The organism is Campylobacter lari (genome assembly GCF_900638335.1).
Classification (GTDB): Bacteria; Campylobacterota; Campylobacteria; order Campylobacterales; family Campylobacteraceae; genus Campylobacter_D; species Campylobacter_D lari_E.
The window spans coordinates 1-230,686 of the sequence record NZ_LR134508.1 but is presented as its reverse complement, the minus strand read 5'-3'; the positions used below and the strand labels follow the sequence as shown (position 1 = coordinate 230,686).

Here is a 230,686-nt window from a genome sequence, read left to right as displayed (position 1 = left end):
CTTCATGATCATAGAACCACGCCACATCAAACCTTTACCCTCTTCTATTAGCACGCCCATACTCATCATATAAACCCCATGAGATAAAATAGGACGAATTTTTTGACCTACAATTTCAGGTTTGCTTTTACTCTCACCAAGCATTCTTGGTATATTTGGTCCATAAATATCTGCATCTAAAAGCCCTACTCTTTTACCCATTTTAGCCAAAGAAATTGCTAAATTTAAAGTTGTAGTACTTTTACCTACCCCACCTTTACCACTTGAAATCATAAGGAAATTTTTAATTTGTGGAGCGATATTTTTACCACTTCTTGAATTGCTTTTTTCTTCAGGAATTTTTGGTTGAATGATTTCTAAATTAAGCTCTAAATTTAAATCTTTTAAAACATTTGCGATGTTTAGTCTAAGCTCTTGTGCAATTTGAGCATTAGCTGAAACGATTTCAACTACAATATGAGCTTGATTTTCATTTGATTCAATTTTTTTTACAAAACCAAAACTAACTATATCTTTTTTAAAACCTGGATATATAACTTGTTTTAATCTTTCTTCGATTTTTTCCTTCAATTTTTCTCCTTATTATTTAAAATGATTAATTCTACTAACATAAATATAAATTTTGGCTTTTATGGTGTATAATATCGTAACATTAATAAGAAATTAAGGTGTAACAAATGTTAGATATTTCCTTGATTATGCTATCTGCTGGAGAATCATCAAGATTTAATGCTCCAGTAAAAAAGCAGTTTTTACGACTAGGCGAACAACCTTTATGGCTTTATGCTACTAAAAATTTAAGTTCTTTTTATCCTTTTAAACAAATAGTTGTTACTTCTGGTAATATTTCTTATATGAAAAAATTTGCCCCTGAATATAAATTTGTCCAAGGTGGTGCAACTAGAGCACAATCTTTACTCAATGCTTTAAGCATGGTTGAGAGTGAATATGTTTTGGTTAGTGATGTTGCAAGAGTTTTGATTTCTAAAAATCTTTTTAACAACATCATAGAAAATCATGACAAAGCTGATTGTATTACACCTATTTTAAAAGTAAGCGATACTACAATTTATGCTCAAGAAGCTATCGATAGAGATAAAATCAAACTCATACAAACCCCTCAACTTTCACGCACAAGTATGCTAAAACAAGCTTTAGAGCAAAGCTCAAATTTCACCGATGATAGCACAGCTATACAAGCTATTGGTGGTAAAATTTGGTATGTACAAGGTGATGAGTTAGCTAAAAAAATTACTTTTAAAGAAGATTTAAAAAGCTTAAATTTACCAAAACCATCTTGGGATATTTTTAATGGAAATGGTTTTGATGTGCATGAATTTGGAGAGCAAAGAGCCTTGCTTTTAGGTGGGGTAAAAGTGCATGAAAGTATGGGTTTAAAAGCTCATTCTGATGGAGATGTATTAGCTCATGCGCTAATTGATGCGCTTTTGGGTGCAGCAGGGCTTGGAGATATTGGCGAACTTTTCCCAGATAATGATATGCAGTATAAAAACGCCGATTCTATGCTTTTATTGCAAAATGCTTATACTTTGGTGCAAAATTATGGTTTTGAACTTGTAAATGCTGATATTACTATCATAGCTCAAACACCTAAAATGAAAGATTTTAAAGAAGCTATTGCTTTTAATATCGCTAAAACATTAAAAACCACACCAAATAAAATCAATATCAAAGCCACCACCACAGAACATCTAGGATTTATAGGAAGAAAAGAAGGCATTGCTGTTTTAGCAAGTGTAAATTTAAAATATTTTGATTGGATGAAATTATGAAAGTTTTAATAGTAGAAAATGAATTTTATTTAGCTCAAAGTATAGGTTCAAAGCTTAATTCTATAGGTTATGATTGTGATATTATCGCAAATGTTAATGAACTTGCTCATCATGATTATGAAATCATTTTACTTTCTACTAGTATGGCTAATTTTGAGCATATTATAGAAATTTTTAAGCATAAAATCATTATTTTACTTATATCTTACATAAGCTCAGATACTGTTTTAGCGCCATTAAAAGCTGGTGCGAGTGATTATATACAAAAGCCTTTCATGATAGAAGAATTAATGCGTAAAATAAAGCATTTTCAAGAATTTAAAAAAATAAGCATATTAAATCATACTTATCAATCTTATTTAAAACATAAATTTGAAACAGCCAAATTGCCAACTTTTGATTATAAAAAATTCAAACTGCCTTTGATTTTAAAAACCAACAATCAAATTTTTGCAGATCATTTTGTATTTAATTATACTAATGAGCACAATATCGCAAATATATACATAGATCTTTCGCACCAACAAAATTTAGATAAGATTTTTAAGGATAATTCTTTATATTATTTAGTTAATTTTCAAACCTTAAAACCTTTGGAAAAAGAAAAGGTGTTAAATCTTGCTTTAAAAAAAGCTGTTATTATACATACAAGTGCGAATATTGAACATAGTGATTTCCAAATTTTAGAGCTAGGCGAAGATGAAAAAAGCTTTGAAAGCAATGGAATTTTAACCATTGATGATTATGTTAAACACATTATCATTAGTTATCAAAACGTCTTTCCTGATACGGATTTATCTAAAAAGTTAGGAATTTCAAGAAAGTCTTTATGGGAAAAAAGGAAAAAATATGGCATTACAAAGAAAAAATAGCATTATAATCTCAGAAGAAGAATACGAGGTTTTATGCTTTATCAAAGAAGGAATTTTTGGCTCTTTTACTAAATTAATGAACCAAAAAGAAAGAGATGAAGTCCTAGCTACTGGAATGATTCATAATCAAAAAATTCCTTATACTCTGACCTTTGCACCCGCTAGCACTGAAGAGAATAATACAGTTTTAAAAAATGCAAAAGTTGGCGATAAAATAGACTTTATCTGCAATGATAAAATCATAGGACATATCATTTTAGAAAGTAAATTTGAAAATGATAAAAACAGCAATGATATTTTTAGACCTAATGCTTGTTTAATCCAAGATTTTGGAAAAACTTGCATTAGTGGGGAATTTGAAATTTATCATAACCATATCAAAGCTATTAAAGAAGATTTTGAAAAAATCAAAAAAAGATTAAACCCTTCCAATATCACTGCCATTGTTTCAAGTTTCGATCCTTTTCACAGAGCTCATGAGAGAATTTTAAGATGGGCTATAGAGCAATCTGATCTAGTGATTATTTTCCTTATAGAATCTTATGAAAATAACGGTTTGAGCTTAAAACTTAAAAAGCGTTGTTTTGATGTTTTTGCACAAAATTACTTACCATCTTCTAGGGTTTTACTCATACCTTTACATAATATCAAAATTTTTGCCTCACATTTAAATCCAGTTCTTGAATGTGCTTTGGCTAAAAGTTTTGACTGCAATAAGCTTTTTGTAGGACAAAATCATGCAGGACTTGGAATGTATTTTAATCAAAACAGAGCCTTTACCGTGCTTGATGATTTTGCAAAAGATTATAATATAGAAGTAACCATACTTCCTGAATTTGTATTTTGCGATGAGTGCAAAATGATAGTAAGCACCAAATCATGCCCGCATGGAGCTCATCATCATATGAAATATCATGGCGATTCTTTAAAAAATTTACTCAGACTTGGTATCATTCCACCAGCAGTTTTTATAAGAAGAGAAATTTCAGCTTTGATTTTATCTGAGCTTTTTCCAAATCGCTTTCATAATAAACAAAATATCTATAGCAATCTTTTCCCTACGCATGGTATTTTAGAATATCGAAGCGATAAAGAATTTTATGAGCAACTTATAAAACTTCATCAAATGTCATATATGGTGTAATCATGCAAAAACTATTTTTAACTTTTTTTTATTCAGGTAGTGTTAATAAAGCTCCAGGAACTTTTGGCACGATAGCAGCGCTAATCCCTGCTTTTTTTATTTTAAGGTATTTAGGCATAGAAACTTTAATCTTACTTGCTATTTTACTTTTTTTAATCTCTATAAAAATCATCGATCAGTATGAAAAACAAACAGGCATACACGATGATAAACACATCGTTATAGATGAAGTTGTAGGGGTGTTTTTAGCCTTGGCAATTTGCGGACAAAGTGTTTTTACTTTTTTACTTTCTTTTGTTTTGTTTAGATTTTTTGATATCACAAAACCATCTATCATAGGTAAAATCGACAAAAAAACCAAAGGCGGTTTAGGTGTAATGCTAGATGATGTTTTAGCAGGAATTTTCGCAGGTTTATTTAGTGCTGTGATTTATGGAATTTTACTTAAATTTGATCTTTTATGGTTTGATATAAGCATTATGGAGATATTATAACTCCACAAATGTTATTGTATTTATTTGAAAAAAATTAAAGGAAAATCATTAATGTCATACAAAGCTATTATGAATAAAAAAAATAAAATGAATGGCTTAAAATTATTAAAATTAATTGACAAAGAAAGTATAAAAGTGGTTTTTTTTGATCCACAATATAGAGGTGTTTTAGACAAACTTTCTTATGGCAATGAAGGAAAAAGTAGAGGTAGGGAACGTTCCGAATTACCTCAAATGACAAAAGAAATTATATTAACTTTTATTAACCAAATAGAACAAATTTTAAAACCTAATGGATATTTATTTCTATGGGTAGATAAATTTCATTTATTCGAATGTAAAGATTGGATAGGCAATTTTAAATCTATTGAAATAGTAGATATGATAACTTGGGATAAACAAAAAATTGGTATGGGATACCGCTCTAGAAGAAGATGTGAATATCTAATTATAATTCAAAAAAGTCCAAGAAAAGCTAAAACCACTTGGAATATTCATAATATTCCAGATGTTTGGGGTGAAAAGATAAATAACAAAATTCATACACACTCAAAGCCGGTAGAGCTTCAAAAACAACTAATCTTAGCAACGACACAAGAAGAAGATATTGTTGTTGATCCTGCTAGCGGAGGCTACTCTGTTTTAAGAGCTTGCGAAGAAACCAATCGAAAATTTCTAGGATGTGATTTAAAATTTGGAGACTTATATGAGTAAAATATCAAATCAACAAGGACGAAATGTTCAAAAAAGTGGAGTATCTGGATACACAAGAGCTGTCGGAAATGATGCGCTAGGACAACTTCTTTCAAGAGTTCAAGCTTGTGTAATCTCTAATGGTAATGAGTTAGAAAAATTATTGATTAATAGATGTTCTACAATTGATAATATAGACATATTTATTGAAAAAGTTACAAGAAGCGAGATAAATCAAGGAACCTTTCTTTGTACTAAAAAAATTTTAAAAAAAACACAAGATTATAAACATGTGATAAAAGGTATTGAGCCAGATATGATAATTTTTATCGTTAGTGATTATAGATTGTGCAAGATAATAGAATTAAAAGATGGGGATACATTTGATACAAAAAAAGTGAAAGGTGAAAAAACTAATCTTGTAACATTTTCTGAAAAATTTGGAGCAAAAATACCATTTTCTACAGATTATTATGTTTGTTGTTTTAATCAAAACAACAAAGAAATTATTCGAGAAGGAATGAAAAATGAATTTGATTTAGAACATATTATGACCGGCAGAGAGCTCTGTCAATTGCTAAATATTGATTATCAAGAAATTATAAATATTCGAAAAAATGACATGGAAGAAAATTTCAATTATTTCATTGAAGAGCTTTTAAAAATACCAGAAGTTTTGGAAAAAATAAATCAAATAATAGTTGCTTCAGAAAATAAGTAGCTAAAACTACTTATTTTCTTTTTTTTTATTAAACAAATACAATAAAATAGGCTTATATTAATATTAAAAAACTCTCTTCTTTTGACAGAGATTTAGAGTAATCTCTTTAGCGTTAATTTATAAATCCACTAGCAAGAACCAAATCTTTATCATAAAATACTGCCATTTGTCCGCTAGCAAGTCCATAAACAGGCTCTTGTAAGATGATTTTTGCACTCTTATCTTCATTAATCAAAACTTTACACGGGGTTGATCTTGATCTATAGCGTATTTTTACTTCACAATCTAACTCTTTAGCATCGATAAATAAATTAATATTATCAAGCTTAAATTCACTTATCCTAAGCTCTTCTTTTTTACCTACTATGATTTCATTTTTTTTAGGATCAATTTTTAATACAAAATGTGGCTCATGAGCCCCACGCACCTCAAAACCTCTTCTTTTACCTATGGTATAGTGCATATAACCTTCGTGCTTTCCTACTTCTTTACCGCTACTATCTCTTACAATACCTGGAATTTTAGTATCCATAAACTGATCTAAAACTTGCACATAAGTATCTTCCACAAAACAAATCTCAGAACTTTCCTTTTGTGTTGCAAAAGATTTTAAAACATCGATTGTAGAAGCAAATTTTTTCACATCTTCTTTTTTCATCTCTCCAAGAGGGAAAATCAAATACTCCAAAGCCTCTTTATCTGCATTTGCTAAAAAATAACTTTGATCCTTACTCTCATCAACTGCAGTTTTAATCAAACCATTTTCTATCCTTGCATAATGACCTGTGGCTAATTTTTCACAACCCAAACTCTTAGCAAATTCTAAAAGCTTGCCAAGCTTGATAAAGCGATTACACAAAGCACAAGGATTTGGCGTCTTTCCTTCTTTGTAGGTATTAACAAAAGGCATATAAACTTGATTTTTAAAGTCTTCTTGTAAGTCTAAAATATGATATTTAATGTCTAAAAATTTAGCAACTTTTTCAACTTTTTGTATATTTTCTTCATGATAATTAGCTTTTCCATGAAGCTTCATATAACAACCTATAATCTCATGTCCTGCTTGCTTTAATTTATAAGCAGTTACAGTACTATCCACACCCCCACTCATTGCAACAAGAATTTTCATCTTTTTCCTTTATCATTCTTATAATTTCATCTAAATCATCACTTATACTATACTTTAACTCATCATTTTTAGATATAGTTCCAAGTTCTAGTAAAGAAGTTTTGATAAATTCATCAAGAGGTTGCCAAAATTTTTGCCCAACTAAAATAATAGGAACATCTTTTTTAAAACTAAGTTGTTTAAGAGTAAGAATTTCAAAAAATTCATCTAATGTTCCAAAGCCGCCTGGGAAAATCACAAAAGCTAGACTCTTTTGAATAAGAGCCATTTTGCGAATGGCTAAGCTCTTAAAAGTGATATTATACTCTAAAAAGTCATTTGCTTTTTGCTCAAATGGTAAATGTATATTAAATCCAAAAGATTTTAAGTGTGAAGTTTGACTTTGCATAGCCCCATAATTAGCAGCTTGCATAATGCCACCGCCACCACCACTGATGATACTATAACCAAGATCTGCTAACTTTTGAGCTAATTTTGAAGCCAAAATACAATACTCATTATCTGCTTTTAAGCGTGCAGAACCAAAAAAAGTTATGCCTTTTTGAATTTTTTCTAATTCTTTAAGATAGGCAACATCCTCAATGATATATTCTTTCATCTTAGTTGTTCTAATCTTTCTTTTTTAGAGCCAATCTCAGTAATTTGTACTCCAAAGTTTCCATCTACGATAACCACTTCCCCATAAGCAATTTTTTTATCGCCTATTAAAATTTCTAAAGGATCGTTTGCTAATTGATCAAGCTCGATAACCGAACCTATATCCATGGTTAACACATCTTTTAAAAGCATTTTTTTACTGCCTATACGCACTCTTATAGGCAAACGCACATCCATGATCAAACCGATATTTCTTAGCTCTTCTACATTAGCCAAGGCCTTATGATCTTGCGTATGATCTTCATTTGTTGCTACGATTTCTTCTAAGTCAGTTTTGGTTAAAATCTTATAAATTTTTTCATCAAAAACTAAAGAAATTTTTTCTTCTAAATCAGCTATTTTTACATTGTATAAATATAGCTTATGAAAACCACCAAGTTCTAAGCTATCTGCAACAAATTCACAATTTTCTAGACTAAACTCCATTTTTGGAATTTCTTTTTGTGCGCCTAAGGTTGTAGAAAATGCTGAGATGATATTTTGTATAGCTTCTTTAGCTGCATCCATTTCATCTTCATTTAGCTCACTGTTTTTGGAGATTTCTTCTTCCCCCATCATCCACTCACCAATTGCACTCATTAAAACCGCACTGGCTAGGATTTTGATTTTCATTTCATTATTAACGCTAAAAGTAGCACTAACTAATGGTGGCGTCATAGAATCTTGAGAATTTACATCATACTCATAATACTCGCTAAATTCAGCACTTTTTCCTGTTAAACCTTCTATTGTACTTACACATTCATTGACGAATATGCCTAAAAAATCATTGATCATCGTCTTCCTCTTCTAGTTCTTCATTATCATCATACGAATTTGCTTTTGCTCTTCTTTCATCTTCATATTTTTCAAGCATTTCTTTAATCTCATCTTTATCAGTTTTGATAAGTTCTAAGATTTTAATTGACTTTCTAAATCTATGAAGTCCCACTTGAGCTAAAAATACTTCTTTTTTATCAATAGCCACTATAGCTTTATCATCTGCACTTCTATCAAGCTTTAAAATATCCCCTTGTTTTAAATCCAAAAATTCATTCACATTGATAAAAGTTTTACCAAGCATAGCTTCATAAATTACCTCAGCACGACCAATTAAGGTTTTAAGTTCTTTATTTCTTGACTTTTTAGCCGAAGTTTCACCCATCATAATATCACGATTTGCCAAACGGCTCAAAATACTTTCCAAATGCACAACCGGGTAGCAAATATTTACCATACCGCTTGAATTTCCGATGATAATCTCCATTACCACCATGATAACAATCTCATTTTGTGAAACAATTTGCACAACATTTGGGCTTGATTCTTTTGCCTCTACACTTGGATAAATTTCTGTAACATTCATCCAGCTTTCTTTAAGTCTTTGCATAATAATACGCAAAATAGAATCAAGCAAATTAAGCTCGATTTCTGTAAGCTCTCTTAAGGTGTCAAAACTTTCCCCTTGACCACCCAAAAGTCTATCTATCATAGGGAAAGCGATACTTGGATTAATCTCTAAAACACAGTTTCCATCTAAAGGTTTAATCGAAAAAACGTTAAAGCTTGTTGGCGAAGGTAAAGACATCAAAAACTCACCATAAGTCATTTGATCCACTGAATGTAATTTAATCTCAACTATACTTCTCATCATAGATGAAATTTGAGAGGCAAGATTTCTTGCTAATTTATCATGAATCCCTTTAATAGAACGAAGCTGTTCTTTAGAAACCCTATTTGGACGCTTAAAATCATATACTACTATATCTCTTTTATCTTCTATTTCTTCTAATTTTGAAGAAGCAGTACTGTCATCACTATCATCATCGACAACTTCTAAAAGAGCATCAATTTCTTCTTGGGAAAGTATCTCAGCCATTAAACTAGCCTTTCTCTAATCTTCTTAAGCAAACGCTTATGAATTTGTGAAATTCTTGACTCGCTAATCTCTAAAATCTCTGCGATTTCTTTTAAATTTAATTCTTCATAATAATAAAGCTGTATTACAAGCTTTTCTCTTTCTTTAAATTCTTCCAAAACTGCGTTGATTTTTTCTATTAATTCTTCTTTTTCTATTTGTTCTATGATATTGCTATCATTAAAGCAATTTAGCTGTTCATCCAAAGGCATAACAAGCGATATAGCATGAGCTGCTCTTGCTTCTTTTACCTTTTCTACTTCTAAATTTAGTCTTTGTGCTAAATACTCATCATCAGGCTCTTTTTCGTTTTCTTGATAAAACTCATCTATAATAGCATCAATATCTTTGATGATTTTTCTATTACTTCTACTCATTACATCAAGGCTTCTTAGATAATCAAGCATAGCTCCATTAACTCTTTTTCTTGCAAAACCCCAAAAATTATCATTTTGTTCTTTATCATAACGGCGTGAGAGTTTGATCATCTCTTCTACGCCGATACTAATTAAATCATTTACATCAATACTAGCAGGCAAACGCTCTTTAAGTCTAAAAGCCATAGCTCTTAATGCTGGCATATAAGAGATGACTAAGTCATCTTGTTCTTTTTTTAGCGTAGAAGCATAAGCGTTATGCGGCTGCATGTTTTACTTTTCTTTTTGAAGAGCTTTCAAGCTTTTTAAGGTCTTCACGCTCTTCTTGAAGTTTTTCAAGTAAGTAATCCATTTTCTTTTCTCTTGCGGCTAATTCTGCTATAAAACTATTATTTTCATTTTCATATTTTTCTTTATTAAAGCTTCTACCGCTAATTTTATTAACATCTACAAAGATCATAATTACTATATGAATTAACACATAAAATACAAAAGTAATCAAACAAGTATATACAACTATCTCTACTGCATCTTCTATATTAACTATGGTAAACATTAATCCTATAAAAAAACCACAAACAGTAAAAAAAGCAACAAAATTCTCTGGTCTCATCTTTTTTCCCTCAATCTAAAAACGATCCAAAAGCTTTTTGAAAAAACTCATAATGCTTTTATCTCCCACATTATTAAGCACTTTTTGTTCCAACCTATACAAAAGCTTAGAAGCTATGGTTTTTAGCTCATCACTTGCATTTGTATCATCATCACTAAATAAAGTTCTTTTTTTAATACTAGAACTAATATCTTTACTTTGACCTAAAAATCCTAAAAATTCTAAATTTAAATTATGCTTAATGTTAATATCTGCTACTTTTTTAATATTATCAAAAATTCTCAAAGCTTCATTTTCATTTTTAACAACATTAAACACCATTAATAAATTCTCTTTAGTTTTTGAAGTGGTTTTTATAGTAGCATAAGCATCAGTAATCGCCGCAGGATCAGGCACAGTGATAACAATAACCTCATCAGACATTTCTAAGAAATTTCCTATATTCCCACCTATACCTGCTCCTGTATCAATGATTAAAAAATCTAGATCATCTAAAATACTTGTTTGGTTTAAAAATCTCTCATAAATGTTTTTATCATTGTATTTTAAAATTTCATCGCCACTTTCACCTGGGATAAGCCATAAATTTGGCTTTACTTCTATTAAAATATCTTCTAATGAGCACTCACCCTTTAAAACATGTAAAAGGTTTTTTTCCACACGCACATTTAAAATCACATCTAAATTTGCAAGTCCTATATCTGCATCAAAAAGCCCTACTTTATAACCATTTTTAGCTAGGATGTTGCCCAAATTTGCACTAAAAGTACTTTTTCCAACCCCACCTTTACCGCTAGTAACTGCGATAAAATGAGTATGTTTTACATTTGAGTTTTCATTTTTTACTAGATCTTTTAATTTTTCTGCTTGATTACTCATTTTCATCCCTTCTAAAACCTTCTAACACACAACGCACTAAAAAGTCACTATTTGCTACTTCTATATCATCAGGTACTTCTTGACCTATAGAAAAAAAGCTCATCGGAGTGCTAGTTTCATAAAGTAAAGAAAACACATTTCCAAATACTTTTGTTTCATCAAATTTGGTAATGATTAAAGTGTCTATATTTAAAAATGAAAAATTATTATAAGTTTCTAATAAATCTTCATATTTTGTATTTGCTGAAAGCACTAAATTTACATCAATTTGCGCATTAGAATGCGATAAAAATTCTTTTGTTTTTTCAAGTTTTGCTTTATCATACTGTGAATTTCCAGTTGTATCTACTAAAATAACCTCACAAGTATTTAAACTTCTAATCGCATCATCTAAATCATTTGGCTCTATACTATCAATAATAGGAAGTTTCATCATCTTAGCATATTGAAAAAGTTGCTCTACTGCACCTATTCTATAAGTATCAAGAGTTATAATACCGGTTTTATAGCGTCTGTCTCCATAAGCATAGCGAAAAGCAAGTTTAGCTAAAGTGGTAGTTTTGCCCACTCCTGTTGGGCCTACCAACATCATGATTTTTTGCTTTTTAATTTCACTTTCTAAACGACATGGAAGCATATTACGCAAAAGTGAGTAAAAATACCTTTGCACTGCTTCTTGATTTGCTTTCATAGTACTTGGCATATTTTCAATAGTCGCTTTCATAATCGCTTCTAAATGCACTTCTTGCATGCCACTTGCCTTAGCTTGCTTATAAATACTTGCAAACTCAGGTGGTATAGCTAGTTCTTTGCGCAAATCTGCCTTATCATCCCACATCATATCCACAAGCAAATTCATTTTATCATTAAGCTTATTCATTTGCTTTTCAAAGGCTTCAATTTTTTTATCATAATTTGGATTTGGCATAGAAAAATCTTGATAGTTTGAAACCTTGCTAATTTCTGAACTAACCTGAGAAAGTTTATTTTTTAAATTTAAAAAATTATCATCTTTTTTGCTTGTATTTAAATAAGGATTAATAGGTTTTTGCTTAGCTTTTGAAGAAAAATCAAGTACTACATCTTCTTCTTTTTTTTCATCTTCAAATTTTGGAGCTTGAATTTTAGCCTCAGGAAAACTTGCTGTGTTTGGTTTTTTCTTTGGTGGCATAGGTAAATTGTTTTGCTTTAAATGCTCTTCATAATCAGCTTCTTCAATCGCTACTATAACCTCATATAAAGGTTTTTGATTGATAGTTTTTGGACGAATTTGCTTATTAGTTACTATCAAAGCCTTATCGCCATAATCTTGCTTAACCTTAGGTATAATCTCATCTGTGCTTTCAACTGTAAAAGTATGAATCAATTGTCCCATATTTTTCCTTATCTTAACAAGCCCAAAGGCAAAGTTACGCTAATTCTATCATTTACCCCCACATGAGGCACTGTGCAATACTCATCTTTACGCGCTTTTTTTGAAAAATACAACAAATCCAAATCAAGCGTTCTAGGAGCATTTTTAAAAGTTCTTTTTCTTTTGAATTTAAACTCATAAAAAAACAAAACTTTTAAAAGTGCTCTTGCGTGCAAACTTGTGCTTACAACCATCACTGCATTAGTAAAGTCTTTTTGCTCTTCAAAGCCAAAAGCTTTATTAATCAAAAATGGCGATGTTTGCAATACTTGCAAACGTTTATCTTGCATTAAAAGCCTAAATAAACTCCGAAAGCGTTTTTTTTCATCTTCTATATTGCTTCCAAGTCCTATAATAGCTATGTATTTTCCTTTTTTATCTACCTTTGAATAAAAAGGAAAAAAACGAATTTTTTCTAACCTTCTAGCTCCTTTAATCAGCAAATTATAACACCACTGCCTTTTCTTTATCAAGATAGACCATATCTTCTATCCTAATACCAAGTTTATCTTTGATATAAATTCCAGGTTCAATAGTAAATACCATACCCTCTTTTAACTCATAATCACTTCTTGGACTAATGTTTGGCAACTCATGTATATCAAGCCCCACTCCATGTCCTAAACTATGAATAAATTCTTTTTCAAAACCTGCATTTTTAATCACTTCTCTTGCGATAAAATCAAGCTCCCTTGCCATCATACCAACGCGTGCTTTTTCAATAGCTTGAAGCTGGGCTTGCTTGACCACTTCATAAATTTGCATAATTTCTTTATCTTTAAAATTTGGCTTATTTTTATCAAATACTATGCCATTTTCATCAAAACAAGCCGTTCTTGTACGATCAGAACAATACCTTTGATAAGCCACACCCGCATCAACTAATAACAAATCTCCATATTCTAAACATTTATCACTAGGTAAAGCGTGTGCCTTAGCTGCATTTTCATTAATAGCAACAATAGGTGAAAAAGAAAGTCCTAAAGCACCTTTTTTTTGAAAAATTTCACATGCTTTAAAATGTAATTCTTTTTCACTTTTTCCATAACCTTCTTGGCTGATAAAATTAGCAAATTCTTCAAAGCATTCTTTACCAAAATTTACAGCCTTTTGCAAAAGTTGTAATTCCTTAGCATTTTTTATAATGCGTTTGTTTTTACTCAAGTCTAATTTTTCTTCAAAAACGATATTTGCACTTTTACTAAGTTCTTTAAATTCAAAATAACTAAAGTCTTTTGGGTCAAAACACACCCTACCAACTCCTGCTTTTTCTAAAAGCTCTCTAGCACTAGCAAAAAGATCTTGTGCTAAAACCACCTTAGCATTTTTTATCATTTCGCTAGCTTCAAAGCTATATCTTGCATCAGTGATGAAAAATGCTTCATCTTCAAGTTTTAAAAACAAAGCATTATCGCAAGAATAGCCACACTCATAAAAAAGTGCATTTTCGTTTTTTAAGATAAAATTCATTGATTTGCTTGTTGTGCTTTTGCTTGAGCTGCTTTATATGCATTGATTTGATCAAAAATTTGGAAAAGTCCCATTAAAGCCATATGATAACCAAAAGGACCAAAACCTACCACACTACCTGCGCAAACTGGTGCTATCATGCTTTTTTGTCTGAATTCTTCTCTTCTATAAGTATTGCTAATATGCACTTCAATCACAGGCATATTAATCGCTGCAATCGCATCACGGATTGCTATAGAAGTATGTGCATAAGCAGCTGCATTAATAATCACTCCATCTACACTACCTAAGCATTCTTGAATTTTATCAACTAGCTCACCTTCAAAATTGCTTTGAAAAAACTCGATCTCTACATTAGCTTGTTTTGCAGCTTGTTTCATTTGCTCATGGATATCTTCCATTTTCATATTGCCATAAATATGAGTTTCTCTCACACCAAGCATATTGATGTTTGGTCCTTGTATTACCATAACTTTCATAATCTAACCTTTATTTAGTAAAATTTACTATATTATAGCATTTTAAAGCTAAATTTTAGCTACAATTTCCCTTTTTAAAGGAGGTAAAATGTTTATAATAGCACCTAAAATCATCTTAACTTGCGATGATGATTTTAATATTTTAGAAAACAAAGCAGTTCTTTTTGATGATAATATTTTAGAAATTAATAGCTTAGAAAATTTACAAAAATCCTACCCACAAGCTAAGCTTATACCAACTCCAAAAGATACCTTACTTTTACCTGCTTTTATCAATCCACACACGCATTTAGAATTTAGTGCAAATAATGGAAATTTAGTCTTTGGAGATTTTTTAAAATGGCTTGATAGTGTTTTTAATAACCGCGAGCAATTAAATGAAAAAGCCAAAGAAAAATTAATCTCACAAAATATCCATAAAATGCTAAAAAGTGGCACTGCTACCATAGGAGAAATTTCAAGCTTTGGGAGTGATTTAAGCCCTTGTATCAATTCACAAGCTAGAGTGGTATTTTTTAATGAAATTTTAGGTTCAAATGAAAATTTTATCCAAGCTAAAAAAGAGGAATTTTTAACTCGCTATGAAAAAAGCATGCGTTTTAAAACTTCTAAATTTATCCCTGCTATTTCAGTACATGCACCCTACTCAACTCACCCAGAGCTTGCCAAATTTGCTATAAAACTTGCTAGAGAAAATGATCATTTGCTAAGCACACATTTTCTTGAAAGCAATCATGAAAACAACTGGCTAAGGTTTAAAAAAGGTGGTTTTAAAAAAAGCTTGGCTAAATTTAGCAAAAATCCTATGCCATTTTACACTCCACAAAGTTTTTTAGAACTTTTTAAAGATCAAAGGACTTTATTTACACATTGTGTGCATTTTAAAGAATGGGATTTGCTAGATAAAAATTTACACTCCATCACGCATTGTGTTTTTTCAAACAGACTTTTGAGTAAAAATACTTTTAAATTAAAATCTGCTTTAAAAAATGGTGTTAATATCCACCTAGGAACTGATGGTTTAAGTTCAAATACCTCTTTAAGTATGCTTGATGAAATGAGAGCAAATTTACTTATACATGATGATTTAGAGTTAGAAAATTTTGCTAAAATATTGCTTTTAATGGCGACTAACAAAGCCGCAAAAGCTTTAAATTTAAACCTAGGTCAAATTCAAAAAGGCAAAATAGCAGATTTTAGTCTTTTTGCTTTACCAAATAGTGTAAATTTAAAACAACTTCCTTTGCAGTTTATCTTACAAAGCAAAGAAGTGTTAAAACTTTTTATAGAAGGGAAAGAATGCAGATTATAAAATCATTTTTTAAAGGAATTGGAAAAATCATCTCTTATATCAACACTTATTTTAAAACCTTTGTGTTTTTGTTTATCGTGTTTTTAATCCTTGCTCCAAGCGGGGATAATGCCAAGCTTTCTAATGCAAACTTAGCTCAAATTAATCTTAAAGGCGAAATTAGCGATGCGAGTAATCTTTTAGAACAAATTTACAAAGTCAAAGATGATAAAGCTATAAAAGGGGTTTTGCTTTTTATAGATAGCCCTGGTGGAGCTTTTGCGCCAAGTATGGAAATAGCCTTAGCTATACAAGATCTTAAAGCTAAAAAGCCTGTGGTAGTCTATGCAGGTGGAACTATAGCAAGTGGAAGCTACCTAAGTGCAGTGGGAGCTGATATGATCATCGCTAATCCTGCTAGCTTTGTAGGATCTATTGGGGTAATCATGCAAGGCTTTGAAGTAAGTGAGCTTGCACAAAAACTTGGTATAAATGAGCAAACTATCAAAGCAGGAAGTTATAAAGAAGCAGGAACTTTTATGCGTAAATGGAGTGAAGATGAAAAAGACTTTTTACAAAATTTAGCCAATCAAAGCTATGAGCTTTTCACGCAATTTGTAGCTAAAAATCGCAAGCTAGACTTAAACCAAACAAACTCATGGGCTGATGCAAAAGTGTTTTTAGCAAACGAGGCTTTAAAATTAAAACTCATTGATAAAATAGGTAATTACGAGCAAGCCAAAAAAGAAGTAGAAAAACTAGCCAAAGTGCAAAACCCTATCTGGCAAAAAGAAGATGCTATAGATAAGTTTTTAAAACGATTAGAAGAGCAAAGTGCTAGCTTTTTTGCTAACACTTTGACACAATTTTTCACACAGGTAAGCTCACAAAAAATCTACTAAGATTTAATAATCTCATAAAATCCATAAGTATCATTTTCTAAAAAGCCTTTGTATAAAGGCTTTAGTTTTAAATCTAACTTAACATTTTCAAGAGTATTTAAATTTGAGCTTGAAAAAATCAAAAGCATATCTAGCTCATCTTTAAAGGCTTTTAAAAAATTCTCCCCACCCTCATACATGATGAGCTTTGCTTCACTAGGAATACTTGTAAAAATTTCTCTTTCAGCTACGCTAAATAAAGGAATGTTTGGATCAAAACTTTCTAAATTTTGATGGCTTAGTATGCATAAATTTGGCGCTTTAGTTTGAGCTAGCCTTGCATCTAAAATAGGCCTATCATGCCTTATAGTTTCTCCACCCACTACAAGCAAATCAAGCTTTGAGCGTAATGCATGAGCGTAAGTTCTACTTGCTTTAGAACTTACGATTTTACCATAAGCAGAGCCATTTAAAGAAAGAGCTAGTTTAAAAAATTTAAAACTTGATTTTTGCCATTTTAAAAAAGGCTTTAAAAGCTCTTTGGCTCTTTGCTCGCAAATTCCCATGTGAACTTTTATATCTTGATTTTTTAAAAACTCTGCTCCACCACTTGCGAGCTTGTGATCATCTTTAGTAGCGATAAAAACTTCACTAAAACCAAGCGCGCTAAAAAGTTTCGCACAAGGTGGGGTTTTACCCTGATGATTGCAAGGTTCTAAACTCACATAAGCACTAGCGCCTTTTAGCAAACCTTGATGATTTTGACAAATAAACTCATGTAAATCGTTTGCATTTTGGGGTAAATCTAAATTTGGATTAAGCTCTTTTAAGGCTTTACTCACTGCTTCAAGCTCTGCATGAGCCTTGCCCGCTTCTTTGTGTGCTTCTATGCTTAAAATTTTGCCATTTTTATCTAAGATCACACAACCTACGGCTGGATTTGGGTAGGTTAAAAGCTGATATTTCCAAGCTTCATCTATGGCTAAATTCATATAAAATTCGTGATTCATATTACTTCCTAAAAAGGTAAAGGTGCAAAAAATACCTTAAGCTTTACATGTTCATCGCAAGCTTTTAAAAAACCTTGTGCTAAAAACTTAATATCTTTAGTTTTTAACTTCTCTCTTAAGTCAAAAGTTCTCTCACATAGAGGATAAATAAGATAAATTTCCTTTATCTCGTATTTGTTTGCATAAGCAAACATTTGGTATAAATCGCTTTGCGATATACCATGTTTTTTCTCATCTTCGTTATCATCTGGAATTTTCCATTTGGTATCTAAGATCATTTTATTTTCTATATATAAATCAGGCTTTAACATAAAACATTTTTCATCATTTTTTGAAATTAGATACTTTCCACGACTTTGGGTTTTTATATTTTCATTAGGATTAGCAAGTTTAAACATATAAGCCACATAGTTTTCAAAAAGCTTTTCCATAGGAAAAAGCAAGGCAAAGGCTTCGTTTTTGCCTTTATATAGAGTAAAGGTTTTATTTTGTAAAAATATCTTACACCAAGAAAGTATATTTTCATAATAATCAAAATGTCTTGAAATTTTAAAACTAAAATCTTTTTCGTAATTTTTAGAAAACTCTACCTCATCAAGCATTTGCATAGCTTTGATGATTTTAAATTTACTCAAGCTTGTTTTGGATTTTAAAAAATTTAGCGTTGATTTTATCAAGCGATTTGGAGCTATGTCTAAAACAAACTCATCGCTACTTGTGAAAAATCTTTCTTTGTGTATTAAATTTGATTTTATATGCTCATTAAAAAGTAATTTTCCTTTTAAAAAAGTTCTGTTTTCTTCGCTACTTACATAAGATCTCATCAAACCTTTTTTATACACACTATCAAATTCATCTAAAAACATCGTGATAAATACTTCAAACAAAGGCATTTTGGCAATTTGTAAAGATGAAATTTGAGACTTTTTAAAGGGAGAATTTTTTAAGGTTTTTAGCATATTGATTAAAAGATTTTTGGGGCAAAAATTTGTTTTTGCTAGACTATAAAATTTTTTTATTTTAAGATTTTTAAAATCTTTGATTTTAGTATTCGTAAAAATTTTACAATCTTGAAAATAACTAAATTTTGTAGATAATTCATTATTATTGTCTATTGTATAAGTCTTTTTAAAATTTTCTTTTAAAAATAGTTTTGATTTGCTCTTATTGTTAGCTGTATATTTTTTTAAATTTGTACATTTTGGTAAGATCTCCAAAACACCGCTTTTAGTCTGTATAATGCCGACATAATTTTTAGCTTTTAAGGCGTTTTTACTTTTAAAGCCTAGAAGACTTTCATTGTTTTTTGCGAAGTCTTCTAGCTCTTTATAAAATATTTCAGCTTTTTCTTTGAAAATTTCTTTTAAATCTTCTTTAGAAAAAGCTTGGTATTCGATGATAGAAAAGGTGTTATTCATTTTCGTTTTTTGTTTTATTTGTTATTTTATCATCATAAATTGCTTGATATATTTCTATTTTATCCCAAATTCCATTATTAAATGGAGCAATACTATAAATATTTCTCTCGCTATCTACATTGTCTAAATTTTTTATTTTTTGAAGATAATCGTCATCTTTTTTATCTTCAAAAATCATACCATTATAATTTAAAACCGCATCAATTAAAGCATAATCATTATAAAAATACTCTTGTAAAAGAGGGATAATCTTATTTTGAAATACTTGTTTTAAATCTTCTAAATTTTTAACATCTATAAAAAATGCATGACCTATGGTTTTTTCTCTATCAAGTAAGTATTCTATACGAGTGTTGATAGCTGTTAATAACTTTTGTAAATCTATGATACTTTTTTCTGTATTTTCACTTTTAATTTCTATATTTCCTAATTTACTAATATCAGGCATCATCTCAACAAATTCAAAACGCCTTCTTAAAGCCGTATCAAGAGAAGTGATACTTCTATCGGCTGTATTCATAGTGCCTATGATATAAACATTTTTAGGCACTCCAAAATCTTTACCACTATAAGGTAATTTTACTTTTATTTCCTCTTCTTCACCTATCCTTTTGCTAGGTTCTATCAAGGTTATAAGTTCACCAAAAATCTTACTTACATTACCACGATTAATTTCATCTATGATGATTATGTAAGGTTTTAAATCCGGCTTTTTACTAGAATTATTATCTACTTTATAATCTTGCTCTCGTTCTTTAAATAATTTAACTAGCTGAAAATAATAACTATCAATTTGTCTTCTATGTTTATGATTTAAAATTTGCTTAATGCTTCTTCCGTTTATAATCTTATCTTTATTTTCCAAAAGCGTTTTAAAAATTTCTAAATTTAAATATAAATTTGCATTAGTATCATCTGTGATAATTCTATATTTTTCATTATATTCTTCTAATTTAAATCCACCACTTTGAGTTTTTTCTATAAATTTTTGTTGATCTACTAATTCATCTAAAAAAATTTCTATTTTATTTTCTAAATCTTCACTCTTTACAAATTCTTCTTGTGTTAATAAAGATGCTTTGTAATTATCCAAAGCTTTTTGACAAAGTTCTTTAAAAACTCCCTTTTCTATTTTATAATTTACTTCTTGAGAATTTTCCGCTGCGTTATCGATATCAGGCTTTATACCTTCTATAAATTCTTCATATCCATAGCTTTGATGAAAAGTAGTAAAAACTATTCGCCCTTTTTTTACATACTCATCAAATAACTTTTTTCTATTTATCCTATCGTTTTTGCTTGGAATTTGTATTTTTTCTTCTTTTGATATAATCTCTAAAGCCTTATCTATCGTTTGATAAGTTTTTCCTGTCCCTGGAGGCCCATAAAGAATTTGATTTAAAGGTGGATTTTGATTTTCTTTATTTTTATAACTATTGTGATTATATTGAATTATATTATTTTGATTTAACACATCTGCCAAAGAAATAGCCTTTGCTATTTCAGCTACATAGCTTTTAGATATATTTGCATATTTAACAATTTCACTAGAACTATTTTTTCTAATTTCTTCTGCAAATATAATGCCAAAATAATGAATATAAGTAACTTTATTTCCTTTGGGTGCATTTTCATACATATCCTTTAATTTTAAGCCTAGTTCTTCCGTGGTCATTATCACTCCTTAATTAAAAACTAAACATCATGTCTATTTATAGACAATTGAAAAAATGTAGTTTATACAATAGATTATAATATATTAATTTGGTAAAAATTTAGAATTCTAAATTTTTACCATTGTATGAAAGTTTTAGCTTTTCTTATGTCGCTAAAATTTATAGTAGTTTTTTCTTGAGTTTCTAAATTTTCTAAAGTGATATTTTCATCATCTACGGCGATGATTTTTGCTTCGATTTTTTCTTTTTCACTAGTTGTGATTTTTACAAGTTCGTTAATGCTTTTTGCAAAATGCTCGATTTTGCTAAGTTTTCTCTCAAGCCCACAGCTTGATACTTCTAAAAAATACTCCCCACTCACAGGTGGTTCTACATCAAAAATAGGCGATAAAATCTCACTAAGCCTAGCACAATCATCAAGATTTACCCCACCTTCTTTTTGCACATAAATTCTATAAATCTTTCTACCATTTTCACTTGTTAGCTCATCATCATAAAAGCTAAGCCCTGCTTCTTTACAAAGTGCTTCAAGATTCATTTTGTTCCTTTTTGATTTTTTCAAATAAAGCATCCATGTGGTTTTGATACTCTAATCTATCATCAAACTTAAAGTGAAAATTCGGACATCTATACCACCCTTGCTCACTCATGCAGTAATTTTGCAAAGCACGGGCAGCTTTTTTAAGCTGATTGAGTATGATTTCTTGCTCTTGGATATTAAAAAACATTTTATCTAAATACACAAAAGCATCATATCTGCCTTTTTTACACTCTACATCCACTACGCACAAATTTTTTAAAGCTTCGTTGTCTAAATTTGCTAAAGCTTCTGGTATAAGTTCTTTTAAAATGCTTTCTGTGCGTAGCTTTTTGATTTCAGCTGGGTTCATAGGCTTACTTGTTCCTCAACTTCTTTGTAACTTTCTATATAATCACCCACTCTCATATCATTACAACCTTCTATGCCTACACCACACTCATAGCCTTTTGCAACTTCTCTTACATCATCTTTAAAACGTTTGAGTGAGCTTACATTACCTTCAAATACCACAACCCCATCTCTAATGAGCCTGATTTTCGCACCACGATTGATCGTGCCTTCTGTTACCATACAACCTGCGATTTGGCCTAGTTTTGGTACATTGATCACTTGGCGAATTTCAGCTTGACCAAGTTGTTCTTCAGAGATGATAGGACTCATCATACCACCTAGCAAGGCTTTTACATCATCAAGCAAGTTATAAATAACATTATAAGTTTTTATCTCTACGCCTTTATCTTTAGCGCGTTCTTTGATCTCACCAGTTGGGCGTATATTAAAGCCTAAAACGATAGAGTTTTCACTAGCACTTGCAAGCTCTATATCACTTTGAGTAATCCCACCTACCCCACTATGGATGATATTAACCTTAATCTCATCGTTTTTAAGTTTTTCTAAACTAGCCTTAATCGCTTCAAGTGAACCTTGTACATCTGCTTTTAAGATCACAGGAAGGGCTTTTAAATTACCTTCTTTGATTTTTGCACCAAGCTCATCTATACTTACTTTAGTGGATTTGCTTAGTTCTTTTTGGCGGTTGTATTCATGGCGCTTATTAGCATATTCTCTTGCTTGCTTATCACTATCTACAGCTATTAGCGTTTCTCCTGCATCAGCTACTTCACTAAGACCTATGATTACCCCACACTCACCTGGGCCTATTTCTTTTAAAGCTTTGCCCTGATCATCACTCATAGCACGCACTTTACCATAAGCTTCCCCTGCTACAACTGTATTTCCCACTCTTAAAGTACCATTTTGCACAATGATAGTAGCCACAGGACCTCTACCTTTTTGCACTGAAGATTCTATAATACTTGCTTTAGCATGGGCTTTTGGATTTGCTTTAAGCTCTAAAATATCAGCTTGTAATAATACAATTTCAAGTAAATCCTCTATACCATCACCCTTTTTAGCTGAAACTGGCACAAACTCATGACTTCCACCCCATTCTACTGGCATGATATCCATTTCTGCTAGCTGGGTTTTTACCATGTCAGGATTTGCGTTTTCTTTATCCATTTTATTAATAGCGATGATGATAGGCACATTAGCTGCTTTTGCATGATTGATCGCTTCTTTAGTTTGCGGTTTTACCCCATCATCTGCAGCTACTACGATAATAACAATATCCGTTATACTAGCTCCCCTTGCACGCATAGCAGTAAATGCCTCATGGCCTGGAGTATCGATAAAAGTGATTTTTCTACCATTTTTTTCCACCATATAAGCGCCCACATGCTGAGTGATCCCGCCTGCTTCGCCACTTGCAATGCGTGATTTTCTTATATAATCAAGCAAAGAAGTCTTACCATGATCCACATGCCCCATGATCGTGATAACCGGAGCTCTTTGGCTTAAATTTTCTTCTGTTTGATTTTCATCATAATCTTTTACATAATCAAATTCATCAGCCTCATCGATGATATTAATCTCCACGCCAAATTCAGCTGCAAGAATTTCTATAGCATCTTCATCCAAAAAGTCATTTTTAGTCGTCATCATACCAAGCATAAAAAGCTTAGAGATAACTTCTCCAGTGTTTTTACCAAGTTTTTCAGCAAATTCATACACACGAATTTCTTTAGGTATGCTTACACTTGTGATCGCTTCACTTTCTTTTTTTTCTACCTTTTTAGGTGGCTTTTTACGACTTCTTCTTTGTATACCACCCTCGCCAAATGGATTGATAGAATTATTTAGAGATTGCTTTAAGATATTTGGTTGTTTTTTATTTGCTGGTTGTGCTGGTTTGTTTTCTTTTACACTAAAATCAGGTAAAACTACCATATCATCATCTTCTAAAGAAATATCAGCAAAGTCTTTATCTCCTAAAAGATCCATTTTAGTAGTGCTTTCTTTTTTGCTTGCTACAGGATGATTTTTCTTTTCTTTTTTCTTTCTTTTTAAATTCTCATCTGAATTTGAAAAAATCATACTAAGGCTTAGACCTTGAGTAGTTTGTGTACTAGCTTTTTCTTCTTTATTTATTTGAGTTTCTTTGCTTTCTTCTTTTTTCTTTTTAACGATGACCAAGCCTCTTCTTTTGGCTAAATTTAAATTAGAACCTAGCTTTTCATCGAGTTTAATTTCTTCTTTTTTTTCTTCTAATACTTCATTTTTTATAGGATTTTCAGGTTGTTTTTCTTCTTTTTTTATTTCATCTTTTTTTTCACTTGCTGCTTTAGCAGGGCTTTTACTTTCTTTTTTAGTAGTAGTTTTTTTCTCTTCTTTTTTATTTTCTTCTTTTTTAGTAGTTTTTTTTGCTGTACTTTCTTTTTTAGGTTTGGCCACTTTTTTTACTACATCTAATATTTCACCTGATTGAACATATTGATAAATCGCTTCTGCGATTTCAGAAGATACTTTTTTGTTAGGGGATTTGATATCTTCTAAGCCCATTTCATTGGCTTTTTCTATAATTTCTTTACTTGTATATCCTAACTCTTGAGCGATCTCGCTAATCTTTACATCTGCCATTAAAAAATATCTCCTTTAAATCCTGCTGATTTATATTACCATGAAAATTGCCTTTGCAAGCTCTCATAAAAGCCCTTTGCAATGTTTTTTCATCTTTATCAAAACATGAATTACAAATATATAAACTCCTGCCAAATTCCACTTTAGTGATAATTTGAGAATTTTTTATTTGGAATTGATGCAAACCTTGCTTTTCATAACGGCCTTTGCAAACAATGCACATTCTAATGGGTATATGATTTTTCAAAATTATATCTTTTTTTTGGAATTTTTAGCAAATTTTAAAGCCCTCATCATCAAATTCTAAAAGTTCAACTCTAAATTTAGCAAATTTATTTTTGATTTTTTCTTTGATTTTTTTAGCATCATCTTTATAAGCTAGAGTGAAAAAACTTGAGCCTGAGCCTGAAAGTGTGCTCATGAGAGCATTATTATCTAAAGCTAGTTTTTGCACCTCAAAAAGCCCAGGCAAAAGCTTCATTCTTTGGTTTTGATGAAGTTTATCCAAACTTGCATATTTTAATAAATCATATTTTTTCTCTAAAAAACAAGCGGTTAAAAATGAAGCATGACAAAGATTAAAAACACTATCTTCTAGGTTGATTTTTTTAGCTAAAACTGCTCTTGATTTTTGAGTATTCATCGCCACATTTGGTATGGTTATAACAGCTTGTAAGTCTTTATCCACTTCTTTTTTTATAGCTAGAACTTTTTCATTATGAGTTAATGCGCATACAAAACCGCCAAGTGCTGCTGGAGCTATGTTATCTGGATGGTTTTCATATTTTAAAGCTTCATTTAAAATAATATTTTTATCCGCTTTAAACCCACTTAATTCATAAGCACAAGCAATAGCCCCAACTATTACAGCAGAAGAACTTCCCATGCCTCTAGCTAAAGGGATATTATTTTGAAAAACAAAACGGAAATTGTCTTTTTTACCGCTAAGTCTTTGATAAATTTCATAAAAAATATTAACAAAGGTATTGTTTTTTTTAAGATAGATATTATTTTCACCTTCTCCGTGTATGCTAATGCTAAAAAATTTAGATTTTTCAACTATAGTTTGATTAAAATATTTTAAACTCAAACCCAAACAATCAAAACCAGGACCTAAATTTGCACTTGTAGCAGGAACTAAAATCTTCATTTTTTACCTTAATTAATCGCATCTAAAACATAAAAAGGTGTATTTTCTTTGCTGAAATTTAAACCTTTTAGACTTTGGGGCATAAAAAAACTTCCCGCTTGTGTCTTTTCTAAAATAATTTCATCATCTTTTTTTACAAAACACAAATGCTTATTAGCGGCTATAGGAGCGTTATTATTTAGCTCAAAAGCACTAATAGCTTTTAAAGGAATGTTTTTAACTATAGCTAGTGTTTTAAAAGAAACATAAGAAATCTTTATGCCCATGTAAGAGCCTGGACCATGCACATAAATAAGCTTTTCAAACTCATATTGTGAAAGTAAATCTTGCAATATTTTTGGCAAAACTTCACTAACTTTTAAATCATTCTCAATGGTTTTTATTAATACATCATTTTCATAAATACCAAACATCAAAGGTTTTGCTATGGCATTTAAAAGCAAAGTAACCTTTTTTATGCAAAAACCTTTTCATATATTTTATATGTATTTTTTTCTAAACTTACCACTTCATAAGAACTAGGATCTTTTAAAAGTTCTTTGGTTAAAAGATGATTAAGCTTGTGCGAACCCGCATAAGAAGTATAATCTCCAAAAACCCTACATCCAAGTAAGGTTAAATCCCCAATAGCATCTAAAATTTTATGACGCACAAATTCATCTTTAAAACGCAAACCTTCAGGGTTTAAAATACGATTATCATCAATTACAACAGCATTTTCTAAGCTTCCACCAAGACCTAAATTCATAGCTCTTAAAGCTTGAACATCCTTTAAAAACCCAAAGGTTCTTGCTCTTGCTATTTGCTCTATGTAGTTTTGTTTGCTAAATTCAAAACAATAATTTTGCTTACCTATAATAGGATTATCAAATTCAATTGTATAGTTTATAATAGGCATATCCGTAGGACTTAAACGTACAAATTTATTGCCCTCTTTTACTTCTACACTTTTTTTAATCACTAAAATTTTTTTAGCCACGTCAAGCTCTTTTATACCTGCTTCCTCAAGCATCATACAAAAACCTATACTACTACCATCCATTACAGGGGCTTCATTAGCATCTAAAACTATACGTACATTGTCAATACCATAAGCATTAATCGCACTCATTAAATGTTCTATAGTAGAAACATAACCCCTATGATCGCCTATTACAGTGGCCATTTGTGTATCGATAACATTTTCAGGCTTTGCCTCATAAGAAATTCCCAAATCACTTCTATAAAACACTATACCACTGCCAGCTTCTAATGGCTCTAATTTTATACTAATAGGCTCACCCTTGTGTAAACCTATACCAACACCTTTAACTTCTTTTGCTATTGTTGTTTGATTCATCTTTATTCACTCAAAATTCTTTTTTTGCTTGATTCTAATACATTATAGATATTTTCTTTTATCCATTTTGCATCTTGCCATTGCTCAGGACGTACTTCAACCCCTTGAACTAAAACACCAAAATGCACATGATCTCCGAGCGCTAAACCTGTAGTGCCTGTAGTTCCTACAACATCACCTGCTCTAACTCTATCTCCTACATTTACATCTACATTAGTGCAGTGTCCATAAAGAGTATAAATCCCAAAACCGTGATAAATAATAATATTTAATCCATAAATTCCATTTTCTTGTACAAATACCACTTCACCATCATTATTACTAACAATAGGTGCTTCTTTTATGCTTGCTAAATCAAGCCCCATATGATAAGAACTACTAAATGCTTGATTATTATAAGAATAAAATCTATGATCAGCATAATCAGCTACTTTTTGGCCATTTTTTAAAGGCTTGAAAAGATTAACTTTAAAATTATTAATCATAGTATCAGGAACTTTGCTTGTAATATCATGAATGATAACTTCATTAGAAGCTCTTAAATCTTCATTCACGAATTTAAATTTTTCAAGTCTGCTTAATTCTCTATCTTTTGGGGCATATTTTTGTGCTAAAAATTCAATCTTACCATCTAAAAATCTATCACTTACTTTTATATTTGATACACGGTATTTTTTATTAGTAAAATAATATCTAATCCTTTGTTTGTTTACATTACCTGCTTTATCTACTGCCACTACATAAGCTCTAAAGTGCTCATCAGTTGCCTCCCAAGGAATCAAAGCAGCATAATATTCTTCTTTCACATAAGGAGTTGCTTTAAAAATTTTATCTTTATCGGTTGTGATATAAACTTCTTGTAAATTCTCATCACTTGCTTTAAACACCACACTACCTACTCCACCTTGTTCGATTTGATAAGAATTATCTAAAATTTCCACAAATGGTTTTTTGGTGTCAATAATAACTTTTACTTCTTTAAGTGCTTTATTTCCTAAAAAGAAATTCCAAAAACTACCATCGCTTGCTTCTATTGCAAGTTTATATGAATCGACTTTTTCTTTATAAGCTGGTTTTGGTAATTTTAAATCAAAATGAATACTTTTTTTATTGCCTTTAACATGCTCATTAACAAGTGTTTCACCATTTAATTCATTTGCCTTAAATAAAGTAACTTTTATATCTTTTAAAGTACTTTCATCGTTTACTTCTATGGATATAGGATCAGTTAAATTACTATAAATTACATCTGATTTTATTTGGATTAACGGGGGATTTTTTTCAAATAATTTTGTATTTAAAACAAACACCACAAAGGCTAAAAGTATTAAAAAAACTACAAAAATCCATTTTTTATTTGATCTTTTACGTGCAAAAACCATATTTTCACTTTCAATCTATTTTTTTAAAAATATATTATTCTTTAGCAAATTAAGAGTAAATTATAAAAAAATTTACAAAATTTCTCTCAATTTATTTGCACTTATAATCCAAGCTTCAAGTTCATTTATATCACATTTTTCTATCATTTTTTTACATTCTTGTAGTTCTTTTTGAAATAGATCAATAGAATTTAATAAATTTTGTTTGTTTTGCTCAAAAATACCACTCCACATTTGAGGGTTTGATTTGGCAATCCTACACATATCTTTAAAAGAAGGACCTCCTAGATGAGCTATATTTTTTTTATTTTCTTCTTTCATCACAAAATTTGCCAAAGAAAAACTAATCACATGCGGTAAGTGTGAAATGATAGAAGCATGATGATCATGCGAGATGCTATCCATAAATACAAGCTTCATTCCTAAATCTGAAAAAATTTCTATAGCCCTTTTTTGATGAATATGATCGGCATTTTGCACATCACACAAAACACAAACTGCATTTTTATATAAATCTTTTATAGCTGCATTTGGACCACTATTTTCAGTTCCTGCCATAGGATGAGCTGCGATAAATTGGCTTTGCAAATAAGAAGGTAAATTTTTAATAATTTCTTCTTTGGTGCTTCCAAGCTCAATGATAGTGCAATCTTTAGAAATGCCTTGAAATTCTTTTAAGATTTTTACAATAGCTCTTACAGGAATAGCCAAAAAAATCACATCACATTTTTTTAACTCTTCAAAAGAAACAATTTTATCTATTAATTTTCGCTCTAATGCAATTTGCTCAAATTCTTTATTTATATCATATCCACAAACTAAATCTATTAATTTATTCTCTCTTAAGCTAAGACCTAAAGATCCACCTATTAAGCCGAGTCCAATTATACCTACTTTCATAAATTTTCCTTAAAAAGCATTAGTTAAAAATATTTTGGTATTATAACAATTTTGTATATAAAAATTTAGGTAGAATAATGAAAAAATGGTTTGTTTTCTTTGCACTCTCAAGTTCTTTATGTGCAGATACAGTTAAAGATATAAAATTTGAAGGCTTATCGCAACTTTCTAAAGAAAGTGCTATTGCGATTTCTAAATTAAAAATAGGACAAAAAATCGATCCTGCTAGCATAGATACAGCGATTAAAAATCTTTTTGATAGAAATTATTTTAAAGATATAGTAGTAGAAGAAAAAAATGGAGTGCTAACTTTTAAAGTAATAGAAAAACCTTCCATTGGAAAAATAGATATTCAAGGTATAGCAAGCAACGATAGAAAGCAAATAGAAAGCCTTGTTGGTTTAAAACCTGGAATTTTATATGATGAAAATTCAGCCAAAGATGCAGCTGAAAAAATCAAACTTTTTTATCAGGCTAAAGGTTTTTATGATACTGTTGTAGAAATCAAAGATGAAAAATTAAGCAATTCAAGCTCATTAAAACTTACTTTTGTTGTAAATCGTGGGGAAAATATCATCATAGAAAAAGTGCATTTAAGCGGTGCAAAAAATTTAAGTTATTCAGATGTTGAACCTGCAATAGCAAATAAACAAAGAGAAGCTTTGGGTTGGATGTGGGGTTTTAATGATGGTAAGCTTAAAATTTTTGATTTAGCAAATGATAGCTCAAGAATTTCAGATGTATATTTAAAAGAAGGTTATCTTGACGTAAGCGTATCTCCTGCTTTTTTAAATACTTACACAGATACTTATCAAGCTGATTTGACTTATTTTATCAACGAGGGTGAGGTTTATAAAGTTAAAGGAATTAAAATTTTTAATCCAATTTTTAGTGATGAAGAAAATGAAGCTTTAGTAAATGATTTAAAATTAAGTGTTGGAAAAATAGTTAACATAGAAAAACTAAGAGAAGATATAAAAACCATAGAAACTAAAACAGCAGATTTAGGCTATGCTTTTGTACAAGTTATACCTGATATACAAAAAGATAAAGAAAATCATGAAGCTATGATTATTTTTAAAGTCATACCTAATGAAAAAGTATATGTTAGAAATGTTGAAATTTCAGGCAATACCAAAACAGTTGATAGGGTTATTCGTAGAGAGCTTTACCTAACTGAAGGTAATCTTTATAATAGAACTGATTTAATAGATTCAAGAAACGCTCTAAGAAGAACTGCATATTTTGAAAATGTAGACATTAAAGAACAAAGAGTAGATGATACGCACATTGATTTGATAGTAGAAGTCAAAGAAGCTTCAACTGGGGCTATCTCAGGTGGTATTGGTTATGGGACTAGCGATGGAATTTTACTTAGTGCTTCATTATCTGATGCAAATATCTTAGGCTCTGGTATGAAAGGAAGTATAAGTATAGACAAAGGCGATGATACACTTTCAGGTAGAGTATCTTTAAGAAATCCTAGAGTAAATGATAGTGATTATTCTCTTGGAGGATCATTATACTCAGATCGTTTAGAATGGGATAGCTATGATGAGAGAAATTATGGTTTTGATATAAGCATTGGTAAAACTTTAGGAAGATATACAAGCGTTGATTTAACTTATAATCTTGAGCAAAGTGATATTTATCATTTAAGCGATCGCTTAATTGCTCAAGGATATAAACTTGGAAAAACCTACAAAAGCTCTATTACTCCTTCAATAGTATTTAACAATACAGATGATTATTATTTACCAAGATCAGGTTTTATCGCCTCAACTTCACTTGAATATGCAGGTTTAGGCGGGGATCAAGAATTTATAAGCTCTACCACTAAGTTTAATTATTATCAAGGCTTGGAAGAATTTATAGGTTGGGATTTGATTTATCGTTATAAAGCAAGTTTTTATAAGGTATGGGATCAAGGCTATTTACCTATCAATGAAAAATTATATCTTGGTGGTATAGGAACCATTAGAGGTTTTGATAGAAGAAGCGTGAGTCCTAAAAACGAATGGGGTGATGAAACAGGTGGTACAGTGGCTTTTGCAAATTCTGTAGAACTTAGTTTTCCAATCTTTGATAGAATCAAACTTAGAGGTAGTGTATTTTTCGACTATGGCGCTATAGGTGAGAGTTCTTTAAGTCAAATTCAAAGATGGAGCACAGGTATTGGCTTTGAGTGGTTAACCCCACTAGGTGCTTTAAATTTAGTTTTTGCTAAACCATTTAATACTAGTTCAAAAGATGATTTGAGCAAATTTGAGTTTATGTTGGGTGCAAGATTTTAAAAGCAATAAAATCTTGCTATAATTTTGAAATTTTATTTTAGGTAGAGATAATGAATTTTTTAGATATTTTTTCTAGTATAAGACGCAAGCAAGCCACTCCAAGCGAAGCTCCAAATCACTGGGTAAAATGCAATTCTTGCCATGCGTTAATGTATTATAAAGAAATAGAAACTTGTTATAATGTTTGTCCTAAATGTAATTTTCATATGAGATTAAACCCTCTAAAACGTATTGAATTACTTAGCGATGAAGGCTCTTTTGTAGAAATGGACAAAGATTTACATGCAATCGATCCACTTAAATTTGTAGATAGCAAATCATACAAAAAAAGATTAGCAGAAAATGAAGAAAAAACAGGTAGAAAAAGTGCTGTAATAAGCGGGGAATGCACCATAGATGGGATAAAAACTCAATTAGTTGTTTTTGATTTTTCTTTTATGGGTGGAAGCTTAGGCTCAGTAGAAGGTGAAAAAATTCTTAGAGCTATTGAAAGAGCTATTGAGAAAAAAACCCCTGTTGTCATAGTGAGTGCAAGTGGCGGAGCTAGAATGCAAGAAAGTACTTATTCTTTAATGCAAATGAGCAAAACTAGTGCAGCATTAAAATTATTAGCAGAAGAAAAACTTCCTTATATTTCAGTATTAACCGATCCAACCATGGGTGGAGTGAGCGCGTCTTTTGCTTGGCTTGGAGATATCATCATGGCTGAACCTGGTGCTTTAGTAGGATTTGCAGGAGCTAGGGTAATTAAACAAACCATAGGAGCTGATTTACCAGAAGGCTTTCAGAAGGCTGAATTTTTACTCGAACATGGATTGATTGATGCGATTGTAGAAAGAAGTGAACATAAAAAATTTATAGCAGATTTTTTAAGGTTTTTTTCTAAAAACTAAAAAATGCAAATCAATCTTTTAAGCATTCAAAAAAATAATAATGATGAATTTAGCAAGATAGATGAGCATTATACCAAACTCATCAAAAAATTTTGCAGTTTTAATGATATATGTATTTTTAATAACAAAATTAATCAAGCACAAAACACTAATGCCATAGAAGCAAAAAAATCTTATACAAACGCACTAAGTCCTTATAAAAAAGGTTTTTGCATAGCATTAGACGAAAAAGGTAAAGAATTTACAAGTATAGAATTTGCAAAATTATTACAAGATAAAAATGAAATTTCATTTTTTATAGGTGGTGCTTATGGATTTGAGCAAGAATTTATTGCGCAAATGCATACAAGTATAGCTCTTAGTAAAATGACCTTGGTACATAAATTTGCTAAAACTATGCTTTTAGAGCAAATTTATCGTGCACTTTGCATTAATACAAATCACCCATATCACAAATAGGAGCGTTTATGCAAGAATTAAATCTTGAAGAATTTAAAAATATATTACTTCAAAGACAAAAAGAAATTTTACAAGAACTGCAAGGTAATATAGACAATATCCATAACCTACAAGATAGTGAACCTAGAGATGAAGTTGATTTACAACAAATTGACAATAGCTCTCATATTGATTTTAAAATTAATGAAAATTTAAAAGCTGAACTAGAAGAAATTAAACATTCATTAAGCAAAATAGATAACAATACTTATGGTATTTGTGAGTATTGTGAAGATGATATTCATCCTGAAAGACTTAAGGTTAAACCTCATGCAAAATATTGCATAAATTGTCGTGAAAATTTAGAAAAAAGGAAAGAGCTATGAAAATTAGATTATTTTTCTTTGCAAGTTTAGTTTATCTTCTAATCATTGCAGCCTTAGTTTATAATCTAAATTTAGGAAATTATACTTTTGCAATTTCTACTTTTGAATTAAATTTGCCTATTAGTCTGTGGGTTGTTTTACCTGCTTTGTTTTTAATGATATTAGCTTTAGCACATATGAGTTTTTATGGCTTTTTAAAACATTTACAATATAAAAATCTAATTAAAGATAGTAAAAATTATGAAAATTTTATTATTGATATTTTTTTAAAAAAAGCAAGCAAGGTTAAATTTAAAACTCAAGAATTTCAAAACATAGCAAAAAATACTCAGGCTCTTTGTTTTAAAGAAAAAATTCAAAATCCTAAAATAGATGAAATTATTGATATTTGTGAGAACTTAGACAAAAAGGAATTTGTAGAATTAAAAAAATACAAGCTAGATCCAAATAATGAAATTTTTATTTTAAATGAAAAAAATCACTTTCAAAATGATAACAATTATGCTTTTTCTTTTATCAAAAACAAAGATACCTTAGCAAGTGAGCTAGAATTTTTTGCTTATAAAATGGTATTAGAAAATGCGCCCTATAGTCAAATTAAAACACTAAAAATACAAAAAAATCAAGATGATATTTTATTACTTTTAAATAGATTTGAAAAAGAAAACTTAGAACTAAATCATGCTGAAATCGAAGTTTTACTTAGTATGAATACCTTAGATGATAAGTCATATTTACAATGTGCTAAAATACTTTGCAAAAAAATAGAACCTCAAGTATTAATTGCTTTATTTAAAAAGTTAAAAGATAATCATTCTCAAGCTTTAAGAGCTTATCTTTATACTTTAGCAGAATTTGGCATGTATGATGAATTGCTTAATGAATTAGGAAATGATCAAAATGAGCATAAAGACTTTAGGCTCTTGCTCTTTTTAAGAGAACATAATAAAAAAATAGAGCTTGAAAAATTAATACAATGATAGATTTTAACAAAAAACCTTTATTTTTAGCTCCTATGGCAGGTTTTTCAGACTTGCCTTTAAGAAATTTAGTTAAGCAATTTGGAGCTGATGTAACCATTAGTGAAATGATAAGTTCTAATGCCTTAGTATATGAGAGCTCAAAAACTCTTAAAATGTTAGAAAAAGCTGAACTTGAAAGCCCTTATATAGTTCAAATTGCAGGTTCAGATGAAAGCGTAATTCAAAAAGCCGTAGAAATTTTAAATCGTTTTGATTTTATAGATGGGATTGATTTTAATTGTGGTTGTCCTGTAAATAAAGTTATAAAACAATGCGCAGGTAGCGCTCTTTTGCAAGATCTTGATAAACTGCAAAGAACTTTAGAACTTATCAAAAAAACAAGCAATAAAAAAATAACTAGTGTCAAAGTAAGATTAGGATTTGATAAAAAAGAGCCCATTGCTATTGCTAAAGCGTGTGAAAATGCTGGAGTAGATTTTATCAGTATGCATGGTCGCACTAGAAAACAAATGTATAGTGGAAATGCTGATTATGAAGCCATAGCTTTAGCCAAAGAAAATATCAAAATCCCTTTAGTGGCAAATGGTGATATTAGCACAGAAAATGCTAAAGAAGTATTTGAAATTACAAATTGTGATGCTTTGATGATAGGACGTGCAAGCATAGGAAAACCTTGGATATTTCATGAGATAAAAACTGGCAAAAAAATAGAAAAAGCTATGAAAAATAAAATTATATTCGCACATTTTGAGGAAATGTTAAAGCATTATAAAGAACAAGGCATAAGCATCTTTAGAAAACACTTGCATGAATATTCTAAAGGTCATGAAGATGCTTCTAATTTTAGAGATTGTGTTAATCGTATTAATGATGCAGATATTATGCGAAAATATATTCAAGAATTTTTCAATAAGGAATGATTTTTGCTTGTAAATTACCAAGCAATATGAATGAAGAGATACCATAAAACAAGGAAGGTTCATGGCAGCTCATATCAATTCAAAAGGGATTTACAAAGCATTAGGTGGCATTAGAACAAGTGCGAATAATTTAGCAGCACATGCTTCAAAGCTCAACAATCAAAGTTTAAATTTCGAGCAAGTTTTACAACAAACTCAACCAAAATGTATAAACACATGCTTACAAAGCTCTCAAAAACAACTTGGAAATTTGCTTGAAGATATTAAAAATAGCAAGGAAGCTATTATAAAAAATACACATATTGACAGTGCAAATATCATCGCAAAATTAAGACAAGAGGCTATTATGATGTATGATATTACTCTTAAAAACCCTCTTTAATAATTTTATATAAATTATCAATATATTCATCGCTAAAATGCGATGAATTAAATTTTTCATAAAGCTTTGCAAGATCTTTAGTTTTAAACTCATAGCCAAAAGCACATTTTTTATGTGCTGGTAAAAAAGCTCTTACCAATACAACGTTTTTTTGTATATACTCATCACAATAAAAACACACAAAACTTTTATGCAAACGTCCTTCAAAATTTAAAATTTTTAAGTAAGCATCCACAATCACACGCTTGCAATCTTGTTTTTCAAAACGCTTAGCACAATCTTCTAAAAGCTCAAAATAAAAACTATCAATTTCTTCAACATCTTTTAAATGCCAATAAAAAAGTCTGATAAATTCTTGCCAAAAAAACATTTTTTCTCTGTCTAAAATCCAAGAAAAACCAATATGTAAAACATCTTTTAAACGTGGTAAAAACCTCGAACTTTCCTCAAGCTCAAAATCAATCTTATATCCACTTAAAATATTAGAATGTCTCATTCCGTAAAATCTATAGCTTTTAATAATTCTTTTAGAACTTAAAAGATAGACAATCAAATCCTCATCTTTTACACTCTGAGTGTGTAAGATAAAACCTTGCATTTTATAAAAGCTCTACGCCATAAGCTTGCAAAATTTCATAAGCACTATTTTCTAAAGATTTATTAAAACTTGCTGTTGCATTTTTATGCAATATGATTTTTGAGTTGATACTAGCACTTTGAGCTAAAATAATATTACTAAATACACAAATATGTGAAACCAAACCACAAAATTCTATACTTTCATAATAATTTTGTTTTAAAAAATTAGCCAATTCTAAACTACCAAAAGCATTCTTATAAAAGATTTTTTTTGCATTTTTTAAATACACATCAAAATCACTTGGCATTTGCCAACCCAAAGTATCTCTAATACAATGATAAATAGGTAAATTTTTTCCTTCTTTGGTTTTTAAATAATTCTCATCATGCGTATCAAAAGTAAAAACAATATCACCTTGATGATTTTTTAAAAGAGTAAGAATATTATCTTTTATCTTGGTAGCTTTTTCAAAACCTAAGCTACCATCGATAAAATCATTTTGATAATCAACAACAACTAAAAGATTAGCCATTATCCTTAACCATAAAAAAACTATCCGTGTGGATATTTTCAAATGCAGTTTTTAAACTTGTAAATAATTTTGGATTTTCTTTTTCTAAATTTGCTAAAAGCTGCTTAGCTTCTTCTCTTGCATGAGGAAATTTTACATTTTTTTCACTTAACTTCATACCAGGACAAAATTCATTACCAATTACTTCTAATTCATTATTAATAGCATTTTCTCTTAATTGTCTTTCTCTTACAAAAATCAAAGGGCGAATAACCTCTACACCTCTTTTACTTTTATATTTTGGAGCTAAACTTCTAAGAGCACCATTATAAATAAAATTCATAAAAAAACTTTCCACAGCATCATCAAAATGATGAGCTATAGCTAGCTTATTAAAACCATTTTCCAAAGCATAGGTATATAAAGCACCACGCCTCATTCTTGAAAAATAGCTACAAAAACTTGAATTTTTTCTAATAGTATCGCCTGAAATTTCATAAATATTAGAATCAATCACTTCATGATCAATACCATGCTCTTTGCAGTGATTATGAAGCTTAGTATAATCTTCGCCCATACCATAGCTTAAAGTTACTGCCTTAAGTTCAAATTTAAAAGGTGCATGTGCTTGCATACGCTTTAAAAGATGTGCTAAAGCCAGAGAGTCTTTCCCGCCACTAAGTCCTAATAAAACCTTATCATTATCTCCTATTAAGGAAAATTTAGCATTTGCTTTTGCAACTTCTCTAATTAGTCTTTTGCTAAGATTTATCATAGTTTCTCACAAATTTTTAAAACAAAATTAGCTGAAATTTTAGCGGATTTTTCTACAAACTCATCAAAGTCAAATTCAGCCTTTTCACCTGCTTTATCACTCATTGATCTTAAAATTAAACATGGAATTTTTAAAGCATCACACACCAAAGCTACACTAGCCCCTTCCATTTCACAAGCATCTGCACTGAAAATTTCTCTAATTTTTGCTTTTTTATTCTCATCACAAATAAACTCATCACCCGTAGCTATAATACCTGATTGTAATTTAACACCAAGTTCTTTAGCAACTTCCATGGCAAGATTATTTAGCTTATCATCTGTTTTTATAAAAATTTCATTGCCTGGAACATAGCCAAGTGGATGTCCAAAAGCTGTGATATCTAAATCATATTGAGCTAATTTTGTTGCATAAATTAAATCCCCTATTTCCAAACTAGGGTTAAAAGCACCAGCTACACCTGTAAAGAGTAAAAGCTCGGCTTTAAATTTTTCTATCATAATAGCTGCACTAAGAGTGGAATTTACTTTCCCTATCTTAGAATAAGCGATGATTAATTCATGATTTTTATATTTTGCAAGATAATAAGTGTTATTTGCATATTCTATTGTTTGGTATTCTTTTAATGTTTCTAGTAAAGGAGTAACCTCTTCTGGCATAGCTCCTAAAATAGCTATTTTCATTTAATTACCTTTAAAATTTCATCAATATCTTCTATTTTACTTAAAGTATAAGTTTCTTTTTGAGTGATTTTTTTATTTAAGCCCTTTAGCACACTTGCACCAAATTCTATATAAAAATCTACTTCACTATCTACAGCCTTAATACTTTGTTTATAAAGAACAGGTTTGATGAGTTGCTCGCTTAAAAGCATTAGGGCTTGATTTTTATCATTATATGTTTTTGCATTGACATTTGATACCACGCTTTTAAAGCTCTCTTTTAAAACAAGTTCTAATTCTTTTGTAAGTTTCAAAGATGCATTTTTTAATAATGGGCAATGGCTTGCAACACTCATGTTCAAAAGCATAGCTCTTTTAGCCCCTGCATTTTTAAACTCACTCTCGTAAGAAGCTAAATCAGGTTTTAAACCTGCCACTACAATTTGCCCATCACAATTATAATTAGCAGCAAAAATATTTTTTTTCTCACTTAATGCTTTTTGACAAAGTTCTTCTACTACTTTATCTTCAAGCCCTAAAATCACCATCATACCAGCTTCTATTTTAGAACAATCTTCTTGCATGAATTGACCACGTTTATTAACAAGCGCTATAACATCTAAAAAGCCAAATGCATCTTGAGCTGCTAAAGCACTGAATTCTCCCAATGAATGCCCCAAGCTATACTTAGCTTCTATATCAACTTGCTCTTTTAAAGCTTCATAAGCCATTAGCGAGTTTAGTACTATGGCCATTTGCGTAAATTCACTTTTATTTAAATTTTCATTTTCCTTAAAAAGCAAATTTTTAAAATCAATTTTACAAAAATCACTAGCATTATCTAATAATTCTTTTGCTTTCTTAGAATTATCATAAAAACTCGAACCCATGCCAGCACTTTGAGAGCCTTGGCCTGGGAAAATAAATGCGCTATTCATTAATGACCACCGCAACAACCACCGCCACCATGTCCATGGCCTCCACAACAACCACCGCCATGGCCGTGATGATGATCATGGTGATGTCCTCCACCGCCACATCCACAACTTCTACTACCTGCAATAATTCCTGTTAAAATTTCATCTTCACTTGCAGCTCTAACATCTACAATATTGATTGAAAACAACAAATCTTTTCCTGCATAAGCATGGTTGTAATCAATAGTAACTTCATTTTCAGTAATTTCTCTAACGATTACTCTTACTGTATTACCATCTTCACCTTCGCCAAAAAGCTCCATGCCAACTTGCAAATCAATCCCTGCAAACTGCTCTTTTGGTAAAGTTTGCAAAGCATTTGCATCATATTCACCTAAAGCATTTTCTTTTTTTATCACAATATCAGCATTACACGGAGCATTAAGCTTTTGAATTTCTTCTTCTAATCCTTCTAAAATTTGACCCTTGCCTAAAATAAAAGAAATAGGTTCAGCATAAATATTTGATTCTAAAACTTCATTAGTATTTGCATCTTTCAACTCATAAAACATTGAAACTACACTATTTTTTTCTATAGCCATTTTATCTCCTTTTTTTATTTTCTATCTGGTGAAACTTTTGCTTCAGGACTATCAGGATAAGCTGTCTTTAAAGCCTTATAAAATTTATTAGCACTTTTTGGATCTCCAACTTTATCCAAGCTAATAGCCGTGTGATAAAGCAATTTTGGCACATAATCACCCTTAGTGCTTATAGCAGAACTTTTTTTATAAAATCCCAAAGCACCTGCATAATCTTGCTGTTTATATCTTATCTCTCCAAGCCAAAAAGTAGACCTAGCAGGTTTATAGTGAATACTTATTAGATGTTCAAATTTTTCTCTTGCATCCTCAAATTGATTTTTATTAGTTTCATCTATCGCTTTTTTCAAAATTTCACTAGATTGTAATTTTTTCCAACTATCATCTTTTACTTCAATCACTTCATCTTGAGTTTTATTTGCATCTTGAATGATTTCTTGGGTTTTATTATCATCACTTACAACAGGAGCAACTGGAGTAATTTTTGTTTGATTTTGCACCCTAGCTATTTCAGATTGAAAAAAAGTTATAGTTTGATTCATATCTTCTTTGGAAATATAATCATCATTAATCTTATTGATTAAAGTTGTAATTTCACCTAAAACTTTTTGAATTTCTTGGTAATTTTTTTCCTGAATTTGTCTATTTTCTTCAATATAAGCTCTTAAATTTTGAATTTCTTGAGTAATATTTGCATCAAAATTTTGATAGTTTTCTTCTAATGAAAGCAATTTTGTATTAGCTTTTGAATACTGAGCATTTAATCCCTCAGTGACACTTTGCAAACCCTCTATGTTTTCCACTGCTGTATTTATTTTGCTTGTCAAATTTGTATAATATTCATTTAAAGCTTTTAAGCGTTCTTGATTTTCATATTGCAATTTTTCATTTTGAGTTAAACCATAAGGTGTTTTTGTATCTACTTTTCCTGCGTCAAATGCTGAAATTTCAGCATATAAAAAAGTAGCCCCTAAAAGAGCTACTGATAATAAGTTTAATTTCATTTATTTAAAACTTTATTTTGCAATTTTAAATTCTGCACGACGATTTTGAGCATCGCATGCTTTTGTTCTTTCAGTACATACAGGATTAGTCTCTCCATAGCTTTTTACGCTAATTCTATCAGCATTAACACCTTGAGCTACTAAAGATTCTTTTACTGCTTTAGCTCTTTTTAGACCTAAAGCTTGATTATACTCATCAGTTCCCCACTCATCACAGTTTCCTTCAACTACGATTGCAGCATTAGTAGCTTCTTTGTTAAAAATTTCAGCATTATTTGCAATAACTTTTTGCATATCTTTTCTAACATTAAATTTATCAAAATCAAAATATACATTTGCAACAGAATTTAAAGATTCAAGATTTTCAAATCTGTCTGAACCACCACTACCTTTTGAACCATCTACACTACTTGAGCTACTTACACTAGTATTTTTTGTAGCACATCCACTTACAATAACAGCAAATGCAGTAATTGAAGCAAAAATGATTTTTTTCATTACTTTCCCCTTTTTATTTAAAAATCATACTTAATTATAACAAAAAAAATGCTATTTTGATATTTTACCAATCAATTGATTGAATTTTACCTACTTTTAAACCATAATGAAAGGCTTTGTTTGCATTAATTCTAATAACCCCTAATGCACTTTGTGAACCTAAATATTTAATAAATACAACACTTTCTCCATCACTAGAAAATCTTGGAAAAAGATTTTTACCATTTGCAGTAAGTTGTCTTATATAATCACTTTGAGTTGACATTAAATAAAGATTAAAAACTCCGCTTTGATTTACTTCTCTACTAGAATAAACCATATAGTGTTTATAAGTAGAAACCGAAGAATTATTTTTACCATGAAAAACAACTTGTTCTGTTAAATTTGACTCTAAATTTTGCATAAAAATATTTGGATAACCCAAACGATCAGATACAAACACAATTTTCTTATCATCATCAACAAAATTACCATTTACATCAATACCCATATAGTTTGTAATTTGTGTCAAATTTTTTGAATCTACATCATACAAGTATACATCAGGTTGGTCTTTTGGAGCCATGGTAAGTAAAATTTTTTTACCATCATCACTCACATCAGAAGCAACCATCATGCCTTTACTAGCAATGATTTTTGTGATATTTTTATTTTTCATGTTATATTTATAAAGAGTTGGAATTTCATCTTCATAGGCAGTAAAATAAAATGCGTTTTGCTCTTTATTTGCCCATTTAGGAAACAAATTTAAACCTTTTGAAATCAATACTTTTTGATAAGTTAAAGTATAATCTGCTAATAAAATATCACTTTGCTTACTACCTTGGGTTCTAGCTATTAAAATTTTATGATCCATCCAATCAACCGGTGCAAAGCCTAATTTTCTATTCATCTGAGCAACACTTCTATGTGCCAAAAATGGATACTCTTCAATAGAAAGAATTTGCTCATAAAATCTTGTTTTAGTTTCATTTGCAGCTAAAATTTCAACATCAATATCTAAAAGCTTGCCATTTTTATTTAATATATAAGAAAAAATATAATCACCTTGTTTTTCATCTTGAGTTATCTCAAAATTTGAACTCACTTTTATATCATTAACAAGCATGTTATAAAAACTTTTTTTAAGATCTAAATCATTTAATTTAGATTGGTCTTTAATATAAATTTTAGGTAATTGCATACCTTTATTAACAACAGATATTGTCGCATCTTGTCCAAATAATACTGAACAAAAAAATAAAAATACTAATATTTTTTTCATTGTTTCTCCGTTTTAAACTCAATTATATCACTAAGTTGCATTTTGATTTTTCTTATTTTACCATTTGGAGGTAAAGTTATGTATCTTCCTTCTAAATTTTGTAAAAATTCTTTTGCTTTTTTATCAAAACTATCGCTATGTGCACTAGTAGCGCTTAGCAAATAAAAATAACCATTATTATCAATTACAAATTCTACATCTATACTTAAATTACCACTAGGATTGTAAATTCTCCATCTATCCTCAAGGTATTTTCTCACAGTACCTAAAAATTGATCGTAAACACCTATTTTTTGCTCTATAACAGATTGTCCTAGTTCTTGGTTTATTTTTAAATTTTCATTGAGTTGTTTAGAAAAATCATTGATTTTTTCTCTTTGGGCAAAGGTAGGTTTTTTTGAGGGCATAGAAGATTGTACTTTTGTTGTTTTTTCCTCTTGATAATCTTCTATTTTACCAAACAACTCATTAAAAACACTTGCTTGCTGTTCTATATTTTGCGTATTGACACTTTTATTTGTGGTGTATTTTTGCAGAAGATTTTCTTCAAATAAACTTTGCAAATTTTCTTTTTGCAATTCTTGTATCGTATTAATTTGATTTTGATTTACACTATCGCCAAGTTCTATATTAATAAAACTATTAGGATCATCAGTATATTCAATAGCTTTTGGTTTATATTCAATTAATTTAAAAAAAACTAAGAAAACGACAAAAAAATAAACTAAAGTTGCATAAATAAAGGATTTAAAATTGTGTATAGAATTTTCTTCCATTTTCTACTCAGTTTGCAAAGCAACTTTTTGGAAACCTAAATGTTTCATTGTTCTTAAAACATTCATCACATCATCATATTTTAGATTCTTATCTGCTCTTATAAAAACTGTCTCTTGAGTGTTATACTGAAGTTTTAAGGCGTTCATATTATCTGCAAAACTTATAAAATCAAATTTATCTTTTCCTATAAAAATTTCTTTTTTTGCATTAATTGTTATAATCAAACTTTTAATATTTGGAGCACTTGAAGTTTTTTGTGAACCTTGAGGAAGTTGCACTTTTTCCTCATATGTAATACTTGGCGCAGTTACCATCAAAATAGCAAGCAACACAAGCATAATATCAACTAAAGGTGTAATATTTAATTCGGGTTTTTCTTCTAAAAACATAAATTAAGCCTTTATAGAACTTACCAGCACCTTAATTTCACTATCTAAGATATTAATCAACTCATAAGCCTTGCGTTTGATAATCAAATGAAAGCTATATGCAGGGATTGCTACTAAAATCCCACAACCTGTAGCCACCAAAGCTTCACTAATTTTAGGAGCAATAATGCTTAAAGAATTTTGCATTTCTAAACCACCAAAGGTTTCAAGTATGGAAATCACTGTACCAAAAAGCCCTATAAAAGGAGAGGTTGAAGCTATGATACTAAGCCAAGTTAATCCTATCGTAGCTTTTTTTTCTACAGAATTTTTATAAATGTTCATTTTAGTTTCATCAATTTCCACACATTTTTTTAAAATTGACGCACTTTGACTTAAATCTTTTTCCCCTCTCATTAAAGCTTCTAAAGCTTGACTTTCATTTTGAGTCCATTTATTAATAAGCATTAATCTTGAAAATAAAATACTAAAACTAAGTATAAAATACACTGAAAGCCAAGCTAATACAATATAAGTGATTAAGCTTGTATTTTCAAAGAAATGAAAAATTGCTTGAAAATCCACTATTTTTGCCTTACATTATTATCCATCTTAGCAAAAGTAGAAGCCAAAGCAACGCTATCACTACTCATAGATTTAATCAAATCTTTTGCTTCTTCTAATCTTTTTGCTATTTCACTATCACTATTTCCACCAACCCATACAGCACCTTTTGCTAAAACACTTACTTTAGTTTCAGATACCTTTGCATGGCCTGAATCAATAGCAACTAATTCATGAGTTGAATCTGATTTTTCTATATCTATAATTCCTGCCTTTAAAGAAGAGATTAAAGATGCGTGTCCTTTTAAAACACCAAACTCACCTTCACTTCCAGGAAGAACAATAGATTTTACATTATCATTATAAATCATACCAAGAGGTGTTACCACCTCTATATGTATTAAATTATCCATTATTAAGCCTTAAGTTTTTCTGCTTTTTCAATAACTTCATCAATTCCACCTACCATATAGAAAGCATTTTCTGGTAAATGGTCGTATTTTCCTTCTAAAATACCTTTAAAACCTGCTATTGTATCTTCTAAACTAATGTATTTACCAGGACTTCCTGTAAATACTTCTGCAACGAAGAATGGTTGAGACAGGAATTTTTCAATTTTTCTCGCTCTTTCAACAATTAATTTATCTTCTTCACTTAATTCATCCATACCTAAAATAGCAATAATATCTTGCAAATCTTTATATTTTTGAAGCACTGATTGTACTCCACGCGCTACTTTATAATGCTCTTCACCTATAATTTGTGGATCAAGCATTCTTGAAGTAGAATCAAGCGGATCAACAGCTGGATAAATACCTTTTTCAGCAATCGATCTGTTTAAAACTGTAGTTGCATCTAAGTGTGCAAAAACAGTTGCAGGAGCAGGGTCTGTTAAATCATCTGCTGGCACATAAACTGCTTGAACTGAAGTAATAGAACCTTTTTTAGTTGATGTAATTCTTTCTTGAAATTTACCCATTTCACTAGCTAGAGTTGGTTGATAACCAACAGCTGAAGGAATTCTTCCTAAAAGCGCTGACATTTCTGAACCCGATTGAGAAAATCTAAAGATATTATCAATAAACATCAATACATCAAGCCCCATTTCATCTCTAAAATACTCAGCCATAGTAAGACCTGTTAGAGCAATACGATTTCTTGCCCCTGGTGGTTCATTCATTTGACCATAGCATAGTGCAACTTTATCTAAAACATTACTTTCTTTCATTTCATTATAAAGGTCATTACCCTCACGTGTCCTTTCACCAACACCTGCAAAAACTGAATATCCACTATGTTTAAACGCAACATTGTGAATTAATTCCATAATAATAACGGTTTTACCAACACCTGCACCACCAAAAAGACCAACTTTACCGCCTTTAGCATAAGGAGCCAACAAATCAACTACCTTAATACCTGTTTCAAAAATTTCACTTTTCGTACTTTGCTCTTCAAATGGAGGAGGATCTCTGTGAATTGACCAATGTTTATCAAAATTAATCTCTTCACCCTCATCAATTAAATCACCCGTCACATTAAAAATTCTTCCAAGAACTTTTTCACCCACTGGAACACTGATTGGGTTGCCAGTTGCTTCTACCGCTAAACCTCTAACAAGACCATCAGTCATATCCATAGCAATAGTTCTTACTTTATTATCGCCTAAATGCGCAGCTACTTCAAGAACTAGCTTACATTCTTTTCCTTCTAATTCATAATTAACAATAATAGCTTCATTAATTTGCGGAAGATATTCTTTAAATTCAACATCAACCACTGGTCCTAAAACTTGAGAAATAAAACCTTGCATCATCACTCCTAAATTTATTTCATTGACTCAACACCGCTGATAATCTCTATCAATTCGGTGGTAATAGATTCTTGTCTTGCTTTATTATAAGCTAAGTTAAGTTGTTTAACTCTTGCTTTTGCATTATTGGTTGCATTATCCATAGCCTGCATTCTTGCACTATGTTCAGCCGCCAAAGAATCAACCAAAGAAAAATACATATTATATTCAAAATAAGTTTTTAACAAATCACTTAAGATTTCTTCATCTTCTGGCTCCAAGTCCATTAAAGACTGAGATTCTTGTTCTTCCTTACTTGCAATAGCTTCTACAGGCAATAGTTCATTAATACGAATTTCTTGAGAAATCATATTTTTATAGCCATTATGTACAATTACAACTTTATCGGTTACTTCATTTACAAAATCATCTACTGCACTTTGTATAATAGCACATGCTTTTTCATAGTCAGGGCTAGAGCTTGTATCTAGATATTTTTCTAAAATTTCAATATTTTGAAAATTAAAATACTCTATACCTGTTTTACCAATAGCTCTTAATCTTACTTTGATTTTTTTTGCTTTACAATCTTCAAGCATTTCATTTACTGTTTTAATGGTTTTAATGTTAAAACCACCGCATAAACCTTTATCAGCAGTAATGAAAATAATATCCATTTTCTCAATATTGTCTTTTTTTCTAAAAAACGGAAGTTTATCATCAAGTCCTTCATATTGATTAATCTTGAATGCAATTTCAGATAAAACTTCATCAATTTTTTGAGCAAAAACTTTTGACTTTTTAGCCGCCTCTTCCGCCTTTCTTAATTTGGCAGTAGAGACAAGCTTCATAGCATTAGTTGTCTTTTGTGTATTATGAACACTTTTTATTTTTCTTTTAATTTCTTTTAAATTAGACATTTAAAAACCTTATATGTGGTTTGCTTTAAACTCACTCAATGCTTTAGCTAATTTTTCTTCTAAATCTTTATCTAAAGCCTTTTTGGTTCTAATTTGCTCAAAAATTTCTGGATATTTAGCTTCAATAAATGGATATAAAGCTGCTTCAAATTCTCCAATTTTAGAAACTGCTATATCATCTAAATATCCTTTAGTTCCTGCATAAATCATCACTACTTGATTTTCAGCTGAAAGCGGAGAATATGGAGGTTGCTTTAAAACCTCAACCATTCTTTGTCCGCGTTCAAGTTGTTTTCTACTTGCTTCATCCAAATCACTTGCAAATTGTGCAAAAGCTTGCAATTCTCTATACTGAGCTAAATCAAGTCTTAATGTACCTGAAACTTGTTTTGTTGCTTTAATTTGCGCAGCACCACCAACACGAGATACAGATAAACCAACATTAATCGCAGGACGAATACCTGAGTTGAATAAATCTGTTTCCAAGAAAATTTGCCCATCTGTGATTGAAATAACATTGGTTGGAATATAAGCTGAAACATCACCCGCTTGAGTTTCAATAATAGGTAATGCTGTTAAGCTTCCCGCGCCAAGCTCATCACTTAATTTACTTGCTCTTTCAAGCAATCTTGAATGTAAATAAAATACATCCCCTGGATAAGCTTCACGACCTGGAGGACGACGTAAAATCAAAGACATCTCACGATATGCAACAGCATGCTTACTTAAATCATCATAAACAATCAATGCATGTCTTGAGTTATCTCTAAAATATTCACCCATAGTTACGCCTGTATATGGAGCAAGATATTGCAATGCAGCAGGATCAGAAGCACCTGCATTTACTACTATACTATAATCCATTGCACCATATTCTTCAAGCTTTTTAACTACTTGAGCTACTGTACTTTGTTTTTGACCAATTGCAACATAAATACAAATAACATCTTTACCTTTTTGGCTAATGATAGTATCGATTGCTACAGTTGTTTTACCTGTTTGTCTATCACCGATAATTAGCTCTCTTTGTCCTCTACCAATTGGAACTAAAGCATCAATTGCTTTAATACCTGTGTGTAGTGGCTCATGAACGCTTTTTCTAGCCATAATACCTTTTGCTTTTTCTTCCACAAAACGATATTCGCTTGCTTCAATCACACCTTTAGCATCAATTGGCTCACCCAAAGCATTTACAACACGTCCTATCAACGCATCGCCTACCGGAACTTTTAGAAGTTTTTTTAGTCTTTTTACGGAACTTCCTTCTTTAAGACCAAGACCTTTTCCTAAGATAACAATACCAACACTTGATTCTTCAAGGTTAAGTACCATTCCTTTTTCACCATTTTCAAATTCAACCATCTCTCCAGCCATAGCATTCTTAAGACCATAAACCTTAGCAACACCATCAGCAACTGAAATAATTTTACCAGTTTCTTCTATTTCAAGATTAAAGTCAAATTTTTCAATTCTTTCTTTTATAATAGAACTAATTTCATCTGCTTTAAATTTCATCAAATCTCCTTAAATTGCTTTTAATATATATTCATTCATTTTAGCTTTTAAGCTTTGCATTGAAAATGAAATTTCATAACCAAGACCATCTAAGCTAATCTTCACACTGTCACTATCACTTATTTTACTATCTAATCTAATTTTTGCATTAAACTTAGCACTAAGTTTTTCTTCTAAATTTTTAATTTCTTCTGCGCTTAATTGTTCTTTTGAATAAACTTGTCCTAAGAATGTATTTTCCTTTAATGCTTTTTGCTCACTCAACTCTTTAGTGATTTCTGGAATTAACATTTCTCTTTTGTTATCTACAATTAAATTTATAAAATTTTTAAAAGCATCACTTGGATTATCTAATAAAGAAAGTATAAATTCTAGTTTTTTTCCTTGTTTTATCTCATAAGAATTTAAAATATCTATAAATTTATTAGATGCAAAAGCTAAACTTAACTCTAATAAATTAGAATAAAAATCTTCAAAATCGTTTCTTTCTAATATCGCCTTTGCATAGGTTTTTGCAATCACACTTTCCATCAAGACACCTTTTTCATCATGATATTTAGAATTTCTTTTTGCTGAAGTTGTAAATTTTGATCTTCAAAAATTTCTTCTAGAACCGCTTGTACAACTTCTTTTTCCATTCTTCTTATTTCATATTCTTTATGTTCTTCATAAGTTTTTTCTAAAGCCTTAATTTCCATTTTTGTTTCAGCTTCTATCTTATCTGTGATAATCTCTGCCTCTTTTTTTGCAAGAGCCACCGCATTGATTGCTTCTTGTTTAGCTAAGTCTAGTTTTTTCATCATTTCTAACTTATGATTTTTACTCGCGATAAGCTTTTCTTGAATTTCGTTCATTCTAGAAGCAATTTTTGCAATTCTACCATTATAAAAATTTTTCAAAGGAGCTGCAATAAAATAATACAAAATAGCAGCAAATAAAACAAAATTAACCGCTCTTGGAATTATATCATATTCACCACTTCCATTACCTGCTGCAAAAGCATAAAAAGGAAGTACTGATAACAATGCAATTTTTTTCAACATTTATCTTCCTTAAATTTTACTCAAGCTATCTTTAAAGCTTTGTTTAAATTCTGGCATTTTTAAGCGCATTTCTTCTTTTAATTCTTTTTCTTTTTCTCTTAGACTTTTAAGAAAAACAAGCATTTGATCTTCTAATTCTCTTTTTCTTGTTGATAATTCTTTTTCTTGTTTTAATTTAGCTTCTTCTATTGCTTTTGCTTTGATTTGATTGATTTCATCTCTTGTTTGAATATGAATTTTTTCTAATTCACTTTCTACATTTGAAACATCATCAGAATTTTTTTTCATTTTTTCTTCATCATTTTTTATAGTTAAATCCCTAGAATCCATAAATTTAATCAAAGGTTTATAGAGCATAGAATTTAAAATCGCTATCATAAGCAAAAAAATGACACCGGTGGCTATCATGATGGAAAAATGTACATCATTAAACATTAATACTCCTAAATAAATCTAAATAAAACGCGAAATTATAGCAAAATATACCTAAAAACATATTTAATTTAATGTCTTTAGAAATTCCCTAACCTCATCTTCATTTTCAAAATTTATAGTAATTTTTAAATCTTTTGCATTTACTTTTAAGCCTAAAGATTCAATTTTTTCTTTTAAATTTATTATAGATTGATATTGTTTGTTTAAAGTTGTGTTTTTTTCTAATTGATTTGTATTTTTAAAATTTTTAATTAATTTTTCTGTATCTCTTACATTGAGCTTTTGTCCTATGATGGTATCAACTATCATTTTTTCTTCTTCTTTTTCAAGCCCCACTAAAACCTTTGCATGACCTTGTGAAATTTTACCTTCTATAATGAAATTTTGCGTTTGCTCGTTTAAATTTAAAAGTCTTAAGGTATTAGCAATTTGAGGTCTTGATTTATGGATAAGATCTGCTAATTTTTCTTGAGTGATATCATGAATTTCTAGTAATTCTTTATAAGAATGTGCTAATTCTATAGGATTTAGATTTTCTCTTTGAATATTTTCTATTAAAGCAAGCTCACGTAATTTTATATCATCTACATTTAAAACTACAGCTTTAATCTGTTCTTTTTCTAAAAGCTTACATGCTCTAAATCTTCTCTCACCTGCTATCAAAATATAATCAAATTCATCTTTTTTTAAAACAACAACAGGCTGAATCAAACCATATTCTTTAATAGAACCTGCAAGTTCTTCTAGGGCTTGGGTATCAAAATTCTTTCTTGGCTGATAAGGGTTTGGACTAATTAAATCTATATCAATTTCTTCTATTCTACCTTCATTAGAGCCTAATTCTTTTTCATAAACTTCATCAATATCAGCCAAGATACTGCTTAAGCCTCTTCCTAATGCACTTTTTTTTGCCATTTTTTATCCTAATATAGAATGTGCTAAATTTTGATATGCCACTGAACCTGGAGATTTTATATCATAAAGTATAATAGGCTTTCCATAGCTTGGACTTTCAGCAAGTTTTACATTTCTTGGTATGATGATGAAATCATCTTCATTATCACCTGTTCTAAATAGCTTTTGTTTGAAATTTTGCTTTAAATCCTCCACAGTATCTTTTGAAAGATTATTTTGTGAGCTATACATAGTTGGCAAAAAGCCTTTTATTTTTAACTTTGGATTGATAGTTTTTTTTACAAATTTAATAGTGTTTAAAACCATCGCGACACCCTCAAGCGCATAAAACTCACATTGTATAGGGATAATAACACTATCGCTTGCCGCAAAAGCATTTACCGTAATGCTTCCAAGCGCAGGAGGTGAGTCAATGATAATAAAATCATAATCTTTAGCAATTTCTTTGATTTTTTCTCTTAAAATCGTTCTATATTCCCCACTTTCTTTTACTACTTCTTGTTCAATTCCAACCAAAGAAATATTTGATGGAGCTAAGTATAATTGTGGAAGTTCAGTTTTTAAAATAATTTCAGAAAGTTTTTTCCTACCTATAAAAACATGATAAATATTATATTCATAATTACTTCTATTAAAACCAAGTCCTGTTGTAGCATTAGCTTGCGGATCAATATCTATCAAAAGAACTTTTTTTTCAGCTACCGCCAAAGAAGCAGCTAGATTAATAGCAGTAGTAGTTTTACCCACTCCACCTTTTTGATTTGCAATAGTTATTATCTCACTCATCTTAAACTATATATCCTTTTATTATCTAACAATATAGAACCATCTTTATACAACAAAGCATCTTTTAAAGATAAAATCTTACCTTCATTATGTATAAAAAAATTTCTTGATTTTTCAAATTCTAGCATATACTTGCTAAAAATATTCTTCCATAAAATTTTCTCACCTATATAAGAAAAATACTCATTTAAAAGTTTTGCTATATCTACTTCTATGTCTAAAATTTCAGCATTAAATGGAGCATATTTAAGATTAATCCCCATTCCTACAATTAAAAAATCATTGATTTTAGAACTCATCAGGCCGCCTATTTTTTTATCTTCTATATAAAAATCATTAGGCCATTTAATCCATACTTTTGAATTTTGTCTTTGCAATACTTCTTTCATTAAAAATGCAAAGTATATGCTAGCAGAAGCCAAAGGAAGATCTTGTGCTAATTCTTGTGTTTTTATACAAAAAGATACATGTAAATTTCCTTGCTTACTTTGCCAAGTATTATCCCTACTACCTATACCAGCACTTTGAATAAAAGCACAAATAGCGGTATTTTCTATAATTTCTCCACTGCGAATTTTATCACTTAAATAAACTTGAGTTGATTCAAGCTCATCAAAATAAACTATCTCCAAGTTTTAACCTTTTTCCATTTAAATAAGTCTTAGCATCTAAAGCTTTTTTTCCACTTTCTTGCAAAGCTTTAATCCTTAAAACACCCTTTTTGCATGAAAGCAAAAAGCTTTCCTTTTCTATTTGTAAAATCACACCTGATTTTTGAGTTTTTTCACTATCAACTAATTCTATATCTAAAAATTTCATACCATTTTCTAAAAAAATTCCAGGCCAAGGTGTAAAAGCTAAAAATTTTTGATAAATTTCATTTGCATTATCCAAAGCAATCAACCCATCTTCTTTTTTGATTTTTTTACAATGTGTAACCAAACTTTCATCTTGCTTTTTTGGGACAATTTTTTCAAAATTCAAAAGCGTAGAAATAGCAAGCTTAGCTGCTAAATTTGAAAGCATGGTAAAAACCTCAGCTGAATTTTTACCTTCTATATCACATTCTATGTTTTCTAAAATAGCACCACTATCAAGCCCTTCTTCCATAAGCATAGTGCAAACCCCGCTTATTTTATCCCCATTTAAAATAGCACTTTGTATAGGCGAAGCGCCACGATATTTAGGAAGCAAGGAAGCATGTAAATTGATACAAGGAGCAATATCTAAAATTTCTTTTGGTAAAATCTTCCCATAAGCAGCAACAACTATAAAGTCAGGTTTTAAGCTTTTTATTCCATTGATTATATTTTCATCTTTTAAGCTTTTTGGAGTGAAAATTTCTATATTTAAATTATTTTCTAAAACAAATTTTTTAGTATCACTTGGAGTTAAAATTTGTTTTCTTCCCACAGGTTTATCAGGCTGGGTAAATAAAGCTTGGACATTAAACCCTTTATCAACAAGCTCTTTTAAAATACATGTTGCATAAGAGGGAGTTCCCATAAAAATGATATTTTTCATAGTGCCGCTATCCTTTTTTGATAAGTTTTTATAGCTTTTTGATATGAAAGCTCAAGATAATCTTTGAAAATTTCAAAATTTTTTCTTGAAGGACTGTTAATACAAATATATCCCATATAAGCATAAATTGGATGAGGCATGATAAGATCAAGCATAGAAAAATCATAATTTAAACTAACAATCTCACCCTTTAAAGCTTTTTTAGGTTTTTGACCAAAAAGATTTTGGTAATCTTGATCACAAAGAGAGCAACTTAGACGAAACACACCTTCTCTATTTAAATTCGAAGCTTTATCATTTATGCCATCATTTTCTTTAATAGTACAAAAATAAACTCCGTTTTTTAAAACCTTATCGGGATTATAAAAAAAGCTATGTTCTTTATAGGTAAATTTATATACCAAACCTTTAAAATTGGACTTGATATATTCTTGGATAAAATCTATAGTTAAATTTTCACTCATCAAAGATTATTTTGACTTCTAATTTTTTTAACTTCTTTTAAAAGCATAAATTTAAGCTCTTTTAAACCTGTTTTTTCAAGGCTTGATACTTTAACAAAAAAGCTTTGTGGATTATTTTGACTTTGTAAATAAGCTTTTAACTCATTATAATCATCTTCCATTTTTTGTGCAAATTCCTCACCTAAATTTACACTATCACTTTTTGAAAGCATTAAGCCAAAATTTCTTGCATAAAGTTTGCTTGAAAATTTTTCTAATTCTTTTCTTAAAATGCAAAATTGCTCTTTTAAACTCATATCTCTTAATGGATCAAGTACAAAAAGTAAAAAAGAAGTTCTTTCTATGTGTCTTAAAAACTCAAGTCCCAAACCCCTACCATCGCTTGCACCTTCTATAATACCTGGGATATCTGCCATTACAAAAGAATTATAATCATCTACTTCAACCATACCAAGTTTTGGAGTTAAAGTAGTAAATTCATAATTAGCTATTTCAGGTCTTGCATTAGACACTACGCTTATAAGAGTGGATTTTCCTACATTTGGAAAGCCTACAAGCCCAACATCTGCTATGAGTTTTAACTCTAAGCGCACACTTAAGGTTTTTCCTACTACGCCTGGTTGAGCATAATCTGGACGCTGATTGGTAGAGTTTTTAAAGTGAGTATTACCAAGACCACCTTTACCACCTTTTAAAAAGAGTTCTTTTTGACCTTCTGCTAACATATCAAGTAAAACTTCCCCACTTTGTGCATCAATTACTTGGGTGCCTTGAGGGACAATCAACTCTAAACTTTCCCCTCTTTTACCATTTTTATTACGGCCCAAACCCGGTTGGCCATTTTGTGCTTTAAGTTCTTTTTTACCTTTAAAGTGTGCTAGGGTATGAGTATTATTATCACATATAAAATACACATCGCCACCATTTCCACCATCGCCACCATCAGGTCCACCAAGTGGAACATGTTTTTCACGGCGAAAACTCACAGCACCTTTGCCACCATTACCTGAACTTAAAACTAATTTTACATTATCTATAAACATACAATCACCAAAGTATAAATTTTTAAAATGATATTATATTTTTTTTAATATATTAAGATTAAAAAGAAGAAAAAGGCTACAAAGTAGCCTTAAAAATTATGCAGGATAAACAGAAACTTTTTTTCTATTTTTATCTTTTCTTTCAAATTTTACAAAACCATCAATTAAAGCAAAAATTGTATGATCTTTTCCTATACCTACGTTATTGCCTGCATGAGTTGCTGTTCCTCTTTGGCGAATGATGATGTTGCCAGCGCGAACAAATTCTCCACCAAATTTTTTAACACCTAGACGACGACCTATAGAATCACGATTATTCTGAGTTGAACCTTGACCTTTCTTGTGTGCCATTCTTTACTCCTTAAGCTTTAATATCTACTACTCTAACGCGAGTAAATTGTCTTCTAAAACCGCGTTTTAATTTTGAGTCTTTTCTACGTCTTTTTTTATAAATTACAACTTTTTTGTCTTTTCCATGAGCAATCACTTCTAAAACAACTTTTGCACCCGCAACAAACGGCACACCTACCTTTAATTCTTTATCGCATACAGCAAGAACTTCACTTACTTCTACGCTTGATTTTGCTTCAGCTTCAAAACGATCTAGTTTAAGCTCATCACCTTGGCTTACTCTGTATTGTTTTCCACTGTGTTTTATAATAGCATACATACAGCTATCCTTTCTTAAAATATTTTGGTAGCACCATAAAGCATTATGTATAAACATAAATTTAGAAAGCTTTAGTGGTTAAAAGCGGTAATTATATCTTGATTTTATATAAAGTAAGCTTAAGACGCAAAAAGCGTCTTAAGATTTAAATTAAAGCTCTGGTTTTGGAGTTTTTTCAGTTGCTTTTGGAAGTTGAGGATAAGTAATGCTTGGTTTTTTACCTGTTAAAGCATGTAAGAAAGTTTCTATAGAAGCTGCTTCTTTGTCAGAAATTTCTATACCAAGTTGCACACTACCCATTTCTTTGATTGCTTCTTGTAAAGACCAAATAGCACCATTGTGGAAATACGGAGCAGTTTCAGCAATATTTCTTAAGGTTGGAGTTTTAACCAAACCATTTGCATCGCCTTTAAAATCTCCTACATTTGCAAATTTATATTTAGCTGCTACTTGGAAAGCCTGCATACTACCACCTAAATTTACTCCTGTATGGCAAGCCGTACAGCCTTTATCAATGAAAGTTTTCAAACCTTCTTTTTCTTTTTTGCTTAATGCTTTTGTATCACCTTCTAAGAATTTGTCAAATTTAGATGGAGTTAAAAGCGTTCTTTCAAATGTAGCAATAGCATCTGCAATATTGTCAAAAGTCACTCCACTACTACCATAAACTTTTTTAAATTCTTTTACATATTCTGGCATAGAAGAAATTTTTTCTACTGCTAATTTAGCTGGGGTTGCCATTTCAGGCTCTGCTTCGATTGGTCCTTTTGCTTGATCTGCCAAAGTACCTGCTCTACCATCCCAAAATTGAGTTGAATTTAAAACCGAATTATACACTGTTGGCGAATTTAAATGATGAGGATTAGCTGTCCATTTGTGTCCTACAGCAGCTGCGATACCATCAGCACCACCCATACCTAAGTTATGACAGGTGTTACAAGAAATCAAACCGCTTTTAGAAAGTCTTGGTTCAAAATACAGCTTTTTACCTAAATTAGCTTTTTCTTTAGAAAATTTACTAGCTTCAATGCCCATTTCTTTTAATAGTTTTTCAACGCCCGCTTGATCCTTTGGCAAAGGTGCTAAACCCGCAGCCTTTGCTTCATCTAATAAAGCTCTATCATTAGCAAAAGCAGTTGATGCAACTAATAATGATGATGCAACTAATAATGAAATTTTTTTCATTATCTACTCCTAAATAAGATAAAATAAAGTCTATTTAAAATAAACTTATTAGAAATATATCTATAATTTTCTTTAAACAAAATAAAAAATTTCTATTTAACAATAAAAATTATTATAGGATAAATTATCTCTTAAATATTTATTTCAGGGTTTTTTGCTATCATTTTATTAAAGTTTCATAAATCAGGACAAAAAGTAAATGGAAAATTTAATAATTTATCTTTTAGCTTATCTTGTAGGTGCTGTACCATTTGGACTTTTACTAGCTCAAATTTTTGCCAAAACAAATATCAAAAATGCAGGTAGTAAAAGCATAGGTGCTACTAATGTTTTAAGAGTAGTAAAAGAAAGTGATCCTAAGCTTGCTAAAACACTTGCTATTGCAACTATTGTTTTAGATGCACTTAAGGGGATTGTGCCTATATTAGTAGCAAAATTTTTAGGCTATGATGAAAATATCTTATGGACTATGGCGGTTTTAGCAGTATTTGGCCACTGTTTTTCTCCTTATTTAAAATTTGAAGGGGGTAAGGGGGTAGCTACTGGAGCTGGAGTTTTAGCAGTATTTTTACCTTTTGAAATTATATCTGCGGTTTTAGCTTGGCTTATTATAGGAAAGGTGTTTAAAATTTCAAGCTTGGCTTCACTTGGAGCTTTGGTTGTTTTAATCACAACTTCTTTTATATTTCATTATGATATGCCTGTGATTAATACCCATGCACCGATATTTATTATCGCTTTTATAGTTATTTATAAGCATATACCAAATATCTTAAGACTAATAGGAAAACAAGAATGCAAAGTCATATAAAAGTTAGCTTAGAATTTAAATGTATTATAGGGCTTTTGGACTTTGAAAGAATTCAAGAGCAAAAAGTCTTAATAGAATTAGAAGCTAAAAGTAAAAAATTTTTAGATTATGCAAAATTATGCACTAGAATAGAAAAAATCTATAAAAATAAAAAATTTAAAACCATAGAAGAATCTTTAAAATACATATGCAAAGATATCAAAAAACATCATAAAAAACTTCAGTTTATACATATTACCTGCTATAAACCTGATATTATTAAAAATGCATGTGTTGGAGCTAGTTTAAGCAAAAAATATTAAAAATTTTTTAAAGAATTTTGAATATTTGCTTAATTTGTGTTATACTTTTGCACTAAAACTATCTTCAAAGGAATAAAATGCGTATTTTAGTTGTAGAAGATGAAGCATCGCTTAATAAAACCTTATCAAACACTTTAAACGAGTTTGGTTACCAAAGTGATACTTCGGAAAATTTTAAAGACGCTGAGTATTTTATAGGTATTAGACACTATGATTTAGTATTATCAAATTGGACTATAGGTAATAATGATGCAAGCGATTTGATCAATGCTATCAAACAAAAATCTCCAAGAACTGCTATAGTTACAATATGCTCAAAAGCAGACAAAGAAAATGAAATCAAAGCTTTAAAAGCCGGGGCAGATGATTATATAAAAAAACCTTTAGATTTTGAAATTTTAATGGCAAGAATTGAAGCTAGACTTAGATTTGGTGGAACTAATGTGATTAAAATCGATGATTTAGTGATTGATCCTGATGAAGAAAAAATCACTTACCAAGGAAAGGATATAGAATTAAAAGGAAAACCTTTTGAAGTTTTAACTCACCTTGCTAGACATTCTGATCAAATTGTATCAAAAGAACAGCTTTTAGATGCTATTTGGGAAGAACCTGAACTTGTAACTCCAAATGTTATAGAAGTTGCAATCAATCAAATAAGACAAAAAATGGACAAACCACTTAATATCTCTACCATAGAAACTGTACGTCGCAGAGGATATCGCTTTTGTTTTCCTAAAAAAACTAACTAAAAAATTTTTAGAATGATTAAATCATTCTAAAAATCGAATTTAATTTTTCTTTCGTTTAAATTAGCTATAAGTTTTTATATAGTATAAGTTTGCTTTATTACTCATAAAAGGAAAAGTATGTCGCTTTTAATCACTAGAGAATGTATATCCTGTGATGCATGCAGGGAAGAATGTCCAGATGAGGCAATTTATGATAATGATCCAATCTATGTTATAGATCCTGATCTATGCACTGAATGTGTAAATGAATTTTCAGAACCAGCTTGTATAGTGGCCTGTCCGGTAGATTGCATCATACCCGATCCTGACAATGTAGAAAGCATTGACGAGCTTCGCTTGAAACATAAAAATAAAGATATTTAATGGCTAAAAAAACAGCAGTAATTGACCTTGGTTCTAATTCTGTTCGCATGGTAGTTTTTGAAAAAACCTCAAGATATGGTTTTTTTATTTGTAGCGAACATAAGAAGAAAGTAAGACTTGGAGAAAATGCCTATAATAATAATAAAATCCTCCAAGAAGAAGCTATGCTTAAAGCCGAGAAAGCTTTGGCTTACTTTAAAGAAAAAGCTTTAAAAGAAAAGTGTAGAAAAATTATTGCTGTTGGAACTTCTGCATTAAGAGATGCACCGAATGCAAAAGACTTTATTGCTAGAATAGCAAAAAATGTAGGTTTAAATATAAAATGTATTAATGGAAAAACAGAATCATTTTTAGGTGGTCTTGCTGCGCTAAATTTGTTATCAAATATTCAAAATGCCACCACCATAGACATAGGTGGAGGATCAACCGAGCTTTGCTTGATTAAAGAAGGTAAAATTATAGATTGTATTTCACTTGATCTAGGAACTGTAAGATTAAAAGAAATTTTTTATGATACTAAAAGATTTAATGCCCTAGATCAGTTTATACAAGAAGCGCTAATGCAAGTTCCAAAACGCTTTCAAAATGACAATATTATTGCCATAGGTGGCAGTTTAAGAGCATTGTCAAATTCTATAATGAAAAAAAACTCTTATCCATTAAAAATGATTCACAATTTTAGCTATAGTTTTGAGAAAGAAAAAAATCACATAGAGAAAATTCAAAATGCTAAAAATTTAGTTGATTTTAATATCAAAAAGGATCGTTTTGATACTATAAAAGAAGGTTGCGTAATCTTTTTAGCCTTAGCAAAAAACTTAAAAGCCAAAAATATCATCACCTCAGCAGTAGGTGTAAGAGAAGGTGTGTTTTTATCTAATCTTTTTCAAAAATACGCCAAGATAAAAAATGACACTACTGATTTTTCAAAATTTAATGCTAAATTTCCACCTAATTTTAATCCGAGCTTAAAATCTTTACAAGATCGTTTTAATATAGACTATGGCGATAAAAGTGCATATTTTGCAAATAAACTATTTGATGTACTTTTACCTATTCATAAAGTTGATATTGCTTTTAAAAAAGATCTTTTAAATGCTGCCAAATTAGCCCACATAGGCGAAAGAATTAATTTTTATTTTGCTAATGAGCATAGTGCCTACATGGCAATGAGTGGCTTAAATTTTGGCTTTTCACATAAGGAAATTTTACTTATTGCAACTCTTTTAAAGGCCAATGGTAAAAAAATCAATCCATTTGCTATTGAACATGTTAAAGAGTTATTACCAAACAATCATATATTAACTTGGCTTAATTTCATTCTTGCATTAGCAAAAAAGTTAGCAAAAGACACTGATATAAATCTTGATTTTATGCTAAAAAATCACACTTTGTATATTTACTCAGATAAAAAGCAAATTTATTTTTCAAAAGAAGAGATTAAAAAGATTTCAAAGCCAAAACTTATCATTTTAGCTTTTAATCAAAAAAATTAATTATTTTGTTTTAAAAGTAAATTTTGCAATCTTTGTTTATTTTCTTCAAAATAAGAGTCAAAATCTTTTTCTTTTGGCTTTTGAGACGCTTTGTTTTGCTCTTCATTTTTTGCCAAAGCTTCGCTTGTCTCTAATACCACATTAGAGTTTCCTATAATCATGGTGTAACGCTTCAAACCATATTCAAAAACTACAAGTTGATTATGTCTATCAAGTGGTCTTTGAAAAATCAAATTAAAATTTCTATCTAAGGGATGTTTTTGTCTTAAATACATTTTTAAAAACCAAAGTCCGACAAGCAAAAGTATTAAAACACTTACAACTAAAATATAATTTGTAAAATCATACTCTTGCATTTTTATTTCCTCATCTTTTTTATTTAAGTTTTTTTTGGTAGTTAAATTTGTGCCCTCTTTTTGCGCACGTAGTCTTAAACCATATTCGCCAATTGCATCTGCATTAATTTGTATCTTATCGCCAATACTTAAAGCTATAAAAGTTTTCTTACCCTCTGAAAAGATTTTTATTTTTTTAACAATATTAGAATTTATTATCTTATCTTCTTCTTTAGCACTTTGAGCATTTAAAGTAAAAATAATAATGTTATCTTTTCTCTTTTGACTAACACCTTCTTTGTAAGGAACATCAAATGAAAAAGTAATATCTACCCTATCTTCTCTTGGATAGATATTATAATCAAGAATTTTTGCTCCAAAAAGAGGCAGAGCAAACAATAAAATCCAAACAAATTTCATTGCAATTCTTTTTTAAAATACTGCAATACTGATTTTGAATCTAAAATCTCGTTAATCCTTATAGCAAGGTTTTTTTCATACACCATCACCTCGCCCTTGCCAAAAATTCTTTTATTTAAGTAAAGCTCCACACTCTCACCTGCTGGCTTTTCAAGATCTATCACAGAACCAACTTCTAGCTTTAAAAGATCTCTTACACTCATATTAGTTGTGCCAAGCTCACTAACAAAATCAACACTAATATCTAAAATATCTTCATAAGATTGCAATAATCCTAAATGATCTTCTATCATATTTTTTTATAACCTATTCTAAAAGAAGCATTTTTGACTTCATAAGTAAATTTTTCTTTGAGTTTGATTTTTGAGAATCCATCAATACGTCCTAAATATTCAGGAACTCCTAAGCGATATTCATCTTTACCATTGGTATCATTAAGTAATTTTTTAGCATAACCTATGATTTGATTAGCTACTTCTTTTACCAAATCTGCTAAACCATCTTCTTTTAACTCTTCATGTAATAAAAATAACGCAATTTCATTTAAAGCTTGTTTTTGAAAAAATAAATAAAAACTATATTCCTCATCTTTAAAATACAAAGGTATAGAAGCCCCATAAAGCTCACCTCTAATCACACTTTTTTGTGAAATTTTTAATTTTAAAATATGCTCAAAAAAATGATAAATCGAATACTCAAGTGTTTTAGTCATAGTTTTTCCTTAGATAACTTAATTAAATTTATTTTACTAAATAAACCTTTAATCATAATTAATAATTAAAATATAAAATATAGTAAATTTTTATTTAAATTAAAAAAAGGTTTTTAATGTTTATAGAAAATTTCAATTTAAATGAAAAAGTTTTTATCATTGCCGAGCTTTCAGCCAACCATGCAAACAGCCTTGAAGTAGCTTTAAAAACTATACAAGCGGCTAAAAAAGCAGGAGCTGATGCCATAAAAATTCAAACCTACACCCCAGATAGCTTAACACTAAATTCTAATAAAAAAGATTTTATTATCGAAGGTGGTTTGTGGCATGGACGCAAACTATATGAATTATATGAAGAAGCTAAAACACCTTATGAATGGCATGAAAAACTTTTTGAATGCGCCAAAAATGAAGGGCTAATCTGCTTTTCTAGTCCCTTTTCTAAAGAAGATGTGAATTTTTTAAGACAATTTAATCCCCCAGCTTATAAAATCGCTTCTTTTGAAGCAAATGATTACGATTTTGTGCGTTATGTGGCAAAAGAAAACAAACCTACCTTAGTTTCTACAGGCATAGCCTATGAAGAAGAACTTGAAATGATTGTTAAAATTTTCCAAGAAGAAAACAACCCAAATCTGATTTTACTTAAATGTACTTCAGCCTATCCTTCACAAATTTGCGATTTAAATTTAAACACTATTAAAACCTTACAAGAAAAATTTAAAACCATGGTAGGTTTAAGCGATCATAGCGAGGGATTTTTAGCGCCGACCTTAGCTGTTGCTCTTGGAGCAAGAGTAATAGAAAAACATTTTATATTAGATAAAACTTTAAATAGTGCTGATGCTAAATTTAGTCTTGATTTTGACGAGTTTAAACAAATGTGTTCTATGGTGCGTTTAAGCGAGCAAGCACTAGGCAAATCTAGCTTAACAATAGATGAAAAAACTTTAAAAAATCGCCATTTTGCAAGAAGCTTATATGCTAGTAAAGACATCAAAAAAGGAGAAATTTTTACACTAGAAAATGTAAAAAGTGTAAGACCGAGCATTGGCTTACATCCTAAATTTTTGCCTATCATACTTGGTAAAAAAGCAAGTTGTGATATAGAATTTGGGCAAGCGTTAAAAAAAGATCATTTTTTGGAATAATTTGTGCTTTTGCTTAAAAAAATATAAACAAGGAACTATAATGCTACTTGAACTTAATTTTTCTAAAAATTTACAAGTTTTAAAAGAAATCAATGCGAGCTTAGCTGATAAAATCTTACAAATAAAATCCAACGAAAGATTTGAACTTTTTGAAAAAAACTATGATATTTATGATCACAAAACAAAACAATTTTGCATACAAAATGCTTTAGATAATTTATCTTTTTATGAGCAAAACTACAAAAGACATCCTTTTTTGATCTTTTTTGGAATTGGCAATGGTATGTTAATTTTTGAATTATTAAAAAATCCACTCAAAGATTATATTTGCGTTATAGAGCCTGAAATTGAACTTTTATATATTGCTTTACATTTAAATGATTTTAGCCAAGATTTACAAGATAAAAGACTTCATATTTATCTATATGAGAATATTAACTTTTTAACTTTTTATCGTTTTTTTGAACAAGAAAAAATTCATTTTTTTGTAAAAACTTATGATTTGCTTTTAATGTCAAATTTCTATGAAATTTACGAAAATGCCATAGCTATGACCAATTCTTTGTGTATAGAAAATATAAAATCTTTAGTTGTTAGACAAGGAAACTCATCAGAAGACTCCTTCGAAGGTATCACCCAACTTTTACACAATCTACCTTATCAATTAGCCAAACCTAGTTTAAAGGACTTACTCAAACAAAGAAAAGGTAAAATAGAAAATGCTATTATAGTTTCTACTGGTCCATCTTTGATTAAACAGCTACCTTTATTAAAAGAATATGCTAACAAAGCTAGTATCTTTTGTGCTGATACAGCTTATCCTATATTAGCAAAGCACAATATAAAACCTGATTATGTATTAGCTTTAGAAAGACATGATCTTGTTTATCAATGTTTTGAACAAGATAATCAAGAATTTGATAAAGATATATTATTTATTATAGCTAGTGTAGCACATAAAAGTGTTATAGATACTTTAGAAAAAACAAAAAAACCGTATATATTAGTACATAGACCACTACCTTTTTCTAAAGCATTACATATGGATGATTATGGTTATTTAGGTACGGGTATGAGTGTGGCAAATATGGCTTATGATTTAGCCATAAAGCTAGGACATAAGAATATTATCTTAATAGGGCAAGATTTAGCTTATGATGAGAATGGTAATTCACATCCTAAAGAATATCTACATACCCAAGAAAGTGAAAATGATAGAAAAGAAGGTTTATTTATCACTGCTTATGGTGGCAATGGCAAGGTTGAAACGAACCAATGGTGGATTTTATTTAAAGAAAGCTTAGAGTATTCTATAGATACTAATAGCATTACAACCTATAATGCCACTGAAGGTGGAGCTAGGATAGAAGGAAGTATAGAAAAATCTTTTAAAGAATTATGTGAAAATTTATTAAAAGAAAATAAGCCTTTATTTGGAAAATTGCAAACTTTAAGTAAAAAAGAAATTCAAGATAAAAAAGATAAGATTGATGAGTGTTTGAGAGGGATTGTTATTTTAGGAAGAAGTTACATCAACGAGTGTGAAATTTTAAAATCAGATCTTACTCGATGCTTAGAAAATTTAAATTTTGAAAGTGAATATTTTAACCCTCTGAGCCAAAGAATTTATCAAATGAAAGCTAGATTTGAGAATGAAGAATTTAAAAATTATTTCTTAGATCTTATTCGTTCAATATTTTTTCATTTTGAATATAAAATTGCACAAAATTATATAAAAAATCCTACAAACATAGAAGAAGAATATTCAAAGAGGAAAGAATACTTAGAAATACATTTAAATTGGATTGATTTTATTATACCTCATATAAAATTACAAATTCAAAGCATAGAAGAAGGTCTTTCATGAACACCTATGAAGCTAATTTTAATAAAAACCTAGGAGCATTGGAAAGTTATAATGCTACTCTAGCTGATAAAATAGAAGATGTAAAAACAAATGAGCGTTTTGAGGTATTTGCAGGAAAGAGTGCTTTTGATGTCAATATATATGATCATGAATTAAAACAAAATTTATATGATAATCCTGAAAAATTCTTTGATGAAAAATATAATGAAATTTATACCAAATATGAAAGATATCCTGTTTTATTTTTTTATGGTCTAGGTAATGGTTTATTATATAAAGCTTTATTAAAAAATGAAAATCATAAAAGTATAGTTGTTTTTGAACCTAATATTGAAATACTTTATATAGTTTTTCATTTAATAGATTTTAGTCAAGAATTAAAAGATAAAAGATTGTATGTGGTGGATACAAATGATTTTGACATGGATGATATTATAAATTTTTTAATGGGAGAGCTTTTTGTTCGAAACTATCTTTATGATAGTAAAATTTTATCTTTAAATTCCTATTACAATCAACACAAAACACATATAGAGGAATTAGAAAAAAAACTAAATGAAAAAATTATGTATGTTTTTAACGCCCAAGGAAGCAATAGAATAAGAACCTTGTCGCAAGATTTAAGATTTTCTATAGAAAATACACCAAAAATGCTTACAAAAGCTTTATTTAAAGATTTTATCAATCAAAGAAAAGGGAAAAATAAAACTGCCATTATTGTCGCAAGTGGTCCAAGCTTAATCAAGCAACTCCCTTTGCTAAAAGAAATTCAAAATAAAGCTACCATTATAAGTGCTGATGGAAGCTATTCTATGCTTGCAAAATATAATATAAAACCAGATATTGTGATGTCTTTAGACCCAAGTGAACTTACTAGCAAATTCTTTGATAATGATTTTAAAGAATTTGATAAAGATATCAACTTTATTATCACAACACCAACGCATCCAGATACCATAAAGTATTTAGAAAAAAATCATAGAAATTATTTGTTAGTTTTAAGACCATCATCAAAATTTACTCACAAAATACTAATAAATGATTTTGGGACTTTAGGTGGTTTAAATGTAGCCTATATGGGATATGAGTTGGCTGTAAAATTGGGACATAAAAACATTATACTTATAGGGCAAGATTTAGCTTTTGATGAAAAAGGTAATTCTCATCCTATGGAATTTTTATATGGAAATAGCTTTGACAACAATGTTCCTAGTTTAGAAAAGCGTATAAAAACTACAGCTTATGGTGGCAAGGGTGAAGTGATTACCCATCAAGGATGGAAATATTACATACAAAGTTATGAACTTTACATAAAAGAAACTGCTAAAAACAACATTACAACCTACAATGCCACTGAAGGTGGAGCTAGGATAGAAGGCACTATAGAAAAACCTTTTAAAGAACTTTGTGATGAGTTATTAAAAGAAGATAAAATTATTTTTCCTTTTTTACAAAGTTTGCCAAAGAAAGAACAAATTTTATTAGCAAAACAAAACTATGATTATTTTTTAGAACTTATTAAATTTGCAAAAAGTAAAATTTATCAATGTCAAAAGCTTTTAAAACCTATTTTAAAGGTCATTGAACAAACTAGATATCATATTGATTTAAATACTATTGATTTTGTTAAAATTTTAAAAACTAATGATGAAATTCACAAAGTTAAAGAATTTTTAGAAGATGAAAAAATGGCTGTATTTTCCGACCAACTAGCCGCTGCCTTAACTTTAACAGAACTTGAACTAGCTAAAATTTCGCTTATGAGTGCTCATACTCAAGAAGATAAAAAAATTCGTATGATTATTTGGCTTATAAAGCACGAAGAATGGCTTAAATTAGTCATAGAAACCTTAGAATCCCAAACAAAAATCATGGAAAAATCAATACAAAGTTTAAAAGACTTTATAGAGGAAAACAATGAACACCTATGAAGCTAATTTTAATAAAAACCTAGGAGCATTGGAAAGTTATAATGCTACTCTAGCTGATAAAATAGAAGATGTAAAAACAAATGAGCGTTTTGAGGTATTTGCAGGAAAGAGTGCTTTTGATGTCAATATATATGATCATGAATTAAAACAAAATTTATATGATAATCCTGAAAAATTCTTTGATGAAAAATATAATGAAATTTATACCAAATATGAAAGATATCCTGTTTTATTTTTTTATGGTCTAGGTAATGGTTTATTATATAAAGCTTTATTAAAAAATGAAAATCATAAAAGTATAGTTGTTTTTGAACCTAATATTGAAATACTTTATATAGTTTTTCATTTAATAGATTTTAGTCAAGAATTAAAAGATAAAAGATTGTATGTGGTGGAAAATTTTGATAAAACGCATTTGAATATATTCTTAGGGAAAGAACTACACGTGAGAAATTACTTGCAAAATATCAAATTATTTACACATTCTCCTTATTATAATAACTATAAAGATGTTTGTGTTTTTGAAAAAAATACTCAAGAACTTTGTTTAAATCTTATCACAGAACTTGGCAATGACCCTAAAGACTCCCTCCAAGGCATCACCCAACTTTTACACAATCTACCTTATCAATTAGCCAACCCTAGTTTAAAGGACTTACTCAAACAAAGAAAAGGTAAAATAGAAAATGCTATTATAGTTTCTACTGGTCCATCTTTGATTAAACAGCTACCTTTATTAAAAGAATATGCTAGTAAAGCTAGTATTATATGTGCTGATAGTGCTTATCCTATATTAGCAAAACATAACATTAAGCCTGATTATGTGTTGTCTTTAGAAAGAATAGAAAGAACTTCTGAATTTTTTAATAATGATTTTAAAGATTTTGATAAAGATATATTGTTTGTTTTAGTTAGTATGGTTTTTCCAAAAACTATAGAATACTTAAAGAAAAACAATAGAAATTTTATGCTAGTACATAGACCACTACCTTTTGCACAAAGTCTAAATATGAATGATTATGGTTATTTAGGTTCAGGTATGAGTGTGGCTAATATGGCTTATGAATTAGCTGTAAAATTAGGTCATAAAAATATTATCTTAATAGGACAAGATTTAGCTTATGGTGAAGATGGGAATTCTCATCCTAAAGATTATCATTATTTTAAAGAAGACTTTGAAGGAAGCAGAAAACAAGGTCTATTTGTTACCGCTTATGGTGGTAATAAAGAAGTAGAAACTAATAGATGGTGGAAAATATTTAAAGAAACATTTGAAAAAGATATAGCCTTAATGAATCCACTAGATATAAAAACCTACAACGCCACTGAAGGTGGAGCTAGAATAGAAGGAAGTATAGAAAAACCTTTTAAAGAATTATGTGAAAATTTATTAAAAGAAAATAAGCCTTTATTTGGAAAATTGCAAACTTTAAGTAAAAAAGAAATTCAAGATAAAAAAGATGAGGTTAGCAAAAAATTAAATTATAAAATACAAAAAATCTCTCAAATTCTTATTAGCAGTAAAAATCTCAAAGAAGTACTAAAGGATACCCTAAACTATACTAGTCATTCTAATAATATCCATGAATTGGATTTTAAAAAAATTTTAAACACCAACGATAGCTTACATTTACTCAAAGCCGACATAGAGAAAATGTTAGAATTAGGAGAAGTGCTAAATCCTGCTTTAAAAAATATAGAATTAGAACTAGCTAAAATTTCACTTATGAGCGCTCATACTCAAGAAGATAAAAAAGTTCGTATGATAACTTGGCTTTTAAAACACGAATTATGGATAGAGCAGCTCATTAAATATCTTGATATTTTACTTGAAATTCTACAAAAAGAACAAAAATGAATATTTTTATAAAAAATTTAAACGCCTTAGATGAAAATTTAAAAATTAAACTTTTGCAATTAAACCCTACAAAATCTTTTCAAATACAAGATAAAAATTTCATCAATTCCCTAAAAACTTGCTATAAAAATCATCCTGTTTTATTTGTTTATGGTATAGGTATATATATATATGAAGCTTTTAAAAATCAAAATTTAAAACATTTAGTGATTTTTGAAGATGATTTAAATCATCTTTATGATTTTTTAAAAAGCAATGATATATCCTCGTTTTTAAATAATCAACAATTATTTATATTTTATACAAAAGATTTTAATTTTAATAAGGCAAAAGAATTGTTTTTGCAACAAAATTTTATGTTTTATAAAGATATATCAACGATTATACCTTTTAAAGAGTCTTGTTTTATCCAAAATATACAAGAGTTTATTCAAAAAGCCATTTTAAGTATATTAAATGCTTTGCAATCAAGTGATGATTGTAAAATAATTATCAAATATTTTTGTAAAAATCTCCCAAAAGCACTAACCCATGCAAGTACAAAAGAATTTTTAGAAAAACATAAAGCCACAAACAAAACCGCTATTATCGTTGCAAGCGGTCCAAGCTTAATCAAACAACTTCCTCTGCTAAAAGAAGTCCAACAAAAAGTAAGCATATTTTGCGCAGATGGCTCTTATCCTATTTTACATAGATACGGAATAAAACCTGACTATGTATTTTGCATAGAAAGAAGCATAGCGAATGAAGAGATAGAGGAAATAGAAGCTTCTTGGAAATTTTTTGATAACAATTTTAAAAATTTTGATAAGGATATATTGTTTATATTTAGTGATAGTGTTTTTCCAAAAACCATAGAAATGATGAATAGAAACAATAGAAACTACATAATCAATCTTTCAACAAATTCATTTTGCGTTAGTTTTGGTTTTGATGATTATGGATATTGTGATTTAAGTTTTAATTCTGTTGCAAATTTAGCTTATAATTTTGCAGTATCTTTAGGATATGAAAACATCATATTAATAGGACAAGATTTAGCTTTTGATGAAAAAGGCAATTCTCATCCTAATGAATTTTTACATGGAACAAATTTAGATTCCACTCGCTATGATCACATTAAAACGACAGCTTATGGCGGAGAAAATGAAGTTTATACTCATGCAGCATGGATGCTATATAAAGAAAAGTACGAATACGATATAGCTCAAAATAAAAATTTTATAAAAACCTATAATGCCACCGAAGGTGGAGCTAGAATAGAAGGAAGTATAGAAAAACCTTTTAAAGAACTTTGTGAAAATCTTATTAGCAAAGAAAGTGTTAAAAATTTTCAAAAACTTTCATTACCAGATAAAAAAGATATTCGTAAAAATCTTACAAAAGCTTTAAAACATTTTAATACAATCAATCAAAAAGCTGTAGATTTTTTAAATCAAGCTCAAAATCTTTTAGTAAAAGTTCAAAACATCTCTTCAATGCTCAACAAGCTACCAACTCATTTAAGCTTAGAAGAAAGTTTAAATGTGATCAATTTTAATCAAATCGCAAGCTTAAAACAAGAATTAAAATCATATAAAGAAAATATTTTATCTAGTAAATATTTTTCTACAATTTTACTAAGCTATATGTATACTAATGAGTGTAATTTCATAAAATTAGAATGTATCGATGCAAACAATACAACAAAAGAAAAAATAAATCAACTCAGTTATATAATTAACCATGAAAGACATATCAAAGAAATAGCAAATCTTATCCAAACACAATATTCTATAATAAATCAAACCATAGCCGATATACAAATTTTAATTTCTAAGGATTTTTCATGAATGAACTCTTTTTAAAAAATACTCAAGCTTTATTTGAAAAAGATCAACCTCTAGCTTTAAAACTAAGGGAATTAAAAGAATGTAAGCAATTTGAACTTTTTCAAGGAAGTAGTGATAATTTAGATATTAATATATTAGATAAAAAAAGAAAAGAATTTATATATAAAGATCCTTTAAAAGAATTAAATGAAAGTTTAAAGCTATTTAATGAAGAATTTTTAAGATATCCTGTTTTATTTTTTTATGGTTTAGGTAATGGAATTTTATACAAAGCTTTGCTTTCTAATCCTATTAGAAATCATTTGGTTATTTTTGAAGAAGAATTAGAGATTATTTATTTAGTTTTTCATTATTTAGATTTAAGTGAAGAGATAAGAAATGAAAAAGTGGTTTTGTTTTATACACCCTTAACAACCTTTGCTCAACTTGATGTTTTAATGAACTATCCCACTATAAGAAATTATTATAAAATTTATAATCTTTTTACACATAGTGCTTTTTACAATACTTATAATATTAAAAAAATCAATGATTATCTTATACAAGCAATAAAACTTAACCATACAAAAGTCGGTAATGCACCAAGTGATTCATTACAAGGCATCACTCAATTTGTTAAAAATTTAATTTTTCTTATCTCCAACCCTAGTTTAAAGGACTTACTCAAACAAAGAAAAGGTAAAATAGAAAATGCTATTATAGTTTCTACTGGTCCATCTTTGATTAAACAGCTACCTTTATTAAAAGAATATGCTAGTAAAGCTAGTATTATATGTGCTGATAGTGCTTATCCTATATTAGCAAAGCATAATATTAAGCCTGATTATGTTTTAATGCTTGAAAGAACAGAAACAGTTAGCAAATGTTTTGACAATGATTTTAAAGATTTTGATAAAGATATATTGTTTATTGTTGCAAGTTTAGTGCATCAAAAAACCATAGAATACTTAAAGAAAAACAATAGAAATTTTATGCTAGTACATAGACCACTACCTTTTGCACAAAGTCTAAATATGAATGATTATGGTTATTTAGGTTCAGGTATGAGTGTGGCTAATATGGCTTATGAATTAGCTGTAAAATTAGGTCATAAAAATATTATCTTAATAGGACAAGATTTAGCTTATGGTGAAGATGGGAATTCTCATCCTAAAGATTATGTTCATGGAGAAGAAAGTGAAAATGATAGAAAACAAGGTTTGTTTATTACTGCTTATGGCGGCAATGGTAAGGTTGAAACTAATAAATGGTGGAAAGTTTTTAAAGATATTTTTGAAAAAGATATTATTGTTCATAAAAACAAATCAAACATTACAACCTACAATGCCACAGAAGGTGGGGCTAGGATAGAAGGAAGTATAGAAAAACCTTTTAAAGAGTTATGCGAAGAATTGTTGAAGGAAGATAAAGCTTATCTAAGACACTTTAAAATAACCCAAGCAAAATTAAGTAAAAATCTAAAAAAAGCAACAAGAAATATAGAAAAAATGATTATCATAAACCAAAATAATATTAAAAAAATACAAAATATTTTAGAGCAAATTTCAAAAAGTAAAAAAACTTTAAAAGTAAAAAAACTTTTTTCACAAATTGACACTTTTAAAACACAACTTCATAAAAGATCTAATGGTGCATATGAGCTTTATCCGCATATTTTATATCATCACGAGCTAAAAGTAAATGCTATTTTATGTAAAAATCCAAACAATTTACAAGAACAAAATACTATGATTTTAGAACTTTTGAAAGAATACGAGGAAACTTTTAAAACTCTTTTACATCTTTTATACGTATTTGACACTACAATAAAAGACAATTCTATAGAACTTTTTCAACTCACAAGGTAAAACATATGAATGAACTCTTTTTAAAAAATACTCAAGCTTTATTTGAAAAAGATCAACCTCTAGCTTTAAAACTAAGGGAATTAAAAGAATGTAAGCAATTTGAACTTTTTCAAGGAAGTAGTGATAATTTAGATATTAATATATTAGATAAAAAAAGAAAAGAATTTATATATAAAGATCCTTTAAAAGAATTAAATGAAAGTTTAAAGCTATTTAATGAAGAATTTTTAAGATATCCTGTTTTATTTTTTTATGGTTTAGGTAATGGAATTTTATACAAAGCTTTGCTTTCTAATCCTATTAGAAATCATTTGGTTATTTTTGAAGAAGAATTAGAGATTATTTATTTAGTTTTTCATTATTTAGATTTAAGTGAAGAGATAAGAAATGAAAAAGTGGTTTTGTTTCAAGATTTTTCTTTTCATAAAATCAGTAATTTTTTTGCACAAAAAAACATCAATACTTTGGTAAAAATTTACGATTTTCATCCACTAAACGAATTTTACAGCAACTATTATTTAAAATCTATCCAGACAATAAACTCTATTAATTTAAAATCCATCCGATACATATCTACCACCATGGGCAATGACCCTAAAGACTCCCTCCAAGGCATCACCCAACTTTTACACAATCTACCTTATCAATTAGCCAACCCTAGTTTAAAGGACTTACTCAAACAAAGAAAAGGTAAAATAGAAAATGCTATTATAGTTTCTACTGGTCCATCTTTGATTAAACAGCTACCTTTATTAAAAGAATATGCTAGTAAAGCTAGTATTATATGTGCTGATAGTGCTTATCCTATATTAGCAAAACATAACATTAAGCCTGATTATGTGTTGTCTTTAGAAAGAATAGAAAGAACTTCTGAATTTTTTAATAATGATTTTAAAGATTTTGATAAAGATATATTGTTTGTTTTAGTTAGTATGGTTTTTCCAAAAACTATAGAATACTTAAAGAAAAACAATAGAAATTTTATGCTAGTACATAGACCACTACCTTTTGCACAAAGTCTAAATATGAATGATTATGGTTATTTAGGTTCAGGTATGAGTGTGGCTAATATGGCTTATGAATTAGCTGTAAAATTAGGTCATAAAAATATTATCTTAATAGGACAAGATTTAGCTTATGGTGAAGATGGGAATTCTCATCCTAAAGATTATCATTATTTTAAAGAAGACTTTGAAGGAAGCAGAAAACAAGGTCTATTTGTTACCGCTTATGGTGGTAATAAAGAAGTAGAAACTAATAGATGGTGGAAAATATTTAAAGAAACATTTGAAAAAGATATAGCCTTAATGAATCCACTAGATATAAAAACCTACAACGCCACTGAAGGTGGAGCTAGAATAGAAGGAAGTATAGAAAAACCTTTTAAAGAATTATGTGAAGAATTGTTGAAGGAAGATAAGACTATAACATATATAAAAAAATCTTCGAAAAAAAATTCTCTAAAAAAAATTCTTTCATCTCATATTATTAAAGCAGAAAAAATTATCCATAAAGCCGAAAAATTACTAGAGTATATTGAACAAACTATTACCAATACTTCTTTTCAAGATCTAACGCAAGATATTGATAAATTCCAAATCCTTATAAAAAAAATAGACAACTTTAAAGTTTCAATTTATAACAACAAAAATCCCTACTTTTATACAGAGATCTCTAAACCTCTATTTTATCATTATGAATGCAAAATAAGTGAGATTTTTATAAAAAACTATAACGACAAAGCAGATAAAATGAAAAAAAGTGTTGAATATTTAAATATAGAAAAACTATGGCTGAATGATTATATAAATATATTGAAAATACAAAATGATTTATTAAAACAAACCCCTTTATATCAAGGGGTTTGAATAAAATTATTGTAAAAGCTTTAATACATTTTGCTGAACAGCATTTGCTTGACTCATAGCATAAGAACCGCTTTGAGCTAAGATGTTGTATTTAGAAAAGTTTGCACTCTCAGCAGCAAAGTCAACATCTCTTATGGTTGATTCTGCTGATTTAATATTTACTTGAGTTACACTAATGTTGTTAATGGTCGATGTGATTTGATTTTGCACCGCACCAATATCTGCTCTGATATTATCTAACGTAGTAATAGCACTATCAGCTAAATCCATAACAGCCATTGCACCTTGCAAGGTAGTAACACCTGCACTTTTTGGAGTGGTGATATTATCTGCCGTACTCATGGCATTAAATCCCATCGCACAAGCTATATCAGCTGAAATTTGACCCTTTACAGCTTCTAAATTTACTGTTGCTTGGGCAGCAGAGGAACCACTTTGACCAAATCCTATTGTAGATCCTCCAGAAACTATGATATCTCTACCATCATTTTTAACTAAGGATAATCTTCCATAATTTACAGAAGCTACAACACCGCTTAAAGCTGTCCCAAGAGAACCACTTAACTCTATACCTCTACCATCGGCTGAATTTAAAATGAGTTTTCCATCTACTACAGAAGCTTCAACACCTGTTGTGTCTTTCTTAGCATTAATAGCTGCTGCTAAGGCGCCATCTTTATCACCAGGTTTTACATCAACTTGACCTATAACCACACCATTAATAGCAAAATCAAGACCTGTTGTTCCAGCAGGTAAAGCTCCACTTGATATAGTTTGAACCACAGCTGTTGCTCTAACACCTGTTTTATCAGCTACTTTATTGATCTCATCAGCTAAAGCACCAAGTCCTGTTCCAACAGAAGTAGAAATAACCACTGATTGAAACTTATAATCATTTACACCATCATATGATTTTAAAACTAGATTAGACGTCCCGCTTCCTGTAACCCTAATACCTGTTTCAAAACGAGTATGGCCAATCTTTCCTGATTGAGTTGGTCCTATGGTTGCATGTACTGTTTGATTTGATTGTGCACCTATTTGGAATTCTTGATTAACAAAATTTCCACTTAAAAGCTGCTTACCATTAAATGAAGTAGTATTTGCAATGTTATCAAGTTCTTCCATTAAACGATTGATTTCATTTTGAATCATTGTTCTAGTTTTTGCCGTTTGACCATCTTGAGCTGCTTGAGTAGCTTTAACCTTAATGGTATCTAGTATTTTTAACTGCTCATCCATAGCTTTATCAGCAGTTTGTAAAATACCTATAGCATCATTACCATTATTAATAGCTTGACCTAAAGATGCAGCTTGATTTCTCAAAGAATCCGCTATAGCCATGCCAGAAGCATCATCTGCAGCTGAATTTATTCTCAAACCTGAACTAAGTCTTCCTAGAGATTTATCTAATTCTCTAGCGGTAATTACCGAATTTGCGTGTGCATTCATTGCACCTATGTTGGTGTTTATTCTAAAACCCATTTTAAATCCTTTCAAAATATTGCTTAGCGTTGTTAAAGCAATAAGTGTTCCAAAAATGTAAAAAAATTTTTGTATAAAAATATAAAACTTTTTATATTGCTTCCGATATGGTTTTTAACGACAGCATGACGGTGTCGAATATATTTAAAAGGATTTAAAATGGGATTTCGTATTAACACAAATGTAGCATCTTTAAATGCTCAAGTAAATGCAGGAATGAATTCAAGAGCATTAGATAGCTCTTTAGCAAGACTTAGTTCAGGTTTGAGAATAAATTCAGCTGCAGATGATGCTTCTGGTCTAGCTATTGCAGATAGTTTGAAAACTCAAGCTAATTCTTTGGGTCAAGCTATTAATAATGCAAATGATGCAAATAGCATGCTTCAAATTGCTGATAAAGCTATGGATGAGCAATTAAAAATACTAGATACCATTAAGGTTAAAGCTACTCAAGCAGCTCAAGATGGTCAAAGTGCAAAAACTAGAGCAATGATTCAAGGTGAGATCAATAAACTTATGGAAGAGCTTGATAATATAGCAAATACCACCACTTACAATGGCAAACAACTTTTAAGCGGTGCTTTTTCTAATCAGCAATTTCAAATTGGCGATAAAGCAAACCAAACTATAAATGCAACCATAGGCGCAACTCAATCAGCTAAAATTGGTCAAACTCGTTTTGAAACAGGCTCTAGAATAACAGGGAGCGGAAATGCTGGTTTTACCATTAAAAACTATGATGGTGTTAACGATTTTAAAATTCAATCTGTAATTCTTTCTACAAGCGCAGGAACGGGACTTGGTGCTTTAGCAGCTGAGATTAACAAATCTTCTGATAAAACAGGTGTTAGAGCTACTGCTACAGTTCAAACTATATCAAGTGGTACTATTCAAGCTGGAAATACCGGAGATACGTTTACAATCAATGGAGTTGTTATTGGTAAAGTTGCAGTACAAGCTGGAGATAAAGATGGTTCTTTAGTAGCTGCAATTAATGCTAAAAAAGACACAACAGGGGTTGAAGCATCTGTAGTAAATGGTCAGTTAGTTCTAAACTCAGCTGATGGTAGAGGTATAGAACTAAGTGGTTTGGGTACTGCACTTAGTGGAAATATAGCTTCTGTAAATTATGGAAGATTATCCTTGGTTAAAAATGATGGTAGCGATATTATCATTTCAGGTGGATCCGCAGTTGGTCTTGGCACAGCTACAGCCGAAGCTACTGTAAATTTAGAATCAGTTAAAGGGCAAATTGCTGCAAGTATAGCTTGTGCTATGGGATTTAATGCTATGAGTACAGCTGACTTAGTAGGTAAAAAACAATCAGCAGGTGTGACTACCTTACAAGGTGCAATGGCTGTTATGGATATAGCTGATACTGCTATAGCAAACCTTGACACCATTAGAGCAAACATTGGTGCTACACAAAATCAATTAACGGCAACTATTAACAACATTAGCGTAACTCAAGTTAATGTTAAAGCTGCTGAATCACAAATTAGAGATGTTGACTTTGCAAGCGAAAGCGCAAACTACTCTAAAGCTAACATTCTAGCTCAAAGTGGATCTTATGCTATGGCTCAAGCAAATGCAGCTTCTCAAAATGTATTAAGATTACTTCAGTAGTCAACTTACGATTTCCTAAGCTCACCTTTTGGTGGGCTTTTCTTCTTTTCTAAGCAAAAAATTTAACTTTTTTTTATACACTTTTACTAATTTTAATCCTCACAAGGAAAATAATGAAAAATTTAATCATAGTAGAATCACCTGCTAAAGCTAAAACCATAGGTAATTTTCTAGGCAAAGACTATGAAGTAATAGCCTCTAAAGGACACATTAGAGACTTGCCTAAAACTAGCTTTGGCATAAAAATAGAAGATGAAAATTTTAAACCCGAATATAGAATATCAAATGATCATTCAAGCTTAGTAAAAGAACTCAAAGAAAAGGCTAAAAAAGCTAAAACTATCTATCTTGCAACCGATGAGGATCGCGAGGGTGAAGCCATAGCTTATCATATAGCTAAGGCTATTAATAAAGATGAAAATTCCCTGCCACGCATAGTTTTTCATGAGATTACTAAAAGTGCTATAGAAAATGCTTTAAAAAATCCGAGATCTTTAAATGTAAATAGTGTCAATGCCCAACAAACCAGACGCTTACTTGATCGCATAGTAGGTTATAAACTAAGTCCTTTACTCAATCAAAAAATTCAAAAAGGCCTAAGCGCAGGGCGTGTGCAAAGTGCGGCTTTAAAAATCATCGTCGATAGAGAAAGAGAAATAAAAGCTTTTATTCCTTTAAAATACTTTAGTATAGATGTGATTTTTGAAAAAGACTTGCAAGCTGAATTAGTTGAGTTTCAAAATCAAAAGATAGAAAAATTAAGTCTAACTAATGAAGATAGAGCTAAGCTTATCTTTGAAGCTTGCAAAAATGCTAACTTTAAAATAAAAGATATAGAAAGCAAAGATAGAAAAATAGCTCCACAAGCACCTTTTATGACCTCAACCCTGCAACAAAGTGCGAGTAATCGCCTAGGTTTTAACCCTAAAAAAACCATGATGATTGCCCAAAAACTTTATGAGGGCGTAAAAACTCATCAAGGCATTATGGGTGTGATCACTTACATGAGAACTGATAGCTTAAATATCGCAAAAGAAGCTTTAGAAGAAGTAAGAAAACTCATTAAAAGTGATTTTGGCAAAGAATACTTACCAAGCAAAACAAATATTTACACCACTAAAAGCAAAGGCGCCCAAGAAGCACATGAAGCTATAAGACCGACTAATCTTAGTTTTACTCCAAAACTTGCAAGTGAGTTTTTAGAAAAAGATGAAGCAAGATTATATACTTTAATATACAATCGTTTCCTAGCTTCACAAATGAATCCTGCTATATCTCAAACTCAAAATGTCTATGTAAAATCAAATGAAGCAAGTTTTAAAATAAGTGGTAGAAAAATTTTATTTGATGGGCATTATAAAGTATATGGAGATATGGACAAAGATAAAATTTTACCTAATTTAAAACTAGAAGATACATTAAATATTCAAAATATAGAATTAAGCTCACATTTTACCGAGCCACCTTCAAGATACTCTGAAGCTGGGCTTGTTAAAAAGCTAGAAAATCTTGGCATAGGACGCCCTTCAACTTATGCTCCAACCATCTCTTTACTTAGTGCAAGAGAATATGTGCATATAGATAAAAAACAAATCATACCTAATGAAATAGCCTTTGTTGTAACAGAAGTTTTAGAGCAAAACTTTAGTGATATAGTAGATAGTGATTTTACTTCTAAAATGGAAGATAAACTTGACATCATTGCAGAAGGTAAAATGGACTGGCAAGAAGTTTTAAGAGAGTTTTATTTTCCTTTTATGAGAAAAATTGATGAGGGTAAAAAAAATATAAAAAGTCAAAAAACTTTTACAAAATTAGATGAAACCTGCCCTGATTGTGGTGGAGAGCTTGCTATAAGAAAAGGAAGATATGGAGAATTTATAGCTTGTTTAAATTTTCCAAAATGTAAATACTCAAGAAATTTAAAACAAGAAACACAAAATGAAGAAAAAAGTGAGAAAAAGCTCAATACCATAGGCGTAAAATGCCCAAGCTGTCAAGAAGGCGAGATTGTGGAGCGTTTTTCTAAGCGTGGTAAATTTTATGGCTGTAGTGCTTATCCAAAATGCAACTATATAAGCAAATACAAACCAAGTGAAGAAAAATGTAGCAAATGTGGCGAAACTTTAATCATAAAAGAGCTTAAAAAAGGCACATTTTTAGAGTGCTTAAAATGCAAAATCAAAAAGGAAATTTAATGCAAATCATGCTTTGTGCTATATCTAATATAGCAAGTGGAGGGTGTGGTGAGGACTGCAAATACTGCACTCAAAGTGCTCATGTGAAAACTAATATCAACAAATACAAAAGAAAAGATATAGAACAAATTGTTTTAGAAGCTAAAATGGCTAAGAAAAATGAGGCTTTAGGTTTTTGTTTAGTTACAGCAGGTGCTGGACTTGATGATGAAAAACTTGAGTATGTGTGCAAAGTAGCTCATGCGGTACAAAAAGAAGTAGAAGGACTTTTACTCATAGCTTGCAATGGCATAGCAAATTTAGAACAACTCAAAGAATTAAAAAAAGCGGGGATTTTTTCTTATAACCATAACCTAGAAACTTCTAAAGAATTTTTCCCAAATATTTGCTCTACGCATACTTGGGAGCAAAGATTTCAAACTAATCTTTATGCTAAAGAAGCAGGTTTAATGCTTTGTTGTGGTGGAATTTATGGTCTTGGAGAAAGCGAAGCTGATAGAAAAAGTTTTAGAGCAAGCTTAAAAGAGCTTGATCCTTTTTCTTCGCCTATTAATTTTTTCATACCAAATGAAAATTTAAAACTCAAGCAAGCTTTACTTGATCCTGATGAGGCATTAAATATCATCAAAGATACTAAAAAAGACTTACCAAATGCACATATCATGGTAGCAGGTGGTAGAGAGGTAGTGTTAAAAGAAAGGCAATATGAAATTTTTAATGCAGGAGCTAGTGCTATAGTAGTGGGTGATTATCTTACAACTAAAGGCGAAGAACCTAGCAAAGACATACAAAAACTAAAACAAATGGGATTTAGCTTTGCTAGCTCATGCCATTGATACTCAAGCTGCTACGGATTTAAAAATTTTATTGGTCGTGGCAGGGTGCTTACTCACTTCACCTTATATTGCTAAATTTTTAAAACTCCCACTTTCAGCCACTGAAATCATGCTTGGTTCTTTTATAGGATTTTTAGGTTTTATAGGAGAGAGTGAGAATTTTAAGCTTTTAGCTAATGCGGGATTTTATTATCTTATGTTTATTGCAGGTATGGAGGTTAATCTCAAAACCTTTTTAAACACGGAAAGAAGCTTGCTTAATAAAGCTTTTATCTACATCATACTTTTATATACTTTTAGTGTTTTAGCGGTTGAAAGTATAGATATTTCTTATATTTTTGTCATCATCATACCTGTAATGAGTGTAGGCTTACTCTCAACGCTTTATAGAGATTTTGGTAAAAATTGCGAGTGGCTTAATATATCCATGGTGGTAGCTACTTTAGCTGAAGTTGTAAGCATAGTTTTGCTTACCATAACTGCAGCATTTTTAGGCAAAGGCGCTGATATTTTCTCACTCACTCAAAATTTATTATATTTAGTAGGATTTTTAGCGCTTTGTATTTTTGGATTTAAATTTTTAGAAGTGCTGTTTTGGTGGTATCCACAACTAAAAACCATACTCATGCCTTGGCAAGATCAAAACGAAAAAGATATAAGATTTTGCATGGCCATTTTCATAGCCATAGTTGCAATTATGATTTATTTTAAACTTGAAGTTGCACTTGGAGCTTTTATAGCAGGTTCATTCATAGCTACTTTTTTTGATCATAAAAAAGATTTAGAGCATAAACTTTCTAGTTTTGGTTATGGCTTTTTAATCCCTATATTTTTCATCTATATAGGCTCAAGCTTTAAACTTCAAATGCTTTTAAACCCTCAAGTTTTAATCATAGCTTTTTCACTAACCGCCTTTATGATAGGGTTAAGAATACTTTGTGCTATGACTTTTGTAAAAATACTTGGTTTAAAAAATACTTTTTTATTTGGCCTAAGCCATTCTATGCCACTAACCTTACTCATCGCAGTAGCTACACTTTCTTATCAAACTAATATTATCACTCAAGATATATACTCAGGATTAGTGCTTACAGCTTTACTTGAAGCAATTTTAGCTATTAGCTTGATTAAATTTATCAATAATCTTAGTAGAAAATAATTCTACTAAGTATTTATATAAAATTGTTATACTTTTTTTATGAAAAATTTAGACACACTTTTAGAATTAGCATTAAAAGCAAGTAAGGAAGCCTCCAAAGCATTGCTTGAATATAAAGACAAAAATACCTTGTGGTTTAAAGACGATGATTCCCCAGTAGGTTTAGCTGATATAAAATCTAATGAAGCTATTAGTGAGATTTTAGCTTCAAGCGATATAGCTATATGCTCTGAAGAAAATATACTTTCTTATGAAGAAAGAAAAAAATTAGAATATTTTTGGTTAATAGACCCTCTTGATGGCACTAAATCTTATGCTAAAAAAGATAAAGAATATTGCGTTTTAATCGCATTAATCCACAAAAACACTCCTGTGCTTTCACTTATAGGCGATGTAGAAAATAATGCATTTTATTATGCACATGCTCATACTAAGGTTTATAAAAATAATGAAATTTTAAATCTTAGTTCAGAGCAATATGAAAAAGTTAGAAATATTGCTTTATACTCTAAAAACCATGATAATAATGAAAATTTTTTCATTCAAAATCATCTTGAAGGCATTAAGGTTTCATCTGCTTTAAAATTTGTATATTTACTTGAAGCAAAAGCTGGAATTTACCCGCGTTTTGGTGGCCCAAAAGCTTGGGATATAGCTGCTGGGGATTTTTTAATCAAACAAAATGGTGGAATTTTATATGATTTTAACAAAAAGGCTTTAGATTATAATAGTCCTGATTTTAAACTTCCAAGTTTTATAGCTTTTGCCAAGAATGAATTTAAATTAAAAGGTTTTTAGTGAGATTTTTTTTAATATTTTTTTGTTTTTTAAGTACTATTTATGCTAACTCTTTTGCGAATAAAAAAATCATCAAATTACAAAATAACGATGATTTTAATATCATCAATCTTGAACAAAATATAAATTATGATAAACTCTCACACATTAGTACTTTAGCTTTAGTACCAAGCTATGAAAAAGAATATAATTTTTATTTTTCAAATTTAAAAATTGATGCTAAAACCATGGCAAAAGACACGCTAAAAGCATTAAGTGCTATTTTAAATGAGCAAAATAATTTTGCCTTGCTTAGTCAAAAAGAAAATCAAACTTATATCAATAGCCAAAATATATTGCAAACAAATAAAAATTTCATCAATGCAAGTGAGTTTTTAGAATTTAATCGTTTTAAAAAGGCTGATTTTATTATTTTGCTAGATTTAAAAAGCATTCAAGCAAGCCAACAAAATTTCTTGCTTTTTTCCAATTTTGAAGTCAAAGCTGATATAGAATACAAACTTTTTAATGCCAAAACAAAAAAACTAAAAGATCATAAAATCCTTACTATCAATACTCAATTTAGCACAAATGATAAAAATAAATCTTACCAAGAATTAGTTCAAGAGATAGCTGCAATTGTTTATGAAGATATTAAAAATACTATATAATCACCACTTCTTCTTCTAAAACAATCCCAAATTCTTCAAAAACTCTTTTTTTGGCAAGTTCTATCAAAAATAAAGCATCATCAAAACTAGCATGTTTTTTATTGATTAAGAAATTTGCATGTTCATTACTAAACATCGCATCATTTTTACTAAAACCTTTAAGATTAACTGCTTCTATCAATCTTCCTGCATGATCGTTTTTTGGATTTTTAAAAATAGAGCCAAAGCTAGCGCCTTTGGGTTGATTTTTTCTTGCATTTTTTAAAAGTTCATCTTTAACTGGGTCAAATCCATATTCTAAAAAAAACTTCGCACTATACATCACTTCTTTAACAGGGTTAAACCTATAAGTAAAAGCGATGTTTTGTTTTAAAATTTCTTGATTAAAAGTGCAAATGCTGATTAAGTTTTTACTAATATCCTCATCTTTTAATCCTGCATTCATTTTTAAAATACCGCCCAAAGTTCCTGGGATATTTCTTAAAAACTCAAAGCCTTTTAAGTTGTTTTCTTTAGCAAAATGATACATTTTAAAAGATTTCACGCTAGAGCCTATCTCTAAAAACATACCTTTTTCATTTTGCTCTAAAATTTTAATATAATCAAAACTTTTCCCTAAAATTCCAAGTTTTTTGGGTTTTGGAGAGATTAAAAGATTATTTGCCCCGCCTACTAAAAAACCATCAAATTTACAAGGTTCTTCAAGCACCTGCACTTCAAAGCTCGCGCCTATACGTACAGAAGAATACTTAGAAAAATCAATAATCATCGAATAAAGCTTGGAATTTGATTTAAAATATTCGTTGTAAAATCTATCATAGAACTTATCATCCAAGGCATTAAAAACACTATCACCACAACAACAAGTAAAATTTTTGGCACAAAAGAAAGCGTAGCTTCATTAATTTGCGTTACAGCTTGAAAAATACTTATAATAAGCCCTGCGATAAGCCCTGCTAAAAGCATAGGTAAAGAAAGCATAAGTGTGATTTTAAAAGTTTGTACACCCAAGGCTACTAAAGTACTTTCCATATTTTCTCCTTAAAAAATTTAAATTTTATCAAGAATTTCTAAATTCTTCATACTCGCTAGGTATAAGATAATCTTTGCTTTTTATTAATTTCTCATAAAATCCATGATTAAATCCAAGCTCAAAAAGCTTATCTATGGCATTGTATTGTTTATCATTCATATTAATAGAGTTTTTATTCGCATATAAATTTAAATACACATCAAGTTTTTGCGCATCTACGCGTATTAAATCACGCTCTAAAAGCATGGAAGCTAAGATTTTTCTATTATGATCAGCTACTTCTACTGCTTTAATCAAATCTTTTTCAACCGCTATTGCATCATTAAGCGGTAAAGATCTTCTAAGTGCCATACCACCTAAAGGCAAAGGTAAATCATCTTTGGCTAATTCTTGCCAAATATCCCAAAGTTCAGCCTCAACACATAAACTTGAATCAAATTCTAAAATGCTCTCATGTATAAGCACTCCTGCATCAACTTCATCTTCTAAAACAGCTTTCTCAATCTCTAAAAAATTCTTATAAACTATCCTAGCTTGTGGGTATTTTATACGAAAGATTAAAGCATTAGTAGTGTGCGCTCCACTTAAAGCAACTTTAAAATTTGGCTTTAATTTTTTATTCTTTTTCTTAATAAGCTTTGGCCCATAACCCTCGCCAAAACTCACAGCAGTTTTTAGCAAAGCATATTCACTAGCTATCAAAGGATAAAGCGCAAAAGATATTGCGCTAACATCGTATATATTTTGCAATGCAAGCTCGTTTAAAGTTTGTATATCCAAAGCTGTATTTTCATACTTATAAGCTTTTCCAATCCATCCGAATTTAATTGCCATATACATAAAAATATCATCAGCATCAGGAGAGTGTGCTACGCTAATTTTTTTATTCATTTTTTTCCTTGAAAAATTTAAAAAAGTATTTTAGCAAAATTCAAAATAAAAACTTATATTAAATTTCTTTTTGATACAATTTTAAACATATTATAAAAGGATTAACAAGCATGGATGATAATAAAAGAAAATCACTTGATGCGGCTTTAAAAAGTCTTGATAAAACCTTTGGAAAAGGCACTATTTTAAGACTTGGCGATAAAGAAGTTGAAAAAATTGATTCTATTCCTACGGGTTCTGTTGGACTTGATTTAGCTTTAGGGATTGGTGGGGTTCCAAAAGGAAGAATTATAGAAATTTATGGACCTGAAAGTTCAGGTAAAACCACACTTACCTTACATATCATAGCAGAATGTCAAAAAAAAGGCGGGGTTTGTGCGTTTATTGATGCTGAGCACGCTCTTGATGTAAGATATGCAAAAAATTTAGGTGTTGATACAGAAAATCTTTACATCTCTCAACCAGACTTTGGCGAACAAGCTTTAGAAATCGTTGAAACCATAGCAAGAAGTGGAGCCATTGATCTAATAGTAGTAGATAGTGTTGCTGCGCTTACTCCAAAAGCAGAAATTGAAGGTGATATGGGAGATCAGCATGTAGGCCTTCAAGCAAGATTAATGAGTCAGGCTTTAAGAAAATTAACTGGTATTGTCCATAAAATGAACACTACTGTAATTTTCATCAACCAAATTCGCATGAAAATAGGCATGATGGGTTATGGAACACCTGAAACTACTACTGGTGGAAATGCTTTAAAATTTTATGCTTCAGTGCGTTTAGATGTAAGAAAAACAGCTACTTTAAAACAAAATGATGAGCCTATTGGAAACCGTGTTAAGGTAAAAGTGGCTAAAAATAAAGTAGCCCCTCCTTTTAAACAGGCTGAATTTGATGTGATGTTTGGTGAGGGTGTAAGTCGTGAAGGTGAACTAATAGACTATGGTGTAAAACTTGATATTATTGATAAAAGCGGTGCGTGGTTTTCTTACAAGGCTTCTAAACTTGGTCAAGGTAGAGAAAATGCCAAAGCCTTTTTAAAAGAAAACCCAGCTATTGCAGATGAAATTACTCAAGCTATACAAAATTCAATCGGTATAGATAGTATGATTTTGGGTGCAAAAGAAGATGACGAAGAAGGAGAGGAATAATGTTGATTATTGAAGATTTAAGAGCTTTTGAAGTTTTAGACAGCAGAGGCAATCCTACCATTAAAGCTGAAATCATGCTAAGTGATGGTAGCGTAGGTAGTGCTATCGTTCCAAGTGGTGCAAGTACAGGAAAAAAAGAAGCTTTAGAATTAAGAGACAATGATGAAAGATTTGGCGGAAAAGGTGTTTTAAAAGCCATTGAAAATATCAATGGTATTATAGCTGAAAATATCATAGGGCTTGATGCATTTAATCAAACCCAGCTAGATAACACTCTTTTAGAACTTGATGGAACAAAAAACTACTCCAACCTAGGAGCAAATGCAACCTTAGGAATTTCTATGGCAACAGCACGTGCTGCTTCTAATGCACTAGGCGTTCCTTTGTATCGCTATCTAGGCGGAGCAAATGCAAGTGTATTACCTGTGCCAATGTGTAATATCATCAATGGTGGTGCGCATGCAAACAATAGCGTAGATTTTCAAGAATTTATGATTATGCCTTTTGGTTTTTCAAGCTTTAAAGAAGGGTTAAGATCAGTTTGTGAAATTTATGCAGTATTGAAAAAAGAATTAGCTAATCTAGGTCACTCTACTGCTTTAGGTGATGAGGGTGGTTTTGCTCCAAATTTAGCAAATAATACCGAGCCACTTGATCTTTTAATGACTTGTATTAAAAAAGCAGGCTATGAAAATAAAATCAAGCTAGCGTTAGATGTAGCAAGTAGCGAGCTTTACAAAGATGGTAAATATCACTTAGAAGGTAAAGTTTTCTCAAGTGAAGACTTAATTGCTCGTTATGAAGAATTATGTGCTAAATATCCAATTTTTAGCATCGAAGATGGTTTAGCTGAAGATGATTATGAAGGTTGGATTAAACTCACCCAAAAACTTGGCAATAAAATTCAACTTGTAGGTGATGATTTATTTGTGACTAATGAAGATATTTTAAGAGAAGGTATTATAAAAAATATGGCAAATGCTGTATTAATTAAACCTAATCAAATTGGCACCATCACTCAAACCATGAGAACAGTTAGATTAGCTCATAGAAACAATTATAGATGTATTATGAGCCATAGAAGTGGCGAAAGCGAAGATGCTTTTATAGCTGATTTTGCGGTAGCACTTAATACAGGACAAATTAAAACAGGAGCTTTAGCAAGAGGTGAAAGAACTGCTAAATACAATCGCTTATTAGAAATTGAACTTGATAATGATGAGTATTTAGGAGATAAACTCTGAGTGACTTATTAAAAGAGTATGATGAGCATTCCAAAAAAAAGGAAGCTCATTATCATCTAATAAAAACTATTGTTTTATCATTTGTAGCCATTATCGTTGCTATGTATTTTGGTAATATGTTTTTTGGTAAATCTTCACTAGATGTGCTATTAACACTTAAAGAAGAGCAAAAAATTTTAGAAAAAAATATTATAACCTTAAAAGCTAAAAATGCCCAAGCTCAAAAAGAATACTTGCAACTTTTGCGACTTAAAGGAGAAAATTCGCATGAGAATTAATTTTTTTATACTACTTTTATTATCTTATGTACTTTTAAATGCAAAAGATAATCCCTTTGATAATAATATAGAACAACAAAGTACCGAATTTGCTAAACTTAGTCCTTTTCAAAGACAAGATTTTAACTTTAATTCTAACGCGAGAATTTTAAAAAATATTACCATTACTTATATCAACCTTGATGGCTCTGAAGAACAAACGACTCTAGATATATATAAAAGCATCAATTGGCATGATACTTATTCATTTATAAAAACCAAAAGCCCAAATGCTACACCTATATTTGATGTATCTGTAACAGTACCACAAAATCAAACAACTAAAAATACAAAATTAGAAGAAAATAATACAACCTTAAATATAGAAACACCGCTTTTTAGTGGAAATATCTACAATTTTATTTCTATAGGTTTTTACAATAACAAAATCAATATTAAAACTGAAGATAGAATGTTAAGACATTTATCTATAGGAGATCCAACTAAAATTATTATAGATTTTGCTAAAAAGCAAAATTTCAATACTAAAACATTACAAGTAAATACAGCAAAAGTTAGAAAAGTTGTTTTTGGATCACATAAAGGGTATTATCGTTTAGTGATATATCTTGATGGAAAATACAGCTATAAATATTCACATAGTGAAAATTTACACATTTTTAACTACCGCTAAGAGTTTAAAAACTCTTAAGCAAATCTATGATCATAAATAATCATTTGAAATCTTTGGGCTATCATTCTAGCTCTTTCTATGATAATACTCCTTGGTTCATCTTCGAAAACTTCTTGCAAACTTTTATCAAATAAGTTAAGCCAAACATCAAAAAATTCTCTTGGAAATGGAGGTAATTCATGATGAGCCCTTAAAGGCGAGCCGCTATAGCTTGGGTCACCTAAAAACATCCCTGCCCAAAAGCTTGCTATTTTTTCTTTATGTTTTTTCCAACTCTCATCATCTATACCAATTTTCTCATTAAAAATAGGTCCTAAATCTTTATCCACCCTAACTTTTGCATAAAAAACATCCATAAGTTTTTTAATACCATCATGATTAATAGTTTCAAATTTCATATTTTTCCTTAAAATATTTTTTACTTATTGTATTAAATTTATGGATTAAAAATATAAACAAAAGTCAATTTTTAGTATAATTTTAAAAATAAAGCTAAAGAAAAACTATGACTTATACCATTTTACCGCCTAATCAGTTCTTAGATGATTATGTCTTAAATGTGCAATTGCATCAATTAGCAAATATCTCTAAAAACGCTTATAAATTTTGGAAAGACGCTCAAGTAGCACGTTATCAAGGTACAAGGGTGGTATTTTTACACAAAAAAAGTATTTTAAAAAAACACCAACATCTTATACAAAAATGTGAAAATTTAAGCGGCTATGTGTTAGCAAGTGCCTTTTGCTCATTTACTACTTTAGCTCCATCTCATTTAGTAGAAAAAAATAATTCTCAAATTTATAAAATCTTGGATATAAAAGAAGTATGCGGGGTTAAATTTGTAAATTTAAAGGCATTTTATGATCTTTTAAAACTAGATTATAATTATAATATTTATATCGAAAAATGCCATTTTTTTAGTCCTACTCCTTTGGAAAAGCGTATTAAAATCACTGAGAGTATGTGCGTTGGGTATTACTAAGATATTTAAACATCAAAGCAGAAAAAAGTGAGATTATAGCCATAGCAAGCATATAATACCCCAAAGAAAAACGTACAATATTTCCTAAATTTTCTAAAGCGATAGTATGTAAAAATAAAGCAAGTTGCGGGGTAAAGCCACCAGCTAATGCATAAGCTATATTATATGAAAAACTAAGTCCTGAAAATTTAATCTTAGCATCAAATACTTCACTCATCATTAAAGGACAAAAATTCATCACTCCAGCAAAAAAACAAGCACTCAAATAATACATACTTACCATACTAAAATTGGGTACTTTAGTATAAAGAGTATTAAAATAAAACAAACAAGTTAGGAAAAATCCTAGTGAAAAAATCGCACAAGCTTTTACTATACCTATTTTATCAGCCAAAATTCCACTTAATATGCAGCCAATTACAAGCGCAACTATACCAAGCATTTGTATGTAAGTTTGCACACTTGCATTAATATTTAACATTTTTGCCATAAAAGATGGTATGATCAAAATCATTACAACAATACAAGCAGTTAAAACCCAGGTTATTAACATAGAAAGTATTATACCTAGTTTGGCTTTTTTAAATACTTCCTTTAAAGGAAATTTTTCTAAAGCTTTATCTTTTTTCATTTGCTCAAACACAGGAGTTTCTCTTAAAAATTTACGCAAATAAGCAGAAATAATCCCAAAAATTCCACCCAAGAAAAACGGAATTCTCCATGCCCATTCATAAAGCTCTTCTTGCGTAAAAAATTTATTCATCATCAAAAATACAAAACTACCAAGTAAAATTCCACCCACAACAGAAGCTGTTAAAATTCCAAGATAAGTACGTTTTTGACCCTTTGGAGCATGCTCAAATACAAAAACCCAGGCACCAGGTAACTCCCCGCCTATAGCTATACCTTGACAAATCCTTACAAGCACTAAAAATATTATACATAAATACCCTATGCTTTCATAAGTAGGTATAAAAGCAAGTAAAAAAGTTGGCACAACCATCAATAAAATACTAAGCATAAACATTTTCTTACGACCAAATTTATCACCAAAATGCGCCATCACTATCCCACCAAGTGGTCTAGCTAAATACCCTGCAGCAAAAATCCCATAAGTATTAAACATTTGCCAAAATGGGCTTAAATTTTCGGGAAAGAAATTTTTAGAAATATAACTTGCAAAAAATACAAAAATGATAAAATCATAAAATTCCAAGGTCCCTCCCAAAGAAGAAAGACCTAAAACTTTTATATCTTTTTTACTAAGATTTTTACTCACTCTTAATCCATCTCGTAAGTATCATCATCACTATAATCATCATCGTATTCATAATCATCATCATCATAATTATATGATCTTTGATTATTTGCATAAGTATCATCATCTGCCTCATTATACATTTCATCATCGTAATTTTCAAATTCTTCATCATCATAAGCCATTATATATCCTTTAAAATTTTTTAGTAGTATTTTAATATAAAAATATACATTTTGGTATAATTTTTTAAACTTTACTCAAGGAAAAATATGAATTTAACGCATTTAGATGAAAAAAATCACCCCAAAATGGTAGATGTAAGTCAAAAAGACATCACTCAAAGAGAAGCTTGTGCTAGTGGCAAAATATATATGAGCAAAGAAGCTTTTGAAACCATCATTGAAAATAAGGCAAAAAAAGGGCCTGTTTTACAAACTGCTATCATAGCAGCTATTATGGGAGCTAAACAAGCTTCAAATCTCATTCCAATGTGTCATCCTTTGATGATTTCAAAAGTGCAAACTCAAATAGAAGAAAACAAAGAAGAATGCTCTTTTAAACTTTTCGTAACCGTAAAATGTGAAGGAAAAACCGGGGTAGAAATGGAAAGCTTGACTGCTGTTAGTGTTGGACTTTTAACTATTTATGATATGGTTAAAGCCATTGATAAAAGCATGCAAATTACTGATATAGTTTTAGAAAGTAAAGAAGGAGGAAAAAGTGGTAAATATCTGCGATCTTAAAAAAGAACCTATTATAAACTACCCTACTTTTTGGGATTATAAAGTCGTTTTTGAAGCTGGAGTTGATGCTTTAGAAGTTTTTACACAAATACTCAATGAAAGAGAATTTAAATACAAAATCTCAAATACTAGCAAACAAGGTACATATAAAAGCTATCTTTTAAGTGTTTATGTTGATAGCAAAAGTGATCGTTTAAATATCTTTAATCAATTAAAAAACAAAGCCAAATTTGTACTATAAAAAGGAAAAACCATGAAAAATTTAGCCATTATTTTTGAAAATTCTCTCTTAGCTTGTGAAAAAAAGGAAATTCCTAGCTTCATTAGCGAGCTTGTTTTTAATCTAAGTTATAAAAAAATTAGCTTTGAAAACACTAGCAACGAAGAGCTTTTTTCTATATTTTCCAAGGTATTAGAAAAACTTGAACTTATAAATGAAGAAAATATTTCTAAAATAATCCAAGGTATTGTTAAAGCTAGGGTAGAAGAAGATAAAAAAATGTTTTTTGCTTATATTAATGAATATGGCAAATTAAAAACAAAAATAGAAGAACAAAAAAATACTATTAAGCACAAAATTTGTGAAAATTTCTTTAATTTAGAAAAAACATTAAAAGATTTAAATTTAAATGAATTTAATATAAGTATCAATGATGCCATGCTTTATGATATAGAAATATTAGGACTTTTAAAAGAAACTGCTGAAAGTGCTTTTATAACAACCCTAGAAAAAGGTGAAAATATAGAACTTACCTCTTGTGAAATTGCTAAAAATCTTGTGTTTAATGCAATTTGCGAAGGAAGTTTTGAAAAAGAAAGGATTTTAAAAATTTCTCAAATGGTTTTAACTTCCGCTTTTGAACTTGCCAATGAGTCAAAAGCTTTTGCTTATGATTTATGTATAGGAAGTATTCATGGAGTACAAGATGGGATTTCTTTAGCGATTGAAAAATTCAAATCGAATTTTGCATATAGTGTTTTAGAATATGATTTAAAAAATAAAGAGAAAGAGCTCATAGATATAGAACAAGAATTCATACAATTACTCAAACAATTATCAGTAGAATTAAATAATCCTGTAAAAGATATACTCAAAGATTTATTAGAAAATAAATTTGACACTTTATTTGCCAAATTTAAACGCTTGATTCAAGAAAATAGAGAGCAAATCCTTATCAAAATCAATGAAATCAAACAAAATCCAAAAATCGATGATTTTAGCAAGCTAGCGCAAAGCAAACTTAATATGTTAACCAAAGAATTAAGCGAACTTGAAAAACTTGCTAGTTATAAATATAAAAGTTTAGATAAAAACAATGCAAAAGAATTAGGAAATCGACTTTGGGAGAAAGCTAAAAAATTAATTAAAAAATAAACTTTATTAAGATAAAATAAAAACTTATTTAATTTTGATTTAATTTATAAAAGGAGTTTATTTTGTTTTCAAACTTAAAAATAGGAACTAAAATTGTTACAGTCGTAATTACAATTATTGTTTTAGGTATTGGAATTTTAGCAAGTATAATTACTATGCAATCTTCAAATATTTTACATACAGAGGCAGACAAACTACTTCAAACTAGTGCTTTTAGATACTCAAATATTATCCGAGGCGCAACAGAAAGTGTTCATTCTACACTTTTAAGCACAGAAAGCTCAATTGATCAAATTTTAGATACACAAACATCATTAGAGCAAAATAGAATTCAGGATATTCTCGAAGGGGCTGTGGATTCAAATTCTTGGATTAATTATATTTATATTCACATTATAGATATATCAAAATTCAACAATATCGACCCTACACTTTTAACTGATTCAGGACAATTTTTAATGTTAATTAATGACACGGATCTTAAAAACAAAGGAGGGATAAAACTTATTCAAGCAGATGACAGAATTTTAAATCAAAGAAGCGTTAAAGCGGCTTTGGAAAAACAAGAAGAAGGGGTTGGTAGACCTCAAAATTTTGTCATTAACAATGAAGAAATACTAGCATACAATATTGCTATTCCAATTACAAGAAATGGAAAGTTACTTGGAGTGATAGGTGCCTTGGGTGGATTAAATACCCTACAAGAAGAGCTTACAAACCCAGAAAGAAGTGTTTTTAAAAACGATCAGAGATTATTACTTGGCGCTAATGGTCTTATAGCAGTTAGCCCTGCTACTGATTTTATAGGTAAAAACATTACCGAAATTAATCCACATGCAAGCGCTAAAACATTAATTGAATTACAAAAAAACCAAATAAACACTCTATTTGATTTTACCCCTGCATCTACAGGAAATAACAACAGAGCAGCTATTGCAAATTTTAATCTTTGGGATGGTGCTAATGATTATTGGTCCATAGTTACCATGGCTCCAGTAGAATCAATACAAATGCCTATAACAAAACTAGCAGCAACCATAGCCATGGTATCTCTTTTTGTTATTTTTGCTATCGCATTAATAGTATTTTTTTATATCAACAAAGCTGTAAGCTCAAGAATAGTAAATTTACAAAACAATTTATTGTACTTTTTCAAATTTCTTAATCACGAAGTCAAAGATACTATTCTAAGCAAAGACATCAAAAATAACGATGAATTAAATACCATGGCTAAAGCCATCAATGAAAACATCACTAAAACTAAAAACGCATTAGAACAAGATGCTAAAGCAGTAGAACAATCAGTTGATACAGCTAAAGAAATAGAAAATGGTAATTTAACAGCAAGAATAACAGCAATTCCTGCTAATCCTCAATTGATAGAATTAAAAAATGTATTAAACGATATGCTTAGTGTTTTAGAACAAAAAGTAGGTTCTAATATGAATGAAATTAATCGTGTATTTGATAGCTATAAAGCATTAGACTTTACTACTGAAGTTAAAAACGCTAAAGGTGGAGTTGAAGTAACAACTAATGTATTAGGTCAAGAAATAGTAGCTATGCTAAGACAATCATCTGAATTTGCTTCCTTATTAGCAGATGAGAGTGGAAAATTACAAAGCGCTGTTAAAGACTTAACAGATTCATCATCTAGCCAAGCTTCTTCTTTAGAAGAAACAGCAGCAGCATTAGAAGAGATTACTTCTTCTATGCAAAATGTATCTCATAAAACTAGTGAAGTAATTGCTCAAAGTGAAGAGATTAAAAATGTTACTTCTATTATAGGAGATATTGCTGATCAAATTAATCTACTTGCATTAAATGCTGCTATTGAAGCTGCGCGTGCAGGTGAACATGGTAGAGGTTTTGCTGTTGTTGCTGATGAAGTTAGAAATCTAGCAGAAAGAACTCAAAAGTCTTTAGGTGAGATTGAAGCAAATACTAATATCTTGGTTCAATCTATTAATGAAATGGGTGAGAGTATTAAAGAACAAACTACAGGTATTACTCAAATTAATGATGCTGTAGCTCAAATTGATCATGTAACCCAAGAGAACTTAAAAATAGCAAAAGATAGTGCTACTATATCTGATAATGTAAATAAAATAGCTAATGATATCTTAGAAGATGCTAGGAAGAAGAAGTTTTAAGAGATAAATCCAAGCCAACATGGTTTGGATTTATCTATATCTCCCTCTAATATTTTTACTTTATGTTAATATTTGTTTTCATTTCCATAAAAATTAATTAAAACAATATTTATCTTATTATTTAATAATACGCGTTTAAATTATCAAAGGAGATGAATTTATCAATGAAAAGTATAAAATTAAAAGTTTCACTAATAGCAAATACAATTGCTATATTTTGCTTGATTATTTTAGGGGTTACAACATTTATTTTTGTTAAACAAGCCCTTTTTGATGAAATTGTAAAATCAGAGCAAAACCGACTGGTTTCTACTAAAAGCTTGATGGAAGAATTTAGAGAAAATACAACAACAACTCTAAAAAAACTTTCCGAGACAATTTTAAGACATCCTTATTCAGAACTTAACACTCAAGAATCTTTAATTCAGAATGTTTCTTCACAGCTGAGAGCATTTAGAGATGCTGGTGGTTTTTTGACTGTTTATCTAGCACAACCTGATGGTGAAGTTATTTTAACAAACGCAGAATCGGATAAACTAAATCAAGATATTATAATTTTCGGGAAAAAACAAAATTTTGATGCACGAACAAGAGAATGGTATCAAGAAGCAAAAGCCAAAGGAATTTTTGTAACTCCTGCCTATATAGATACGACAACCAACCTTCCATGTTTTACTTATGCTATGTCTTTAAGTAAAGATGGAAAATTTATCGGAGTACTAGCTATTGATGTATTAGTTAAAGATCTAGAAGATGGATTAAAACAAATGCCAGGAGCATCGTTTGTATTTGATAAAAATAATTTTGCTTTTGCATCAACTAGTAAAAACTATATTGCAAATGATCCAAATGTTAGCATAGTAGCAGAAGCTTTTAGTAAGACAAAAGATGGGGAACCATTCTACTATACTAGTAAAGAAGGTAGTGAAAGACTTGCAATGTGCGATAGAGTAAATGGTTATACTATATGTAATATGACCTATATTGACACTATCGATCAATCTAGCGAAAAAATTGCTTATATTCAAGCAATTATTGTTATCTTTACAAGCATCATTAGTGTTATTTTGTTATATTTCCTAGTATCACACTATCTCTCCCCACTTCAAGCCATTCAAACTGGTCTTAACTCTTTCTTTGATTTTATCAATCATAAAACAAAAGACTCAGCTATGATTAATGTTAAAACTAATGATGAGTTTGGTGCTATGGCTAAAGCCATCAATGAAAACATCACTAAAACTAAAAATGCATTAGAACAAGATGCTAAAGCGGTAGAACAATCAGTTGAGACAGTAAGAGAAGTTGAAAGTGGTAATCTAACAGCAAGAATAACAGCAATTCCTGCTAATCCTCAACTCCTTGAACTTAAAAATTATCTCAATGAAATGCTTAGTGTTTTAGAACAAAAAGTAGGTTCTAATATGAATGAAATTAATCGTGTATTTGATAGCTATAAAGCATTAGACTTTACTACTGAAGTTAAAAACGCTAAAGGTGGAGTTGAAGTAACAACTAATGTATTAGGTCAAGAAATAGTAGCTATGCTAAGACAATCATCTGAATTTGCTTCCTTATTAGCAGATGAGAGTGGAAAATTACAAAGCGCTGTTAAAGACTTAACAGATTCATCATCTAGCCAAGCTTCTTCTTTAGAAGAAACAGCAGCAGCATTAGAAGAGATTACTTCTTCTATGCAAAATGTATCTCATAAAACTAGTGAAGTAATTGCTCAAAGTGAAGAGATTAAAAATGTTACTTCTATTATAGGAGATATTGCTGATCAAATTAATCTACTTGCATTAAATGCTGCTATTGAAGCTGCGCGTGCAGGTGAACATGGTAGAGGTTTTGCTGTTGTTGCTGATGAAGTTAGAAATCTAGCAGAAAGAACTCAAAAGTCTTTAGGTGAGATTGAAGCAAATACTAATATCTTGGTTCAATCTATTAATGAAATGGGTGAGAGTATTAAAGAACAAACTACAGGTATTACTCAAATTAATGATGCTGTAGCTCAAATTGATCATGTAACCCAAGAGAACTTAAAAATAGCAAAAGATAGTGCTACTATATCTGATAATGTAAATAAAATAGCTAATGATATCTTAGAAGATGCTAGGAAGAAGAAGTTTTAAGAGAAGTTGAACCCTTAATGGGTTTAACTTTGTCTGATGTGAGGTTTTAATGATTAATCATTAAACTAAAGCTTGCTATTTTTAAAAATTTTGTATAGAATTCTATTTAATTTTGAAAATAATTTCCCATAAACTCTAACCAATATAATTTATATTACAAAAAACTATTTTCTACATAATTAAGTAAATAAAAATTACTATAATAAATACCATAAAATATAAAAATATGTATTCAATAATTAATATTAAGAAAATGAATATCAATATCTAACATAATTTTATACATTTTTATTAAAATTAGCAAAATTTATGAAACTTTTATAAAAAATTGTTATATAATGTTGTTAAGTTTATAAACAAAACTTAAATAAAACCCACAAGGAGTACATCATGGGAACAAGAAAAGAACACGACTTTATTGGTGAATTAGAGATTTCTGATGAAGTTTATTATGGAGTTCAAACTTTTAGAGCACTAGAAAATTTTCATATGAGTGGTAGAAAATTACAAGATTACCCTTATTTTGTAAAAGCTTTTGCTCAAGTTAAAAAGGCAGCTGCTCTTGCTAACAAAGAAGTTGGAGTTCTTGATGCAGATAAAGCTGATGCTATTGCTAAAGCTTGTGATAGATTAATCGCTGGTGAATTTTTAGATCAATTTGTAGTAGATATGATCCAAGGTGGTGCTGGTACTAGTACAAATATGAATACTAATGAAGTTATCACTAACATTGCTCTTGAAAGCATGGGACATAAAAAAGGCGAATATCAATACCTTCATCCAAACGACCACACAAATTTAGGCCAATCTACAAACGACACTTACCCAAGCTCAATCAAAGTAGCAACTTATGCAAAACTTAGCGATCTTTTAAAAGCTATGGAAAATTTAAAAGCTGAATTAGAAGTTAAAGCTAAGGAATATAAAGATATTATTAAAATGGGTAGAACAGAACTTGAAGATGCAGTTCCTACAACTTTAGGAAATACCTTCAATGCTTTTGCTAGCTATATTAAAAGTGATATTGAAAAAATTACAGCAGCTCGTGATTCTATGACTTATTTGAATCTTGGTGCAACAGCTATTGGTACAGGAATTAACTGTCACCCTGATTATAAATTTGTGGTTGAGAAAAAATTAAAAGAAATTACTGGTGTTGAATTTAAACCGGCTGAAGATTTTATTGCAGCTACTCAAGACACAGCTGATTTCGTTCATGTAAGTGGTGCTTTAAAAACCGCAGCAGTTAGACTTTCTAAAATTGCAAACGACCTAAGATTAATGAATTCAGGTCCAAGATGTGGTTTGGCTGAAATCAGCTTACCTGCTATGCAACCAGGTAGTTCTATTATGCCAGGTAAAGTAAATCCTGTAATTTGCGAAGCTGTAGGTGAGGCTTGCTATGAAGTTATAGGCAATGATGTTACCATCATGCTTTGCTCTGAAAGAGGAGAATTTGAACTTAACGCATTTGAACCGGGCATTGCTTATGGATTGTTCAACTCTATAGTATTGCTAGAAAATGCTATGAAAACTTTAGCTGAAAAAGCCGTTAAAGGATTAAAGGCAAATCCTGAAAATTGCAAAAAATTAGTACTAAATTCAATCGGTATAGTAACTGCATTCAACCCTGTTTTAGGTTATGAAAAATCTGCAAGTATTGCTAAAGAAGCTTTAGAAACTGGTAAAGCAGTGGGTGATATTTGTCTTGAAAGAGGTTACTTACCAAAAGAAAAAATTGATGAGATTTTAACACCAGAAAATATGTTAAATCCTCATATGACAGAAAAAAGAAAAGCTTAATAACTTAGGAGTTTAATCATGGATATTATGATTATTTTACAACTTGTTGTCTTCCTTGGGGCAATATTCATAGGTATCCGCCTTGGTGGCATAGCAATAGGCTATGCCGGAGGTTTGGGTGTTGTTATTTTAGGTCTTGTTTTAGGTATGAAGCCAGGTAATATTCCTTGGGATGTTATCTTAATCATCGCTGCGGCTATCGCTGCAATTTCAGCAATGCAACAAGCAGGTGGTTTGGATTATATGGTAAAAGTTACTGAAAGAGTTTTACGTAAACATCCAAGATTTATCAACTACCTTGCACCAGCTTGCGGTTGGTTACTTACTATTTTAGCAGGTACTGGTAATGCAGTATTTTCACTAATGCCTGTTGTTATTGATGTTGCAAAATCACAAAACATCAAACCATCAGTTCCACTTTCATTAATGGTTGTTGCTTCACAAATTGGTATTACAGCTTCTCCAGTTAGTGCCGCTGTTGTTTATATGACTGGTGTATTAGAACCACTTGGTTGGAACTATCCTGCATTAATTGGCATTTGGATTGTAACTACTTTTGCTGCTTGTATGATCACAGCTTTCATTGTAAGCTTAATCACTCCTATGGATCTTAGTAAAGACCCTGTATATCAAGAACGCTTAAAAGCTGGTCTTGTAAAAAGTGCTTCTGATGTTTTACAAAGTGAAGATAAACCAGGTGCAAAACTTTCAGTTGCTATTTTCTTATTCACAGTATTAGCAGTTGTTCTTTATGCTACAGCAATTTCTAATAATATCAAATGGATTGATCCAGTAGTTATCCCAAGAGATGCTGCGATTATGAGTTTCTTATTAACTGCTGCGACTTTAATTACATTCTTATGTAAAGTTGAACCTGCAAAAATTTTAGATACAAGTGTATTTAAATCAGGTATGACAGCTTGTGTATGTGTATTTGGTGTTGCTTGGCTTGGAAATACTTTCGTTGCAGGTCACGAAGCTGGTATTAAAGAAGTAGCAGGCGAATGGGTTAAACAAACTCCAGCTATGCTTGCAGTTGCCTTCTTCTTTGCTAGTATGCTTTTATATTCTCAAGCAGCCACTGCAAAAGCTATCGTTCCAGTTATCATTGCTGCATTAGGAATTTCAGCTACAAATCCAGCCGATTCTTATATGTTAGTTGCTTGTTTTGCTGCCGTTTCAGCACTTTTCGTTCTTCCAACTTATCCTACTTTATTAGGTGCGGTTCAAATGGATGATACAGGTACAACAAGAATTGGAAAATTCATATTCAACCACGCATTCTTTATACCTGGTGTTTTAGCTATAGCTATAGCTGTTGCTCTAGGTTTCTTAGCAGTAGGAATGCTTTAATAGCCTAACTTTCCACTATAAAAGTGGAAAGCTTTATTCTTTGTCTATATTAACCAATTTTAAGTAGAATATTTTTTAATTTCAAAGAATTAATATGACAAAATTATCCTTAGATAGAAAAAATATAAGAATATTATTTATAGGTTATATTCTAGTAGCGCTTTTTGGCACTTTTATCCTTATGCTTCCCATTATGCATACTAAGCCCATATCTTTTTTAGACGCATTTTTCACTAGCGCTTCAGCTGTAAGTATGACAGGACTTATAGTATTAAACACCTCATTAGATTTTAGCTTCTATGGACAACTTGTTATCTTATTGCTTATTCAAATAGGCGGTTTAGGCTATATGAGTATAGCTATGGCTTTATATATTTTAGTTCGTAAAAAAATGAGTTTTGGAGAAAAAAATCTTTTAAGAGAATCCTTGATTTATCCTGGCGCTGATGGGCTTGTAGGATTTTTAAAAAAGGTTTTATTTTTTGTATTTGCTATTGAACTTATAGGTGCGGTATTATTATTTCTAAGGTTTAAGCTTGATATGAATTTAAGCGAGGCTCTATGGGCTAGTATTTTTCATTCTATTTCTGCTTTTAATAATGCAGGATTTAGTATATTTGAAAGTGGTTTAATGCCTTATAGGGATGATTTTTGGATTAATTTTATTATCACCTCTTTGATTATCATTGGGGGTTTGGGGTATTTTGTATTATTAGAATTATACTTTTTTTCTAAAAAGCGTTTTGCAAGCTTAAGCTTACATACAAAACTTGTTTTAACTTCTACTATTATATTGATTGTTTTTGCAAGCTTAGTGGTTTTTTTATTTGAATACCATAATCCAAAAAGCATAGGAGAATTTTCACTTTTTGATAAAATAATGAGTGCTTATTTTGCAGCTGTAAATTACAGAACTGCAGGATTTAACACTCTTGATCTTAGCGCCTTTAAAGATGCAAGTTTGTTTTTTGGATCTTTGTTTATGATTATAGGTGGCGCACCAGGTGGAACAGCTGGTGGTATTAAGGTAACCACTATTGCTGTATTGTTAATCTATGCTTATTGGAGTATCAAAGATAGCAATGCAAGAATTTTCAACTTTGAAATTCCCACAGAAACCATTAATAAAGCTTTCATTATAGCGGTAAGTTCTATTGTATATATTATCACTTGTGTATTACTTTTATCTTTAATTGAAGACAATAAAAGCTTTTTGCCTTTGCTTTTTGAAACAAGTTCAGCATTTGCCACCGTAGGAGTTTCAGTAGGAGATGGTGGAACTTTATCACTTAGCGCACTTTTTAACCCTGAAAGTAAGTTAATCATTATTTTGCTTATGCTTAGTGGTAGAGTGGGTGTGCTTGCATTTTTATTTAGTATATTTTTTAAGGAAAAAGAAAAATATTTAAATTATCCAAAAGGAAAAATCATATTATGAAAAAAGAAACTTATGGTATTATAGGACTTGGAAGGTTTGGCTCTGTTTTAGCAAAAGAACTTATTGATCAAGGCAAGAGGGTTATTGTTTCAGATATTGATGAAGAAGCTGTTAAGGAATTACAAGATCATGCAGATTTTGCCTATATTTTAGATTCTACTCACACTATAGCCTTAAAAGAAGCAGGCTATGCAAATGCTGATGTTGTAATACTCAGTATAGGTGAAAATTTAGAATCAAGTATTCTTACTTTTATGGCTTTAAAAGAAATAGGGGTAAAAAATATTATCGCTAAAGCAAATTCTTCTACACATGGACAAATTCTTTCAAAACTTGGGGTTAATAAGGTTATCTATCCCGAAAAAGAATCTGCAAAGCGTTTAGCTAAAATTCTTATTACTAATCCAAATTTTGAAATCATTGATCTTTCAGCTAACACTATTAAAGTGGCAAAACTTTTAATAGATGAAAATTTAGCAGGAAAAACTTTGCAATCCATTAGACAAAATTTAAAAGTCATTGCACATAAACAAAATGATGTTTGGAGTATTATGCCGAATTTAGATAACACTGCTTACTTAAATGATATATTAATGCTACTTGGCACTCAAGAAGAGTTAAACCGATATGAATACTGATGGTGTCAAGGGGGAGACTTGAACTCCCGACCTCCGGCTTATGAGACCAGCGCTCTAGCCAGCTGAGCTACCCTGACATAAATTAAAAGAAGTTAAAATTATACTTTATTTTGCTTAACATTTCATAAAATGCTTATTTTGTAATTTTTTATATATTTTTCAACTTTTTTGTGCTACAAATATAAAACTATATTAAAAAAGGATTTTAATGCAAATTAACTCAAGTTATAGCAATGCCTTTTACATACAAAATCCTTATCAAAACAAAGAAAAAAATCAAACCGAAGAAAACATTTCCGAAAACGAAAATACACTACAAACAAAAGAAAACAATAACAATCAAGAAAAAGATGAAAAAACTCAAAAAGTCAATGGTAAAGACCTAAGCAATGAGGAAGTAAAACAAGTACGAGAACTTGAAAAAATCGATAGAGAAGTAAGAGCTCACGAGGCAGCCCATCAAGCAGCAGGTGGAGCTTTAGCAGGTGCTGCAAGTTTTGGCTATACAAGAGGTCCTGATAATAAAATGTATGCGGTTGAAGGGGAGGTTCCTATAAGAATGCAAAAAGGCAACACCCCTGAAGAAACTATAGCAAATGCTATGCAAGTAATTGCTGCAGCTATGGCACCAGCTGATCCTAGTCCGCAAGATTACAAAGTAGCGGCTAATGCCATGCAAATGCAAAATGACGCACGCATGGAACAAGCTAAAATAAAAGCAGAAGAGCTAAAAGCACAAAATGAAAAAAGTGAAAACGAGAATGAAGAAAAAGAAAATCCAAATTCCAAAGCTATAAAATCATACACACAAAATACATCACAAGATTACATAGGAAGTCAATATAACAAAAGTGCATAGTGGCAGAGAGGAAGGGATTCGAACCCTCGGTGAGTTGCCCCACACACGCGTTCCAGGCGTGCTCCTTCGACCGCTCGGACACCTCTCTAAAAACGAAAATTATAACTTATTTTTTTAAATTTACACTAAAAAAGGGAATTTATGAAGCTTTTTTACTCTTGTTTTTATCTTTTTGTTTTACTTTTTTTAAGCGCTTGTTCAAATCATGCCAATGTTAATTTATCTTACGAAAAAGCCTTTATAAACAAACAATGCGATGAAAGCACCCTAGCTTTAAAAAATGCAGACAAAGACACCATATACACAGGGTTAAATTTAGCCTCTTTAGCAAGAGTTTGTAAAGATTATAAAAAAAGCAATGCATTTTTTGATAAAGCAGAAGAGGCTTATAAATACGATGTAGATTTGCAAAATGAGTTTCAAAAAGCCACTAAAAATTTTAGTGAAATTTTACTTAATGATGCCATCAATGACTATCAAGGTTATTTTTATGAAAGGATTATGCTAAATACTTACAAAGGTTTAAATTATATGAGTTTAGGTGATTTTAAAAACGCAAGAGTGGAATTTAACCGAGCTTTATACAGACAAGATAGAATGAAAGAATATTTTTACGATTATATACAAAAAGCTCAAGAAGAATACCAAAAAGAACTTCAAAAAGATAAAAAAATATATACAAGTTTTCAACAAAATTTAAACCCTATCTATAAACAATATGATAATCTTCTTAGTGCATTTAACGCAAATAAAAACTATACTAATATCTATGCTACTTATCTTAGTGCTTTATTTTTCTTTTTCGATAAAGATTATATTAAAGCCTATGATCTTTTAAAAGAAGTAGCCTTAAGCGATGTGAAAAACAAACAACTTCAAAAACAATTTCAAGTATTTGAAAAATTCACTCATTTAAAAACATCCTTCCCTAAGCAAAAATATATTTTTATTATATATGAAGATGGTTTTAGCACTACAAAAGAAGAATTTAATCTTACTTTGCCATTTGTTTTTAATGATAATCTTGCAAATATTAGCGTAGCTTTTGCTTATTTAAAGTCAAGAAATGCTTCTTATAAATTCTTGCAAAGTCAAGATGAAAAAACTCAAAATTTAATTTATTTTGATGATATTATAGCAAGCGAGTTTAAAACTCTTTTACCTTCTATGGTGATGAAAACCCTAGCCTCAAGCGCACTTAAAACTTCAATTAATTTAGCCATAGCTAATAATGATTCAAGTGGTTTTTTATCATTTATTAGCACTGTTAGCACTATATTAATCAACAAAGCAGATCTTAGAATGTGGCAAGCTTTACCAAAAAGTGCTAGTATTTTAATGTTAAAAAATGAAGGTCTGGTTAAAATTTATGACAACAAAGAAAAAACAATCTTTGAAGATGAGTTGGAAAAAGATAAAAATTATATTGTACTTATAAGATCTTTTGTGCCAAATTCAAATATTATTTATAAAATTAAAGAACAATAAGGAGATAAAATGAAAAAAAGTTTATTTTTTATGATTTTTGTACTTTTAGTTTTCAGTGCTTGCTCTTCACAACCAAAATATACCGACGGTAAAGCTTCTCAAAAAGTTCAAGGCGATGCACTTACTTTGGGACTTGATAGAGAAGATTTTGAAAAAACTGCCGAAGATATGATACAAAGTTTGCTTAGTGATCCTGCTTTTGTAAATTTAAATAGCTCTAATAGAAAAGTTATTGCTATAGGAAAAATCATCAATGACACCCCACAAAGAATAGACACAGACAAACTCACTTCAAAAATTACCATAGCATTAAGAAAATCTGGTAAATTTATACTAACAACTGCTGTGGCAGCAGGTGGAGCAAAAGATAGCTTATCTCATGATGTAAGAGATTTAAGAGACAATGAAGAATTTAATCAAAACTCCATAGCTAAAAAAGGCACACTTTTAGCCCCAAATTTCTCACTTTCTGGTAAAATCAGACAAGATACAGTAAAACTATACAATGGTAAAATTCAAACTGAGTATTTTTTTCATTTAATTCTCACTGATTTAAATAGTGGCTTAGCTTTTTGGGAAGATGAAAAAACTATTAATAAAACAGGTGAAGGTAAAAGCGTAACATGGTAAAAAAACTACTAATACTTTTTTTCACTCTTATTTGTCTTTGTCAAGCACAAAGTGCTTTAAATAAAGAAAGCTATGGCGAGGGTTTTGGAAACACAAGGAATGAAGCAATAAAAAACGCCATTAATGAAGCTCTGGGAAAAATGGAAGGCTTAAAACAAGTCAAGCTTAAAAAATTTGAGTTTAATTTTAATGGAAACTTCAATATAGGCTATGATGAAGAAATTGATTTAGTCAGCAATGGAGTTTTTAATAGTTACGATATTAAATCTTTAACTCAAACAAATCAAAATGAATTTCATGCAAAAGTTGTAATTTACAAAAAAATTTATAGTGAAAAAAATCTTGAAGATAAAAGCTCTTTAATCATCATCAACAAAGTTAAAGATGAACTTTCAGCTAAATTTGAACAAGAACTTTTAAGTGTATTGCTTCAAAGTAAAAAATTTAGAATTTTAGACAGAGTCAATCTTAATCTTTATAGTCAAGAAAAATCCTTGCTTATTAAAAATGCAAGCGATGATGAACTTATTAAACTTTATAATGTTTTAGGGGCTGATTTTTTACTCATTTTAAATCCTAAAATAGAACAAATACAAAATGAAATTAGCACTCAAACTTATAATATTAACATTGATTATCGTTTGATAGAATTTGCTACAACTCAAATCAAAGCCTCTAATACCTTAGAGTTTAAAATGAGTTCTACAAGCAACTCAAGTAGACAAAAAGCCCTTAGAGGTATTGCTACAAAAATTACCGAAGATATTTTTAAACATTCTAAAGATGATCAAGAAGAAGAAATAGAGCAAGGTTTAGATGCAAATTACCAAATCAATAATGAAGGTGGAGTTAATTTAGGTTTTTAGCCTCTAAAAACTCGCACCTTTTACAAAGTTCAGCTTTTAAAATTCCTTGTTTAAAACATTTTCTTAATTCTATATATAAAGAGGAATTTAAAAGCTCACTAAAATCTTTCTCAAAACAATTTCCAAGTTTTATATCCGCTTTAACATCTAAACAACAAGGCACTAAAGTTCCATCACTTAAAATAGCAATTTGTCCATTTAAAGCATAACAATATCCTTTCTCTCTAATAACCTCATCTTCTAAAGAAGGCCATTTAAAAAGTCTAGCTTGATGTAAAATAATATGCCTTTCTAAGCGATTTTTAGCTTTTTGCTTTTGGATTTTTACTTTAAAAATTTGCTCTAAAAAATCATAGATTTTTTCATTTTCCAAAGGTGGGTTGAAATTTTTATCTAAATTCCAAAGTCTTAGATTGATAAAAGATTCTTTTTCTCTTTGCATATGTAAAAAAATTAACTTTAGAATAGGATCAAAATACTCGTTCAAATTTATCTTACTTTGGGCTAAAAAAGCACCTAGTGAAATATTAATTTGTCGTATGTTTTTAAAATTTAAAATAATATTTATTTTCTCATCATCAAAATAAAATCCACTTGTTGTAAGCTCAATTGGCATATTATATTTTAAAGCAATATCTAAATAATCTTTCAAATTTATAATTTTTAAAGGATCTCCAAGCACATGAAATGTAAAAAGCTTAGCGTGATTATGCACGCTTTTACAAATTTTTTCAAAATTCACAAGATTCATTTGCCTTCTTTGTGCTTTTTGAGTAGGACAAAAGTCGCATTTTAAACCACAAATATCACTTAATTCTATATAAATTTTTTTAAATCGCATAAATACTCTTTTTAAAAATATCATATGCCTTTACAGCAAGTTTTGAAATTGCAATATGCTCCAAATCTTCATAAGCAAAAGCTTTCGTTTTGATATCTTCAAAATTATCATCTTTTAAAAAATACACCTTGGCATTGATTTTGTATTTAGTGTAAGAATGTTTAAATTCTCCTATAAATTTTGCATTTTTTTGGTTTTTATATTCTAAAAAATTATACATATTAAAATACAATTTTTCTTCACTTTTAACAAGCAAAAATTGCTCATTTTTTTGTACTATAAGTATATTTAAAATGGTATTTTCGTATTGATTTTTTTTAGTTGGGTTGAATTTTTCATATTCATTTTTTCCACTACAAAAGCTTGCTAAAGGGCAAACTTCACATTTTGCATTTTTAGGTAAGCAAACCAAAGCCCCTATATCTAGTAAAGCTTGATTATGATCAAATGCACTATCATGGTTTAAAAATTCTTCTGCCTTTTGTGTTAAAAGTTTCATACTAGGATTTTGCAAGCTATAAAACCTACTCAAAACCCTTTTAATATTTGCATCAACAAAAGCCACAGATTGTAAAAAACCAAAACATGCTATAGCTCCAGCTGTATATTCTCCAATGCCAGGAAGTTTTTGAAGCTCTTTGATATCAAATGGTAATTTTGCATTAAATTTTTGCACACAAATTTTTGCACTTTTGTGTAAATTTCTAGCTCTAGTATAATACCCAAGCCCTTGCCAAGCTTTTAAAACCTCATCTTCACTTGCTTTTGCCAGAATTTTTAAAGAAGGGAATTTAACTAGAAATTGAAAATAATAATTTTGCAAAACACTCTTAACCTGAGTTTGTTGCAACATAATCTCACTAACATAAACTGCATAAGCAATATCAATATTTTGCAACTTTTCTAAATCATTTTTATTGGCATATTTTTTATATTTATCATGCAAAATACGCCAAGGTAAATTCTTCCTACCATTTTGATGGTACCAATTTAAAATACTTTGATGAATTTTTTCCATAAAACTTTCTTTGTTTTTATAAAAAATTATACAATCAATTCTTAAAAGCTTTGTGCTAAAATTAAAAAAATATTTTATAAAGGAAGTGCTTAATGAAAAGTTTTTTTAAAGGATTAGGTTTAGGATTGTTATGTTTGCTGTTATTTATCTTAGGTGTTATTTTTAATACCGAATTTCTAGGTTTAAAAAACCAAAAACAAGGATTAGAATTTTCAAGAAATATAGAAGTATCTAGCGAAATTACACCAAATATCTACAATACTGTGCTAAATTTTAGTGCTAGTGAGGAACTTGGCAATAAAACCACAATCTCACAAGAAGAAAAAAATCACATAGCTAAAACTTTCAAAGGACTTTCAGAGCGTATAACAAAAGAAAATTTTTGCAAAGGTGGTAGTTACACACTAGAACCAAGTTATAACTACTATCAAGGACAAAAGACATTTAGTGGATATAAATTAAATTCTGATTTTATCTGTCAAATTCCACAAGACAAAAATAAAGAATACGAACAACTTGTTAAAGACATAGAAAATATTAGCGCTACTAACACCTTTATTTCTTTTAACACCAAAGCCTTACAAGCTAGTTTTGATGAAACAATTTTAGAAGCAAATAAAGAAAAATTATACGATCTTGCATTAACAAAAGTATTTGAAAAGACTCAGTATTATTCTAAAACTTTAGCAAAATCTTGTAAAATAAAAAATATTTATTTTGATGGAAATAACATAAGAAATTTTAACTCAAGCTTAGCCAAAACTGCTGATAGTATAGTTTTACCTATTATTAAAAATGAAAAACAAACTCTCAGCGCTGTTGCAGTTTTCGAATGTCAATAAATTTCATTTTGACTTTATTTTGAGGTTTTATAATTCCTTATCATTTATTTAAAGGAGAAAAAATGAAAAAAACTGTAAGTTTATTTATTGTGAGTTCTTTAGTCGCTACTCTAGCTTTAAGTGCTGATTTTTCAAAAAAAAGCAATGATGAAATCTTAAATCTTGCAAAAAGTGTTACAGCACAAGATCAAGCAGGTTTAATGATAGAAATGCGAAAAAGAATGAATGAAATGAAATATAATGATGCACAAGAATATCACTACCAATTTAGAAATAATTTAAGACAAAATATTTCTAAACTAAGTCCAGAAGAAAGAATTCAAAGAAGAGCTATTGTGCAACAAAACATGCAAGATATAACCGACAAGATGAATGGTAAAGAAATAAGGGAACTTAATCTGCATCATAGGGGTTATTCTAAAGGCATGCATCACAGAAATTATCATTTCCAAACACAGCCATATGATTGCCCAATGAGATAAGATGTCTGCTAAAATTTTGCTCTTAGAAGATGATTTAAGCTTAAATGAAATCATTGCCGATGTTTTAGAAGATGAGGGTTTTAAAGTTTCTTGTGTATATGATGCACAAGAAGCCCTAGAAAAAGCATATGAAAAAAATTATGATCTTTGGATTTTTGATGTAAAAGTTCCAAATGGCAATGGATTTGAAATTTTAAAAGAGCTTAGAGAAAGCTCTAAAAATACTCCAGCCATATTTTTAACCTCTCTTTCAATGCTTGATAATGTAAAACAAGGATTTTTAGCAGGCTGTGATGATTATATTAAAAAGCCATTTGATATAGACGAGCTAGTTATTCGCATAAAAAACATTATCAAAAGAAATTTTAATCATCAAAAAGAGGATTTAATTTCACTAAATTCTTCAAAAAACATTTCTTTTGACCCTATCAATAAAACTCTTTATCAAAATAAAGAAATTATCAATTTAACAAACAAAGAAAAAGAACTTTTGACCTTACTTTTAAAAAAGCGTCCACATTTTGTAAGTATTGAAAAAATTTTTAATGAAATTTGGACTTTTGATGAGGAACCAACCATCATGAGTCTTAGAGTTTATATAAAAAATCTAAGAAAAATTTTAGGAAAAGATATTATCATCAATCAAAGAAATATAGGTTATGCTATTAGGCTAGAAAATGAAAAGTGAAAATTTCAATAATACTATCTTTAAAATTCTAGCACTTTATATTATTACTAGCGGATTTTTTCTTACTATATTTTTCATTACTTTTTATCAAAAAGAAGCAAGTTATATTCGTCTAAATCAACTCACGCATATATATACTCACCATAATTATATTCTACAAAATATCATAGAATCAAGACACAACCAAATTCCACTAGAAAAAATTAATTTTACTGATATTTCTAATAAACTTAATACTTCATTTGCCATTATTATTGATAATCAGGTTATATTTAGCAACCTTTCTTTTAATGCTTTTGGAATTTTAAACCAACTTAAAAAAAATGATTTTATTTACACTAAAAATCAAAAATTATTTATAGATTTTTTAAGAGTTCGAAATCTTGACGCCTACATAGATAGTGACAATATAAAAAAACCTAGACATTATTTTAAATTTTTAAGACATAAAAATATTCACATCATAATAGAAACAAACGATCTTGGTTTTCAAAAAGAACAATATAGTAAAGACAATTATAACAATATCAACATCAACGACTTCTCTAAAGAATTATGGAAATTAAAATTAAAAACTATTTTTTATACACTTATTTGTATTACATTGCTTGCAATTATTGCTTATATGTTAATATTGCTTGTATTTAAAAATATAAAAGAACAATTTAATGCTTTAAATGATTTTATCAAAGATACCACTCATGAAATCAATACACCATTAAGTGTAATTTTAGCGAGTGTGAAAAAATTTGATGATACAAATTTAAATCAAAACAATATAAAAAAACTAAACCACATTAAATTAGCTAGCAAAAATTTAAACCACATCTATCAAAATCTTATAGCTTTAAATTTTTTTATCCAAAAAGATAATATAAAAGAAAACATCAATTTAAAAGAGTTAATCGAACAAAGAATAGAATATTTTGAAATTTTAACCACGCAAAAAAATCTTATTCTAGAAACAAATCTTTCAGAACAATTTTTTTATGCAAATAAAGAAGAAATACAAATTTTATTTGATAATCTTTTAAGTAATGCCATAAAATACACCAATTCTTTTAAAAAAATATATATTTCACTAAACAAAAATGCACTAATCGTTAAAGACGAGGGGCAAGGCATGAGCCAAAAAGAAATGGCGCAAATTTTTACTCGCTACAAGCGATTTAATCAAGATCATGGTGGTTTTGGTATAGGTTTAAATTTAGTCAAACAAATAGCAGACAAAAACAATATCAACATCAAAATATTGAGCGAGAAAAACAAAGGGAGCGAATTTATACTTTCTTGGCAAGGATAAAAATGGAAATTAATTTAGAAAAAATAAAAATGAATGAAGATTGGAAAGAATTTTTAAAAGATGAATTTTTAAAATCGTATTTTTTAGACATAAAAGTCAAATATATTAAAACTCTACATGAAGGTAAAACTATATATCCACCAGCAAATCTAATATTTAATGCTTTCAATCTCACTCCTTTAAAAGATTTAAAAATTATAATTTTGGGTCAAGATCCCTATCACAATCCAAATCAAGCTATGGGGCTAAGCTTTAGCGTACCAATAGGAACTAAAATCCCCCCATCTTTACTTAATATCTACAAAGAAATACAAGATGATTTAAATATCCCTATAGCAAAACATGGAGATCTTAGTAAATGGGCTAGACAAGGAATTTTACTCTTAAATTCTATTTTGAGCGTAGAAGCTAATAAACCTGCATCTCATGCAAATTTTGGATGGCAAAATTTCACAGATGCGGTTATTACAAAACTAAGTCAAGAAAAAGAAGGTTTAATATTTTTACTTTGGGGAGCTTATGCTAAAAATAAAAAAAAATTGATCGACACTCAAAAACATTACATTTTAGAGGCAGCACACCCTTCTCCTTTAGCTAGAAATGCTTTTTTGGGCTGCAAGCATTTTTCAAAAAGTAATAAAATTTTGCTAAAACTTGGCAAAACATCTATTGATTGGAATTTAAACTCGTAATTTACTTTAAAACTATATACTTTATAGAATTTTTAAATAAAAGGAAAGAAATGAATTGCCCAGTTTGTGAAAATACAGCTTTAATGATGAGTGAAAGAAATGGTGTTGAAATTGATTATTGTCCAAAATGTCGTGGGGTTTGGCTTGATCGTGGCGAACTTGATAAGATTATAGAAAGAAATGCTACTCAAAACCCCCAAAATACTCAACAAAGCTATAGTCACCAAAATTACAACCAACAAGCAAACTATCATCATAACAATGGTTATAAGTACAAAAAGAAAGAGAGTTGGCTTGGAGAATTATTTGACTTTTAAGCCAAAAGGCTTAAAAGTTTTATAATTTTATTTTGATTAAGGCATTCTCTGCCATTTTTGGCACCCATAAATACTCACCATCAAAAAACATATCCGCAGGACCTTTTATAGGATTTAGATCTAGTTTTACCTCTTTATTATCTTTTAAAGTATAAATATACCCTTGAAGATTTTTACCCCAGCTTGATACTAAAAGATTTTTATTTTGATCAAATACTATACCATCAAACTGCTCTATTTTCTGGTTTAATTCTTGAATTTTCTTTGTATTTAAATCAATACTGATAATTTTTCCACCTATTTTATCACTTGGATCATAGCCTGCTACCAATAAAGTATTTTTATTTATCAATAATCCATTTGGCCCACCATATTTTGAATCTAAATGGATAAAGTTTTCATATTTTTTGTCTTTTAAAAACACTTTGTGGATATATCCTGTACCAGTATCACTCACTAGTAATGTATTATTATCTAAAACCGCTATATCATTTAAAAATACTGCATTTTTTATAGGAAGTTTAAAAATTTCTTTTTTGCTTTTTACATCAAAACCATATAAGACATCAATATCTACAACATACAAAATATCACCTATTTTAGACATACCTTTTGGAGCATTAAGATTTTTGATAAATTCTAATTCTATGATTTTTCCATTTTTATCCAATTTTGAGATAAAACCATCGTTATCTTTATTTAATGGAGCCAACTCTTTTCCTACGTTAGACACATAAACCACACTTTTGTCTACATACACACTTTCAGGATGTGCAAAACCTTTAAATTCTTGCACCTCTAAAGCATTTGCACCACAAAACGCAAATAAAGCTAAAGCTAAAATACTTTTTTTCATATTGTTACCTTTCTTAATTTTTATTTACAAATTTTAATATAATTTAAAAATAAAATCTATCACTTTTAAGATAAAAAATATAAGTTTTTTGATTTTTGCTCTTGTTTTGGAGTAATACCATATCTTTTTTTATATCTTGCTATAAACCAAGCAGGGGAATTAAATCCAAGCTCATAGCAAATTTGAGTAATATTTTTAGTTGAAAATTCTAATAAAAATTTAGCCTTCTCAAAACGTTTATTGTCAAGCCATTCTTTGGGACTTATCCCAAAACTTTGCTTGAAATTACGGCTAAAACTTGCTATATCCATTTTACTAAATTGAGCCATAGAAGCTACATTTTCAAAATCATTTTGACAATATGCAAACATCTGATAAAGTTCTAATTTAAAACCGCTTATAATGGCTTTTAAAAAAGCTAGAAATTCTGCATTATCTTCACTATATAATAAAGATAAAAATAATTCTTCAAATTTTAATCTTAACAAATACTCGTTATTTTTAGAAGTATTCATACAAGGTAAAAAAGATTCAAAAATACTTTTAGTTACCAAATCTGATTTTAAGCTAAACAAACTTTTAGAATACTCTAAAGAGTTTAATTTGGAAATTAGATCTTGATATTTAAAAACAAGTTCTATTAAAATACTCTCTTTGAAACATAAAATAATAGACTTATAAGTATTTTCACTATTTAAATAATCTCTAATAGAAAAAGAATTTTTTGTAAAAAAAATAATTTCATCCTTGTTTGCTTTAAAATGATTATCCATAGTATAAACACTTTTAGAACCATCTAATATAAAAACCAAAGTATAATCTTTAAATACAACTTCTTGTTTTTTATCATTTAAGGAATTTTTTTGATAAAAACACAAAGAGAATAAAGAATTTTTTAAAACATTTGAACTAATTTTATTAAAGTCTTTTGGAAAAACTAACATTTTTACCTTTTTATAAGTTTTTTGATTATTGTATTTTATAAAAAATAACAAAAGACAATTTTTTATTAATAATATATGCTACAATAAAATAATTTTTAACAAAAGGAGAGAGAATGAAAAAAATTATACTAGGTTCTTTATTAGCATCAAGTTTTTTAATTGGAGCAAATTTAGAAAATTTTGATCCAAAAGCACAAAAAGATCATTTAATTATCAAAATGGAAATTCTTGATAAAAATACCAACAAAAATGCAGGTGAAGTAGTAGCGGTACAAACTCCTTATGGAGTAGCATTTTACCCAAATCTTCAAGGTTTAGAAAGTGGAATTCATGGTTTTCATGTTCATGCAAACGCTGATTGTGGAGCAACTGATAAAGGTTTAGGTATGAAAGCGGGTGGACACTGGGATCCTGAAAAAACCGATGCACATTCAAGTCCATGGGATGATAAAGGCCACAGAGGTGATTTACCGCCACTTTATGTAGAAAAAGATGGCAAAGCAACTAATCCTGTATTAGCACCAAAAATCAAAACTCTTGATGAACTTAAAAATCATTCTTTAATGATACATTTTGGAGGAGATAACCATAGTGATCACCCGGCTGCGCTTGGTGGCGGTGGTGCTAGAATGGCTTGTGGAGTTATTCAGTAATCATACTAAAGGCCAAAAAGCCTTTAGTATTATCTAAAAAGCTTAGTAAAATCAAAATCATTTGTAAAATCGTGGCTTGATCCGCCAAAACTTTGACTCGGACTATAAGTAGCAATAGCCACCGCAAGCTCACTAAGCATAGAAGCTATTTCTTCTCTTTTATCTATTATATAAGCTTTCATACCCTCATAATCACTAGTTTCTAAAATTTTTAAAGGGTTGCAAATTTCAAAAGCAAAAGCCTTTGAACCTACATTTACATTATAATTATTATCAAACAAAGCATTGCCTAAAAATGAGCAATTATCTATTATTTTCAAGCTTTCACTTGCAATTAATACTTTATCTTGCACATCTTCATAGTTTTTATCTTCTAAAAGTTTTGAAATTTTTTTCAACGAAGAATCTAAAATTTGCAAAGCACCGACAAAATCATTTGCATCGGTAATATCTTCACCAAATTTTTGTGTTTGATGTTTTAAATTTGCACCATCTATACTTGAACCTACTTGTCCTAAATGTTTTTGTAAGATTTCTAATTCATCTCTCATAATACACCTTCCTTGTTATTGCTATAACAAGAAAAGCATTTTTTATTCCAAATTTTGATCTATCCAAACCCTAAAATCTTTAGCAAAAAGCAAAAAAACCTCATCGTAGCTTTGGATTAAAATTTGAGGATTATTATCACTTAATTTTTTTTCATAGTAAAAATACTTACTTGCTATAAGTTTTTTAGTGTTTATTTGCACCAAATTTAAATTAATGCCTAATTTTATTTTAGAATGTACTTCATCGCTAAAATCTTGCTCTAATATATCTACTTTACTTTCTAAAACATAATCAGCACTAGCAAGACTATCTTGATTTAAAACTGCTTTAAATGCTCCTAAATCTTGTAAATGAAATTCCAAAAAAGATTTTATCATCAAAGCAGGATTTTCTTTCCAAAAGTGATAAGCATAAGCACTAACAACATGATCTTTTTTATAAAAAATTTCATTAGTATAAGCTAAGCCTTTAGGCAAAGAAACTATAATAGTTGCATTTTTCTTTTTATTTTGACTTTGCTCTAGCTTTTCTAAATTAATACTAAAATATTTATTTGCAGGCAAAGTTTGACTTGGACTAATCAAAGAACAAGCACTAAAAAAAATAGCTACTAAACTAATATATAAAAATTTCATTTTATTCTCCTGGAGCATATTGAATGGCTTTATCTTTATAAATTACATCTGAAGGATTTTGTTTTAAATTTTTTAATAATTGCGTAAAATCTAAAAATAAAACTCTTAAAATATCTAAATTTTCATTTAAAAGCATTCTGCTTTTATTAAGCTCATTAAGTTGGCCATTAGCGTTATTTAAAAAATTTGAAAATTCATCCACACTTTTACCAAGTTTAGAACTTGTCTGATTTAAATTTTCCAAAAATGCTGGCGCCTTAGTATTTAAATACGCAGAAAACTCGGATGTATTTTGTAAAATATACTCTATATTTTTTAAATTTTTATCACTTAAAAGACTTTCTAGTTTTACTTTTGAAACATTAATAAGCTCTAAAAGATTATTTGCTTGCTTATCTATACTCGTAAAAAAACTTTCCTTTGATTTTATGATAGGATACATACCACCATCTGCTTTTAAAACACTAGCTTCCTCACTACCTCCTGCAAGCTGAATGAATTTAAACCCTGTTATACCTTGAATTTGTAAGCTTGCATAAGTGTCTGTTTTAACCGCCAAATTAGAATCAAGTTTGACTAAAATTTTTACTCTTAGTTGCTTACTTGAGCTATCTATACTGATATTTTCAACACTGCCAACATCAACCCCTAAAAATTTAACTGGTGCTTTTACACTAAGACCTGCTACAGATTCTTCTATATAAATTTCATAATATTTAAAAGATTTCTCATCTTTTAAATTCCCATACCACACTATAAAAAACAAGCTAATAAAAAATAACACACAAACAAAAATTCCAATCAAAATATAATTTGCTTTGTTTTCCATTATTGCATAAACCTCTCATAAAGTCTTGGATTTTGCTCTTGCAAAGCCTCAACATTTCCCAAAAAACCAACTTTTTTATTCTCTATAATCAAAAAGCGATTTAACACATTTTTCATACTTTCTTTATCATGAGTAATTAAAACTACACATAATTTAAAGCTTTGTTTTAAACTTAAAAGCAACTCATCAAATTCTCTCGAACTATAAGGGTCAAGCCCTGAAGTTGGCTCATCCAAAAAAAGCAATTTCGAATCAAGTGCCAAAGCTCTAGCTATAGCAACTCTTTTTTTCATACCTCCGCTTAATTCACTTGGATAGAGTTTTGCCACACTCTCATCAAGCCCTACCATCTTAAGCTTCATCATAGCTATTTCTTTAATATCATTTTTATTAAGCTTTGTGTATTCAACCAAAGGTATGCTAATGTTTTCAAGTATATTAAAAAAGCTAAACAATGCTCCATATTGAAAAACAACACCCCATTGTTTTTGCAAAAACAAAGCATCTTCATCGTTTATATTTTTTAATTTCTTGCCTAAAATTTCATACTCGCCATTATCAAAATGCTCAAGCATTAACATTTGTCTTAAAAGCACAGATTTGCCACTACCGCTACCGCCTAAAATACCAAAAATTTCATTATCTTGCACTTCAAAGCTAATATCTTCATGCACACATTTACTTCCAAAATAAGTGCTAATGTTTTTTGCCTTTATAATCAAAATCCAGCCTTTGTCAAAAATACAGAAAAAATTGCATCAAAAGCTATCACCCAAAAAATAGCATTTACCACACTTTTTGTCGTATAAACACCTATGCTTTCGGTAGTTTTTTGCACAAAAAACCCTCTAAAACAAGCAATAGAAGCAATCAAAAATCCAAAAATAGGTGCCTTTATAAGCCCTATGATGATGTGCTTTAACTCTACTGCCTCTTTAAATCGACTCATAAACTCACTCGCACTAATTTCTAAACTAAACCAAGCAACTACAATTCCACCTATAACACTTAAAATATCAGCCACTATTACCACTAAAGGCATGGCAAGAGCTAAGGCTAAAACTCTAGGTAAAATGATAAACTCACTTTCTTTAAAACCCATAGTTTTCATCGCATCAATTTCATCAGTAAGTTTCATTACTCCAATTTGAGCTGTATAAGAACTTGCACTCCTACCAGCTATAACAATAGCACTAATTAATGGTGCAAGCTCTCTAGTAGCAGAAATTCCCATCAAATCTACTATATAAATATTAGCTCCAAATTGTGCAAGTTGATACGCAGCTTGATAAGCAAGTACCACACCCACAAGCAATGAGGTTAGCATAATAATAGGCAAAGCATTAATAGCACTATTTTCTACATGATATAAAAATGCCTTAAAGCGAAGTTTTTTAAGATTTAAAAATGTTTTAAAACAAGTATAAATGATAAGCCCTATGAAATTTAAAAACTGCACCAAAAGCGTAAAAGATTCAACAACCTTTTTTCCTAAATTTTCAAAAAAATCTTTGATTGTTTTTTTATTTTCATAAGAATCATAAAAACTTTTGTAATGTTTTTGACAAAGTTCAAAAAGCTTAGTATGCTCACTTTTAAGATTTATCCTACTAAACTCAAAACCTTTTTGCTTAAGTTCATTTTCTAAAGCTAGAAAATACCTAATCCCAGCAGTGTCTATAAAATCTAAATTTGCAAAATCAAAAATAATATTTTTTTGAGTAGGAAAATCTAATTTTTCTAATTTTCCTACGCTAGTTTTATCCCATATACCAAAGACGCTAAAAATGCATTCTTGATTTTTAACATCTTTGATTATTTTATTTTTCATTACATAAACTTAAAATATATGAGCTTAATTTTTCCTCGCTAAATCCAAAATGCTCAAATACATCTTTATCTTTACCACTCTCACCAAAGCTTTCTATACCATAAAGTTCATCACAAATTTTATAAAGCTCATTTGAATTTGCAGCTTCCACACCTATAACCTTACCTTGCAAAATTCTTTCTTTATAAGATTTTTCTTGAGCGATGAATAATTCATAACATGGCATAGAAACTACATTAGCAATAACGCCTTTTTCTTTTAAAGTCTTAGCTACTTTTAAACACAATGACACTTCACTACCACTTGTTAAAAGTGTAAATTGCGCATTTGCATTTTCTTCTAACAAATAAGCCCCATTTTCCACATCTCCAAAAACAGGCTCACTTAAAGCACTTAATTTTTGGCGTGATAAAACAAAAACACTTGGCATATTAGTTTTAAGTGCGATCTGCCATGCTTTTACATTTTCAACCCCATCAGCGGGCCTAAATGTTAATGAATTTGGCATAGCTCTAAAAGTGCTAAGCTGCTCTATAGGCTGGTGTGTTGGACCATCTTCACCTACACCTATGCTATCATGGGTAAAGATGAAAAAATGTTTGATTTTCATCAAAGCTGCTATTCTTGCAGCAGGTTTTAAATACTCACTAAATATAAAAAAAGTAGCACAATAAGGCAAAAACAAACCATATCTTGCAAAAGCATTTGATATTGCAGCCATTGCATGCTCTCTTATACCATAGTGGATATTTTTTCCATTTGGAAAATCACCCATATCTTTGAGCTCAGTTTTATTTGATGGACCTAAATCTGCACTACCGCCTAAAAATCCCGGTAAAGTTTTAGCGATAGCATTTAAAATCATACCATTGCTATCTCTAGTGGCTAGATCTTTTCCTCTAAAATCAGGAAATTGTATTTTTGAAAAATCAGGTTCTAAAAGCTCTTTTAATAAAGCTTGTTTTTCCAAATCTAGCTTATTAACCTTATCTTGCCATTTAGCTTGTGCTAAATCCCCAAGTTCTATTGCAGCATTAAAGCGAATTTTAACTTCTTCTGGAATTTCAAAAGTTTTTTGCGGATCAAAACCTAAAGCTTCTTTTGCCTTTTTAATAAGTTCTTCACCCAAAGGTGCTCCGTGAGAGTGATGACTTCCTTCAAGCTCTAAAGCTCCTTTAGCTATCGTAGTATGAGCGATGATTAAACAAGGTTTTTTACTTTCTTTAGCAGTTTTTAACGCTAAATCAATTTGCTCAAAATCATGCCCATCTATCTCAAGTACTTCAAAATTTTGCGCTCTAAAACGATCTTTTACATTTTCATTAAAAGCAATAGCTACATCGCCTTCAATTGAAATATTATTACTATCATAAATGATAATTAAATTATCAAGCTTATGAAGTCCTGCTAAAGAACAAGCTTCATAAGAAATTCCTTCTTGTAAATCCCCATCACCACATAAACAATATACTTTGTGATTAATAATATCTTCACCCAAAAGTAAGCTTGCTTTTTTGGCTGCCATAGCAAAGCCAACTGCATTTGCAATGCCTTGTCCTAAAGGTCCTGTAGCAATTTCAACACCTGGGGTAAAAATTTCAGGATGACCTGGTGTTTTAGAGTGTAATTGGCGGAAATTTTTTAAATCTTCTAGACTTACATCATAACCGCTCAAATGCAAAAAGCTATAAAGCAAAGCACTAGCATGACCGCCTGAAAAGACTAATCTATCGCGGTTTAACCATGTAGGATCTTTTGGATTATGTACTAAATGAGCACTTAAAACACTCATAATATCCGCTAAACCCATAGGTGCACCCGGATGGCCTGAATTTGCCTTTTGTATCATATCAGCACATAAAAATCTTATAGTGTTGGCTTGTTTTTGTAACATCGTTTAACCTTTTAAATATTTGTCAATCAAAATTTGAAGCTCGTTAGAAAGCTTAGAATCTAAATTTTTCATTTTTTCTTCACATAGAGCAATTTTATCATCTTTTGCCTTTTTAGCACCTTCTAAACCCAAAAGTTTTACAAAAGAATTTTTATGCAAATCATTATGAGTTGGCTTTCCTGCTTCTTGGGTATCTAAAGTTGCATCAATAATATCATCTTTGATTTGAAAAACTAATCCTATCAAAAGCCCTATTTCATAAATTTGCTCACATTCTTTTTCATCTAACTCGCAAATTTCACAACCCATTTTTAAACTAGCTGCGATTAATCTTGCAGTTTTATGAATATGCAAAAACTCAACTTGTTCTAAATTTAAAGGCATATCTTCAAAATAACAATCAATAGCTTGACCGATAATCATACCACCAAGCCCTGCATTAAAAGCTAGAGTTTGTATGAGTTTTAATTTAACATTTTCTTTTAAATCAAGCTTAGAAAGCAACAAAAAAGCTTCAGTATTTAAAGCATCGCCTACTAAAATAGCTGTGGTTTCATCATAAGTTTTGTGTAAAGTCGGAGTTCCACGCCTAAAATCTGCATTATCCATAGCAGGTAAATCATCATGTATAAGTGAGTAAGTGTGGATAAATTCTAAAGCTAAAGCGGCACTTAAAGCATTTGGTATAAGGCTTGGCATTTTTGCTTTAACAATACCTAGTAAAAGTTGAGCACGAAAATGTTTCCCTCCTGCTTTTAACATTAGCGCTAAAGCTTCATTAAAAAAAGGATGAAAACTTTTTACCTTAGGCAAATTTTTTTCTAAATGCTCGTTAAAAAGTTCCAAAATCACTTAACAAGCCTTATAAAAAAGTCAAAATACCCTTTATTAAAATGCTCAAAATCATTATTTTTAGCTGAAGGGATATTGCTTGCTTGTCTTGAAACTAAAATATCAAAAGTATTAGCTTGAGCTAATACAGCTTGAAGTTCATTGAAATTGTTGATTTTTTGATTGTTAATTCTTAAAATCTTATCACCTTTTAAAAATCCAGCCATTTGTGCTTTAGAATTTGGAGTTACTTCTGTAACATTCATTTTCGTATCTACGCGCAACCCTAGATTACTATAAAAAGAAGTCGGTTTAGCTTGAACTACTTTTTTAGGCTTAGCAAATATACCCAAATCTTTATCAAAAACCGTCGTAGAAATATTGACATCTTTATTGTCTCTTAGCATATTAAAATACAAAGTTGCACCACGATCGGCAAATAAAATTTTCTCATTCAATTTTCTTATATCATTATAAACTTGTCCATCTACACTCACAAGTTCATCATTAAGCAAAAATTGTCCATTTTTGCGTACATTTTTTACATAAATTTTACCATCGCGTATATCAAAATCCACACCTATATCACCCCAATAAACATCAGGATATTTTGCAAAGTGTTTTAGATAACGATTACCAATGAGCTTACCATCTTCTAAAGTTATACCTAGCATTTTACAACATGGTGAGTTAAGTTCTCCAATTTTAGAAGTAAAATCAAGCTGATCACGTTCTGTTAAACTTTGTCCAAAATACTTCAAATGTCCTATATAGCTTTTATTATTATCTAAAATTCCTACCCAGCTATTACGCGTTAATTCTTCTTCATCTCCCATAGGCGCAGGGATTAAACTAAAATCTGTTTTTACTAAATATAAATTTAAAAAAGGATCGTATTTAGTATAACTGTTTAATTTTGCATTTTTAGTTTTAACTACTGCTAGGGTGTTTTCATTTAAAGCAAAAGCAGGCAATCCCTCATAAATCAACATACTAGCTTTGTTTTTTTCATAACAACCTAAAAAATCATTAAAAGTCGGTCTTGGTACAGCAAAAAGCACACAAGCTACACTCAAAATACAAAGTAAAATTCTCATAACATTCCCATTCCGCTAAATAGATTACTAGCCATTGATTTTTTATTTTGTTCTACCATTTTCATTACATCATTCATCGCTGCTATTAATAAAATTTGCATAGATTCTTTATCTTCAAGCAAAGAATCATCAATATTTATATCGATGATTTCACCTTTTCCATTAGCACTAACTTTTACTAAACCGCCGCCACTTTTTGCACTAAATTCTTTTTTTAAAGCTTCTTGCTCTAATTCATTTGCTTTTTCTTGAGCCTTAGTTAAAAGCTCACCCATTTTAGAAAAATCCATATTTTCAAACATTTATTTTCCTTCTTTTAATATCTCTAATACTACTTCTTTATCATTAAAAGGATATTTTACACCCTTAATCTCTTGATAAGTCTCATCGCCTTTGCCCAAAATCACTACAAATTCATTTTTCGTTTTAAGCTCTAATGCTTTTTTTATCGCCTCTTTTCTATCGCATTCTATAAAGACACTCTCATCTTTTTCTATACCACTTAAAATATCATTAATGATACCCATAGGCTCTTCTGAACGCGGATTATCGCTTGTGATGATGAGTTTTTTGGCATAGTGTTTGGCGATTTTAGCCATCAATGGACGCTTAGTTTTATCTCTATCTCCCCCTGCTCCAAAAACCACAATCAAATCACGATATTTTAAAGCATCTAAAACTTTTTCTATGCCATCAGGCGTATGAGCAAAATCTACAATCACATCTTTAGCAACCACTTGCATTCTACCCTCAATGCCACCAAAATTACTAATGGCCTTTTCAAGCTCTTTTAAATTTGGCTTTACAAGTTCATTCACACAAGCACTTGCAGCTAAAAGATTATAAAGGTTAAAAAGCCCTACCAAAGAAGAATCAATCATAAAAGTTTCTTTGCCAAAATTTACCACAGCTTCAATGCCATTTTTTAAAGCATAAGCTTTGATGTGATAATAACTTGGATTTTCTACTCCATAAGTAAAAGTACCTTTAACATTAAAATTTATAGCTTTTGCATCTTTGTTGATAAATTTCATGCACTCATCGGTAAAAAAACTTTCTTTTGCCGCTTGGTAGTTTTGAAAGTTTCCATGAAAATCTAAATGATCTTGAGTGATATTAGTAAAAATTTTAGCTTTAAATTCAAGCCCTTCAATGCGGTTTTGCACCAAAGCATGTGAACTTACTTCCATAATTAAAAATTCACATTTTTCCTTGCTTGCTAAAGATAAAAGCTCTAAAGTTTGTAAAATAGGAGCGGTAGTTAAGCCTTTTGGAGTGATATTTTTATCATTTATAAAACTACCTCTAGTTCCCATCAAGGCACATTTATAACCCAAATCAAGCAAGATAGAATAAATTGCACCCGCAGTGGTTGTCTTGCCATTTGTGCCTGTAATGCCTATGATTTTTATATTTTCATCTATATTTAAAAGTTTCTTACACTCAGCTATACTTATAACTTTTGCTTGTTTTTCTAAAGCTTGATGAATAAATTTTTCATTTTGAGCAGTTTTTAAGAAAAAACAATCTTTTTCGCATTCATTAGAATTATCACAAATGAAAGTATTTTCAATTTTTACTATCATAATTTAATTCCTTGATTTTCTCGCTAAGCTTGATAAATCTATAATTAGAATAAAAATGTACCGAAACATCTTCCATATAAGCTACAAGCATATCTTTATAACCATGCTCTAAAAGTTTTTCTAAAAAATCCACGAAATCTTCTTTATCATTAATGATAAGTTTATTTGATATTATAACATTTTCCAAAGCCTGTTTAAACCCAACTTTTGCTTCGCTAAGTAAAAAATCTTGATAACTCAAACCCTCAAAATCCTCACTATCTTCTTCAAACTGCACACTTTGACTAAGATTGATGAGCTTTTCAATGTCTTTATCTACTTTAGTATTTTTATAATTTTGCATAAAAAACTCAAAAAATACAAAGGCTTCTTCTGGACTTTTTAACGCCAAATCACAAATATTAATAAAAGTTAAAAGTCTTTTATTTTTACGTTTTTCATAAGCAAGAGAAAAATACATCTTAGCATTTTTAAAATCTTTTTTATAAAAGCACTCTATGGCTATTTTTTTATAATTTTGCAAATTCGCTTTCCCCGCCTGCTAAATTTACTATAGTGATATCTGGATGTATGTCGATTTTAAGCTGTTTTTCTAAGCCATATTTTAAAGTCGTCCCACTAGCTGGACAACCATGACAAGCTCCGGTTAGCTTCACATACACCACACCATTTTTAACCCCTAAAAAATCAAGCCCACCACCATCGTTTTCTAAAATATGCATAGTTTTAGCTAGACTTGCTTTTACAGGCTCTATTAATTCCTCATCACTAAAAGGCATATTCATAACTTTTCCTTGACTATTTTTATTTTAATTTTATCTTATTTGCCTTTAAAAAATGTAAATTATTATTTATTTTAGACATTTTGCTATACAATAGCAAAAATACTTTAGGAAATTTCATGCAAAAACGCACACAAATTAAAGGTTTTGAAAAATTAAAACTCATTGTCATACTAGCATTTTTATCATCTATAGCACCACTTTCAACTGATATGTATTTACCTGCTTTAAATGAAGTAGAAAAAAGTTTTCAAACAAATTCTTTCTACACCCAACTTTCTCTTGCAAGTTTTTTCATAGCTTTTTCTTTAGGACAGCTTTTTTATGGACCACTAAGTGATGTATATGGTAGAAAAAAACCTTTATATATTGGGATTTTTATTTTTGTTTCTTCAAGTATAGCTTGTGTTTTAGTTGATTCTATTCATGTTTTTATAGCTTTGCGTTTTTTTGAAGCCTTAGGAGGTTGTGTGGGTGTAGTTGTAGCAAGAGCTATAGTAAATGATGTTTTTGAACTCAAAGAAGCAGCGGGAATTTATGCATTAATGATGGTTTTTACCTCTTTAGCTCCTATGCTCTCTCCTACTTTTGGTGGTATTTTACTTGAATTTTTTTCATGGCGTAGTATATTTTTGACATTATTTATCTTAGGTTTTATTTTATTTATGCTTGTTATTTTTGCCCTAAAAGAAAGCAACCTCAACACTCAGGACAAAAAATTTAATCACAAAGAAGTTGTAAAAAGTTACAAAAAAATCTTAAAAGATCGTCGTTTTGTAGTGTATTTATTTTGTGGAAATTTAATATTTGCAGGATTTTTTGCTTATTTAACAGGTTCATCTTTTGTTTTTACGCGTGTTTTTGAACTAAGCGAACAACAATACGCCATGCTTTTTGGTATTAATGCTTTAGGTTTTGTAGTTTTTGCAAATATCAATGCAAGATTAGCTCTTAGGTATTCGCCTTATTATATTTTACCTAGAGCTTTTATCAGCGTGGCTTTTTTGGCATTTTTACTCATTCTTGGAGCAACTTTTGATCTAGGTTTTTGGGCTTTTGAAATTCCTTTGTGTTTAATCATAGCAAGTTTAGGTTTTATCTTACCAAATACCACTACTTTAGCTATGGCAAGATCAAGACAAAACGCAGGTAGCGCTTCAGCACTTTTAGGAGCAGCTCAATTTGCAATGGCCGGCTTTATGGCATTCTTAGTTAGCCTTTTAAACGCAAATACCCCTATACTTTTAGCAAGTATTTTAGGTGTTTGTACTTTTTTAGGAACTATTTTCTATCTAAGTTTAATCAATAAAAGAAAATTAAATAAAATCAAAAAGAAGTTAAGCGTGATTTCTCACGCTTAATTAAGCAATATTTTTGAAAAGATTCACTGACTACATCGAACCTTTTTCAAAAAACTTTATATTTATTTTCAAAACACTTATAAACAATTTATGTTAAAATTTCTCATCAATCAATAAAGGCTTTATTAATAAAAAAAATAGCTACTATCTTTGCAGGTGTTAATGGATCTGGAAAAACTACCTTGTATTATAATGAACTTGAAAAAACAAAGATTTTGGACTTAGAATCAACATCGATGAAATTGTAAGTAGCTTTGGTGACTGGAAAAATCAAGAAGATCAATTTAGAGCTTCAAGGATAGCCATTAAAATGCATGAAAACTATATCAAAAAAGCTTATGATTTTAACCAAGAAACCACACTTTGTGGCACTAGCATTTTATCTTTATTCAAAAAGCTACAAAAAATTCTTATACTATCAATCTTTACTACATCGGACTAGACTCTCCAAACACAGCAAAACAAAGAGTTAAAATTCGTGTAGCTAAAGGCGGACATGATATAAAAGAAGAACTTATAGAAAAAAGATACTATGAGTCTTTACAAAATTTTAACACTGTTGCTAAATTTTGTAATCACATTACTATTTTTGACAATACTCAAAATTATAAAAAACTCTTAGAATTTAAAAACAACAAGCTAGAAGTATTTGAAACTACCAAATGGCTAGAACCATTAATGATAAATTTTAAAAATCCAAGTTTATAAATTTTTATTTTAACTTGTCGATATGCAAATCATGCTACTCACTCCTTAAGGCAAGAAAGAAGTGAGTTAGCAATAGATTGAAGGCTTCAAGGCTATCAAGTATTACAAGGCTACCTCGATAACCTTGTAAAGCTTGATCCCAAGGTTTTAAAACCTTGGGTTAGAATTATTGTTTTAATTGAAGCAAAGTATTTAAAAGCTGATCACTTGTGGTAATCGTTTTTGAGTTTGCTTGATAACCTCTTTGGATTACGATAAGCTCAGTTAATGCACGACTTAAATCCACATTTGACATTTCTATAGCTGAGCCTTTTAAGCCCCCTCTACCACCTTCGCCAGCATGGCCTATAGTAGGACTACCTGAGTTAGCAGTCGCTTTGAAAAGGTTATTACCCATTTCTTCAAGACCCATATTATTTGGGAAAGTAGCTAGAGCAACCTTAGCTAGAGCTAGAGTTTTACCATTTGTAAATTCTCCATAGATATAACCATTCTCATCAGTTCTTAATGCATCTGGCTTTAAGTTACCCCCTGTGTAACCATCAGTTTCTTGTTTAGTGGTAGCTGAGTCTTTATCATAGCTTGTTAAACCATCAAAACCACCTGTTGTACCAAAGTCAAGTTTTATAACTTGATCAGGTTTTGAGCCGTTATTTCCAGTGAAATTTAACACATTTGGCGTATAGCTTTGAAGCGAGCCATCATTACCAAATCTTAAATTTCCTACTACTATGTTTCCTGGAGCACCATCACCACTAAAATTAATCTCTGCAGGCTCAGGCACTGAGATGATGATAGACCATTCAGCCCCACCATCTGCTGTTTTAGCTTGTTTGGTAAATTGCACAGTTAGCTCATGTCTAGTTCCTAATGAATCAAAGATTTCTATACTCGCAGTATGCGCTGATAAATACATGTCTTGAGAGTATTTTTCATTATTTCCTGCATTGAAATTTCCATCTAGCGCACTAAACATCGCTGTGAATTTATCATTAGTGGCGATTTTATTAGTTTCATTAGAATAACCTGTTACTTTAAAGGTCATATCTTTTGCACCATCTTGAGCTGGATTAGTAATTTTAAACCTACCATCACTTTCCACTACCACTTCTACACCAACATTTGCATCATCTGCTGTTCTATTACCACTACCATCATAATCTACCGCATATCTAGCATCTCTTTGCAAAAGCTCTCTTAAATCTTCAGTAGTATGAAAAACTCTCTGGCCATTCATTGACGGCCATGTTCCTTCTTGACCTGGAACTGGATTTGTACCTATATCAACATTATTTGAACTATAAATATATTCATGAGCAGTTATTACACTAATAGGTCCTGCATTTCCACCCAGCAAATCGTTTCCCGGATTTACAGGCCATTCCCCTGGAACTCCATTGTTTGTCCAAGTAATAGTTTCACCAGCTGTATTTGTTGGTCCCATTTGTATATTTAGATTTTTAGATTTTGCTGTTGTTCCTGTGCTATTATCATTTGTAAATGTCATTTTACCATCTACTATAGAAGCCACTACACCAGTTTCTGCCGTCTTAGCATTGATAGCATTAATAAAAGTATCTTTACCAACACCTGTAGCTTCTATACGAACACCATTTATAGTTATATCTAATTTGGCAGGTTGTTGAGTTCCATTTACATCAGTAAAACCCCAAAAAGAATACTGTGTTCCATCTACTGCCTTTCCTGCTTCAGTTGGCAAATCAGGCTGCAATGCTTGGTTGGATTGCCACTTAGCATCAGCATAACTTACCCATATACCTTGTCCATCTCTTAAATTTAAACCCTCACCTTGAGCGTTAAATACCACGCCCATATCAATACCTTTCTCAGTTACTTGTGCTCCACTTTTTGAGGTAGTATAAAACTCAGTGTGTCCAGTATCATTTTCATCTATAGGCTTACCTATATCATCTCTTCTACCATGAGTAGAATCTAACGCATAAATAGGTCTTTTTGCAGAAGCATTAGCACCTAAAGTGTTGCCACTATCTAAATTCGCTGTAAGTTTTACCGAAGAGCTTGGTCTAGCAGGCATACTCATGCCAGGTGGGATTACGATATCACCTACTGAAGTTGAAGAGTCAATTTGGCCTGTTTCTTGATTATAATTCCAACCTTGAACGGTATAGCCGTTATTATCTACGAAATTTCCTACTGCATCTGTTTTAAAATCACCTGCGCGGGTATAATACTGAGTAGTACCGCCATCATTTGAAACAATGAAAAATCCATCTCCATTAATCGCCATATCGGTATTTTTATCTGTAGTTTGGATATTACCCTGAGAGTGGATTCTAGTAGTAGAATTTACACCTGAACCAAGCCCAACTTGCATAGGGTTTTTACCACCTAGGTTGCCATCTGGAGCTGTAGCTATCTTAGAAGTTTGGCTCATAAGCGTTGAGAAATCTGCACGAGAATACTTAAAACCAAATGTATTAACATTGGCTATGTTGTTACCTTCTACATCCATTGCGTATTGATGTGCTTGGAGTCCTGAAACCCCAGCCCAAAGAGATCTCATCATAATTAAATCCTTTAAAAAATATTGCTTTGTGAATATCTCACAATCTTCTATTGCTTAGCAAAAGTAAAGCAATAAGTGTTCCAAAAATACAAATAAAATGAAATTAAAAAGTAGAAAATAAATTAAAAATTAGGTTTTAATGTGTAAAGTTTTTTTAAAATTACTCGATATAGTCAGTGAATCTTTTCAAAAATATTGCTTAATTAAGCGTGAGAAATCACGCTTAACTTTTATTTCTTTCTTTTAATTTAGCAATCACATCATTTAAACTCAAATCCGCATCAGCTAATAAAACATCTAAATGATAAAGCAAATCAGCCGCTTCATTTATAAGCTCTTCTTTGTCTTTAACAGTAGCAGCTAAAGCAGTTTCAACACCTTCCTCACCTACTTTTTGTGCTATGCGTTTAGTGCCTTTTGAAAAAAGTTCAGCTGTGTAAGAAGAACTTGCACAAGTACTTTTACGAGAATTAATCAGCTTTTCAAGACGTGACAAAAATACAAAATCAGCTTTTTTGGAAGTTTGTTCAAAACAAGATATGTCGCCAGTATGACAAGTAGGTCCGCTTGGTTTAACTAAAATCAAAATACAATCTCTATCGCAATCAAGCCCCATATCTATAATATGTAAAAAATTCCCACTTTGCTCACCTTTCATCCACAAACGCTCTTTAGTGCGTGAGTAAAACACAACCTTTTGGTGTTTAAAGCTTTCTCTTAATGCCTCTTCATTCATAAAACCTTGCATTAAAACTTCGCAAGTTTGATAATCTTGTATGATCACAGGAACAAGGTTATTAACCTTTTGCCAACTAATACTTTTTATAAATTCTTCTTCATTTATCTTCATAATGTTTCCTTAATTAAATGCGAATTTGTATACCTTGATCTTTTAAAAATAGTTTTAACTCTTTAATATCTATAAGTTTTTTATGAAACACAGAAGCTGCCAAAGCTCCATCAACACCAAGTTTAAAAGCGTCTAAAAAATGCTCTTTAGCTCCTGCACCCCCACTTGCTACTAAAGGCACAGGACAAATTTGTCTAACTTTAGCAAGTTGATCAAGATCATAACCCTTTCTCATGCCATCTTGATTCATCATATTTAGCACGATTTCACCTGCTCCTAGCTCGCATACTTGCTTTACCCACTCTAGTGTTTTTTTACCACTATGATGAGATTTGCTCTCATCTCCGGTGTATTTATAGACTAAAAGCTCATTATTTTCATCTTTAAAAGTATCTATACCTACGACTACACATTGCACTCCAAAGCTTTTTGCAAGACGTGAGATTAAATCAGGATCATTTAAAGCAGGGGAATTAATAGAAATTTTATCAGCACCATTTGCTAGAAGTTCTTTTGCATCATCTTCGCTTTTTATACCCCCTGCAACGCAAAATGGTATAGAGATATTTTGTGCTACTTTGCTTACCCAAGTTCTATCAATACGCTCATTTTTAGCTGAAGCTGTAATATCATAAAATACTAGCTCATCAATGCCATTTTGTGAGTAAAATTTAGCAAGCTCGATGATATCGCCCATATCTTCATGGTTTTTAAACTGCACACCTTTAACCACTCTACCATCTTTTACATCTAAACATGCAATTATGCGTTTTGCAAGCATTCTTTAGCCTCCTTTATGCTAAATTCTTTATCAAGCAAGGCTTTACCTACGATGATACCACTTACTATGCCATTTAACTTTTTAAAATCTTCTAAGCTTGCCACACCTCCACTTGCTTGGGTTTGTAAATGTGGGAATTTCTCGTGCAAAGTTTTATATAAAGTGATATTTGCCCCACTCATCGTGCCATCTTTGGAAATATCTGTGCATAAAATATGCTTTACATTTTTGTAAAAATTTAAAAGCTCAAATAATTTTTCATCGCTTGTTTTACTCCACGCATCAACAGCCACAAAAAACTCATCTTTAACACAAATACTATCAAGTGCTAAGACTATATTTTCTACACCAAATTCATTTAAAAGATCTTGTGTAAAGGCTTTATTTTTAACCGCTAAAGAGCCTATAACTACGCGTTTAACACCACTATCAAACAAAGCTTTTACCTCATCTTTAGTGCGAATTCCTCCACCTACTTGAAGATTTACTTTGATTTTAGAAGCTAGATTTTCTATAAGTTTTAGTTGTCTTTTGCTAGGATCTTTTGCACCGCTTAAATCCACCAAATGAAGCCAAGCAATGCCTTGAGCCTCATACTCTTGAAATTTAGCTAAAGGATCAAAACTGTATTCTTGCTTTTTAGTATAATCTCCTTTATAAAGCCTTACTACTTTGCCATCTATTAAGTCTAATGCTGGGATGATTTGAGTTTGCATTTTTACCTACATATTTATGAAATTTTTTAATAATATTTCGCCCGCTTCGCCACTTCTTTCAGGATGAAACTGCACACCATAAAAATTGTCTTTGTTTAAACTTGCACTAAATTTAGTAGAGTACTCACACTCTGCGATGGTGTATTCATTTAAGCTCACACAATAACTATGCACAAAATAAAAATAAGCTCCATCCAAGCCTTTAAAAAGCTCGTGCGAGCTAAAGACTTGATTCCACCCCATATGCGGGAAAGTAAAATTTGCTTTTTCTTGGAATTTTTGCGTATCAAAAGGCATAATGCCAAGTGTTTTTTGGTGTAATTCTTCTGAAAATTTACCCAAAATTTGCATACCAAGACAAATGCCTAAAAGTGGTTTTGTGGTAGTTTGGATAAAATTTTCTAAATTAAGTGCTTTTAGATTAGCCATTGCTTTAGCTGCTGTGCCAACCCCAGGAAGCAAAAGCTTATCTGCTTGTGAGAGTTCTTTTAAATCATGTGTGATGATACTTTTTTGCCCTAAACGCTCAAGTGCAAAAGCAAGTGAAGCTAAATTCGCACAACCTGTATCTATAATAGCTAGTTTCATATCACTCCTTTAGAGCTTGCTAGGTTTTCATTTTCTATTTTTATAGCCATTTTTAAAGCTCTTGCAAAGGCTTTAAAAAGTCCTTCGGCTTTGTGATGATCGTTTTTGCCTTTAACTTTTAAATGCAAACTCGCACCCATAGCATAGCTTAGTGAGTAGAAAAAATGCTCTATCATTTCTGTGCTTAATTCTCCAAGCTTTTCTTTTTTAAACTTAGCCTTATAAACTAAATGCGGTCTATTGCAAAAGTCAATCGCACAACTTGCTAAGCATTCATCCATAGGCAAAACAAAACCATATCTTGCAATGCCTATTTTTTGATCAAGTGCGCTTTTAATAGCCTCACCCAAAGCAAGTGCGACATCTTCTACGCTGTGATGTTCATCAACTTCTAAATCCCCTTTGCATTTTATCTCTAAAGATATATTTGCATGCGTAGCAATTTGCTCTAACATATGATCAAAAAATGCGATATTTGTTTTTATATCAGCTTTTGCTTTCTCATTAAAAGCTATTTTAACTTGAATTTGGGTTTCTTTGGTATTACGCTCTATGCAGGCACTGCGGTAATTTTGCAAGATAAAATCAGCGATTTGTTCCCAATTAAAATCGTTTTTGTCATATTTTAAACCTTGAATTCCAAGATTTTGTGCCAAAAGCATATCACTAGACCTATCGCCTATGACAAAGCTTTTATTTTTGTCATAAAGTTTATTTTTGATATAGTTTTCAAGCATGGCAGTTTTTGGCTTCCTACAGGCGCAATTTTCATGCTCAAAATGTGGGCATATAAAAATATCTTCAAATTCTATACCACAACTTTGAAAAACACTTAGCATTTTTTCATGAGCTTTGTCAAAATTTTCCTTAGGAAAAGAATTTGTGCCTAGACCATCTTGATTACTCACCATAACAAATTTAAAACCAAAATTTTTTAACTTTAAAAGCGCATTGATAGCACCTTTTTCAAACTCAAGTTTTTCTAAAGAATCGATTTGAAAATCATCTTTTGGCTCATCAATGAGCGTGCCATCTCTATCAATAAATAAAATTTTTGCACTCATTTTAGACTTTCTAATCTTAAACTCACGGCATTTTTATGCCCATCAAGCCCTTCAGCTGCTGCTAAAATTTCCACCACAGACCCAAGTTTTTTAAAGCCTTCTTTGCTAAGTTCTTGTACAGTCATTCTTTTCATAAAATCAGCAAGTCCTAATGAAGAATAAGACTTAGTAAAACCATAAGTTGGTAATACATGATTTGTCCCACTTGCATAATCTCCCATAGATTCTGGAGAATACTCACCTAAAAATACCGAACCTGCATGCATAATATCATCAAGCAAGCTAGATGGATTTTGTGTATGAATGATCAAATGCTCAGGTGCATAGTCATTTGAAATACTTATGGCATGTTTTATATCTTTTGCAAGAATGATTTTAGAGTGTGCTAAAGATTTTGAAGCAATTTCTTTACGCGAGAGTTTTTCAAGCTGTAAAGCAACTTCACTATCTACTTCTTTGGCTAGTTTTTCACTTGTGCAAACTAAAATCGCTTGAGAATCTGCTCCATGTTCAGCTTGTGAGAGTAAATCTGAAGCTATAAATTTAGCATTAGCAAACTCATCTGCTAAAACTAACACTTCAGAAGGCCCTGCTTGCATATCAATAGCTACCCCATGATTATTAACTTGCTTTTTGGCTTCAGTTACAAAGGCATTTCCTGGGCCAAAAATTTTATCTACTTTTTGCACACTTTGCGTTCCATAAGCAAGTGCTGCTATAGCTCCTGCTCCACCTATTTGATACACTGCATCAACTTTGCAAAGTTTTGCTACAAAAGCAATGGCAGGGTGTAGTGGTGCTGGGGAAGCTAAGGCTATGAATTTGCATTTTGCAATTTTAGCAGGGATGGCTAGCATAAGTGCAGTTGAAAAAAGCGGTGCTAAGCCCCCTGGTATATAAAGCCCTACTTTTTCAATGGCTCTTGTTAGCACCTTACAAGTTACCCCTTCAAAGGTTTGAACCTCTATGGTTTGGCTTTCTTGGGCTTTGTGGAATTTATAGATATTTTCATAAGCTATTTTGATAGCTTGTTTTAACTCATCATCAATTTGCTCTGCTAAATTACTAAGCTCTTCATCGCTTAGTTTGATGGAATTTAACTCTACTTTATCAAATTTTACAGCCATTTGTTTTAAAGCTTCATCGCCATTTGTTTTGACATCTTCAATGATTTGTTCTACTATGGTTTTAACCTGTGCATTAGCACTCATAGCAGGACGCTTGAGTGCTAATTCTTGTTCGCTTTGGTTTAATTTTTCAAAATCAAGTATTTGCATTTTTATCCTTTAAGAGAGCATTTTTTCAATAGGTAAAACTAAAATCGCACTTGCACCTTCTTTTTTTAAAGCTTCCATAGTTTCCCAAAATAAATTTTCTTGACTTACCATGTGTAGTGCAACTTTGGCTTTATCATTTTCTAAAGGTAAAATCGTAGGTTTTTCAACACCTGGTAATAAAGCTGTAATTTTTTCTAGCTTTTCAATAGGAGCGTGAAGCATGATGTATTTTGACTCTCTTGCTTGCATAACTCCATTAATCCTAATGAGTAATTTATCGATTAATTCTTGTTTGTGCGAAGCTAAGCTTTCTTTTCTTTGGACTATGCAAGCTTTTGATTTATAAATCACCATAACTTCTTTAAGCCCATTTGCTTTTAAAGTAGCACCACTTGAAACTAAATCACAAATTCCATCAGCTAAATTTGCACTTGGTGCTACTTCAACTGAGCCTGTTAGCATACAAGTTTTATAAGGGATGTTATTTTCCTCCATAAAACGCTTTAAAAGCTGTGGATAAGAAGTTGCTATGCGTAAATTTTTAAAACTTTCTATACCTTTATACTCGCTAGTTTCTGGCAATGCTAAAGACAAGCGACACCCACCAAAATCAAGCTTTTTAAGCATGATAAAATCTGCATTTTCGTTTTTTGATTTTCTTTCTAACTCATTTTCTTCTAAAACATTTTCTCCAACTATGCCAAGATCTACTACTCCATCAAAAATTAATCCTGGTATATCATCATCTCTTACTCTAAGTAGATCAATAGGTAAATTTGTAGAAAAAGCAATTAAACTTTGATCGTGTATGCGAAGTTTTACGCCTATAGACTCAAGCAAGGCGATAGAATCTTTGCTTAAACGACCTGATTTTTGTATAGCTATGCGTAATCTTGAATTTTCTTGCATTTTTTTCCTTTTTTGTAGTTAAAAGATTAATAGTAGCAAAAAATGGATAAAAATACAAAAAATAGTAAGTAAATAAATAAAAATAAGAAGTTTTAGCCTTTAAAAAGGCTAAAAATTAAGCTACGAATTCAATGAAAGCCATTTCTGCAGCATCACCACGGCGAATTCTTGTTTTAATAATTCTTGTATAACCACCGTTTCTATCTGCAAATTTAGGTGCGATTTCTGTTACAAGTTTGTTTGTAGCCTCTTTATCTTGTAAGCTAGCAAAAACTGCTCTGTGAGCATTAAAATCACCTTTTCTTGCACGAGTGATCAATCTTTCAACATAACCCCTTAATTCTTTTGCTTTAGGTAATGTTGTTTCTATTTTACCTGCCTTAATAATAGCAATGGTAAGGTTTTTTAATAAGGCTGCACGGTGAGTAGAAGTGCGACCTAACTTTCTATATCCATGTCTATGTCTCATTGATTATCCTTCATTTTGTGCTTTTAATTCTGTAATTTTTCTTTTTAGCGTTTCTTTTGCACTATCACTAAGTTTTGAATTTCCTATAGGGAAATCTATAGACTCCATTACACTTTTAATCTCATCTAAAGATTTTTTTCCCAAATTTTTTAAGTCTGCGAGTTCACTGACACTCATCAAGGCAAGCTCACCAATGTAAACCACATTTGCTTTTTCTAAGCAATTAAAGCTTCTAGCACTTAAATTTAACTCGGTTATATTTTGAAGTAATTTTACATGTTCTACTTCATTGTTTAATGCTTGATTTCTTACAGCATTTTGTGCATTAGTAATTTTATCAAACACTGACAATTGTTTATACATTGCTTCTAAAGCATTTTTAAAAGCATCACTTGGTGAGATTTGACCATCAGTTGTGATTGTAAAAACAACTTTCTCATAATCTGGATTATCCTCAAAAAGCACTTTTTCTATATCATAAACTGCATGTTTTACAGGAGTAAAGAATGCATCAAGTGCTATAAACTCAGAATCTAAGAAATTTTGAATTTCTTCAGAAGGCACATAACCTATACCTTTTTCAATAATTAAGGTAAATTCTAAATCTGCATCTTCATTAATCGTTGCAAGATAGCTATCTGCATTCACAACTTCAACAATTTCATTGTCTAAGTCTTTTCCGCAAATTTCTTTTGGTCCTTTAAAACTAAAAGTTACGATTTCTTTTTCAGAATCTGTTTTTAGTTTAAATCTTAATTTTTTTAGATTGATAATAAACAATGCTACATCTTCAAGCATACCACGCATACTATCAAATTCATGCGCTACGCCTTTGATTTTAACTCCTGTTGGAGCAAAACCTACTGTGCTTGAATAAAGTAAACGACGCAAAGGATGCGCCAAAGTAATAGCATAGCCGATTTCAAAAGGCCATGCACTTACTTTTGCCACTGTATCACTGATATTTTCAATACTAAACTCTGTTGGTGTATAAGCAGAAGTTGTAATATGTCTCATATCAAAAACCTTTATTATTTAGAGTACAACTCAACGATATATCTTTCCTCAACTGGAATGATAACTTCTTCTCTTTCAGGTTTTCTTGTAAAAATTCCAAATCTTTTATCTTTTTCTACATCAACCCAAGCAACTATACCAGTTTGAGCAGTAAGTTCGATCGCTCTTGAAATTTGAGGATTGTTTTTGCTTTTTTCAATCACTTCAATTTTTTGACCTGCTTCTACTCTATAACTAGGAATATCCACTCTTTTGCCATTTACTAAAATATGTCCATGAGTTACGAGCTGTCTAGCAAAACGGCGTGTTGTAGCAAAACCCATTCTATAAACAACATTATCTAGTCTTTGCTCTAAAAGCTGAATTAAAAGTGCGCCGGTATTGCCATCTTTTCTAGCAGCTTCACTAAATAATCTTCTAAATTGTTTTTCGCTAACTCCATACATAAATTTAGCTTTTTGTTTTTCTCTTAACTGGAGTCCATATTCGCTAATTTTAGCTTTTCTTTGTCCATGCTGACCTGGTGCGTAAGGGCGTTTATCTAAAGCACTTTTACCTGCTAATCTTCTTTCGCCTTTCATTGCCAAGCTTACGCCAAGTCGTCTTTCTAATTTCTCTACTGGTCCTCTATATCTTGCCATTATAATTCTCCTAAATCTTATATCTTATTCTTAGACACGACGACGTTTTGGTGGTCTACAACCATTATGAGCTAATGGGGTAATATCTTTTAAGAAAGTTACTTTAATACCTTCCATAGCACCTACACTCTTAACCGCTGTCTCACGACCACTTCCTGGTCCTTGCACTTTAATACCTACTTCTTTAATACCATGTTCTTTTGCTTTATTTAAAGCATCTTCTACTGCTTGTTGCGCCGCATAAGGAGTTGATTTTTTAGAACCTTTAAATCCTAAACCACCTGCACTGCTCCAAGCAATAGCATTTCCCATTTCATCAGTTACAGTAACCATAGTATTATTAAATGTTGCACTGATATAAACTATACCTTTAGCTATATTTTTTTTAACTACTTTTTTCTTAACTACTTTTCTTTTTGCCATTTTCTATCCTTATGATTTTGCACCAACGGTTTTTCTCTTACCTTTTCTAGTTCTGGCATTTGTTTTTGTTTTTTGACCACGAACTGGCAAGCCTTTTCTATGTCTTAAGCCTCTAAAGCTTCCTAGATCCATCAATGCTTTGATATCCATAGCAACTTGTTTTCTAAGATCACCCTCAACCATGTAGTTTTCTTGAATTTCTTTACGGATAGCTGCTGCTTCATCTTCACTTAGCTCATGAACTCTTTTATCGTAAGAAATTCCTGTTTTATCTAAGATTTTTCTTGAAGTATGCAAACCTATACCATAAATATAAGTCAAACCATATTCAATTCTTTTTTTCTTTGGTAAATCCACACCTGCGATACGAGCCATAAATTATCCTTGTCTTTGTTTGTGTTTTGGATTTTCGCAAATAATGCGAACTACGCCTTTACGACGAACTACTTTGCACTTGTCACACATCTTTTTAACAGATGGTCTAACTTTCATGCTTTACTCCTGTTATTGTAAATTCCACTTTTTTACAACTGCACCAGGTTTTTAGAGCAACCAACTATTTTCAAAATAAGTGGTGATTTTGAAAATACTTCTTCATACAGTTTTATTGCAATTTCTGCAAAAGTCCTAATTATACTTTACTTTTGCTTTTAAACAACTTAGACTTATTTGTATCTAAATGTAATACGACCCTTATCAAGACTATAAGGCGTCAGCTCTACTTTAACTCTATCGCCAGGCATAATTCTAATATAATGCATACGCATTTTACCCGCGATATGACAAAGTATCACATGCTTATTGTCTAATTCAACTTTAAAAGTTGCGTTAGGTAAAGCTTCAATTACATTACCATCGATTTCGATAATATCATCTTTTGACAATGCTTTCTCCTTTCTATAAAATACAAAGCTATTATTTTAACAAAATTTTTCTTTTTAAATTTTTAATATTTTTTACTATAATTATAAAATTACTACAAAAAAGAAAGTATTTATATGTCAAAAACCTTAAAAAAGAGTGATTACAAAACACTTTCCTTGTCTTCTTTAGGTGGGGCTTTAGAATTTTATGATTTTGTGATTTTTGTATTTTTTGCTAATTATATTTCAAGAAATTTTTTTCCAAGTGATTTAAGCGATTTTTGGAAACTTTTAAACACCTATGGAGCTTTTGCAGCAGGTTATTTGGCTAGACCACTTGGCGGTATAGTTATGGCACATTTTGGAGATAAATTAGGTCGTAAAAAAATGTTTATGCTAAGCATACTACTCATGGTTCTTCCAACTTTTTCTTTAGCTTTTGTGCCCACTTTTGAAACTATAGGATATTTTGCTCCTATTTTTTTGCTTCTTGTTAGAATAGCCTAAGGCGTTGCTATAGGCGGAGAGTTGCCAGGTGCTTGGGTATTTGTAAAAGAACACGCACCTGATGGGAAGGATAGCTTTTATATCAGTGCTATTAATGCTTCTATGGCTTTTGGAATTCTTTTAGGGTGTATTGTCGCATTAGTAATTAATCATTGTTTTAATCAAGAATCAATTTATGATTATGCATGGCGTATTCCATTTGCTATAGGTGGAGTGTTTGGTCTTATTTCTATATATCTTAGAAAATTTTTAGATGAAACTCCTGTTTTTCAAAAAATGCGCGAGGAAAATAATTTAGAAAATTTTCCATTAAAGACACTTTTTAAAGAAAAAAATATCTATTTAGATATCACTGTTTCCATGCTTTTAACATGGATGCTTACAGCCTGCGTAATTATACTTATTTTGCTTATGCCAAATTTTATACCAGAAATTTTAGTTCTTGACAAAACTGATGCTATTTTAATACAGATGATTGCCATTGTAATTTTATCTTGTGGAACATTGCTCGTTGGGATTTGGGTTGATAAATTTGGCTTTTTAATCACAAGTTTAATCTTTACAATAGGATTTAGCATATCTTGCTTTTTCTATTTTTATTTTTTTTATGCACAAATTTTACATTTGAGTATATATTTTTATTTTATTGCTTGTTTTTTTGGTGGTATAAATGCTTTAGCGCCTATTTTTATGTGCAAAATTTTTAAACCAAACATTCGCTTTAGCGGAATTTCTTTTTCTTATAACATAGCCTATGCTATAGCAGGTGGTTTTACACCTCAACTTGTATTTGTATTACATTCTTTAGCTATAAATCCAGAAAAATCTTTTACATATGGAATTTTTATTTATATTTTAATCTTATCCTTTATAACAGCATTAAGTGCTATATTTACTTATAGGAAATTAAGATTTTAATGTTATAATTGAGAAAAATTATTAATTAAAAATTTACAAAATATAAAAAGGAAATAATTATGAGATTTTTTATCATTTTAATATATTCTTTTTGCTCGTTAATAGCATTGGAAATGATTACACCAATTCCTGACAGCATACCTTATGATAGAGAAAAAGCTAAGCTAGGTAAAATGCTATATATGGACACAAGCTTATCAAAAGACAAGAAAGTGTCTTGTAATACATGTCATGATATTACAAAATTTGGAGTCGATAATAAAACTTTCTCCACAGGTGTTGATGGAATATTAGATGAACCATTTCACACACCAACAACCTTTAATGCTATTTTTAATTTATCGCAATTTTGGAGAGGAAATGCAAAAGATTTGCAAGAACAAGCTAAACATCCTATAATTAACCCTAAAGAGATGGGATTAAAGGATGGAGATGAGGCTGTTGAAATAATAAAAAATAACCCTGTCTACGAAACAGAATTTAAAAAATTATATGGCGAAGTTACTTTTGATAATATAGCTGATGCTTTAGCTGAATTCCAAAAAACACTACTTACACCAAATTCACCTTTTGATCGTTTTCTAAAAGGCGATAAAAATGCCATAAGCAAACAAGCAAAAAGAGGATATGATGCTTTTTTATCTAATGGTTGCATAGCGTGTCACCAAGGACAAAACATTGGTGGCAACATGTATCAAAAAATGGGAGTATTTGTACCTTACGATAATGGAACAAATTGGAAAGGACGCTATGAAATTACTCAAGATCCCCATGATCAATTTGTAGTAAAAGTGCCAAGTCTTAGAAATATAGCTAAAACAGCTCCTTATTTTCACGATGGATCTATGCCGACACTTGATGCTTGTGTGCAATTTATGGCATATTATCAACTTGGTAAATTTCTAGAACAAGATGTAGTTGATGATATAGTTGCATTTTTAAATTCTTTAACAGGAGAATACCATGACCCACTCAAATAAAAAATATTTTTCTTTCTTAAAACAGTTTATTACATTGTCAGTAGTGGTTTTGGTATTACTTTTAACCCTAACATTATTTATCTTTAATACCTACAACACTACAAAAAGAAATTCACTCATCATGGGTTCATTTCAAAAATTAGAAATTCTAGATACTAAAATAGATGAGGTTTTTAAAAATAAACTCAACTTACAAAATTATGATACTAGCGTTGCTTTAGTGCAAGAATTTGAAAATACTTTGGTAATTTTAAAAGCTAATAAAATTGACACCAAACAAATAGAAGCAATTTTTGAGAAAAAAAACACTCAATTGCAACATTTTAAATCAGCTAATTCTATTGCTATAAATTCAAAGCTTTATCTTTATGAAATTCAACAAGAAATCATTAAGCAAACAAACCAAACAGCACTTAATATCCAAGAAGCCAAACAAATAGAATATGTCGGAGATATACTAAGTATTATAGGAACCATGGACATACTAGAACCTTTAGCGCAAAATCGTCTCCAAAATTTAGTAGCAAATTTAAACACAAAAGGCTCACAACTACCACAAGATTTATTTGAACTTTTTAGCACACATTGCAAAATGATACTAAATCAAATTAAAATTTTAAAAGATAATTCCCAAAGTTTTCTTGATCAAGAACTACAAAAAGAAATCATTGCTCATAAAAATTTAATTGCTCAAGAAATTAATCTTAACAACAAATATAATCTTTACACCGCTATAGGAATTTTCTTATTTATTTTAGCTGTATTGGTATTTTTTATATTGCTGACATTAAAAAAAGTAATTATACCTATATCTTTGCTAGAAAAATTAAGTGCAAATTTAGCTGGAGAGCATGCGAATTTAAGTGCAAGATTAGATATTGATAAAAAAAGTGAATTAGCTACAAGCGCTGGCTATATAAACTCTTTTATACAAATAGTGCAAAATTCTGTTTTAGAAGCTATACAGACTGCGAGTTCAAGTCACAAAAGCTCACAAAAACTTTCTCAAAACGCTGAAGTTTTACAGCAAAGCTCACTTTTACAACATGAACAAATTTCTAATGTACATGAAATAAGTTCTGTTTTAGAAAGCCATATAGACTTAACTCAAAACTTAGCAAAAAACACTATAAAAGATATGTATGATATGCAAGAAGTAATGGGAAAAGTTGAAACTACATTAAAAGAATTAGTAGAGCTTATATTATTAAGCGGCGAAAAAGAACAAAGTGTTTTAAGTGCTATGGATATACTAGTGCAAAGTGCTGATAGTATAGTGGAAGTTACCACTACTATTAAAGATATAGCAGATCAAACTAACTTGCTAGCATTAAATGCTGCTATTGAAGCTGCACGCGCAGGTGAACATGGTAGAGGTTTTGCAGTAGTTGCTGATGAAGTAAGAAATCTAGCTGATAAAACCACAAAATCTTTGGTTGCTATAGAAACTACTGTGAGAACTATAGTGCAACAAATCAATGATAATAAAAGTTTGATGGATGGAATTCATCAATCCATGAACGATACTTCTAATAAAGCCAATATCTTACAAGGTGAAGTTGGAACTTCTATAGAAAAATTAAAAACAAGTATTCATTCTACTAAGATCATGGAAGAAAAAAGTGATGAATCAAAAGCTAAAATGAATGAACTAGAACAAAATATAGAAAAAGTAACCGAACTTGCAAATTGTGTTAAAAATTACTCTCTTGATTTGACACAAATTTCACAAGATGTTTTAGAAAATGCTTCTAAGCTTTCAGAAAAATTAAAAACATTCGAGTAAGAAAGATTTAAACTTTCTTACTTAGATAAAATATCTGCCTTACCATTTATAATAGCAACACAGTGCTCATAATGAGCTGCATTTAAACCATCTTTACTTCCTGCTTCCCAATTACCTTTTAAATGTACCGGGGTACCATCTTTTTGACATACCATAGGTTCTATGCAAAATACCATGCCATTTTTGATTTTAGGTCCACTTTTTGCACTAGCACCTGGTTCTAAATAATTTGGAATTTCGGGCTCACCGTGTGGCTTTTTACCTATACCATGTCCACAATAACCCTTCAAAGGTACAAAACCTCTTTTGGTAATAAATTCACCAAGTTCATAAGAAAGCTCTTTAAAGCGCATACCTTCTTTAATAATATCTATAGCATAATACAAAGCATCTTTAGCACAAGCAATCAACGCCTCATCAGTAGCTGAAATTTTACCTATAGGTATAGTCCTTGCTGCATCTCCATAATATCCATCTATGCAAGTACCCACATCAAGCCCTAAAATATCACCTTCTTTTAAAATACGCTCATCACCCACACCATGAATGCAAGCTTGGTTAAGTGAAATACAAATACTGCCTGGAAAACCATACAAGCCTTTAAAAGATGGTTTGGCACCATGATCAAGTATAAATTCTTCTGCTTTAATATCAATTTCTTTTAAACTCATACCTGGGACTATAATATCCTCTAGATAATCAAGTGTTCTAGCTACAAGCTCATTTGCTTTGCGTAGTTTTTCTATCTCTGCTGGTTTTTTGATTTCTATCATTTATATTTTCCTTAAAATTTTTAAAAATTTAGCATTTATGCGCTTTTAAAAGCTTTAAGGAAAAACCTTAAGTTTTAAAACTTAAGGTTTTAACATACACTTGTAAGATTAGTAGCTAAGCCACCTAAAGAAGTTTCTTTGTATTTTGAGTTCATATCCTTACCAGTTTCATACATGGTTTTTATAACCTCATCAAGACTTACTTTTGGAGTAGATTTTCTACTCATTGCCATTCTAGCAGCTGAAATAGCTTTGATCGCTCCAAAAGCATTTCTTTCTATACAAGGAATTTGCACTAAACCACTTACTGGATCACAAGTTAGCCCCAAATGATGCTCCATTGCAATTTCAGCAGCATTACAAGCTATCTTTGCATCAAAACCCATCACAGTAGCCATGGCTCCTGCTGCCATAGAACTCGCACTACCAATTTCAGCTTGACAGCCAGCTTCAGCACCACTTATGCTTGCATTTTTCTTATAAAAAGAGCCTATCAACATAGCGGTAAGTAAAAAATTAATAGCCTTTTCATCATTAAAGCCAATCGTATGATTTTTAAGATAAAGCATTACAGCAGGCACAACAGCACATGCTCCATTAGTTGGAGCAGTTACCACTCTAGCTCCACTTGCATTTTCTTCTGCAATAGCAATAGCATATAAAGAAATAAAATCAATAATCCCCAAAGGATCACTTGTCATGGCCAAACGTTCATTAAGTCCTTTAGCACGACGTTTTAAGTGCAAATTTCCTGGAAGAAAATCTGAGCTTGGGTGAATGCCATTATAATAAACTTCTTGCATCACTTCCCAAATTTCTAAACAATAAGCTCTAATTTCTTCTTTGGTATGAAATTGAAGTTCATATTCATAAGAAAGTTTTGCTAGATCCCATGATTTTTCTTCACAAATTTTTAAAGCATCACTTGCATTGTTAATATCAAGTTCTAATTTAGTATGTTTTTGCTCACAAGCTCCATCTTTGTGTTTTTGAAGCTCAGCTTCACTCATAACAAAACCACCACCCACTGAATAATAAATTTCTTCAGCAATGATTTCTCCGTTTTCATCATAAGCACTTACTTTTAATCCATTTTCATGCAAAGGCAAAAAGTCTTTTTCAAAAATCAAATCCTTATCATAATCAAAATTTAATTCTTTTTGAGCATTTAAAACCAAAATTTTATCTTGTAAAATTTTATTAAACACACGATCTTGTAAAGCAGCATTGAGTTCTTTTGCTCTTAAGCCACTCAAACCCCATATAATAGCCTTATCACTTAAATGGCCTTTACCAGTAAGTGATAAAGAGCCATAAAGTCTGATCTGAATTTTTGCAATTTGTGTGATTTTATCTTTGATTTTTTCACAAAACATATTCCCTGCTAGCATTGGTCCTAAGGTATGAGAAGAAGAAGGACCAACACCGACTTTAAATATACTTAAATTACTACTCATTCACTAGCACCTTAAAAGGTATAAATTACAGTGATAATTGTCAAAACACCTGTGATAAATACAAAAGCATCCAAAGCTTTGTTTTGGAATTTTTTCATTTTAGAAACAGTATAAATTGCAATCATAGGCATTAAGAATAATATTGCAGCAATAATTGGACCACCTAAGCTTTCAATAAAGCCTAAAATACTTGGATTTACATAAGCAGTGATTAACATAATAATATACATTACTAAAGTTGAGTAAACTGCGATTTTTTTCAAATCAGGGTTTTCATTACCTGCTAATTTGCAACATTTTCTAACTATACCATAAGCACCCTCTCTAGCACCAAAATAATGCCCAAAGAAAGAACTAGAAATTGCTAAAAATGCAATTAATGGACCACCATAAGAAATAAATGGATTATCAAGCTTATTGGCAAAATAAGAAAGTACAGGTATATTTTGTGCCCTAGCTTCAGCAAGTTCTGCAGGAGTTAAAGAAAGCACACAAGATACCACAAAAAACATAACAAAAACAAGCAACATTACTGAGGTTCTAAATAACACTTGATTTGCTTTTTGTACTGAATTTTCAGGATATTGTCTTTTTACACTTAAAGAAAAAGTAGAAATCGCTGGTGAGTGATTAAACGAAAACACCAAAACTGGTAAAGTTAGCCATACTATAGTGATAAATTCTTTTGTTCCAGGAATAGCACTAAAGCTTTCAAATGACCATTGTGGGATAAGATATAAAGAAAATAAAAATAAAATAGCACACAAAGGATACACAAGCCATTCACATACTTTAGTGATTAATTCTTCACTAAAAAGCATAATAAGCATAAAAATACTTACCAAAACAAAAGCAAAAACCGCTCTATAAAAAGGAAGCAAATTAGCTACAGTTTTTCCTTGCTCATTAACACTTGTTTGATACATAGCGCTAATTGCACTTGCAAAAGAACCATTTGAATCTAAAAGCGGTAAGAATTGATTATAAATAAAACTTTCAAAAGTATTAGTTATACCCACACAATATGCTAAACAAATTGGGAAAATTGCAAAGAAATAAAGGATAGAAATAAAAATACTTACTTTTCTACCAAAATACTCTTCAGCTGCATGAGTAATGTCTTTATCATTACCATTTGCTTGACACACAAAACGACTTAAGGCTCTATGGCTTAAATACACCATTGGAAAAATAATCAAAGCCATCACAACAACTGGCCAAAAACCGCCAACACCTGCCTTAATAGGTAAAAATAAAATCCCCGCACCAACTGCAGTCCCAAAAAGAGAAAGCATCCAACGCGTATCAAAAGAATTCCACTTAAGATTATCCACATTTTCTCCTTGTAAAAAATAATAAAAAAAGCTTTTACCTAAAAAAACTTTTTGTATTATTTTACATATATGCTCTAGAGTAATTTGGCATAATTTTTTCTCTTTCATTTAAAGCAACTGCGGCTTCATTGGCAAAATTTGGATTTCTTAGTAATTTTCTACCATAACAAACCAAATCACACACCCCGCCCAAAAGCAAAGCCTCTCCTTCGCTAGCACTATTTATAAGCCCCACACAAGATACGGGAATTTTAACAACTTCTTTTAAAGCTTTAGCATAAGGAGCTTGATAAAGTGGTGCTATATTTGGCATTAAAGAAGGTTTATTGATATTTCCTCCTGCTGAAACATCTAGCATATCAATCCCTAATTTTTCTAAAATCAAGGCAAGTTTTTTACTATCTTCTAGATTCCAACCACCTTCTTGCCATTCTGTAGCAGAAATTCTTACAAATAAAGCAATATCAACTTCTTTTTTTATACGCTTAATGATATCACACAAAAGACGCGTTCTATTTTCAAAACTGCCACCATATTCATCATCTCTTTGATTTGACAAAGGCGATAAAAACGAACTAAGCAAATACCCATGAGCACTATGAAGCTCTACTGCATCATAACCTGCTTCTTTGGCTCTTTTGGCGCTTTGAATAAATTCTTGCTCTATTTGTAAAATTTCATCTTTACTTAAAACATGAAGTTTGGAAAATTTTTCACTAAAAGCTATATTACTTGGAGCTTTTATCATGGCTTCTTTACACGAGTTTTTACGGCCACTATGATTTAACTGAATGGCAATTTTAGCACCAAAATGATGACAAAGCTCGACAAGCTCTTTGTGTCCTTGAATTTGAAAATCTCCCCAAAGACCTATATCATTATCAGCAATTTTTGCATTTTCATTAATCGCACAAGCTTGAACTATGATAAGTCCAACACCACCCAAAGCTCTAGCTCCATAATGTATCAGGTGAAATTGATTAATCTTACCATCTAAAACTTGCGTTTCATACATATCCATAGGGGGCATTACGATACGATTTTTTACATAAAAATTTCCAATCTTTAGCTCACTTAAAAGTAAAGACATAACACCTCTTGAAATGTTTTTATATTACTATAATAGAAAAAAATTAATTTTTCTTAAAACATATAGCAATTTTAACTAATATTATTATTTTTAATAAATATTTATTAAAAAAATATTTTTTGAATATATTTTTTTATCTTAATAATAATATTTCAAATATTAAAACATTCTATTATTTTTAAAGAAAGTAAAATTCAAAATAAAAAAGTGTAAAAAGCACACAATTTAATCAAATAAATTTTTCTCAAAACACTTTAACATAAAGCTTTTACGGTGCAAGGGCGAATAACCAAATGCTTTAATCTTTTCTATATGAGCTTTTGTGCCATAACCTTTGTGTTTATCAAAGTCATAATTATTATATAATTTAGAAAAATAATACATTTTTTGATCACGACTTACCTTGGCTAAAATACTAGCTGCTGAAACCTCTTGCACCTTCATATCAGCTTTAATCATGGTTTTAATACCCAAAACCCCATAATTTAAATTTCCGTCATATAAAATCTCATCTTGATTAAAATGTTTTTTAATGATTTTTAAAGCTAGTTGTAAACACTGACTAAGCCCTAAAGTATCAATTTGTAAAGGTGAAAAAGCAAGAATCAAAAAATTTGAATGATAAAGAATTTGCTCATATAACTCTTCTCTTTTTTTTGCGCTTAATTTTTTAGAATCAGCCAAACCATCAATATTTTTTAAAAGCTTGCAAGCTCCTATGTGCATATCTCCAGCCAAAGCCCCGCGTCCAGCCTCATCTACTCCAACTAAAGCCATTATTTTCCTTTATAATGCTATATTTTTCTACTAAATTTTCTAAAGAATAATTCATATTAGCAGGAGAACTTGAAGGAAGTTCAAAAAATTTTTGCTCAGGATAAAATTTAGCAAAGTATTTACTTGCAACTTTACCTAATACACAAATTTTTTCTATATTTACCTTATCTAAAATAATATTTATATCATTTGCTTTAACATAAGAAATAGTTTTATCATCTGAATTTTTTATCTTACAACTTGCTATAACATCCCAAAGTGCTATATGATTTGATTCCAGAAATTTTTTTTGCTCTTGCACTGTTTTTAACTCACACTCAAATAATATTTCAAAAATACGCCAAAAACGATTTTTACTATGTTGATAATAAAAATTTTCTTCTCTTGATTTAATGGATGGAAAAGAACCCAGTATTAAAACTTTTGAGTTTTTATCAAAAAAAGGTTCAAAAGGATGAGTTAAAATTTGCATATTAGACCTTGATAAAAATAAAATATTTTATCATTTTTATCAAGGTTTTTAAAATTATCCTAAAAATTCACGTTTAAAGTATTCTTTTGGGGCTTTACATAAAGGACAGGCGTTTGGTGCTTTTTTACCACGATGTATGTGCCCACAAACTTCACAAACCCATAATTCTTCTACTTCTGAATTAAAGAAATCTTCTTCTTCAAGCATTTTTTTAAGCGCTAGATATTCTCTTTCATGCTCAATTTCTACTTTGCCTATAGCTGTAAATAATCTTGCTATATTTCTTTTACCCTCATCTTCTGCGATTTTTGCAAAATTTGGATACATAGTAGTATGCTCATAGTTTTCACCTTCTGCTGCGCAGATTAAATTTTTAGCAGTCTCTTCTAAAGCTTTACCATCTACTAATTCATGATAAGCTTTAAACTCAGCTCTTGCGTGCCATTTTTCATTTTCTGCAGCTTCTCTAAAATGTTTTGCAATAGCGTGCCAACCTTCTTCTTGGGCAATATCTGCAAATAAATCATATTTGTTTCTTGCCATAGACTCACCCGCAAAAGCTTTCATTAAATTTACAGCTGTTAAATCTTTAGTAATACACTCCATTTCTTGACCACAACAGCTAAGCTTTCCACCACCTACATTTTGCACTTCTACTTCGTTGCCACATTTTTGGCATTTATAACTTTCATATTGTTTCATTTAATTTCCTTGTGATTAATTAGGTAAGATTTTGATTGAAAAATCCACCCAAATGTTATTGTAGCATTTGGGTGTTTAAGATTTTAGTATTTTAAGAAATATTCTTGAATTTTCTTAGGATCACTTGTTTTAGTTAGAGCAAGCATTAATAATACTCTAGCTTTTTGAGGACTCATATCACCTGTATCAATGAAACCAAGTTTTGCATCAGCATCACTTACTGCAACTCTACCAGCTACTACACGTGAGCTTACCGCTACATTAAGACCTTTTTTAAGCAATTCTTTTAACACATCTTTTTGATAATCATGGATACTACCAGCACCTGTTCCAGCTACAACTATACCTTTAGTTCCATTTTCAAACAAAGCTTTTGCTGCAACACCGCTACCATCATTTGCATAACTATAAAGAATATCTACTTTTGGTAATTCTTTTAGCTTGCTAACATCAAATGGAGATTTTTTGGTGTGTAATTTTGTATTGGTATTATAAAAAAATGCTTTTCCATCTACTATATAACCCATATCACCCATATCCGGTGAACTAAATGCATTTACATTTAAGCTATGAGTTTTCATAACACCTCTAGCACTTTGAATTCTATCATTCATAGCTACCATTACGCCTTTATTTTTTGCTTGTGGATTTGCTGCTAATGCTACAGCGTTATAAAGATTTTTAGGACCATCTGCACTAATTGCAGTTGATGGACGCATTGCACCAACCAAAACAACAGGTTTGTCGCTTTTTACAGTTAAATTTAGGAAATATGCAGTTTCTTCCATAGTATCAGTACCATGAGTAATAACAACTCCATCTACATCAGATCTTAAAAGCCTATTAACTTCTTTAGCAAGCTTTAGCCAAATTTCATTTGTCATATCTTTACTATCAATATTAGCAATTTGATCTCCGCTAATTACCGCTAAATCTTGAATTTGAGGCACTGCTTTAATTAAAGTATCGACCCCCAAAACTCCTGCCGTATAACCTGTAGTAGCTACTGAACTATCAATAGAACCAGCGATAGTTCCACCTGTAGCTAAAATCGCAACTTTTGGTTTTGCTTCCAAAATTCCTGCTCCTAAACTTAGTGCCATGGCTGCACACATTAACATTTTTTTCATGTTAGTCCTTTTATCAGAAATGATAAAGATTATAATGCAACTATGTTTAAATAAAAATAAATTATTAATATATAAATAACTTTAGTAAATAAATGTTAATTTAAAGCCATAATTTTGCAATTTTTTTCAATTTTTCTACATCACTTGAAGCATAAAATTCAATACTAATTTCTTTTTGGATTGGTATTAAATTAAATTCTTGCTGTAATTGCAAAGCTATAGCCTCACCCGAATGAATGAGTCTTGTATTTTTACCAAAATACTCTGCTAAAGAATGAGCGATTAAGGGAAAATGAGTGCATGCTAAGATTAGGGCATTGGGATGAAATTTAAGTTTATTAAAATAATACCTAAAAGCGGCCTCTAAAAACTCTCCTTTAAAAATTCCTTCTTCAACCATAGGCACAAAAAGACCTGTTGCTTTTTCTTCTACTTTTAGAAAACCTTCTTTAATTAAAGCTTCTTTATAAGCATGAGAATCCACAGTAGCTTGAGTTGCAATGACTAATATATTAGAGTTTTTATCTTCTAAGGAATTTTTAACCGCTAAAACTCCTGCTTCTATCACTCCAAGAACTGGAAATGGCGCATTTGCTTTTAGAATTTCTAAAGCATGTGCGCTAACTGTATTACACGCAATAATAAGCATATCGACTTTTTTTTCTTTGAAAAATTCTAAAGCTTCTAAAGAAAATTTAATAATGGTTTCTTTATCTTTAACTCCATAAGGCACTCTTGCAGTATCCCCATAGTAAATATATTCTTTAAAAAGTTTTGCTTGAAGTAAAGATTTTAAAACACTAAGCCCACCTACACCGCTATCAAAAACGCCTAGTCTCATCAAAATCCTTTAAAAAGGAAGAAAGTAGAAAATCTACTTTCTTATAAGCCTACTGCACTTAAAGTTTGATATTTATTCATATAAATTTGAGCTTCGATTTTTCTCATTGTATCAAGCGCTACTTGAACTACAATCAAAACAGAAGTTCCACCAAAATAAAAAGGCACACCAAACAACTTCACAATAAGCCATGGTAATGTAGCTACAAGTCCTAAATAAATAGAACCTGATAAAGTAAGTCTTGACGCTACTTCATTAAGATAATTTGCAGTTCCTTCACCTGGTCTAATACCTGGTATAAAACCACCTTGTCTTTTAAGATTTTCAGATATATCTTTAGCATTAAATACAATTGATGCATAAAAATACGCAAAGAAAATAACAAGCAAGAATGTTAAAAAATGAAAGAAAAATCCGTTTGGATTTAAAAAGTCATAAATTTTTAACACATATTCATTTGTACTTGTTTGCAAAATAGTACTTGGAAACATCAAAATCGCACTTGCAAAAATAGGAGGAATAACACCGCTTAAGTTAATCTTAATAGGTATGTAATTCATAATGCGTTTGTTTTGATTTTGCATGATTACTTTTCTTGAGTAAGAAATAGGAATTCTTCTTTCTCCAAGCTCTACTACTATAATAGCCCAAATAGTAAGTAAAATTACAACTAAAATGGCAATGATAGTCAAGAAATTCATCTCGCCTGTATTTACCAAATTTACTGTTCCGCTAATTGCACCTGGAATTGTAGAAACAATACCACCAAAGATGATTAAAGAAATACCATTTCCTATACCACGTTGAGTGATTTGCTCACCTATCCACATTAAAAGCATGGTGCCTGCGAGCATAGAAATCGCAGAAAGTGCGATAAAAGTATTCATATCAATCATAATAGCTGACTGACCTGCTTTTCCATGAAGACTTTGTAATCCTATAGAAACGCCTATACTTTGTATCAAAGTGATAGCTATAGTAGCATAACGGATAATTTGCATATATTTTTGCATACCATCGCGTTCTTTTTTCATTTTTCCTATGTTAGGAAAAGTTGCCGCTAAAAGCTCCATAATAATAGAAGCAGTAATATAAGGCATAATGCCTAGAGAGATGATGCTAAGTCTTTCAGCAGCACCCCCACTAAACATATTAAACAAGCCTAATGCATTAGATGCATTAGAATCAAAAAATTCCTTGATAACACTGACATTAACCCCCGGAACTGGAACATAAGCTAATATTCTATAAGCAAATAAAAAAGCTAATGTTATGAGAATTTTATTTGTCAATGTTTTATTCATTATTTTTGTCCGCTAAAAGTAATCTTCTCATCTTTAATTTTACTTGCAAGATCTTTAGCGCTTGCCCCAATAAGCTTAACTTTATTTACATTTTTTGAAAGCTTATGAATACTATTGATTGTTTCAAATGTAATTTCGCTAAGCTCTTTAATTGCTGTGATTTTTTCAACATTAATCACATAAGGTTTTTCAAATTTAGAAGTAAAGCCTACTTTTGGTAAGCGTCTTTGAAGTGGTTGTTGACCTCCTTCAAAACCTCTTTTTTCATTGTAACCTTTTCTAGCAGTTTGGCCTTTTCCACCTTTAGTAGAAGTTTTACCCATACCACTACCTTGACCACGGCCTATTCTTTTGGTTTTATGTGTTGAACCTGGTGCTTTTGTTAAATTCATTGATTATCCTTTAAGCATTGTAAGTGCTTTGATAGTAGCACGCACAACATTTGCTGAATTATTTGAACCTAAAGACTTAGTTAAAATGTCTTTAATACCTGCAAGTTCCACGATAGGACGTGTTGAACCACCTGCAATAACCCCTGTACCTTCGCTTGCTGGTTTAAGTAAAATTCTACTTGCGTTGTATTTTACTTCTACATCATGAGGGATAGTTGAACCTTTTGTTTTAACTTCAACAATGTTTTTAAAAGCATCATCAACTGCTTTTCTTATAGCATCTGGAACTTCTTTAGCTTTTCCATAGCCCACACCAACTAAACCTTTTCTATTTCCAACGATAACTAAAGCAGTAAATCTAAATCTTCTACCACCTTTAACAACCTTAGTAACCCTGCCGATATCGACGATTACTTCTTCAAATTCTTCTCTATTATATTTTTCCATCGATCTTCCTTTTGGGTTATAGTTTGATTCCGTTTTCTCTTAGTGCTTCAGCTAAAGCTGCAATCACACCATGGTATAAATAACCATTTCTATCAAACACTGCTTCTTCTATGTTTTTAGCTTTTAAAACTTTTGCAAATTCAGCTGCTATTTTTTTAGCACCTTCTTTATTTGCTTTAACACCAATTTTTCTTCCATCTACTGCTGCTAAAGTTACTGCTTTAACATCATCGATAGCTTGGATATATAAAGTTCTGTTTGATTTGAAAACAGAAACTCTTGGAAGAGCTTGTGTTCCTGAAATTTTTGCTCTAATTCTTTTTTTTCTTTTAATTCTTAAAGATATTTTTCTTTTTAATACGTTTGCTCTCATATTCTATCCTTACTTCTTAGATGTCTTACCAGCTTTGCGGATAATACGCTCATCTGAATATTTAACACCTTTTCCTTTGTAAGGCTCAGGTGGTCTAAATTCACGAATTTGAGCAGCAACTTGACCTACCACTTGTTTATCACTACCTTTGATAATAACATTGTTTTTATCAACAGTAATTTCTATGCCTTCTGGAATAGCATAGTTGATAGGATGAGAAAAACCTAAAGCAAGTTCAAGAACTTTGCCTTTTAGCGCAGCTTTATAACCAACACCGTTAATTTCTAAAGTTTTACTAAAACCATCAGTTAAACCGATGATGATGTTTTGAGCTAAAGCTCTATAAGTTCCCCAATAAGCTCTACTTTGTCTATCTTCACCTTTAGGAGAGAAAAGAATTTGCCCTTCTTTAATCTCAACATTAACATTTGCTTTTGTATCAAGCTCTTTTGCTAAATTTCCTTTTTTGAATTTTAGCAAGTTACCTTCTAATTTTACTTCTACTCCACTTGGAATAGCAACTGGTTGTTTACCTATACGAGACATTCATTTTTCCTTTTTACTTGTCTACGATATGACTACTTTATAAGAATGGATACCGAATACCATAAAAAGTAGAAACTCTTACCAAATAGTACATAAAACTTCGCCGCCAACACCTGCTTTGTAAGCTTCGTCGTTAGCTAAAACACCTTTTGAAGTGCTTACTACGATAGTACCATAACCGTTTTTAAATCTTTTAATCTCATCTTTGCCTTTATAAACACGACGACCAGGCTTAGAAATACGCTTAACTTCATTAATTACGCTTTTGCCTTTTTCATCGTATTTTAAAACTACATTGATGAATTTCTTTTTATCCTCTTCAATAACATTAAAGCTTTCAATATAGCCTTTAGCTTGGAAAATTCCAAGTAAAGCTTCGATAACTTTAGAATGCAAAAGTTGAGTAGTTTCTAATCTTCTCATCCCTGCATTTCTAATTCTTGTTAGTGAATCTGAAATTAAATCATTTATCATGGTTCTTTCCTCTTACCAACTTGCTTTTTTAAGACCAGGAATTAAACCTTCATTTGCCATTTTTCTTAAGCAAACTCTGCAAATTCCAAAATCTCTATAAACTGAATGTGGTCTTCCACAAATTTGGCATCTAGTATACCCTCTAACGCTAAATTTAGGTTTGCGGGCAGCTTTTGCAATCATTGATTTTTTAGCCATATTACTTTCCTTTTGCAAATGGCACGCCAAATAATTCTAATAATTTTTGTGCCTCTTTATCTGATTTTGCTGTTGTAACGATAGAAATGTTCATACCATGAGTTCTTAAGATTTTATCATATTCAACTTCTGGGAACATTAACTGCTCATCTAAACCAAAATTATAATTTCCTCTTCCATCAAAACCATCTCTTGGAAGACCTCTAAAGTCTTTAACGCGAGGAAGAGCTATAGTAATAAGCTTATCTAAGAAAGCATACATATTGTCTTTTCTTAATGTTACCATTACACCTACTGGGAAGCCTTCTCTTACTTTAAAACCAGCAACTGATTTTTTAGCTTTTGTGATAACTGCTTTTTGTCCAGCGATCAATGAAATAGTATCTGCAACATTTTGTAATACTTTTTGATCTTTTGCTAATTCCCCAGCACCTACGCTAATTACAACTTTTTCAATAAAAGGAATAAGCATAGGATTTTTGATATCAAATTCTTTAACTAAAGCAGATTTGATGCTTTGATCATATTTTTCTTTCAATCTCATCATCTTATTCTCCTGCCTTTGCTACATTTGAAATATCCATTGGCATTTCTTTGTTGATAAAACCGCCGTTTGGATTTTTATCACTTGGCTTAACAGCTTTTTTAGCGATTTTACAACCCTCAACAATTACTTTATTTGTTTTAGGAAATACTGCTAAAACTTTACCTGTTTTGCCTTTGTCATCGCCTGCGATAACCTTTACCATATCATTCTTTTTAATTTTTAATTTCATTACAACACCTCCGGTGCTAGTGAAACAATTTTCATAAAGCCACCATATCTTACTTCACGACCTACTGGTCCAAAAATACGCGTTCCGATAGGCTCTCTTTTAGCATCAAGAATAACTGCTGCATTTTCATCAAAACGAATTAAAGAACCATTGTCTCTATGAATTTCTTTTTTAGTTCTAACGATAACTGCTTTTACTACTTGACCTTTTTTAACTTTACCATTTGGCAGAGCTTTTTTTACAGATGCAACGATTACATCACCAACAGTAGCGTATCTTCTTTTACTACCACCTAAAACCTTAATACACATTAATTCTTTTGCACCGCTATTATCAGCAACTGCAAGCCTAGTAAAACTTTGAATCATTACTCAACTCCTGCTGATACTATAGTTTTTAAGCGAAATGATTTTCTCTTAGAAAGTGGTCTACATTCAATAGCAACTACAGTATTTCCCACTTTAAGTTCATTTCTTTCATCATGAATTAAATATTTTTTAAAGCGTTTTACGATTTTTCTGTATTTTGGGTGAACCACTTTTCTTTCAACCAAAATTGTTGCTGTTTTATCTCCAGCAATTTGAACAACAACGCCTTGAATTTCTCTTTTAAATGCCATTTTCTATCCTTATTTTAAAGCGCTAATTGCAGTATTGATTCTAGCGATGTCTTTTTTAACTTCGCTAATCTCTTTAGGATTAGTTAGCTGCATTGTTTTTAGCTTTTGTCTTAAAGTAAATAAAAGCACCTTTTTTTCTTTTAGCATTGTTGCAAGCTCACCTGCTGTTTTATCTTTAATCTCAGTATATTTCATTTTGGCTCTCTCTTGTAACAAACTTAGTTTTAAATGGCAATTTGTGCATCGCTAAAGTTAAAGCTTGTCTTGCCATTTCTTCATTAACCCCTGCCATTTCATAAATGATACGACCTGGTTTAATGTTCATTACCCATTCCTCAACTGCACCTTTACCTTTACCCATACGAGTTTCTAAAGGTTTTTTAGTTAGAGGTTTATCTGGGAAAACTCTAATCCAAGTTTTACCTTGTCTTTTTACAAAACGAGTTAAAGCAATACGAGCTGCTTCGATTTGACGTGAATTGATACGGCCAGCTTCAGTTGCTTTTAGGGCAAAATCACCAAAAGTAAATTCAGTCCCTCTGTTGGCATAACCTCTGTTACGCCCTTTCATCATTTTACGATATTTTGTTCTTTTTGGCATTAACATGATTATTTACCTCTTCTTGCTCTTCTAGTTTTTTTAGCTGGAGCGTTTTCTTCGGTTTTTTCAGGTTGAACACCCTTTTGCAAAACTTCACCTTTGAAGATCCATACTTTAATACCTATGTTTCCATAAGTAGTGTGTGCTTCTGCAAAACCATAATCGATTTTTGCTCTTAAAGTGTGAAGTGGAACACGACCTTCTAGGTACCATTCAGTTCTTGCCATTTCAGCACCACCCAAACGGCCTGAAACTGAAACTTTAATCCCTTTAGCACCTGCTTTTTGCGCTCCTTGAATTACTTTTTTCATTGCTCTTCTAAAAGCAATTCTTTTTTCAAGTTGAGTAGCAACACTTTCAGCTGCAAGCTGAGCTGAAGCACCTGCTTTTCTTTCTTCTTTAATATTGATATTAACTTCTTTTTTGATTAAATCTTGAAGTTCTTTTCTTAAAATATCAACATCACTACCTTTTTTACCAATAATAATCCCTGGTCTTGCAGCTACAACAGTTACTCTTAATTTTTTCGCTGTTCTTTCTACAAGAATTTGGCTAATTCCTGCATAATAAAGTTTTCTTTTTAAGAAAGTTCTGATTTTATAATCTTCACCAATATTTTCTGCTAAATTAGCTTTTGTAGGAAACCATCTTGATTCCCAATTTCTATTAATTCCTAGTCTTAAACCAATCGGATTTACTTTTTGTCCCATATTAGCTTTCCTTTTTCACTGATGCTTTTTTAGCTTTTGTAGTTTTTTCAGCACTTGCTTCTACTTTACTAACTTCTACCAAAATGTGTGAAGTTGGCTTTCTAATACGACTAGCACTTCCTCTAGCTCTTGGTCTAAATCTTTTTAAAACCGCACCAGCATCAACACGACAACTTGAAACAACAACTTCATTTGCTTCAAATCCGCCATTTGCTACAGCACTTGAAATAGCATTTGCTATAAATTTAGCACCTTTATTTGGCATAAATTTCAAACTAGCTAATGCAAGCTCTGCATTCATACCTTGAACTTCTCTAGCAATCAATCTCGCTTTAGTTGGAGATAATCTTATGAATTTAATTAACGCTCTACTCATAAATCTCCCTTACTTACCTATTTTTTTCTGAACAGAGCCTTTGTGACCCTTGAATGTTCTAGTAGGTGCAAATTCACCTAATTTGTAACCGATATGATTTTCAGTAACATATACTGGGATAAAGCTTTTTCCATTATGAACATTAAAAGTTAAACCTATCATATCAGGTATAATAGTGCTGCGTCTTGACCAAGTTTTAATTGGCTTACCATCGTTAGCTTTTTTAGCAGCGATGACTTTTTTCATTACATGGTCATCAACAAAAGGACCTTTTTTTAGTGACCTAGCCATCTTACTTTCCTTTTCTTCTTGAAATTATTAGCTTATCGCTAGCTTTTTTACGGCGAGTTTTAGCACCTTTAGTTGGTTTACCCCATGGAGTAACTGGATGACGGCCTGAATTTTTCTTACCTTCACCCCCACCGTGCGGGTGATCAACTGGGTTCATCGCAGAACCTCTTGTTTGAGGACGAATACCTCTATGGCGATTTCTACCAGCTTTACCAATAGTCACGTTTGACCATTCTTCATTACCAACTTCGCCTATACTTGCCATACATTCAGCTAAAACTTGTCTCATTTCACCACTTGCAAGTCTTAAGATAACGTATTTTTCTTCTTTACCCATTAATTGAGCATAAGCACCTGCTGAACGGATCATTTGACCGCCTTTACCTGGCTTTAACTCGATATTGTGTACGATAGTACCCACTGGGATGTTTCTTAATTTCATTGCATTACCTGGTTTAATGTCAAGTCCGCTTTCAGCAGCACAAATAACATCACCAACACTTAAACCTTTTGGTTGTAAGATGTATCTTTTTTCACCATCTCTATAAGAGATTAATGCAATACGGCAATTTCTGTATGGATCGTACTCGATTGCTTCAACTTTACCTTCAATACCAAATTTTCTTCTTTTAAAATCTATAATTCTGTAAAGTTTTTTAGCACCTGCTTCTTTATGACGGCTTGTGATTCTACCATTATTGTTACGACCTGCATGAGCTGGAAGTTTGACAAGTAATGAACGCACACTAGCTTTTGCTGTGATATCATCAGAGCTTACACCTGTGATGTATCTTCTACTTGGAGTATATGGTTTATAAGTTTTAATTGCCATCTTATGCCTCCGAACTTTCTAAGCTCACACCTTCTGGTAGCTTAACATAGAATTTTTTAAAGCTATTTCTTTGACCTTCACGACCTCTAAAACGCTTTACTTTTCCATCCATTTTTAAAGAATTAATTCTTACTGGAGTTACACCAAAATATTCTCTTAAAACTTCTTTTAGACCATTTTTAGTCATTTTTGGAGAAGTTTGAATAACTACAACACCTTGCTCTTGAAGGTTTAAGCTTTTTTCAGTGTAAAGTATTGTTTTTATATCAGTAATATCTGCCATTTTAACCCTCTTTTACGATAGATTCAAGCGCTGCTTTTTCAATGATAACAGCATTAAATACAGATACTAAATAAGCATTTACTTCGCTAATATCAACTACATAGCAATTTGCTAAGTTTCTAAAAGCAAGAAGTGTTTTTTCATCTAGTAAATCTTTTACAATTAAAGCATCTTTTAAACCAAGCTTTTTAATAACTGCATTTGCATCTTTTGTTTTACCGCTTTCAATGCTTAAACTATCTACTGAGAATAATGCATTGTTTTGTGCTTTATCAGCCAATGCTCTTTCAAGCGCTAAGCGTTTTTGTTTTTTATTAACTTTTTGGAAATAGTTACGATTGTTTGTAGGACCAAATGCCACAGCACCACCAACCCAAACATTCGTTCTTGTTGAACCTGCTCTTGCACCACCACGACCTTTTTGTCTCCATGGTTTTTTACCACCACCGCTTACATCGCTTCTACCTTTAGTATGAGCTGTGTTTGCTCTAAGGCTAGCAAGATAAGATTTTACATATAAATAAAGGTTGTGAGGATTAACTTCTGCATATTTTGCTGGAAGATCGAGTTCACTAGCTTTTTCAAATTTATCATTTAAAACAGTTACTTTACTCATTTTGCAATCCTTATTTTACCCATAGCACCATTAAATCCTGGTACCGCACCTTTTACTACTAAGATGCCATTTTCTTCATCAAATGAAACTACTTCATTTTTAACAGTAACTTTTACATTACCATAATGACCTGCCATTTTCATACCTGGTTGAACACGACCTGGCCATTCGCGGTTACCGATTGATCCGTGACGTCTGTGGAATCTTGAACCGTGACTTGCAGGACCTCCGGCAAATCCGTGTCTTTTAACAACCCCACTATAACCTCTACCTTTAGAATTAAAGCTTACTTTTAAAATAGAAGCTTCTTTTAAAGGATTAAGATCAATATCGCCTGCTTCTGTGTTTGCTACTTCTAAAGAAGCAAATCTATTATATTCAGCTGAAAGATTGTATTTTTTTTGCTGACCTGCAATGCATTTATTATTTGCTTTGCCTTTTACATAAGCAACCAAAGCTTTTCCATTTTCTACTTCACATACTTTAGTTTGAACAAGTTTAAGTAAGGTTACAGGAATGCTTGGTGTGCTGATTGTTCTACTCATACCAATTTTTTCTACAATGTATTCCATATTCTATCCTTATTTACCCATAGCTCTTACTTCAACATTGACCTCTGGAGCCAAGTCAAGCTTAGTGAGTGAATCTACTGTATCTGGAGTAGCTGCTACAATATCAAGCATACGAGCATGAATTCTCATCTCAAATTGTTCGCGTGAATCTTTATTGATGTGTGGAGATTTCAAAACTGTGTATCTTTTGATTTTTGTAGGCATTGGCACTGGACCTCTGATGTCAGCACCTGTTCTTTTAACAGCTTCTACAATTGCTGCAACTGTGCGATCTAGAACTCTGTGGTCATAAGCTTTTAGCTTAAGCCTGATTCTTTCCATATTTTTTCCTTTGTAAAGAACTCGTTAGACCCATAAGAATCTAACCACCATATAAAATGATGTTGAGATTATATAAAAACATACTTTGCTATGTCAAGAAATTTATACATTTTTTTTAATTATTTTCCTTTTAAAAAGGATAAAAATAAAATTTTATAAATTTTAAAAGATTTTTTATACATTAAGAAAATCTAAGAAAAAATATAGTATGATTTCAAAATCTAAAGGGGCATTAGCTCAGCTGGGAGAGCACAACGCTGGCAGCGTTGGGGTCAGCGGTTCGAACCCGCTATGCTCCACCATTTAGTATTAAAGAAATCTATGAAATCGCTGCAATTTTTTTACGATAATTACCCAAAATTTCAAAAATTTGATGAAAGAAAAATTCAAATCCAAACCCATAAAAATATCATCATAAAAGGTGGTTTTGCAAGTGGTAAGAAAAATTTGATTTTAAATTTTTTGTCTTTATATAAAGCAGAAAATATACTTTTTATTGATTGTGATGATTTAAAATTTCAAGCAAGTGCTTTAATAAATTTAAATTCGTTTTTAACTTATAATCCACAGATTAAATTTTTAGCACTTTGCAACTTTACTCATGATTTTGACTTTGCTAGTTTAAAACACCTTAATTTGCAAATCATATTAAGCGTTTGTGATAGTAATTTTTGCTTAGATCAGTTTGAAGAACTTCATTTAGATTATTTAGATTTTGAAGAATTTTTAAGTCTAAATAAAAAATATGCTGATACCAAAACCATGGTAAGTTATTTTTTACACACAGGACGTAATGTGATTTTAAATCACAACTTTAACACAAACTCATCATACTTAAAAAGCTTTTATAGCCCATTAGAACTTACCATACTCAAACAAATTGCCCTAGAGCTTGGGGGTGAATTTAGCGTTAATGAGCTATTAAAAACCCTAAAAAATAACATAAAAATTTCAAAAGATACCTTATATAAAAGCATAGAAAAACTAGAATCAAACTACACTTTGTATTTTGTTAAAAATCTTGAAAAAAATTTAAAAAAAGTATATTTTTGGGATTTTTCACTAAAAAATTCTCTAAGCATACAAAAAGACTTTAGCGCATTGTTTGAAAATTTGATTTTAAGTGAGTTATTTAAATTTAAGCAAGAAATTTTTTATACTAAGCATTTTGATTTTTACTTACCAAGTCTTAAAAATGCATTTTTATGCTCGCCCTTTAAAGACAAAGATTTACTTAGCTTAAAAGTCAAAAAAATCCTTAGCAAAAACCAACTCGCACTTTCGACTATTTACATCATCACGCTTTCACAAAGAGATGAGTTTTTCATTGAAGGAGTGCGCGTGATGATTTTACCTTTTGATGAGTGGGCTTTAGGAAATTAATCCAACTCATCAAGATTGTGTTGCTCTATAATAGAAATAATAAGCTTGGTATAATTACTTTTAATCTCTGAATATTTTTCTAAATGACTTGCTGCTTCTTTGCCATCAAGTTTTTTATTTTCACTTATAGTGTTCCACCGCCAAGCTCTAAATTCTTTATAAGCATCATGACGATTTAAATTAAGCAAATATGAATCCACACTTTCTTGCAAGTTATCAAATATACGAATTTTGTGAGTTTTACCCTCGCCTCTTTCCTTTGGCACCAAACCTTTTTCGCCCCAAGTCCATTCTCCAAATAAATTATTTGCCTCTTTAGCAAAACGACTAGTGCCGGTTGCACTTTCAATAATAGCTTGAGCTATGGCTAAGGACTTTGGTACCTTTTGGATACGCATTTGGTATTCTTTATGATCGTATAAATTTTTAACACGGTATTTTTCTTTTAAAGACCATAGTTTTTGCACAGCATTAGAATTTAGCTTTCTAAAATTACTCTTTAAAGCTTCCCTAAAAAAAATATTTACAAATTCTTTTTCATTTTCAATTTCTTTAAAAGAAACATCTAACAAGGCGCTAATTTTTTTGATAAAAACTTCACGCTTTTCTTTTACACTTAAAGCATAATATTGTTCATCAAAACCTGCTATAAATTCAGCTTTTAAAAATAAAATACTACTAAGTAAAATTATAATCAGCTTCAAAACAGCTCTTTACCTTTCCTCTAAAAAATATTTGATCCTCTTCTAATCTAAAATACAAACTTTCATTACTCTTTGGCTTTACCAAGATATCATTTTTTACCTCTTGATTTAAATACGCTAGATAAAAACAAGCTCCCATACCTGTGCCACAAGCTAAAGTCTCATCTTCCACCCCGCGTTCATAAGTTCTAACTCTTATAAATTCATCATCTTCTACTTTAGCATAATTTACATTTGCATTATATTTTTTACGCACTTCCTTGCATAAATTTATATCAAACTTATTTAAATCATCAACAAAGGTTACTATATGTGGAACTCCAGTATTACAGCCTTGCCAAATTCTACCTTTATATTCAAAAGATTTTTTTATATCTTTTACCCCGCTAAGTTTTATTTCAACCATATCATCATCAACAAAAGATTTTATAAGTCCTGCTCCGGTTAAGAAATTTAAATATTGAGATTTTTTTAAATAATGATGAGCAAAATGAGCTGCTGCACGCGAGCCATTGCCGCACATATTTGCTTTGCTCCCATCACAATTATAAAACTCCCATTCAAAATCATATCTATCATGAGGCACAACTACTATAAGTCCATCAGCACCTATGCCTTCATAACGATTACAAAGAATTTTGGCTAACTCACTACGATCTTTTTTTTCATTATCTTCAAACACTACAAAATCATTCCCACTAGCACAATACTTGTAAAATTTCATTTTTCAACCTTTAAAGTGTGTTTTAAAAAATTTAGCACATTTTCTTCAAAATTCATATAACTTGAGTTATTTTTTATCACAAAATCTGCTTTTTTTAGTTTTTCTTCTATATCAAGCTGTAAATTAATCCTTTTTGAGGCTTCATTTTCATTTAAATTATCTCTTTGCATAAGCCTTTGAAGTAAAAGTTCTTTTGGAGTATAAATCAATATACTTTTTCCTAAATTCTGATAATGATTATTTTCAAAAAACAAAGGCAGTTCTATAAAAAAAGCCTTATTTTTCTTTTCTAAAATTTGTGCTTTTTGTAAAACCACTTCTTTGATTTTAGGATGCAAAAAATCTTCTAGCTTTTTTTTAGCATTTAAATCATTAAATACAATAGCACCGAGTTTTTTTCTATCTATTTTTCCTGCTATGATTAAATCATCATTCTTAAAAAGCTTAGCTATGGAATTTGCATTTTCATTTAAAAGCTCATGAGCTATCACATCTGCGCTTAAAGTATCAAAACCCAAATTTTGAACTATTTTTATAAAGCTTGACTTTCCACCTGCTATACTTGAAGTTACAAAATAAGCATTTTGCATAATTTAGCCTTAATTATTTTTAGTTAAAATACCTTTTAAATTCTTAAAGGAAGATAAATGAATATAAGCTATGAAGATGCGGGCGTGAGTATAGACAATGGCAATGCTTTTGTAGAAGCAATCAAGCCTTTAGTAAAAGAAACTTTTAATGAAAATGTCTTAGGTGGTATAGGCTCTTTTTCGGGTGCTTTTGCTATGCCAAGTGGTTTTAAAAACCCTGTTATGTTAGCAGCTACAGATGGGGTGGGTACGAAGCTACGCCTTGCTATTGATAGTCAAAAATTTGACACCATAGGCGAGGATTTAGTAGCAATGTGCGTGAATGATTTAATTTGCAATTTTGCTACACCTTTGTTTTTTTTAGACTATTATGCAACTGCAAAGTTAGATGTAGAAGTAGCCAAAAAAGTAGTAGCGGGGATTGCTAATGGTTGTAAAAAAGCAAATTGTGCCTTAATAGGCGGAGAAACTGCTGAAATGCCTGGAATGTATCATAGCAATGATTTTGACTTGGCAGGTTTTTCAGTGGGTATGGCCGAAAAAGATGAGATAGATAGAAGAAATTTTGTAAAAAATGGAGATATTTTGCTAGCTCTACCTAGTAGCGGACTTCACTCTAATGGGTATTCTTTAGCTAGAAAAGTATTATTTGAGGCACAAAAGCTTAAGTTTGATGATAAAATAGATGGTAAAAATTTAATCGATATTTTACTTGAACCTACAAGAATTTATGTAAAAGACTTTTTAAAATTAAAGCCTTTCATCAATGCACTAGCTCATATAACAGGCGGTGGTTTAGTAGAAAATTTACCTAGAGTTTTCCCAAGGGGAATAGGCGCAATCATTAGAAAACATCATTTAAAAACTCCTGAAATTTTTTACCAAATAGGCCAAAGTGTAGAAGAGGCTGAAATGTATAGAAGCTTTAATATGGGCGTGGGCTTAGTTATGGTGGTAGATCCATCTAATGTAGGAAAAGTTTTAGAGAGCTCAGACGCTTATGTAATAGGCGAAGTTGTGTTAAACGAAGGGGTTATTTTAGAGTAATTTAACTTCCTAGAATTTACTTTAACGAGTTTGCTTAAAAAGGAGTTATTTTGCTGTCTTTGTTAAACCCTGAATATTTTTTTGTTGTTTTATAATTTCATCTAAGCAAACTCTAGGAAATTAAATCATTTTCTTTAATTTATAGTAACATATAAAGATAAAAAAACCACCATAATCATAATAGTAATAAAAAATCTTTTTATACTTTGCTTCATTCCTTACCTTTAAAAAACCCTAGCTTAAAGCTAGGGTTAGTGTTAAAACTTATAACGAGCTTCTGCTTTAAATCCATAGTTAGCATCTGTATCATCTAAGAAGTAACGATTGGTTTCAAAGCTTAATTCTAAATTATCTTTAGCTTGAACTTTAAATCCTATAGCAGCATTTAAGAAACTATAATCATAATCTCCTTTTTTATAACGCCAAGTCCCCATTAAAGGATCTGAAAGTTTTCCATATTCAGCATCTGAAAAATACTTACCAAAGTCTGTTTTTAAATATACTAATGTTTTTTCATCATTATAATATTGACCTAAAAGCACAGAAGCAACAAGACCTAAATTTCTATAATCTTCATTATAGATTGAAATCTTATTAGATGTTTTAAATTTACTCTTAGCATAGTAAGTAAAATCAGCACCTATAGAACTATCTAAAAAAGCTCCTTTATTTAAATGAAGTTTTTTACCTAAAGCTGCAAATGCACTATAAGCAAATTGACTATAGTTTGAATTTATATCTCCACCATTGTATCTAGGATCATTAATAAAAGCAGTAGAAATATTTGTTTTTGCTTTGTAATGATCTAGATTAAATCCTGTTTCTATATAACTATCATCATGGAACATAAATGCAGAATAAAATCCTGTAGAAAAATTATTAATTTTAGAACTACCCAAACTATTTAAGTCAGAACTTAATCTTGCATACCCTGCATAAACCCCATTCATCATATCAAAGTTTTTAAAGCTTTTTTTCTCATCAAATCCATACTTACTTGAAGTATAAATGCTTGATATTTTTCTATCTCCATAAGCACTGCTGTGAAGATTTAGATGATTATTAGCACCTTGAACCCACATACCATAGTTTTGATTATTGTCTTTTAGTATTCTAAATCTCTCACTTAAATCATTTCTTGATAATAAGTGCATTCTATTAACTAAAAATCCACTATCTGTTATAGCTCTTATGATTTCTGATGGATCTTGGATAACACCATTATCTCCACCTCCGCCACCATAGTTTTTATTAACAACTTCTATTTTTTCTAAGTCTATATTACCTGTTTTATCATCTTGGGTAATAGTAGGGGTGATATAGTATCTTATAGCACCTTGATCTTTAGTGACCGTTGTATTAGAAGCTTGTAAATAACCTTCTAGTTTAAATTTATTTTTATCAGTGATTTGACTAAGATCTACTAAGGTATGATCGCCTGTAATAGTTTGAGAAATAGGGTTTTCATAAGTGAAGAAAATTCCAGCATCATCTAGTATTTCTATTTTAAAGTTTTTAATATCACTAAAATCTAATTCTTTAGTAATTTCAATGCTATCTCCTTTATTGTTTTTTAAATCCGTATAAAAACCAAAAGTAGCATCGCCTTTTAAAGTAAATTTATCTGTACTGATTTTTCTATAATCTTGCATAGATTTAAGTTTATTTTCTTCTAAAGCACCAAAGTATAATTTAGAATTTTCCAAATAAGCACCATAAGCCTTAGAGCTATTATTATCTCCAATGCCTTGTTCTACTTTAGCACTTAAATTTAAACTAGTTCCTACACTAATTAAAGAATTATTACTAGCATAAAGACTATAAGCTACTAAGTTACTTTTATCATCTGAATTGGTACTAGATTCAACATGTATATTTTTAACACTATCATTAGAGCTAGTGATATTTAAAACTCCTCCATTTATAGCAACTAAACCTAAAGCATAAGATGCTCCATCTAAACCATCTAAGTATTGAGTTCCCCAAGCTGATTGTGTGTATTTGCTATCTTTGTTAATTACAGTAGCATTGTGGATATTTCCTACTGTTCCTGCTTGACCACCTTTGCCTGATTTAGTTTTTATATTTATATTAGCATCTAGATTGATATTTGAACTTGCTTTACTAGAAAAAGCGGCTATAGCTATAGCATCACCACCTCTTCCACCAGCACCACCATCGCCTGAAGTAATTTTATTAGTAGAGCCTTGATTGTATTTATGATCAGCCCCATCACCTAAACCACCATCAGCACCATTACCACCATCGCCTGCTGTGATATTTATTTGCATATCTTTGCTTATACTAGCATTATTAGCATTATTAAAGCCAAATACTCTAAAGCCTTCTCCATCGCCACCATTACCACCATCGCCACCATTTCCATAAAGATAAGCATCAGTTCCAGCTTCGCCATTTGTGCCATTTTGACCAGTTTTAGTAAATACTCCAGCATCTCCTATATGCATAAGGGTTTTATAGTTATAAGTTTTACCATCTTTGCCATTTTTGCCATGATGATTTTCAACGATTTCTACCTTAGTTACTTTTAATTCACCTTCGTTTTTATAATCATTAAAAAATAACTCTACCCCATAGCGTCTGTTTTCAGTATCATAAGATCCACCACTACCACTTGAAGCAATTTCTACATCTTTAAGAGTGCCATTTTCACCTTTGATTAAAGTAATACCACCATTATCAAACTCAAATATTCCACTTTGTAGTTGTTCTTCTTCTAATTTTTTATTGATATAAGGATCTCTTATAGAAACAAATAATTTACCCTTACCATCTGATTTAAACTCATTTGCATTTAAAGTATCTGCCTTGCCTGAATTATGATTGATATTAAAAATCATAGTATTATCTTTTTCCAATACTACAGAATCATTAGTTTGGAATTTATGGAATTTATCAGTTTCACTAGAGTTTTTATTAAAATCTATATGAGCATTATTAAAAATTGCTCCTGAGGTATTATCATTAGCTTTATTAGTGGTAGTAGTTTGTATATTTACATTACCATCTATAGTTAAAAAAGAATCTTTAATATAAAAAGCACTTGCTCTAGATCCATCAGCTCCACTTGCACTAGCATTGATGATAAAATCTTTGTCGGATTTAAAAGTAAGATGAGAGCCATTGTTTATATATACTCCATATACTTCAGCCTTACCAGTACCTGAATTTGCACTAGCATTCATTGTAAAGCCATCTTTAGATGTAAGATTTAATTTAGAGCCATTATCTAAATATACTCCATAAATAACAGCATCACCATCTTTAGCATCTTCTCCATCTTTACCCTCATTAGCTACTCCATCTTCAAACTTATCATCTATTAAGGTAAAACTACCATCTTCTGTGTCTGCTTTGGTATGATCGCCTTTTTTACCACCTGTGCCACCTTTACCACCAGTAGCTTTTAAATCTAATTTACCATTTAAGGTAAGATTATAAGCTTGATTGCCATTTAATCCATTAGCATATATTCCAGCTATATATACATCACCACCGGCTCCGCCATTGCCACCATCTCCAGCTTTTACTCCATTAAAATGATCAATTCCATCAGCCATAGCTCCATTAGCACCATTGCCACCATTACCACCTATAGCATCAATGTTAGCATTTTTATCAAAGATACTAAAAAGACTAGAACCACTAAGGCGATATGCTACTTGGAAAAGACTTTCTCCTTTACCACCATGGCCTCCATCGCCACCATTACCATAAAGATAAGCATTAGTTCCATCTTTACCATCACCAGCATCACTTCCTATAGTACTAGCTCTTACAGACTTATTATCATGGCTTAGTATATTAATATTTGCTTCATCAAAGCTAAGTCCATCATCTCCTTTTTTACCTTCTTTAGAGCGTTTTATGGTTAGAGAATCTAGACTAAGATTATTACTATCTGCTTCTTGAGAAGTTTTATAAGCTGTCATATATCTAGTATCTTCTAAGTCAAAGCCTTTACTAGCAATTCCTAATGTGTATTCTTTTATACCATCAGTTAATAATTTTTTATCTGTGTATGTAAATTCTTTTGTTTCGCCTTCTTCTAAAGATTTTTTTCCACTTTTTATATCTTTTACAAACTGATCTTCTATATTTATAGTAAGATCATCTTTAGTAGTATTTGCATTTTTAGTTATTTGTATAAAACCTGCTGTGTTGTTTGCAATATCAGTGCTTATTATAATAACACTATTATCTTGTGTGGTTAAAGTATCACTAGCAAATTTCTTATCTGTTGCTATATTTAAAGTACTATTACTAAAGTGTGCACCTTTTTGCTTAGAATCTAAATTAGCACTAGCTCCACTTGTAGATGAAGTAAGAGTTAAATTATCTAAAAGATTAATAGTAGAATTTGTAGCTTTTAGAGTATAAGCTTGACTTTCTGCACTTGTATTTCCACCATTTATAGAAGAGTTTATAGTTATAGTGCCATTATCACTATAGCTTTTTAAATTTAAGCTAGTATTTTCTAAGGTGAGGGCATTAGCTTTTAAATTATTACTTGTGTTTGTTGCTGTGGTTGTCATGCTATCTAGTTTTAGGGTGTTATTTTCACCACCACTAAATTTCAAGCCCTGCGCATCAGCCCAGTTATTTTTAGCATTTGCACTAATATTAGCTGTTTTTATACCTATGTTTAGATTAGATTGGTTATTGATTTGAGTGTATTTTACATAAGCATTTCCATCAGTACCATTGCTACCATTAGCACCATTGCTACCACCAGCACCGCCACTACCCCAGCTACCACCGGAACTATTTCCTCCGCTACCAGGAGCTCCAGCACTACCGCCACCTCCTGCAGATCCAGCACCGCCTCCACGGCCACCATTGCCACCATTGCCACCATTGCCACCTTTACCACCAGTTCCACCAGTAGAAGTTAGAGTAAGTGAGGTAGAATCTACATTAGCACTTAAATCTACACTAGAGCCATTACCACCTACTCCACCAGTGCCACCATTGCCACCTTGGCCACCAGGGCTTGCAGCGCCTGGATTATTTTGACCTTGATAACAGCACCACCACCACTGGCATGGCTTCCATTAGTTCCGCCACTTAAAGTTATATCTTGAGCAAAAATTTCATTTGTTGTTAAAGGGTTTGAGGTAAAAAGTAAGCTTGCTAATACTAAAGAGAGTTTAATCTTAGAATTATGATTCCCCCCCCCATATATAAACACACTTAGGGTTTTTGGCATGGCTTGTATTAAAGGAATTTTAAATTATATTTTTAAATAAAATTTTAACTATATCTTAAATGGCTTTTAGAATAATTTAACACCATTTACCAATGCAAGTAAAGTTTTAGAAAGCTCAAAAGAAGATCATTTTAGAGTAGTGGCTTTAAGCCAACACTCTAAATTTATGCAAAATACCAAGCTATTAAGATATTTAAAGCCATTCCTACAAGCAACATAGGGGTAGATCTTTTAACAATAGCTATAGGATCTAACTTTGCAAAGCCTGCTAAGGCTAAAATTCCACCCGATATTGGCGAAGCAGCGCGCCCTAAACAAGAAGCAATCTCTAGTGGCAAAGCTAACGAGATAGGGTTTATACCTAACTTTTGAGCAATATCTGGAGCAAGTCTTCCAAAAGCATTAAAAGCAGCAATCCCACTACCCATAATCACACTTGCAAAATACACAATAAAACTTAAAACTATAATAGTAAGCAACACAGCAGAAGCCCCCATAGAAGAAACAGCTAAAGCTAAATGCTCAATGCCTTTTAATGCTTTAATACCTTCTGCAAAAATAGAAGCTGCTATAATAATACAAACAACACTTACAAAAATTTCTGCCATAGCTTTTAATATCACCATCAAATCATCTGCAAGTTTTTTTGCATCTTTGTGTCTAGCATACTCTAAAATAAAAACCAAACTTATACTTAAAAAATTAGCACTCACCACATCTAGCTTCACTTTATATCCATATAAATTTGCAAAATAAGCACCAAATAAAAAGACTATAGGAAGCCAAGGTAAGAAAATATAAAATAAAGGACAATTTGGGTTTTTTATTTCCATGTGTTCGATATTATCCACAACGCCTTTTGCTAAGTCTTTTTTATCCATATAACTATAATAAAACGGAATAAGCAAAGCTATCACAACAACATAAGCTATAACAGGATAAATTTGGTATTCAAAAAACATAGCAACAACATTTTCAATGCCTACCATATCTGCTAAATTTATAGAATTTCCATCCTTTGGGCCATAATCAAGTGCGATTAATGATAAAACCGATACAGCAGTGATAGGGCGAATTCCAATAGCAATTAAAACAGGGTAAATTGAAGCAAGTAATAAAAGCAAAAGTCCTGTATAGCTTGAAATAACTATTTTCAAAGCCATACCCACCACAAATGTTCCGCTTAAAACTAGGTATTTATTTTTAATTTTACCCAATGGTTTATTTGCTATAAAGGCTAATTTTGCCGAAGCATTGATATGTTTCATATAAGCTGCAAAACCTGCAACAGACATTATAATAAGTCCAACACCAGCCATATTTGTCTTAAAAGTTTGAGTTACAAAACCAAAGACATCAAAAATAGGATTTCCTAAGCTTTGTTTTAGTACAGACTCACCAGTTACTAAAGAAATAATGATTAAAATAATAATACCAGAAAGAAAAAAAGTGAAGATAGGATTGTATTTTTTAAGAATAAAATAGGCTACTATAAATACACAAAATAAAGTAGCCACGACAGAAAGAAAAACCTCCATAAAACCTCCTTAATATTGTATTAATTCATTTTACGAAGTTTTTCTTAAAAAAAACTTGATTATTTTACAGGATGAAGTTCGTTTGCGTAAAAGCTTACTGAGTTCATACCTTCTTTGATAGCCCATTCATAAGCTTTTGCTACAAATTCCCAGTTAATGTGCGCGTAGAATTTTTCTAAATACGCAGGGCGTGCATTACGATGATCTACATAGTAAGCATGCTCCCATACATCAACTACTAAAAGCGGAACTTTGCCTTCAGTGATAGGTGTAGCAGCATTGCTTGTAGCCACTAGTTCTAATTTTTGATTTTGAGTGTTATAAACTAGCCAAAACCAACCAGAACCAAATACCCCTGTAGCACCTTTTATAAATTCTTCTTTTAAATTTTCCATAGAACCAAAGTCTTTTTCAACCGCTGCTTTAAACTCAGCGCTCAAAGAACAGCCACAGCCACAGCATGTTTTTGGTTTAATACAATCAAAATAAAAATCATGATTATATACTTGAGCAGCGTTGTTAAAAACCCCACCATTTGAGTTTTGTATGATATAAACTAAATCTTTTCCTGCAAATTCAGTATCTTTGATAAGATTATTTAAGTTATTTACATAAGTTTGATGGTGTTTTCCATGATGAAATGCAAAAGTTTCTGCACTTAAAAAATCTCCAAAAGCATCTACTTCATAAGGTAGTTTTCTTAATTCAAACATATTGTTCTCCTTTTTTAAAATTTATAACATTCTAACATAGTTAAATTAAAAAAGACTAAATGAGTCTTTATTTTTCAAAAAGTATTATTTTATCCTGCTCTAAACTTTTTGCTACATCGATAATGCGTTGATTTTTACTACCTTTAAATTTTAAAGATAAGTCTTTTTGCTCTAAAACAAACCTCCCATCTATTAAAATATCAGCCAAGATAAGCAATTCTTTTTTTGATTTTTCTTGCAATAGTTCTTCATAAGTAAAACCTGTATATATAGTAAGATCAAGTCCTAATTCTTTAATATGTTTTGCTAGAATACTTAAATTTTTTACTTGCATAAAAGGTTCCCCGCCACTAAAAGTAACACCTTGAAGCAAAGGATTTTTACAAATCTCATCATACAAACTTGCCAAATCTTGCAAATAGCCTTTGTTAAAATCATGTGTTTGTGGGTTATGACAGCCTTTGCAATGATGAGGGCAACCTTGAGTAAAAATCACATAACGCAATCCATAGCCATCGACTATGGATTCTTTTATGACACCTGCTAATCTAAGAAATATCGTGCTTAATTCTTGCATAAACTTCAGCTTTTTTAGCATCATTAAAACGATCAAGCGTTCCGACTAAATAGCCAGTGATTCTTCTTATGCGTTCAAATTTAATATCATTTTCTTTTCTATGACATTTTGGACAAAACTCATCTATCACACCATTATAACCACACACTGGATCCCTATCTAGTGGGAAATTAATCGAGCCATAGCCTATATTGCTTTCTTTCATACATTTTATAATGCGTTCAAAACTTTCTAAATTCTTACTCACATCGCCGTTTAATTCTACATAAGTAATATGTCCGCCATTATTTAACTCATGATATGGAGCTTCTATTTGAATTTTTTCATAGATACTGATGGGAAAATCTACAGGAATATGAAAAGAATTAGTATAAAAATCTTTATCGGTTATGCCTTTTAAAATGCCGTATTTTTTTTGATCTAGTTTTAAAAATCTTCCACTTAAGCCTTCAGCTGGGGTAGCTATGAGTGAAAAATTCAGTTTGTCTTTGAGGGCTTTTTCATCGACAAATTCACGCATAAAACGCACGATTTGCAAGCCAAGTTCCTTTGCTTCTTGACTTTGTCCATGATGAGAACCTATCAAAGCTATTAAACTCTCACAAAGTCCTATATAACCTATAGCCAAAGTACCATGTGCGATAACTTTCTCTACGCTATCATTTTCTTTTAAAGTATCTGAATCTATCCAAATTCCCTCACCCATTAAAAATGGGAAATTTTTAACCTTTTTTAGACTTTGAATTTTATATCTATGGAGTAATTGCTCATACACAAGTTCTAATTTTTCTTTTAAAAGTGAGTAAAAAAGCTCTAAATTTCCTTTAGCTTCTATAGCTAAACGCACAAGATTTATACTTGTAAAACTTAAATTTCCTCTGCCACTTGTGATTTCTTTGCTCTCATCATAAACATTTGCCATAACTCTAGTTCTACAACCCATATAAGCCACTTCGCTATTATAATCGCCCTTTTTATAGTATTTTGCATTAAAACTTGCATCTAAAAAGCTAAAATTTGGAAAAAGTCTTTTAGAAGCACATTCTATGGCGAGTTTAAAAAGCTTGTAGTTTGGGTCTTTTTCATTATAATTAACACCTTCTTTTACCTTAAAAATTTGCACAGGGAAAATTGGTGTTTCGCCATTTCCTAAGCCTTTCATCGTAGCTTTTAGTAAATTTTCTATTACCATTTGCCCTTCAAATGAAGTATCGGTGCCATAATTTAGCGTGCTAAAAGGCACTTGGGCTCCTGCTCTTGAGTTCATAGTGTTAAGATTATGCACTAAAGCTTCCATAGCTTGAAAAGTAGCATTTTGCGTTTGCTCTAAAGCTCTTTTATAAGCATAAATATTGGCTTTTTCTAAGAATTTTTCATCATCATTTAAACCAAGTTTTAAAAGCTCTTTAAAGCATTCTTTTTCGCTTGAAGCTTGAAATTTTGTGTTATTAAAGCAACGCTCATCTAAGTTTTGCTCTAATTTTATTTCAAAAAACGCGTTTATAGCCTTTTTATACTCTTTTTGAAAAGTCTTTGCCACACCTTTTGCCATAGCAAAATCAAAATTTGGTATAGATTGGCCTCCATGCATTTCATTTTGATTAGCTTGCAAGGCAATGCAAGCTAAAGAAGCATAAGATCTTATGTCATTTGGCTCACGCAAGCTTCCATGTCCAGTGCTAAAACCATTTTCAAAAAGCTTTAACAAATCTATTTGACAGCAAGTTTGTGTTAGCATATAAAAATCTTTATCGTGTATGTGTATATCGCCGTTTTTGTGTGCATTTGCGATATGTTTTGGCAAAATACACTCATCTATATAGTATTTTGCACCTTCTGAGCCATATTTTAACATCATACCCATAGCACTATCTGAATTAATATTTGCATTTTCTCTTTTTAAATCAGCTTCTTTAGAGTCTTTAAAAGTTAAATCATCATACAAACTAAGTAAATCATAACTGCTATTGCGAATTTGTGTTCTTTTTTGACGGTATAAAATATAAGATTTTGCAGTATTGACTAAGGAATTTTTAATTAAAACCTCTTCAACTTTATCTTGAATTTGTTCTACTTGCATGTGATTTTCATCAAGCAAAGCCACAACCTCATCACAAAGCTTATCTAAAAAATCATTATTTAATTTTTCATCTGTGGAGTTTATATTGGCTTTGAAAATAGCATTTTTGATTTTAAAAACATCAAATGCAACTTGGCTCTTATCTCTTTTTATAATAAATTTTATTTTCATGGAAATTTTCCTAAAAAATAATCTCTAAGCACTATAAGATAGCACTTTGAAAAGATAAGTTTAGTACAAAAAGTTGATGAAAAACTTAAAAAGATAAAAGGAAAATTCACACATTTTTTGTGTGAATTTTGTTATTATAATTCAATACCCTTTACCAAGTATATTTTATCAAGGTCACGATTTCCAAACATTTTTTGAGTATTGCAATCTTTTTGGATATTCCATTCATCTAGTTCATGATGAAAATTTTTACAATTATGGAAAAGATATGCCATGGTAATTACATTTTGTACATCCCAATTTGCAACGCTATGCTCATATGCATGACAATTTTCAAAACAATGTGCCATTCTAGTAGCATTTGAAGTCTTCCAATACAACAAAGAGTGGTTAAATTTAGTACAATTAAAAAACATATAAGACATATCTTTTAGACTTTGTGTATTCCATTTTGATAAGTCTTGATTGAAATTTTTGCAGTTAAAAAACATGCTTGCCATATTTTCAACCTTGGAAACATTCCAACGCGACAAATCTGCATTAAAACTTTCGCAACAATAAAACATATATGACATGTCTTTAGCATTTGATACATCCCAACGCTCAATACCTAAAAAATCTAGTCTTTTAGAATAATAAAACACATAAGAAAAATCATCTACCAAAGATACATCAATATCTTTTAAAGAAATTCTTTCATTTTGCACCAAACTCATTAACTCATTTTTGTTTTTAGGTCTATACATTTTACCCTCCTTTTTTTGTATATTTTAAAAAACAAGTGTGAAGTTAATGTAAATTTAAAATGTTTAATAATTTCAAAAAAATTAATAGTAACAATTCAAATAAAAAATACACGGAAAACATTTGGTGATAGCATAAAAAACGAAATAAATAAAAGTGGTGACCCATACGAGACTCGAACTCGTGTTACCGCCGTGAAAGGGCGATGTCCTAACCGCTAGACGAATGGGCCTTTTTTGCGTAATATTAAAACTTAGATTATATCTATATTTTACTTAATAAATCATTAATTTACTATTTTATATAAAAATATATAATTTCACTCTACTTAAACCACTAAAAATAAGAAGGAAAAATGGATATTTCAAGTCTAATAATTTTATCTTTTGCTTTAGCTGCAGATGCTTTTGCGGTTTCACTATGCAAAGGTTTTAGTGTTAAAGAATTAAAATTAAAGCATTATTTAATAGTTGGATTATATTTTGGTGGCTTTCAGGCTTTAATGCCTGCTATTGGATACACTCTAGGTGATTCTTTTGGTTCGTTTGTAGAAAAAATCGACCACTGGATTGCTTTCATTCTTCTTGGTGCTATAGGTGGTAAAATGATACAAGAATCTTTCAAAAATGATAGCTGTAAAGAAAATTCAAATTTATTTGATTTTAAAACCATGATAGCTCTTGCTATTGCAACTAGCATTGATGCACTTGCTGTTGGAGTGAGTTTTGCTTTTTTAAAAGTGGATTTGTTTATAGCATTGCTATGCATAGGTATGATCACTTTCATAATGTGTATTTTAGCTTTAAAAATAGGTAATAAATTCGGCATCTATCTCAAAAGTAAAGCCGAATTTCTAGGTGGTGCTATTTTAATTTTCCTAGCGGTTAAAATTTTATTTGAACATTTATCTTAAATATCTATTTCTATTCCTACGGGAGCGTGATCTGAACCAAAAATATCATCTCTTATGAAGGCATTTTTAAGCTTATCTTTTAAGCCATTAGAAATGAAAAAATAATCAATTCTCCAGCCCACATTTCTTTCTCTTGCTTTCATTCTATAGCTCCACCACGAATACTTTTCTTTAACATCACCATTTATATATCTAAAAGTATCTACAAAGCCTAGTTTTAACAAATCATCTATCCAAGCACGCTCAATAGGTAAAAAACCTGAAGTTTTTTCATTAGCTTTTGGGTGAGTTAAATCTATCTCGCGATGTGCAGTATTGACATCGCCACAGATAATGATTTCTTTACCTTCTTTTAAAAGCTTATCTAAATACACTAAAAAATCATTATAAAACTTCATTTTAAAGCTCAAGCGATCTTCGTCTTTTTGACCATTTGGAAAATAGATATTAAACAAAACTATATTTTTAAATCTATGCTCTAAAACCCTACCCTCATCATCATCAAAAAACTCGCATTTTTTTACTTCGCTATCAAAATTACACAAGCTCATTACACCTGAATATCCTGCTCTTTTAGCGCTATTTGAATACATATGTTTAAAAGGATATTCGTAAATTCTTTTTGGAAATTTATCCTCGTGTGCTTTGATTTCTTGAAAACCTATAAAGTCGATTTCTTCTTTTTCGATCCAATCAAGAGCATTTTTATCACAAATTGCCCTTAGGCCATTTACATTCCAAGAAAGTAATCTCATAAAAAACCTTTTTAATCTTATTTTTTGCTATTTTATAAGTAATTTATTAATTATATTCAAATAGACTAAGCTTTTTAATTTTATCTAAAGGAAATCAATGCACCTAAAGCTTTCATGGACTAAATTTACCTTGCTTAATACAATTTTTATTATGGTATTTAACTTTCCATTGTTTGAATTTGTATATGAAAAGATAAATCAAAATTCTATGCTTTTTAGTGTATTTTTTGGAATTTATTTTTTCTTAGTATTAGGTGTTTTATCTTTAATATATTTTCCATATATCACTAAAATTTTAAGTATATTTTTACTCAGCACTTGTGCGATTTGTAGCTATTTTATAAGTAATTATGGAGTATTAATCGATGATAGCATGATACAAAATGTCGTTGAGACAGACAATAGAGAGTTTTTTTCTTATTTTAACTTTTCTTTTGCATTATATATTCTAGCTTTTGTAGTTTTTCCTAGTGCACTTATACTCTTTACTAAGATTGACTATCAAAGATATATACTTAAGAAAAGCGTATTGTTTTTTAGTGCTTTAATTATATGTTTTGGTTTAATTGCCTTTACTTCCAAAACACTATTGCCTTTTCTAAGATCACATAATATCATTAGAATGTATAATCTACCTTTTTATCCTATATATTCGAGCATAGAATTTACAAAGAAAAAACTAGCAGGCAAAAAAGAACTAACTATCATATCAAATGATGCAAACTTAAAAGATACAAATACAACTAAGCTTATGGTTTTAGTAGTAGGCGAAACCGCTAGAGCAAGCAATTATTCTTTAGGTGATTATAAAACAAATGATACTAATTTTTATACTAAAAATGAACCAAATTTAGTGTATTTTAGCGATGTAAGCTCATGTGGAACTGCTACAGCAAAAAGCTTACCTTGTATGTTTTCAAGACACAAAAGAACAAGTTTTGAAAATGAGATATACGAAGAAAATGTTTTAGATATCTTGCAAAAAGTTGGAGTGCAAAGTATTTGGTTTGGCAATAACTCAGGAGGTTGTAAGGGAAATTGTGACCGCATAGAGCATAAATTAATCTCTAAAGATTACGATGAGAGCTTACTTGAGCTTGTAAAACAAGAGCTTGAAAATACCAACTCAAATAAAATCATCATAGTGCATTTGCAAGGCTCACATGGTCCAACCTACTATAAACGCTACCCAAGTGAGTTTAAAAAATTCATACCAACTTGCGATACAAACGAACTAAATACTTGCACTTATGAACAAATCATAAACACTTATGATAATACTTTGCTTTATACAGATTTTATTATAAAAAATCTCATAGATTTACTCAAAGAAAATCCAAATCAAGAAGCTTCTTTGCTTTATTTATCAGATCATGGAGAAAGCTTAGGTGAAAATGGAATTTATTTACATGGTATGCCTTATTTAATAGCACCAAAAGATCAAAAACACATACCAATGATATTTTGGAGCAAGGATAGTAAATTAAGTCAAGACTTACAAGGTAAAAAAGACTACAAACTTTCTCAAGATAATCTTTTTTCAAGTTTGCTAGGATATTTTGGCGTAAATAGCAAAGAATATGAAGAAAATTATGATTTATTTAGTAAAAATTTAAAGGAAAACCCACAATGAAACCAAAGTATTCTTTATTTAAAAATGCAAGTTATGCATTAAATGGAATTAAATTTTTACTCAAAGATGAAATGGCTTTTAGGATAGAATTTGCTATTATTTTACCTTTGATTTTTGTAAGCTTATTTTTGCCTGTAAGTTTTTTAGAACACTTTGTACTAATGTTTGTTTTGGTGCTAATTTTGATTGTAGAAGCACTAAATTCTGCTATAGAGGCTTGTGTGGATCTTTGCACGAGCGAATTTCACATCTTGGCTAAAAAAGCAAAAGATTGTGCGAGCGCTGGGGTGTTTTTTAGCGTGGTTTTAGCTATAATTACTTGGAGTTTTATTCTTTTTGATTTGGTTAGAGAATGGATGATAAAGTAAAAACACTATGTACGAAAATATTTGGTAAAAAACGCTTTGAAATTTTAGAATTTTTAGCCCTTCATGCTGATGATGATGGCTTTGTCTTTGCAAACATAGAAGAACTTTCTAAAAGTTTAAATATCAGCAAACCAACCATCATTTCTACTTTTAAATTTTTAGAAGAAAAAGCTTTACTTGAAAAACTTAAAAACGGCTTATATAAACTCAAATAGGAGATAAAATGACACTTAAAAACCCTTTGGATATGCATTTACATTTACGCGATGAAAGTATGCTTGAACTTGTAGCTCCATTTAGCGCAAAAGACTTTAAGGCAGGGGTTATCATGCCAAATTTAATTACCCCACTTACTGAAATAATTGCACTCAAAGCTTATAAAGAACGCATTTTAAAAGCATGTAATAATGAAGATTTTATACCCTTGATGACCTTATTTTTTAAAAACTATGATGAGAAATTTTTAGAAAAAGCTAAAGATGAGCTTTTTGCTATCAAGCTTTACCCTGCAGGTATAACTACCAACTCAGATAATGGAATTTCAAGTTTTGATATAGAAAAGTTAAAACCTACGCTAAACGCTATGAGTGAATTAAACATACCTTTGCTTGTGCATGGCGAAACCAATGATTTTGTAATGGATAGAGAAGCAAATTTTGCTAAAATCTATGAAAAACTAGCTAAAAACTTTCCAAAATTAAAAATTGTAATGGAACATATTACCACTAAGGTTTTATGTGATTTATTAAAAGATTATGAAAATTTATACGCAACTATCACTTTACACCATTTAATGATAACGCTTGATGATGTAGTAGGTGGCAAGATGGATCCGCATTTATTTTGTAAACCTATTGCAAAACGCTATGAAGACAAAGATGCTTTATGTGAGCTTGCTTTTAGTGGCTATGAAAAGGCTATATTTGGAAGCGATAGCGCGCCTCATCCATTGCATACTAAAGAATGCTGTGGTTGTGCAGCTGGCGTATTTAGTGCGCCGGTGATTTTACCTGTGTTAGCTGAACTTTTTGAAAAACACTCAAATGAAGCAAATTTACAGAAATTTATTTCAGATAATGCTTGTAAAATCCATAACCTTAAATTTGAAAAAAACAAAATCATCACTTTAGAAAAACAAGAATGGCAAGTAGCACAAAAATACGGCGATGTAGTGCCATTTATGGCAGGAAAAAATATTGGTTTTATGACTCTTTCATAAAACCAATAATCTTTTTAAAATTATCTTTTTTTATACCAAAAAACACCAAAAAAATATCAGCAATATACCAAAATAAAACCACAAATACACAAATAACATCTATAGGGGTATTAAATACAACATACAAAAACAGAAGCGATAATTTAGCACAACCAAGAAGCCAATCACCTTTATAAAATCTATCAACCCCGCAAGAACCAAAAGTAATGCTTAAGATTAAACCAAGCTCGGCATTTTTTAACTTAACTAAATTAAGTTTTTGAAGCTTATCTTCCGAAATATGCTTTAATTGTTCTTCAATAAAAGATAGTTTATTTGCAGGAATTTTATCTTTAAGATAAAGCAAAAACATCTTAATTATCAATCCAAAATACTATAAATTTTTGATAAGTTTCTCTTTTTGGTTTCTTTCCATACAAAATATAAATCCACCAAAACATATAGAGTAATAATCAATCTTAAAGTATCAATTTGTGTTACTGTTACAACCACAACAATAAAAACAAATAAAGCAATCTTAGCAAAAGCAATTTTTTTATCACCAATATAAAATCTATCTGCACCGCACCATCCAAAGAAAATACCTATAACCAAAGCAACTATATTACTTTTTAAAGGCGTTAAAGCAATTTGAGATAAAGCTTCCTCTGATGCATTAGATAATTTTTGTTGTAATTCACTCCATTTGTTTGATGGGGTTTTATCTTTAAGAGACAAAAATACAGAATTTGCATCCATTATATTTCCTTTATATTTATTTTCATAGAATAATATATTTATTCTATGAATAAAATTTTAATATTTGCTTCTATAATCTCTTCTACCTCATCTTTTACAAAGCTTTCTAGCTCTTGTTTATTTGCATTAATACCATTCATGCTCAAATGCCACAAAGCATTTTCTATCGCACTTTGCTTGTCTCTTTTTACCACTCTAGTTTCGTTAAAAATTTCATACTCATAAGGGATATTTTGCGCATTTAAAAAACTTTGCAAATCACTTTCATAAAAACCTTTAAAATGCGTGTTAAAATGCTCAAATATAGGATCTAAAAAGCTACTTTTACGCCTACTTGCCCAGCCTAAATACACCTTTTTAGAAGCTAAGCTTAAAAAAGCTTTATAGTCTTTTTCATTTTGTAAAGCAGGAGACATACTCAAAAAGGCTAAGTCAAATTTCGTGTTATTGTTTTTATAAAAGTTTTCAAAATCTAAATTTAAAGTTTTTACATTTGATATAGCATGAGTTTTTGCATCTTCTTGTAAAATTTCAAGCATAGCACTAGAGCTGTCTACACCCAAAACACTTTTTGCTTTTTGTGCTAAATGCAAAGTCCAAACACCGCTCCCACAACCTATATCCACCACGCTTTTACCTTGCAAGGATCCAAGTTTTGCAAAAGTAGCTTTTTGAATTTCGTTTAAACTATGATTATACCTTGTATAGCTTTTTGCTTTTTTATTCCATAAATTCATCTTCACTCCTTATTTTTTCTAATATAGTATAATATTTTTTTGTTTTTAGAAGGAAAATTATGCGTGTATTGTTTTTGTGTTTAATTTCATTTTTAAGTATATATGCCAAAGATTTGGTAAGTGTTAGTATAGCCCCACAAGCTTACTTTATAAAGCAAATTGCCAAAGAGACTTTAGATGTTAATATAGTCATACCACCTAATGCGAATGAACATACTTTCGAATTTAAGCCAAGCGGCATTTTAAAGCTTGAAAAAAGCGATATTTACTTCACAGCAAATTTAGAATTTGAAAAAATTTGGATTTTAAAACTTAAAGATAATCTCAAAAATACCAAAATCATCTCTACTCAAAATGGTATTGATTTTATACCTTTGCAGGAGCATGCTCACGAAGGACACCATCATGGAGATGACCCTCACACATGGCTTGATCCGCTTTTAGCAAAAACTCATGCTAAAAATATCGCCCTAGCACTTATAGAACAATACCCACAAAATAAAGCATTTTACGAGCAAAATTTAGAAAGTTTTTTAAAAGAACTTGATGAATTAAATCTACAAATACAAGCCTTGTTTAAACACACAAAAAATAAATATTTTTTAGTCTATCATCCATCTTGGGGGTATTTTACAAAAAGATATCATCTAAGCCAAATTCCTATAGAAATAGAAGGAAAAGAACCTAAGCCAAAAGACTTAGCCAAGCTTACAAAACTCATACAAAAAGAGCGAATAAAAGCTATTTTTATACCAAAAGAAGCTAATAACAACACCATTAAAGCTATGGCGAGTAATTATAATCTTAAAATCATAGAACTTGATCATTTGCCAAGTGATTATAAAAATGAGCTTTTAAAAGACGCAAAAAATATAGCAAGTGCTTTACAATGATAAAAATCAATATTAAAAATTTAAACTTTTCCTATAATCAAGATGAGGTTTTAAAAAATATCAACCTAAACTATGAAAGCAAAGACTTTTTAGCCATAGTAGGACCAAATGGCGGGGGCAAATCTACACTTTTAAAACTCATACTAGGCTTACTAAATAGCCATAAAAATATAAACTTTGAGGGATTGAGTTTAAAAGATATAGGTTATGTCCCACAAAATACTTTAGCTAATCCAAACTTTCCAGTACGCGTGCTAGAAGTGGTGATGATGGGTAGGGTGGATAAAAAATTCTTTGGTTTTTATACCAAAAAAGATCAAGAACAAGCCTTACTAGCATTAGAAAAAGTAGGTATGAGAAATTTTTGGGATAAAAAAATCAGCGAACTAAGCGGAGGCCAAAGACAAAGAGTTTATATAGCAAGAGCTCTAGCAAGTGAATGCAAGCTTTTAATCCTTGATGAGCCTACTGCAAGTATAGATACTAAAGGCTCAGTGCAGATTTTTGAGCTTTTGAAAAAATTACACGAAAGTGGGGTTGGTGTGATAGTAATATGCCATGATTTAAATGTAAGCTTAGCTTATGCAAATAAAATCGCATATTTAAATAAAGAATTATTCTTACATGAAAACACCCCTGAAAAAAAGGCACATTTACTAGCACATTTAAGCCAAAATCACACGCATTTTTGTGATGTGGAGCTTAGCTTGGAGCAGTGTTGCTGTGAAGGAAAAAACCATGCTTGAACTTTTATCTAGCTCTTTTATACAAAATGCTTTTTTGGCTGCATTTTTAACTAGTATTGCTTGTGGGATTATGGGGACTTTGATCATGATCAACCGCTTAAGCTCTATGGCAGGAGGCATTACGCATGGGGCTTTTGGGGGTATAGGTATAGCATTTTATTTTGGTTTGCCAGTACTTGTTAGCACGAGTTTATTTACTCTTTTTTTAGCCTTGCTTGTAGCATTTTTAGTGCAAAAATATCCTTTTAGAAGTGATAATATAGTCGGAGTTATATGGGCTTTTGGAATGGCTGTTGGTATCATACTCATAGACTTAACCCCTGGGTATAATGGTGATTTAATGGGGTATTTGTTTGGTAGCATTTTGTCTGTACCTACACAAGATATAGTTTTATTTGCAGTGATTGATGTGATTTTTATCATTTTAGTATTGCTTTTTTACCGCCAATTTGAAATTCTAAGCTTTGATAAAGAATTTGCAAACTTAAGAGGGGTTAAAACTAATCTTTTTCATTATCTTTTAATCGCGATGATGGCTTTTTGTATCGTTATAAGTATCAAAGTAGTAGGACTTATACTTGTGATAGCTTTGCTTAGCATACCTGCATTTATTGCTGAGAGTTTTTCTAAAAAGCTTGGTCAAATGATGATCATCTCTACGCTTTTGAGTATAAGTTTTTGTGTGATAGGACTTTTTGTGAGTTTTTATTATAACCTTGCAAGTGGAGCTTGTATCATAGCTAGCGCTTGTATAGCTTTTGTGCTTTATCTTTGCTTTAGCGCTTTTTTAAAGAAAAGTTAAAATTTACTTTTGCTTTAAAATACTATTTTCATGTACTCTTAAAAAACTAGCAAATTTTGGCTTGCCATTTTTGGTTAAGCCATTGTATTTAAAAGTGATGATAGCACCAATTAGTGGAGGGTTTAAGCGATCTCTTTCTTTAAAACCTGAACCTATCTTAAAACTTACTTTTTTACCCTCAATCACTGCTTCACAAAGCAAAGATCCCATTTTACCTTCAAATTTTCCTTTACCTTCAAAATGCTTTTTTACAACACATTCTGTATCATCAAAAGGTTTTAACTTAAAAGCATTGTTTGATCTTTTCTTTTCATAAGGTGCGTTGTTTAATCTTATGATCACGCCCTCGCCTTTATGCGAAATGATATCTTGGTAAAACTGCTTTAAATGATTTTTATCTTTAATGCGAATTTGTGGGATGATTTTTATAAAATCATTTGAGTTTTTAGCTAGATACTTTTTTAAAACTTCTAATCTTGCTTCTAAAGTACAAGGATCAAGTTTAAATTCCTCGCAAGCATTTGGCACATCAAAGACATTATAACTTACTTTTTGCCAAAGCTTTTCATCGGGATTTTCTTGGCGTATTAAAGATGAAATTTCTTCAAAAGAAGCTCTTTTTATCCAAAGTTCTCCATCTAACTCAAATTTAGGAAAGTTTTTTGTGAAAAATAAAGGAAGTTTTATAGTATTTCCTGCTCTTGTTTGCATAGACTTACCGCTCCAAAGTCCTCTTACGCCATCGAGCTTTTCGCTCATGAGATAATGGCTTAAATTTATATCTTTAAACACTTTTTCATCATAAACTTTAAAAAGTAAAATATCTTTAGCAAAAAGAGGATTTAAAAAGAGAGTAAAGAGAAAAACAAGGCTTATAAAAAGCCTTGTAATATGATTAAAGTGCTTTTTTAGCAGCATCTGCTATTTTAGCAAAAGCAGCTGCGTCATTCATCGCTAAATCAGCTAAGATTTTTCTATCAAGCTCAATGCCTGCTTTTTTAAGACCATTTATAAATCTTGAATAACTAATATCATTTAGTCTGCAAGCTGCATTGATACGTACTATCCAAAGACGACGGAAATCACGTTTTTTGCGGCGTCTATCACGATACGCATAAACCAAACTTCTTTCTAATTGTTCTTTAGCTTTTCTAAAGTGTTTGCGGCGACCACTATAAAAACCACGCGCAAGTTTTAAAACTTTTTTATGTCTGCGGCGTCTTACAACACCTGTTTTTACTCTTGCCATATTTATCCTTTCACAAATTGGCGTTCGTTAAACGAATCTTGCCCTTTAAAATAAGGGGAGTTTGAATGACTTTCGTCAAAAACTAAATTTAAGCGAGCTTAAATTCCTAACATTTTTTCAACCGCTTTAACATTGGTTGAGTGAACATACTTAGAAGTGCGAAGATCGCGCATTCTTTTAGCAGGTTTTTTAGTCAAAATGTGGCTTCTATAAGCAGCGCCTCTTTTGATTTTATTTTTACCTACTTTGAAGCGTTTAACAGCACTTTTAACGCTTTTCATTTTTGGCATGTGTATCCTTTGGATCAATTTTTTCATAAAAGAAAGCTATTATTTTACTACAACTATGCTTTAGAAAAATTAAATTTTTATATGACACAACCTGTCACAAAGGTTTAATATGATTTTATTAATTTTATAAAATCCAATAAAGGAGTCAAATGGCAATAATAGTCGGTGTTATAGCTATGATAGCTACTGCTATATGGGCTATTGTCTGTGGAGCCTTTTGGGCTTTATTTATATTTGTAGTGTGGTGCGTTATATTACCAAGTTTATTTTTAATAGAAAAATACGGACTTATAAATGTAGTGGTTTCTTATGTGCTAATTTTAGCAGGCGTAGTAGTACTTGCAAGGATAATTAAAAGCAAACAATACTAAACAAAACCTTGACAATACGGGGGGGGGGTATTGATATAATTAGCATAAAAAAATAATAAGGAGGGTTAAATAATATTAAAACATAATTTTCCTTGCACTTCATGTGGGGCATGTTGTAAAAATATTAATGGCATTGAAGAGTTGAAACACTTTAATATAAATGGTGTTTGCATTAATTTACAAGAAGATAATTCTTGTAAAATTTACAACGAAAGACCCTTGGTATGCAGAGTGGAAGATTTTTACAATAAATATTTTAAAGCCACTATGAGTAAAAAGGATTTTTATAACGAAAATATAAAAATATGTAATTTATTGCAAGATAAATTGAAACTAGATAAAAAATACAAAATAAATTTAATAACAAAGGAGATTTAAAATGGCAGTTCCATTTATTTTAGGCGGATTAGCTTTAGCAGCAGGTGTATTTGGTGCTAAAAAAGCATACGATGGTTATCAAGATAAATGCGCAGCAGAAGAGTTAGATAATGATGCCAAGGCAATTTTTGATTATGCAAAAGAAAATTTAGATGTAGCTAGAAAAAATGCTGAACAAGCTTTGGAAAATTTAGGGCATGCAAAGCTACATATTCATCAAAATTCTCTCAAAGAGTTTATTGATATTTTTTCTAAACTTAAAAATGTAGAAAGTAGTGATTTTTCTAAAGATGATTTAAAATTTAATATTAATGAATTTATAGAATTTACCAAAGAAAGTGTAATTGACTTTACAAAATTAGCTACGGGTGGGATAGCATCTCTTGGTGCTGGGGCTTTAGCTGGTCTTGGAGCTTATGGTAGTGTTGGATTACTTGCAAGCGCTTCTACTGGAACTTTGATTTCTACACTAAGTGGCGCAGCAGCTACTAATGCTACTTTAGCATGGCTTGGAGGAGGTAGCCTAGCTGCAGGTGGATTTGGAATGGCTGGTGGAATGGCTGTTTTAGGTGGTATAGTAGCTGCACCTGTTTTAGCAGTTGGAGGATTTTTATATTCTAAAGTTGGAGAGCAAGCTTTGGACGAAGCAAAAAGTAACCTACATAAAGCAAAAGCAGCAGCAAGTGAAATGGATACTGCAAGAATTGCAACAACAGCAATCGGTTCTATTGCAAATGAATCTCTTATAGCTATACAAAATTTAGATGAAATTTTAATTAAAGAATTACAAACTTTTAAATTAATGATTATAAGAGAAAATGATTATTCTAAATTTACTGATGATGAAAAAACATATACTCAATTTATTGTCAATTTAGTAAAAGCAATTAGTGGTATCTGTAAAGTAAATGTACTGACCGAAGATGGAATAGTAAATAAAGAATTTAAAAAAGCTGTCCAAATAGCACAAAATTTAAATAAAGAAATACAAACTATTTAAATTAAAAGCGGAATTTCCGCTTTTAAAATAAGGAAGATATCATGAATACCGTATCATTGTTTGATGAATTACTAGAAGAACTAGGGACACAAAGTTTAGCAAGATTACCCATCAATATATTTAATGTCAACTCATATGAAGCCTATATGGAAAGTGCAAAACTTACAACAAATATGCAAAAAGCTACGCAACAACATGGCAACAACCCAAATGGTTTTGGTCAATTTTTGGAAACACTAGAAGTTGGTAAAGAAAACATCAACAATGCATATAATAAAAATAAAAATAGAAGCTTCACAACAGATGAGCTTGCCGAAATAAGCAAAGTCTTCAAAGGAGAAAATGTTGATCTATACAAAAAAGAAACAATTTTGGCAAATTATAGCGATGAAGAAATTAAAAATTTGACAAACAATGCCAATCTAGACAACTTAACCAAAACAAATCATACTATAGTAGATACCGTAACTTTAAACGAAAAAGGTGAAATAGCTAAAACAGAACAATTAAAAGCTGTTAATGATAGTATATTTGGAAAAAAATATAATAAATATTTTGAAGCGATTAAAAATGGAAATTTAGACTATGTTAAAACTGATAAAGAAACTTACGAAAGGGCGCAAAAAGAAATAGAAAAGTTAGAAAGTGCTATAGAAAAAGCCCCTGAAGAAAAACAAGCTTCTTTAGAAAAAAAACTTCAAGAATATAAAAGCAAATTTTCTTTTCTTACTCAAGGCAATGAGAGAGAAAAAGCTGGCTATATACAAGAAGAAAGCAAAGATAAAACTATTACTATCAAAAAAAGTGATGATATATTTAGCAAAAAACATGAAGATGATTTTAATAAAATTAAAAATGGAGAAATAGATTATATTGTAGTCAATAAAAAAATATACGAAAATGCACAAAAAGAGATAGAAAAATTAGAAAGCACTATAGAAAAAGCATCCGAAGAAGAAAAAGAGTCTTTAAAAAAAGAACTTGAGACAAAGAAAGAGATTTTTAATCATTTAAAGAAAAACGAACCTACAAACCATACAGACAAAGATAAGGCCTTAAAAGAAGTATATATTATTCAAGCAAAACAAGCTGCTATAAATGTTTTTCAAACTGGAGCTAGTGATGCTGGTGTTGTTGTTCTTAGTACATTTGCAAGTGGTGTTATAGCTGAACTTAAAAGCGAATTTATAAAAAAAGAACATGAGGATTTTGAAGTAAGATTTAAGCGTTTGTTATCAAGAGTAATTGAAAGCGGGAAAGATGCTTTTATAAGAGGAGCTAGCTATGGTATTGTAGATGTTATTGTTGGAATTGCTTCGCAATATTTTAAAAGAATTGGTGGGCACTTAAAAGCTTTGTGGAAAAATTTAAGAAGTAGTTTAAAATCTATATGGAATGCAATATATGCTTATATAACTGGTAAAATTAAAAGTTTTGGTGAACTTATAAAAGTGATATTAAAATCTTTGTTTTCAGCCATCATGACTATATTTGCAATTGCCTTAGAAGAACAAATTTGTCAAGCATTAGGTGGAAGTCAATTAGCTCAAATTTTATCCATAGGAATATCCATTTTCATTTGTTCATTAGCTGTAGTTTTATTTTCTAAAACTGTTGAAATAACAATAAATAGCTTTGTTGCAATTTTTGCTAAAGCGAATTTAGCTAAAGCAAGAAGAGAAGAAGTTGAAATGGTTTTTGATAAAATCATGCCTAAAATGATAGAAAACCAAGGAACTTTGCAGATTTTCATAGATGATTATATGTGTGATTTAAAAAATACTAACAATATGAGTTTTCAAGAATTACAAACCGCTTTAAATAACAGTAACTATACACAAGCAAATCAATCTATTATAAAACTTGCAGAAAAATTTGGTGTTGATGATTTATTTAAAACACGAAAAGAATTTGATGATTTTATGTTTAGCAATGAAAATTTAAAAATATAAAAGGAAAAAATGGGATTTTTAGATACTTTAAAATCTATAGCAATTAGTGCAAAATACGGAATTGGTTGGCACGGAGGAACTTATAACAATGAAGAAGAAAAACCTCGATGCTATCTTTCAAAAACATGCCCTGACTGTAATGAATATATCAGTAAATACAATCACAACCTTGCAGAAAGAGTTATAACAGATCCATACTCTTGCAGAGGTTATGAAGAATGTATTTATTGTCAGTACAGAGAATTTGAAACATATCACAAATTTGAAAAAGTAAGAAAAAATGAAAGATGTCAGACAATAGAAAAATGCTCTCAATGCGGAAAAGAGCGTTTGGGCGATATACAACATTCTTGGGTACAGATTCCTTTTACAAATAAAGACGCCTCTATTAATAGAAAAAAACCATGCTAAACAAACTACCTCAACTTTTTTCATTGCTTTTTAGCTATAAATCAAACATCTTTGATATCATCTCAAAGCCAAAGCAAGCTTATACTTACACTAAGTTTGCTTTAGAGCTAAAAGAGCTTTATGAAAAAGAAAATGATAAAACCGAAGCTGCTTTTATCATCCTAGATAGAGTGCTTAAATTTAAAAAAGAAAACCCTGATGATTTTGATGATTTTTTAAAGCTTATTCAAGAACTTTTAACTACCTATGAAAATGATCCAAAAACAATCAAACAAAACATCAAAGATTTGCTAAAATAAACAAAAAAGGTTGTATATGGAAAAAGACAAGCTTTCTACGCGTTTAGTTTCTATACTGCAGTGTTTAAACAATGGCGAGCGTTTTAGCTTAGAAGAGCTTGCACAAGAATTTAATGTCAGTATTCGCACCATACAAAGAGACTTGCACGAACGCCTTGCTTTTATCCCTATAAAAAAAGAAAATGGAAAATACTTTTTAGAAGGCTATGTTTTAGGAAAATTAAGCTTTAAAGATATACAAAATTTTGCTATTTTAAGCGGTATAGGTAGGCTTTATCCTAGTTTAGATAAAGAGTTTTTAAACGACTTGCTTAATGAAAAAATCAATAAAGCTTTTTTAGTCAAAACCCAAAGCTATGAAACACTTAATAGAGAAGTTTTTGAAGAACTAAGCGCAGCTATCATAGCAAAATATCCCATTAGCTTTTACTACAAAGAAAAATACAGAAAAGCAAATCCATACAAACTCATTAATATTGACCACATATGGTATCTTTTAGCAGATGAAAACGATACTTTAAAAACCTTTACTTTTTCTAAAATCACACAACTAAGAGTAGAAAAGAAAGAAATTTTTACCCCGAAAGAAAAGTTTTTAAAACAAATTCAAAAAGATCAAAGTAACTGGATTAGCAAAGAAAACAAAGAAGCTATTTTAAAACTTGATAAAAAAGCTAAAGAATATTTCTTAAGAAAAAATGCCCTTGCTAAATACGAATTTATAAATGAGGATGAGAATTTCATTTATATCAAGGCATTTTATACTTATGATGATGAGCTTTTAAATTTGATAAGATATTGGATACCATATATTAAAATAAACAAACCTATTGCTTTAAAAGAAAAGCTTTTTGAGCAATTAAACGCATACATGCAAGATTAGCGTTTTTTTAATACATAGAGTTGTTCTTGTATATGCATAGAGCGTTTAGAAAGGTTTCTACTAGCTCTAAAGGCATTATACTTTTGCTCAAGCACAAAGCATTCTCCAAGATTTTGAAGTCTTTTTGTGAAATTTTCTTTTTTTACAAAACCCTCACAATTATAAGAAAGCAACACAATCTTAGCTTTTAAATCATTTATCAAATCAAACAAAGCATCTTCGGCTTTTTTTTCTTTGTTAAAAGCACTGCGGTTCCAGTCTTTTGGTATACCAGAAACCTTTGAAATTTCCTTTGGCTTTTTATAATTAGCGATTAAATTTAACATAAAATAATTTGATCCATAAGGGTGCTGATTATAAGGTGGATCTAAATACGCCACATCAAAGCTATCAAGCTCTTTAGCTAAAACATTTGCATCTTTTTGAAAAACCTCATACTTACAAATAAAATTTGAAAAAACAGGCATTTTTAAAGCTATATCACCCTTTATACGACTAAGCGCATTTGCTCCATTTCCTCCAAATTTTCCCACTCCATTTTTATCTTTATAAAAACCTTTAAAAACCCCACTTGTATTCGCATGCACACTTGCTTCATAGATAAGCGGCGCGATGAAGTATTTTTGTATATTACTTGGCAGGCTTGAAATTTTTTCTCGCATAGAATCTAAATACATAGCATTTTTAAGCGTGTAGAAAACTCTTTCATTCTTTTGGATATATTCATCATCATTTGGCGCATAAAGCTTACTTATAAAGCCTTTTTTAAGTTTTAAATCAGAAATTAAAAAATCATAATATTTTTGTAATTCTTGTAAAAATTGTGCATTTTGATTGCTTAAATAACACTCATTGATGATTTTAGAATAATCTTCCAAATCATTCGCCATGATAAAACTCGCATAAGGCCTCACAAAACGCGAAACTACCCCAGAGCCACTAAATACATCACAAAAACTAAATTTGTCTTTTTTAAGCTCATTTTGTGCAAATTTAAAGCCTTGATTTAAAAACTCAAGCAAGGATCTTTTATTGCCAAGATAAGTTATGATTTGTTCTTTTAAAAATTGCGGATTTTCTTCTAGCATAAGTTTAAAATACAAGCCTTAAAAGGCTTGTGACTATTTTTTCTTTTTAGGAGTTACTAGCATATTTACATAGCGTCCTTCAAGCAAAGGCTCTTTATCTCTATCTGCTATATCTTCAACCATTTGCCAAATTTTTTCAAGCAAAACTATCCCTGCTTCAGGAGAGCCTATCTCACGACCTTTTAAAAACACTCTAAATTTTACATGCTTGCCTTGCTCTAAAAACTCACTTGCATGTTTGACTTTATAATTAATATCATTTTGAGCAATTTTCACAGAAAGTTTGATTTCTTTTATATCAATAACTTTTTGCTTTTTCTTCGCTTCTTTTTGCTTCTTTTCTTGCTGATAACGGAATTTTCCATAGTCCATTATCTTGCATACAGGTGGCTTGGCTTCGGGAGCTATCATCACCAAATCAAGTCCTAGTCTATTTGCTATATCTAGTGCTTCATCACTACTAATAATACCATAAACCTTGCCATCATCACCTATACATCTGATTTCATCTGCTTGAATTTCTTCATTTAGCAATACTTCTTTTTCTTTACTCAAAAGCGTACCTCACTTAATTTCTCCTTTGTTAGGGTTATAAACTCATCTAAAGTCATTGTTTTTTGTTCTTTTGCTCTTCTATCTCTTAAAGCCACACTTTGATTTGCTACTTCTTCATCACCTAAAACAAGTATCATAGGCACATGTGCTTTTTCAGCAGTGCGGATTTTTTTATTTAAGCTTTCATTTTTATTATACACTTCACTATCAATACCAAGTTCTAAAAGTTTTCTTGCTATTCCTTTTGCATACTCGTGATGATTTTGTGAAATAGGCACTATAGCTACTTGAGTTGGTGCTATGAAAAACGGCAATTCACCCGCACAATGCTCTACTAAAATTCCTATAAATCTCTCAAAAGAACCCAAAATAGCACGGTGAAGCATTACAGGTTGTTTTTTCTCATTATCTGCGTCTGTGTATTCAAGTTTGAAACGACTTGGCAAGTTAAAATCTACTTGTATAGTTCCACACTGCCATTTTCTTTTTAGCGCATCAGTGATTTTGATGTCGATTTTTGGACCATAGAAAGCTCCACCGCCCTCATCAATGCCATATTTTAAACCTTGTTCATCTAAAGCTTCTTTTAAAGCCTTTGTAGCTATATCCCAAATTTCATCATCACCTATTGCTTTTGCTGGGCGTGTTGAAATTTCCATTTCATAATCAAACTCAAAAGCCTTCATCAAAGTATCAACAAAGCTTAAAATTTCTAAAACTTGTTCTTTTATCTGACTTGGCATACAAAAAATATGCGCGTCATCTTGAGTAAATTCTCTTACCCTAAAAAGCCCGTGTAAAACTCCACTTTTTTCATGGCGGTGTACCACGCCGTATTCAAAAAATTTCAAAGGTAAATCACGATAACTTCTAACATCACTTTGATAAATTTTAATATGTCCTACACAATTCATCGGCTTAATGCCGTATTCTTGCTCATCAATTTGCGTAAAATACATATTTTCTTTATAGTTTGCATAATGCCCACTAATTTTCCACGCATCAGCTTTTAAAAGCTCAGGTCCACGTACAGGTTCGTAGCCTCTTAATCTATGTGCTTTATATAATAAATGCTCTAATTTACTTCTTAATTTTGCACCATTGCTAAGCCATATAGGAAGCCCACCACCTATTTCATCATCAAAGGCAAAAAGTTTCATTTCATTGCCAAGTTTTCTATGATCTCTTTTTTTAGCTTCTTCTATGATTTTTAGATATTCATTTAAACTTTCTTTATCTGCAAAAGCAGTGCCATAAATTCTTGTAAGCATTTCTCTTTTTTCATCACCGCCTAAATACGCTCCTGCTACTCGAGTAAGCTTGAAAAATCTTAAATATCTAGTATTTGGCACATGGGGTCCACGGCATAAATCTTCAAATTCGCCTTGCTTATAAATACTTACTTTTCCATCAGGGATTCTTAGTAAAACTTCTTGTTTTAAATCATCATTAGCAAATTTTTCTTTAACCTCAGTCTTTGAGAGTTCGTATTTTGTGATGTCTAGCTTTGCTTCTGCTAGTTCTTTCATTTTCTTTTCGATTTTATTTAAATCTTCTTCTGAAATCTTACTATCAACTCTAAAATCATAATAAAACCCATCTTCTATCACAGGCCCTACGAAAAATTTAGCCTCTGGATATAAACTTTTAATCGCTTGAGCCATTAAATGCGCACAAGAGTGGCGGATAACTTCTAAGCTTTCTTTAGAGTTATCAAAATAAATCGGAGTTAAATTTGTGTCATTATTAAAACTTTGAGTATCTATCAAAGTTTCATTATTTGCATATGCAATTATATCTTTTGTCATTTCTACCCTTAACACTCACTAACCTTGTGAGCTTAAATTAAAATATAAGACTAATTTTAGCTATGAAAAACTTAAACTTTTTTTAAATAAAGGATATTTTTATATTTCAAACACCCGTTCTTGATATATCTAAAGCACCGCTCATAAAAAGGTATAAAAATACAAAACCTAAAATTATCCTATAAATTCCAAAAGGTATAAAGTTTATCTTGCTGATTAATTTTAAAAATATTTTAATTACTACAAAAGCCACTACAAAAGCCGTTATAAAACCTATGGCTAAAGGAATGAAATTATTCATATTGCTTAAAACCTGTGGTTCTTTATAAATACTATAAGCTGTTGCAATAATCATGGTAGGAATTGCAAGTAAAAACGAAAATTCAGAAGCAACTTTACGATCAAGCCCAAGCAATAATCCACCTATGATACTTGCTCCGCTTCTTGAAGTACCCGGTATGATAGCAAGAGCTTGGGTTAAACCTATCAAAAAAGCTTGTTTGTAGCTTACCTCATCTAAAGAGTGGATTGTATAGTCTTTTTTTCTATGTTTAAGTTCTATGATAATAAAAATAATCCCGCCAATAATTAACATAGTAGCCACGGTATAACCATTAAATATTTCTTTTAAAAACTTATATGCTATAAAACCTACCCCGCCTGCAGGCAAAAAACCCACAGCAAGTTTTAACCAAATATCAAGTTTTTGAGTTAGTTTTTCTTTAAAAATAAAAATCACTGCTAGTATAGAACCAAGCTGAATGATGATGAAAAAACTTCTCCAAAAATCATCTATCTTTAAACCTAAAATTTCAGCACCTAAAATCATATGCCCAGTAGATGAAATAGGTAAAAATTCTGTCAAACCTTCGATAATTCCTAAAATCAAAGCATAATAATAATCTAAATTCATTTTTTAAGTACTCTTCTTGCAAAAATTAGCATAATCGCTACAAAAACTACAAAGCCTATAACCCCTTCATCTTTAAATGAAGTTACAATAGCAAGTGGATCTTCAGCCCCACCTCTACTAATAGAAAGTACAGTTAAACCAGCTATTAACACTCCAAACAAACTCTCACCTACTATCAAACCAGAGGCAAACAAGGTTCCTTTTTGCTCATGCTCTTGAATGAGTTCTTTTTTATGTGCATTTTTAGCATATCTTTGCTCCAAACGCTTTTTGATTAAATATGCCAATAATCCACCTACAAACAAAGGCATATTAACAGCAGGTGGTAAATATATACCTATACCCACAGCTAAAGGTGGTAAAGACATATTTTTCTTTCTTAATAAACGATCGATGATGATTATACCAACACCTACAAAAGCACCTGCTATAATATAACTCCAATCGATATTAGCGTTAAAAATGCCTTGTGCTATAGTACTCATCAAATTTGCTTGTGGTGCAGCAAGTGCATTTGCCTCATCCATTCCCTCTCTTGGCATTGCACCTACAAAACCATAAGCTTGATATAATAAATTTAAAACAGGAGCTATAGCTAAAGCACCAAACACACAACCTATAATCAAAGAAACTTGTTGCTTCCAAGGAGTTGCACCCACTAAATAGCCAGTTTTTAAATCTTGCAAATTATCATTAGAAATAGCAGCAGTTGCTAAAATAACACTAGTAGTAAATATAGCAAAAGCGATGGCAAATTTAGACATCAAAGGATCGTTAAATAAATCTACTTGATAACCCAAAAGTAAAATAATCAAAGAAGAAATCATAATCCCAATTAATCCTATACCTGAAATAGGAGAAGATGATGAACCCACTAAACCTGCCATATATCCGCAAGCAGAAGCTACAAAAAAGCCTATAAAAATAGCTACTAAAGTTCCTACCAAAGCAAAAAGAATTTGGTAGCCACTTGCCAAATTTGAATCAGCCACAAAAGCGTAAAATGAAATAAACAAGCCTATACACATAAGTACAAATAAACCTAGCATAGCTTTTAAAGACAAATCCATATCTTTAGGATCTTGTGAGAGGTTTAATGAAGTTTTTTTAAGCATATTTTTCATACCATCATAAACAGGCTTTGCAAGTTCTATTAGAGTCCATAATGCTGCTATAGCAATAGCTCCTGTACCTATTAAACGCACTTTTTGAGCCCAAATTTGATTAGCTATATCAAGTGCACTTAAACTAGTATCAAAACTTTCTTTAATAGAAAAATATGGCACAAAAACCATCCAAGCAAGCACCATACCCGCAAGCAATGCAACACCTCCTGCTATACCTACTAAGTATCCAGCACCCAAAAGCGCCACTGAATAACCCATAGAAAAACCAAAAGTCATTTTTTGCCAAATGAATGCAAAACTACTTCCACTTGAAAGTAGTTTAAAACCGCTTGAAAAAAGACTTATTACAGAAGCAAAAGCCACGCCAAGTGTGATTTCTTTTAAGCCTACTTTTCCTTTTTTATCAGCTTGATCTTTATTGGCCACTTTTAAAATTTCAGCAGCAGCTCTTCCTTCAGGATAAGCTAATTTACTCTCCACTACCATAGCTCTACGCAAAGGTATAGTAAAAAGCACGCCTAATCCACCCCCGCAAAGACAGAGCATAAAAGTAAGCCAAAGTGGGAATTCAAACCAATACCCACACATAAAAAGACCTGGTATAACAAAAATCACAGCCGAAAGTGTACCTGCGGCTGAAACTTGAGTTTGAACCATATTATTTTCTAAAATATTAGAGTCTTTAAAGATTTTTAAAACAGCCATTGCAATCACAACGGCAGGAATAGAAGTAGAAAAAGTAAGACCGACTTTAAGCCCCAAATATACATTTGAGGCGGTAAAAATAATCGTTAAAATACTTCCTAGTATTATACCCCTAAGCGTAAGCTCCGGTAGTGAGTTTTTTGTATGCATTTTGTTTCTCCATTTTTATTGACAACCTTCACATTCTATAGTTCTATCAACCACATCATCATTTACTTTTTGACTATCAGGACTTTCACTTCTTAGATAATAAGTTGATTTAACACCTAATTCCCAAGCAAGTTGATAAATTTCATTTAAATATCCACCGCTTGCTTTATCTAAAGAAACAAAAATATTTAATGATTGACCTTGATCAATCCATTTACCACGAATTGCTGCTGCTTTTACTAAGATTTTTTGATCAAGCTCATAAGCAGGGGTATAATACTGCCAAGTATTAGCACTTAAATTTGGCACCACAGTTGGTATCATACCGCTTAAGTTTTGCTCAAACCATTTTCTTTTATATACAGGCTCAATTGTTTGAGTAGTACCCACTAAAATAGAGATAGAAGAAGTTGGCGCTATGGCCATTAAATAACCATTTCTTATACCATCTCTTTTTAGTTTTTCTCTTAATTTTTCCCAATCACACTCACTTTGATCAAACAACCCCTCACTCGCGGTAAGTTTTTTAGCATTTTCATTTGCTACATCAATTGGTACTATACCTTTACTCCAATTTGAGCCTTCAAAATCAGGATAGCTTCCTTTTTCTAAAGCTAAATTTGAACTAGCTAAAATAGCTTCATAACTGATCATCTCCATAATATGGTCAATTTTTTCAAAATGTTCATTAGAACCCCAATAAATTTGAGCTTCAGCCAACATTTGTGCTTCACCCATTACACCAAGCCCTATAGCACGTGATTTCAGATTGGTATTTTTAACCTTTACGTGAGGATAAAAATTTAAATCAATCACATTATCAAGCATTCTTATGGCCGTTGGTACTACTCTTTGAATGTCTTCTTTAGTGTTAATTTTGCTCAAATTTACACTTGCCAGATTACAAACTGCAGTTTTTCCTTCGTTTTTATATTTTTCTACTATATAAACTTTTTTGCCATTAATGCTATCTAAAGTAGAAACTTTCTTAGCAAGTTTTTTGTATCCTCCATCTATTATAAGCTCTTCATCCTCGTCTAAATGAAGTTCTGTTTTATCATCAAATACAATTTTGACTTGATAATAATTTGGATCTGTATTTTGAAAAATTTCTGTACATAAATTCGAACTTCTTATAATCCCTACATGTGAATTTGGATTTGTTTTATTTGCGCTATCTTTAAAACATAAAAATGGCATACCTGTTTCAAAATAAGATAAAAGTATTTTTTTCCAAAGCTCTTTTGCATCAACAATTTCTTTAGCTATGCTTTCATCTTTTTCAAATTCTTCATATTTTTTCTCAAATTCTTCACCGTATAAATCACACAAACTTGCTGTATCAGCAGGATCAAAAAGCGTCCATTTGTCATTTGTCCTTACTCTTTTCATAAATAAATCATTGATCCACAAAGCAGGAAAAAGCTCATGCGCTCTTCTTCTTTCCTCGCCTGAGTTTTTACGCAAATCTAAAAAGTCATTAATATCCATATGCCAAGGTTCAATATAAACTGCAATTGCACCTTTTCTAGTACCAAGTTGATCAACAGCAACGGCTATATCGTTGGTGATTTTTAAAAATGGTATGATCCCACCTGCTGCATTTTTATGCCCATCTATACTTCCTCCCATAGCACGCACCTTAGACCAATCCCAGCCTATACCGCCACCAAATTTAGATAAAAGCGCCATTTCTTGATAAGAATCAAAAATCCCTTCTATGTTATCGGGTGTGCTTCCTATATAACATGAGCTTAACTGGTGTCTTGTAGTTCTTGCATTTGAAAGGGTTGGAGTTGCAAGCATTACTTCAAAAGTCGAGATTAAGTCATAAAATTTCTTAGCCCAAGTTTGAGAATCTAACTCATTTTGCGCTAAAAACATCGCAATAGCCATAAACATTTGCTGTGGTAATTCTATAGGCATACCTTTAGAATCTTTAATCAAATATCTATCATATAAAGTTTTTATACCAAGATAGGTAAATTGCAAATCACGCTCTGGCTTGATATAAGCATTAAGATCATCTAAATCATATTTTTCTTTTAAGCCAATTAAAATCCTACCTTCTTTTTCACCTTTTTCAAGGTATTCTCTTAAATGTTTATATCCATTATAACCACTTACTTTTTTATATAAATCATATAAAAACAATCTTGCAGCAACAAAGGTCCAATTAGGCCTATCAATATCTATCTTATCTACTGCTGTTTTTATAAGAGTTTGTTGAATTTCTTCTGTTGTTATACCATCACGAAATTGAATTTTTGCATCTACTTCAAGCTCACTTTGGCTAACATTTTCCAAATTTGCCACCGCATCAGTGGTATATTTTTTAATCTTAGAAACATCTAACTCTTCAGTTCTACCATTTCTTTTTAATACTTTCACTCACAACCCCTAATTTATTATTTAAAAGTTCTTTCAAAAATTTTATCTACGTTCTTTGTATAGTAATTATAATCAAAACAATTTCTAATATCTGCTTCACTTAAAGACTTTTTCAAATCCTCATCAGCTAATAAAGCTAATAAAAACAAACTCTCACCTTTTTCATTTAAAGCAGGCTTACCATTTTGCAAATCAGCCCAAACCTTCATAGCATTTCTTTGAACGATCTTGTAAGCTTCTTCTCTACTTATACCTTTAAATGGAAGTTCAAGCAATACTCTTTGAGAAAATACAAGCCCTCCAGTTAAATTTAAATTTTTCATCATATTTTCTGGATACACCAAAAGCTTTTCTATCACACCACATAATCTTGAAAGCATAAAATCGGTAGTGATAAAAGCATCAGGTAATACAAATCTTTCTACACTAGAATGTGATATATCTCTTTCATGCCACAATGCTACATTTTCTAAAGCAGGTGTTACATAAGCTCTTATCATTCTACAAAGACCAGTTATATTTTCACTCAAAACAGGATTTCTTTTATGCGGCATAGCTGAACTTCCTTTTTGTCCTTGAGAAAAATACTCTTCAGCTTCATATACTTCTGTTCTTTGAAAATGGCGGATCGCAACGGCAATTTGCTCACAACTTGAAGCTAAAATAGCTAAAGCCGAGATAACCTGTACGTAGCGATCTCTTTGTATAACTTGATTTGAAACGGGCGCTGGCTTAAGATCTAAGTTTTTACAAACTTCTTCTTCAAATTCAAGCGGAGCATGAGCAAAATTTCCCATAGCACCGCTGATTTTTCCATAGCTTATCACTTCTTTTGCGTGAATGATTAAATCTTTTGCATGAACTAGCGAATCATACCAAATAGCCAAAACCAAACCAAAAGTTATAGGCTCTCCATGAATTCCATGACTTCTTCCTACCATTAAGGTATTTTTATGCTCATATGCTCTTGTTTTAATCGCTGCTAAAACTTGATCTAAATCTTGCAAGATTAGTTCTAAACTATCTTTAATCTGCAAAGCAACTGCAGTATCAATACAATCTGAACTTGTCATTGCATAATGCACAAAACGACTTTCCTCGCCCAAACTTTCACTCACGCTAGTTAAAAAAGCGATAACATCATGCTTGGTAGTTTTTTCTATCTCATCTATTCTTGCTATGTCAAATTTTGCATTTTTTATAATTTTTTCACAATCATCATCTTTAATGAGACCAAGTTTATTCCACGCTTTCACAGCAGCTAATTCTACTTTTAACCATGCATCATATTTTGCTTGCATGTCCCATTTTTTAGCCATGATTTCTCTGCTATATCTTTCAACCATTTTCAAGACCTTTTTTTATATAATTTTTTATGAAAAAATAGCTTGAATTTTATTATAAATTACCTAAGAAAGTTATTAAATGGCATATATAAAAAAGAAACTATCAAATAATGGAAAAAAGGCATTTAGACTACTTATGGATGAGTTAAAAATTTCTATGTGTGAAGCACAAAAACTCATTGACAAAAAAAGACTATTTTGTAATGGAAATTTGGTAGAAGAAAAAAACAAATTTTTAGATGGTTTAGTGGAATTAATCGTATATGAAAATAATCCTAAAGGATTGGAAATAGTTTATGAAAATGAAGGTTTTGCTATCGTAGAAAAACCAAGCGGTGTGCTAACTCATCCTAATGGACGCAATTGTGCTTATAGTCTTTGTGATGAAATTTGGCATTTATGGGGTGAAAAAGCTTGCGTGGCTCATAGATTAGATAAAGAAACAAGCGGGCTTTTGCTCATAGCTAAACATAAAAATGCACAAATTGAGTTAAAAACCATGTTTGAAAAAAGATTAGTGCAAAAAAGCTATCTTGCACTAGTAAAAGGAAAAACCGGAAAAGAATTTATAGTAGATAAAAGCATGGATTTAGCTAAAGACTATGATGCAGTAAAAACTAGAATGCATATTTGTGAGAATGGCAAAGAAGCTTTAACACAATTTTACACTTTAGAATATTTTGAAAATTTAGATGCTAGTTTAGTTTTAGCCAAACCTCTAACAGGAAGACAACACCAAATAAGACTACATTTGTTTCATGTGAAACATAAAATTTTAGGTGAGCCTTTATATGGTTTAGAAAAAACACAAATAGAGCAAATCTTAGATGGAAAAATGAGTGATATCGAAAGAGCTCAAATCACAGGTGCTAAAAGACTACTTTTGCACTCTTTTAGCTTAGAATTTACATATAAAAATCAAAAATTTTTGATACAATCTCAAAAAGATATAAAAGATGAATTTTTGAAAAATCTACCTTAGTCTTTTTCTAATTTTAAAACTTTATCTGTTTGTATTGCAATTGGAATTTTTTTGATAGGCTGACTAAAATCTCTACAATAATCACAAGATTTATAAAAATCTTGAGAATAAAATTCAAAAAATCTTTCTTTAGAATCCACTAAATTTAAAAAATCACCATTAAATTCTTCAAGTCCTTTTAAACGAGATAAGGAACTTGATATAGGGCAAACAAAAATGGCTCCTTTAGGTGCTAATTGTTTATTTTCTAAACCCTCAGATGTCATCAAACTTACACATGACATCTGACAATTATAATAATTTTTAATTATATCTTCTTTGCTTCTACCGCGCTTGTAAATTTTATCTATATCATACCAATAATCTATTGTGTTATAAGAAAATGCTATATTGTTTTGCTTAAGTTTGCTTAAAATACTCTCCTGCTTTAAAGGTATTTTTAAATTTGGTGATTTTCTATAATCTGAAATACTTATTTTTCTTGCTTTTTTTGATTTTTTAAATCTCAAAATCAGATCTTCTTTAAAATCGATAGTAGCATTAGTTAAAATATCAAAAGTTAGTATTTTCTTTTGAGCATCTAAATAATCAATTAGTTGTGGTAAATCTTTAAACAACAAAGGTTCTCCACCTATAATTCTAACTCTTGCAATAGAGTCCACCTTAGATAAAAGTAGATCTAATGATTCTATAATACCCTCTAAAGTACAGGTATATTGATTTGATGGTGAAAAATATTGCATCAAATTATTGCATGACTCACAGCGCAAAGTACATCTTGTAGTTAAAACTAATTCTAAATAAGGAATATCTACCTTACCTTCCAAAACCCTCTTTTCAAAGTATTTTTTCAAATAAAATTTTTTCATCAAAGCAGCATAAGGAACTTTAAAAATTCTAGCAATTCCTCTTTTACCATTTAAATACGAAAAATACCAAGAAATATTTGGCTTTATATATCTATTTTGAAATAATTGATTTTCTAACAATTGTTTTTTATCTACCATTATTTTTCCCTTCATTTTCTAATACATAAATAATTCCACCAAGTCCTATGATCACCACTATGCTTATAAAAATAATTTGAGCTATATCTAAAAAAGTCATTGTTTACTCTGCCTTTCTTTAAGCTGTCCGCATGCAGCTGAAATATCAAGCCCTTTACTTTCTCTTATCGTACAAGTAACACCTTTTGCACTTAAATAATCTTGAAATTTAACCGCATTTTCAACGCTTGGTCTTTTATATAAACTTCCTTCATGTGGATTAAAAAGTATTAAATTTACTTTGGCTTTTATACCATTTAAAAGTTTGACTAGCTCTTTTGCATGTTCTATTTTATCATTTATCCCATCGATTAAAAGGTATTCAAACATCACTCTTTTACGCTGATCTATAGGAAAATTTCTCACTGCTTCCATAATACTTGCTATATTATAAGCTTTATTAATAGGCATTAATTCACTTCTAAGCTCATCATTAACTGCATGGAGCGAAATAGCCAAAAGCACACCTAAATTCATTTCTCCAAGATCTTTGATCTGCTTTGCTAAACCACTTGTACTTATAGTTTGTCTTCTAGGGCTTATTGCCAAAGCATCATTATCTGCTAAAATTCTAACTGCCTTAGAAACATTTTTAAGATTATCCAAAGGCTCACCCATACCCATATAGACTATATTAACCCTTCTTTCATAAGGTATGTTGTTATGTTTTTTGATCCATAAAATTTGTCCTACTATCTCCCCTGCGCTTAAATTTCTTTTCAAACCGCCTTTAGCAGTCAGACAAAAACTACACCCACTTTTACACCCCACTTGTGAGGAAACACAAATGGTATATCTTGCATGTTTGATGATTTTTCCATTTTCATCTACAAGTTCTTCTTTCATTGGTAGCAAAACAGCTTCGATTTTTTTACCATCTAAAAGTTCAAAAAGATATTTTATACTACCATCTTTGCTTTTTTCATCTTTCACACATTTTAGAGGTGAAAAATGAAAATTTTCTTGCAAGTGCGCTCTAAAATCTTTTGGCAAAGATGACATTTGTAAAAAATCATCTACATATTTTTTATATATCCATTCAAAAATTTGCTTTGCTCTAAATTTTGGCTGGACTAAATTTTCCAATTCTTCTTTAGTAAAATCTAATATATTTTTTAATTCACTCAATTTTTTTTCCTATATAAGTTTTTTATCTAACAAAAAATCTTTTAATAATTCTTTTGCCTTTTGATGGTTTTTTAAAAAATCCTCATGTGCAAATTCATTACAAAAATTTGTCGCACATAAATAACAAATTCCTTCTATCCCTTGCGTTTTTGCACAAGAAAGCACCGCATATGCTTCCATATTTTCTATATGTACACCCTTTTTAAAAAATTCTTGGGCGATATTTTCATCTTTACAAATATAATTTGAAGAATTAATCATAGTTTCATGTGAAACATTTAATCTAATCTCATTTACTATAGGTGTATAGAAACTGTCAAATAAATCTGCGTATTCTAAATTTGCAGCATTAGAACTTTCATAAATGTCCAAAATTTTTCCTTCTTGGTAAATTCCACATGTACCTATAAAAATCACTCTATCTACCTTTACTTGACATAAAATTTTACCTAGAGAAAATGCAGAATTAACCAAACCTATACCTATACTTTGTGCAAATTTAAAATCCTCATTTCCTCCTGCACACACTATAAGATTTTTCAAAAATTAACCTTTATAAAAAATAATTCAAATTTTATCTAATTAGCGCTTAAAATAATGCTATAATTAATATTTTTTAGATAAAATAAATTTTATGATAAAAGCAAAAAAACATTTTGGGCAAAATTTTTTATGTGATAAAAGCGTGGTAGATAAAATCATCCAAGCCATACCCAAAGATACTAAAAATATAGTTGAGATTGGGCCTGGCTTAGGTGATTTAACGCAAGAACTTTTGAAAATTCCACAAGCTCATATTAGAGCTTATGAGATTGATAAAGATTTGATTCCTATTTTAAATAAAAAATTTCGAAATGAGATTGAAGGTGGAAATTTTGAGCTTATCCATCAAAACGCAAGTGATGCTTTTGATCAAGGAAGTTTAAGCGATAAAGAGTACTTTTTGGTAGCAAATTTACCATATTATATTGCTACAAATTTGATTTTAAAAGCCCTAGAAGATCAAAATTGTCTTGGGCTTATAGTAATGGTGCAAAAAGAAGTAGCACAGAAATTTTGTGCAAATGAAAAAGAAAGTAATTTTTCGGCTTTAGGGGTGCTTTGTGCATTAATATGCCAAAGGCAAATGCTTTTTGATATACAACCACAAAGCTTTAATCCTCCGCCAAAAGTTACTTCAGCTGTAATGAAGTTAATAAAAACCACTCATTATCAGCAAAAATGTGAAAATATAGAAGCTTTTAAAGAATTTCTTAGAGCTTGTTTTCAAAATCCTAGAAAACAACTCTTATCTAATTTTAAAAATAAAAAAGAAAAAATTTTAAAAGCATTTGAAGCACTAGACATCTCTTCTACCTCAAGAGCTCATGAAATTAGCGTTGATTCATACCTTAAAATTTATGACTATTTAAAGGATGACTATGAGCGAAGAAAACAAAACTCAAGAGCAAAATAAAACTAAAAGATTTAATAAATTCAAAAACAAAAGAAAAAAAGATTCACAAACTCAAGAGCAAAATAGTGAAATTAAAAACGAAACAAAAGTAGAAAATACTCAAACTGAAGCTAGCGAAGAAAAAAAGAAAAAGAAAAAAAATAGAAATTTACCTTCTAAATTAAGCGGTAATGAAGAATGGCAAATAGAACTTGCCAAAAGCATAGAAGCTAATAAAATCATGCACGAGCTAAGACTTCACCCTTTAAAACACAACAACTCAAGCGAACATAAAATTCGTATTACACCTTTGGGTGGGCTTGGGGAAATCGGTGGAAATATCACTGTTTTTGAAACCAACAACGATGCGATTATCGTTGATATAGGTATGAGTTTTCCAGATGGAACCATGCATGGAGTAGATATTATCATACCTGATTTTGACTATGTAAGAAAGATTAAAAACAAAATTCGCGCTATCATCATCACTCATGCTCATGAAGATCACATCGGCGCTGTGCCGTATTTTTTCAAAGAATTTCAATTTCCTATCTACGCAACACCTTTAGCGCTAGGTATGATTTCAAATAAATTTGAAGAGCATGGTTTAAAGGCTGAGCGCAAATGGTTTAGACCTATAACAAAAAGACAAATTTATGAAATAGGTGAATTTAATTTAGAATGGATTCATATAACCCACTCTATCATCGATGCTTGTGCTTTAGCTATTAAAACTAAAGCAGGAACCATTATACACACTGGCGATTTTAAAATAGATCAAACACCAATTGATGGTTATCCAACAGATTTAAGTCGTTTAGCTCAATATGGCGAAGAAGGTGTGCTTTGTCTTTTAAGTGATAGTACAAACTCATATAAAGAAGGTTATACAAAAAGTGAAAGCTCAGTAGGCCCTACTTTTGATCAAATTTTTGCCAAAACTAAAGGCAGGGTAATCATGAGTACCTTTAGTTCTAATATACACCGTGTATATCAAGCTATTAGCTATGGTTTAAAATATGGTAGAAAAGTATGTGTTATAGGGCGTTCTATGGAAAGAAATCTCTATACTACTATGGAACTTGGCTATATCAAACTTGATAGAAAAATTTTCATTGACGCTGATGAAGTAAGCAAATACAAAGACAACGAAGTACTAATTGTCACGACAGGAAGTCAAGGTGAGACCATGAGTGCTTTATATAGAATGGCAACTGATGAGCATAAATTTATCAAAATCAAACCTAGCGATCAAGTTATCATTTCAGCTAAAGCAATACCAGGCAATGAAGCAAATGTTTCTGCTGTGCTTGATTTTCTTTTAAAAGCAGGGGCTAAAGTAGCTTATCAAGAATTTAGTGAAATTCATGTAAGCGGACATGCTAGTATAGAAGAACAAAAACTCATGCTAACTTTAGTAAAACCTAAATTTTTCTTACCAGTGCATGGAGAGTATAATCATATCAATAAACACAAAGAAACTGCTCTAAAATGTGGCATACCTGAAAGAAATATCTATTTAATGAGTGATGGGGATCAAGTAGAGCTTTGTCAAAAATATATCAAACGCGTAAAAACAGTTAAAACAGGAAAAGTCTTTGTAGATAATCAAATCAACAAGCAAATCGCAGATGATGTGGTAATTGATAGACAAAAACTAGCAGATAGCGGTATAGTTGTCATCATTGCTCAGCTTGATAAAGCAAGTAAAACACTAATTAATAAACCAAGAGTATTTAGCTATGGCTTGGTAGCTGATAAACAAGATGGAGCATTCTCAAAAGAAATGAGTGATGTTTTAAGTCAATTTTTCCCTAATGTAAAAGATGAAATTTTAGATAATCCAAAAGTTTTAGAAGCTCAAATTAGACAAGTACTAAGAAAGCATATTTTTAGAAAAATCAAAAAATATCCAACCATAGTACCAACTATTTTTGTGATGTAAAGTAAAATTATGAGAATTAATAAATTCATCTCACACAATAGCAAATATTCTCGCCGCGAGGCTGATGAGCTAATCAAGCAAGGCTTAGTAAAAATCAATAAAAAAACAGCCTTGCTAAGTGATAGTGTAAATGTTGAAGATAAAGTTTTTATCAATGGTAAAAAACTCCATAAGAAAACACAATTTTCAGTCATCATTTATCATAAACAAAAAGGTGAAATAGTTAGTAAAAAAGATGATAGAGGTAGAAAAACCATCTATCATACCCTGCCGAAACAATTTAGCACTTGGCTTAGTGTAGGAAGGCTTGACTTTGCAAGCGAGGGATTGCTTTTATTAACTGATTCGCCTGTGATAGCAGATGCGCTTATGCATAGTGATTTAGAAAGAGAATATTACTTAAAAGTAAAGGGTAGTGTAGATAAAAATGTCATTGAAGCTATGCAAAATGGCTTAGAAATTCAAAATGAAAAAAAAGGGGCTCATGCTAAAACCAAAATAACCTCAATGAGTTTTGCTCCATTTTTAGGCTTTGAAATTTTTGGCTCAAGCGGTGGCTATACGAAGCTAAAAGTAATCATTAATGAAGGAAAAAATAGAGAACTAAGACGCTTTTTTGGGCATTTTGATTTAGAAGTAATGGATCTTAAAAGAGTAGCTTTTGGAGCATTAGATCTTGGTATGTTAAAAGCTGGCAAATATCGTTATTTAGAAAATGGTGAGTATGAAAAACTACGCGATTTTTTAAAAACAAATGATATTAGGTATTAATACTTTAAAAATACTTAAATTAATTAAAATTTAATTTTAATTTTGTATAATTAGCAATTTAATTTATATAAAAAAGGAAAATTATGGCAAACCATAAATCTGCTGAAAAAAGAGCAAGACAAACTATCAAAAGAACTGAAAGAAATAGATTTTATAGAACAAGATTAAAAAACATTACAAAAGCGGTTCGTGAAGCAGCAGCAAATAATGATAAAGAAGCTGCGCAAAATGCATTAAAAGTAGCTAATAAAAGTATTCACGCTATGGTAAGTCGTGGATTTTTGAAAAAACAAACTGCATCACGCCGTGTTAGCAGATTGGCATTATTGGTAAATAAATTAGCATAATTTAATGTTAGCTGATAAACTCAAACCTTTTTTAGCACGCTTTGATGAGTTAAACACTCTTCTTAGCGATGTTAATATCTCTAATGATATTTCTAAAATGACAGCTCTATCTAAAGAGCAAAAAAATTTAGAACCTATAGTAGAAAAAGCAAAAGAATATCTCAAAACCTTAGACAATATAGAAGAAAACAAACTTCTTTTATCTGATCCTGAACTAGGGGAACTTGCGAAAGAAGAACTTAAAAATCTCGAAGTTTTAAAACCGCAACTTGAAGAAGAATTAAAAATTCTTTTACTACCTAAAGACCCAAACGATGATAAAAATATTTTTTTAGAAATTCGTGCAGGTACAGGTGGCGATGAAGCTTCTTTATTTGTTGGGGACTTAGTAAAAGCTTATATACGCTATGCAGAAAATCGTGATTATAAATACGAAATCGTAAGCTCAAGTGAAGGTAGCGTAGGGGGATTTAAAGAAATTATCATTCTTATTAAAGGAAATGGAGCTTATTCGAGATTAAAATACGAAGGCGGGACGCACAGAGTTCAAAGAGTACCTGAAACAGAATCTCAAGGTAGAGTTCATACTTCAGCTATTACAGTGGCTATTATGCCTGAAGTTGATGATGTTGAAATTCAAATCAATCCAAATGATTTAAAAATCGATGTAATGCGTAGTAGCGGTCATGGTGGACAAAGCGTAAATACCACAGATAGTGCTGTAAGAATCACTCACATTCCAACAGGTATAGTTGTAGTAAATCAAGATGGTAAAAGCCAACACAAAAACAAAGAAAGCGCCATGAAAGTCTTAAAAGCAAGACTTTTTGAAATGCAAGAACAAGAACGCTTAGCTAAAGAAAGCGAGGCAAGAAAATCACAAGTTGGAAGTGGCGATAGAAGCGAACGCATACGCACTTATAATTTCCCTCAAAATAGAATTAGTGATCATAGAATAAATCTTACTTTATATAGACTTGATGCGATTTTAGAAGGTGGGCTTTTTGATGAGATCATCGAGCCATTAATCGCTTATTATCAAGCAGAAGCTTTAAAACAAGAAAATTTATAATTTCTTGTTTTAATTATTACTTGCTAACAAAATTCTATATTGTTCTTTATCTACATTCATCAAAAGAGAGGCAAGTTTAAAAGCTCTAAATTTTTCCATCACAAAAAGATCTTTGCTGTCTTTTAAAACTATAGCAACTAAATTTTTCATTACTTTATCAAGCCAAATATTTTTATATTTATCATTTGCTGAATGGTATCTTCCAATAGCATTCCAACTAAAACCATGCTTTTGTATAATCTCATGAAGCAATCTTGCTGCTGTGTCAATATTTACACTAGATTTCACAATCTCTTTTTCGGCAATTTTATAGCGTTTTAAATGAATGCTATTAATTTGCATTAAACCATAATCTCTTGTTTGGTTTTTATTTTTACCGATGATATTATGCTCATATGCAGCATTTTCTGTTAAAGCTATAGCCTTAAGCAAAGCCATAGGTATGTTATATTTTCTAGCTGCAGCTTTAAAATCCTTATCGTATTTATAAAAATTTTCAGGTATATAAGTATCACCTATAAAAATTTTTGTATCAAAGGCAAAAGTAAAATTAAAAAATACCACTAATAATAAAATCCTTTTTAACATTTTACTCCTTTATAATACTTATGCTATAGCAAATTTATAAATAAAAAATATGTGAATAAGTTAATAAATTATCTAAGAATTTCTTTGATAGTAAGTTGAGGGGTAATTAATCCTCTAAAATTATTTTTGGAAACACTCGCTATAAAATTGATATTTTCCCCAATTTCTGGTTCATAGTCAAAGTTAAAAAATAAAGCTTCTAAAGTCTTATTTCCTTGTGTTAGAATAAGCTTTATATGGTTTTCTTCCTTACCTAATCTTCTTTTATTTTTTACAAAAAGCTTATCAAATTTAAAATAAGGTCTTGGGTTTTTATGTCCAAAAGGTTCAAAAAATTCTAATATCTCTAAAAGTTCAAAATCAACTTCATTTGGGTCAATACTACCCAAAACCTCATCAGCATTGTAAAAATCATCTTTAGGGATATTTTGACAAATTTCATAAAGTTTATTTTTAAAAATACTAAATTTTTCAAGCTCGACTAAAACTCCAGCTGCGCCTTTATGCCCACCATAGCTTAAAACGAATTCTTTAGCTTGCTCTATAACATTTAAAATATCTATCCTACCCACGCTTCTAACACTAGCTTTAGCTTTTTGCTCACATTCTGAAAAAACAAAGGCAGGTTTGTTAAAATGCTTTGCTAAGCGACTTGCAACTATGCCCAAAACACCCTCATGCCAATTTTGACCATTAACAATAATTACAGGATCGTTTTCATCAACTTGCTCTAAACACTGCTTAAAAAGCTCACGTTCTTCATCTTTGCGACTATTATTATAAGTAATGATTTGCTCTAAATATCCCATAACTTCATCAATATTTTTAGAATGTAAAAATTTATAAGAAATAATCGCATCATCCATTCTACCTGCACTATTAATCAAAGGTGCAATTAAAAAGCTAATATTATCAAGTTCGAATTTATCCTTACCAAAATACTGCTTAATCGCTTTAAATGCCACTCGTTTTGAATCATTAATACACTCTATACCTTTTCTAACTAAGGCTCTATTTAAGTCTCTAAGCTCCATCATATCTGCGATAATTGCAATTGACAAAAGTTCGATGAATTTACACATATTATAATTAATCTTACATACTTCTTTTATCGCAGCAACCAAATACCAAGCCACTTGAGCTCCACAAATTTCAATATCAGGAAATTCACAATCTTGTTGTTTAGGATTAATGATCGCATAAGCTTTTGGTAAAGTAGCTGGAGGCATATGATGATCAGTGATGATTAAATCAATTCCTTTTTGCAAACAAAGCTCTGCTGCATCAAATGCTGCTATACCATTATCTACAGTAATGATTAAATCTACCCCATCAAGTTCATTGATAATTTCTTCATTTAGACCATATCCATCTTTAAAACGATTTGGAATTTTTACTATATAATCAAAACCAATATCATCAAAAAATTCAGATAAAATCACACAAGAAATCACTCCATCTACATCATAATCCCCAACAATAGCAAGCTTTTGATTTTTTTCAATCGCTTCTTTAATACGCAAAGCACCCTTATAGACATCTTTTAAACAAGATGGCATAGGCAAATCACAAAGCTTTACATGCGTATCGTTAATAAAACGCTGGTGTAAAATTTTTTTTATTTTGGCTTTATTTAGCATGATTTGTTAAAGATGCCTTAATAAAAGAAAAAATAGACGGATTAACTCTAACTAAGCGTGAAGTAAATTCAGGGTGAAACTGTACTGCTAAGAAAAATGGGTGATCTTTAAGCTCCACAGCTTCAACCAGACCTTCATTTTCCCCGCTTATAATAAGCCCATTTTTCTCAAACATTTCTTTATATTTTGGATTAGCTTCATAGCGGTGACGGTGGCGTTCTTTTATGCTTTTTTGATTATCATAAACCTTACTTAAAAGTGTATTTGGCTTGATATAACACTCATAAGCCCCAAGACGCATAGTTCCACCAAGTGGAGTTTTGCTTGTTCTAATTTGCTTTTCTCCACTTGTATCAATAAATTCATCAATCAAAAAGATGATAGGATTTTTACAATTTGGATTAAACTCATGAGAATTTGCATCTTCAAGTTTTAAAACATTGCGTGCAAATTCCACTAAAGAAAGCTGCATACCCAAACAAATTCCTAAAAATGGAATTTTATTTTCTCTTGCATATTGTATGGCTTTGATTTTTCCTTCTACCCCACGGTAGCCAAAACCACCTGCTACTAAAATCCCACTTACATCTTTAAAACTTTCTTCGACATTTGCATTTTCTAATTTTTCACTATCAATCCATTTTAAATTTACTCTCGCATCAAGTGCTGCACCTGCATGGATAATGGCTTCTGTTAAGCTTTTATAGCTTTCTTTTAAATCTACATATTTTCCTACAAAAGCAATGCTGAGTTCATTACTTGGAGCGATGACTCTTTTTACCAAAGAATCCCATTCATTCATATTTGGCTTTAAATTTTGAAGATCTAATAAACTTGCAATAGAGTTTAAAATATCTTGTTTTAAGAAATTTAGTGGAATTTGATAAATACTAGCTGCATCCACACTTTCTATAACACAGTTTTTTTCAACTCCACATGAAATTGCAATTTTGTCTTTTAACTCTCTATCTAAAGATTTTTCACTTCTGCAAATAATCATATCAGGGCTTATACCTATACGGCGTAATTCTCCCACGCTATGTTGAGTTGGTTTTGTTTTAAGCTCTCCTGCTGCTTTGATAAATGGCACTAAAGTTAAGTGAATATTAATAGCATTATATTTACCCACTTCAAGCTTTAAAGCTCTAATAGCTTCTAAAAATGGTAAGCCTTCTATATCTCCTACTGTACCACCTATTTCAACAATTAAAATATCTTTATCAACTCCAGCCTTTTTAATGCGATCTTTTATCTCATCAACTATATGAGGAATTACTTGTATGGTTTTTCCTAAGTAATCTCCTCTTCTTTCTTTTTCTATAACACTTTGATAAACTCTTCCTGTAGTAAAGTTATTATCCTGAGATAAGCTCTCATTTAAAAATCTCTCATAATGTCCTAAGTCTAAATCTGTCTCAGCTCCATCATCTGTAACAAAAACTTCCCCATGCTCTAAAGGACTCATCGTACCAGGATCTACATTGATATAAGGATCTGCTTTTAAAATACTAACTTTTAATCCTGAATTTTTTAAAATCGTAGCTATAGAAGCTGCTGCTATACCTTTTCCTAATGAGCTTAAAACACCACCGGTTACAAAAATATACTTAGTTTGTTTTAATTTCATAAAATAACCTTAATTTCTTTTTTTGAAATTATAACGAATAAAAAATTTTATTTTTATAAACATTTGTGTAAAATTCAATTATTTTTGAAGGAATTTTTCGATGAAAATCACATTATTAAACTATACTCCACTTTCTGTATGCTCTCATGCAACAAGAACATGTTGGCAAAGTTTTGATAAAGGCGATTGTGGTGGTGAAAAAGACAAAGAATTAATCGATCGAGTAGGAAATAAATTCAAACATGCTTCAACCTTAGAGCATTTAAACTATACTTTTTATATACAAGGTATTTCAAGAGCATGTTTACAAGAAGTCGCAAGACACCGCCACACTAGTCCTAGTGTAAAAAGTACAAGATATACTTTAAAAGAGCTAAGAAATGAAAGCGAATTTAAAGAAAATGACTTTGAAAATGCTAAAAGATACTTAGTATTAACCGGAAATGAAGTGGTGGATAATGCAAGTATCAAAGCTTTAGAAAATTTGCGTCTGATTTTGCAAAATAGCATTAGTTTAGACATAGCAAAATACTGCTTACCAGAAAGCTATAAAACAGAATTAACTTTAACGATTAATGCAAGGAGTTTGCAAAATTTTATTAGTTTAAGAAGCTCAAAATCAGCTCTTTGGGAAATAAGAAATTTAGCAAATGCTTTATTTGAAAACTTGCCTGAGGAACATCAATTTATTTTCAAACATTGTGTTTATCAAGAAGAAAATTCCCAAGATTGATTGGGAATTTTTACTATATTTTTTTAAGAAATTCAGTTTTTAAAACAATCACACCGAATTTATCTACCTTGGCTTCAATTTCAGTATCTTTATTTGTAAGTTTAATATTTTTTATAGTTGTACCACGTTTTAAAGTAGTGCTTGCACCTTTAACCTTTAAATCTTTCACAACACTTACACTATCACCTGCATTAAGCTCGGTTCCATTTGCATCTTTTGGCATATATTCTCCTTAAAATTTATAAGTATATCCTAAATATAAACCATAATTTGTTTGTTTAGGATCATAAAAGTTTGATGAATTAGCAGTGCTGAAATTTCTTGTATTATAATGACTTTGTTCAGCTTTAAAACCAAACTCAATTTCATTTGCTTGATTTAACTCATATAAGGCACCGATTTTTGCCCCATACGTATAACCATCAAAATCTTGAGATAAAGATAAAAAGTTTGTTTTTAAAGTCATATCCGTTCTTGCATAACCACCATATACACCTAAAACTGCTCTTATTTTTTCAAAGATTTTTGGAGTAAAATCATAACCAAATAAAAACTTATGTGTGGTAAATTCTCCATCAATTTTTAATCTTGTGGTATTAATTACATCACTAAATTCACTTGAGTAATTATAAGCACCATAAAGTCTATGATTTTCACTAAAACGATAACCAACTCTTAAACCAAAAACAGGAACATCGCCTTCTAAATCACCATTAAATATTTTATTATTTTTAGCATGTTCAAGATTAGATTTTACCTTAGTATGAAACCATCCTGCATCAATACCTAAAAACAAACCTGAATTTTCATCTGCTAAAGCTAAATTTGAAACCAAAGCAACACTTGCAATTAAGCCTAAAATCTTTACTTTCATAATCTTCCTTCATATTTTTTACAATAATACAAAATATTAGATTATTTTTCTAATAAAACTAAAGGAATTCTCCTTCTTGTATCATATTTTTCTCCATAATATTTTGTAAGATAATTAAGGATTTTTTCTTCATCTTCAGCAGGAATTTCCCATAAACCTTCCGAAGCTTGCATCCATCTAATAGCCGCAAGCCAAGCTTGCTTACTTGCACGCATATTAGTGATTAATCCTGATCCATGACACGCTAAACAATGAGCTTCTACTAAAGGTGAATTTTTATCTATAATTAATCCTGTATCAGGATTTATCTTGTATTGCGAATTTGCAAAAATAAAAGAAAATCCTATACACAAAATTAAAATAATCTTTTTTATCATATTATACTCCAAAAACATTTACTCTATGACAAGCATTATTTAAATAACCATTAGGATTCCATTGTGCTAAAACCATAGGTTGACTATTTCCTTTATTGTCAATTGCTCTTGCCCAAATTTCATAATATCCTTTAGTAGGAATTGAAATTTGCACACTCCATTTTTGCCATGCAAGACGATTTAAAGGCTTTTCAACTTTTGCTTTGGTCCAAGTTACACCATAGTCATTACTTACATAAACTTCACTAACTTCAAGTTCTCCTGCCCAAGCTTTTCCTCTTACTTCGAATTTTTTATTTACTTTAATTTTATCATTATTTTTGATATTAGTTATGATAGATTTAACAGGCATAGATTCTATTATTTTCATTTCACCTTTAGTTGTAAAATCACCAGGTTTTACAGGGTTTACAGGTATTTTGTAAGAAGTTTCCATTTTTTCACCATCATGAATTTTATTTCTCACAACAATCTTTGATAACCATTTACCACTTGCACTTGCAGGATAACCTCCACAAACCAAACGAAGCGGATAACCGTTAATCCAAGGTATATCTTTACCTTCATAAGCCCAAGCAATTAATGTTTCATCTTGCATAGCTTTTTTCATAGGTACACCTCTACTAATAGGAGAAACTTCTTCACCATTTAATTTTGTATCAATCCCATAATACCCTATATAAACAGCATCATCTTTTATGCCACAATCTTCCAAAATATCTTTTAATCTGATTCCAGTCCATCTACCACAAGCAACTGCTCCATATCCCCATTGAGTTCCTTTAGTACTAGGTATAACTTCACCTCTTCCATTTCCACCACATTCTAAAGTCAAAGCATAAGTATAATGTTTAAATTTTTTCTTTAATTCATCTAAGGTATAAGTTTTTGCATTTTTAACGCTTTCACCACCTATTTCAAGCGTCCAACCCTGTTTGATTTTTTCTTTAATCACAGAAAGTTCAGGTGGAATTCCATTATTTCTTACAAAAAAATTTTCAGCTTTAGTAAAATCAGAATCTAAGGCATAAATTTGCGTTTCCGCTGTCATAGGTCTTTCCCCATGATAAATTACATCTTTTTTTCCTTCAATTTTAAATGTATCTAATTCTTTAGCAAGAACCTTACTTCCTAAAAAGTAATTGTCTAAAGAAACATTTGCTAAGGCACTAGCTCCTAAAAGAGTAATACCTAAATTTTTTAAAAATCCTCTACGATCTTCTTGAGAATTATGTTCTAAATAATCTTGCATATATTATCCTTTAAATATAAATTTTCCAAATGAAATTCTAAAATATTTTTACACAAAATAATATAAAAATAGTCTTATTTATAATGAAGTGTTTCTAAAAGTAAAATGATTTAACTTTTGTATTTTTAAGGTTAATATAATATTGATTTTAAGATTAAATTAATCTTAAAATCATTGTGGCACTACTAAATCAGATCTACATTCTATAACAGTATGCACATTACCACGAGGGTTAAAATCACCTACTACTTTTATCCATTTTGGTTCAAGTTTTTCTTTTAAAGTATTGTAAATTTCATTGATACTTGCTTCATGTGAAACATTTCTATACATAAAGGTATTGATATAAAGTTTGATTGCTTTAAGCTCTACTACTAATTTATTTGGAATGTATTCTAAGTAAATCGTAGCAAAATCAGGATATCCACTACGCGGACAACAACACATAAATTCAGGCAAAGTGATTTTAATCACATAATCATTTTTAGCATCATTTGGCCAAACTTCCATATTTTCTACACTAAATTCTTTGATTTCTTTTTCACCATATCGCATTTATAATCCTTAGTTTGTTTTTAAAAAATTATAATACCACAATATTTTATATTTTATTTTGACAAAATTTAAAAAGCTTATTTTGAAGTAAAAGTAATTTTTCACTTTCATTACTAAGGATTTTTATACACAAACCCTCATAAAAAAGTTGATTTATATCATCAAATGAAGCTTTTAATTCTTCATAAAACTCATCATATCCAAAAAGATAAATACTCAAATAATGCGTATGATTTGCAAAAAAATTTAATTCATTTTCTTTCATATAAGAAGGATTGATTTTAATTTTATCATTTAAAATTAAAGTATCATTTCTATAAATTTGAGTTAAACTCTCATAATTTTTAAAGGCAAATTTTTCATCCATAGCCACTCTACCAAAAATGACAAAATCAACATAAACTAATCTTGAAAAAGAAGCTAGATTGATCTTTGTATTTTGTATAAAATTTGCATTTTCTTGAAGCAAAAGTGGCTTTGGTATATAAAAAAAGATTGCATTTTCTTCAAGAGTAAAATCAATATTTTTACTTGCAAAAGAATCTTTAGTATCATATACCTTTTCATAACTTTGTGTGAGTATAGCGGTGTTTGTACTTTTCTTACATATGATTTCAAAACTTAAATGATCCTCTTTGAAAATTCCAGCACTAGAGTTTAAAACATATATACTAGTTAATTTTTTATCATAAAAATTCCTCATAAGCTTAAAAGGAGGTGTGAAAAAAGAATTTTTTATGATAGTTTTTTCATTGATAGTATCTAATGTAAGTTTAAAAACACTCTTTTGAGCAAACAAATCAATCCTTTAAAAGTGTGTATTTTTTAATCCAAGCAGTGATTTCATCTAAACCTTCTTTAGTTTGAAGATTACTCATGATAAAAGGTCTATCTCCACGCATTTTTAAAGTATCTTCTTGCATAATTTTTAAAGAAGCATTCACATAAGGAGCTAAGTCTATTTTATTGATAATCATTAAATCAGACCTACAAATAGCAGGACCACCTTTGCGTGGAATTTTTTCTCCTTGGGCAACATCTATAACAAAGATAAAAAAATCCACAAGTTCAGGTGAAAAAGTCATCGATAAATTATCTCCGCCACTTTCTATAAAAATAAGATCTAAATCGCTAAATCGTTCTTGTAAAAGTTCAACGGCTTCAAGATTACAAGAAGCATCTTCTCTAATAGCTGTATGAGGACAACCTCCAGTTTGTACTCCTATGATCCTTTCTTTTTCAAGAACACCTTGTTTGATTAAAAAATTTGCATCTTCATTTGTATAAATATCATTTGTAATCACAGCCAAAGAAAGTTCATCTTTTAAAGCTTGGCATAAATTTAATACTAAAGCTGTTTTACCACTACCTACAGGACCACCTATGCCTATTTTAACCATTATAACCCTTTTAAGAAATATAAATTTTAAATGCTAAATTTTGGTGTTTTATACCCAAATAATCATTTAAGATATTGTGATTTTCACACCAATCTTTTAAAGTTAAATTTTGTAATTTAGAAAGAACATTTTGAAAATCTTGCTGTAGTTGAAAAAGTAAAATCTGCCCTTCATTTTGTGATAAAGGCACGATTTTTACAAGAATATTAATAAAATTACTCATTAAAGCAAACAAAAAACTTTCATACATAAAATCAAGCTCATTATCTTTACAAAATAAAGCATACACAAAAGGATAAATAGGAGTTTGATTTTCTTTAATGTATTGATTTAATAAAGGATTTGATAATCCATAAAGACTGACATTTTTTACAAAGCGTTTAGCTAAAAAAACATAAGCTTGACTTTGTTCTTTTGCAACTATACTTGATAAAAATTTTCTTTGATAAATTAATAAATTTTCTACATCATTTGCATTTTCATAAGCTATTTTCAAAGCTAAAAGTTCAAAATACAAAATATTAGAATAAAGCTGAGTTTTTAAAACTTTTTTAGCATCTTCTATATTTTTTATATAAGCAAAATTCACATAAGATTCTAAACCAAAAGAATGTGAAAAAGCTCCTATAGGAAAAGAAGAATCACTAATTTGTAAAAGTAAAAAATTTAATTTATTCATCTTTATTCTTTAATAAGTTTAAAATTTGGATCAACTTGGATAAAACTTGGCATATCAAGCATATATTTTGGCTCTAAAATTTCCTCACATTTTTCGTATTTTATATTAAATTTTTCTAAAAACCTTATGATAGAATTTTGCTCTAAAGTAATGAGTTTATGATCTTTATAAAATAAATTTAAGTGCATATTACCCACTTGATAACTTATTAAAGCAAGGTTATATTCATTTTCTATGTGAATTTTTAAAACCTTTTCAGGTTTGATTTTTACTAAAATCAAAAAATCCTCATCATATAAACAATCATTATGATTTAAACCTTTATTATCAGGCATTTTTATAGCGACATCTAGTCCTTTTAAAGTCGTTGTTCTTAATATCTTTTTAAAAGTATCAAACCAACTAAGCTCTAAAAAATCGCATTCTTTGTTTAAATCATAATGCGTTATTTTATTTTGAAGTAAAATCATTAAATCATAAAATATTTTCTAGCTAAAGCTAAAGAATCAACACTCTTAGAGCTAATAAGCTCACCATTTATTTTTACTTCATAAGTTTGTGGATTTACTTCTATATCTTGAACTTTATCATTAAATTTCAAGTCTTTTTTAGTAATATTTCTACAATTTTTTACTGCAACACATTTTCTTTTTAAGCTTAATTTTTCAGGTATATTAGCCTCTAAAGAAGCTTTAGAAACAAAATGTAAAGCATTTTCATTTAAATTTGCTCCAAACATTTTTTCATAGATAATAGGCTCAGGCGTTGGGATAGAAGCATTAGCATCGCCTATTTTTGCACCTACTATCAAGCCACCTTTTAAAATAAGCTTTGGTTTTACTCCAAAAAATTTAGGTTGCCAAAGCACTAAATCAGCAAATTTTCCTACTTCAATAGAACCAACATAACTATCAATCCCATGTGCGATGGCAGGATTTATAGTGTATTTTGCTATATAGCGTTTAATACGAAAATTATCATCTAAATCATTATCTTCTTTCAAAGCACCAAATTCTTTTTTACATTTATCAGCACTTTGCCATGTTCTTAAAATCACTTCACCTACGCGTCCCATAGCTTGAGAATCACTACTCATAATGCTAAAAACACCCATATCATGAAGTTTATCTTCTGCTGCTATAGTTTCAGGACGAATTCTACTATCTGCAAATTCAACATCTTCTTTGATTTTATTATCTAAATGATGACAAACCATAAGCATATCTAAATGCTCATCAATGGTATTTTTAGTAAAAGGCATAGTAGGATTAGTACTTGCAGGTAAAACATTTTCAAAACCTGCCATTTTAATAATATCAGGAGCATGGCCACCACCTGCACCTTCAGTATGAAAAGTATGGATAACTCTACCATTAATAGCTTTAATTGTATCTTCTACAAAACCTGCTTCATTTAAAGTATCTGTATGGATAGCTACTTGTATATCCATTTCATCAGCTATATTTAAACTAGTATCAATCACACTAGAAGTAGCACCCCAATCTTCATGAATTTTTAAGCCACATGCACCAGCTATAATTTGCTCTTTCAAAGCATTTTTATTGCTTGAATTTCCTTTACCTAAAAAACCAAAATTCATAGGGTAATTTTGCGTAGCTTTTAACATAGAATGTATATGATAAGCCCCACTTGTGCAAGTTGTAGCATTTGTTCCCTCACTTGGTCCTATACCACCTCCTATCATAGTAGTAACACCACTATATAAGGCACATTCAATTTGAGTTGGGGAAATAAAATGTATATGAGTATCAATACCACCTGCAGTTACTATTAAACCCTCTGCACCAATAATATCTGTACTTGTACCTATAACTAAACTAGGATCAACTCCATCTTGTATATCAGGATTACCTGCTTTTCCTATACCTACTATATAGCCATTTTTTATCCCAATATCTGCTTTATAAATACCGGTATAATCAACAATCAAAGCATTAGTTAAAACTAAATCCGGAAAGTCTCCCTCACTCACACTTTGAGCCATACCATCTCTGATATTTTTACCACCACCAAATTTAACTTCTTCACCATATAAAGTATAATCTTTTTCTACTCTTAAAATTAAATCTGTATCTGCTAATCTTACTCTATCATTAGTTGTTGGACCATACATATTCACATAGTCTTTTTTGCTAATCTTAATCAAAGAAATCCTTTCTCTTTTGCTTTTGATAAAGCTTTAGTTTTATTTTCATCATTGATAAAATCATCACAAAGATTATTAAAACCTAAAACCTTTTTTAAACCACCAAATTCTATTAAACTTACTGTTTTTTCTTCACCTGGTTCAAATCTCACACTTGTTCCTGAAGCGATATTTAACCTTTTACCATAAGCTTTTTCTCTATCAAAAGACAAAAAGCGATTAACCTCAAAGAAATGAAAATGTGAACCAACTTGTATAGGACGATCACCTTTATTGCTTACTTTGATTTCTATAGAAGTTTTATTTTCATTCAGCACAATAAATTCTGATGATAAAAATATCTCTCCAGCTTTTATTTTATCATCATTTGCTATAGGTTCGTGTATAGTAACTAATTTTGTACCATCTTCAAAAGGAAGTTCTATTTGAATTTCATCAAGCATACTTGCAACACCATCTATCACATCTTCACTTGTAAGTAAAGTTTTTCCTATGCTCATCAATTCACTTACACTTAAATTTTTTCTTGCAAGTTCCATTAATTCATAACATATATAAGCTAAAGCTTCATTGTAATTTAATTTTATTTTTTGCTCTTTTCTATCTTTAGCGATTTTCCCTGCATAATGAAGCATTAATCGTTGCAATTGCTGCTGAGTAAAATGCATTTTAATCCTTATAATTTTTTAGATATTATATAACTATTTACTTGCTTTTAGGCAAAAAAATCTATTGCATTTTTTAATTCAGTTTCATAGTCTTTTTGAATTTCTATAAAAGGAAGATTTAAATTTTCACATTGAGTTTTAAGTTTTTGATGATCTAAAATAAGAGTGTTTATTTCTTCTTTTTCGCTAAATAAACGCTTTTCTATAACATTTTCATTTTGATAGATTAATTCATAATTTTGTAAAATATATTCTTTTGAAAAAATGATATAAAGTATTTTAACATCAGAATGATTTTGAAATTTTTGTAGCTTTTTTGGAGTAAGATAAATTCCTTCAATAATTAAATTTTGTTTATTTTCTATACAAGTTTGAATTATACCATCTACAATAGGAAATAAAAACTCAGCTATTTTTTCATCCTCATCTACTTTAAAAGGAAAATCTTTCATTCCTTTAATCAAACCCATTTTTAGATGATCTAAACTCAAATAAGGATAAGAAAATTTTTCAAGAAGTTTTTGAGCAAGCAAGGTCTTACCTGTGTGACTTTCTCCTCCAAGTAAAAAAATCATTCTTGAAAATTAAAAATTAGCTTTCTTAAATTTTCTTTTTCATTTTCTTGTAAAAAAGAAGCATCAACAGCATTAAAACAAAGTTTTTTAATCTCATCTTCGCTTTTATATTTTAAATCAATATTATTTCTTTTAGCTAATTCAAACATCATTTTAGGCTCTAATGAGCCTTCAATATGTAAGTGTAATTCCACTTTTGGAATATTTTGTAAAAAAGTTTTCATTGATTAAATTTTTACTTCTTGTCTTATAATTTTTTTATCTCTTGTTTGAGCATTTTTTTGAATTTCTGCATGTAAATTTTTTATATCTTCAGGCCAATCCATACCTTGTTCTTGAACATTCCAATCTGGATATTTACTATTTTCAAATGCTAAATAATCTTTATTACAACATTCTTCTATAAATTTATAACTAATAGAAGCATTTTTAATTTTGTGGTATCCAAATAAGCCTTTTATATCTTTTTCAAAATTTTCTTGAAAAATCATATAAAATTCAATCTTTTTACCTTGTAATATAGTATGATATAAAAAATACCATATACCAAAACTTCTAATACTAGGACGACCTTTTATACCACCATCTTTATAAATTGATAATGTTCCTTTTATACCACCTTTATCTTGAGAACCACCTATTTTTTTAATTTCACCATCTACAACTATTAAATAAACTCTAGCTACATTTTCAGTTAAAATACTTTGTGGTAATGAATTATTATTTTCATCTTTTAAATCTTTTAAATAATTAAAATTAAGTTTTGTACTACCTTCAATAAATTCAACATCTGCAATTTTAAATGCTGTTTTAACTTGACTTATTTTCAATTTTAATCCTTTATTATTAATAATTCATGACTTTTTTTAATGTTTGTATCATCACCTCTATTAATACGATTTTTACCAACTCTTGTTTCACCCTGTCCCATAGTATATTGCCATTTTGGTTCTAAAATTTTAAAATCTTTATAAGTTTTTCTGATAAATTCACAATCATTATAACTAAGTATAAATTTTCCCTTATGATTTTTAAGGCATTGTGCCAATAAATCATGATTAAAATTATTATGATGAATAGGAAAATTTCTCATAGGATAAATTCCTTTAAACATTTTTGAATCACCTTCAAGATAATAAGGCGGATCACAATAAAAAAAATCATTTGGATATAATTTAAAAACTTCTTCAAATGAAGCACATTGAACCTCTAAATTTTTAACATTAAAATTTTTAATTTTTTCTAACATTTTTAAGTATTTATCTTTATTTTCATAATTACTTGACATCCAACCTAAAAATCCTGGACCATAACTAAGATTAAAATTAAAAAAATAATCTCTTGCTAAAGTTAAATTATCAAGTTTTAAATTATTTTCCCAATGATTTTTTAATTCTTCTTTTATTATTTTATAAGTATTTTTATCAGGACTTAATTTTAAAAGTTCTTCATATAAATTTTTATTATCATTTAAAATAATTTGCCAAAAATTAACTAATATATCAAATATATCAAATGCTTTTACTTTAATATCTAATTCTAAAGCACTTGCAATCTCTACACTTCCACCACCAATAAAAGGACTAATAAGTCTTTTTAAATCATTTGGAAAATACTCTAATATAATACCTACTGCAAGTGATTTTCCACCACCATATCTAATAGGACTTTTAACATATCTTTTAAAAGGTAAATTTTTACCTTTTAAAGATTTTAAAAAATATTCTTTTTTATTTTCATTAAAATCAAATAGATTTTTTGTCATTAAACATCCAAATGTTTAACATCTTTAGCATGAGCTTGTATATACTCACGACGTGGTTCTACATCATCACCCATGAAAAGGTTGAAAGTATCATTTGCTCTTTGAGCATCTTCTATGGTGATCTTTAACAAACGACGATTACTTGGATCCATAGTTGTTTCCCAAAGTTGTTCAGGATTCATCTCACCAAGACCTTTATAGCGTTGTATATAAGCACCTTTTTTAGCATTTTTTTCAACTTCATCTAAAATTTCTAAAATATCTTTATCAAATTTTAAATCTCTATCTTTGATTTTTTGATAAATATAATTTGCCTCTTCATATAAAGGATTAGCAAATAAATCATCATTGATAATAAGCTCTTCTAAACCATTTTCAGTTTGCACATAAACACGAATTTCATTTTCATTAATATATGAATTTAAGATATTGTGACTTTGTTTTTCTAAAAATTCTTTTATAACTTTAAATAATTCTTCATTAGAAGCTTTTATTAAATCAGGATTTTCTATCAAATATCTAATCACTGAAATCACATTAAATCTTTTTTCTAATTCTTTTAAAACACTTCTATAAGCTGCAACGATTTTTAGAAAATCTTTTAAATCATTTAATCCTATGCCCTCATAAGTAGAACTCTCTATACCTGTTTCGATTAAATAATCATTTAAAGCTTTTTCATCTTTTAGATAAATTTCTTTTTTCTGACCTTTTTTATAGCGATATAAAGGTGGTTGAGCTAAATAAATATGTCCATTTGTTACAAGATCATTCATAAAGCGGAAGAAAAATGTCAAAAGCAAAGTTTGTATGTGAGAACCATCCACATCAGCATCGGTCATGATGATGATTTTATGATATCTTAGTTTTTCTATATCAAACTCATCACCGATCCCACAACCAAAAGCTGTGATCATATTTTGAATTTGTTCACTTTTTAAAATTTTATCTAGTCTTGCTTTTTCAACATTGAGTATTTTACCTCTTAAAGGTAAAATCGCCTGGAAAGTTCTTTCTCTACCTTGTTTTGCAGAACCTCCCGCACTATCACCCTCAACCAAATAAATTTCACTTTCACTTGGATCTTTACTTTGACAATCAGCTAATTTTCCTGGCAAAGTCCCTACACTTGAACTTTCTTTTTTTCTTGTTAGCTCTCTAGCTTTTTTAGCTGCTTCTCTACCACGAGCAGCCATTAAAGCTTTATTCATGATAGCTTTTGCTTCGATAGGATTTTCTTCAAAATATTTTGTCAAATACTCAAAAGAAGCCTTAGAAACTATAGGTCTAACGTAACTTGAACCTAATTTTCCTTTAGTTTGTCCTTCAAATTGTGGCTCAGGTACTTTTACACTTACAACCGCTATCAAACCTTCTCTTACATCATCACCTGTGATTTTAGAGTCTTTTTCTCTAGCACTAGCATTTGCTTCAATATAATTACTTATAACACGAGTTAAGCCCATTCTAAAACCTGCTTCGTGCGTTCCACCATCTGGAGTTTTAATATTATTTACAAAAGAAAGTAAATTTTCACTGTAACTATCATTATAAAGCAATGCTACTTCAACATTTACATCTTCTTCATCTACATTGAAAAATATTGCCTTAGTTAAAGCTTGTTTTTTATTTAAATCTGTAACAAACTGACTTATACCACCTTCAAAATGAAAACTTTCCGCTTTTCCTACGCGGTTATCTTTAAAATTTATAGTAATTTTTGGATTTAAATATGCAAGTTCACGAAATCTTTTAGCTAAAATTTCATAATCAAAATCAGTCACTTCAAAAATTTGATCATCTGGCCAAAATTCTATAATTGTTCCTGTTTTTTTACTTTTACCTATGGTTTCAAAATTGCTTGTGACTTTACCTTCTGAAAATTCTTGGCGATAAATTTCTCCATCTCTATGTACTGTAGCAACTAATTTTTTTGATAAAGCATTTACAACGCTCACACCAACCCCGTGTAAACCACCTGAAACTTTATAAGTATCTTTATCAAATTTTCCACCTGCATGAAGTACGGTTAAAACTACAGTTAAAGTAGGGATATTTTCAGTAGGGTGAATTCCTACAGGAATTCCTCTACCATTATCACTTACTATACAAGAACCTTCTGTGGTAATTTCTACATTAATCGTATCACAAAAACCTGCCATAGCTTCATCGATAGAATTATCTACTACTTCATAAATCATATGATGAAGACCGCCTATATTGGTATCACCTATGTACATACCAGGGCGTTTTCTAACAGCTTCTAAGCCTTTTAAAACTTTAATATTTCCTGCGCCGTAATTTTGATTTTCTTGCATTTATTTTCCTTATAAAATAACTGGCATAATTACAGTCTGTAATTCTTCACTTGAAACTAAAAACGCCATATGAGGTTCATTTATGCTAAGTTTGAATGTTTCACTTTCAATAGAATTTAAAAAGTCAGTGATAAATTTATTTTTAATGCAAAGATTAAATTCTTCATCTATATTAAGTTCCATTTCAAGTTCAGTTTTTGCTTCCATATTATCTAAACTAATACCTTCAAATACAAGCTTATCTTTATGGAAATTTAATTTCATTTTTTCAGTAATTACATTGATTTTTTTCAATGCGTCCATAAATTCCTCAGTTTTAAAAATAAATTCTTTTGTGATATTTTTTGGAATTACTCTTTCATAATCAGGGAATTTATCATTGATAAGTTTTGTGAAAAACTCAAAATTATCATTTTTTGCAATCAATATATTTTCATCATAATAAATTTCAATTTTTTCAAAAAAGATTTTTTGCATTTCTAAAATAGCTTTTTTAGGAATACAAAGGTTAAATTCTTTTTCATTTGTTTTATTTAGTGTGAAAACTGCTAAGCGTTTTGTATCTGTCCCTACAAAGCTGATGTGAGTAGTTTTTATATCAAGTAAAGCACCATTTAAAGAATACTTTGGATTATTTGTATCAACTGCAGGTAAGATTTTTTTCAAAGATCTACTTAAATCACTTGAATCAATATCAAATTTATCTTTTCCTTCAGTGCTTGGGAAATTTGGAAAATCTTCATAATTAAACATAGGAAGTTTATATTTAGTTCCTTTTTGTCTAATAAAAAGGAAATTTTCTATGGTTTCTAAGACTACGTCTTCATTATTTAAACTTTTAATAATATCTAAAATACTTTTAGCATTAGCAGTTGCAAAACCTGCACTTTCAACTTTGATTTTTTTGATTTTATAATTAATACCTATTTCATAATCACTTGCTCTTATAATTAATTTATCTTCAACTACTTCAAAAAGTAAGTGAGAAGCAATATTGCTTGAGTCTTTTTTATCTACATAAGAATTAGTTAAAACTATGGCAGATTCTAAAGTGTTTTTATTAATGCTAATTTTCATTTTTACTTCCTTTGTTTTTTAAATTTATTTTATCATAATAATAAGCAATGTGAAAATGTGAAATGCTTTTTAAAAGTCTTTTTTTATAAAAATTTTACTTATAGAATAAAATTTTTCATTTTTCACTTTTATTCACAGGGTGCTTTTTATTTTTGTCAAAATTTTATTTCTTAATTCTTCTACTATGGCTTTTAAGTTTTCATTTTCACTCATTAGTTCTTGAATTTTTTTAATATTATGTGAAATGGCGGTGTGATCTTTCATATTAAAAAATCTAGCAAGTTGAGGCATAGACATAGTCGTAAGTTCTCTTGCTAAATATATCACAACCCTTCTTGCCATAACGATATTTTGTGTTTTTTTATTTGATTTTATATCATTAGGTTTAAGATTATAGCTTTTTGAAACATCAGCAAGTATATCTTCAACACTAATATTTTCTTTTGTTTCTTTAATGTGATCTTTCATAAAGCTTTTAACGATTTCTAAAGTGATTTCTTGGTTAAAAAGTCTTGCTTGAGCATTTAAATTTGTAATCATTCCTTCTATTTCTCGGATATTATCTCCCATTGAAGTAGCGATGTAGCTTATGACTTCAGGTTTGAGATAAATAGCATTAAATTCACATTTTTTCTTGATAATTGCGATTTTTGTATCAAGTTGAGGTGGAGTGATATCTGCAATGATCCCGTTTGCAAAACGACTTTTTAAGCGTTCTGTTATGCCTTTTAACATATTTGGAGGATTATCACTTGTCATGATGATTTGTCCAAATTTTTCCTTGATTTCATTAAAAGTAAAGAAAAATTCTTCTTGAATTTTGTCTGTTTTACCTAAAAACTGTACATCATCGATGAGTAAAACATCGCAATTTTTGTATTTTTCATGGAATTTACTCATAGTTTTGTTATTTAAATGCATGGTAAAATCATTGATAAAATTATCACTTGTCGCATAAATAACTTTATATCCATTATCCAAGCACACATTTCCGACAGCTTGGAGCAAGTGAGTTTTTCCAAGTCCTGTAGGGCCATAGATAAAGATAGGATTGTATAATTTTCCAAGTTTGCTTTTATCGGTAATGGCTTTGCAGGTTGCATAGGCAAATTGATTAGAATCTCCTACAACAAAACTTTCAAAAGTAAAAGAAGGGTTTAAAATAGTACTTTGAAATTTAATCTGTGAAATATCTGTAGAAAAATGTTTTTTCTCTACCTTTTGATCATTTGTGATGATTTTAACTTGAGGGTTAATTCCTGTTTTTACTTCATAAAAATAAGCTAATTTTTGTGCGTATTTTGTTTGTATAAATTTAGCCAAAAAATGATTTGGTGCGATAAATACTAAGATATTATTTTTACTTAATTTTTCACTAAATTGTAAGTGAGAAATGTAAGTATTGTATTCGTTATTGCTAATTTCAGTTTTAAACTCAAGTAAAAAATCTTTTATATTCAT

Annotated in this window: 258 protein-coding genes, 4 tRNA genes and 2 pseudogenes (1 of these 264 cut by a window edge); 89 read left to right on the top strand and 175 right to left on the bottom strand. The window is 30.4% G+C overall.

From position 1 onward, the window contains the following. Positions 1-570, bottom strand: the 5' portion of a protein-coding gene (locus EL235_RS01305) for an Mrp/NBP35 family ATP-binding protein (protein WP_126340638.1). The gene continues 534 nt to the left of window position 1, outside the view; the window shows 570 of its 1,104 coding nt (coding positions 1-570); the start codon lies at positions 568-570; the stop codon falls past the left edge of the window. 107 nt (positions 571-677) lie between these two features. Here EL235_RS01305 and EL235_RS01300 point away from each other — a divergent pair, with 107 nt between their 5' ends. From EL235_RS01300 to EL235_RS01275, 6 genes are read left to right on the top strand one after another with little or no spacing between them, the layout of a single operon-like run. Further along, entirely contained in the window at positions 678-1,793 is a 1,116-nt protein-coding gene (locus EL235_RS01300) for a bifunctional 2-C-methyl-D-erythritol 4-phosphate cytidylyltransferase/2-C-methyl-D-erythritol 2,4-cyclodiphosphate synthase (protein ID WP_039625287.1), read from the top strand. Continuing rightward, a complete protein-coding gene (locus tag EL235_RS01295; protein ID WP_039625285.1) occupies positions 1,790-2,665 on the top strand; it encodes a DNA-binding transcriptional response regulator in 876 nt (291 codons plus the stop codon). The genes EL235_RS01300 and EL235_RS01295 overlap by 4 nt, the downstream gene beginning before the upstream one ends. Next, positions 2,643-3,809: an ATP sulfurylase (sulfate adenylyltransferase) gene (locus EL235_RS01290; protein ID WP_039617444.1), complete on the top strand. Its 1,167-nt coding sequence runs from the start codon at positions 2,643-2,645 to the stop codon at positions 3,807-3,809. Before EL235_RS01295 ends, EL235_RS01290 begins: the two co-directional genes overlap by 23 nt. A gap of 2 nt (positions 3,810-3,811) precedes the next feature. Then, positions 3,812-4,303 carry a phosphatidylglycerophosphatase A family protein gene (locus tag EL235_RS01285; protein ID WP_126340637.1) on the top strand — a complete coding sequence of 164 codons (492 nt, stop codon included), beginning with the start codon at positions 3,812-3,814 and terminating at the stop codon, positions 4,301-4,303. A 51-nt stretch (positions 4,304-4,354) separates the two neighbouring features. Continuing rightward, complete coding sequence (locus EL235_RS01280) at positions 4,355-5,017, top strand: DNA methyltransferase (protein WP_126341185.1); 663 nt, start codon at positions 4,355-4,357, stop codon at positions 5,015-5,017. Further along, positions 5,010-5,717, top strand: a complete 708-nt coding sequence (locus EL235_RS01275) for a restriction endonuclease (protein ID WP_126340636.1) — start codon at positions 5,010-5,012, stop codon at positions 5,715-5,717. Before EL235_RS01280 ends, EL235_RS01275 begins: the two co-directional genes overlap by 8 nt. A gap of 112 nt (positions 5,718-5,829) precedes the next feature. Here EL235_RS01275 and mnmA read toward each other — a convergent pair whose 3' ends face one another. The 11 genes from mnmA to aroQ are packed head-to-tail and all read right to left on the bottom strand — an operon-like array spanning position 5,830 to position 14,632. After that, positions 5,830-6,846: a tRNA 2-thiouridine(34) synthase MnmA gene (gene mnmA / locus EL235_RS01270; RefSeq protein ID WP_126340635.1), complete on the bottom strand. Its 1,017-nt coding sequence runs from the start codon at positions 6,844-6,846 to the stop codon at positions 5,830-5,832. Then, entirely contained in the window at positions 6,809-7,444 is a 636-nt protein-coding gene (locus EL235_RS01265) for an LOG family protein (RefSeq protein WP_126340634.1), read from the bottom strand. The genes mnmA and EL235_RS01265 overlap by 38 nt, the downstream gene beginning before the upstream one ends. Then, positions 7,441-8,280, bottom strand: a complete 840-nt coding sequence (gene fliY / locus EL235_RS01260) for a flagellar motor switch protein FliY (RefSeq protein ID WP_039617433.1) — start codon at positions 8,278-8,280, stop codon at positions 7,441-7,443. The genes EL235_RS01265 and fliY overlap by 4 nt, the downstream gene beginning before the upstream one ends. After that, on the bottom strand, positions 8,270-9,361 hold the full coding sequence (fliM, locus tag EL235_RS01255) for a flagellar motor switch protein FliM (RefSeq protein WP_087700665.1): 1,092 nt from the start codon (positions 9,359-9,361) through the stop codon (positions 8,270-8,272). The genes fliY and fliM overlap by 11 nt, the downstream gene beginning before the upstream one ends. Further along, complete coding sequence (locus EL235_RS01250; RefSeq protein ID WP_039627867.1) at positions 9,361-10,047, bottom strand: RNA polymerase sigma factor FliA; 687 nt, start codon at positions 10,045-10,047, stop codon at positions 9,361-9,363. The genes fliM and EL235_RS01250 overlap by 1 nt, the downstream gene beginning before the upstream one ends. Continuing rightward, complete coding sequence (locus tag EL235_RS01245; protein WP_039617428.1) at positions 10,034-10,390, bottom strand: hypothetical protein; 357 nt, start codon at positions 10,388-10,390, stop codon at positions 10,034-10,036. Before EL235_RS01245 ends, EL235_RS01250 begins: the two co-directional genes overlap by 14 nt. A gap of 15 nt (positions 10,391-10,405) precedes the next feature. Further along, positions 10,406-11,269, bottom strand: coding sequence for a flagella biosynthesis ATPase FlhG (gene flhG, locus EL235_RS01240; protein WP_039625269.1), 864 nt, complete (start codon positions 11,267-11,269; stop codon positions 10,406-10,408). Further along, positions 11,262-12,644 (bottom strand): flagellar biosynthesis GTPase FlhF, encoded by a 1,383-nt coding sequence (gene flhF, locus EL235_RS01235; RefSeq protein WP_114640013.1) that lies wholly within the window; start codon positions 12,642-12,644, stop codon positions 11,262-11,264. The genes flhG and flhF overlap by 8 nt, the downstream gene beginning before the upstream one ends. Positions 12,645-12,652: 8 nt before the next feature. Then, on the bottom strand, positions 12,653-13,126 hold the full coding sequence (folK, locus tag EL235_RS01230; protein ID WP_126340633.1) for a 2-amino-4-hydroxy-6-hydroxymethyldihydropteridine diphosphokinase: 474 nt from the start codon (positions 13,124-13,126) through the stop codon (positions 12,653-12,655). A 1-nt stretch (position 13,127) separates the two neighbouring features. Further along, positions 13,128-14,153: a M24 family metallopeptidase gene (locus EL235_RS01225; protein WP_126340632.1), complete on the bottom strand. Its 1,026-nt coding sequence runs from the start codon at positions 14,151-14,153 to the stop codon at positions 13,128-13,130. Further along, a complete protein-coding gene (gene aroQ, locus EL235_RS01220) occupies positions 14,150-14,632 on the bottom strand; it encodes a type II 3-dehydroquinate dehydratase (protein WP_039625266.1) in 483 nt (160 codons plus the stop codon). The genes EL235_RS01225 and aroQ overlap by 4 nt, the downstream gene beginning before the upstream one ends. Positions 14,633-14,720: 88 nt before the next feature. On the opposite strand from aroQ, the gene mqnF reads away from it, so the two are divergent. After that, complete coding sequence (gene mqnF / locus EL235_RS01215; protein WP_039625264.1) at positions 14,721-15,944, top strand: aminofutalosine deaminase family hydrolase; 1,224 nt, start codon at positions 14,721-14,723, stop codon at positions 15,942-15,944. Beyond that, positions 15,932-16,825, top strand: a complete 894-nt coding sequence (gene sppA, locus EL235_RS01210) for a signal peptide peptidase SppA (protein ID WP_039625262.1) — start codon at positions 15,932-15,934, stop codon at positions 16,823-16,825. The genes mqnF and sppA overlap by 13 nt, the downstream gene beginning before the upstream one ends. Here the strand turns inward: sppA and ribD are convergent. From ribD to EL235_RS01150, 12 genes are all read right to left on the bottom strand, one after another. After that, positions 16,822-17,814 carry a bifunctional diaminohydroxyphosphoribosylaminopyrimidine deaminase/5-amino-6-(5-phosphoribosylamino)uracil reductase RibD gene (ribD, locus tag EL235_RS01205; RefSeq protein WP_039625261.1) on the bottom strand — a complete coding sequence of 331 codons (993 nt, stop codon included), beginning with the start codon at positions 17,812-17,814 and terminating at the stop codon, positions 16,822-16,824. The genes sppA and ribD overlap by 4 nt on opposite strands. An 8-nt stretch (positions 17,815-17,822) precedes the next feature. Next, positions 17,823-19,232 carry an McrBC 5-methylcytosine restriction system, component McrC gene (locus EL235_RS01200; protein ID WP_039625259.1) on the bottom strand — a complete coding sequence of 470 codons (1,410 nt, stop codon included), beginning with the start codon at positions 19,230-19,232 and terminating at the stop codon, positions 17,823-17,825. Beyond that, positions 19,225-20,907, bottom strand: coding sequence for an McrB family protein (locus tag EL235_RS01195; RefSeq protein WP_080750145.1), 1,683 nt, complete (start codon positions 20,905-20,907; stop codon positions 19,225-19,227). The genes EL235_RS01200 and EL235_RS01195 overlap by 8 nt, the downstream gene beginning before the upstream one ends. 116 nt (positions 20,908-21,023) lie before the next feature. After that, the gene (gene rimP / locus EL235_RS01190; RefSeq protein ID WP_039625257.1) at positions 21,024-21,446 is read right to left on the bottom strand and encodes a ribosome maturation factor RimP; all 423 of its coding nucleotides are present in this window, start codon (positions 21,444-21,446) and stop codon (positions 21,024-21,026) included. Then, a complete protein-coding gene (gene rbfA, locus EL235_RS01185) occupies positions 21,436-21,798 on the bottom strand; it encodes a 30S ribosome-binding factor RbfA (protein ID WP_039625256.1) in 363 nt (120 codons plus the stop codon). The genes rimP and rbfA overlap by 11 nt, the downstream gene beginning before the upstream one ends. Then, a complete protein-coding gene (infB, locus tag EL235_RS01180) occupies positions 21,795-24,428 on the bottom strand; it encodes a translation initiation factor IF-2 (RefSeq protein WP_039625254.1) in 2,634 nt (877 codons plus the stop codon). Before infB ends, rbfA begins: the two co-directional genes overlap by 4 nt. Further along, positions 24,409-24,675 carry a DUF448 domain-containing protein gene (locus EL235_RS01175; RefSeq protein WP_080750144.1) on the bottom strand — a complete coding sequence of 89 codons (267 nt, stop codon included), beginning with the start codon at positions 24,673-24,675 and terminating at the stop codon, positions 24,409-24,411. Before EL235_RS01175 ends, infB begins: the two co-directional genes overlap by 20 nt. 24 nt (positions 24,676-24,699) lie before the next feature. Continuing rightward, positions 24,700-25,578: a homoserine kinase gene (gene thrB, locus EL235_RS01170; protein ID WP_039625252.1), complete on the bottom strand. Its 879-nt coding sequence runs from the start codon at positions 25,576-25,578 to the stop codon at positions 24,700-24,702. 8 nt (positions 25,579-25,586) lie between these two features. Beyond that, the gene (locus tag EL235_RS01165; RefSeq protein ID WP_039627331.1) at positions 25,587-25,991 is read right to left on the bottom strand and encodes a glycoprotease; all 405 of its coding nucleotides are present in this window, start codon (positions 25,989-25,991) and stop codon (positions 25,587-25,589) included. A 41-nt stretch (positions 25,992-26,032) separates the two neighbouring features. Beyond that, a complete protein-coding gene (lpxC, locus tag EL235_RS01160; RefSeq protein ID WP_126340630.1) occupies positions 26,033-26,917 on the bottom strand; it encodes a UDP-3-O-acyl-N-acetylglucosamine deacetylase in 885 nt (294 codons plus the stop codon). A gap of 2 nt (positions 26,918-26,919) precedes the next feature. Continuing rightward, positions 26,920-28,299 (bottom strand): peptidoglycan metallopeptidase Pgp6, encoded by a 1,380-nt coding sequence (pgp6, locus tag EL235_RS01155; RefSeq protein ID WP_126340629.1) that lies wholly within the window; start codon positions 28,297-28,299, stop codon positions 26,920-26,922. A 72-nt stretch (positions 28,300-28,371) separates the two neighbouring features. After that, on the bottom strand, positions 28,372-29,199 hold the full coding sequence (locus EL235_RS01150; protein WP_114640003.1) for a prephenate dehydrogenase: 828 nt from the start codon (positions 29,197-29,199) through the stop codon (positions 28,372-28,374). Between the two features lie 77 nt (positions 29,200-29,276). Here EL235_RS01150 and bamA point away from each other — a divergent pair, with 77 nt between their 5' ends. The 7 genes from bamA to EL235_RS01115 all read left to right on the top strand — a co-directional run bounded on the left by bamA (position 29,277) and on the right by EL235_RS01115 (position 35,495). Beyond that, positions 29,277-31,493: an outer membrane protein assembly factor BamA gene (bamA, locus tag EL235_RS01145; protein WP_114640002.1), complete on the top strand. Its 2,217-nt coding sequence runs from the start codon at positions 29,277-29,279 to the stop codon at positions 31,491-31,493. A gap of 50 nt (positions 31,494-31,543) precedes the next feature. Continuing rightward, positions 31,544-32,386: an acetyl-CoA carboxylase, carboxyltransferase subunit beta gene (accD, locus tag EL235_RS01140; RefSeq protein ID WP_114640001.1), complete on the top strand. Its 843-nt coding sequence runs from the start codon at positions 31,544-31,546 to the stop codon at positions 32,384-32,386. 3 nt (positions 32,387-32,389) lie between these two features. Next, complete coding sequence (locus EL235_RS01135) at positions 32,390-32,845, top strand: 23S rRNA (pseudouridine(1915)-N(3))-methyltransferase RlmH (RefSeq protein WP_039625241.1); 456 nt, start codon at positions 32,390-32,392, stop codon at positions 32,843-32,845. Positions 32,846-32,853: 8 nt separating this feature from the next. Continuing rightward, positions 32,854-33,210 carry an RNA polymerase-binding protein DksA gene (gene dksA, locus EL235_RS01130; protein ID WP_012660959.1) on the top strand — a complete coding sequence of 119 codons (357 nt, stop codon included), beginning with the start codon at positions 32,854-32,856 and terminating at the stop codon, positions 33,208-33,210. Beyond that, entirely contained in the window at positions 33,207-34,190 is a 984-nt protein-coding gene (locus EL235_RS01125; RefSeq protein ID WP_114640000.1) for a hypothetical protein, read from the top strand. The genes dksA and EL235_RS01125 overlap by 4 nt, the downstream gene beginning before the upstream one ends. Next, the gene (locus tag EL235_RS01120; protein WP_114639999.1) at positions 34,187-35,113 is read left to right on the top strand and encodes a tRNA dihydrouridine synthase; all 927 of its coding nucleotides are present in this window, start codon (positions 34,187-34,189) and stop codon (positions 35,111-35,113) included. The genes EL235_RS01125 and EL235_RS01120 overlap by 4 nt, the downstream gene beginning before the upstream one ends. A gap of 61 nt (positions 35,114-35,174) precedes the next feature. After that, on the top strand, positions 35,175-35,495 hold the full coding sequence (locus EL235_RS01115; RefSeq protein ID WP_114639998.1) for a hypothetical protein: 321 nt from the start codon (positions 35,175-35,177) through the stop codon (positions 35,493-35,495). Here EL235_RS01115 and recO read toward each other — a convergent pair. From recO to EL235_RS00975, 28 genes are all read right to left on the bottom strand, one after another. Next, complete coding sequence (gene recO / locus EL235_RS01110) at positions 35,479-36,093, bottom strand: recombination protein RecO (RefSeq protein ID WP_039625233.1); 615 nt, start codon at positions 36,091-36,093, stop codon at positions 35,479-35,481. The genes EL235_RS01115 and recO overlap by 17 nt on opposite strands. Position 36,094: 1 nt before the next feature. Beyond that, positions 36,095-36,607: a cysteine hydrolase family protein gene (locus EL235_RS01105; RefSeq protein ID WP_039625232.1), complete on the bottom strand. Its 513-nt coding sequence runs from the start codon at positions 36,605-36,607 to the stop codon at positions 36,095-36,097. After that, positions 36,600-37,361: a PP-loop family protein gene (locus tag EL235_RS01100; RefSeq protein WP_126340628.1), complete on the bottom strand. Its 762-nt coding sequence runs from the start codon at positions 37,359-37,361 to the stop codon at positions 36,600-36,602. The genes EL235_RS01105 and EL235_RS01100 overlap by 8 nt, the downstream gene beginning before the upstream one ends. After that, complete coding sequence (locus EL235_RS01095; RefSeq protein ID WP_039625228.1) at positions 37,358-38,044, bottom strand: 5'-methylthioadenosine / S-adenosylhomocysteine nucleosidase / 6-amino-6-deoxyfutalosine hydrolase; 687 nt, start codon at positions 38,042-38,044, stop codon at positions 37,358-37,360. The genes EL235_RS01100 and EL235_RS01095 overlap by 4 nt, the downstream gene beginning before the upstream one ends. Further along, positions 38,041-38,961: an ACP S-malonyltransferase gene (fabD, locus tag EL235_RS01090; RefSeq protein ID WP_039625226.1), complete on the bottom strand. Its 921-nt coding sequence runs from the start codon at positions 38,959-38,961 to the stop codon at positions 38,041-38,043. The genes EL235_RS01095 and fabD overlap by 4 nt, the downstream gene beginning before the upstream one ends. Next, on the bottom strand, positions 38,961-39,542 hold the full coding sequence (locus tag EL235_RS01085; protein ID WP_039625225.1) for an FKBP-type peptidyl-prolyl cis-trans isomerase: 582 nt from the start codon (positions 39,540-39,542) through the stop codon (positions 38,961-38,963). Before EL235_RS01085 ends, fabD begins: the two co-directional genes overlap by 1 nt. Before the next feature lie 14 nt (positions 39,543-39,556). Continuing rightward, complete coding sequence (locus EL235_RS01080) at positions 39,557-40,546, bottom strand: tetratricopeptide repeat protein (protein ID WP_126340627.1); 990 nt, start codon at positions 40,544-40,546, stop codon at positions 39,557-39,559. Between the two features lie 12 nt (positions 40,547-40,558). After that, on the bottom strand, positions 40,559-41,044 hold the full coding sequence (pal, locus tag EL235_RS01075) for a peptidoglycan-associated lipoprotein Pal (RefSeq protein WP_114639993.1): 486 nt from the start codon (positions 41,042-41,044) through the stop codon (positions 40,559-40,561). A gap of 64 nt (positions 41,045-41,108) precedes the next feature. Then, positions 41,109-42,308 carry a Tol-Pal system protein TolB gene (gene tolB / locus EL235_RS01070; RefSeq protein ID WP_039625219.1) on the bottom strand — a complete coding sequence of 400 codons (1,200 nt, stop codon included), beginning with the start codon at positions 42,306-42,308 and terminating at the stop codon, positions 41,109-41,111. After that, positions 42,305-43,084, bottom strand: a complete 780-nt coding sequence (locus tag EL235_RS01065; protein ID WP_114639991.1) for an energy transducer TonB — start codon at positions 43,082-43,084, stop codon at positions 42,305-42,307. The genes tolB and EL235_RS01065 overlap by 4 nt, the downstream gene beginning before the upstream one ends. A 3-nt stretch (positions 43,085-43,087) precedes the next feature. Next, entirely contained in the window at positions 43,088-43,474 is a 387-nt protein-coding gene (locus EL235_RS01060) for an ExbD/TolR family protein (RefSeq protein ID WP_114639990.1), read from the bottom strand. 3 nt (positions 43,475-43,477) lie between these two features. Beyond that, entirely contained in the window at positions 43,478-44,038 is a 561-nt protein-coding gene (locus tag EL235_RS01055; protein WP_039617360.1) for a MotA/TolQ/ExbB proton channel family protein, read from the bottom strand. Continuing rightward, entirely contained in the window at positions 44,038-44,430 is a 393-nt protein-coding gene (atpC, locus tag EL235_RS01050; RefSeq protein ID WP_039625212.1) for an ATP synthase F1 subunit epsilon, read from the bottom strand. Before atpC ends, EL235_RS01055 begins: the two co-directional genes overlap by 1 nt. A gap of 2 nt (positions 44,431-44,432) precedes the next feature. After that, positions 44,433-45,830, bottom strand: a complete 1,398-nt coding sequence (gene atpD, locus EL235_RS01045) for a F0F1 ATP synthase subunit beta (RefSeq protein WP_039617358.1) — start codon at positions 45,828-45,830, stop codon at positions 44,433-44,435. Positions 45,831-45,844: 14 nt separating this feature from the next. Further along, on the bottom strand, positions 45,845-46,729 hold the full coding sequence (gene atpG / locus EL235_RS01040; protein ID WP_114639989.1) for an ATP synthase F1 subunit gamma: 885 nt from the start codon (positions 46,727-46,729) through the stop codon (positions 45,845-45,847). Between the two features lie 9 nt (positions 46,730-46,738). Beyond that, entirely contained in the window at positions 46,739-48,244 is a 1,506-nt protein-coding gene (gene atpA, locus EL235_RS01035) for a F0F1 ATP synthase subunit alpha (RefSeq protein ID WP_039617356.1), read from the bottom strand. A 9-nt stretch (positions 48,245-48,253) separates the two neighbouring features. Then, positions 48,254-48,775, bottom strand: a complete 522-nt coding sequence (locus EL235_RS01030; protein WP_039625206.1) for a F0F1 ATP synthase subunit delta — start codon at positions 48,773-48,775, stop codon at positions 48,254-48,256. Further along, positions 48,775-49,287: a F0F1 ATP synthase subunit B gene (locus tag EL235_RS01025; RefSeq protein WP_114639988.1), complete on the bottom strand. Its 513-nt coding sequence runs from the start codon at positions 49,285-49,287 to the stop codon at positions 48,775-48,777. Before EL235_RS01025 ends, EL235_RS01030 begins: the two co-directional genes overlap by 1 nt. A 9-nt stretch (positions 49,288-49,296) precedes the next feature. After that, complete coding sequence (locus EL235_RS01020) at positions 49,297-49,722, bottom strand: FoF1 ATP synthase subunit B' (protein WP_039625203.1); 426 nt, start codon at positions 49,720-49,722, stop codon at positions 49,297-49,299. Between the two features lie 63 nt (positions 49,723-49,785). Further along, positions 49,786-50,637, bottom strand: coding sequence for a ParB/RepB/Spo0J family partition protein (locus EL235_RS01015; protein ID WP_126340626.1), 852 nt, complete (start codon positions 50,635-50,637; stop codon positions 49,786-49,788). Positions 50,638-50,640: 3 nt separating this feature from the next. After that, positions 50,641-51,423: a ParA family protein gene (locus tag EL235_RS01010; protein WP_012660935.1), complete on the bottom strand. Its 783-nt coding sequence runs from the start codon at positions 51,421-51,423 to the stop codon at positions 50,641-50,643. Further along, on the bottom strand, positions 51,420-52,055 hold the full coding sequence (locus EL235_RS01005; RefSeq protein WP_114639986.1) for a biotin--[acetyl-CoA-carboxylase] ligase: 636 nt from the start codon (positions 52,053-52,055) through the stop codon (positions 51,420-51,422). Before EL235_RS01005 ends, EL235_RS01010 begins: the two co-directional genes overlap by 4 nt. After that, positions 52,036-52,947 (bottom strand): methionyl-tRNA formyltransferase, encoded by a 912-nt coding sequence (fmt, locus tag EL235_RS01000; protein ID WP_126340625.1) that lies wholly within the window; start codon positions 52,945-52,947, stop codon positions 52,036-52,038. Before fmt ends, EL235_RS01005 begins: the two co-directional genes overlap by 20 nt. Beyond that, a complete protein-coding gene (locus tag EL235_RS00995; protein WP_114639984.1) occupies positions 52,944-53,411 on the bottom strand; it encodes a DUF6194 family protein in 468 nt (155 codons plus the stop codon). Before EL235_RS00995 ends, fmt begins: the two co-directional genes overlap by 4 nt. After that, positions 53,411-54,454 carry a GTPase ObgE gene (gene obgE / locus EL235_RS00990; protein WP_126340624.1) on the bottom strand — a complete coding sequence of 348 codons (1,044 nt, stop codon included), beginning with the start codon at positions 54,452-54,454 and terminating at the stop codon, positions 53,411-53,413. Before obgE ends, EL235_RS00995 begins: the two co-directional genes overlap by 1 nt. A 96-nt stretch (positions 54,455-54,550) precedes the next feature. Continuing rightward, positions 54,551-54,805 carry a 50S ribosomal protein L27 gene (rpmA, locus tag EL235_RS00985; RefSeq protein WP_039649045.1) on the bottom strand — a complete coding sequence of 85 codons (255 nt, stop codon included), beginning with the start codon at positions 54,803-54,805 and terminating at the stop codon, positions 54,551-54,553. 10 nt (positions 54,806-54,815) lie between these two features. Then, on the bottom strand, positions 54,816-55,124 hold the full coding sequence (gene rplU / locus EL235_RS00980; RefSeq protein ID WP_114639982.1) for a 50S ribosomal protein L21: 309 nt from the start codon (positions 55,122-55,124) through the stop codon (positions 54,816-54,818). 150 nt (positions 55,125-55,274) lie between these two features. Then, the gene (locus tag EL235_RS00975; protein ID WP_114639981.1) at positions 55,275-56,309 is read right to left on the bottom strand and encodes a cytochrome-c peroxidase; all 1,035 of its coding nucleotides are present in this window, start codon (positions 56,307-56,309) and stop codon (positions 55,275-55,277) included. 199 nt (positions 56,310-56,508) lie between these two features. On the opposite strand from EL235_RS00975, the gene plsY reads away from it, so the two are divergent. The 5 genes from plsY (at position 56,509) to EL235_RS00950 (ending at position 60,033) form a co-directional block, all read left to right on the top strand. Beyond that, a complete protein-coding gene (gene plsY, locus EL235_RS00970; RefSeq protein ID WP_126340623.1) occupies positions 56,509-57,120 on the top strand; it encodes a glycerol-3-phosphate 1-O-acyltransferase PlsY in 612 nt (203 codons plus the stop codon). After that, positions 57,105-57,422 (top strand): dihydroneopterin aldolase, encoded by a 318-nt coding sequence (locus EL235_RS00965; protein WP_114639979.1) that lies wholly within the window; start codon positions 57,105-57,107, stop codon positions 57,420-57,422. The genes plsY and EL235_RS00965 overlap by 16 nt, the downstream gene beginning before the upstream one ends. 77 nt (positions 57,423-57,499) lie before the next feature. Beyond that, positions 57,500-58,174, top strand: a complete 675-nt coding sequence (gene hsrA, locus EL235_RS00960; protein WP_039617309.1) for a homeostatic response regulator transcription factor HsrA — start codon at positions 57,500-57,502, stop codon at positions 58,172-58,174. Between the two features lie 117 nt (positions 58,175-58,291). Further along, positions 58,292-58,537 (top strand): YfhL family 4Fe-4S dicluster ferredoxin, encoded by a 246-nt coding sequence (locus EL235_RS00955; RefSeq protein WP_012660922.1) that lies wholly within the window; start codon positions 58,292-58,294, stop codon positions 58,535-58,537. Continuing rightward, positions 58,537-60,033: a Ppx/GppA phosphatase family protein gene (locus EL235_RS00950; RefSeq protein ID WP_126340622.1), complete on the top strand. Its 1,497-nt coding sequence runs from the start codon at positions 58,537-58,539 to the stop codon at positions 60,031-60,033. The genes EL235_RS00955 and EL235_RS00950 overlap by 1 nt, the downstream gene beginning before the upstream one ends. Here EL235_RS00950 and EL235_RS00945 read toward each other — a convergent pair. The 3 genes from EL235_RS00945 to EL235_RS00935 are packed head-to-tail and all read right to left on the bottom strand — an operon-like array spanning position 60,030 to position 61,500. After that, positions 60,030-60,788 (bottom strand): hypothetical protein, encoded by a 759-nt coding sequence (locus EL235_RS00945; protein ID WP_114639977.1) that lies wholly within the window; start codon positions 60,786-60,788, stop codon positions 60,030-60,032. The genes EL235_RS00950 and EL235_RS00945 overlap by 4 nt on opposite strands. Continuing rightward, positions 60,785-61,081 carry a flagellar motor switch protein FliN gene (fliN, locus tag EL235_RS00940; protein ID WP_039617302.1) on the bottom strand — a complete coding sequence of 99 codons (297 nt, stop codon included), beginning with the start codon at positions 61,079-61,081 and terminating at the stop codon, positions 60,785-60,787. The genes EL235_RS00945 and fliN overlap by 4 nt, the downstream gene beginning before the upstream one ends. Further along, a complete protein-coding gene (locus tag EL235_RS00935; protein ID WP_039625181.1) occupies positions 61,078-61,500 on the bottom strand; it encodes a hypothetical protein in 423 nt (140 codons plus the stop codon). The genes fliN and EL235_RS00935 overlap by 4 nt, the downstream gene beginning before the upstream one ends. A 116-nt stretch (positions 61,501-61,616) precedes the next feature. Between EL235_RS00935 and pseI the strand changes: the two genes are divergently transcribed. The 7 genes from pseI to EL235_RS00900 are packed head-to-tail and all read left to right on the top strand — an operon-like array spanning position 61,617 to position 73,854. After that, positions 61,617-62,651 carry a pseudaminic acid synthase gene (pseI, locus tag EL235_RS00930; protein ID WP_126340621.1) on the top strand — a complete coding sequence of 345 codons (1,035 nt, stop codon included), beginning with the start codon at positions 61,617-61,619 and terminating at the stop codon, positions 62,649-62,651. A 40-nt stretch (positions 62,652-62,691) separates the two neighbouring features. Then, entirely contained in the window at positions 62,692-64,518 is a 1,827-nt protein-coding gene (locus tag EL235_RS00925; protein WP_126340620.1) for a motility associated factor glycosyltransferase family protein, read from the top strand. Beyond that, positions 64,515-66,449, top strand: coding sequence for a motility associated factor glycosyltransferase family protein (locus EL235_RS00920; RefSeq protein WP_126340619.1), 1,935 nt, complete (start codon positions 64,515-64,517; stop codon positions 66,447-66,449). The genes EL235_RS00925 and EL235_RS00920 overlap by 4 nt, the downstream gene beginning before the upstream one ends. Beyond that, on the top strand, positions 66,436-68,307 hold the full coding sequence (locus tag EL235_RS00915; RefSeq protein WP_126340618.1) for a motility associated factor glycosyltransferase family protein: 1,872 nt from the start codon (positions 66,436-66,438) through the stop codon (positions 68,305-68,307). The genes EL235_RS00920 and EL235_RS00915 overlap by 14 nt, the downstream gene beginning before the upstream one ends. Further along, positions 68,304-70,139, top strand: a complete 1,836-nt coding sequence (locus tag EL235_RS00910) for a motility associated factor glycosyltransferase family protein (protein ID WP_126340617.1) — start codon at positions 68,304-68,306, stop codon at positions 70,137-70,139. The genes EL235_RS00915 and EL235_RS00910 overlap by 4 nt, the downstream gene beginning before the upstream one ends. Further along, complete coding sequence (locus EL235_RS00905) at positions 70,136-71,986, top strand: motility associated factor glycosyltransferase family protein (protein WP_126340616.1); 1,851 nt, start codon at positions 70,136-70,138, stop codon at positions 71,984-71,986. The genes EL235_RS00910 and EL235_RS00905 overlap by 4 nt, the downstream gene beginning before the upstream one ends. Positions 71,987-71,991: 5 nt before the next feature. Further along, a complete protein-coding gene (locus EL235_RS00900) occupies positions 71,992-73,854 on the top strand; it encodes a motility associated factor glycosyltransferase family protein (protein WP_126340615.1) in 1,863 nt (620 codons plus the stop codon). A 6-nt stretch (positions 73,855-73,860) separates the two neighbouring features. Here EL235_RS00900 and EL235_RS00895 read toward each other — a convergent pair whose 3' ends face one another. Further along, positions 73,861-75,339 carry a flagellin B gene (locus EL235_RS00895; RefSeq protein WP_126340614.1) on the bottom strand — a complete coding sequence of 493 codons (1,479 nt, stop codon included), beginning with the start codon at positions 75,337-75,339 and terminating at the stop codon, positions 73,861-73,863. A gap of 159 nt (positions 75,340-75,498) precedes the next feature. Here EL235_RS00895 and EL235_RS00890 point away from each other — a divergent pair, with 159 nt between their 5' ends. From EL235_RS00890 to EL235_RS00865, 6 genes are all read left to right on the top strand, one after another. Next, the gene (locus tag EL235_RS00890; protein ID WP_126340613.1) at positions 75,499-76,965 is read left to right on the top strand and encodes a flagellin B; all 1,467 of its coding nucleotides are present in this window, start codon (positions 75,499-75,501) and stop codon (positions 76,963-76,965) included. Positions 76,966-77,078: 113 nt separating this feature from the next. Next, a complete protein-coding gene (topA, locus tag EL235_RS00885; RefSeq protein ID WP_414973606.1) occupies positions 77,079-79,163 on the top strand; it encodes a type I DNA topoisomerase in 2,085 nt (694 codons plus the stop codon). Continuing rightward, entirely contained in the window at positions 79,163-79,999 is an 837-nt protein-coding gene (locus tag EL235_RS00880; RefSeq protein ID WP_039627323.1) for a biotin synthase, read from the top strand. The genes topA and EL235_RS00880 overlap by 1 nt, the downstream gene beginning before the upstream one ends. Then, entirely contained in the window at positions 79,980-81,158 is a 1,179-nt protein-coding gene (locus EL235_RS00875) for a cation:proton antiporter (protein ID WP_126340611.1), read from the top strand. The genes EL235_RS00880 and EL235_RS00875 overlap by 20 nt, the downstream gene beginning before the upstream one ends. Before the next feature lie 39 nt (positions 81,159-81,197). Then, positions 81,198-81,956 (top strand): 3'(2'),5'-bisphosphate nucleotidase CysQ family protein, encoded by a 759-nt coding sequence (locus EL235_RS00870; protein WP_126340610.1) that lies wholly within the window; start codon positions 81,198-81,200, stop codon positions 81,954-81,956. Beyond that, entirely contained in the window at positions 81,956-82,606 is a 651-nt protein-coding gene (locus EL235_RS00865; RefSeq protein ID WP_126340609.1) for a hypothetical protein, read from the top strand. Before EL235_RS00870 ends, EL235_RS00865 begins: the two co-directional genes overlap by 1 nt. Here the strand turns inward: EL235_RS00865 and EL235_RS00860 are convergent. The 3 genes from EL235_RS00860 to EL235_RS00850 are packed head-to-tail and all read right to left on the bottom strand — an operon-like array spanning position 82,599 to position 84,530. Continuing rightward, positions 82,599-83,375, bottom strand: coding sequence for a UDP-N-acetylmuramate dehydrogenase (locus tag EL235_RS00860; RefSeq protein ID WP_126340608.1), 777 nt, complete (start codon positions 83,373-83,375; stop codon positions 82,599-82,601). The genes EL235_RS00865 and EL235_RS00860 overlap by 8 nt on opposite strands. After that, positions 83,372-83,638: a flagellar biosynthesis protein FliQ gene (gene fliQ / locus EL235_RS00855; protein WP_012660903.1), complete on the bottom strand. Its 267-nt coding sequence runs from the start codon at positions 83,636-83,638 to the stop codon at positions 83,372-83,374. The genes EL235_RS00860 and fliQ overlap by 4 nt, the downstream gene beginning before the upstream one ends. 28 nt (positions 83,639-83,666) lie before the next feature. Continuing rightward, positions 83,667-84,530, bottom strand: a complete 864-nt coding sequence (locus EL235_RS00850) for a menaquinone biosynthesis family protein (protein ID WP_039625163.1) — start codon at positions 84,528-84,530, stop codon at positions 83,667-83,669. A gap of 110 nt (positions 84,531-84,640) precedes the next feature. Here EL235_RS00850 and recA point away from each other — a divergent pair, with 110 nt between their 5' ends. From recA to EL235_RS00830, 4 genes are all read left to right on the top strand, one after another. After that, complete coding sequence (gene recA / locus EL235_RS00845; protein ID WP_039617275.1) at positions 84,641-85,678, top strand: recombinase RecA; 1,038 nt, start codon at positions 84,641-84,643, stop codon at positions 85,676-85,678. After that, positions 85,678-86,922 (top strand): phosphopyruvate hydratase, encoded by a 1,245-nt coding sequence (gene eno, locus EL235_RS00840; RefSeq protein ID WP_039625160.1) that lies wholly within the window; start codon positions 85,678-85,680, stop codon positions 86,920-86,922. The genes recA and eno overlap by 1 nt, the downstream gene beginning before the upstream one ends. A 116-nt stretch (positions 86,923-87,038) precedes the next feature. Beyond that, a complete protein-coding gene (locus EL235_RS07945) occupies positions 87,039-87,200 on the top strand; it encodes a hypothetical protein (RefSeq protein ID WP_232017396.1) in 162 nt (53 codons plus the stop codon). Next, positions 87,190-87,873 carry an AMIN domain-containing protein gene (locus EL235_RS00830; RefSeq protein ID WP_039625157.1) on the top strand — a complete coding sequence of 228 codons (684 nt, stop codon included), beginning with the start codon at positions 87,190-87,192 and terminating at the stop codon, positions 87,871-87,873. Before EL235_RS07945 ends, EL235_RS00830 begins: the two co-directional genes overlap by 11 nt. 14 nt (positions 87,874-87,887) lie before the next feature. Here EL235_RS00830 and EL235_RS00825 read toward each other — a convergent pair whose 3' ends face one another. After that, positions 87,888-88,271, bottom strand: coding sequence for a group III truncated hemoglobin (locus tag EL235_RS00825; RefSeq protein ID WP_039625155.1), 384 nt, complete (start codon positions 88,269-88,271; stop codon positions 87,888-87,890). Positions 88,272-88,378: 107 nt separating this feature from the next. Here EL235_RS00825 and cheQ point away from each other — a divergent pair, with 107 nt between their 5' ends. Continuing rightward, positions 88,379-88,855, top strand: coding sequence for a cheVAW transcriptional regulator CheQ (gene cheQ, locus EL235_RS00820; RefSeq protein WP_114639964.1), 477 nt, complete (start codon positions 88,379-88,381; stop codon positions 88,853-88,855). Here the strand turns inward: cheQ and EL235_RS00815 are convergent. Further along, positions 88,824-90,134 (bottom strand): MFS transporter, encoded by a 1,311-nt coding sequence (locus EL235_RS00815; RefSeq protein ID WP_126340607.1) that lies wholly within the window; start codon positions 90,132-90,134, stop codon positions 88,824-88,826. The two genes, cheQ and EL235_RS00815, sit on opposite strands and share 32 nt — an antisense overlap. A gap of 2 nt (positions 90,135-90,136) precedes the next feature. Continuing rightward, the gene (locus EL235_RS00810; protein ID WP_039625153.1) at positions 90,137-90,298 is read right to left on the bottom strand and encodes a highly acidic protein; all 162 of its coding nucleotides are present in this window, start codon (positions 90,296-90,298) and stop codon (positions 90,137-90,139) included. Positions 90,299-90,385: 87 nt separating this feature from the next. Here EL235_RS00810 and moaC point away from each other — a divergent pair, with 87 nt between their 5' ends. The 10 genes and pseudogenes from moaC to EL235_RS00765 all read left to right on the top strand — a co-directional run bounded on the left by moaC (position 90,386) and on the right by EL235_RS00765 (position 101,754). Next, on the top strand, positions 90,386-90,859 hold the full coding sequence (moaC, locus tag EL235_RS00805; RefSeq protein WP_114639962.1) for a cyclic pyranopterin monophosphate synthase MoaC: 474 nt from the start codon (positions 90,386-90,388) through the stop codon (positions 90,857-90,859). After that, the gene (locus EL235_RS00800) at positions 90,837-91,100 is read left to right on the top strand and encodes an HP0495 family protein (RefSeq protein ID WP_039625149.1); all 264 of its coding nucleotides are present in this window, start codon (positions 90,837-90,839) and stop codon (positions 91,098-91,100) included. Before moaC ends, EL235_RS00800 begins: the two co-directional genes overlap by 23 nt. 12 nt (positions 91,101-91,112) lie before the next feature. Further along, the gene (locus tag EL235_RS00795; protein ID WP_039625148.1) at positions 91,113-92,234 is read left to right on the top strand and encodes a hypothetical protein; all 1,122 of its coding nucleotides are present in this window, start codon (positions 91,113-91,115) and stop codon (positions 92,232-92,234) included. A 155-nt stretch (positions 92,235-92,389) separates the two neighbouring features. Continuing rightward, positions 92,390-94,387: a methyl-accepting chemotaxis protein gene (locus EL235_RS00790; RefSeq protein ID WP_126341184.1), complete on the top strand. Its 1,998-nt coding sequence runs from the start codon at positions 92,390-92,392 to the stop codon at positions 94,385-94,387. 152 nt (positions 94,388-94,539) lie between these two features. Then, positions 94,540-95,127: pseudogene (locus EL235_RS08045) on the top strand (PDC sensor domain-containing protein); the annotation flags it as partial. A 27-nt stretch (positions 95,128-95,154) separates the two neighbouring features. Next, a complete protein-coding gene (locus tag EL235_RS08040) occupies positions 95,155-96,522 on the top strand; it encodes a methyl-accepting chemotaxis protein (RefSeq protein WP_503487510.1) in 1,368 nt (455 codons plus the stop codon). Between the two features lie 390 nt (positions 96,523-96,912). Then, positions 96,913-98,325 (top strand): aspartate ammonia-lyase, encoded by a 1,413-nt coding sequence (locus tag EL235_RS00780; RefSeq protein ID WP_039625142.1) that lies wholly within the window; start codon positions 96,913-96,915, stop codon positions 98,323-98,325. 18 nt (positions 98,326-98,343) lie between these two features. Next, positions 98,344-99,678, top strand: a complete 1,335-nt coding sequence (locus tag EL235_RS00775; protein WP_039625140.1) for an anaerobic C4-dicarboxylate transporter — start codon at positions 98,344-98,346, stop codon at positions 99,676-99,678. Positions 99,679-99,772: 94 nt separating this feature from the next. Further along, positions 99,773-101,116 carry a TrkH family potassium uptake protein gene (locus tag EL235_RS00770; RefSeq protein ID WP_126340606.1) on the top strand — a complete coding sequence of 448 codons (1,344 nt, stop codon included), beginning with the start codon at positions 99,773-99,775 and terminating at the stop codon, positions 101,114-101,116. Next, entirely contained in the window at positions 101,113-101,754 is a 642-nt protein-coding gene (locus EL235_RS00765) for a potassium channel family protein (RefSeq protein ID WP_039625137.1), read from the top strand. Before EL235_RS00770 ends, EL235_RS00765 begins: the two co-directional genes overlap by 4 nt. Here the strand turns inward: EL235_RS00765 and EL235_RS00760 are convergent. After that, positions 101,755-101,831: transfer RNA gene (locus EL235_RS00760), tRNA-Met, on the bottom strand. It abuts the gene before it with no gap. A 131-nt stretch (positions 101,832-101,962) separates the two neighbouring features. On the opposite strand from EL235_RS00760, the gene EL235_RS00755 reads away from it, so the two are divergent. After that, a complete protein-coding gene (locus EL235_RS00755) occupies positions 101,963-102,613 on the top strand; it encodes a putative metalloprotease CJM1_0395 family protein (RefSeq protein ID WP_114639959.1) in 651 nt (216 codons plus the stop codon). Here EL235_RS00755 and EL235_RS00750 read toward each other — a convergent pair. Further along, positions 102,614-102,701 (bottom strand) — tRNA-Ser (locus EL235_RS00750). Between the two features lie 53 nt (positions 102,702-102,754). Here EL235_RS00750 and EL235_RS00745 point away from each other — a divergent pair. From EL235_RS00745 to EL235_RS00735, 3 genes are read left to right on the top strand one after another with little or no spacing between them, the layout of a single operon-like run. After that, on the top strand, positions 102,755-104,101 hold the full coding sequence (locus EL235_RS00745; protein WP_126340605.1) for a COG3014 family protein: 1,347 nt from the start codon (positions 102,755-102,757) through the stop codon (positions 104,099-104,101). A 9-nt stretch (positions 104,102-104,110) separates the two neighbouring features. Next, the gene (gene lpoB, locus EL235_RS00740; protein ID WP_126340604.1) at positions 104,111-104,731 is read left to right on the top strand and encodes a penicillin-binding protein activator LpoB; all 621 of its coding nucleotides are present in this window, start codon (positions 104,111-104,113) and stop codon (positions 104,729-104,731) included. After that, entirely contained in the window at positions 104,725-105,597 is an 873-nt protein-coding gene (locus EL235_RS00735; RefSeq protein WP_126340603.1) for a hypothetical protein, read from the top strand. Before lpoB ends, EL235_RS00735 begins: the two co-directional genes overlap by 7 nt. Here EL235_RS00735 and EL235_RS00730 read toward each other — a convergent pair. Beyond that, positions 105,581-106,438: an SPASM domain-containing protein gene (locus EL235_RS00730; RefSeq protein ID WP_126340602.1), complete on the bottom strand. Its 858-nt coding sequence runs from the start codon at positions 106,436-106,438 to the stop codon at positions 105,581-105,583. The genes EL235_RS00735 and EL235_RS00730 overlap by 17 nt on opposite strands. Further along, positions 106,428-107,456, bottom strand: a complete 1,029-nt coding sequence (gene mutY, locus EL235_RS00725; protein ID WP_126340601.1) for an A/G-specific adenine glycosylase — start codon at positions 107,454-107,456, stop codon at positions 106,428-106,430. The genes EL235_RS00730 and mutY overlap by 11 nt, the downstream gene beginning before the upstream one ends. Before the next feature lie 92 nt (positions 107,457-107,548). On the opposite strand from mutY, the gene EL235_RS00720 reads away from it, so the two are divergent. The 6 genes from EL235_RS00720 to EL235_RS00695 all read left to right on the top strand — a co-directional run bounded on the left by EL235_RS00720 (position 107,549) and on the right by EL235_RS00695 (position 111,780). Then, complete coding sequence (locus EL235_RS00720; RefSeq protein WP_126340600.1) at positions 107,549-108,298, top strand: SIMPL domain-containing protein; 750 nt, start codon at positions 107,549-107,551, stop codon at positions 108,296-108,298. Between the two features lie 62 nt (positions 108,299-108,360). Beyond that, the gene (locus EL235_RS00715; protein WP_039625123.1) at positions 108,361-108,780 is read left to right on the top strand and encodes a DUF1104 domain-containing protein; all 420 of its coding nucleotides are present in this window, start codon (positions 108,361-108,363) and stop codon (positions 108,778-108,780) included. 1 nt (position 108,781) lies between these two features. Then, positions 108,782-109,468: a response regulator transcription factor gene (locus tag EL235_RS00710; RefSeq protein ID WP_039625122.1), complete on the top strand. Its 687-nt coding sequence runs from the start codon at positions 108,782-108,784 to the stop codon at positions 109,466-109,468. Further along, positions 109,458-110,771 carry a sensor histidine kinase gene (locus EL235_RS00705; protein WP_052243227.1) on the top strand — a complete coding sequence of 438 codons (1,314 nt, stop codon included), beginning with the start codon at positions 109,458-109,460 and terminating at the stop codon, positions 110,769-110,771. Before EL235_RS00710 ends, EL235_RS00705 begins: the two co-directional genes overlap by 11 nt. A gap of 2 nt (positions 110,772-110,773) precedes the next feature. After that, on the top strand, positions 110,774-111,463 hold the full coding sequence (gene ung, locus EL235_RS00700) for a uracil-DNA glycosylase (protein WP_039625121.1): 690 nt from the start codon (positions 110,774-110,776) through the stop codon (positions 111,461-111,463). A gap of 50 nt (positions 111,464-111,513) precedes the next feature. Continuing rightward, positions 111,514-111,780, top strand: a complete 267-nt coding sequence (locus EL235_RS00695) for a TFIIB-type zinc ribbon-containing protein (protein ID WP_126340599.1) — start codon at positions 111,514-111,516, stop codon at positions 111,778-111,780. Between the two features lie 19 nt (positions 111,781-111,799). On the opposite strand, the gene EL235_RS00690 is transcribed toward EL235_RS00695, so the two are convergent. Both EL235_RS00690 and EL235_RS00685 read right to left on the bottom strand, forming a co-directional pair. Further along, on the bottom strand, positions 111,800-112,636 hold the full coding sequence (locus EL235_RS00690; protein ID WP_126340598.1) for a YncE family protein: 837 nt from the start codon (positions 112,634-112,636) through the stop codon (positions 111,800-111,802). A 65-nt stretch (positions 112,637-112,701) separates the two neighbouring features. Next, positions 112,702-113,580, bottom strand: coding sequence for a helix-turn-helix domain-containing protein (locus EL235_RS00685; protein WP_052243226.1), 879 nt, complete (start codon positions 113,578-113,580; stop codon positions 112,702-112,704). Positions 113,581-113,693: 113 nt separating this feature from the next. Here EL235_RS00685 and EL235_RS00680 point away from each other — a divergent pair, with 113 nt between their 5' ends. After that, positions 113,694-114,233: a superoxide dismutase (Cu/Zn) gene (locus EL235_RS00680; protein WP_039625118.1), complete on the top strand. Its 540-nt coding sequence runs from the start codon at positions 113,694-113,696 to the stop codon at positions 114,231-114,233. A 29-nt stretch (positions 114,234-114,262) separates the two neighbouring features. Here EL235_RS00680 and EL235_RS00675 read toward each other — a convergent pair whose 3' ends face one another. Genes EL235_RS00675 through EL235_RS00620 form a run of 12 tightly spaced genes read right to left on the bottom strand, consistent with a single transcriptional unit; the run spans position 114,263 to position 124,267 of the window. Further along, positions 114,263-114,784 carry a flagellar FLiS export co-chaperone gene (locus EL235_RS00675; RefSeq protein WP_114639952.1) on the bottom strand — a complete coding sequence of 174 codons (522 nt, stop codon included), beginning with the start codon at positions 114,782-114,784 and terminating at the stop codon, positions 114,263-114,265. Positions 114,785-114,826: 42 nt separating this feature from the next. Next, the gene (locus EL235_RS00670; RefSeq protein ID WP_039625117.1) at positions 114,827-115,420 is read right to left on the bottom strand and encodes an ABC-type transport auxiliary lipoprotein family protein; all 594 of its coding nucleotides are present in this window, start codon (positions 115,418-115,420) and stop codon (positions 114,827-114,829) included. Between the two features lies 1 nt (position 115,421). Continuing rightward, positions 115,422-116,249: an MlaD family protein gene (locus tag EL235_RS00665; protein ID WP_039625116.1), complete on the bottom strand. Its 828-nt coding sequence runs from the start codon at positions 116,247-116,249 to the stop codon at positions 115,422-115,424. Further along, complete coding sequence (locus tag EL235_RS00660; protein WP_039625115.1) at positions 116,249-116,971, bottom strand: ABC transporter ATP-binding protein; 723 nt, start codon at positions 116,969-116,971, stop codon at positions 116,249-116,251. Before EL235_RS00660 ends, EL235_RS00665 begins: the two co-directional genes overlap by 1 nt. Further along, positions 116,968-118,068, bottom strand: coding sequence for an MlaE family lipid ABC transporter permease subunit (locus EL235_RS00655; RefSeq protein WP_373274430.1), 1,101 nt, complete (start codon positions 118,066-118,068; stop codon positions 116,968-116,970). Before EL235_RS00655 ends, EL235_RS00660 begins: the two co-directional genes overlap by 4 nt. Position 118,069: 1 nt before the next feature. Beyond that, positions 118,070-119,974 carry a transketolase gene (gene tkt / locus EL235_RS00650; RefSeq protein ID WP_126340596.1) on the bottom strand — a complete coding sequence of 635 codons (1,905 nt, stop codon included), beginning with the start codon at positions 119,972-119,974 and terminating at the stop codon, positions 118,070-118,072. Positions 119,975-119,977: 3 nt separating this feature from the next. Continuing rightward, a complete protein-coding gene (locus EL235_RS00645) occupies positions 119,978-120,823 on the bottom strand; it encodes a geranyl diphosphate synthase / farnesyl diphosphate synthase (protein WP_039627309.1) in 846 nt (281 codons plus the stop codon). Continuing rightward, positions 120,823-121,902 (bottom strand): DUF7488 domain-containing protein, encoded by a 1,080-nt coding sequence (locus EL235_RS00640; RefSeq protein WP_039625113.1) that lies wholly within the window; start codon positions 121,900-121,902, stop codon positions 120,823-120,825. The genes EL235_RS00645 and EL235_RS00640 overlap by 1 nt, the downstream gene beginning before the upstream one ends. Next, positions 121,899-122,204 (bottom strand): YbaB/EbfC family nucleoid-associated protein, encoded by a 306-nt coding sequence (locus tag EL235_RS00635; protein ID WP_039617208.1) that lies wholly within the window; start codon positions 122,202-122,204, stop codon positions 121,899-121,901. Before EL235_RS00635 ends, EL235_RS00640 begins: the two co-directional genes overlap by 4 nt. Next, complete coding sequence (locus EL235_RS00630) at positions 122,205-123,488, bottom strand: UDP-N-acetylmuramoyl-L-alanyl-D-glutamate--2,6-diaminopimelate ligase (RefSeq protein ID WP_039625112.1); 1,284 nt, start codon at positions 123,486-123,488, stop codon at positions 122,205-122,207. Further along, complete coding sequence (locus tag EL235_RS00625; RefSeq protein ID WP_039625111.1) at positions 123,472-124,011, bottom strand: hypothetical protein; 540 nt, start codon at positions 124,009-124,011, stop codon at positions 123,472-123,474. Before EL235_RS00625 ends, EL235_RS00630 begins: the two co-directional genes overlap by 17 nt. Further along, a complete protein-coding gene (locus EL235_RS00620) occupies positions 123,998-124,267 on the bottom strand; it encodes a NifU family protein (protein ID WP_039619526.1) in 270 nt (89 codons plus the stop codon). Before EL235_RS00620 ends, EL235_RS00625 begins: the two co-directional genes overlap by 14 nt. 122 nt (positions 124,268-124,389) lie before the next feature. On the opposite strand from EL235_RS00620, the gene EL235_RS00615 reads away from it, so the two are divergent. Next, positions 124,390-125,631 carry a multidrug effflux MFS transporter gene (locus tag EL235_RS00615; RefSeq protein ID WP_126340595.1) on the top strand — a complete coding sequence of 414 codons (1,242 nt, stop codon included), beginning with the start codon at positions 124,390-124,392 and terminating at the stop codon, positions 125,629-125,631. A gap of 874 nt (positions 125,632-126,505) precedes the next feature. On the opposite strand, the gene flgE is transcribed toward EL235_RS00615, so the two are convergent. The 15 genes from flgE to infA form a co-directional block, all read right to left on the bottom strand. Then, positions 126,506-128,887 (bottom strand): flagellar hook protein FlgE, encoded by a 2,382-nt coding sequence (gene flgE, locus EL235_RS00605; protein ID WP_126340594.1) that lies wholly within the window; start codon positions 128,885-128,887, stop codon positions 126,506-126,508. 223 nt (positions 128,888-129,110) lie between these two features. Next, positions 129,111-129,737, bottom strand: a complete 627-nt coding sequence (gene hisIE / locus EL235_RS00600; RefSeq protein WP_126340593.1) for a bifunctional phosphoribosyl-AMP cyclohydrolase/phosphoribosyl-ATP diphosphatase HisIE — start codon at positions 129,735-129,737, stop codon at positions 129,111-129,113. A 13-nt stretch (positions 129,738-129,750) separates the two neighbouring features. Next, on the bottom strand, positions 129,751-130,518 hold the full coding sequence (gene hisF, locus EL235_RS00595; protein WP_039625107.1) for an imidazole glycerol phosphate synthase subunit HisF: 768 nt from the start codon (positions 130,516-130,518) through the stop codon (positions 129,751-129,753). Further along, positions 130,500-131,234 carry a 1-(5-phosphoribosyl)-5-[(5-phosphoribosylamino)methylideneamino]imidazole-4-carboxamide isomerase gene (hisA, locus tag EL235_RS00590; protein WP_126340592.1) on the bottom strand — a complete coding sequence of 245 codons (735 nt, stop codon included), beginning with the start codon at positions 131,232-131,234 and terminating at the stop codon, positions 130,500-130,502. The genes hisF and hisA overlap by 19 nt, the downstream gene beginning before the upstream one ends. A 6-nt stretch (positions 131,235-131,240) precedes the next feature. Beyond that, positions 131,241-131,822, bottom strand: a complete 582-nt coding sequence (gene hisH, locus EL235_RS00585; RefSeq protein ID WP_039625105.1) for an imidazole glycerol phosphate synthase subunit HisH — start codon at positions 131,820-131,822, stop codon at positions 131,241-131,243. Continuing rightward, positions 131,819-132,886 (bottom strand): bifunctional histidinol-phosphatase/imidazoleglycerol-phosphate dehydratase HisB, encoded by a 1,068-nt coding sequence (gene hisB, locus EL235_RS00580; protein ID WP_126340591.1) that lies wholly within the window; start codon positions 132,884-132,886, stop codon positions 131,819-131,821. The genes hisH and hisB overlap by 4 nt, the downstream gene beginning before the upstream one ends. Next, the gene (gene hisD / locus EL235_RS00575; protein ID WP_126340590.1) at positions 132,883-134,163 is read right to left on the bottom strand and encodes a histidinol dehydrogenase; all 1,281 of its coding nucleotides are present in this window, start codon (positions 134,161-134,163) and stop codon (positions 132,883-132,885) included. Before hisD ends, hisB begins: the two co-directional genes overlap by 4 nt. A gap of 9 nt (positions 134,164-134,172) precedes the next feature. Then, positions 134,173-135,072: an ATP phosphoribosyltransferase gene (hisG, locus tag EL235_RS00570; protein WP_114639927.1), complete on the bottom strand. Its 900-nt coding sequence runs from the start codon at positions 135,070-135,072 to the stop codon at positions 134,173-134,175. Between the two features lie 115 nt (positions 135,073-135,187). Then, a complete protein-coding gene (rplQ, locus tag EL235_RS00565) occupies positions 135,188-135,541 on the bottom strand; it encodes a 50S ribosomal protein L17 (protein ID WP_012660847.1) in 354 nt (117 codons plus the stop codon). Positions 135,542-135,544: 3 nt separating this feature from the next. Continuing rightward, on the bottom strand, positions 135,545-136,558 hold the full coding sequence (locus EL235_RS00560) for a DNA-directed RNA polymerase subunit alpha (protein ID WP_126340589.1): 1,014 nt from the start codon (positions 136,556-136,558) through the stop codon (positions 135,545-135,547). A 14-nt stretch (positions 136,559-136,572) separates the two neighbouring features. Continuing rightward, complete coding sequence (rpsD, locus tag EL235_RS00555) at positions 136,573-137,199, bottom strand: 30S ribosomal protein S4 (RefSeq protein WP_039617184.1); 627 nt, start codon at positions 137,197-137,199, stop codon at positions 136,573-136,575. 30 nt (positions 137,200-137,229) lie between these two features. After that, complete coding sequence (gene rpsK / locus EL235_RS00550; RefSeq protein WP_012660844.1) at positions 137,230-137,622, bottom strand: 30S ribosomal protein S11; 393 nt, start codon at positions 137,620-137,622, stop codon at positions 137,230-137,232. Between the two features lie 9 nt (positions 137,623-137,631). Continuing rightward, a complete protein-coding gene (gene rpsM / locus EL235_RS00545) occupies positions 137,632-137,997 on the bottom strand; it encodes a 30S ribosomal protein S13 (RefSeq protein WP_012660843.1) in 366 nt (121 codons plus the stop codon). A gap of 3 nt (positions 137,998-138,000) precedes the next feature. Then, positions 138,001-138,114: a 50S ribosomal protein L36 gene (gene rpmJ / locus EL235_RS00540; protein ID WP_002781429.1), complete on the bottom strand. Its 114-nt coding sequence runs from the start codon at positions 138,112-138,114 to the stop codon at positions 138,001-138,003. A 173-nt stretch (positions 138,115-138,287) separates the two neighbouring features. Continuing rightward, positions 138,288-138,506 (bottom strand): translation initiation factor IF-1, encoded by a 219-nt coding sequence (gene infA / locus EL235_RS00535; RefSeq protein ID WP_039625099.1) that lies wholly within the window; start codon positions 138,504-138,506, stop codon positions 138,288-138,290. A 114-nt stretch (positions 138,507-138,620) separates the two neighbouring features. Here infA and EL235_RS00530 point away from each other — a divergent pair. The 3 genes and pseudogenes from EL235_RS00530 (at position 138,621) to EL235_RS00520 (ending at position 142,676) form a co-directional block, all read left to right on the top strand. Continuing rightward, a pseudogene (locus EL235_RS00530) lies at positions 138,621-139,910 on the top strand (MFS transporter). A 56-nt stretch (positions 139,911-139,966) separates the two neighbouring features. Next, positions 139,967-140,890 carry a cytochrome-c peroxidase gene (locus EL235_RS00525; protein ID WP_373274429.1) on the top strand — a complete coding sequence of 308 codons (924 nt, stop codon included), beginning with the start codon at positions 139,967-139,969 and terminating at the stop codon, positions 140,888-140,890. Then, positions 140,874-142,676 (top strand): MCP-domain signal transduction protein, encoded by a 1,803-nt coding sequence (locus EL235_RS00520; RefSeq protein WP_039625096.1) that lies wholly within the window; start codon positions 140,874-140,876, stop codon positions 142,674-142,676. The genes EL235_RS00525 and EL235_RS00520 overlap by 17 nt, the downstream gene beginning before the upstream one ends. A 17-nt stretch (positions 142,677-142,693) precedes the next feature. Here EL235_RS00520 and map read toward each other — a convergent pair whose 3' ends face one another. The 30 genes from map to rpsJ all read right to left on the bottom strand — a co-directional run bounded on the left by map (position 142,694) and on the right by rpsJ (position 160,983). Further along, a complete protein-coding gene (map, locus tag EL235_RS00515; RefSeq protein WP_114639919.1) occupies positions 142,694-143,449 on the bottom strand; it encodes a type I methionyl aminopeptidase in 756 nt (251 codons plus the stop codon). Positions 143,450-143,538: 89 nt separating this feature from the next. Further along, on the bottom strand, positions 143,539-144,906 hold the full coding sequence (locus EL235_RS00510) for an L-serine ammonia-lyase (protein WP_114639918.1): 1,368 nt from the start codon (positions 144,904-144,906) through the stop codon (positions 143,539-143,541). Positions 144,907-144,917: 11 nt separating this feature from the next. Beyond that, entirely contained in the window at positions 144,918-146,201 is a 1,284-nt protein-coding gene (locus EL235_RS00505) for an L-serine transporter (RefSeq protein ID WP_052243319.1), read from the bottom strand. 100 nt (positions 146,202-146,301) lie between these two features. Further along, complete coding sequence (locus EL235_RS00500; RefSeq protein ID WP_114639917.1) at positions 146,302-147,330, bottom strand: oxidoreductase; 1,029 nt, start codon at positions 147,328-147,330, stop codon at positions 146,302-146,304. A gap of 225 nt (positions 147,331-147,555) precedes the next feature. After that, positions 147,556-148,107 carry a ribonuclease HII gene (gene rnhB / locus EL235_RS00495; protein WP_039625092.1) on the bottom strand — a complete coding sequence of 184 codons (552 nt, stop codon included), beginning with the start codon at positions 148,105-148,107 and terminating at the stop codon, positions 147,556-147,558. Next, positions 148,085-148,579, bottom strand: a complete 495-nt coding sequence (locus EL235_RS00490; RefSeq protein WP_126340587.1) for a DNA-deoxyinosine glycosylase — start codon at positions 148,577-148,579, stop codon at positions 148,085-148,087. Before EL235_RS00490 ends, rnhB begins: the two co-directional genes overlap by 23 nt. Before the next feature lie 54 nt (positions 148,580-148,633). Next, positions 148,634-149,281, bottom strand: a complete 648-nt coding sequence (locus EL235_RS00485) for a ferritin family protein (RefSeq protein ID WP_012660833.1) — start codon at positions 149,279-149,281, stop codon at positions 148,634-148,636. Between the two features lie 83 nt (positions 149,282-149,364). Then, positions 149,365-150,396: a type II asparaginase gene (locus EL235_RS00480; protein WP_257943363.1), complete on the bottom strand. Its 1,032-nt coding sequence runs from the start codon at positions 150,394-150,396 to the stop codon at positions 149,365-149,367. A gap of 115 nt (positions 150,397-150,511) precedes the next feature. Continuing rightward, positions 150,512-151,252, bottom strand: a complete 741-nt coding sequence (gene murI / locus EL235_RS00475) for a glutamate racemase (RefSeq protein ID WP_039625090.1) — start codon at positions 151,250-151,252, stop codon at positions 150,512-150,514. A gap of 41 nt (positions 151,253-151,293) precedes the next feature. Continuing rightward, the gene (secY, locus tag EL235_RS00470; RefSeq protein ID WP_126340586.1) at positions 151,294-152,556 is read right to left on the bottom strand and encodes a preprotein translocase subunit SecY; all 1,263 of its coding nucleotides are present in this window, start codon (positions 152,554-152,556) and stop codon (positions 151,294-151,296) included. Next, complete coding sequence (gene rplO, locus EL235_RS00465) at positions 152,556-152,948, bottom strand: 50S ribosomal protein L15 (protein WP_039617163.1); 393 nt, start codon at positions 152,946-152,948, stop codon at positions 152,556-152,558. Before rplO ends, secY begins: the two co-directional genes overlap by 1 nt. 3 nt (positions 152,949-152,951) lie before the next feature. After that, entirely contained in the window at positions 152,952-153,395 is a 444-nt protein-coding gene (gene rpsE / locus EL235_RS00460; RefSeq protein WP_039617161.1) for a 30S ribosomal protein S5, read from the bottom strand. A 16-nt stretch (positions 153,396-153,411) separates the two neighbouring features. Continuing rightward, positions 153,412-153,768 carry a 50S ribosomal protein L18 gene (gene rplR, locus EL235_RS00455; RefSeq protein WP_039617157.1) on the bottom strand — a complete coding sequence of 119 codons (357 nt, stop codon included), beginning with the start codon at positions 153,766-153,768 and terminating at the stop codon, positions 153,412-153,414. A gap of 9 nt (positions 153,769-153,777) precedes the next feature. Beyond that, positions 153,778-154,314, bottom strand: coding sequence for a 50S ribosomal protein L6 (gene rplF, locus EL235_RS00450; RefSeq protein WP_039617154.1), 537 nt, complete (start codon positions 154,312-154,314; stop codon positions 153,778-153,780). 78 nt (positions 154,315-154,392) lie between these two features. Beyond that, the gene (rpsH, locus tag EL235_RS00445) at positions 154,393-154,788 is read right to left on the bottom strand and encodes a 30S ribosomal protein S8 (protein ID WP_039617152.1); all 396 of its coding nucleotides are present in this window, start codon (positions 154,786-154,788) and stop codon (positions 154,393-154,395) included. A 12-nt stretch (positions 154,789-154,800) separates the two neighbouring features. Continuing rightward, positions 154,801-154,986, bottom strand: coding sequence for a type Z 30S ribosomal protein S14 (locus tag EL235_RS00440; RefSeq protein WP_012660824.1), 186 nt, complete (start codon positions 154,984-154,986; stop codon positions 154,801-154,803). A gap of 1 nt (position 154,987) precedes the next feature. Continuing rightward, on the bottom strand, positions 154,988-155,533 hold the full coding sequence (gene rplE / locus EL235_RS00435; protein WP_126340585.1) for a 50S ribosomal protein L5: 546 nt from the start codon (positions 155,531-155,533) through the stop codon (positions 154,988-154,990). Position 155,534: 1 nt separating this feature from the next. Then, positions 155,535-155,762: a 50S ribosomal protein L24 gene (gene rplX / locus EL235_RS00430; protein WP_012660822.1), complete on the bottom strand. Its 228-nt coding sequence runs from the start codon at positions 155,760-155,762 to the stop codon at positions 155,535-155,537. Continuing rightward, complete coding sequence (rplN, locus tag EL235_RS00425) at positions 155,762-156,130, bottom strand: 50S ribosomal protein L14 (RefSeq protein ID WP_012660821.1); 369 nt, start codon at positions 156,128-156,130, stop codon at positions 155,762-155,764. Before rplN ends, rplX begins: the two co-directional genes overlap by 1 nt. Next, positions 156,130-156,381, bottom strand: a complete 252-nt coding sequence (gene rpsQ, locus EL235_RS00420) for a 30S ribosomal protein S17 (protein WP_039617148.1) — start codon at positions 156,379-156,381, stop codon at positions 156,130-156,132. The genes rplN and rpsQ overlap by 1 nt, the downstream gene beginning before the upstream one ends. A 9-nt stretch (positions 156,382-156,390) precedes the next feature. Continuing rightward, positions 156,391-156,576 (bottom strand): 50S ribosomal protein L29, encoded by a 186-nt coding sequence (rpmC, locus tag EL235_RS00415; protein ID WP_012660819.1) that lies wholly within the window; start codon positions 156,574-156,576, stop codon positions 156,391-156,393. Next, positions 156,563-156,988, bottom strand: coding sequence for a 50S ribosomal protein L16 (rplP, locus tag EL235_RS00410; RefSeq protein WP_012660818.1), 426 nt, complete (start codon positions 156,986-156,988; stop codon positions 156,563-156,565). Before rplP ends, rpmC begins: the two co-directional genes overlap by 14 nt. Positions 156,989-156,990: 2 nt before the next feature. Continuing rightward, entirely contained in the window at positions 156,991-157,692 is a 702-nt protein-coding gene (rpsC, locus tag EL235_RS00405) for a 30S ribosomal protein S3 (protein ID WP_039617145.1), read from the bottom strand. Position 157,693: 1 nt separating this feature from the next. Continuing rightward, complete coding sequence (gene rplV / locus EL235_RS00400) at positions 157,694-158,068, bottom strand: 50S ribosomal protein L22 (RefSeq protein ID WP_039617143.1); 375 nt, start codon at positions 158,066-158,068, stop codon at positions 157,694-157,696. A gap of 9 nt (positions 158,069-158,077) precedes the next feature. Then, positions 158,078-158,359: a 30S ribosomal protein S19 gene (rpsS, locus tag EL235_RS00395; RefSeq protein WP_039617142.1), complete on the bottom strand. Its 282-nt coding sequence runs from the start codon at positions 158,357-158,359 to the stop codon at positions 158,078-158,080. A gap of 1 nt (position 158,360) precedes the next feature. Beyond that, a complete protein-coding gene (gene rplB / locus EL235_RS00390; protein ID WP_039625087.1) occupies positions 158,361-159,191 on the bottom strand; it encodes a 50S ribosomal protein L2 in 831 nt (276 codons plus the stop codon). A gap of 1 nt (position 159,192) precedes the next feature. Then, positions 159,193-159,474: a 50S ribosomal protein L23 gene (locus EL235_RS00385; protein WP_039617139.1), complete on the bottom strand. Its 282-nt coding sequence runs from the start codon at positions 159,472-159,474 to the stop codon at positions 159,193-159,195. Position 159,475: 1 nt separating this feature from the next. Then, complete coding sequence (gene rplD, locus EL235_RS00380; protein WP_039617137.1) at positions 159,476-160,090, bottom strand: 50S ribosomal protein L4; 615 nt, start codon at positions 160,088-160,090, stop codon at positions 159,476-159,478. Continuing rightward, the gene (rplC, locus tag EL235_RS00375) at positions 160,087-160,662 is read right to left on the bottom strand and encodes a 50S ribosomal protein L3 (protein WP_012660811.1); all 576 of its coding nucleotides are present in this window, start codon (positions 160,660-160,662) and stop codon (positions 160,087-160,089) included. Before rplC ends, rplD begins: the two co-directional genes overlap by 4 nt. A 9-nt stretch (positions 160,663-160,671) precedes the next feature. After that, the gene (rpsJ, locus tag EL235_RS00370; protein ID WP_012660810.1) at positions 160,672-160,983 is read right to left on the bottom strand and encodes a 30S ribosomal protein S10; all 312 of its coding nucleotides are present in this window, start codon (positions 160,981-160,983) and stop codon (positions 160,672-160,674) included. Positions 160,984-161,209: 226 nt separating this feature from the next. On the opposite strand from rpsJ, the gene EL235_RS00365 reads away from it, so the two are divergent. Then, positions 161,210-161,285: transfer RNA gene (locus EL235_RS00365), tRNA-Ala, on the top strand. 19 nt (positions 161,286-161,304) lie between these two features. Then, complete coding sequence (locus EL235_RS00360; protein WP_126340584.1) at positions 161,305-162,366, top strand: ATP-binding protein; 1,062 nt, start codon at positions 161,305-161,307, stop codon at positions 162,364-162,366. Here the strand turns inward: EL235_RS00360 and EL235_RS00355 are convergent. The 3 genes from EL235_RS00355 to coaE are packed head-to-tail and all read right to left on the bottom strand — an operon-like array spanning position 162,363 to position 164,384. Further along, positions 162,363-163,070 carry a glucosaminidase domain-containing protein gene (locus EL235_RS00355; RefSeq protein ID WP_039625085.1) on the bottom strand — a complete coding sequence of 236 codons (708 nt, stop codon included), beginning with the start codon at positions 163,068-163,070 and terminating at the stop codon, positions 162,363-162,365. The genes EL235_RS00360 and EL235_RS00355 overlap by 4 nt on opposite strands. Then, the gene (gene dapF / locus EL235_RS00350) at positions 163,045-163,794 is read right to left on the bottom strand and encodes a diaminopimelate epimerase (protein ID WP_126340583.1); all 750 of its coding nucleotides are present in this window, start codon (positions 163,792-163,794) and stop codon (positions 163,045-163,047) included. The genes EL235_RS00355 and dapF overlap by 26 nt, the downstream gene beginning before the upstream one ends. Continuing rightward, positions 163,791-164,384 (bottom strand): dephospho-CoA kinase, encoded by a 594-nt coding sequence (coaE, locus tag EL235_RS00345; RefSeq protein ID WP_039625082.1) that lies wholly within the window; start codon positions 164,382-164,384, stop codon positions 163,791-163,793. The genes dapF and coaE overlap by 4 nt, the downstream gene beginning before the upstream one ends. A gap of 57 nt (positions 164,385-164,441) precedes the next feature. Here coaE and purM point away from each other — a divergent pair, with 57 nt between their 5' ends. Continuing rightward, the gene (gene purM / locus EL235_RS00340) at positions 164,442-165,431 is read left to right on the top strand and encodes a phosphoribosylformylglycinamidine cyclo-ligase (RefSeq protein WP_039625080.1); all 990 of its coding nucleotides are present in this window, start codon (positions 164,442-164,444) and stop codon (positions 165,429-165,431) included. Between the two features lie 257 nt (positions 165,432-165,688). On the opposite strand, the gene EL235_RS00335 is transcribed toward purM, so the two are convergent. Continuing rightward, positions 165,689-170,032 carry an autotransporter outer membrane beta-barrel domain-containing protein gene (locus EL235_RS00335; RefSeq protein ID WP_126340582.1) on the bottom strand — a complete coding sequence of 1,448 codons (4,344 nt, stop codon included), beginning with the start codon at positions 170,030-170,032 and terminating at the stop codon, positions 165,689-165,691. Positions 170,033-170,130: 98 nt separating this feature from the next. Next, positions 170,131-170,307 (bottom strand): hypothetical protein, encoded by a 177-nt coding sequence (locus EL235_RS07855; protein ID WP_164717484.1) that lies wholly within the window; start codon positions 170,305-170,307, stop codon positions 170,131-170,133. On the opposite strand from EL235_RS07855, the gene EL235_RS07850 reads away from it, so the two are divergent. Next, a complete protein-coding gene (locus EL235_RS07850) occupies positions 170,292-170,468 on the top strand; it encodes a hypothetical protein (RefSeq protein ID WP_164717483.1) in 177 nt (58 codons plus the stop codon). The two genes, EL235_RS07855 and EL235_RS07850, sit on opposite strands and share 16 nt — an antisense overlap. A 357-nt stretch (positions 170,469-170,825) precedes the next feature. Here the strand turns inward: EL235_RS07850 and dcuC are convergent, their stop codons facing one another. The 6 genes from dcuC to EL235_RS00305 all read right to left on the bottom strand — a co-directional run bounded on the left by dcuC (position 170,826) and on the right by EL235_RS00305 (position 176,716). Further along, positions 170,826-172,199: a C4-dicarboxylate transporter DcuC gene (gene dcuC, locus EL235_RS00330; protein WP_114639913.1), complete on the bottom strand. Its 1,374-nt coding sequence runs from the start codon at positions 172,197-172,199 to the stop codon at positions 170,826-170,828. Positions 172,200-172,258: 59 nt separating this feature from the next. Further along, positions 172,259-172,912: a superoxide dismutase [Fe] gene (gene sodB, locus EL235_RS00325; RefSeq protein ID WP_114639912.1), complete on the bottom strand. Its 654-nt coding sequence runs from the start codon at positions 172,910-172,912 to the stop codon at positions 172,259-172,261. Positions 172,913-172,979: 67 nt separating this feature from the next. Beyond that, the gene (gene nrdG, locus EL235_RS00320; protein WP_232017395.1) at positions 172,980-173,489 is read right to left on the bottom strand and encodes an anaerobic ribonucleoside-triphosphate reductase activating protein; all 510 of its coding nucleotides are present in this window, start codon (positions 173,487-173,489) and stop codon (positions 172,980-172,982) included. Then, positions 173,461-175,740 (bottom strand): anaerobic ribonucleoside triphosphate reductase, encoded by a 2,280-nt coding sequence (locus EL235_RS00315; protein ID WP_126340581.1) that lies wholly within the window; start codon positions 175,738-175,740, stop codon positions 173,461-173,463. The genes nrdG and EL235_RS00315 overlap by 29 nt, the downstream gene beginning before the upstream one ends. Positions 175,741-175,874: 134 nt before the next feature. Next, positions 175,875-176,486 carry a BspA family leucine-rich repeat surface protein gene (locus EL235_RS00310; protein WP_052243222.1) on the bottom strand — a complete coding sequence of 204 codons (612 nt, stop codon included), beginning with the start codon at positions 176,484-176,486 and terminating at the stop codon, positions 175,875-175,877. Positions 176,487-176,641: 155 nt separating this feature from the next. Continuing rightward, a tRNA-Glu gene (locus EL235_RS00305) sits at positions 176,642-176,716 on the bottom strand. A gap of 123 nt (positions 176,717-176,839) precedes the next feature. Here EL235_RS00305 and EL235_RS00300 point away from each other — a divergent pair. Continuing rightward, on the top strand, positions 176,840-177,397 hold the full coding sequence (locus EL235_RS00300; protein WP_126340580.1) for a manganese efflux pump MntP: 558 nt from the start codon (positions 176,840-176,842) through the stop codon (positions 177,395-177,397). On the opposite strand, the gene EL235_RS00295 is transcribed toward EL235_RS00300, so the two are convergent. Then, positions 177,394-178,152: an exodeoxyribonuclease III gene (locus EL235_RS00295; protein ID WP_039625076.1), complete on the bottom strand. Its 759-nt coding sequence runs from the start codon at positions 178,150-178,152 to the stop codon at positions 177,394-177,396. The two genes, EL235_RS00300 and EL235_RS00295, sit on opposite strands and share 4 nt — an antisense overlap. Positions 178,153-178,249: 97 nt before the next feature. Between EL235_RS00295 and EL235_RS00290 the strand changes: the two genes are divergently transcribed. The 4 genes from EL235_RS00290 to pyrC are packed head-to-tail and all read left to right on the top strand — an operon-like array spanning position 178,250 to position 181,372. Beyond that, entirely contained in the window at positions 178,250-179,785 is a 1,536-nt protein-coding gene (locus tag EL235_RS00290) for a phosphoethanolamine transferase (RefSeq protein WP_126340579.1), read from the top strand. Next, a complete protein-coding gene (locus EL235_RS00285; protein ID WP_039625073.1) occupies positions 179,782-180,153 on the top strand; it encodes a diacylglycerol kinase in 372 nt (123 codons plus the stop codon). The genes EL235_RS00290 and EL235_RS00285 overlap by 4 nt, the downstream gene beginning before the upstream one ends. Further along, positions 180,138-180,368: a helix-turn-helix domain-containing protein gene (locus EL235_RS00280; protein WP_039625071.1), complete on the top strand. Its 231-nt coding sequence runs from the start codon at positions 180,138-180,140 to the stop codon at positions 180,366-180,368. The genes EL235_RS00285 and EL235_RS00280 overlap by 16 nt, the downstream gene beginning before the upstream one ends. Positions 180,369-180,376: 8 nt before the next feature. Then, positions 180,377-181,372 carry a dihydroorotase gene (pyrC, locus tag EL235_RS00275; protein WP_126340578.1) on the top strand — a complete coding sequence of 332 codons (996 nt, stop codon included), beginning with the start codon at positions 180,377-180,379 and terminating at the stop codon, positions 181,370-181,372. Here the strand turns inward: pyrC and EL235_RS00270 are convergent. From EL235_RS00270 to EL235_RS00260, 3 genes are read right to left on the bottom strand one after another with little or no spacing between them, the layout of a single operon-like run. After that, complete coding sequence (locus EL235_RS00270; RefSeq protein ID WP_039627667.1) at positions 181,356-181,724, bottom strand: TM2 domain-containing protein; 369 nt, start codon at positions 181,722-181,724, stop codon at positions 181,356-181,358. The two genes, pyrC and EL235_RS00270, sit on opposite strands and share 17 nt — an antisense overlap. Before the next feature lie 8 nt (positions 181,725-181,732). Beyond that, positions 181,733-182,110: a TM2 domain-containing protein gene (locus EL235_RS00265; RefSeq protein ID WP_047207843.1), complete on the bottom strand. Its 378-nt coding sequence runs from the start codon at positions 182,108-182,110 to the stop codon at positions 181,733-181,735. A 38-nt stretch (positions 182,111-182,148) separates the two neighbouring features. Beyond that, a complete protein-coding gene (locus tag EL235_RS00260) occupies positions 182,149-182,847 on the bottom strand; it encodes a class I SAM-dependent methyltransferase (protein WP_126340577.1) in 699 nt (232 codons plus the stop codon). 59 nt (positions 182,848-182,906) lie between these two features. Here EL235_RS00260 and EL235_RS00255 point away from each other — a divergent pair, with 59 nt between their 5' ends. From EL235_RS00255 to EL235_RS00245, 3 genes are read left to right on the top strand one after another with little or no spacing between them, the layout of a single operon-like run. Then, a complete protein-coding gene (locus tag EL235_RS00255) occupies positions 182,907-183,740 on the top strand; it encodes a metal ABC transporter solute-binding protein, Zn/Mn family (RefSeq protein ID WP_126340576.1) in 834 nt (277 codons plus the stop codon). Further along, a complete protein-coding gene (locus tag EL235_RS00250) occupies positions 183,737-184,486 on the top strand; it encodes a metal ABC transporter ATP-binding protein (RefSeq protein ID WP_126340575.1) in 750 nt (249 codons plus the stop codon). Before EL235_RS00255 ends, EL235_RS00250 begins: the two co-directional genes overlap by 4 nt. Further along, entirely contained in the window at positions 184,479-185,288 is an 810-nt protein-coding gene (locus tag EL235_RS00245) for a metal ABC transporter permease (RefSeq protein ID WP_126340574.1), read from the top strand. Before EL235_RS00250 ends, EL235_RS00245 begins: the two co-directional genes overlap by 8 nt. Positions 185,289-185,291: 3 nt before the next feature. Here EL235_RS00245 and EL235_RS00240 read toward each other — a convergent pair whose 3' ends face one another. The 3 genes from EL235_RS00240 to rpmI form a co-directional block, all read right to left on the bottom strand. Next, positions 185,292-186,206 carry a DNA ligase gene (locus EL235_RS00240; RefSeq protein WP_126340573.1) on the bottom strand — a complete coding sequence of 305 codons (915 nt, stop codon included), beginning with the start codon at positions 186,204-186,206 and terminating at the stop codon, positions 185,292-185,294. After that, a complete protein-coding gene (gene rplT, locus EL235_RS00235; RefSeq protein ID WP_039617097.1) occupies positions 186,184-186,537 on the bottom strand; it encodes a 50S ribosomal protein L20 in 354 nt (117 codons plus the stop codon). Before rplT ends, EL235_RS00240 begins: the two co-directional genes overlap by 23 nt. Positions 186,538-186,635: 98 nt before the next feature. After that, a complete protein-coding gene (rpmI, locus tag EL235_RS00230) occupies positions 186,636-186,827 on the bottom strand; it encodes a 50S ribosomal protein L35 (protein WP_039617094.1) in 192 nt (63 codons plus the stop codon). A 149-nt stretch (positions 186,828-186,976) separates the two neighbouring features. Between rpmI and EL235_RS00225 the strand changes: the two genes are divergently transcribed. From EL235_RS00225 to EL235_RS00195, 7 genes are all read left to right on the top strand, one after another. Next, a complete protein-coding gene (locus EL235_RS00225; RefSeq protein WP_126340572.1) occupies positions 186,977-187,198 on the top strand; it encodes a hypothetical protein in 222 nt (73 codons plus the stop codon). Between the two features lie 69 nt (positions 187,199-187,267). Further along, on the top strand, positions 187,268-187,576 hold the full coding sequence (locus EL235_RS00220; RefSeq protein WP_197719683.1) for a YkgJ family cysteine cluster protein: 309 nt from the start codon (positions 187,268-187,270) through the stop codon (positions 187,574-187,576). A gap of 1 nt (position 187,577) precedes the next feature. Next, positions 187,578-188,576 carry a hypothetical protein gene (locus tag EL235_RS00215; RefSeq protein ID WP_197719676.1) on the top strand — a complete coding sequence of 333 codons (999 nt, stop codon included), beginning with the start codon at positions 187,578-187,580 and terminating at the stop codon, positions 188,574-188,576. Between the two features lie 41 nt (positions 188,577-188,617). After that, complete coding sequence (locus EL235_RS00210) at positions 188,618-190,528, top strand: hypothetical protein (protein WP_126340571.1); 1,911 nt, start codon at positions 188,618-188,620, stop codon at positions 190,526-190,528. Between the two features lie 9 nt (positions 190,529-190,537). Then, positions 190,538-190,939: a hypothetical protein gene (locus tag EL235_RS00205; protein WP_126340570.1), complete on the top strand. Its 402-nt coding sequence runs from the start codon at positions 190,538-190,540 to the stop codon at positions 190,937-190,939. Next, entirely contained in the window at positions 190,933-191,238 is a 306-nt protein-coding gene (locus EL235_RS00200; RefSeq protein ID WP_039625032.1) for a hypothetical protein, read from the top strand. The genes EL235_RS00205 and EL235_RS00200 overlap by 7 nt, the downstream gene beginning before the upstream one ends. A 16-nt stretch (positions 191,239-191,254) precedes the next feature. Next, complete coding sequence (locus EL235_RS00195) at positions 191,255-192,121, top strand: helix-turn-helix transcriptional regulator (RefSeq protein WP_126340569.1); 867 nt, start codon at positions 191,255-191,257, stop codon at positions 192,119-192,121. On the opposite strand, the gene EL235_RS00190 is transcribed toward EL235_RS00195, so the two are convergent. The 7 genes from EL235_RS00190 to purB form a co-directional block, all read right to left on the bottom strand. Next, a complete protein-coding gene (locus tag EL235_RS00190; RefSeq protein WP_126340568.1) occupies positions 192,118-193,209 on the bottom strand; it encodes a DNA adenine methylase in 1,092 nt (363 codons plus the stop codon). The genes EL235_RS00195 and EL235_RS00190 overlap by 4 nt on opposite strands. Before the next feature lie 33 nt (positions 193,210-193,242). After that, positions 193,243-193,764 carry a translation initiation factor IF-3 gene (gene infC / locus EL235_RS00185; protein WP_039625026.1) on the bottom strand — a complete coding sequence of 174 codons (522 nt, stop codon included), beginning with the start codon at positions 193,762-193,764 and terminating at the stop codon, positions 193,243-193,245. Next, the gene (thrS, locus tag EL235_RS00180; RefSeq protein WP_114640749.1) at positions 193,761-195,572 is read right to left on the bottom strand and encodes a threonine--tRNA ligase; all 1,812 of its coding nucleotides are present in this window, start codon (positions 195,570-195,572) and stop codon (positions 193,761-193,763) included. Before thrS ends, infC begins: the two co-directional genes overlap by 4 nt. Before the next feature lie 106 nt (positions 195,573-195,678). Further along, a complete protein-coding gene (locus EL235_RS00175) occupies positions 195,679-196,485 on the bottom strand; it encodes an undecaprenyl-diphosphate phosphatase (protein WP_114639897.1) in 807 nt (268 codons plus the stop codon). Beyond that, positions 196,482-198,467, bottom strand: coding sequence for an OPT family oligopeptide transporter (locus tag EL235_RS00170; RefSeq protein ID WP_126340567.1), 1,986 nt, complete (start codon positions 198,465-198,467; stop codon positions 196,482-196,484). The genes EL235_RS00175 and EL235_RS00170 overlap by 4 nt, the downstream gene beginning before the upstream one ends. A gap of 15 nt (positions 198,468-198,482) precedes the next feature. Beyond that, positions 198,483-200,858, bottom strand: a complete 2,376-nt coding sequence (locus EL235_RS00165) for an aerobic ribonucleoside-diphosphate reductase Ia, B1 protein subunit NrdA (RefSeq protein ID WP_039625020.1) — start codon at positions 200,856-200,858, stop codon at positions 198,483-198,485. A gap of 17 nt (positions 200,859-200,875) precedes the next feature. After that, positions 200,876-202,204 (bottom strand): adenylosuccinate lyase, encoded by a 1,329-nt coding sequence (purB, locus tag EL235_RS00160; protein WP_126340566.1) that lies wholly within the window; start codon positions 202,202-202,204, stop codon positions 200,876-200,878. Between the two features lie 79 nt (positions 202,205-202,283). Between purB and EL235_RS00155 the strand changes: the two genes are divergently transcribed. Next, positions 202,284-203,186 carry an RluA family pseudouridine synthase gene (locus EL235_RS00155; RefSeq protein WP_126340565.1) on the top strand — a complete coding sequence of 301 codons (903 nt, stop codon included), beginning with the start codon at positions 202,284-202,286 and terminating at the stop codon, positions 203,184-203,186. Here the strand turns inward: EL235_RS00155 and EL235_RS00150 are convergent. The 4 genes from EL235_RS00150 to EL235_RS00140 are packed head-to-tail and all read right to left on the bottom strand — an operon-like array spanning position 203,183 to position 205,903. After that, on the bottom strand, positions 203,183-204,193 hold the full coding sequence (locus tag EL235_RS00150; protein ID WP_126340564.1) for a radical SAM family protein: 1,011 nt from the start codon (positions 204,191-204,193) through the stop codon (positions 203,183-203,185). The two genes, EL235_RS00155 and EL235_RS00150, sit on opposite strands and share 4 nt — an antisense overlap. Further along, a complete protein-coding gene (locus EL235_RS07940) occupies positions 204,183-204,293 on the bottom strand; it encodes a hypothetical protein (RefSeq protein WP_232017392.1) in 111 nt (36 codons plus the stop codon). Before EL235_RS07940 ends, EL235_RS00150 begins: the two co-directional genes overlap by 11 nt. Further along, complete coding sequence (gene rlmN / locus EL235_RS00145; protein WP_039625012.1) at positions 204,290-205,360, bottom strand: dual-specificity RNA methyltransferase RlmN; 1,071 nt, start codon at positions 205,358-205,360, stop codon at positions 204,290-204,292. The genes EL235_RS07940 and rlmN overlap by 4 nt, the downstream gene beginning before the upstream one ends. Positions 205,361-205,369: 9 nt before the next feature. Then, positions 205,370-205,903 (bottom strand): nucleoside phosphorylase-I family protein, encoded by a 534-nt coding sequence (locus tag EL235_RS00140; protein WP_126340563.1) that lies wholly within the window; start codon positions 205,901-205,903, stop codon positions 205,370-205,372. Between the two features lie 91 nt (positions 205,904-205,994). Between EL235_RS00140 and rsmA the strand changes: the two genes are divergently transcribed. From rsmA to prfA, 5 genes are all read left to right on the top strand, one after another. Next, a complete protein-coding gene (gene rsmA, locus EL235_RS00135; protein ID WP_126340562.1) occupies positions 205,995-206,816 on the top strand; it encodes a 16S rRNA (adenine(1518)-N(6)/adenine(1519)-N(6))-dimethyltransferase RsmA in 822 nt (273 codons plus the stop codon). Beyond that, entirely contained in the window at positions 206,782-208,740 is a 1,959-nt protein-coding gene (locus EL235_RS00130; protein WP_126340561.1) for a ribonuclease J, read from the top strand. Before rsmA ends, EL235_RS00130 begins: the two co-directional genes overlap by 35 nt. A 9-nt stretch (positions 208,741-208,749) precedes the next feature. Next, complete coding sequence (locus tag EL235_RS00125; protein WP_039625008.1) at positions 208,750-209,511, top strand: pseudouridine synthase; 762 nt, start codon at positions 208,750-208,752, stop codon at positions 209,509-209,511. A gap of 83 nt (positions 209,512-209,594) precedes the next feature. Further along, positions 209,595-209,858, top strand: coding sequence for a 30S ribosomal protein S20 (gene rpsT / locus EL235_RS00120; RefSeq protein ID WP_039617063.1), 264 nt, complete (start codon positions 209,595-209,597; stop codon positions 209,856-209,858). 4 nt (positions 209,859-209,862) lie between these two features. Then, positions 209,863-210,930 (top strand): peptide chain release factor 1, encoded by a 1,068-nt coding sequence (gene prfA / locus EL235_RS00115; RefSeq protein ID WP_126340560.1) that lies wholly within the window; start codon positions 209,863-209,865, stop codon positions 210,928-210,930. A 9-nt stretch (positions 210,931-210,939) separates the two neighbouring features. On the opposite strand, the gene EL235_RS00110 is transcribed toward prfA, so the two are convergent. The 3 genes from EL235_RS00110 to pyrG form a co-directional block, all read right to left on the bottom strand. Continuing rightward, positions 210,940-211,518, bottom strand: coding sequence for a lytic transglycosylase domain-containing protein (locus EL235_RS00110; protein WP_052243220.1), 579 nt, complete (start codon positions 211,516-211,518; stop codon positions 210,940-210,942). 68 nt (positions 211,519-211,586) lie between these two features. Next, a complete protein-coding gene (gene recJ, locus EL235_RS00105; RefSeq protein ID WP_039625007.1) occupies positions 211,587-213,158 on the bottom strand; it encodes a single-stranded-DNA-specific exonuclease RecJ in 1,572 nt (523 codons plus the stop codon). Next, entirely contained in the window at positions 213,148-214,785 is a 1,638-nt protein-coding gene (gene pyrG / locus EL235_RS00100) for a CTP synthase (RefSeq protein ID WP_126340559.1), read from the bottom strand. The genes recJ and pyrG overlap by 11 nt, the downstream gene beginning before the upstream one ends. 100 nt (positions 214,786-214,885) lie before the next feature. On the opposite strand from pyrG, the gene thyX reads away from it, so the two are divergent. Then, positions 214,886-215,518 carry an FAD-dependent thymidylate synthase gene (thyX, locus tag EL235_RS00095; protein WP_126340558.1) on the top strand — a complete coding sequence of 211 codons (633 nt, stop codon included), beginning with the start codon at positions 214,886-214,888 and terminating at the stop codon, positions 215,516-215,518. Positions 215,519-215,531: 13 nt separating this feature from the next. Here the strand turns inward: thyX and EL235_RS00090 are convergent, their stop codons facing one another. The 18 genes from EL235_RS00090 to dnaA all read right to left on the bottom strand — a co-directional run bounded on the left by EL235_RS00090 (position 215,532) and on the right by dnaA (position 230,686). Further along, on the bottom strand, positions 215,532-215,741 hold the full coding sequence (locus EL235_RS00090) for an alkylphosphonate utilization protein (protein ID WP_039617052.1): 210 nt from the start codon (positions 215,739-215,741) through the stop codon (positions 215,532-215,534). A 9-nt stretch (positions 215,742-215,750) separates the two neighbouring features. After that, positions 215,751-216,392 (bottom strand): outer membrane beta-barrel protein, encoded by a 642-nt coding sequence (locus EL235_RS00085; RefSeq protein ID WP_039625003.1) that lies wholly within the window; start codon positions 216,390-216,392, stop codon positions 215,751-215,753. 41 nt (positions 216,393-216,433) lie between these two features. After that, positions 216,434-216,766, bottom strand: a complete 333-nt coding sequence (gene sorB, locus EL235_RS00080) for a sulfite:cytochrome c oxidoreductase monoheme cytochrome C subunit (protein ID WP_039627290.1) — start codon at positions 216,764-216,766, stop codon at positions 216,434-216,436. A 4-nt stretch (positions 216,767-216,770) separates the two neighbouring features. Then, entirely contained in the window at positions 216,771-218,021 is a 1,251-nt protein-coding gene (sorA, locus tag EL235_RS00075; protein WP_039625002.1) for a sulfite:cytochrome c oxidoreductase molybdopterin oxidoreductase subunit, read from the bottom strand. A 171-nt stretch (positions 218,022-218,192) separates the two neighbouring features. Then, positions 218,193-218,576, bottom strand: coding sequence for a preQ(1) synthase (gene queF, locus EL235_RS00070; protein WP_114639818.1), 384 nt, complete (start codon positions 218,574-218,576; stop codon positions 218,193-218,195). Positions 218,577-218,622: 46 nt separating this feature from the next. After that, complete coding sequence (locus EL235_RS00065; protein ID WP_126340557.1) at positions 218,623-219,375, bottom strand: urease accessory protein UreD; 753 nt, start codon at positions 219,373-219,375, stop codon at positions 218,623-218,625. Position 219,376: 1 nt separating this feature from the next. Beyond that, positions 219,377-219,976, bottom strand: a complete 600-nt coding sequence (gene ureG / locus EL235_RS00060; RefSeq protein ID WP_126340556.1) for an urease accessory protein UreG — start codon at positions 219,974-219,976, stop codon at positions 219,377-219,379. 10 nt (positions 219,977-219,986) lie between these two features. Next, positions 219,987-220,655: an urease accessory protein UreF gene (locus EL235_RS00055; protein ID WP_039624996.1), complete on the bottom strand. Its 669-nt coding sequence runs from the start codon at positions 220,653-220,655 to the stop codon at positions 219,987-219,989. A gap of 2 nt (positions 220,656-220,657) precedes the next feature. Then, complete coding sequence (locus EL235_RS00050; protein WP_039624994.1) at positions 220,658-221,125, bottom strand: urease accessory protein UreE; 468 nt, start codon at positions 221,123-221,125, stop codon at positions 220,658-220,660. Beyond that, positions 221,125-222,822 carry an urease subunit alpha gene (gene ureC / locus EL235_RS00045; protein WP_126340555.1) on the bottom strand — a complete coding sequence of 566 codons (1,698 nt, stop codon included), beginning with the start codon at positions 222,820-222,822 and terminating at the stop codon, positions 221,125-221,127. The genes EL235_RS00050 and ureC overlap by 1 nt, the downstream gene beginning before the upstream one ends. Beyond that, positions 222,819-223,490: an urease subunit beta gene (gene ureB, locus EL235_RS00040; RefSeq protein WP_039617037.1), complete on the bottom strand. Its 672-nt coding sequence runs from the start codon at positions 223,488-223,490 to the stop codon at positions 222,819-222,821. The genes ureC and ureB overlap by 4 nt, the downstream gene beginning before the upstream one ends. A gap of 47 nt (positions 223,491-223,537) precedes the next feature. Further along, positions 223,538-224,065 (bottom strand): adenylate kinase, encoded by a 528-nt coding sequence (locus tag EL235_RS07935; protein WP_126340554.1) that lies wholly within the window; start codon positions 224,063-224,065, stop codon positions 223,538-223,540. Then, positions 224,062-224,289 (bottom strand): hypothetical protein, encoded by a 228-nt coding sequence (locus tag EL235_RS07930; RefSeq protein ID WP_232017391.1) that lies wholly within the window; start codon positions 224,287-224,289, stop codon positions 224,062-224,064. Before EL235_RS07930 ends, EL235_RS07935 begins: the two co-directional genes overlap by 4 nt. A 3-nt stretch (positions 224,290-224,292) precedes the next feature. Next, on the bottom strand, positions 224,293-224,895 hold the full coding sequence (locus tag EL235_RS00025; RefSeq protein WP_126340553.1) for a GIY-YIG nuclease family protein: 603 nt from the start codon (positions 224,893-224,895) through the stop codon (positions 224,293-224,295). A 2-nt stretch (positions 224,896-224,897) separates the two neighbouring features. Then, the gene (locus tag EL235_RS00020; RefSeq protein ID WP_126340552.1) at positions 224,898-225,830 is read right to left on the bottom strand and encodes a DNA adenine methylase; all 933 of its coding nucleotides are present in this window, start codon (positions 225,828-225,830) and stop codon (positions 224,898-224,900) included. After that, positions 225,830-228,148, bottom strand: a complete 2,319-nt coding sequence (gene gyrB, locus EL235_RS00015) for a DNA topoisomerase (ATP-hydrolyzing) subunit B (RefSeq protein WP_039627623.1) — start codon at positions 228,146-228,148, stop codon at positions 225,830-225,832. The genes EL235_RS00020 and gyrB overlap by 1 nt, the downstream gene beginning before the upstream one ends. A 9-nt stretch (positions 228,149-228,157) precedes the next feature. Further along, entirely contained in the window at positions 228,158-229,225 is a 1,068-nt protein-coding gene (gene dnaN / locus EL235_RS00010; RefSeq protein WP_039617031.1) for a DNA polymerase III subunit beta, read from the bottom strand. Between the two features lie 132 nt (positions 229,226-229,357). After that, complete coding sequence (gene dnaA, locus EL235_RS00005) at positions 229,358-230,686, bottom strand: chromosomal replication initiator protein DnaA (protein WP_039617029.1); 1,329 nt, start codon at positions 230,684-230,686, stop codon at positions 229,358-229,360.

Bases quoted from the DNA above. Each gene is read 5' to 3' on its own strand.
- EL235_RS01300 (WP_039625287.1), top strand. From the start codon at position 678: ATGTTAGATATTTCCTTGATTATGCTATCTGCTGGAGAATCATCAAGA.
- EL235_RS01295 (WP_039625285.1), top strand. From the start codon at position 1,790: ATGAAAGTTTTAATAGTAGAAAATGAATTTTATTTAGCTCAAAGTATA.
- EL235_RS01290 (WP_039617444.1), top strand. From the start codon at position 2,643: ATGGCATTACAAAGAAAAAATAGCATTATAATCTCAGAAGAAGAATAC.
- EL235_RS01285 (WP_126340637.1), top strand. From the start codon at position 3,812: ATGCAAAAACTATTTTTAACTTTTTTTTATTCAGGTAGTGTTAATAAA.
- EL235_RS01280 (WP_126341185.1), top strand. From the start codon at position 4,355: ATGTCATACAAAGCTATTATGAATAAAAAAAATAAAATGAATGGCTTA.
- EL235_RS01275 (WP_126340636.1), top strand. From the start codon at position 5,010: ATGAGTAAAATATCAAATCAACAAGGACGAAATGTTCAAAAAAGTGGA.
- mnmA (WP_126340635.1), bottom strand. From the start codon at position 6,846: ATGAAAATTCTTGTTGCAATGAGTGGGGGTGTGGATAGTACTGTAACT.
- EL235_RS01265 (WP_126340634.1), bottom strand. From the start codon at position 7,444: ATGAAAGAATATATCATTGAGGATGTTGCCTATCTTAAAGAATTAGAA.
- fliY (WP_039617433.1), bottom strand. From the start codon at position 8,280: ATGATCAATGATTTTTTAGGCATATTCGTCAATGAATGTGTAAGTACA.
- fliM (WP_087700665.1), bottom strand. From the start codon at position 9,361: ATGGCTGAGATACTTTCCCAAGAAGAAATTGATGCTCTTTTAGAAGTT.
- EL235_RS01250 (WP_039627867.1), bottom strand. From the start codon at position 10,047: ATGCAGCCGCATAACGCTTATGCTTCTACGCTAAAAAAAGAACAAGAT.
- EL235_RS01245 (WP_039617428.1), bottom strand. From the start codon at position 10,390: ATGAGACCAGAGAATTTTGTTGCTTTTTTTACTGTTTGTGGTTTTTTT.
- flhG (WP_039625269.1), bottom strand. From the start codon at position 11,269: ATGAGTAATCAAGCAGAAAAATTAAAAGATCTAGTAAAAAATGAAAAC.
- flhF (WP_114640013.1), bottom strand. From the start codon at position 12,644: ATGGGACAATTGATTCATACTTTTACAGTTGAAAGCACAGATGAGATT.
- EL235_RS01225 (WP_126340632.1), bottom strand. From the start codon at position 14,153: ATGAATTTTATCTTAAAAAACGAAAATGCACTTTTTTATGAGTGTGGC.
- aroQ (WP_039625266.1), bottom strand. From the start codon at position 14,632: ATGAAAGTTATGGTAATACAAGGACCAAACATCAATATGCTTGGTGTG.
- mqnF (WP_039625264.1), top strand. From the start codon at position 14,721: ATGTTTATAATAGCACCTAAAATCATCTTAACTTGCGATGATGATTTT.
- sppA (WP_039625262.1), top strand. From the start codon at position 15,932: ATGCAGATTATAAAATCATTTTTTAAAGGAATTGGAAAAATCATCTCT.
- ribD (WP_039625261.1), bottom strand. From the start codon at position 17,814: ATGAATCACGAATTTTATATGAATTTAGCCATAGATGAAGCTTGGAAA.
- EL235_RS01200 (WP_039625259.1), bottom strand. From the start codon at position 19,232: ATGAATAACACCTTTTCTATCATCGAATACCAAGCTTTTTCTAAAGAA.
- EL235_RS01195 (WP_080750145.1), bottom strand. From the start codon at position 20,907: ATGACCACGGAAGAACTAGGCTTAAAATTAAAGGATATGTATGAAAAT.
- rimP (WP_039625257.1), bottom strand. From the start codon at position 21,446: ATGAATCTTGAAGCACTTTGTAAAGAAGCAGGGCTTAGCTTTTATGAT.
- rbfA (WP_039625256.1), bottom strand. From the start codon at position 21,798: ATGAACCCAGCTGAAATCAAAAAGCTACGCACAGAAAGCATTTTAAAA.
- infB (WP_039625254.1), bottom strand. From the start codon at position 24,428: ATGGCAGATGTAAAGATTAGCGAGATCGCTCAAGAGTTAGGATATACA.
- thrB (WP_039625252.1), bottom strand. From the start codon at position 25,578: ATGAAGATTTTAGTTCCTGCTACAAGTGCAAATTTAGGTCCTGGTTTT.
- EL235_RS01165 (WP_039627331.1), bottom strand. From the start codon at position 25,991: ATGTTTGGTATTTATGAAAATGATGTATTAATAAAAACCATTGAGAAT.
- lpxC (WP_126340630.1), bottom strand. From the start codon at position 26,917: ATGAATCAAACAACAATAGCAAAAGAAGTTAAAGGTGTTGGTATAGGT.
- pgp6 (WP_126340629.1), bottom strand. From the start codon at position 28,299: ATGGTTTTTGCACGTAAAAGATCAAATAAAAAATGGATTTTTGTAGTT.
- EL235_RS01150 (WP_114640003.1), bottom strand. From the start codon at position 29,199: ATGAAAGTAGGTATAATTGGACTCGGCTTAATAGGTGGATCTTTAGGT.
- bamA (WP_114640002.1), top strand. From the start codon at position 29,277: ATGAAAAAATGGTTTGTTTTCTTTGCACTCTCAAGTTCTTTATGTGCA.
- accD (WP_114640001.1), top strand. From the start codon at position 31,544: ATGAATTTTTTAGATATTTTTTCTAGTATAAGACGCAAGCAAGCCACT.
- EL235_RS01135 (WP_039625241.1), top strand. From the start codon at position 32,390: ATGCAAATCAATCTTTTAAGCATTCAAAAAAATAATAATGATGAATTT.
- dksA (WP_012660959.1), top strand. From the start codon at position 32,854: ATGCAAGAATTAAATCTTGAAGAATTTAAAAATATATTACTTCAAAGA.
- EL235_RS01125 (WP_114640000.1), top strand. From the start codon at position 33,207: ATGAAAATTAGATTATTTTTCTTTGCAAGTTTAGTTTATCTTCTAATC.
- EL235_RS01120 (WP_114639999.1), top strand. From the start codon at position 34,187: ATGATAGATTTTAACAAAAAACCTTTATTTTTAGCTCCTATGGCAGGT.
- EL235_RS01115 (WP_114639998.1), top strand. From the start codon at position 35,175: ATGGCAGCTCATATCAATTCAAAAGGGATTTACAAAGCATTAGGTGGC.
- recO (WP_039625233.1), bottom strand. From the start codon at position 36,093: ATGCAAGGTTTTATCTTACACACTCAGAGTGTAAAAGATGAGGATTTG.
- EL235_RS01105 (WP_039625232.1), bottom strand. From the start codon at position 36,607: ATGGCTAATCTTTTAGTTGTTGTTGATTATCAAAATGATTTTATCGAT.
- EL235_RS01100 (WP_126340628.1), bottom strand. From the start codon at position 37,361: ATGATAAATCTTAGCAAAAGACTAATTAGAGAAGTTGCAAAAGCAAAT.
- EL235_RS01095 (WP_039625228.1), bottom strand. From the start codon at position 38,044: ATGAAAATAGCTATTTTAGGAGCTATGCCAGAAGAGGTTACTCCTTTA.
- fabD (WP_039625226.1), bottom strand. From the start codon at position 38,961: ATGAATAGCGCATTTATTTTCCCAGGCCAAGGCTCTCAAAGTGCTGGC.
- EL235_RS01085 (WP_039625225.1), bottom strand. From the start codon at position 39,542: ATGGCTATAGAAAAAAATAGTGTAGTTTCAATGTTTTATGAGTTGAAA.
- EL235_RS01080 (WP_126340627.1), bottom strand. From the start codon at position 40,546: ATGAAATTAAACTTATTATCAGTAGCTCTTTTAGGGGCTACTTTTTTA.
- pal (WP_114639993.1), bottom strand. From the start codon at position 41,044: ATGAAAAAAATCATTTTTGCTTCAATTACTGCATTTGCTGTTATTGTA.
- tolB (WP_039625219.1), bottom strand. From the start codon at position 42,308: ATGAAAAAAATATTAGTATTTTTATTTTTTTGTTCAGTATTATTTGGA.
- EL235_RS01065 (WP_114639991.1), bottom strand. From the start codon at position 43,084: ATGGAAGAAAATTCTATACACAATTTTAAATCCTTTATTTATGCAACT.
- EL235_RS01060 (WP_114639990.1), bottom strand. From the start codon at position 43,474: ATGTTTTTAGAAGAAAAACCCGAATTAAATATTACACCTTTAGTTGAT.
- atpC (WP_039625212.1), bottom strand. From the start codon at position 44,430: ATGGATAATTTAATACATATAGAGGTGGTAACACCTCTTGGTATGATT.
- atpD (WP_039617358.1), bottom strand. From the start codon at position 45,830: ATGCAAGGTTTTATTTCTCAAGTTTTAGGACCAGTGGTTGATGTTGAA.
- atpG (WP_114639989.1), bottom strand. From the start codon at position 46,729: ATGTCTAATTTAAAAGAAATTAAAAGAAAAATAAAAAGTGTTCATAAT.
- atpA (WP_039617356.1), bottom strand. From the start codon at position 48,244: ATGAAATTTAAAGCAGATGAAATTAGTTCTATTATAAAAGAAAGAATT.
- EL235_RS01030 (WP_039625206.1), bottom strand. From the start codon at position 48,775: ATGGAAAGTGTGATTGCAAAAACCTATGCAAAGGCGATATTAGAAAGA.
- EL235_RS01025 (WP_114639988.1), bottom strand. From the start codon at position 49,287: ATGTTGAAAAAAATTGCATTGTTATCAGTACTTCCTTTTTATGCTTTT.
- EL235_RS01020 (WP_039625203.1), bottom strand. From the start codon at position 49,722: ATGTTTAATGATGTACATTTTTCCATCATGATAGCCACCGGTGTCATT.
- EL235_RS01015 (WP_126340626.1), bottom strand. From the start codon at position 50,637: ATGGCAAAAAAAAGTGCATTAGGAAGAGGCTTAAGCAGTATCTTGGCT.
- EL235_RS01010 (WP_012660935.1), bottom strand. From the start codon at position 51,423: ATGAGTGAGATAATAACTATTGCAAATCAAAAAGGTGGAGTGGGTAAA.
- fmt (WP_126340625.1), bottom strand. From the start codon at position 52,947: ATGAAAAATATCATTTTTATGGGAACTCCCTCTTATGCAACATGTATT.
- EL235_RS00995 (WP_114639984.1), bottom strand. From the start codon at position 53,411: ATGAGTGAAAATTTAACTATAGATTTTATCCAAGAATATATCAAGTCC.
- obgE (WP_126340624.1), bottom strand. From the start codon at position 54,454: ATGTTTATAGATAATGTAAAATTAGTTTTAAGTTCAGGTAATGGTGGC.
- rpmA (WP_039649045.1), bottom strand. From the start codon at position 54,805: ATGGCACACAAGAAAGGTCAAGGTTCAACTCAGAATAATCGTGATTCT.
- rplU (WP_114639982.1), bottom strand. From the start codon at position 55,124: ATGTATGCTATTATAAAACACAGTGGAAAACAATACAGAGTAAGCCAA.
- EL235_RS00975 (WP_114639981.1), bottom strand. From the start codon at position 56,309: ATGAAAAAAATTTCATTATTAGTTGCATCATCATTATTAGTTGCATCA.
- plsY (WP_126340623.1), top strand. From the start codon at position 56,509: ATGGAAAATTTAATAATTTATCTTTTAGCTTATCTTGTAGGTGCTGTA.
- EL235_RS00965 (WP_114639979.1), top strand. From the start codon at position 57,105: ATGCAAAGTCATATAAAAGTTAGCTTAGAATTTAAATGTATTATAGGG.
- hsrA (WP_039617309.1), top strand. From the start codon at position 57,500: ATGCGTATTTTAGTTGTAGAAGATGAAGCATCGCTTAATAAAACCTTA.
- EL235_RS00955 (WP_012660922.1), top strand. From the start codon at position 58,292: ATGTCGCTTTTAATCACTAGAGAATGTATATCCTGTGATGCATGCAGG.
- EL235_RS00950 (WP_126340622.1), top strand. From the start codon at position 58,537: ATGGCTAAAAAAACAGCAGTAATTGACCTTGGTTCTAATTCTGTTCGC.
- EL235_RS00945 (WP_114639977.1), bottom strand. From the start codon at position 60,788: ATGAAATTTGTTTGGATTTTATTGTTTGCTCTGCCTCTTTTTGGAGCA.
- fliN (WP_039617302.1), bottom strand. From the start codon at position 61,081: ATGATAGAAGATCATTTAGGATTATTGCAATCTTATGAAGATATTTTA.
- EL235_RS00935 (WP_039625181.1), bottom strand. From the start codon at position 61,500: ATGACTAAAACACTTGAGTATTCGATTTATCATTTTTTTGAGCATATT.
- pseI (WP_126340621.1), top strand. From the start codon at position 61,617: ATGTTTATAGAAAATTTCAATTTAAATGAAAAAGTTTTTATCATTGCC.
- EL235_RS00925 (WP_126340620.1), top strand. From the start codon at position 62,692: ATGCTACTTGAACTTAATTTTTCTAAAAATTTACAAGTTTTAAAAGAA.
- EL235_RS00920 (WP_126340619.1), top strand. From the start codon at position 64,515: ATGAACACCTATGAAGCTAATTTTAATAAAAACCTAGGAGCATTGGAA.
- EL235_RS00915 (WP_126340618.1), top strand. From the start codon at position 66,436: ATGAACACCTATGAAGCTAATTTTAATAAAAACCTAGGAGCATTGGAA.
- EL235_RS00910 (WP_126340617.1), top strand. From the start codon at position 68,304: ATGAATATTTTTATAAAAAATTTAAACGCCTTAGATGAAAATTTAAAA.
- EL235_RS00905 (WP_126340616.1), top strand. From the start codon at position 70,136: ATGAATGAACTCTTTTTAAAAAATACTCAAGCTTTATTTGAAAAAGAT.
- EL235_RS00900 (WP_126340615.1), top strand. From the start codon at position 71,992: ATGAATGAACTCTTTTTAAAAAATACTCAAGCTTTATTTGAAAAAGAT.
- EL235_RS00895 (WP_126340614.1), bottom strand. From the start codon at position 75,339: ATGGGTTTTAGAATAAACACCAACATAGGTGCAATGAATGCACACGCA.
- EL235_RS00890 (WP_126340613.1), top strand. From the start codon at position 75,499: ATGGGATTTCGTATTAACACAAATGTAGCATCTTTAAATGCTCAAGTA.
- topA (WP_414973606.1), top strand. From the start codon at position 77,079: ATGAAAAATTTAATCATAGTAGAATCACCTGCTAAAGCTAAAACCATA.
- EL235_RS00880 (WP_039627323.1), top strand. From the start codon at position 79,163: ATGCAAATCATGCTTTGTGCTATATCTAATATAGCAAGTGGAGGGTGT.
- EL235_RS00870 (WP_126340610.1), top strand. From the start codon at position 81,198: ATGAAAAATTTAGACACACTTTTAGAATTAGCATTAAAAGCAAGTAAG.
- EL235_RS00860 (WP_126340608.1), bottom strand. From the start codon at position 83,375: ATGATTATTGATTTTTCTAAGTATTCTTCTGTACGTATAGGCGCGAGC.
- fliQ (WP_012660903.1), bottom strand. From the start codon at position 83,638: ATGGAAAGTACTTTAGTAGCCTTGGGTGTACAAACTTTTAAAATCACA.
- EL235_RS00850 (WP_039625163.1), bottom strand. From the start codon at position 84,530: ATGAATAAAAAAATTAGCGTAGCACACTCTCCTGATGCTGATGATATT.
- recA (WP_039617275.1), top strand. From the start codon at position 84,641: ATGGATGATAATAAAAGAAAATCACTTGATGCGGCTTTAAAAAGTCTT.
- eno (WP_039625160.1), top strand. From the start codon at position 85,678: ATGTTGATTATTGAAGATTTAAGAGCTTTTGAAGTTTTAGACAGCAGA.
- EL235_RS07945 (WP_232017396.1), top strand. From the start codon at position 87,039: ATGTTTTTTGGTAAATCTTCACTAGATGTGCTATTAACACTTAAAGAA.
- EL235_RS00830 (WP_039625157.1), top strand. From the start codon at position 87,190: ATGAGAATTAATTTTTTTATACTACTTTTATTATCTTATGTACTTTTA.
- EL235_RS00825 (WP_039625155.1), bottom strand. From the start codon at position 88,271: ATGAAATTTGAAACTATTAATCATGATGGTATTAAAAAACTTATGGAT.
- cheQ (WP_114639964.1), top strand. From the start codon at position 88,379: ATGACTTATACCATTTTACCGCCTAATCAGTTCTTAGATGATTATGTC.
- EL235_RS00810 (WP_039625153.1), bottom strand. From the start codon at position 90,298: ATGGCTTATGATGATGAAGAATTTGAAAATTACGATGATGAAATGTAT.
- moaC (WP_114639962.1), top strand. From the start codon at position 90,386: ATGAATTTAACGCATTTAGATGAAAAAAATCACCCCAAAATGGTAGAT.
- EL235_RS00795 (WP_039625148.1), top strand. From the start codon at position 91,113: ATGAAAAATTTAGCCATTATTTTTGAAAATTCTCTCTTAGCTTGTGAA.
- EL235_RS00790 (WP_126341184.1), top strand. From the start codon at position 92,390: ATGCAATCTTCAAATATTTTACATACAGAGGCAGACAAACTACTTCAA.
- EL235_RS08040 (WP_503487510.1), top strand. From the start codon at position 95,155: ATGCCAGGAGCATCGTTTGTATTTGATAAAAATAATTTTGCTTTTGCA.
- EL235_RS00780 (WP_039625142.1), top strand. From the start codon at position 96,913: ATGGGAACAAGAAAAGAACACGACTTTATTGGTGAATTAGAGATTTCT.
- EL235_RS00775 (WP_039625140.1), top strand. From the start codon at position 98,344: ATGGATATTATGATTATTTTACAACTTGTTGTCTTCCTTGGGGCAATA.
- EL235_RS00770 (WP_126340606.1), top strand. From the start codon at position 99,773: ATGACAAAATTATCCTTAGATAGAAAAAATATAAGAATATTATTTATA.
- EL235_RS00765 (WP_039625137.1), top strand. From the start codon at position 101,113: ATGAAAAAAGAAACTTATGGTATTATAGGACTTGGAAGGTTTGGCTCT.
- EL235_RS00755 (WP_114639959.1), top strand. From the start codon at position 101,963: ATGCAAATTAACTCAAGTTATAGCAATGCCTTTTACATACAAAATCCT.
- EL235_RS00745 (WP_126340605.1), top strand. From the start codon at position 102,755: ATGAAGCTTTTTTACTCTTGTTTTTATCTTTTTGTTTTACTTTTTTTA.
- lpoB (WP_126340604.1), top strand. From the start codon at position 104,111: ATGAAAAAAAGTTTATTTTTTATGATTTTTGTACTTTTAGTTTTCAGT.
- EL235_RS00735 (WP_126340603.1), top strand. From the start codon at position 104,725: ATGGTAAAAAAACTACTAATACTTTTTTTCACTCTTATTTGTCTTTGT.
- EL235_RS00730 (WP_126340602.1), bottom strand. From the start codon at position 106,438: ATGCGATTTAAAAAAATTTATATAGAATTAAGTGATATTTGTGGTTTA.
- mutY (WP_126340601.1), bottom strand. From the start codon at position 107,456: ATGGAAAAAATTCATCAAAGTATTTTAAATTGGTACCATCAAAATGGT.
- EL235_RS00720 (WP_126340600.1), top strand. From the start codon at position 107,549: ATGAAAAGTTTTTTTAAAGGATTAGGTTTAGGATTGTTATGTTTGCTG.
- EL235_RS00715 (WP_039625123.1), top strand. From the start codon at position 108,361: ATGAAAAAAACTGTAAGTTTATTTATTGTGAGTTCTTTAGTCGCTACT.
- EL235_RS00710 (WP_039625122.1), top strand. From the start codon at position 108,782: ATGTCTGCTAAAATTTTGCTCTTAGAAGATGATTTAAGCTTAAATGAA.
- EL235_RS00705 (WP_052243227.1), top strand. From the start codon at position 109,458: ATGAAAAGTGAAAATTTCAATAATACTATCTTTAAAATTCTAGCACTT.
- ung (WP_039625121.1), top strand. From the start codon at position 110,774: ATGGAAATTAATTTAGAAAAAATAAAAATGAATGAAGATTGGAAAGAA.
- EL235_RS00695 (WP_126340599.1), top strand. From the start codon at position 111,514: ATGAATTGCCCAGTTTGTGAAAATACAGCTTTAATGATGAGTGAAAGA.
- EL235_RS00690 (WP_126340598.1), bottom strand. From the start codon at position 112,636: ATGAAAAAAAGTATTTTAGCTTTAGCTTTATTTGCGTTTTGTGGTGCA.
- EL235_RS00685 (WP_052243226.1), bottom strand. From the start codon at position 113,580: ATGTTAGTTTTTCCAAAAGACTTTAATAAAATTAGTTCAAATGTTTTA.
- EL235_RS00680 (WP_039625118.1), top strand. From the start codon at position 113,694: ATGAAAAAAATTATACTAGGTTCTTTATTAGCATCAAGTTTTTTAATT.
- EL235_RS00675 (WP_114639952.1), bottom strand. From the start codon at position 114,784: ATGAGAGATGAATTAGAAATCTTACAAAAACATTTAGGACAAGTAGGT.
- EL235_RS00670 (WP_039625117.1), bottom strand. From the start codon at position 115,420: ATGAAATTTTTATATATTAGTTTAGTAGCTATTTTTTTTAGTGCTTGT.
- EL235_RS00665 (WP_039625116.1), bottom strand. From the start codon at position 116,249: ATGGAAAACAAAGCAAATTATATTTTGATTGGAATTTTTGTTTGTGTG.
- tkt (WP_126340596.1), bottom strand. From the start codon at position 119,974: ATGTTACAAAAACAAGCCAACACTATAAGATTTTTATGTGCTGATATG.
- EL235_RS00640 (WP_039625113.1), bottom strand. From the start codon at position 121,902: ATGAGAATTTTACTTTGTATTTTGAGTGTAGCTTGTGTGCTTTTTGCT.
- EL235_RS00635 (WP_039617208.1), bottom strand. From the start codon at position 122,204: ATGTTTGAAAATATGGATTTTTCTAAAATGGGTGAGCTTTTAACTAAG.
- EL235_RS00630 (WP_039625112.1), bottom strand. From the start codon at position 123,488: ATGATAGTAAAAATTGAAAATACTTTCATTTGTGATAATTCTAATGAA.
- EL235_RS00620 (WP_039619526.1), bottom strand. From the start codon at position 124,267: ATGCCTTTTAGTGATGAGGAATTAATAGAGCCTGTAAAAGCAAGTCTA.
- EL235_RS00615 (WP_126340595.1), top strand. From the start codon at position 124,390: ATGCAAAAACGCACACAAATTAAAGGTTTTGAAAAATTAAAACTCATT.
- flgE (WP_126340594.1), bottom strand. From the start codon at position 128,887: ATGATGAGATCTCTTTGGGCTGGGGTTTCAGGACTCCAAGCACATCAA.
- hisIE (WP_126340593.1), bottom strand. From the start codon at position 129,737: ATGAAGATAAATGAAGAAGAATTTATAAAAAGTATTAGTTGGCAAAAG.
- hisF (WP_039625107.1), bottom strand. From the start codon at position 130,518: ATGCTTGCAAAACGCATAATTGCATGTTTAGATGTAAAAGATGGTAGA.
- hisA (WP_126340592.1), bottom strand. From the start codon at position 131,234: ATGCAAACTCAAATCATCCCAGCATTAGACTTAATAGATGGCAAAGTA.
- hisH (WP_039625105.1), bottom strand. From the start codon at position 131,822: ATGAAACTAGCTATTATAGATACAGGTTGTGCGAATTTAGCTTCACTT.
- hisB (WP_126340591.1), bottom strand. From the start codon at position 132,886: ATGAGTGCAAAAATTTTATTTATTGATAGAGATGGCACGCTCATTGAT.
- hisD (WP_126340590.1), bottom strand. From the start codon at position 134,163: ATGCAAATACTTGATTTTGAAAAATTAAACCAAAGCGAACAAGAATTA.
- hisG (WP_114639927.1), bottom strand. From the start codon at position 135,072: ATGCAAGAAAATTCAAGATTACGCATAGCTATACAAAAATCAGGTCGT.
- rplQ (WP_012660847.1), bottom strand. From the start codon at position 135,541: ATGAGACATAGACATGGATATAGAAAGTTAGGTCGCACTTCTACTCAC.
- EL235_RS00560 (WP_126340589.1), bottom strand. From the start codon at position 136,558: ATGAGACATATTACAACTTCTGCTTATACACCAACAGAGTTTAGTATT.
- rpsD (WP_039617184.1), bottom strand. From the start codon at position 137,199: ATGGCAAGATATAGAGGACCAGTAGAGAAATTAGAAAGACGACTTGGC.
- rpsK (WP_012660844.1), bottom strand. From the start codon at position 137,622: ATGGCAAAAAGAAAAGTAGTTAAGAAAAAAGTAGTTAAAAAAAATATA.
- rpsM (WP_012660843.1), bottom strand. From the start codon at position 137,997: ATGGCTCGTATCGCAGGTGTGGATTTACCAAAGAAAAAAAGAATTGAA.
- rpmJ (WP_002781429.1), bottom strand. From the start codon at position 138,114: ATGAAAGTTAGACCATCTGTTAAAAAGATGTGTGACAAGTGCAAAGTA.
- EL235_RS00520 (WP_039625096.1), top strand. From the start codon at position 140,874: ATGACCCACTCAAATAAAAAATATTTTTCTTTCTTAAAACAGTTTATT.
- map (WP_114639919.1), bottom strand. From the start codon at position 143,449: ATGATAGAAATCAAAAAACCAGCAGAGATAGAAAAACTACGCAAAGCA.
- EL235_RS00510 (WP_114639918.1), bottom strand. From the start codon at position 144,906: ATGAGTAGTAATTTAAGTATATTTAAAGTCGGTGTTGGTCCTTCTTCT.
- EL235_RS00505 (WP_052243319.1), bottom strand. From the start codon at position 146,201: ATGCTTTCTCTTTTTGGGACTGCAGTTGGTGCGGGGATTTTATTTTTA.
- EL235_RS00500 (WP_114639917.1), bottom strand. From the start codon at position 147,330: ATGTCTTTACTTTTAAGTGAGCTAAAGATTGGAAATTTTTATGTAAAA.
- rnhB (WP_039625092.1), bottom strand. From the start codon at position 148,107: ATGGCTTTAGTTGGAGTAGATGAGGCTGGACGCGGGGCTTTGGCTGGA.
- EL235_RS00490 (WP_126340587.1), bottom strand. From the start codon at position 148,579: ATGCAAATTTTAACTCATCCTTTTGAACCTTTTTTTGATAAAAACTCA.
- EL235_RS00485 (WP_012660833.1), bottom strand. From the start codon at position 149,281: ATGAAACAATATGAAAGTTATAAATGCCAAAAATGTGGCAACGAAGTA.
- EL235_RS00480 (WP_257943363.1), bottom strand. From the start codon at position 150,396: ATGTGTGCAGCCATGGCACTAAGTTTAGGAGCAGGAATTTTGGAAGCA.
- murI (WP_039625090.1), bottom strand. From the start codon at position 151,252: ATGAGACTAGGCGTTTTTGATAGCGGTGTAGGTGGGCTTAGTGTTTTA.
- secY (WP_126340586.1), bottom strand. From the start codon at position 152,556: ATGAATAAAACATTGACAAATAAAATTCTCATAACATTAGCTTTTTTA.
- rplO (WP_039617163.1), bottom strand. From the start codon at position 152,948: ATGAATTTAACAAAAGCACCAGGTTCAACACATAAAACCAAAAGAATA.
- rpsE (WP_039617161.1), bottom strand. From the start codon at position 153,395: ATGGAAAAATATAATAGAGAAGAATTTGAAGAAGTAATCGTCGATATC.
- rplR (WP_039617157.1), bottom strand. From the start codon at position 153,768: ATGAGAGCAAACGTATTAAAAAGAAAAATATCTTTAAGAATTAAAAGA.
- rplF (WP_039617154.1), bottom strand. From the start codon at position 154,314: ATGTCTCGTATAGGTAAACAACCAGTTGCTATTCCAAGTGGAGTAGAA.
- rpsH (WP_039617152.1), bottom strand. From the start codon at position 154,788: ATGATAAATGATTTAATTTCAGATTCACTAACAAGAATTAGAAATGCA.
- EL235_RS00440 (WP_012660824.1), bottom strand. From the start codon at position 154,986: ATGGCTAAAAAATCAATGATTGCAAAAGCTGCCCGCAAACCTAAATTT.
- rplE (WP_126340585.1), bottom strand. From the start codon at position 155,533: ATGATGAGATTGAAAGAAAAATATGATCAAAGCATCAAATCTGCTTTA.
- rplX (WP_012660822.1), bottom strand. From the start codon at position 155,762: ATGAAATTAAAAATTAAAAAGAATGATATGGTAAAGGTTATCGCAGGC.
- rplN (WP_012660821.1), bottom strand. From the start codon at position 156,130: ATGATTCAAAGTTTTACTAGGCTTGCAGTTGCTGATAATAGCGGTGCA.
- rpsQ (WP_039617148.1), bottom strand. From the start codon at position 156,381: ATGGCATTTAAAAGAGAAATTCAAGGCGTTGTTGTTCAAATTGCTGGA.
- rpmC (WP_012660819.1), bottom strand. From the start codon at position 156,576: ATGAAATATACTGAGATTAAAGATAAAACAGCAGGTGAGCTTGCAACA.
- rplP (WP_012660818.1), bottom strand. From the start codon at position 156,988: ATGTTAATGCCAAAAAGAACAAAATATCGTAAAATGATGAAAGGGCGT.
- rpsC (WP_039617145.1), bottom strand. From the start codon at position 157,692: ATGGGACAAAAAGTAAATCCGATTGGTTTAAGACTAGGAATTAATAGA.
- rplV (WP_039617143.1), bottom strand. From the start codon at position 158,068: ATGAGTAGAGCGTTAATTAAATTCATAAGATTATCTCCAACTAAAGCG.
- rpsS (WP_039617142.1), bottom strand. From the start codon at position 158,359: ATGGCTAGGTCACTAAAAAAAGGTCCTTTTGTTGATGACCATGTAATG.
- rplB (WP_039625087.1), bottom strand. From the start codon at position 159,191: ATGGCAATTAAAACTTATAAACCATATACTCCAAGTAGAAGATACATC.
- EL235_RS00385 (WP_039617139.1), bottom strand. From the start codon at position 159,474: ATGGCAGATATTACTGATATAAAAACAATACTTTACACTGAAAAAAGC.
- rplD (WP_039617137.1), bottom strand. From the start codon at position 160,090: ATGAGTAAAGTAACTGTTTTAAATGATAAATTTGAAAAAGCTAGTGAA.
- rplC (WP_012660811.1), bottom strand. From the start codon at position 160,662: ATGGAATACATTGTAGAAAAAATTGGTATGAGTAGAACAATCAGCACA.
- rpsJ (WP_012660810.1), bottom strand. From the start codon at position 160,983: ATGGAAAGAATCAGGCTTAAGCTAAAAGCTTATGACCACAGAGTTCTA.
- EL235_RS00360 (WP_126340584.1), top strand. From the start codon at position 161,305: ATGAAATCGCTGCAATTTTTTTACGATAATTACCCAAAATTTCAAAAA.
- dapF (WP_126340583.1), bottom strand. From the start codon at position 163,794: ATGAAATTTTACAAGTATTGTGCTAGTGGGAATGATTTTGTAGTGTTT.
- coaE (WP_039625082.1), bottom strand. From the start codon at position 164,384: ATGCAAAATGCTTATTTTGTAACTTCAAGTATAGCAGGTGGAAAGTCA.
- purM (WP_039625080.1), top strand. From the start codon at position 164,442: ATGAATATAAGCTATGAAGATGCGGGCGTGAGTATAGACAATGGCAAT.
- dcuC (WP_114639913.1), bottom strand. From the start codon at position 172,199: ATGGAGGTTTTTCTTTCTGTCGTGGCTACTTTATTTTGTGTATTTATA.
- sodB (WP_114639912.1), bottom strand. From the start codon at position 172,912: ATGTTTGAATTAAGAAAACTACCTTATGAAGTAGATGCTTTTGGAGAT.
- nrdG (WP_232017395.1), bottom strand. From the start codon at position 173,489: ATGCAAGAATTAAGCACGATATTTCTTAGATTAGCAGGTGTCATAAAA.
- EL235_RS00315 (WP_126340581.1), bottom strand. From the start codon at position 175,740: ATGAAAATAAAATTTATTATAAAAAGAGATAAGAGCCAAGTTGCATTT.
- EL235_RS00310 (WP_052243222.1), bottom strand. From the start codon at position 176,486: ATGTATAGACCTAAAAACAAAAATGAGTTAATGAGTTTGGTGCAAAAT.
- EL235_RS00300 (WP_126340580.1), top strand. From the start codon at position 176,840: ATGGATATTTCAAGTCTAATAATTTTATCTTTTGCTTTAGCTGCAGAT.
- EL235_RS00295 (WP_039625076.1), bottom strand. From the start codon at position 178,152: ATGAGATTACTTTCTTGGAATGTAAATGGCCTAAGGGCAATTTGTGAT.
- EL235_RS00290 (WP_126340579.1), top strand. From the start codon at position 178,250: ATGCACCTAAAGCTTTCATGGACTAAATTTACCTTGCTTAATACAATT.
- EL235_RS00285 (WP_039625073.1), top strand. From the start codon at position 179,782: ATGAAACCAAAGTATTCTTTATTTAAAAATGCAAGTTATGCATTAAAT.
- EL235_RS00280 (WP_039625071.1), top strand. From the start codon at position 180,138: ATGGATGATAAAGTAAAAACACTATGTACGAAAATATTTGGTAAAAAA.
- pyrC (WP_126340578.1), top strand. From the start codon at position 180,377: ATGACACTTAAAAACCCTTTGGATATGCATTTACATTTACGCGATGAA.
- EL235_RS00270 (WP_039627667.1), bottom strand. From the start codon at position 181,724: ATGTTTTTGCTTTATCTTAAAGATAAAATTCCTGCAAATAAACTATCT.
- EL235_RS00265 (WP_047207843.1), bottom strand. From the start codon at position 182,110: ATGGATGCAAATTCTGTATTTTTGTCTCTTAAAGATAAAACCCCATCA.
- EL235_RS00260 (WP_126340577.1), bottom strand. From the start codon at position 182,847: ATGAATTTATGGAATAAAAAAGCAAAAAGCTATACAAGGTATAATCAT.
- EL235_RS00255 (WP_126340576.1), top strand. From the start codon at position 182,907: ATGCGTGTATTGTTTTTGTGTTTAATTTCATTTTTAAGTATATATGCC.
- EL235_RS00250 (WP_126340575.1), top strand. From the start codon at position 183,737: ATGATAAAAATCAATATTAAAAATTTAAACTTTTCCTATAATCAAGAT.
- EL235_RS00245 (WP_126340574.1), top strand. From the start codon at position 184,479: ATGCTTGAACTTTTATCTAGCTCTTTTATACAAAATGCTTTTTTGGCT.
- EL235_RS00240 (WP_126340573.1), bottom strand. From the start codon at position 186,206: ATGCTGCTAAAAAAGCACTTTAATCATATTACAAGGCTTTTTATAAGC.
- rplT (WP_039617097.1), bottom strand. From the start codon at position 186,537: ATGGCAAGAGTAAAAACAGGTGTTGTAAGACGCCGCAGACATAAAAAA.
- rpmI (WP_039617094.1), bottom strand. From the start codon at position 186,827: ATGCCAAAAATGAAAAGCGTTAAAAGTGCTGTTAAACGCTTCAAAGTA.
- EL235_RS00225 (WP_126340572.1), top strand. From the start codon at position 186,977: ATGGCAATAATAGTCGGTGTTATAGCTATGATAGCTACTGCTATATGG.
- EL235_RS00215 (WP_197719676.1), top strand. From the start codon at position 187,578: ATGGCAGTTCCATTTATTTTAGGCGGATTAGCTTTAGCAGCAGGTGTA.
- EL235_RS00210 (WP_126340571.1), top strand. From the start codon at position 188,618: ATGAATACCGTATCATTGTTTGATGAATTACTAGAAGAACTAGGGACA.
- EL235_RS00205 (WP_126340570.1), top strand. From the start codon at position 190,538: ATGGGATTTTTAGATACTTTAAAATCTATAGCAATTAGTGCAAAATAC.
- EL235_RS00200 (WP_039625032.1), top strand. From the start codon at position 190,933: ATGCTAAACAAACTACCTCAACTTTTTTCATTGCTTTTTAGCTATAAA.
- EL235_RS00195 (WP_126340569.1), top strand. From the start codon at position 191,255: ATGGAAAAAGACAAGCTTTCTACGCGTTTAGTTTCTATACTGCAGTGT.
- EL235_RS00190 (WP_126340568.1), bottom strand. From the start codon at position 193,209: ATGCTAGAAGAAAATCCGCAATTTTTAAAAGAACAAATCATAACTTAT.
- thrS (WP_114640749.1), bottom strand. From the start codon at position 195,572: ATGACAAAAGATATAATTGCATATGCAAATAATGAAACTTTGATAGAT.
- EL235_RS00175 (WP_114639897.1), bottom strand. From the start codon at position 196,485: ATGAATTTAGATTATTATTATGCTTTGATTTTAGGAATTATCGAAGGT.
- EL235_RS00170 (WP_126340567.1), bottom strand. From the start codon at position 198,467: ATGCATACAAAAAACTCACTACCGGAGCTTACGCTTAGGGGTATAATA.
- purB (WP_126340566.1), bottom strand. From the start codon at position 202,204: ATGGTTGAAAGATATAGCAGAGAAATCATGGCTAAAAAATGGGACATG.
- EL235_RS00155 (WP_126340565.1), top strand. From the start codon at position 202,284: ATGGCATATATAAAAAAGAAACTATCAAATAATGGAAAAAAGGCATTT.
- EL235_RS00150 (WP_126340564.1), bottom strand. From the start codon at position 204,193: ATGGTAGATAAAAAACAATTGTTAGAAAATCAATTATTTCAAAATAGA.
- EL235_RS07940 (WP_232017392.1), bottom strand. From the start codon at position 204,293: ATGACTTTTTTAGATATAGCTCAAATTATTTTTATAAGCATAGTGGTG.
- rsmA (WP_126340562.1), top strand. From the start codon at position 205,995: ATGATAAAAGCAAAAAAACATTTTGGGCAAAATTTTTTATGTGATAAA.
- EL235_RS00130 (WP_126340561.1), top strand. From the start codon at position 206,782: ATGAGCGAAGAAAACAAAACTCAAGAGCAAAATAAAACTAAAAGATTT.
- EL235_RS00125 (WP_039625008.1), top strand. From the start codon at position 208,750: ATGAGAATTAATAAATTCATCTCACACAATAGCAAATATTCTCGCCGC.
- rpsT (WP_039617063.1), top strand. From the start codon at position 209,595: ATGGCAAACCATAAATCTGCTGAAAAAAGAGCAAGACAAACTATCAAA.
- prfA (WP_126340560.1), top strand. From the start codon at position 209,863: ATGTTAGCTGATAAACTCAAACCTTTTTTAGCACGCTTTGATGAGTTA.
- EL235_RS00110 (WP_052243220.1), bottom strand. From the start codon at position 211,518: ATGTTAAAAAGGATTTTATTATTAGTGGTATTTTTTAATTTTACTTTT.
- recJ (WP_039625007.1), bottom strand. From the start codon at position 213,158: ATGCTAAATAAAGCCAAAATAAAAAAAATTTTACACCAGCGTTTTATT.
- pyrG (WP_126340559.1), bottom strand. From the start codon at position 214,785: ATGAAATTAAAACAAACTAAGTATATTTTTGTAACCGGTGGTGTTTTA.
- thyX (WP_126340558.1), top strand. From the start codon at position 214,886: ATGAAAATCACATTATTAAACTATACTCCACTTTCTGTATGCTCTCAT.
- EL235_RS00090 (WP_039617052.1), bottom strand. From the start codon at position 215,741: ATGCCAAAAGATGCAAATGGAACCGAGCTTAATGCAGGTGATAGTGTA.
- EL235_RS00085 (WP_039625003.1), bottom strand. From the start codon at position 216,392: ATGAAAGTAAAGATTTTAGGCTTAATTGCAAGTGTTGCTTTGGTTTCA.
- sorA (WP_039625002.1), bottom strand. From the start codon at position 218,021: ATGCAAGATTATTTAGAACATAATTCTCAAGAAGATCGTAGAGGATTT.
- queF (WP_114639818.1), bottom strand. From the start codon at position 218,576: ATGCGATATGGTGAAAAAGAAATCAAAGAATTTAGTGTAGAAAATATG.
- ureG (WP_126340556.1), bottom strand. From the start codon at position 219,976: ATGGTTAAAATAGGCATAGGTGGTCCTGTAGGTAGTGGTAAAACAGCT.
- EL235_RS00055 (WP_039624996.1), bottom strand. From the start codon at position 220,655: ATGAATAAATTAAATTTTTTACTTTTACAAATTAGTGATTCTTCTTTT.
- EL235_RS00050 (WP_039624994.1), bottom strand. From the start codon at position 221,125: ATGATTTTACTTCAAAATAAAATAACGCATTATGATTTAAACAAAGAA.
- ureB (WP_039617037.1), bottom strand. From the start codon at position 223,490: ATGCATTTTACTCAGCAGCAATTGCAACGATTAATGCTTCATTATGCA.
- EL235_RS07935 (WP_126340554.1), bottom strand. From the start codon at position 224,065: ATGATTTTTTTACTTGGAGGAGAAAGTCACACAGGTAAGACCTTGCTT.
- EL235_RS07930 (WP_232017391.1), bottom strand. From the start codon at position 224,289: ATGAAAACTTTTTTACAAAATATTCCAAAAGTGGAATTACACTTACAT.
- EL235_RS00020 (WP_126340552.1), bottom strand. From the start codon at position 225,830: ATGACAAAAAATCTATTTGATTTTAATGAAAATAAAAAAGAATATTTT.
- gyrB (WP_039627623.1), bottom strand. From the start codon at position 228,148: ATGCAAGAAAATCAAAATTACGGCGCAGGAAATATTAAAGTTTTAAAA.
- dnaN (WP_039617031.1), bottom strand. From the start codon at position 229,225: ATGAAAATTAGCATTAATAAAAACACTTTAGAATCTGCCATAGTTTTA.
- dnaA (WP_039617029.1), bottom strand. From the start codon at position 230,686: ATGAATATAAAAGATTTTTTACTTGAGTTTAAAACTGAAATTAGCAAT.